This window comes from Enterobacter sp. 302C9 (assembly GCF_034106085.1).
Taxonomy (GTDB): Bacteria; Pseudomonadota; Gammaproteobacteria; order Enterobacterales; family Enterobacteriaceae; genus Enterobacter; species Enterobacter asburiae_B.
The window spans coordinates 229,546-458,508 of the sequence record NZ_JAWNBW010000002.1; the positions used below are offsets into that span (position 1 = coordinate 229,546).

The following is a 228,963-nucleotide window of genomic DNA, read 5'->3' on the forward strand; positions in this document are numbered from 1 at the left end:
CCGCTCGATATCCATCGACGGGGGCATGACCATCGGGTCTGGTTGTCCTGGTATCAGCATTATTTTGTCTGGGGCATGACGGCGGGCATCATTCGCGAACTGGCGCTGCAAATCGGCCTGAAACCTTGACTATACTTTACATTCCACCCTTTTTCGCAGGTTTGCGATCCGCGTCGCGCTATTAGCAAAACCCATCGTTAACCATTAGTTTAATTCATGTGAATAGTTAAGCCGAGGTCGGTGTTCCCTCTTACACTATGCGCAGTTATAACATCGTTACTGGAACCCCGGTAACCCTGTCAGGAGTGTGAAAGTGATTAGTATATTCGACATGTTCAAAGTGGGAATTGGCCCTTCGTCTTCCCATACTGTTGGCCCGATGAAGGCCGGTAAACAGTTCGTCGATGATCTGGTCGAAAAAGGATTACTGGAAAGCGTTACCCGTGTCGCCGTGGATGTTTACGGCTCGCTGTCATTAACGGGTAAAGGCCACCACACCGATATCGCCATTATTATGGGTCTGGCAGGCAATATGCCGGATACCGTAGATATTGATGCCATCCCGGCATTCATCCGCGACGTGGAAACACGCGGCCGCCTGCTGCTGGCAAACGGTCAGCAGGAAGTCGATTTCCCGCAGGATGACGGCATGCGTTTTCGCAGCGACAACCTGCCGCTGCATGAAAACGGCATGACCATTCACGCTTACAGCGGTGAAAAAGAGATTTACAGCAAAACGTACTACTCCATCGGCGGTGGCTTCATCGTGGATGAAGAGCATTTTGGCAAAGACAGCGTCGGCGACGTCAGCGTACCGTACCCGTTCAAATCGGCTACAGAAATGCTGGGCTACTGCAAAGAGACCGGTCTTTCACTGTCCGGCATGGTGATGCAGAACGAACTGGCCCTGCACAGCAAAAAAGAGATTGAAGACTATTTTGCGAACGTCTGGCAAACCATGCGCGCCTGTATCGACCGCGGGATGAACACCGAAGGCGTTCTGCCGGGTCCACTGCGCGTACCGCGTCGTGCCTCTGCCCTGCGCCGTATGCTGGTGACCACGGACAAGTTCTCCAACGACCCGATGAACGTGGTTGACTGGGTAAACATGTTTGCCCTGGCGGTTAACGAAGAGAACGCCGCCGGTGGTCGCGTCGTGACGGCGCCAACCAACGGCGCCTGCGGTATCGTTCCGGCAGTGCTGGCGTATTACGATCACTTTATTGAGCCCGTGACGCCGGACATCTACATCCGCTATTTCCTGGCGGCAGGGGCCATCGGTGCGCTGTACAAAATGAACGCCTCCATCTCCGGTGCGGAAGTGGGCTGTCAGGGTGAAGTGGGCGTTGCCTGCTCCATGGCGGCGGCAGGTCTGGCAGAGCTGCTGGGCGCAAGCCCTGAGCAGGTTTGCGTGGCGGCGGAAATCGGTATGGAACATAACCTCGGTCTGACCTGTGACCCGGTCGCGGGCCAGGTGCAGGTGCCGTGCATCGAGCGTAACGCGATTGCCTCGGTGAAAGCCATCAACGCCTCACGTATGGCGATGCGCCGTACCAGCGAACCTCGCGTATCGCTGGATAAGGTGATTGAAACCATGTACGAAACCGGCAAGGACATGAACGCGAAATACCGCGAGACGTCCCGCGGTGGCCTGGCCATTAAGGTGCAGTGCGACTAATACTGCCTTTCGCCCATCTGCAACGGATGGGCGAATTTCCCTCTTCTTTCTCGTCTCCTTCTGCTTTCCCCACTACACTTTTACTGTTGCGTCCGGCTTTTGTGGCTGGTGGCTTATCAGGCGACCGTTCATGCAAACTGCACAAACGATCATTAAAAACTATCGCCGAAAACGCGTTATCGTCTGTGTCACGGTTGCGCTCCTCACGCTCATCCTGACGTTAGGCATTCGCTTCATTTCACAGCGCAATGTTAACCAACAGCGGATCCTCGATTTTACCAGCCACACCGTACGCGCCCTTGATAACGTCCTGCTTTCTTTAGAGAACCGCCGCAGCGTGCTGCAGCCCCTGGTAGGGCAGCCCTGCCCGCAGGCGCACCTGGCGCTGCGAAAGCAGGCCGCCATTTTGCAGACGGTACGCTCCATCGCCCTGATTAACGAGGGTATCCTGTATTGCTCAAGTATTTTCGGGAGCCGCAATGTGCCCGTTCGCGACTTCCTGAAAGAATTACCCGCCAGCACGGCGAAGCTGATTTTATCGAGCGATCAGTGGCTGCTTAAGGGTAGCCCGATATTGATCCAGTGGTATCCCGTCTCACAGGACGGTGAAGCTGGCGTTATCGAAATCATCAATATCGATCTGATCGCCAAAATGATCCTCGAGCCCCAGCGCCCGCTCATCAATGACGTGGCGCTGACCGTAGGCGATCGCTTTCTGCGCTATGGACAACGCGTCAGCGACAGCCTGACGTTTGATGAGGAGGGCTCTCTTTTCCGGCAATCATCAACCCGAAATCCTTTCACCATTACGGTCAGCGGGCCAGGCCCTGGAGAGTTAGCCTTAAAAAGCCTGCCAGCCCAGCTGCCGCTGGGGGTGATGCTCAGCCTGCTGCTGGGCTATCTCGCCTGGCTGGCAACGGCAAACCGGATGAGCTTTACGTGGGAGATCGATATGGGCATTGCGGCGCGGGAATTTGAGCTTTTCTGCCAGCCGCTGGTGAATGCCCGTACCCAGGCGTGCACCGGCGTGGAGATCCTGCTGCGCTGGAATAATCCCCGTCAGGGTTGGATCACCCCGGAGGTGTTTATCCCTCTGGCAGAAGAGCATAACCAGATTGTCCCCCTGACCCGCTATGTCATCGCCGAAACGGTGCGCCAGATAGGCTACTTCCCTTCCAGCGCCGGTTTTCACATCGGTATTAACGTCGCCGCCAGCCATTTTCGTCACGCGGCATTGATACAGGACCTGAACCGCCTCTGGTTCAGCGCCGGTCCGCGCCAGCAGCTGGTGATTGAACTCACGGAACGGGATGCGCTGCTGGATGCGGATTATCGCATCGTGCGCGAACTGCATCGCAAAGGGGTGAAGCTCGCCATCGACGATTTTGGTACCGGGAACAGCTCCCTCTCCTGGCTTGAAAAGCTGCACCCGGACGTGCTGAAAATCGACCAGTCGTTTACCACCGCCATCGGTACCGACGCCGTGAACTCGACGGTGACGGATATGATTATTGCGCTGGGTCAGCGGCTGAATATCGAACTGGTTGCTGAAGGGGTCGAGACGGAGGAGCAGGCGCGCTACTTGCGCCGCCATGGCGTGCCTGTCCTGCAGGGGTTTTTCTATGCGCGGCCCATGCCGCTACGGGATTTTCCGAAGTGGCTGGCGGGAAGTTCATCCCCGCCAGCGCATCATAACGGGCACATCGTGCCCTTAATGCCGCTGCGCTAAGCCGGCTTACTCATCTTCGTCGTGGGCTGATTGTTCTTTAACAATGCGAACCATATCAACGCGATAGTCGTTGGCTTCAACGATCGTAATGTGCAGCGGCGCCAGCTCGATCACATCGCCGACGCGCGGGATTTGCCCGTTAACGGCGATCACCAGACCGGCAACGGTCGCGATGTCTTCTTCATCGTTGATCACGTTTTCCAGCCCCAGCGTGTGCGAGAGCGCGTGCAGGTCGGTGGTACCTTTAACCAGCCAGCCTTCACCGTCGGCAACGATCTCAGGCGTTTCGTCGGCATCCGGGAATTCACCGGCAATCGCTTCCAGTACGTCCAGCGGCGTGACCAGCCCCTGCACCACGCCAAACTCGTTGGTGACGATAACAAAGCTACCGCGAGCGCGGCGCAGCACCCCGAGCAGGTTGATAGGATCCAGCGTTTCCGGCACGACAATCGCAGGCGACGCAGCGGCAACGGCTTCCACGTTCACGCCCTCTTCCAGGGCCACCAGCATCTCTTTCGCCCGCACGACGCCGATGATCTCATCCAGCTCTCCGCGACACACCGGGAACAGGCTGTGCGGAGAAGAGAGCAGCTGCTGGCGAATTTCATCGACGCTCAGGTTAGCATCAACCCAGCTGATCTCCCCGCGCGGCGTCATGATGCCGCGCAGCGAACGGGAGGCCAGGGAGAGCACGCCGTTAATCATGTAGCGCTCTTGTTCCACAAACGCCCCTTCCGGGACCGGAACCGGGTTATGGTTTTCGGAATCAGACTGGACGTTCACCTGACGACGGCCGCCCATCAGGCGCAGAATCGCGTCTGCGGTACGGGCGCGCAGCGGCTGATTCGACTGCTGCTTAATAAAGTTACGGCGCGCAATCTGGTTGAACAGCTCGATCAGAATCGAGAAGCCAATCGCGGCGTACAGGTAGCCTTTCGGAATATGGAAGCCAAAACCTTCCGCCACCAGGCTCAGACCAATCATCAGCAGGAAGCTCAGACACAGCACGACCACCGTCGGATGCTGGTTGACGAAGCGCGTCAGCGGCTTCGAGGCCAGCAGCATGACCGCCATCGCAATGACAACAGCCGCCATCATTACCGGCAGATGATTCACCATGCCGACCGCCGTGATCACCGCATCCAGCGAGAAGACTGCATCAAGCACCACAATCTGCAGCACCACCACCCAGAAGCTGGCATAGCCTTTACCGTGCCCATCATCGTGCTGACGGTTTTCCAGCCGCTCGTGTAGCTCTGTCGTCGCTTTGAAAAGCAGGAATATCCCCCCGATCAGCATGATTAAATCACGCCCGGAGAAGGTGTAATCCATGACGGAGAACAGCGGTTTGGTCAACGTGACCATCCAGGAGATGACGGAGAGCAGCCCCAGTCGCATAACCAGCGCCAGCGAGAGACCAATCAGACGCGCTTTATCACGCTGTTTTGGCGGCAGTTTATCCGCAAGGATGGCAATAAACACCAGGTTATCAATGCCGAGAACAATCTCCAGCACCACCAGCGTGAGCAATCCCACCCAGATTGACGGGTCCATTAAGAATTCCATGACAAGCTCCTGCTAAAGGAATGACGAAACGGTGCCCCACTCAACGTGGGCAAAACAGAGGTAAACAGAGTCGATACGTGGCGAGGATCGCCGGTGAATAAGGCGCGAAATGGCCTGGTTGATGACTGACGTCGGTGACGGTCCATATAGTGGGCTGTAACCCTATACTCCTGAACGATTAAACGGAGGCTAAACATATCAGAGACACTGTGTTTTTAGCAAAGATTTACGTTCCTTTGCAAAGTTCTGTAACACAACAGCTTTACGCTACAGATAAATCTGTAACGCGTGGCTAAATTACGGATCTTCATCACATAAATTATTTTTTCACTATCTAAAATAATTCGCGGAAGTCTTAGTTTTTTTGAACTCTAACCCTTATCTGAATCGATTCGGTTCGCCAATACGATTCTCAGTACGGCTGCCTGGCAGGCGTATTAATGATAATAAAAGGAGGTAGCAAGTGACCATTGCTATTGTCATAGGCACACATGGTTGGGCTGCTGAGCAGCTACTCAAAACGGCAGAGATGCTGTTGGGCGAGCAGGAAAACGTCGGCTGGATCGATTTCGTTCCCGGTGAAAACGCCGAGACGCTGATAGAGAAGTACAACGCTCAACTCGCGAAGCTGGATACCAGCAAAGGCGTGCTGTTTCTCGTTGATACATGGGGCGGCAGCCCGTTCAATGCCGCCAGCCGCATTGTCGTCGATAAAGAGCACTATGAAGTTGTCGCCGGGGTTAATATTCCCATGCTGGTGGAAACCTTCATGGCGCGCGACGACAATCCGGCGTTCGATGAGCTGGTGGCGCTGGCCGTTGAAACCGGTCGCGAAGGGGTAAAAGCCCTGAAAGCGCAGCCGGTTGAAAAACCTGCCCCTGCACCTGCAGCGGCACCAAAAGCGGCAGCACCGGCAAAACCGATGGGCCCGAACGATTACATGGTTATCGGCCTTGCGCGTATTGATGACCGCTTAATCCACGGCCAGGTCGCCACGCGCTGGACCAAAGAGACCAACGTTCGACGCATTATCGTGGTCAGCGACGAAGTTGCCGCCGATACCGTACGTAAAACCCTTCTGACTCAGGTTGCTCCTCCTGGCGTTACCGCGCACGTCGTGGATGTCGCCAAGATGATCCGCGTGTACAACAACCCGAAATATGCGGGCGAACGCGTAATGCTCCTGTTCACTAACCCGACAGACGTTGAGCGCATTGTTGAAGGCGGCGTGAAAATCACCTCCGTGAACATTGGTGGTATGGCATTCCGTCAGGGCAAAACGCAGGTCAACAACGCCATTTCAGTCGATGCGAAAGATATCGAGGCATTCAACAAGCTGAATGCGCGCGGTATTGAACTGGAAGCCCGTAAGGTTTCTACGGATCAAAAACTGAAAATGATGGATTTGATCGGCAAAGTTGGGAAATAAGCCCGCGCCGGTTCTCATATAAAGTTTATGTAATAGGAGAAGTGCAATGGAGATTACCACTCTTCAGATTGTGCTGGTGTTCGTCGTCGCATGTATTGCGGGTATGGAATCCGTACTTGATGAATTTCAGTTCCACCGCCCTCTGGTGGCCTGTACGCTGATTGGGGCCGTTCTGGGTGACATGAAAACCGGTATCATCATCGGTGGTACCCTGGAAATGATCGCCCTGGGCTGGATGAACATCGGCGCAGCGGTTGCGCCCGATGCGGCGCTGGCCTCTATCATTTCGACCGTTCTGGTTATTGCTGGTCACCAGAGTATTGGTGCCGGTATCGCCCTGGCGATACCGCTGGCTGCAGCAGGCCAGGTTCTGACCATCATCGTTCGTACTATCACCGTTGCCTTCCAGCACGCGGCGGATAAGGCGGCCGAAAACGGCAACCTCACGGCACTGTCGTGGATCCACGTTTCATCCCTGTTCCTGCAGGCGATGCGTATCGCGATCCCGGCGGTTATCGTAGCGATCTCTGTTGGTACCAGTGAAGTGCAGAGCATGCTGAACGCCATTCCAGAAGTGGTCACCGGCGGTCTGAACATCGCGGGCGGCATGATCGTGGTCGTCGGTTATGCGATGGTCATCAACATGATGCGCGCAGGCTATCTGATGCCGTTCTTCTACCTCGGCTTCGTGACCGCAGCCTTCACCAACTTCAACCTGGTTGCACTGGGTGTGATTGGTGCGGTAATGGCGATTCTCTACATCCAGCTCAGCCCGAAATATAACCGCGTCGCGGGTGCCCCAGCGCAGGCTGCTGGTAACAACGATCTCGATAACGAACTGGACTAGCAGGTGAGCGAAATGGTTGATATGACAAAAACTACCACCGAGAAAAAACTCACTCCGGGTGATATTCGTGGCGTGTTCATCCGTTCTAACCTGTTTCAGGGTTCATGGAACTTCGAACGTATGCAGGCGCTGGGCTTCTGCTTCTCCATGGTGCCGGCGATCAAGCGCCTGTACCCGGAAAACAACGAAGCACGCCGTCAGGCGATCAAGCGTCACCTGGAATTCTTTAACACCCATCCTTACGTAGCGGCTCCGGTTCTGGGCGTAACGCTTGCGATGGAAGAACAGCGTGCGAACGGCGCAGAGATTGACGACGGTGCTATCAACGGTATCAAAGTCGGCCTGATGGGTCCGCTGGCCGGTGTCGGTGACCCAATCTTCTGGGGTACCGTGCGTCCGGTCTTCGCGGCGCTGGGTGCCGGTATCGCGATGAGCGGCAGCCTGCTTGGCCCGCTGCTGTTCTTCATCCTGTTCAACGCCGTGCGCCTGCTGACCCGTTACTACGGTGTGGCCTACGGCTACCGTAAAGGGGTGGACATCGTTAAGGACATGGGCGGCGGCTTCCTGCAGAAACTGACTGAGGGGGCGTCAATCCTCGGCCTGTTTGTCATGGGGGCGCTGGTTAACAAGTGGACGCACGTGAACATCCCGCTGGTGGTATCGACCATCACCGGTCAGGATGGTCAGACGCGCGTCACCACCGTGCAGACGATTCTGGACCAGCTGATGCCGGGCCTGGTACCGCTGCTGTTGACCTTCGCCTGCATGTGGCTGCTGCGTAAGAAAGTGAACCCGCTGTGGATTATCGTTGGCTTCTTCGTCATCGGTATCGCGGGCTACGCAGTCGGCCTGCTGGGTCTGTAAGTTTCAATGCTATAGGCCGGGGGCTTGCCCCCGGTTTTTTTATCTGGAGGATGAATGACTGTCACGGACATCGTACTGGTTTTATTTATTGCTGCCCTTCTGGCTTACGCGATCTATGACGAGTTCATCATGCCCCGCCGTCACGGCGAGACGCTGCTCTCCCTTCCCCTTCTGCGACGCGGGCGCGTAGATGCGTTTATCTTCGCGGGTCTCATCGTTATTCTTATTTACAATAACGTCACCAGTCATGGTGCAATATTAACCACATGGTTATTATGTGCGCTGGCATTAATGGCGGTTTATCTGTTCTGGATCCGCACGCCGAAAATCATTTTTAAATCCCGCGGATTTTTCTTCGCCAATGTGTGGATAGAATATAACCGTATTAAAGAGATGAATTTATCCGAAGACGGTGTGCTGGTGATGCAATTAGAACAACGCCGCCTGCTTATTCGGGTGAAGAATATTGACGACCTGGAAAAGATATACAATTTACTTCTTAAAACTCAATGACTTGGATATATAGCAATGGCTATATTCTGTGTTTATCTTGCGCAAGAAATATAGCCTAAGCTATATCCTTTTCGTTAATTTGCTTTCTATTTTTTAACGATAATTTCACGCTTAAAGACAAATGAAAATCGTTATCAACAAGCATTTTAAATAATGGTTATCCATTGTTGTTTTATATTCTCAAAATATGTTAAGGTTGCGCCCGTCGTTGGGGAGTAGCCGATTTCCTGTTCTCAGGAAATGTACGTGTCAACATACTCGTTGAAAAACGTGGCGCGTACGGTTCGCTGACAGCACATCTTATGTGCGGTGCGATCAGGCGAGACCATAGATACATCAACTGCTGTTTACTGGGGGCAGTGATGTGTCATATGGATATCCCCGGTCTGGACGCTGTTATGAATATCTCCGCTACGATCCTCCTCGCTTTTGGCATGTCCATGGACGCTTTTGCGGCTTCCATCGGAAAAGGTGCCACGCTCCACAAACCTAAGTTCTCAGAAGCCCTGCGTACCGGCCTCATTTTTGGCGCTATCGAAACGCTGACGCCGCTTATCGGCTGGGGTCTTGGCATGCTCGCCAGCCAGTTCGTGCTGGAGTGGAACCACTGGATTGCCTTCGTACTGCTGGTGTTTCTCGGTGGCCGAATGGTGATTGAAGGTTTTCGCGGCGGTGATGATGAAGACGAAGAGCCGCAGCACCGTCACGGGTTCTGGCTGCTGGTCACCACGGCGATTGCCACCAGCCTTGATGCGATGGCCGTCGGCGTCGGTCTGGCATTCCTGCAGGTCAATATTATCGCCACCGCGCTGGCCATCGGCTGCGCAACGCTGATTATGTCCACGCTGGGCATGATGGTTGGACGGTTTATCGGCCCGCTGCTGGGTAAACGCGCCGAGATCCTGGGAGGAATTGTGCTGATTGGCATTGGTGCCCAGATCCTCTGGGCACACTTCGCCGGTTAATCTTCGCGCTGCCAGACGTGGATACTGAAATCCGTCTGGCAGTTAAATATTGATTGTACAGCTAACGCTTCCCACACTTCCGGTTTTGCCCGCCACGCGAACGGCGTCATCTGCAGCAGCGCGGTGGCTTCTTCCCCTTTCAGCGTCATTTCATACGCCACGGTTTGCTCTTGCTTCAGGGTAAAACCGGCCAGCTGTTCAGAATGAAGGGCATGCAGTCGCACTTCGTCGTAGATCAGCCCTTTCAGCTCCATCAGATGACGCGGGCCCGGCGTTACGGTGACTACCCATCCGCCCGGTTTCACCACGCGAGCCAGCTCTTCCGCCTTGCAGGGCGCGTAAATACGGATAACCGCATCCATGCTGGCATCGTCAAACGGCAGCCGGTGGCTGGATGCCACGCAGAACGTCACGTCAGCGTAACGCTTTGCCGCCGCGCGAATGGCCACTTTCGACACGTCCAGACCGAATGTCAACGCGCCCTTCTCACGGGCGATCTGGGCAAAGCGTGCGGTGTAGTACCCTTCCCCGCAGCCGATATCGAGCATGGCGGTGGCTGAACCCGGCAGGATGTCATTCAGCATCTGCGCGACGGTCTCCCGCAGCGGCAGATAGTGCCCGGCATCCAGAAACTCACGACGCGCCTGCATCATCTCTGCACTGTCGCCTGGATCGCGGGAGCGCTTATGCTGCACCGGCAGAAGATTCACGTAGCCTTCTTTTGCCATATCAAACTGATGCCCCTGCGGACAGGTATAGCTTTTATCTGAATGCGTCAGGGGGGCGTGGCAAAGGGGACAGCTGAAGGACATGGTGACTCCGGAGCATAATCAAAGGGCGAAGTGTACCGCTATTCGCCCTGGTTATAAACGCCCGGTTAACGCATAACGATAAGGTGATCGGAACCCGCCGGTAACCCGTCAGGTTTCACATTCTCCAGACGCAGCACGTTGCCCATAATCTCGCTGAAGACAGGTGCGGAAACGGCACCGCCGTAGTAGGCACCATTTTGCGGATCGTTAATGACCACCACCAGGGCAAAGCGCGGATCGCTGGCGGGCGCGACGCCGGCCGTATAGGCAACGTATTTATCGACGTACTTCCCGCTGTCGTCAATTTTCTTTGCCGTACCGGTTTTCACCGCCACCCGGTAATCACGAACGGCGGCCTTAACGCCCCCGCCGCCGGGCAGCGCAACGCTCTCCATCATGTGCTCCACCTCGTGCGCAATCTCTTCCGGCATGACGCGGTGCCCGATAACGGGTGGATCGATACGCGTAATCGAGAGAGGTCGCTCGAGCCCGAAGCCGCCAATCGTGGCGTAGACGTGCGCCAGCTGGAGCGGCGTCACCATCAGCCCGTAGCCGAAAGCAAAGGTCGCGCGATCGAGCTGGCTCCAGTATTTACGATTTGGCAACAGCCCCGCGCTCTCGCCCGTTAAGCCAAGCCCCGTATTCGTGCCAAATCCAAAGTTGCGATAGGTATCAATAAGATGCTGGACAGGCATTGCCAGGGAGAGTCGTGACACGCCGGTGTCGCTCGATTTTTGCAGGATCCCGGTCATCGTCAGTTCAGGATAATAGCCCACGTCGCGGATACGATGCCCGTCAAGGGTATACGGGTGAGTGTCAATCACGCTGTCCGGCTGGACCAGGCCCTGCTGCAGGGCCGTCATCAGCACCAGCGGCTTGACCGTCGAACCGGGCTCGAACGTATCGCTGATGGCGCGATTGCGGAAATCGTTTATCGTCGCGCCTTCCCGATTATTGGGGTTGAAATCCGGATAGCTCGCCATGGCGAGTATTTCCCCGGTTGGGATATTAATTAGCACCGATGCACCAGACTCGGCCTTGTTCCAGGCCACGGCATTATCGAGCGCATCTTCGGTGATGGTTTGCAGCCGCTCGTCGATACTTAACTGGATGTTATGCGCCGGTGCAGGCGCCACTTCCGTCAGGTTTTCAACCACGCGACCGTATCGGTCTTCCCTTACCTGCCGCACACCCGGCTTGCCGGTCAGCTGCGCGTTAAAGCTTTTTTCCACGCCTTCAATGCCCTGCCCGTCAATATTGGTGAAGCCAATCAGGTTCGCTGCCACATGGCCGGCAGGATAAAAACGGCGGGATTCATCGCGTAAATTGATGCCGGGCAGATTCAGCTTATCGATCCACTTCGCCTGTGCGGGATCGACCTGACGGGCAAGATAAATAAAACGCCCCTGCGGGTTGGCGTTGATTCGCGCCGAAAGTGTGCCCAGGGAGAGATGCAGCGCATTTGCCAACGCCTGCCAGCGTTCATCAACGCCAACGCCCCCTTTTGCCAGCACCGTTTTAGGGTCGGCCCAGACGGCCCGGACGGGCACGCTCACCGCCAGGGGGCGACCTTCGCGATCCATTATCATGCCCCGCGGCGCATCAATCGCCAGCTGGCGGAGGGATCGCATATCTTCCTGCTTCACCAGGTTGTCAGGCTTGATGATTTGCAGCCAGGCAACGCGGCCCAGCAAAAAAGCCAGACTACAAAAAATAGCTAAACAGAGCAGCACAAAACGCGCCGGCGTGAAATTGCCAGCGGTCGTTATCAATTTCTTCTTCACCTGAACCCCAGGACTGTTAAACAACGCCCTGATTTAACGGGAAAAGATGGGGTTAAGGTGGCAAAACAGTGCTACTAACCTCGCAGCTTTGCAACAAGTTACTAACAAGACCGCAAATGTTAATATTTTGAAAGATAAAGGACATAAAAAAGCCCCGCGTTATGCGAGGCTTTATGTCTGAGATTGAAGTGCGAAGCGCTTCAGTCAGCAGCGGTTCGATCAGATAGCAGTTACGTTAACTGCAGCTGGGCCTTTCTGGCCATCCTGAATTTCGAACTCAACGTTCTGGCCTTCAGCCAGAGTTTTGAAGCCGTTACCCTGGATTGCAGAGAAGTGTACGAACACGTCTTTGCTGCCGTCAGCAGGAGTAATGAAACCAAAACCTTTAGACTCGTTGAACCACTTAACTTGACCTTTAATCTTTGCCATTTTGCAAAATTCCTTAGAGTGTTTTCTTAGCCCGCAGGCATTAACTGAGATAAAACTGAGACATTACTGCATGAGGCACTAATATAAGGTTCGGCAGAGAAGCGGTATTCAACGACAACGTGTTTACTCAGGACTTCTTTACTGAAAATGCCACACATAAACAGAACTGTACCTCGTTTGACCCAAAACGTGTTATCACACACTATGTTTAATATGGCAAGCCATTTTTAAACATGTCTCGATCCGCCGCACAAATTCGAACAGTGCCTGTCAGGTTTTGCACAATTATGCGCATCACTTACAGACAGCTCTGCTGCGTAACAAAGACCCAGCGTTGCTTTCACAAGCGCTGTAATCTAAGACTTTTTTAACATAGCTCAATCATTACGAAGCGTCCAGCAACCGGGAAAAGAAATCTTACGTCCTGATTGAGTTAGAACAATTTGTGAAAACTTATGCTTAAATCATTGTAACGCGACCAAATTGTTTCAGACAAAAAACACTGTTAATAACCCGCGCCGAACTGTATTAAAATGCACCAACTAATAAACAGTGTTATGCACCAAAATAATGAAATTTTTATGACTCTGCATCAAAAGAAGGCAAGCAAAACGTTTCGATAAAAATAAAAAATTCCTGCACGCGTTTACAGACAGAATATATGCACTACGTTATCGCTTCGTTTATAAGGATAAATATTCACCAACTTTCAGTATCCTGAAAGAATGATTAACTGGTGCTAAATTATCTAGCGCGTCAGTTAACTCCCGCACAGGTTCATCCAGGGATTCATCTGCCAGTTCAAACACGCCCCAGTGAATGGGAAACGCCAGAGGGCAGCCCAGCTGCTGCCACAATGCCACCGCAGATTGCGGATCCATATGATGGACAGCCATGAACCATCGTGGGGCATAAGCTCCAATCGGTAATGCGGCAGCATCTATATGGCCCAGACGCTCAGGTATCAACAGCAGCTCGGGCGAATACCCCGTATCTCCGCTGAACCAGAAACGATGATGTCGACCTTCCATAACCCAGCCGCACCATAATGAGCGATTGCGGTTCCATGGCGTGCGCATACTCCAGTGCTGTGCCGGTACGGCGGTTAGCGTCATCCCCTGCCAGGTGAAGCTCTGCCACCAGTCGAGCTCAACCACGCATTTTGCCCCCCGGCGGCGAAACCAGGCGGCCAGGCCCAGCGGAACAAAAAAACTGACCTCGGGGAAGCGTTTGAGAATACGGCGAATGGTCGCGTCATCAAGATGATCGTAATGATTATGGGAGATGACGACCGCATCAAGCTGATGGAGTTGATCGACTGACAGAGCGGGAGGCGTTTTGCGCTGTGGTCCCAGGAAAGGGAGTGGAGAAGCGCGCCGTGAAAAAACCGGATCGGTAAGGATGATATTGCCGTCCAGCTGCAGCATCACGCTCGCGTGTCCCAGCCACCATACCCCATCTTCATGAGGTTGCGTAAGCTCAACCGGTTGCCACCACTGTTGGATAAAGTCTTCATAACCCAGCGCGGGTGGCTTCGGTAAACCGGCCTCTTTACGCGCTTTGCGCCAACGGTCAAGGTCGCTGGGTTGATGTCCAACAGGATCGGTATTACGAAAACCATTCGGAGTGTGATGTTTCAGGGAGGGGTCATACCAGGGATTTTTCCAGACCACAGCCACCTCCCGGACAAAAGATTAACGCTCAGCCACCAGGCGGATAAAGTCGTCTTCGTCTTTGTTATCTTCAGCGACCGCGTCTTTCGGCGCGTCTTTTTCTTCCGGTTCGTTAGCCTCACACAGACGGCGCAGCAGCGCATTCTGACGTTTTTGCTGATCGAGCAGCGCTTCCAGCAGTTCAATCTGCTCGTTAGTACGGGAACTGGCGCGGTTCACGAAAAACCAGATGACCAGGCCCACAAGCAGAACAACCAAAGAAATCATCAGGGATGCCATATTCAGCAGCCCTGAATTCAGTAACTCACCCATTTCACCACCTCAATAAAAACGTCTATTTTACCACTGGCGCGAAGGAAGGAAATCACCTTGAGAAAAAATGCGTATTACCACGGAATAAACTTATTGATTGCGCAAACGCCGCTAAAAAACTGTACATCCTGATCGCACATCACGTTGATCGTCTGCGTCCATAACACCACGCACGCTATCAGCACGATAATCAGAATTACCCAGCGTATTTTTTTCACTCCACACTCCGTCTAAAAACCTGATGTAACGAGGTTATCACGCTTATCTTAAACAAGGACTAACTGTACCGCCATCGCGCTTTTTTTCAGAATCCTGCACTTGTTTCATCGTGTAAACCCTTTACGCTAGCTTTATGATAACAACGACAAAAGAGGTTAATGATGCGCTTCATCATTCGAACAATTATTGCGCTAGCCATCGTCTGGATTGGCCTTCTGCTCACGGGTTACGGTGTGCTCGTGGGAAGCACCGAGAACGCAGCCGGGTTAGGGATTCAATGTAAATATTTAACAGCACAGGGCGTGAGCACTGCGCAATATTTGCATACTGACAGCGGGATCGTTGGCTTGACCCACTGTCCGGTCCTGCGTAAGACATCCGTCGTGATTGATAATGGCTAATCGGCCGGTGAAATGACTGGCAAAAAAAACGCCGCAACAGATGCGGCGTTTTTTTATACGAGCAGAGATTAAAACGGGTAGTCGTGGTAACCCATCTGTTCAGAAATCTTACGTGCGGCAGTGTGCAGAATAGCCACATATTCATGCAGGCGCTCTTCGGAGAAGCGTAAGGTCGGGAAGGAGATACTCAAGCCCGCGATCACAACCCCAAAGCGGTCAAATACCGGAACGCCGATGCAGCGCAGCCCTTCTTCCTGCTCCTCGTTATCTTCGCCATACCCCTGTTCGCGTACGCGATCGAGCACCGTTAACAGCGCGTCCGTGCTGGTAATGGTTCGTGAGGTACTTTGCTTGTATTCCACGCCTTCGAGGATCTGCTTCACTTCTTCACGATCGCGCCACGCCAGCAGAACCTTACCAATCGCGGTGCTGTAGAGCGGGTTGCGACGACCAATGCGCGAATACATGCGCAAATTGTACATGGAGTCGATTTTATGGATGTACACAATGCTGTCTTCATCCAACGCGCCGAGATGGATGGTCTCTTTGGTCAGGCGAGAGATTTCACGCATCTGAATATCAGCGCTGCGGATCAGGTCAACATTTTGTAGCGCACGGGCGCCCAGCTCAAACAGCTTCAGCGTCAGAGAGTATTTTTCAGATTCGCCTTCCTGGGCTACGTAGCCCAGCGACTTCATGGTTTGCAAAAAGCGATATACGGTGCTTTTAGACATCATCACGCGCTGCGACAACTCTGTAATACCTATTTCACGCTCTTCCCCCAGCGCCTGTAAGATACCAAACACCTTCAGCACGGAAGAAACAGAATCTGGCTGTTTATCCAAATCCGCAATAGCCATTTACCACCTCATAGAGAGTGTTTTATAAAAATCAGAACCGGTTTTTATTATAAGTTCCCGTCATGTCACCTGCAATCAATCCGCGTTTACTTCGTTACAAATCTGCGACATATCGCGGCTGTAACAATGCTAAAATAGTTACCCTGAGAATAATTTCACGCTGAGCTTTTTTAATCCTAATGGAAAAGACCCTTTCCGATGGCCTGCCTTTACCCCAGCGGTGTGGCGCTATAGCGACCATCATTATCGGTATCTCAATGGCCGTCCTTGACGGCGCAATCGCGAACGTTGCCCTGCCAACCATCGCCAGCGACCTGCATGCCTCTCCCGCCAGTTCGATATGGATCGTTAACGCCTATCAGATTGCGATTGTGGTTTCCCTGCTCTCGTTCTCTTTCCTGGGCGATATGTTCGGTTACCGTCGGGTGTATCAGTGCGGTCTGGTGGTTTTCACCTTCACGTCGTTGTTATGCGCACTTTCAGATTCACTGCATACCCTGACGCTTGCCCGCATTGCGCAGGGTTTTGGCGGCGCGGCGCTCATGAGCGTAAACACGGCGTTGATCCGCTTAATTTATCCGCAGCGTCATCTGGGTCGCGGCATGGGGATAAACTCGTTTATTGTCGCCGTCTCTTCCGCCGCCGGGCCAACTATTGCGGCGGCGATCCTTTCCGTTGCGTCATGGCAATGGCTGTTTGCTATTAACGTGCCGCTGGGCATTGTCGCTATATTCTTTGCCCTGCGCTTTCTTCCCGCTAACGGCCTTAAAAGCACCATGCCGCGCTTCGATGTGGCGAGTGCGGTGATGAATGCCCTGACCTTTGGCCTGCTGATTACGGCGCTGAGCGGCTTTGCGCAGGGACAGTCCCTGATGCTTACCGCCGCGGAGCTCATCGCCCTGCTGGCGATCGGCTTCTTCTTTGTTCGCCGCCAGCTCACTCTCCCCGTGCCTTTGCTGCCGGTCGATCTGCTGCGTATTCCCCTCTTTTCCCTCTCTATTTGCACGTCAGTCTGCTCGTTCTGCGCCCAAATGCTGGCCCTGGTTTCTCTGCCCTTCTTTCTGCAGAGCGTGGTCGGCCGTTCAGAAGTGGAGACCGGCCTGCTGTTAACCCCCTGGCCGCTGGCGACCATGGTGATGGCTCCGCTGGCAGGTTACTTAATTGAACGCGTCCATGCCGGTTTACTGGGAGCATTGGGGCTTGCGGTGATGGCGACAGGCCTTTTCGCGCTGGCTCTGCTACCGTCCTCGCCAACCGATCTGGACATCATCTGGCGCATGATCCTGTGCGGCGCAGGGTTTGGCCTGTTCCAGTCCCCTAACAATCACACCATTATCACCTCCGCGCCGCGCCATCGCAGCGGTGGTGCCAGCGGCATGCTGGGGACCGCGCGCCTTCTGGGGCAAAGCACAGGTGCGGCACTGGTTGCCCTGATGTTTAACCTCGCCGGGCAAAACGGCAACCACGTTGCGCTTCTCACCGCGGGAGCCCTTGCTTCCCTCGCGGCGGTCGTCAGCGGCCTGCGGGTGACCCAGCCCAAAGTTCAGGCATAAAAAAAGCCGGGCGGAGTGTTCTCCTGCCCGGCTTATTAGGGTTCTTAGCGTTACTTCAGGTATTCCCCACTGCGCAGCGCTTCGATACGTTTATCCAGCGGCGGGTGAGACATAAACAGCTCGCTCAGCGATTTGGATTTACCGTTAATGCAGAAGGCCATCATGCTGTTCGCTTCCTGCGGCTCGTAGCTGGTTTTCAGGCGCTGCAGCGCGGCAATCATCTTCTCACGACCAACCAGCTTCGCCGAGCCGGCATCCGCGTGGAATTCACGGTGGCGGGAGAACCACATGGTGATGATGCTGGCCAGAATACCGAATACCAGTTCCAGAACCATCGAAACGGCGAAGTAGATCAGCGGGTTGCCGTTGCTCTCTTCACCTTCGTCACGGTTTCCGCCCATAAAGCCAGCCGCGATCTGCGCCAGAATACGGGAGATGAAGATCACGAAGGTGTTCACCACGCCCTGAATCAGGGTCATGGTCACCATGTCACCGTTGGCGATATGGCTGATTTCGTGGGCAATAACCGCTTCGGCTTCGTCACGGCTCATGTTCTGCAGCAATCCGGTGCTGACGGCAACCAGTGACGCATCGCGACGGGCGCCCGTGGCGAAAGCGTTGATGTCCGGGGCATGGTAAATCGCCACCTGCGGCATGGCGATCCCGGCCTGACGGGATTGCTGAGCCACCGTATTCATCAGCCACTGTTCCATATCGTTACGCGGCTGTTCAATAACCTCACCACCCACCGATTTCAGTGCCATCCACTTCGACATCAGCAGGGAGATGAACGAGCCACCAAAACCAAACAGCAGCGCCATAATCAACAGACCCTGAACGCTGCTCGACTGAATTCCTGTCAGGCTTAGCACGAGCCCGAAAACCACCATGACCGCCAGGTTGGTGAGCAGGAAGAGCGCGATTCGCATCATAATTTTCTTTTTACCTCAGTTTAACAAAACGCACTATGCGATTACCCACATCGTATGGGTATTGCGGCTATTTTCAAGCATCCGGCGGGCGTAAGTCACCAGAAAGACACAACTTTACACAATTGGAAATCTGGCTGACGGAAGGATGAAGAACAAAAAGAAACAGGCACAATTCCTTGTGCCTGTTGGGTGATTATTTTGCCGGAGCGGGCTGTACGGCAGGTTTCTCTTTTTCCTGATTCGCCAGGTCGAGAGCGATATGCACCGTCTCGTCCAGATACGGATCCGGCTCCTGGTAATCTTTTGGCAGATCGTCCAGTTTTTTGAGCAGAGGCTTACCTTCGCGCTTGAAGCGATCGTTGATACGCGCCAGGCGGGTTGCATCGTCTTCGTTATTCTCTTTCTCACGCTGTGCGTAGTTCAGAGAAACGATATTCCGCTTATCTTTCAGGGCATTGAATCGTGCAATGTCCTTCATGATGTACTGGAACTCCGGATCTTTCGCGATGCGGTCGTTATGCGCTTTCAGCAGTTCAGGGCCAAATTGCGTCATATCACCCGCTTTCACGTAGGTCGCGGCATTGATGCTGTCCCACGGCAAGGCGTTATCTTCAAACTTCTCGCCGGTTTCGGTCTCTTCCGTGCCTGTCGGCATCATGATGTCCGGCGTTACGCCCTTACGCTGCGTACTGCCGCCGTTCACGCGGTAGAACTTCTGAATGGTGTACTGAACCGAGCCCAGCGCAGGCCATTCCGGACGCAGCATCTGATCGTAAATACGATTCAGAGAGCGATACTGCTGAACGGTGCCTTTCCCGAAGGTTGGCTCACCGACGATCAGCGCGCGGCCATAGTCCTGCATTGCAGCGGCAAAGATTTCAGACGCGGAAGCACTGAAGCGGTCAACCAGGACCACCAGCGGGCCTTTGTAGTAGACCACACCGTCGTTGTCGGCATCTTCACGCACTTTACCGTTGTTATCGCGCACCTGAACCACCGGACCAGATGGAATGAACAGACCGGAGAGTGAAACCGCTTCCGTCAGCGCCCCGCCGCCGTTACTGCGCAGGTCGATGATAATGCTGCTGACGTTCTGCTTTTCAAGCTTCTGCAGCTGAACCTTCACATCGTCAGTCAGGCCCACGTAGAAGCCAGGAATATCCAGAACACCCACCTTCTCTTTACCCACGGTTTTCACCGACATTTTCACCGCGCGGTCTTCCAGACGGATACGCTCGCGGGTCAGGGTAACGATACGGGTTTTGGTGCCTTTACCGGCAGGCAGAATTTCCAGACGAACCTTGCTGCCTTTCGGACCTTTGATCAGCGCAACCACGTCATCGAGACGCCAGCCGATCACGTCGACCATGTTCTGGCCTGTTTGTCCTACACCCACAATGCGATCGCCTACGCTAATCGCTTTGCTTTTGGATGCTGGGCCACCCGCGACCATGGAATTGATCACCGTGTAATCATCATCCATCTGCAGCACCGCGCCGATACCTTCCAGAGACAGGCTCATCTCGGTATTGAACTGTTCGGTGTTGCGTGGAGAGAGATAGTTGGTGTGCGGATCGATTTCGTGCGCAAAGGCGGTCATCGCGAGTGAGAAAACATCCTCACTGTTGGTCTGCGCCAGACGACGAATGGCAAATTTGTAACGACGCGTCAGCGTGTCACGGATCTCTTTTTCGTCTTTGCCGGTCAGCTTAAGACTCAGTTCGTCGTATTTAACTTTACCGTCCCACAGCGCATTCAACTCGGCTTCGTCTTTCGGCCAGGGTGCTTTACTGCGATCCAGATTAAAGGTGTCAGTACCGGTGAAGTCCATCGGACGTTCCAGCACTTTCAGCGCGTACTGATAGCGTTCAAAGCGGCGCTTTTGCGACAGGTTGTAGAGATCGTAGAACAGATCCAGCTTGCCAGAACGCAACTCGTCACCCACCTCGGATTTACGCTTAGCGAACTGCTCGACATCGCTGGCGAGCAAAACGTTATGGCTGTAATCCAGCAAGTTCAGATAGCGGTCAAAGATTTTGGCCGAAAAGGCCTGATCGAGATCGAACTGACGATAGTGCGAGCGGGTAAAACGTGAGGTCACGCGCTCGCTCACCGTCGCGTGCTGCGTCTCTTCCTTGAGAACCGGAATTTGATCAACACGCGTAATATCGTCCACTGCAAAAGCGTGACCTGTTATGGCAAACAGGCCCGCCAGCGCGGTGAGCTTAAAAAAAGTGTTCATGCCAGGCTTGGCCTCCGTTTCAGAACAACAAGTGTTCTGCGCGTACAATCATTGACATACCAGAAGTCAGCTGTACACGAACGCCATCTTTGGTGATTTCCAGTACGGTGGCGTCCATAGCATTGTTACCCGCTTTTACCTTCAGTGCCTGACCTACGCTCAGGGCGTTAATGTCAGAAACCGGCGTATGGCGCGGCTCTTCACGAGGGGCACGCGGGGCTTTTGCTGCTGGTTTGTCTGCACGCGGTTTGCGATCGTTATTATCGTGACGGCGCGGCGCAGGGCGTGGTTTACGCTCACGACGAGGCGCTTCTTCCTGGCCGTTTGCCGCTGCGGCTTCGCGTTTTTTCGCCTGCTGTTCTGCACGTTGTGCCTGAACGCGTGCTTTGGCTTCTTCAAGCTGCTTACGCGCGTGCTCAACGTGCTGCTCGTCCAGTTCACCACACGGGTTGCCGTCGAGATCCACGCGGGTCGCGCCAGCTTTGATACCGTACAGGTAGCGCCAGCTCGAAGTATAAAGACGTAAGGCGGAACGCAGCTGAGTTTTGCTGAGGTTCATTTCCCCTTCAACACGCGCCACCAGATCCTGAAAAATACCGACTTTCAGGGGACGAGCTTCACCTTCCGCGCTGAAGCACTGCGGGAAACGCTCGGCCAGAAATGCGATAACTTCTTTACTGCTATTCAACTTAGGTTGATTTTCCATGAAATTTCCTGATTACAACGGACGTTGCCAACAAGCGCAGGCATGAACAGGCGTCATTATAATGACGCTATCAGTAAATGCTACGTTATCCGTTGATTATCCTGCGACGCTCGCAAAGAATTTTTGATAATCGGTTGCAGCGAGTACGTTTTCCAGATTCGCCACCAGCTCGCGCAGCCCCTGTTCGTCCTCGGTTGTAAAGCGACTGAAGACCGTACTGTCGATATCCAGAACGCCAATAATCTGATTTTTGACCACCAGCGGCAGAACGATTTCAGAATTACTGGCGGCATCACAGGCAATGTGCCCGTCAAACGCATGAACGTCTTCCACACGCTGGACCTGATTTTCGGCCACCGCCGTGCCGCATACGCCACGCCCTACCGGAATACGCACGCAGGCCAGTTTGCCCTGGAACGGGCCGAGCACCAGCGTTTCACCTTCCAGGAGGTAAAAGCCGGCCCAGTTCACGTCAGAGAGACGTTCAAACAGCAATGCGCTAGTATTTGCCAGAGTGGCTAAGAAGCTGGTCTCACCCGCCATCAATGCCTTAAAATCGCGGTTCAGATCCGCGTAGAATTCTGTTTTGTTCATTATTCAATCACTTAGTTGTCTTACAAATTTACCGCATAGCCTATTAAAATAAGCATTAAATGCGCTCATGCTCAAGATGAATCCGTTCATGAGTTATTATAACTTTCAACAATACTTATTTGTGCGCAGCTGATGGCCTTAAAAACAACCAAAATTACGCCGACAAGAAAGATAACTGTCCATACGGTAAGCGAAGCTTTGCCACGTGCACATTATCAGCGTTGCCCCCAGTGCGATACGCTTTTTATGTTGCCGAAGATGAAATCGCACCAAAGTGCCTTTTGTCCCCGCTGCGACGCCAAAATTCGCGACGGCCGCGACTGGTCGCTCACCCGCCTCGCCGCCATGGCCGTCACCATGCTGCTGCTGATGCCCTTCGCCTGGAGCGAACCGCTGCTGAAACTCTACCTGCTTGGCGTACGCATTGACGCCAACGTGCTGCAGGGTATCTGGCAGATGACCCGTCAGGGCGATCCCATCACCGCTGCCATGGTGCTTTTCTGCACCGTTGGTGCGCCGCTGGTGCTGGTCGCCGCCATTGCCTATCTGTGGTTTGGTAATATTCTCGGCATGAACCTTCGCCCGGTTCTGCTGATGCTGGATAAGCTCAAAGAGTGGGTGATGCTGGATATTTATCTGGTGGGCGTGGGCGTTGCGTCAATAAAGGTGCAGGACTACGCCTTTTTGCAGCCCGGCATCGGACTTTTTGCTTTCATCAGCCTGGTATTGCTGAGCATCCTGACGCTGATCCACCTGAACGTTGAACAGCTCTGGGAGCGATTTTACCCTCAGCGCCCCGCCACGCTTCCTGATGAAAATCTGCGCGTCTGTCTGGGATGCCACTATACCGGCTTGCCCGACGCGCGTGGGCGCTGCCCGCGGTGTCACATTCCGTTGAGACTGCGGCGCAACAACAGCCTGCAAAAATGCTGGGCCGCGCTGATCGCCTCCCTGGTGTTTCTGATCCCAGCCAATATGCTGCCGATCTCCATCATTTACGTGAATGGCGGGCGTCAGGAGGATACTATCCTCTCCGGGATTATCTCCCTTGCGCACAGCAACGTCGGGGTGGCGGCGATCGTCTTTATTGCCAGTATCCTGGTTCCCTTTACCAAAGTGGTGGTGATGTTTACCCTGCTCATCAGCATTCACTTTAAGTGTGAACAAGGCTTACGGACCCGCATTCTACTGCTGCGGTTCGTCACCTGGATTGGCCGCTGGTCAATGTTAGATCTGTTCGTGATTTCGCTGATGATGTCGCTCATCAATCGCGACCAGCTACTTGCTTTTACAATGGGACCCGCGGCTTTTTATTTCGGCTCTGCGGTGATATTGACTATTCTTGCTGTGGAATGGCTGGATAGCCGCTTACTTTGGGATGCACATGAGTCAGGAAACCCCCGCTTCGCCGACTGAAGCGAGAATTAAAACAAAACGCCGCATTTCGCCATTCTGGTTGCTGCCCGTCATCGCCCTGATGATTGCAGGCTGGCTGATCTGGACGAGCTATGAAGATCGCGGGAGTACCGTCACCATTGATTTCCAGACCGCCGACGGCATCGTCGCCGGGCGAACGCCCGTTCGCTTCCAGGGGGTTGAAGTGGGTACGGTTCAGGACATCTCCCTTGGAAAAGGGCTGAACAAGATTCAGGTGCGGGTCAGTATTAAATCTGACATGCAGGATGCCCTGCGCAGCGAAACGCAGTTCTGGCTGGTCACGCCAAAAGCGTCTCTGGCCGGCGTGTCGGGGCTGGATGCGCTCGTGGGCGGTAACTATATCGGCATGATGCCGGGTAAAGGAGAGCCGCAGGATCACTTTGTTGCCCTGGATACACAGCCCAAGTACCGCCTCAACAACGGCGATTTAATGATTCATCTGCAGGCGCCGGATCTCGGTTCTCTGAACAGCGGTTCGCTGGTCTATTTCCGCAAAATCCCGGTTGGCCGCGTGTACGATTACGCGATCAACCCGAATAAACAGGGCGTCACCATCGACGTGCTGATCGAGCGTCGCTTCACCAATCTGGTGAAAAAAGGCAGCCGCTTCTGGAACGTCTCCGGCGTGGATGCGGACCTCAGCCTGAGCGGTGCGAAAGTGAAGCTGGAGAGTCTGGCCGCGCTGGTGAATGGTGCCATTGCTTTTGACTCCCCGGAAAACTCAAGCCCTGCCACCGCGGATGACTCATTTGGATTGTACGCAGACCTGGCGCACAGCCAGCGCGGCGTGATCGTCAAACTCGCTCTGCCCGATGCTAAGGGGCTAAAAGCGGGTTCAACGCCGCTGATGTATCAGGGATTGCAGGTTGGTCAGCTCACCAAAATGACGCTCAACCCGGGCGGCTCGGTCACAGGAGAAATGACTGTCGACCCGAGCGTGGTCGACCTCCTGCGCGAGAAAACGCGTATCGAAATGCGCAGTCCAAAGCTCTCCCTGAACGATGCCAGCCTCAGCACGCTGTTGACCGGCAATACGTTTGAACTCATCCCCGGCGAAGGTGAGCCCAGCAATAGCTTCGTGATTGCCCCGGCGGATAAATCCCTGCTGCAAAAGCCGGGCGTAGTGACCGTCACGCTGAATGCGCCAGAAAGTTACGGAATCGAAGCCGGCCAGCCGTTAATTTTACACGGCGTGCAGGTCGGCCAGGTGCTGGAGCGTAAGCTCTCCGCGAATGGCGTGACCTTCTCGGTCGCCATCGATCCGCAGTACAGCGACCTGGTGCACGGTGACAGCAAATTCGTGGTGAACAGTCGCGTCGATGTGAAGGTGGGACTGGACGGCGTGGAATTCCTCGGCGCCAGCGCCAGCGAATGGGTTAACGGCGGCATCCGCATTCTGCCCGGTGATAAAGGCCCCGTTCGCGACAGCTATCCGCTGTATGCCAACCTGGAGAAAGCGGTTGAAAACAGCCTGAGCGATCTCCCTACCACCACGCTGACATTAAGCGCCGAGACGCTGCCGGACGTACAGGCAGGTTCCGTGGTGCTGTATCGCAAGTTTGAAGTTGGGGAAGTGATCGCCGTTCGCCCGCGTGCGGACGCGTTTGATATCGAACTGCATATCAAGCCGGAGTACCGCAAGCTGCTGACGCCAAACAGCGTCTTCTGGGCCGAAGGCGGCGCGAAAGTTCAGCTTAACGGTAACGGGCTGACCGTGCAGGCCTCCCCGCTCTCACGCGCGCTGCGCGGGGCAATTAGCTTCGATAATCTTAGCGGCGCGGGCGCGAATCTGCGCAAAGGCGATAAGCGTATTCTCTTCCCGTCCGAAACCGCCGCGCGTGCCGTGGGTGGACAGATTACCCTGCACGCGTTTGATGCCGGTAAGCTGGCGGAAGGCATGCCAATCCGCTATCTGGGCATTGATATTGGACAAATCCAGAAGCTGACGCTGATTACCTCGCGCAACGAGGTGCAGGCCACCGCCGTGCTGTACCCGGAATATGTGCAGACCTTCGCCCGGACGGGTTCGCGCTTCTCGGTGGTGACGCCGCAGATCTCGGCCGCGGGCGTTGAGCATCTCGACACCATTTTGCAGCCGTACATCAACGTTGAGCCGGGCCAGGGCAATGCCCGTCGTGATTTCGAACTGCAGGAAGCCACGATCACCGACTCGCGCTACCTTGGCGGCCTGAGCATCGTGGTGGAAGTGCCGGAAGCGGGCTCGCTGAGCATCGGCACGCCGGTACTGTTCCGCGGCATTGAAGTGGGTACGGTCACGGGCCTGACGCTCGGTACGCTCTCCGACCGCGTGATGGTGGCGTTACGCATCAGCGAACGCTACCAGCACCTGGTCCGTAATAACTCGGTATTCTGGCTGGCATCAGGATATTCGCTGGACTTTGGCCTGACGGGAGGCGTGGTGAAAACCGGCACCTTCAACCAGTTCATTCGCGGCGGTATCGCGTTTGCCACGCCGCCGGGCACGCCGCTGGCGCCGAAAGCGCAGCCGGGTAAACACTTCCTGCTGCTCGAAAGCGAACCGAAAGAGTGGCGCGAATGGGGAACCGCCCTGCCGCGTTAATCTGACAGGCTCCGGTGTCAACGCACCGGAGCCTTTATGTTACACTGCGCACCTGAACTTTTCCCTGTGGTGTGCCCGTGGCTCAAAACTCCGTATTTCTTCCTGAACAATTCCTGGCGCAGATGCGCGAGGCGCTTCCTTCTCACCTGTCGTTAGATGATTTTATCGCCGCCTGCCAGCGTCCGTTACGCCGAAGTATTCGCGTCAACACGCTGAAAATCAGCGTCGATGATTTTCTGGCGCTGGTCTCGCCGTACGGCTGGCAGCTTACGCCGGTCCCGTGGTGCGCCGAGGGATTCTGGATCGAACGCGATGACGAAGCCTCGCTGCCGCTGGGCAGTACCGCTGAACATCTGAGCGGCCTGTTCTATATTCAGGAAGCCAGCTCGATGCTGCCGGTGGCCGCCCTGTTCGCCAATGGCAATGCGCCTGAACGCGTGATGGATGTTGCCGCCGCTCCTGGCTCAAAAACCACGCAAATTGCCGCCCGAATGGGTAACCACGGGGCGATCCTCGCCAACGAGTTTTCCGCCAGCCGCGTGAAGGTGCTGCATGCCAACATCAGCCGCTGCGGTATTCATAATGTTGCCCTGACGCACTTCGACGGACGCGTGTTTGGCGCCGCTTTACCGGAAGCCTTCGATGCCATTCTGCTGGACGCGCCCTGCTCCGGCGAAGGGGTGGTGCGTAAAGATCCCGACGCGTTAAAAAACTGGTCAGTTGAGAGCAACCTTGAGATCGCCGCCACGCAGCGCGAGCTGATCGACAGCGCATTTCACGCGTTGCGCCCTGGCGGCACGCTGGTCTATTCAACGTGCACCTTAAACCGCGATGAAAACGAAGACGTCTGCCTGTGGCTGAAAGCGAACTACCCGGAGGCAGTTGAGTTCCTGCCGCTTAACGGCCTGTTCGCCTCGGCACAGGAGGCGGTCACGCCGGAGGGTTTCCTTCACGTGTTCCCGCAGATTTACGACTGCGAAGGTTTTTTTGTGGCGCGTTTGCGTAAAACGCAGGCGGTTGCTCCCCTGCCCGCACCTAAATTCAAGGTCGGCAACTTCCCGTTTTCCCCTCTTAAAGGTCGCGATGCAGCACAGCTTGAAGCCGCCGCCAAAAAGGTTGGGCTGGTCTGGGATGAGAGCCTGCACCCCTGGATGCGTGATAAAGAGATATGGCTGTTCCCGGCACAGATCGAGCCGCTTATCGGAAAGGTCCGTTTTTCCCGAATCGGTATCCGCCTGGCGGAAGTGCATAATAAAGGGTATCGCTGGCAGCATGAGGCCGTTATCGCCCTTGCCGGAGGCGAGAATACCTTTGCCCTGACGCATCAGGAAGCCGAAGAGTGGTACCGTGGTCGCGATGTCTATCCGGACAGCACGCCATCAGGCGATGAAGTGATAGTGACGTATCAGGGATATCCGCTGGGGCTGGCAAAAAAGGTCGGTTCAAGGCTGAAAAACAGCTATCCGCGCGAGCTGGTTCGGGACGGCCGTCTGTTTACCGGTAACGATCGCACAGCCTGAAAAAAAGCGCATTTTTTTACTGGCGATTTTGCTCTCCTTGTCTACGATCAAAAATGGGTGATCGCACTGGTCATACCAGATTTTGACAACCGACCCGGAGAGCACTATGACGAAAACCAGCGTGCGTATTGGCGCTTTTGAGATCGACGACGCAGAACTGCGCGGCGAAGCCCAAGGCGATCGAACGTTAAGTATTCCCTGCAAATCCGACCCGGATTTGTGCATGCAGCTCGATGCATGGGATGCAGACACCAGCGTCCCGGCAATACTTGATGGCGAACATTCTGTCCTTTACCGCGAGCATTACGATAGTAAAACCGATGCCTGGGTCATGCGTCTTGCCTGACCTAAAGAGAACCCGCCCGAAGGCGGGTTATTTATTACTGCAGCTGCGCCAGCGTGAAGTAACCGTCGAAAACAGCCCCCGTATCAATGTAGTGAAGATTATTAAAATCGTATCTTCTGTCGAGAGGCGTATGCCCAAACCAGAAATGATCCGCGCCGCTGATGCCCTCTCCTTTGCCCACCATAAATCCCATCAGCCTGTCACGGTTCCATAAGACGCGCTGGGCACTGACCGGTTTTTGCCATCGGTATTCCGCGGCCGGATAATCCGCATGGGCAATCACATTCAGACCGTTCGCACAGGTTATCTCGATGATATGCGGTAAATCGCGACAGGCGTCGAGCAACGACAGGGCAAGCTGTTGCTGGTCGCGTTCAAGATGCGAAAACCATATTCCGCCATTCATCGTCCAGAGTGAAAAATCGTTATTATCCAGACTGTCGAGAGCCATTTGCTCATGGTTTCCCCGCACGGCACGAAACCATTTTTCATGAATTAACTGCAGGCATTTAACGCTATCAGGGCCACGATCGATCACATCCCCGACCGAAATAAGTAAATCCTCATACGGGTTAAAGTGACGGCGTTTAAGCTCATCCATAAGCCACTGGTAACAACCGTGTATATCGCTGACAACCCAGACGTGACGCCACATCCCACCTTCAATTCGCTGATACATAGAACCTCCTTAAAACAGTATAGCCGCCGCAGAAAAGGCGACAGACCGGCGCGGTCGTCACGAAGTGAAACAAACGGTAAACCAAACAGAAATAAAGATCCTCGCGCTATTAATCCCTTTTTATTGGCTCTTTAGAATAAGGGTATAAAAAAAGAGGGGTCTTCACGTGTCTAATACGCACCTGCATAACGATGTTTTCTATCCGCATCGCACAAACATTATTTCCGAGCTGGTGAACGGCAAACGCGTGCCGGGTCCAATCTGGCGTAAACGCGAATATCGCCTGAAATTCCTTTTACGCTCGCTTCTGTTCTGGTCTTCTACCCATCGCATGCTGGAAGCCCTTTCGGGTCGCGACGATTTCGACAGGCTGCTGGCCTCTCAAATTACGTTGCCCAGCAAGACCCACCGACAGTATCTGATGCGCGGCCTGACGGCTAACGATCGCGCCGACGCTATCGTCAACCATTACTACTGGATTGATAGCCTGAGAGAGAGCGGTCTCGCTCAGGCCCTGAGCAGCCCGCAGGAGCAAACCGTTGTGCAGTTCCACGCCAAAGACGGCGTAACCTATACGGTCAATGCCTCCTCTGCGGGGAAAGCCGAGCGCGAAGGCGAAAGCACGCTGTGGCTACGCGACAACGAGGATACGCTGCTGGCCAGCCTGACCTTTAGCGTCGCGCGCAGTAACGGCCAGCAAGTCATGGTCATCGGCGGGCTTCAGGGGCCCCGCCGCAGCGTATCGCGAGACGTCATTAAGCAGGCCACCCGCGCCTGCCACGGCCTGTTCCCCAAACGAGTGTTGATGGAAGTCCTCTTCCAGCTGGCTGCACAGTCATCTGTCCGGGCGATTTTTGCCGTCAGCGATGAAGGGCACGTTTTCCGCGCGCTGCGATATCGCCTGAGCAAAGGCCGCCATTTCCATGCCAGCTACGATGAGTTTTGGGGATCTCTGGACGGTAAAAAGCTGTCAGCCTTCTGCTGGCAGTTGCCGCTGCACATGGAGCGTAAATCCCTGGAAGAGATTGCCAGTAAAAAACGTGCCGAATACCGCCGTCGCTTTGAGCTGCTCGATGAAATAGAGGCATCCGTTAAGTCCCACTTTTAAGCCTGGCTGGCGTCTTCGCTCACTGCATAGCGGATGCATTCCGTTTAAAAAAGAATGATAAAGCAGCCCACTATTGCACAGGGCGAGGGCGCTCAGTTAGCATTGCGCGAAATGAAACCGGCGAATGCGTTGGGAAGAGCGCAATGTGGGCGCAAAAATGAGGGACTTCGGTAATGATCTATGACTGCTTCTTATATTACGATGAAGATATGCTTCTCGAAATCAGGCTAAACACGCTCGCGGACGTTGTCGATCGCTTCGTTATCGTTGAGTCAACGCATACCTTTACCGGTAAAAAGAGGCCGCTGCATTTTGACATTAATAAATACAGCCAGTTTAAAGATAAAATTATCTACGTTGTTCATGATAAAGAACCGATTACGAAAGCCGCTGAAGAATCACACCCTGCTCGGGAGGTGATTCCGGGTCTGCCAGAGGGAATGGTGGTGGATGCGTGGGCAAATGAAGCCGCGCAGAGGAATGCCATCATGCAGGGTTTGAAGCATGCCAACGATGATGATTTGATTTTAGTTTCCGATGTCGATGAGATATTTTCACCACAGGTGGTAGCATCGATAAATCCCAAAAAGCTCTGCACCACTATTTATCAGAATTTCTATAATTATCAGTTCAACCTGCAGGTTTTTAATACTGACAACACGCCAAGAAAATGTAAATTACCGCGAGCCACACAATATAAAAATCTCGTTAGTTTCTTTGGCGGCGAACCTGAATCATTCAGGAATCTTAAACGCACCCGAAGCGTTAAAAACTGGTCCTGGCTAAAGTGGAACTGGTTCAAGATTAACAACAGCATCATTGACAATGGTGGCTGGCACTTCTCGTGGGTAATGACACCCGAGCGCATCTCAGAAAAAATGTCGACCATATCCCATACTGAATACGATCTTCCTGAGTTTAACAACCCGGAACACATCATAAAGGTCATTAAAAATGCGGAAGATATCTGGGGGCGCGACAGGACGTTAATCAAGCAAGAGCTAACGGTTGAAAACTTCCCGGAGTACATAGTCCGCCACAAAGACAAATTCAGCGCGTTCATTATTTAGCTTAGGGCTGCCCTTTTGCTCGCCAGAAGGCGTTTGCTCAGCGGTCGCTCGGCCACAAAATTTTAACAAAGATCCCAAAAAACCCTGGACGCACGCGGTCCTGAGTATGTTATGGTTTAGACAGGATATGGAATGTTCGAGAAAGTTTCGGGTGATTTAGAATCAACACCGAACAACACTTTGAAAAACATACAGATAAAAAGAGACCGAATACGATTCCTGTATTCGGTCCAGGGAAATGGCTCTTGGGAGAGAGCCGTGCGCTAAAAGTTGGCATTAATGCAGGCTAAGTCGCCTTGCCTTTTAAGAATAGATGACGACGCCAGGTTTTCCAGTCCACAGCAAAAGCGGTCGGAAAAAAAGCGCCAGAGCATCATTAAAAGTGAAAAACCGCAGTGCTTTCGCAAGCATCTGCGGTTTTTTATTGGAAACCCGAACGTTAGCAGAGCTTGTCGGCGCGCTCGATAAACGGCGCCAGACTCATTTTTTGTCCCGGATGCGCCGGGTCATCGATCTGAATAATGCTAATCGGCTGGCCGCTGCTCTTGCCGCTGGCTACCTGCTGCTCTGCGGTGTCATTCAGCGGGTATTGCACCAGCGTGCTCGGGTTGATGGCATACAGCGCATGACCTGGACGGCAGGTCAGCATCACCTCTTCGCGATTGAACGCCCATTTGTCCTTACCCACTTCAAAACGACTCACGGTGATAACCTGCGGTGCGGCAAGCGCGCTACCCGTACAGGCCAGCAATATGAGAGAAATTACTGTCTTTTTCATATGATATTTAACCTTGTCAGAAGGGTTCCCAGGTGGCGAACAGACTGACCGTTGCCAGCACCAGCGCTCCCAGCACCACTTCTGCCTGTGTCATCCTGATAAAAATCTGTTGTGCTCGCCCGCTCTCCGGACGAAACCGTGGCACCAGAAAATACCGATTTGCCAGCGCAATTACCACCATCAACGCCACCAGCGCACATTTGAACAACAAAAACCGCACGTAGCCAGCCTGCCAGGGAATATCGAGGCCCAGTATCATGAGCGCATTTATCACCCCGGAGAGCAGGACGCCCGCAACGGCGTAATGCCCCACGCGCGAGAAGCGCATCATGGTAAAGATGGCGGCATTCTGCCAGCGCCCTTTCGCCAGACGCATGCAGAACAGCAGGGGCAGTAATCCGCCAAGCCAGGTGGCGGCACATATCAGGTGAAAAGCATAATTAAGACGCTGCAGCGCCCCCGTCGGACCGTCGTTCATCGCCGCATGCCCTACCCCAGCCAGCAGGATAAGCTGGCCCATTGCGAGCAGCAGCAGACGCGAACCTTTCAGCGGCGCGAGCCATGCCGCACTGACCGTCAGCGCAGCGAGAATTATTTGCCACAGCCAGACGCCGCCAAACCGGGTTCCCATCACGCTGAACCAGATCTGTGGCGCAAATACATCTCCCCAGCCGTTGCCCATCAATCCACCCTGCAGCACAAACATCAGGACTGCTGCCGCCAGGCTCACTAAGGCCGCCACTTTCTGCTGCGACTGAAAACGCCGGGACAGCAGACGGTGGAGAGAGTAAGGCGCAAACCAGACGCTGTAAAGCGCATTGCCAAACACCAGCATCAGCGCCCCGAAATGGATAAAGCGTAGCCCGATATAACACAGCGCCAGCATGCTATTTCACGCTAAAGTGATAGCTGCCTTTGGTTTTATGGCCATCCACGGAGACCACATGCCAGTCCACCTGGTAAGTCCCTGATGCCAGCGTTTGTTCCAGCGGCACGGTAAGCTGAGCTTTGTTCTTTTCGTCGCGCGTAGCGGTTCCCGTTTTGACGATCTGCTTTTGCGCATCCGTTACCACTACACCGCTAAATCCAGGTTCGATACCTTCTGAAAAATTCAGCGTAAGTGCCTGCGGTGCGGTCACCACGCTGTCTGCTGCCGGGATCTGCTGTTTAAGATGTGCATGTGCCAGCACGGAAGGCGTCATCATTGTCGAGGCCACAAAAACCAGTGCGCAGACCGCGCGGGAAGCGGAGAAACCCATCCTATCATTCCTTTTTGTTATGTCTGTATGCTAAAGAATAACGCTGTATAATAAACGAGTCGAGGATCATCCTGCCTCCGCTTGTCATCGTCGTGCAATCGCGGTAACGTTGCCGCCGCATAAAAAGGAGAAGGTAATGAAGATCAATCTGGCCGCCCTTCCGCAGGACGAGATGGATAAAGTGAATGTCGATCTCGCTGCCGCTGGCGTCGCGTTCAAAGAGCGTTACAACATGCCCGTCGTGGCTGAAGTCGTGGAACGGGAACAGCCCGCCCATCTGCGCGACTGGTTTCGCGAAAGACTCATCGCCCACCGCCTCGCCTCGGTCAACCTCTCTCGTTTACCGTACGAGCCTAAAGTTAAATAAGCTTAACGAGTCGTTACATTTCCTTACGCGGAATCTGGCAGGATAAGAAAACCCTGATTATTTTAGGTGTATTCTTAAATCTTTGCGACTCAGTGTATAAGGAAGTCACGATGTCACATTGGAATATAGCGGCAGCCCAGTATGGCGGGCTGCATCAAACTGTAGATCACCATGTTACGCACCACCTGCGCTTCATCGCCGAAGCAGCACGGCAGCGGTGCGATCTGCTGGTTTTCCCTGAACTCTCATTAACGGGCTCAGGCTCGCCCACGTTACCTCCCCCGCCCGATGACGCGCAGCTGGAGCCGCTGCTCAACGCGGCACATCAACACCAGATCACCGTTATTGCCGGGCTCCCCCTGGAGCAGAATGGCCAGCGCCAGAAAGGCCTTGTGCTGTTTTCGCCCGCTCGCCATCGCATTTTGCGCTATCCGCAAGGGCGCGGTGCCAGCCTCGTGCCGGGGGATAAACACCTTACCATCCTTGATGCACATCCCGATTCGCCCAATCTCGATCCCCGGGCAACGCTTGTTACCAGCTGCCAGTCGGTGGGGGATAATCGCTGGCGGCAGTCCATCAGTAACCTGCAGCGCTTCGCGCATAAATATGCCATTGCGGTGCTGATGGCGAACGCCTGCGGCGGCAGCGCGCTGTGGGATGAAAAAGGCCAGCTGATCGTGCGCGCGGATAAGGGAGAGCTTCTGGTGACCGGCACGCTCGGCGGAGAGGGTTGGCAAGGCGATATCATTCCTTTAGGCTAGGCGTTTTAAGCTCAGGAGTTTTCAATGCTGCGCGTCATCGATACCGAAACTTGCGATCTTCAGGGCGGAATAGTGGAAGTGGCCTCTGTCGACGTGGTTGATGGTAAAATCGTCAACCCAATGAGCCATCTGGTGCGTCCCGATCGCCCCATCAGCCCTCAGGCGATGGCTATCCATCGCATTACCGAATCGATGGTGGCGGATAAGCCGTGGATCGAAGAGATCATTCCGCACTACTACGGTAGCCCGTGGTACGTCGCGCATAACGCCAGCTTTGACCGCCGGGTGTTACCTGAGATGCCGGGCGAATGGATTTGTACCATGAAGCTGGCGCGTCGCCTCTGGCCGGGGATTAAATACAGCAACATGGCGCTGTACAAGTCCCGTAAGCTAAGCGTCCGTACCCCTGAGGGGCTTCACCATCACCGCGCCCTGTATGACTGCTATATCACCGCCGCGTTGCTGATTGATATTATGAATATCTCTGGCTGGACGCCGGATGACATGGCGACGATCACAGGACGTCCCGCGCTGCTGACCACGTTTACCTTTGGTAAATATCGCGGGAAGCCGGTGTCCGAGGTGGCGAATAAAGACCCGGGCTATTTGCGCTGGCTGTATAACAACCTCGACAGAATGAGCCCGGAACTGCGCTTAACGCTGAAACATTATCTGGGCGACGCTTAACGCTCCGCACGGCCTGGCAGCGTGTCCTGCGCCAGGCCTATTAAAAAGGCATATTCCAGCGCAACCCCTTCGTACGATTTAAATCGCCCCGATTTCCCCCCGTGTCCGGAATCCATATCGGTACACAGCAGCAGCAGATTGTCATCGGTTTTCAGCTCACGCAGTTTTGCCACCCATTTTGCCGGCTCCCAGTATTGCACCTGAGAATCATGCAAACCGGTGGTGACCAGCATATGCGGGTAGGCTTTCGCCTCAACGTTATCGTACGGGCTGTACTCTTTCATATAGCGGTAGTACATCTCATCCTGCGGATTCCCCCACTCCTCAAATTCCCCGGTAGTAAGGGGAATGGATTCATCGAGCATGGTCGTGGCCACATCGACAAACGGAACCTGTGCGACAATCCCCTTAAAGCGGTCGGGACGCTGGTTGATCGCCGCCCCCATCAGCATGCCGCCCGCGCTGCCCCCCATCCCAAAGCAGAGCTGCGGATCGCCGTATCCCTGCTCAATCAGCGCATCGCAGACGTCGAGGTAGTCATTGAAGGTGTTTTTCTTTTTCAGGAATTTCCCGTCTTCATACCAGTGCTGGCCCAGCTCACCGCCGCCGCGAATATGGGCGATGGCGAAAACAAAACCGCGATCGAGCAGGCTTAGCCGGCTGCTGCTGAAATCGGCGTCCATGCTTGAGCCATACGAGCCGTAGCCGTACACCAGAATCGGGTTTTTGCCTTTCTGGAAATGAGCCCGATGGTAAACAAGAGAGACCGGCACCTCCACGCCATCACGGGCGGTGACCCACAGGTGCTCGCTGCGGTAGTTTTCGGACTCAAACCCTTTTACCTCGGTCTGTTTAATCACCTGGCGCTGCCCGGTATCCATATCCAGCTCAAACAGGGTGTCCGGCGTGGTCATGGAGGAGTAGCCGTAGCGCAACCGCGACGATTCGGGTTCAGGGTTGAACCCAATCCACGTCACGTAGGCCGGGTCATCAAACGCAATCCCCACCACTTCCCGGGTTTTACGGTTGATTTGCCGGATACTGGTCAGCCCGCGCTGACGCTCTTCCACCACCAGCCAGTCGGTAAACAGGGTGAACCCTTCCAGCATCACCTGATCCCGCGCGGGGATAAGCACCTCCCACTTGCGCTCATCGCGCACTTTGGTTTTATAGAGACCAAAGTTTTTGCCCTCGCGATTGGAGCGCAAATAAAAGCTGTGCTGGAAGTGATCCAGGCTGTACTCGTGATCCTTACGGCGCGGCAGGAAACAGAGCGGCTGGGCATCGGGCAGTTCGGCATCCAGCAGCAGAACTTCAGACGTCGTCGCGCTGGCAAGGAAGATAATCACATAGTGGCGCGAGGAGGTTTTATGCAGGCTGACATAGAACGTTTCGTCTTTCTCTTCATAAACCAGCTCGTCGTCAGCGGAGTCTGTTCCCACGGTATGTCGCCACACCTGGTAAGGCAGCAGCGTCGACGCGTGCTTTTTGACGTAATAAACCGTCTCGGAATCATTCGCCCAGACAAAATCCGGGGAGACGTTTTCCAGCATTTCCGGATACCAGTTGCCGGTCTCCAGATTGCGAAACCGCAGGCCGTACTGGCGGCGGGAGAGATAATCCTCCGCCAGCGCCATCACCGCGTTGTCAGGGGAAATGGACATGCCGCCCAGGGTATAAAACTCGCTGTGGGCGGCGCGCTGGTTGGCATCCAGCAGAATATCCCACTCATCCCATTCGGCGCTTAACACCGACTGACGCTGGTAGATGGGATACTCATTGCCGGGCTCGTAAATATGGCGATAGCGATAGCCGTTTTTGGTCCAGGGCGCGGAGATATCGCGCTGGGGAATACGCTGCACCATTTCATTCAGGAGCTGGTCCTGAAGCGTCTGCTGGCTGGACATGACCTTGCGGCCATAGTCGTTTTCCTCGTGCAGGTAGTCGAGTACCTCTGGCCGGGAGCGCGAATCGTCCCTCAGCCAGTAATAGTTGTCTATACGCGTATCGCCATGCGTGGTGATCGCATAAGGAGTACGTCGGGCTTTCGGTGGCATGTCATCATTCTTTTAAGTTTTACACCCTATAAGGTTGGCAAAACCCACGCATGATGCAAGCGAAACAGCGTCGCGACGGCGACGACTATCCCTGTAACGCCTGTTTTTGCTCCCGGATATCCCGCTCAATGCCCTCGCGCACGTCCTGAGGGATCTTTAACGCATCGCCCAGGGCGTTAAGGTAGCTCCGCTCCATAAAATGATCGATATCGATGGCTGCGCAGCTGAGGAAATAGAGCTCCAGCGCCTCTTCCTCATTTTTCACACTTTGCGCAAGACGCTGCGGCTCGAGCGGCTGTTCAATCGCCTGCGCCACCAGCACTCTTCCCTTCTCTTCAACGCCGGCCTCGCGCAGCTGCTGCTCGATCGCCGCTCGTTCCTTATCGTCAATATGCCCGTCGCTTTTCGCGGCAAAAACCAGCGCAAGAATGAGCCGTTCAGTACGCAGATCCAGCGGCGAGGTGTGCTCGCCGTAATGCGGTTCATCGCTGTGCGCGGTCCGTATTCTGTCCTTGTATTTATTCCACAGCACGGTGCCCGCGATGGCGCCGCCGCCGGCCAGCAGCGCGCCTGTACCATACTTTGCCAGCAGCTTGCGTGAGGATTTATTCGCGACCAGCAGGCCTGCCAGCCCGCCGAGCGCTCCGGGTACCAGCAGTTTGCTGAGGTCCCGCTCGCCAGACGATGTTTTCTGCCCTAACAGGGATTGCAATTGATTTAACCAGCCAGACATGGTTTCCCTCACTTAACGGTGAACATGTTTCACAGCGTAAGCGAGCAGGCGTCAGGAAATGTCTGGTCGGGCTAAAGAAGCGCAAATTTCTGTCCCCTCGCTTAGCCGTGCACGAGACAGACGCAAACGTTTTCGTTTATACTGCGCGCAACTTTTTCAGGGGGATTGTTATGATTCGTTTAGGAACTGCGCTGCGGCCTGCGGCGACGCGAGTGATGCTGTTGGGATCGGGCGAGCTGGGGAAAGAGGTCGCCATTGAGTGCCAGCGTTTAGGTGTGGAAGTCATTGCCGTAGACCGTTACGCCGACGCACCCGCCATGCACGTCGCCCATCGTTCTTATGTGATTAACATGCTGGATGGCGATGCCCTTCGCGAGCTGATTACGCGCGAAAAACCCGATTTTGTCGTGCCGGAAATTGAGGCCATTGCCACCGATACGCTGATCGCCCTGGAGCAGGAAGGCCAGCGCGTGGTGCCCTGCGCGAAAGCCGCAAAGCTGACCATGAACCGCGAAGGTATTCGTCGCCTGGCGGCGGAAGAGCTGGGATTGCCCACCTCGAGCTACCGTTTTGCTGGCGATAAAGCCGCGTTCCTGCAGGCCGTTGAGGAGATTGGCTACCCGTGCATCGTTAAGCCGGTGATGAGCTCCTCCGGAAAAGGACAGAGCTTTATTCGCGACAGCGGCACTCTGGATAACGCGTGGGATTATGCCCAGCAGGGCGGCCGTGCCGGAGCCGGTCGCGTGATCGTCGAAGGCGTCGTGAAGTTTGATTTCGAAATCACCCTGCTGACCGTCAGCGCCGTTGACGGCGTCCATTTCTGCGACCCGATTGGTCACCGTCAGGAAGATGGCGATTATCGCGAATCCTGGCAGCCGCAGCAGATGAGCACCCTGGCGCTGGAGCGTGCTCAGGAGATCGCCCGTAAAACCGTCCTGGCGCTGGGCGGCTATGGCCTGTTCGGCGTGGAGCTGTTTGTATGCGGTGATGAGGTGATTTTCAGCGAAGTCTCCCCTCGCCCGCATGACACCGGCATGGTCACGCTGATTTCGCAGGATCTCTCCGAGTTCGCCCTGCACGTGCGCGCCTTCCTCGGCCTGCCCGTCGGCGGTGTTCGTCAGTATGGCCCTGCCGCCTCGGCGGTGATCCTGCCGCAGTTAACCAGCCAGAACGTCACGTTTGATAACGTCGACGGGGCGGTGGGCGCTGGATTGCAGGTACGTTTGTTCGGCAAGCCGGAGATCGACGGAACTCGTCGTCTTGGCGTGGCCTTAGCCACCGGGGATAACGTTGACGACGCCGTGGCGAGAGCGAAAGCGGCCGCTGCGAGCGTCAAGGTTGCAGGATAAAAAAACGGGCCAGAAGGCCCGTTTTTCATATGGCGAATGGCTTACTGCTTCGCGCCTTCAACCGCTTCGCGAGCCAGTTTGGTAATGCGATCCCAGTCGCCCGCTTCCAGCGCATCCGCCGGAACCAGCCATGAACCGCCGATGCACAGCACGCTTTTCAGCGCCAGGTAGTCACGGTAGTTGGCAGGAGAGATACCGCCCGTCGGGCAGAAGCGTACCTGAGAGAAGGGGCCCGCAATCGCCTGCAGCGCTTTGGTGCCGCCGTTCGCTTCGGCCGGGAAGAATTTGAACTCTTTCAGACCGTAGTCCATGCCCAGCATCAGTTCAGAGACGGTGCTGATGCCAGGGATCAGCGGAATAGTACCTTCCGTGGCGGCTTTCAGCAGCGGCTCGGTCAGGCCAGGGCTGATGGCGAACTGCGCGCCCGCTTCGGTCACTTCCGCCAGCTGCTGCGCGTTGAGAACGGTGCCCGCACCGATGATGGCGTCCGGCACTTCTTTCGCGATAGCGCGGATAGCATCCATCGCGCAGGCGGTGCGCAGGGTCACTTCCAGAACGCGAACGCCACCCGCAACCAGCGCTTTCGCCATCGGTACAGCGTGCTCCAGCTTGTTTACCACGATAACCGGCACGACAGGGCCAGTGGTCAGGATTGCTTCTGCACTTGTTTTCCAGTTTTTCATCAGAGTTTTCTCTCGCCAGATCGTTAAAATCAAGTCGTCTTAAAACGTAATACAGGTTGCGCCCTGCTCCGCACCGGAGAGTTTCTCACGCAGCGCGCTGAACATTTCGCGTCCGGTCCCCACGCGCGATGCGCTCAGGTCAGGAATATGAGGCTGACGTGCCGCCAGCTCGGCTTCATCCACCAGCAGGGTTAACTCGCCCGTCTGACCGTTCACGCGGATCATGTCACCGTCGCGTACTTTCGCCAGCAGACCACCATCGTAGGCTTCCGGCGTCACGTGGATGGCTGAAGGCACTTTACCGGATGCCCCGGAGAGGCGTCCATCGGTGACTAGCGCAATTTTGAAACGGCGGTCCAATAATACACCAAGTGGTGGCATAAGTTTATGTAATTCTGGCATCCCGTTGGCTTTAGGCCCCTGGTGACGCACCACCACCACGCAGTCTTTATCGAGCAGACCGGCGTCAAAGGCCGGTAATACGTCGTGCTGGCTTTCAAATACCACCGCCGGCGCTTCGATAACCTGGTTCTCTTCCGGTACGGCAGAGGTCTTCATTACCGCACGACCGAGGTTGCCGCTCAGCACTTTGGTGCCGCCATGAGGAGAGAACGGTTTGTCGATTGTGGCAATCACCTGCGCATCAAGGGACGCGCTCGCCCCTTCACGCCAGTCCAGCTCGCCGTTGTTCAGCCACGGCTCCTGGGTGTAGCGCTGAAGGCCAAAGCCCGCCACGGTATTCACGTCTTCATGCAGCAGTCCGCCTTTCAGCAGCTCGCGCATCAGCAGCGGTACGCCGCCTGCGGCCTGGAAGTGGTTAATATCCGCCGGACCGTTCGGGTACAGGCGCGCCATCAGCGGCACCACGGAAGAGATCTCGGAGAAGTCATCCCAGTTAATCAGAATGCCCGCCGCACGCGCCATGGCCACCAGGTGCATGGTGTGGTTGGTTGACCCCCCGGTTGCCAGCAGCGCGACAATTCCGTTGACGATGACTTTTTCGTCGACCATTTTGCCCATCGGCATCCATTCGTTGCCGTTGCCGGTCAGACGCGTGACCTGACGGGCCGCGGCCTCGGTCAGTGCCTTGCGCAGCGGCGCATCCGGCTGGATGAAGGACGAGCCCGGAAGCTGCATTCCCATAAATTCCACGACCATCTGGTTAGTGTTAGCCGTACCGTAGAACGTACAGGTCCCCGGCGCATGATAGGACGCGGCTTCCGCCTCCAGGAGCGCCTGACGGTCTGCTTTCCCTTCCGCGTACAGCTGGCGGATACGCACTTTTTCTTTGTTCGGCAGACCGCTCGCCATTGGGCCTGACGGCACGAAGATCGCAGGCAGGTGGCCAAACGACAGCGCCGCCATCACCAGGCCCGGGACAATCTTGTCGCACACGCCGAGGTACAGCGCGCCATCGAACATATTGTGTGACAGCCCCACCGCGGCAGACATGGCAATCACTTCGCGGCTCAGCAGGGACAGCTCCATGCCGTCCTGCCCCTGCGTCACGCCGTCGCACATGGCAGGTACGCCGCCCGCCACCTGGCCCACCGCATTTACGCTGTGCAGCGCGTTACGGATGATAGCGGGATAGACCTCATACGGCTGGTGTGCGGAAAGCATATCGTTATAGGAGGTAATGATGGCGATATTGTTACGCAACATGCTTTTCAGCGACGCTTTATCATCAGGCTGGCAGGCGGCGAAGCCGTGCGCCAGGTTCCCGCAGGCCAGCTGAGATCGGTGGACGGTGCTGCTCTTTGCCTGTTCAATCCGGGCGAGGTAGGCCGAACGGGTCTCTTTCGAGCGCTCGATAATGCGTTGTGTTACGCGTAACAATGTCGGATTCATAAAAGCTCCTCTAAATTATCTGTCCGGCTCGGGAGTTTACAAAGTCGCTGGCAGTTGTTAACAACGCTGAAACGCTTGCTGTCCGGAGCTCTGGGGCAAAATCACTTCCGGCAGTGTAATAAAAAAAGCTCCGCGGGTGAATCCACGCGGAGCTTAAAAGTTGAAAATTGTGCCACTAGCTGTGTTAGATCATGTTACCGGTAAAATAACACTTTCGAGCTAGAGGATTATCTTACTCAAACTCGTTCCAGGAGCGGCCATCGCGGGTGATCATCGCCACCGACGCGACAGGTCCCCATGTACCCGCCTGATACGGTTTTGGCGCATCCTGATCGGCCGCCCAGGCTTCGGTGATGGAGTCGACCCATTTCCACGCCTCTTCCACTTCGTCGCGACGCACGAACAGCGCCTGGATACCGCGCATGGTTTCCAGCAGCAGACGCTCGTAAGCATCGGCCAGGTGCGTCTGGTTAAAGGTTTCGGAGTAGCTCAGATCCAGCTTGGTGGTCTGCAGGTTGTGTTTATGATCCAGCCCCGGCACTTTGTTCAGGATCTGGATATCCACCCCTTCGTCCGGCTGCAGTCGAATGGTCAGTTTGTTCTGCGGCAGTTCCTGCCAGGACTCTTTGAACAGGTTCAGTTCCGGGTTTTTGAAGTAAACCACCACTTCGGAACATTTGGCCGGCAGACGTTTACCGGTGCGCAGGTAGAACGGAACGCCCGCCCAGCGCCAGTCGTCGATATCCACGCGGATCGCCACGAACGTCTCGGTGTTGCTGGACTTGTTCGCGCCCTCTTCTTCCAGGTAGCCCGGCACTTTTTTGCCTTGCGCAAACCCGGCGGTGTACTGGCCGCGGACGGTCTTCTCACGCACGTTGGAGCGATCGATGCGGCGCAATGACTTCAGCACTTTCACTTTTGCGTCACGGATGCTGTCAGCCGTCAGGTCAGACGGTGGAGACATGGCAATCATGCACAGAATTTGCAGCAGGTGGTTCTGGATCATGTCGCGCATCTGACCGGCCTGGTCAAAGTAACCCCAGCGACCTTCAATCCCCACCTCTTCCGCCACGGTGATTTCCACGTGGTCGATAGTGCGGTTGTCCCAGTTATTCACAAACAGGGAGTTAGCGAAACGCAGCGCCAGCAGGTTCAGTACCGTCTCTTTACCGAGATAGTGGTCGATACGGTAGACCTGGCACTCTTCAAAGAACTCGCCCACCTGGTCGTTGATTTCACGCGAGGTTGCCAGCGACGTACCCAGCGGCTTCTCCATCACGACGCGCGCCGGTTTGGCGTTCAGTTTGGCTTCACCCAGACCTTTGCAGATGGCGCCGAAGGTGCTTGGCGGCATGGCGAAATAGTTAATGGTGACACGGTTTTTCTGATCCAGCATCGCGCCTAAGCGGGTAAACGCGCTGACGTCGTTGACGTCCAGGTTGCAGAAATCGAGGCGTCCACTCAGGGTATCCCACAAACTTTCATCAATTTTTTCCTTCATGAAAGTTTCGAGCGCCTCGCGGACGACTTTGGTATAAGCGTCCTTATCCCAGTCTGCGCGCCCAACACCCAGGATACGGGTATCCGGATGAATTTGGCCCGCTTTCTCCAGTTGATACAGGGAAGGCAGCAATTTTCGGCGTGCAAGATCGCCTTTCGCGCCGAAAATGACCAGGTCACATGCCTGGGCTGTTTGCGTTACCGCCATGTCATTCTCCTCAGTTGGATCACCTGGTACTTCTGCCAGGTATCGTTGTAATTTTATTACAATGCACTGTACTGCTTTTACGTCATTCCCGAAACCATTAGCGCTTATCGTCGCGTGCGATAACGCGATTTTTCCCCCTTTGGAGGATTACGACGGCGCAATGACGCAACAACCGTCGTTTCTTTGCGCAACAGGGTCACAGCAAAACCCGACACCGATCAAGTAATGAAAAAAAACAACAACATTATCTTGTCGATTGTTACCCTTAATGGAAGCCACAAGGGTAATATCGGCTAAATCGAATCACGATTTCATCAATTTATGAAATCGTTTACACCCATGAGCGTCCTGTTAACATGAACATGCTGGAAAAAATCCAGTTTCAACTGGAACACCTTAGCAAATCCGAGCGAAAAGTGGCCGAGGTCATTCTCGCCTCCCCCGCTCAGGCGATTCATTCAAGCATCGCCGCTCTGGCACAGGAAGCGGGTGTTAGCGAACCGACGGTCAATCGCTTTTGCCGCAGCCTCGAAACGCGCGGCTTTCCTGATTTTAAACTGCATCTGGCACAAAGTCTGGCTAACGGCACCCCATATGTTAATCGTAATGTGGATGAAGACGACAGCGTTGATGCCTATACCGCGAAAATTTTTGAATCGGCTATGGCTTCGCTTGACCACGTCCGCCAGTCGCTGGACATGAGTTCCGTGAATCGCGCGGTGGATTTGCTCACCCAGGCCAAGCGGATTGCGTTCTTTGGTCTCGGGTCGTCGGCGGCCGTGGCGCATGACGCCATGAACAAATTTTTCCGCTTTAACGTCCCGGTTATTTATTCCGATGACATTGTGCTGCAACGCATGAGCTGTATGAATTGCAGTGAAGATGACGTCGTGGTACTGATTTCGCACACCGGCCGCACCAAGAGTCAGGTAGAGCTGGCGCAGCTGGCCCGTGAAAACGATGCCATGGTGATTGCCCTCACCACGGCAGGCACGCCGCTGGCCCGTGAGGCGACGCTGGCGATCACCCTCGACGTGCCGGAAGACACCGACATTTATATGCCGATGGTTTCCCGACTGGCGCAGCTCACCGTGATTGACGTGCTGGCAACCGGTTTTACCTTACGTCGGGGCGCAAAATTCCGGGATAACTTGAAGCGGGTCAAGGAAGCGCTGAAGGAATCGCGTTTTGATAAAGAATTGCTTATAAAGAGCGATGTTCCCTGATAGTTGATAACGAAGACGTAACCAATAATTACGATGTAACGATTTACGGCATTCGGTCCACTCTCCGCTGCCTTGCAGCAGATGAAGGCCGATTCAATGTTCACGCAACACCAAAGTTGTTTCAGTCAACGGAGTATTACATGTCCAGAAGGCTTCGCAGAACCAAGATCGTAACCACCTTAGGCCCGGCCACCGATCGCGATAATAATCTTGAGAAAATTATCGCCGCCGGCGCCAACGTGGTGCGTATGAACTTCTCTCACGGTACGCCAGAAGACCATAAATTACGTGCCGATAAAGTGCGTGAAATCGCAGCCAAACTGGGCCGCCACGTTGCTATCCTCGGCGATTTGCAGGGTCCAAAAATTCGTGTATCGACCTTTAAAGAGGGTAAGGTTTTCCTCAATATCGGCGACAAATTCCTGCTTGATGCCAACCTGGGCAAAGGCGAAGGCGATAAAGAGAAAGTCGGTATCGACTATAAAGGCCTGCCGGCTGACGTGGTGCCAGGCGATATCCTGCTGCTCGACGACGGTCGCGTACAGCTGAAGGTGCTGGAAGTTCAGGGCATGAAAGTGTTCACCGAAGTCACCGTCGGCGGCCCGCTCTCCAACAATAAAGGCATCAACAAACTGGGCGGCGGCCTCTCTGCAGAAGCGCTTACCGATAAAGACAAAGCGGACATCGTGACGGCTGCGCTGATCGGCGTTGACTACCTGGCGGTCTCCTTCCCGCGCTGCGGCGAAGATCTGAACTATGCGCGTCGCCTGGCACGTGATGCAGGCTGCGATGCTAAAATCGTCGCGAAAGTTGAACGCGCGGAAGCCGTTTGCGATCAGGATGCCATGGACGATGTGATCCTCGCCTCTGACGTGGTGATGGTTGCGCGCGGTGACCTGGGCGTGGAGATTGGCGACCCTGAGCTGGTAGGGATCCAGAAAGCGCTGATTCGTCGCGCACGTCAGCTGAACCGCGCGGTGATCACCGCGACTCAGATGATGGAATCGATGATCACCAACCCAATGCCAACCCGTGCAGAAGTCATGGACGTGGCTAACGCCGTGCTGGACGGTACCGATGCGGTGATGCTCTCTGCGGAAACCGCTGCGGGCCAGTATCCGGCAGAAACCGTGGCCGCTATGGCGCGCGTCTGCCTGGGCGCTGAAAAGATCCCAAGCATCAACGTTTCTAAACACCGTCTGGACGTGCAGTTCGACAACGTGGAAGAAGCGATAGCGATGTCTGCGATGTATGCGGCAAACCATCTGAAGGGCGTTACCGCGATCATCACCATGACCGAATCTGGCCGCACCGCGCTGATGACCTCTCGTATCAGCTCTGGTCTGCCGATCTTCGCCATGTCCCGTCACGAACGTACCCTGAACCTGACGGCGCTGTACCGCGGCGTGACGCCGGTTCACTTCGACAGCACCAGTGACGGCGTAGCTGCGGCACACGATGCCGTAAACCTGCTGCGCGACAAAGGCTATCTGGTGTCCGGTGATATCGTCATTGTGACCCAGGGCGACGTGATGAGCACCATCGGCTCAACCAACACCACGCGCGTTATGACCGTCGAGTAATAATGTCTGTGTTAAAAAGCCCTCTCCAGATGGAGAGGGCTTTTATTATTTCCGCGGATAAAGCTCTTTGCGTTTATAGGGCTCAGTTTCACCCGGCTTACGCGTTTTAAGCAGCTTCAGGATCCACGTGTACTGTTCGGCATGCGGCCCCACCAGGATTTCCACCTCTTCGTTCATTCGACGCGCAATGGTGTGGTCGTCCGCGGTCAGCAGATCATCCATCGGCGGACGGACCTCAATACTCAGGCGATGCGTTTTGCCGTCATAGACCGGGAACAGCGGGATCACGCGGGCACGACAGACTTTCATCAGGCGACCAATCGCGGGGAGCGTCGCTTTATAGGTCGCAAAGAAATCGACAAACTCGCTGTGCTCCGGGCCGTGGTCCTGATCCGGCAGATAGTATCCCCAGTACCCCTGACGTACCGACTGAATGAAGGGCTTAATGCCATCGTTACGCGCATGCAAACGTCCGCCAAAACGACGACGCACCGTATTCCAGACAAAATCGTAGATTTTATTTCCCTGGTTATGGAACATCGCCGCCATTTTCTGGCCCTGAGACGCCATCAGCATCGCCGGAATATCAACGCCCCAGCCGTGGGGAACAAGGAAAATGACTTTCTCGTCATTGCGGCGCATCTCCTCGATGATGTCCAGCCCTTTCCAGTCAACGCGATCGACGATTTTATCCGGCCCTTTCAGCGCCAGTTCAGCCATCATCGCCATTGCCTGCGGGGCGGTGGTGTACATTTCATCAATGATTGCCTCGCGCTCGGCGTCGCTTTTCTCAGGAAAACAGTAATAGAGGTTAATCTGCGCGCGGCGGCGGGCGCTCTTGCCTAAACGCCCGGCCAGACGGCCAATTTTCCCCAGAACGGGATCGCGTACGGAAGCAGGCAGCATCGCCATCCCCGCAAAAGTGTAAACACCAAGCCAGGCGCCCCAGTTGCGCGGATGGCGGAAGGATTTTTCAAACTCAGGAATGTATTCAATATTGTTTTTTTTGGTTTCCATGCTGGATCCAGGGTCTGATGACGCAAAATTTTATTCAGATAGTGTAGCGAGGCAGTCGTCCACGCACAAAAGAAAAAGCCGGCGTCAGTGTGCGCCGGCTTTTTTAACAAAAACAGAGGGCTTAGTTTAAGCTCAGCTGCGGCATCACCTCTTTCACCTGCGCCAGATAATCAGTACGATCTTTACCTGTCAGGCCTTCGGTGCGCGGCAGTTTCGCCGTCAGCGGGTTCACGGCCTGCTGGTTGATCCACACTTCATAGTGCAGGTGCGGGCCGGTAGAGCGTCCGGTATTGCCGGAGATCGCGATACGGTCACCACGCTTCACCTTCTGGCCCGGTTTGACCAGCAGCTTACGCAGGTGCATGTAGCGGGTCGTATAAGTACGACCATGACGTACCGCGACATAATATCCGGCGGCACCGCTACGCTTGGCCACCACCACTTCGCCATCCCCTACTGCCAGTACCGGCGTGCCCTGCGGCATGGCAAAGTCAACGCCACGGTGCGGCGCGACGCGCCCGGTTACCGGGTTCAGACGACGCGGGTTAAAGTTAGAGGAGACGCGGAATTGTTTTGCCGTCGGGAAACGCAGGAAACCTTTTGCAAGGCCCGTACCGCTGCGGTCATAGAACTTACCGTCTTCGGCACGAATCGCGTAGTAATCTTTGCCTTCGGAGCGCAGACGTACGCCCAGCAGCTGGCTTTGCTCGCGCTTGCCGTCCAGCATTTCGCGGGACATCAGGACGGAGAACTCATCGCCCTTCTTCAGCTTGCGGAAATCCATCTGCCACTGCATGGCTTTGATCACCGAGCTGATTTCAGCGCTGGTCAGGCCTGCATCGCGCGCGCTGGAGACAAAGCTCGCGCCCACGGTACCTTTCAGAACGCTGTTAACCCAGTCACCCTTCTGCATTTCGCTGGTCATCTTGAAACCGTTTGCAGTGCGATCGTAGGTGCGGGTTTCGCGGCGGGACATTTCCCAGGTCAGACGCTGGAGATCGCCATCCGCCGTTAATGTCCAGGAGAGCTGCTGTCCGATTTTCAGGTTACGAAGATCTTTATCCGCAGCCGCCAGCTGGCTGATATTGCCCATGTCGATGCCGTACTGGTTCAGCACGCTGCTCAGCGTATCCCCGGTAGAGACAACATATTCGTGGATACCCGCTTCGTTCTCGGTTTTATCGTCCAGCTCATCCTGCGGGATAGCTTCATCTTCCTGAGCCGCCTGGTCGATAGGCTCACTGGCTTCAGGCAGCAAAGAACGGATTTCGCTCTTTTCAAGCTCAATGGTTTTAATGATAGGGGCAGAACTCGGGTGGTAAACATAGGGCCGCCAGACGGCGACCGCTAAGGTGAGAACTGTAAGCGACCCCAGCATAACGCGGTGGGGTCTTGGCAGATTGTTAAATGCCAGGGCGACAGAGCGGGCTATCTGTTGCACGTATTCACTTCCTCGTTAATCTCCTTTCAGGCAGCTCGCATACTGGTTCGCCAGTTGGCTGAGGAACTGCGAATAGCTCGCTTTGCTCAACTGGATATTCGTACCTAGCGGGTCAAGGGTTCCCATGCGCACGGATGTTCCCCTGGCCACGGCTTCTACGACCGCTGGCCTGAACTGTGGCTCAGCAAAAACGCATGTCGCTTTTTGCTCAACCAACTGTGTTCTGATTTCATGTAAACGCTGCGCACCAGGCTGAATTTCAGGGTTGACGGTGAAGTGGCCCAGTGGGGTCAAACCGTAGTGTTTTTCGTAATAGCCGTAGGCGTCATGAAAAACGAAATACCCTTTACCTTTCAACGGTGCGAGCTCATTACCAACCTGCTTATCGGTTGCGGCTAATTGTGCCTCAAAATCCTTCAGGTTGGCGTCTAGTTTGGCTCTACTTTGCGGCATAAGTTCCACTAATTTGTCGTGGATTGCAACCGCTGAAAGCCGCGCTATCTCTGGGGATAACCAAAGATGCATGTTGTACTCGCCGTGATGGTGATCTCCATCACCTTTTTCGCCGTCTGCGGCATGATGGTCATGTTCGTCGCCGTCGTCATCCGCCCCTTTCATGAGCAACGGTTTCACGCCGGAGAGTTCGGCAATCGCGACCTGTTTTTCACCAGCAACCTGTTTTGCTGACTTCTGCATGAACGCTTCCATTTCCGGACCAATCCAGACGACTAAGTCCGCGTTTTGTAAGCGTTTTACATCTGACGGGCGCAGGGAATAGTCATGCTCAGATGCACCATCAGGGAGCAGAACCTGGGTTTCCGTTACCCCGTCTGCAATGGCAGACGCGATGAATCCGAGTGGTTTAAGCGAAGCGACAACCGCAGCGTTAACATCTTGTGCGGTTGTACCCCAAAGGGCAGCGGATAATGCTGCGAAAAGAAGCGTATTTTTATGTAACATAATGCGACTAATCATCGTAGTGAATGCGTTGAATGTGATATTATAACATTCGTTGACTTCTTCAAGCTTAAAATGACATGACGACATTGGTTTCTCTTGAAAATATTTCGGTCTCATTCGGGCAGCGCCGCGTCCTCTCTGACGTGTCGCTCGATCTGAAGCCCGGCAAAATTCTGACGCTGCTCGGCCCCAATGGCGCAGGCAAATCCACCCTGGTGCGCGTGGTGCTGGGTCTGGTCGCACCCGATGAAGGCGTGATTAAGCGCGAGGAAAAATTGCGTATTGGCTATGTGCCGCAAAAACTTCATCTCGACGCAACGCTGCCGCTGACGGTCAGCCGTTTCCTGCGTCTGCGCCCCGGCACCCGAAAAGCCGATATTCTCCCGGCGCTGAAACGCGTGCAGGCGGGCCATCTTGTCGATGCGCCGCTGCAAAAACTGTCCGGCGGTGAAACTCAGCGTGTTTTGCTTGCCCGCGCGCTGCTGAGCAGCCCGCAGCTGCTGGTACTGGATGAACCAACTCAGGGTGTGGATGTGAATGGTCAGGTTGCGCTTTATGATTTGATCGACCAGCTCCGTCGGGAGCTTGATTGCGCCGTGCTGATGGTGTCTCACGACCTGCATCTGGTGATGGCAAAAACCGACGAAGTGCTGTGCCTCAACCACCACATCTGCTGCTCCGGCACGCCTGAAGTGGTGTCAATGCACCCGGAGTTTATCTCTATGTTCGGCCCACGCGGCGCTGAACAGCTGGGTATTTACCGTCATCATCATAATCATCGCCATGATTTACAGGGACGAATCGTACTGCGTCGGGGAAATGGACACTCATGATTGAACTGTTACTGCCCGGCTGGCTGGCCGGGATTATGCTAGCCTGCGCCGCGGGCCCGCTCGGCTCGTTTGTTGTCTGGCGCAGAATGTCCTATTTTGGCGATACCCTTGCGCACGCATCTCTGCTGGGCGTTGCCTTTGGTCTGCTGCTGGATGTAAACCCCTTCTACGCGGTGATTGTGGTCACGCTGCTGCTGGCCGCCGGTCTGGTCTGGCTGGAAAAGCGCCCTCACCTCGCCATTGATACGCTGCTTGGCATTATGGCGCACAGTGCCCTGTCTCTGGGACTGGTGGTGGTCAGCCTGATGTCGAACATCCGCGTGGATCTGATGGCCTACCTCTTCGGCGACCTGCTGGCCGTGACGCCGGAAGATCTCATCGCTATCGCCGTTGGCGTGGTGGTGGTGCTCGCTATTCTGCTCTGGCAGTGGCGGAATTTACTGGCCATGACCGTCAGCCCAGATCTGGCATTTGTCGACGGCGTGAAGCTGCAGCGCGTAAAACTGCTGCTGATGCTGGTGACGGCGTTAACGATTGGTGTCGCAATGAAGTTTGTCGGCGCGCTGATTATTACGTCGCTGCTGATCATCCCGGCCGCCACGGCGCGTCGTTTTGCCCGTACGCCGGAGCAGATGGCCGGCGTAGCCGTGATTATCGGGATGATTGCGGTAACGGGTGGGTTAACGTTCTCGGCGTTCTATGACACGCCTGCGGGGCCATCAGTGGTGCTAAGTGCGGCGGTGATGTTTATCTTCAGTATGATGAAAAAGACCGCGAATTAACATGGAGGGCGCTGAAGCCCTCACCTGGCCCTCTCCCTCGGGGAGAGGGAACAAAACATTACGGCATTGCCGGTGGCGTAATGCCGAAATGATTCCACGCCCGCACCGTTGCCATACGTCCACGCGGGGTGCGTTGCAGGAAGCCCTGCTGGATCAGATACGGCTCCAGCACATCTTCAATCGTCTCACGCTCTTCCCCAATAGCCGCAGCCAGGTTATCCAGCCCGACAGGGCCGCCAAAGAACTTGTCCAGCACCGCCAGCAGCAGTTTACGGTCCATATAGTCAAAGCCTTCGGCATCGACGTTAAGCATATCCAGCGCCTGAGCGGCGATCTCCGCGGAAATCGAGCCATCGTGCTTCACCTCGGCAAAGTCACGCACGCGGCGCAGCAGGCGGTTGGCGATACGTGGCGTACCGCGGGAACGCTTCGCCACTTCAAACGCGCCCTCTTCGCTCATTTCGAGCCCCATATAGCGGGCGCTACGGCCAACGATGTGCTGGAGGTCCGCCACCTGGTAAAACTCGAGACGCTGCACGATGCCGAAACGGTCGCGCAGCGGAGAGGTCAACGACCCGGCGCGGGTGGTGGCGCCAATCAGGGTAAAGGGCGGCAGATCGATTTTGATGGAGCGCGCGGCCGGGCCTTCACCGATCATGATATCCAGCTGGTAATCTTCCATCGCCGGATAGAGCACTTCCTCCACCACCGGCGACAGGCGGTGGATCTCATCGATAAACAGCACGTCATGCGGTTCGAGGTTGGTCAACATCGCCGCGAGATCGCCCGCCTTCTCCAACACGGGGCCGGAGGTGGTGCGCAGGTTGACGCCCATTTCATTGGCAACGATATTCGCCAGCGTGGTTTTGCCTAAACCGGGAGGGCCAAAAATAAGCAGGTGATCGAGCGCATCGCCGCGCAGCTTTGCCGCCTGGATGAAAATCTCCATCTGGGAACGAACCTGCGGCTGGCCGATATACTCATCAAGCAGTTTTGGGCGGATCGCGCGATCCACCACGTCATCTGCCTGAATAGTGCCTGCCGACACCAGGCGGTCTGCTTCAATCATCCTTTACCTCACAATGCAGCGCGCAGCGCTTCACGAATCAGGGTTTCACTGCTGGCGTCCGGTTTGGCAATTTTGCTCACCATACGGCTGGCCTCCTGAGGTTTATAGCCCAGCGCCACCAGCGCGGCAACCGCTTCCTGCTCGGCGTCATCATCCGTCGCAGGGCCACCGGGAGAGGTCAGTACCAAATCGGCAGCCGGAGTGAACAGATCGCCATGCAGACCTTTAAAGCGGTCTTTCATCTCGACAATCAGGCGCTCGGCGGTTTTCTTACCAATGCCCGGAAGCTTAATCAGCGCCGCAGGATCTTCGCGCTCAACGGCATTCACGAACTGTGGTGCCGACATGCCGGACAAAATCGCCAGCGCCAGCTTCGGACCGACGCCGTTGGTTTTAATCAGCTCGCGGAACAGGGTGCGTTCCTGCTTGTTATTGAATCCGTAAAGCAGTTGGGCATCTTCACGCACCACAAACTGGGTAAAGACAATCGCCTCTTTGCCCGCGTCCGGCAGCTCGTAGAAGCAGGTCATCGGCATATGGACTTCATAGCCCACGCCACCCACTTCCAGCAGCACTAACGGGGGTTGTTTTTCAATGATGATGCCTCTGAGTCTGCCTATCACGTGACGCTCCTGCGTTCTGGGAGAAATTAACTGCCGACATAATAAAAAAAGGCTGGATGTTTATCCAGCCTGATTTCTGATTATCGTAACCTGCCTCGCGCCAGATTGAGCCGCGACTCGCTCATTTGCATCGCGTTCTGGCTGACGTGACAGTGGGTAATCGCAATCGCCAGCGCATCCGCGGCGTCGGCCTGCGGGTTCGCGGGAAGCTTCAGCAGGGTACGCACCATATGCTGCACCTGGCTTTTCTCCGCGCTCCCAATGCCCACCACCGTCTGCTTGACCTGACGTGCCGCGTATTCGAATACCGGCAAATCCTGGTTCACGGCAGCGACGATGGCGACACCGCGCGCCTGACCGAGCTTTAGCGCTGAATCGGCGTTTTTCGCCATAAAGACCTGCTCGATGGCGAAATAGTCCGGCTGAAACTGGGTGATGATCTCCGACACGCCCGCATAAATGAGCTTCAGGCGCGAAGGAAGATCGTCCACTTTGGTGCGAATACAGCCGCTGCCCAGGTAGGTTAACTGGCGTCCCACCTGACGGATAACGCCATAACCGGTGACGCGTGAGCCTGGGTCAATCCCGAGAATAATCGACATCACGCGTCTCCTGTAACGGGTTTAAACGCTCTCATCAGAGAGTCGCTGCAACCTCATCAGAGATTTCACCGTTGTGGTACACTTCCTGCACGTCGTCGCAGTCTTCGAGCATGTCGATCAGACGCAGCAGTTTCGGTGCCGTTTCCGCATCCATGTCCGCTTTGGTGGACGGGATCATGGAGACTTCAGCGTTGTCCGCTTTCAGGCCAGCCGCTTCCAGCGCGTCGCGCACGGCACCCATCTCTTCCCACGCGGTATAAACGTCGATAGCGCCGTCATCGAAGGTCACCACGTCTTCCGCACCGGCTTCCAGCGCCGCTTCCATGATCGCATCTTCGTCGCCTTTCTCGAAGGAGATGACGCCTTTTTTGCTGAACAGGTAAGCAACGGAACCGTCAGTGCCCAGGTTGCCACCGGTTTTGGTGAACGCGTGGCGCACTTCCGCAACGGTACGGTTACGGTTGTCGGACAGACACTCAACCATCACCGCAGTACCGCCAGGGCCGTAACCTTCATAAATGATGGTTTCCATGTTCGCGTCTTCGTCACCGCCCACGCCACGTGCGATTGCACGGTTCAGGGTGTCACGCGTCATGTTGTTTGACAGCGCTTTATCTACCGCCGCGCGCAGACGCGGGTTAGATGCCGGGTCGCCGCCGCCCAGACGCGCTGCTGTCACCAGCTCGCGAATGATTTTGGTAAAGATCTTACCGCGCTTGGCATCCTGTGCCGCTTTGCGGTGTTTGGTGTTGGCCCACTTACTATGACCTGCCATAAAAAGTTCTCCAAAAATCGCGCCTTCTCAGGCTGCGTTAATTACAAATTCTTCAATCGCCTGCCGGTTGCTCCACGACTTGGTCAGTGCGGCGGCATCCGCCGCATTCACCCAGCGGTAGGTCAGGTGTTCGGTAAACACGATCTCCCGTTCATGGGGGAGCGCGAGACAGAACCACGACTCCGTATTGCGCTCGGTACCCGGCGCGTAGCGATGACGTAAATGGCTAAAAATTTCAAACTCCACCGTGCGCTGGCAGTCCTTCAGGGTCAGTTGCTCGCGGGCAACGTCAATGGTGACCTCTTCCTTTACTTCGCGCGCGGCGGCCTGCGACGCGGTTTCCCCCTCTTCCAGACTGCCGGTAACCGACTGCCAGAAATCAGGGTCATCGCGCCGCTGCAACATCAGCACCCGCTTCGTGTCTTCTGCATAAATGACCACCAGGACCGAAACGGGAAGCTTATATGCCATATCAGTTTTTCTCTTCCTTCTTCACCACTTCAATGCCCAGCTCGGCCAGAGAGGCCGGGTTGGCAAAGCTTGGCGCCTCGGTCATCAGACACGCTGCGGCAGTGGTTTTCGGGAAGGCAATAACATCACGAATGTTATCGGTGCCGGTCAGCAGCATGGTCAGACGGTCAAGACCGAAGGCCAGACCCGCGTGCGGCGGCGTACCGTATTTCAGGGCGTCCAGCAGGAAGCCAAACTTCTCGCGCTGCTCCTGCTCGTTGATGCCCAGAATGCCGAACACGGTCTGCTGCATTTCGCCGCTGTGAATACGCACGGAACCGCCGCCCACTTCGTAGCCGTTGATCACCATGTCATAAGCGTTGGCGACCGCATCTTCCGGTGCCGCTTTCAGCTCTGCCGCCGTCATGTCTTTTGGCGAGGTGAACGGGTGGTGCATTGCGGTCAGGCCGCCTTCACCGTCGTCTTCAAACATTGGGAAGTCGATAACCCACAGCGGCGCCCATTTGTTTTCGTCGGTCAGGCTCAGGTCTTTGCCAAGCTTCAGACGCAGCGCGCCCATCGCATCCGCCACGACTTTCTTGTTGTCTGCGCCGAAGAAGATCATGTCGCCGTCCTGCGCGCCGGTGCGCTCAAGGATCGCTTCCACGATGTCCGCGTTCAGGAATTTCGCTACCGGGCTGGTGATGCCTTCCAGACCTTTCGCACGCTCGGTCACTTTAATATAGGCCAGACCTTTCGCGCCGTAGATCTTGATGAAGTTGCCGTAGTCGTCGATCTGCTTGCGGCTCAGTGCCGCACCGCCCGGTACACGCAGGGCGGCCACACGGCCTTTAGGATCGTTAGCCGGGCCAGCGAAGACGGCAAACTCAACGCCTTTCACCAGGTCTGCTACGTCCACCAGCTCCATCGGGTTACGCAGGTCTGGTTTGTCAGAGCCGTAACGACGCTCGGCTTCAGCGAAGGTCATGATAGGGAAATCGCCCAGCTCAACGCCTTTCACGTCGTTCCACAGGCTACGCACCAGGGCTTCCATAACTTCACGCACCTGCTCGGCGGTCATGAAGGAGGTTTCCACATCGATCTGGGTAAATTCTGGCTGGCGGTCAGCGCGCAGGTCTTCGTCGCGGAAGCATTTCACGATCTGATAATAGCGATCGAAGCCGGACATCATCAGCAGCTGTTTGAACAGCTGTGGAGACTGCGGCAGCGCGTAGAATTTGCCTTTATGAACGCGGGATGGAACCAGGTAATCGCGCGCGCCTTCCGGCGTGGCTTTGGTCAGCATCGGGGTTTCGATGTCGAGGAAACCGTGGTCATCCATAAAGCGACGCACCAGGCTGGTGATTTTCGCACGGGTTTTCAGGCGCTGAGCCATTTCCGGACGACGCAGATCCAGGTAGCGGTATTTCAGACGCGCTTCTTCAGTGTTGACGTGGTTGGAGTCCAGCGGCAGCGCTTCTGCACGGTTGATAATCACCAGATCGGACGCAAGCACTTCGATGGCGCCCGTCGCCATGTCGGCGTTGACGTTTTTCTCGTCACGCGCGCGCACGGTGCCGGTAACCTGAATGCAGAACTCATTACGCAGCTCAGAGGCCAGCTTCAACGCATCTGCGCGATCCGGGTCGAAGAACACCTGAACGATACCTTCGCGGTCGCGCATATCGATGAAGATAAGGCTACCAAGATCACGACGACGATTGACCCAACCACACAGGGTTACCTGCTGTCCGACGTGGGACTGACGCAGCTGCCCGCAATATTCTGTACGCATGAGATATCCCTTAATTAGCCGCAGGCTAAATGTCGCCTGGTATGCAGGCTACTATGTCGCAGCTTTCTGTATGTCACAACTGGATGAAAAAAGGCGGCTATTATACTGGAAATTCCGCCGGACGATAAGAGCGAACCACGGCCAGGCGGTCGTTTGCTGCACTCTTATTGCGCATTCTCACAAAAATTAACAAAATTATCCGACCAGGAACAGGCCATCACGTCGTATGGTGTCCGGAAGTGATTCATTTAACGGGAGTAACGATGTTAACACTTGATGCCAGTAAAACCGCACTTGTTGTGATTGATTTACAGGAAGGCATTCTGCCCTTCGCCGGTGGCCCGCATACCGCGGATGATGTGGTCAGCCGCGCAGCTCGCCTGGCGGAAACATGTCGTGCCAGCGGTGCGCCTGTTGTCATGGTGCGCGTCGGCTGGTCTGCGGATTACGCCGAAGCGTTAAAACAGCCCGTTGATGCAAAGGCTTCAGCACGCGCCCTGCCTGAAAACTGGTGGACGTACCCGGCCGCACTCGGCAAACGCGACAGCGACATCGAAGTGACCAAACGCCAGTGGGGCGCATTTTACGGTACCGATCTCGAGCTACAGCTCCGCCGTCGCGGCATCGACACCATCATCCTGTGCGGCATTTCCACCAACATCGGCGTGGAGTCTACCGCCCGCAACGCGTGGGAGCTGGGCTTTAACCTGGTGATTGCCGAAGATGCCTGCAGCGCGGCCTCCGCGGAACAGCATCAGGGCAGCATGACCCATATCTTCCCGCGCATCGGCCGCGTGCGCAGCACGGATGAGATTGTCAGCGCGCTATGATGTACGTGGGCCTGCCCCAGTGGTCGCACCCGAAATGGGTGCGCCTTGGCATCACCAGCCTTGAGGAATATGCCCGGCACTTCAACTGTGTCGAGGGTAACACCACCCTGTATGCGCTCCCTAAAGCCGAGATTGTTACGCGCTGGCGGGAACAAACGACCGACGACTTCCGCTTCTGCTTTAAGTTTCCGGCCACCATTTCCCATCAGGCCGCGCTGCGCAACTGCGGGGATTTGACCGAAGAGTTTTTTACGCGCATGTCGCCGCTGGCGAACCGCATCGGTCAGTACTGGATCCAGCTGCCCGCCACGTTTGGCCCGCGCGATTTACCTGCGCTCTGGCAGTTCCTGGATGCCCTGCCCCGTGAATTCACCTACGGCGTTGAAGTCAGGCATCCTGAATTTTTTGCGAAGGGCGAAGCAGAAAAAGCGCTCAATCGCGGCCTGCTTGAGCGTTCCGTTAACCGGGTGATCCTCGATAGCCGACCGGTGCACAGCGCTGTTCCCCATAGCGAAGCCATCGTTGAAGCTCAGCGTAAAAAACCGAAAGTGCCGGTTCACGCCATCGTGACCGCGCATAATCCAATGGTCAGGTTTATCGGCAGCGATAACATGCAGCAAAATCAGGCGATGTTCGCCGTCTGGCTGCAAACGTTAGCGAAGTGGGAACACACCACCACGCCGTATCTCTTTTTGCATACGCCGGATATCGCCCAGGCGCCCGAACTGGTCGATGCTCTGTGGCAGGCCTTGCAGGCTGCGGTGCCGTCCGTGGGCAGCGCCCCTTCCATCCCACAACAATCTTCTCTTTTCTGATATCACCCCCTATCATAGTGAAGTGCCATCTGCCAAAAACAGGGAGTTTGTATGGTCAGCGCGCTGTATGCGGTGTTAGGTGCATTACTGCTGATTAAGTTTTCATTTGATGTTGTGCGCCTCAGAACGCTGTACCGCGTCTCTTACGGTGACGGCGGATTTTCCGAGCTACAAAGCGCTATCCGCATTCACGGCAATGCGGTCGAATACATCCCCGCAGCCTTAATCCTGCTGCTTTTTATGGAGATGAATGGCGCAGAAACCTGGATGGTGCATATCTGTGGCCTGCTTCTTATTGCTGGCCGCCTGATGCACTATTACGGTTTTCACCACCGCTTGATCCGCTGGCGTCGTTCCGGCATGAGTGCGACCTGGTGTTCGCTTTTGCTGATGGTGCTGGCTAACCTGTGGTATATGCCGTGGGAGTTGGTTTTCTCCCTCCATTAGCGCACAATACGCCACTTTATTTTTCCCGGATTTTTACGTTATGTCAGATCGCGACACGCTTTTTTCCGCGCCTATCGCCAGCCTGGGCGACTGGACCTTCGATGAACGGGTAGCCGAAGTCTTCCCGGATATGATCCAGCGCTCTGTTCCCGGTTATTCCAATATTATCTCTATGATCGGCATGCTGGCTGAGCGCTTCGTTCAACCCGGCACGCAGGTCTATGACCTGGGCTGCTCGCTCGGCGCGGCAACGCTGTCGGTTCGTCGTAACGTTCACCACGAAGGCTGCCGAATCATTGCCGTCGATAACTCCCCGGCCATGGTTGAGCGCTGCCGTCGCCACATTGACGCGTATAAAGCCCCTGTTCCGGTCGACGTGGTGGAAGGCGATATCCGCGAGATTGAGATCAATAACGCCTCGATGGTGGTGCTGAATTTCACCCTGCAGTTCCTGGTGCCTGAAGACCGCCAGCTGCTGCTGGACAAAATTTATCAGGGGCTGAATCCCGGCGGCGCGCTGGTGCTCTCGGAGAAATTCAGCTTCGAAGATGCCGAGGTTGGCGAACTGCTGTTCAATATGCACCACGATTTCAAACGGGCGAACGGCTACAGCGAGCTGGAGATCAGCCAGAAGCGCAGCATGCTTGAAAACGTGATGCTGACGGATTCCGTAGAAACCCACAAAGCGCGTCTGAGCAAAGCCGGTTTTGAGCACAGCGAACTGTGGTTCCAGTGCTTTAACTTTGGCTCTCTGGTGGCGCTGAAAGCGGGAGAATCCGCATGATCGAATTCAGCAACTTCTATCAGCTGATTGCCAAAAACCAGCTTTCCCACTGGCTGGAAACCTTGCCCGCGCAGATTGCCGCCTGGCAGCGCGATCAGCAGCACGGCCTGTTAAAGCAGTGGTCAAACGCGGTGGAGTATCTGCCCGAACTGACCCCGCATCGTCTGGACCTTCTGCACAGCGTAACCGCCGAGAGCGAAGAGCCGCTCCCGGCCGGGCAGATCAACCGCATCGAAACGCTGATGCGTAACCTGATGCCGTGGCGCAAAGGGCCGTTTTCACTTTACGGCGTGAACATCAATACCGAATGGCGCTCGGACTGGAAATGGGATCGCGTGCTGCCCCACCTTTCCGACCTGACCGGACGTACCATTCTGGACGTGGGCTGCGGCAGCGGTTACCACATGTGGCGCATGATTGGTGCGAGGGCGCATCTGGCGGTAGGTATTGACCCGATGCAGCTGTTCCTGTGCCAGTTTGAAGCGGTGCGTAAGCTGCTGGGTAACGACCAGCGCGCGCACCTGCTGCCGCTGGGCATTGAACAACTCCCTGCCCTGAAAGCCTTTGATACCGTCTTCTCCATGGGCGTGCTGTACCACCGTCGTTCCCCGCTTGAACACCTGTGGCAGCTGAAGGATCAGCTGGTCAGCGGCGGCGAGCTGGTGCTGGAAACGCTGGTGATTGAAGGCGATGAACATGCCGTTCTGGTTCCGGGCGATCGCTACGCGCAGATGCGCAACGTTTACTTCATCCCTTCCGCGCTGGCGCTGAAGAACTGGCTGGAGAAGTGCGGGTTTGTGGATGTGCGGATTGCCGACGTCAGCGTGACCTCAATTGAGGAACAGCGCCGCACCGACTGGATGATCACCGAATCGCTGGAGCAGTTCCTCGACCCGGCCGACCACAGCAAAACCATCGAAGGCTATCCGGCCCCGATGCGTGCGGTGTTGATTGCGACGAAGCCGTAGTTTTCCCCTCACCCCGGCCCTCTCCCCATAGGGGCGAGGGAGAAAAACCGCACCGAGCCGTCCCCTCTCTCCTATGGGGAGAGGGTTAGGGTGAGGGGATAAAAAAAGGCCCCTGTTGAAATTGCAGGGGCCTGGTACAAGCAAGCATCATATTGGGCGACATGATGCGCGGTAAAAATCGGTACGTTGCTACACGTGATGGCGCTCAATCAGCGACTTCATTTCCGCAACCGACTCTCCCTCTACGCCATAGCGTGAATACTCATCCGCTTCAGCATCCGTCGACATTGACAATCCTGTATTGCGATAACGCATGGGCGAAGGTATCCATTTACCCGCGGAGCTGTGCAGCTCTTCTACCCCTGCGTTTAAAAACCGTTCCAGATTGCTGGCGCGGACTCCCGCACCCGCCATTATTATTGGAACACCGGAATGTGCTTTTAGTTCCGTAATTAATTGCAGTCCTTTTTCAGCTGACGCCTGCTGACCAGATGTCAGGATGCGCGCCACGCCAAGTTCTCCAAGCGTTTCAAAGGCCTGAAGCGGATCTTTACACATATCAAATGCGCGATGAAAAGTGACGGCCAGCCCCTGCGCGGCGCTCATAATCTGACGCATGCGCGGTATATCGATGTTGCCGTCTTCATTCAGCAGGCCGGTCACCAGCCCCGGAAACCCCAGGTCCCGAACGAGTGCGATATCATCAAGCATGGCACTGAACTCGCCCGCCGTGTAACAAAAATCACCGCCGCGCGGACGAATAATCGGGTGAACGGGAATGGTGACGGCCTGACGGGCAGACCTCAACACGCCGTAAGACGGCGTCAGCCCGCCCTCTTTGGGTGCCGCACACAGTTCAATGCGGTCAGCCCCGTGCTTTTGCGCGGTCACGGCACACTCCACGCTGTAACAACAAATCTCCAGCAGCGCCATTTAATCCTCCTGAAATTCCACTAAACGAAACATCATGCCACGCCGTCCGTTTTCAGTCCCGGCGTGAACTCACATCTCTTACGCTTCGCTGGCAACGATCTGCTCAATGGTCCACGGATGAAACTTAACCGTGACCTGTCCGTCAGTGACGGCCAGCGTCGGGTTAGGTAACCGCTCGCGCTCGCCTTTGGGTGAACTCGTCTTCACAAAAATCCCCGGCTTGCTTAAGCCTTCGTCGGAAAGGAGGGCCAGCGCGCGCGCGTTCAACGTTTCCGGCTCACCCGGCAGGACTATTTCGATATGCTCCCAGCCTTCGTGCGGATAGCGTTTCTCGCCCGGCCACGGCAGTTCAACCACGCTGAAGTGCCAGTGCGCCACGTTCACCGGTTCATGCAGTTTGAACAGGCAAATGGGGCGGCCATTGATGATGTTCTCGGAGAGCAACTCGCCGCACCGTTCGAACCCGCGACGCCAGCGCTCGGCCGTGGCATTCTGATGACAGCGCAAAGAGATGTGATCGGCCTCAAGCGGCGCGATATCCAGACCGAGACGGGTGGCAAGATCTGTGAACGCCTGGGTGAAGCGCGGTAAATCTGCGGAAATATCATGCAGTTCGTCAATGGATTGCCAGTTCGCCATAAGTCACTCTCTTTTCATGTCGCAAAGCCGCTAATTTACTCTGTTGCCCTGTTTTGACCAACCGCAGAATCCGGCTTTTTGCGACTGCATGATTATGCACACCTTCACCGCCTGGATTCTGAGCAATCTTCAGGCCCCGCAATGCTGACGCCAGAGGGCATTTGCAGTATACTCCCGCCCTAAATTCTTTAACTGGCGCGGGCGGTTGTAAGCCCGCATCAAAAACGTAAGGTATCCAGGTGAATATTCAGGCTCTTCTCTCCGAAAAAGTCAGTCAGGCACTGATTGCCGCAGGCGCACCTGCGGATTGCGAACCGCAGGTTCGTCAGTCAGCAAAAGTACAGTTTGGCGACTATCAGGCTAATGGCGTGATGGCAGTGGCTAAAAAACTGGGCATGCCGCCGCGACAGCTCGCTGAGCAGGTACTGACGCATCTGGATCTTTCCGGCATTGCCAGCAAAACCGAAATCGCCGGTCCGGGCTTTATCAACATCTTTCTTGAGCCTGCATTCCTGGCAAGCCACGTTGACGCGGCCCTGAAATCTGACCGTCTGGGCGTTTCCCAGCCGGAGGCGCAGACCGTCGTGATCGACTACTCTGCGCCGAACGTGGCAAAAGAGATGCACGTTGGCCACCTTCGCTCCACTATCATCGGTGACGCCGCGGTGCGCACGCTCGAGTTCCTCGGTCACAAGGTGATCCGCGCGAACCACGTGGGCGACTGGGGTACCCAGTTCGGCATGCTGATTGCTTACCTGGAAAAACAGCAGCAGGAAAACGCGGGTGAAATGGCGCTGGCGGACCTTGAAGGGTTCTACCGCGAAGCCAAAAAACACTACGACGAAGACGAAGCCTTTGCCGAGCGAGCGCGCAGCTACGTGGTTAAACTGCAGGGCGGCGACCAATACTTCCTCGAGATGTGGCGCAAGCTGGTCGACATCACCATGTCGCAGAACCAGCTGACCTATAACCGCCTGAACGTCACCCTGACCCGTGACGACGTGATGGGTGAAAGCCTCTATAACCCAATGCTGCCCGGCATTGTGGCTGACCTGAAAGCCAAAAACCTGGCGGTAGAGAGCGAAGGCGCAACGGTGGTGTTCCTTGATGAGTATAAAAACAAGGAAGGTGAACCGATGGGCGTGATCATCCAGAAAAAGGATGGCGGCTACCTCTACACCACCACAGACATCGCCTGCGCGAAATACCGTTACGAGACGCTGCATGCTGACCGCGTGCTGTACTACATCGACTCCCGTCAGCACCAGCACCTGATGCAGGCGTGGACCATCGTGCGTAAAGCCGGTTACGTGCCGGATTGCGTGCCGCTGGAACACCACATGTTCGGCATGATGCTGGGTAAAGACGGCAAGCCGTTCAAAACCCGTGCGGGCGGTACCGTGAAGCTGTCCGACCTGCTGGACGAAGCGCTGGAACGCGCCCGCCGTCTGGTGGCTGAAAAGAACCCGGACATGTCTGCCGATGAGCTGGAAAAACTGGCCAACGCCGTGGGTATCGGTGCGGTGAAATACGCGGATCTCTCCAAGAACCGTACCACCGACTATATCTTCGACTGGGATAACATGCTGGCGTTTGAAGGTAACACGGCGCCTTACATGCAGTATGCCTACACCCGCGTGCTGTCGGTGTTCCGTAAGGCGAACATTGATGAAAACGTACTGGCGAATGCGACAGTGACCATCACGGAAGATCGTGAAGCACAGCTGGCGGCGCGCCTGCTGCAGTTTGAAGAGACGCTGACGGTTGTCGCGCGTGACGGCACGCCGCACGTGATGTGTGCTTACCTGTACGATCTGGCGGGTCTGTTCTCCGGCTTCTACGAGCACTGCCCTATTCTGTCTGCGGAAAACGAATCGGTCCGCAACAGCCGCCTGAAGCTGGCGCAGCTCACGGCGAAGACCCTGAAGCTGGGTCTGGATACCCTGGGTATCGAAACCGTAGAACGCATGTAATACAAAAAACCCGGCGCAAGCCGGGTTTTGTTTTGTAGCCCCGGTAAGCGCAGCGCCACCGGGGATATCCGCAGGTTCAAAAGTATTTCCGCAAATACTCCGTCAGACACAGTATCGCCATCGCCTGTCCGTACGGCATCGACGTCAGCGGGATCTGGCGATAAAACTCAAGATCGCTGCCCATGCCCGTGCCGAACGACGTTTGCAACAGCTCGCCTTCCGGCGAAATATTTTTGACGATACCGCGAATCGCTTTTTCTGCCACTTCGGCATACTCCGTGCCAACGTAGCGCTTGCGCACGGCTTTCAGAATACCGTAGGCAAACCCTGCCGTGGCGGACGCCTCAAGATAAGAATGTGGATCGTCGAGCAGCGTATGCCATAGCCCGCTGTCGTCCTGATATTTCGCCAGCGCGGCAATCTGCGCATTCAATACCTGCACCAGGTAGCGGCGCACGGCGCTGTTTTCCGGCAGATCCACAAGCTCAAGGAAGTCCGGGATCGCGATGGTGAGCCAGCTGTTGCCGCGCGCCCAGCGGGCACGGGCAAAGTTATGGTTGCCGTCGTAGCTCCAGCCGTGGAACCACAGCCCGGTCTCCCGGTCCATCAGGTTCTGCACGTGCAGCAGGAACTGATACACCGCCTCTTCAACGTATTCCGGTTTGTTGAGCAGCTTGCCGATTTTCGCCAGCGGCAGCACCGTCATCATCAGCGTGTCATCCCACATCTGTTGATGGTTTTCTTCCGCCAGGGTGATGTGCTGCATCCCGCCGTGTTGCGTGCGCGGCATCTCGGCCATCGCCCATTCCGCCCAGCTTTCCAGCCACGGCCGCCAGGCCTGATTTTTGGTCTCTTCGTAGCGATAAGCCAGCGTCAGGAACGGCGACATGGTATTCACGTTTTTGGTGGTCGCGCCTTCCGCAAAGCGGTCAGCAAACCAGCTGTCGATGATGTCTCGCATACCTTCGTCGCCGGTCTGGCAGAAATATTGCCAGATACCGTACAGGCCAACGCCGTGCGTCCACTCCCATCCGGCCCAGCCTTTAGTGTCGATCACGCGCCCGTCGTCCAGCCGCAGCAAAAATTCACCCGTTTTGTCGTGGATATTGACCAGGCTATGCGTCACCTTTTGAATCAGCGATTTCAGTTCGTCCCGGGCGATAAAGCGCTCTGGCTGACGTAATAACGGGCTATGTTTGACAGGCCAAACTTTCATCATCTTAACCTCTGTTGTATGTCGAATTCAGTACCGCGCGATCCTTCAGCGAGGGTGCCGCTGGCTTATTGCGATTCAGATAACCGATGTTGTTATTGCCCCACAGTGACTCATAAGGCATACCGGCCAGCATCTCGACGGTGGCGCGGGCGTGTGGCGTCGCTGACTCAGGCATCGCATGACCACACTCACGCATTTTCGCGGTCTCCTCGCGCAGCGTGCTGTGGGTCTGCAAATTGAGCCTGAAGCGCAGGGAAACGAGGAAGCCGCAGAACAGCACCAGGATCGTGCCCACGCTCAGGATCGTCAAAATGGTGTGGCTCACTTCCGCAGGCTGCACTTTCTGGCCGCTGACAAAGCCGGACATCTGCATCACGATACCCACCAGCATCACCGCACCGGCCTGTGACGCCTTACGGGTCAGGGTCATGATGCCCGCGAAGATCCCTTCGCGGCGCTGGCCGGTGATCGCTTCATCCACGTCAGCAATGTAGGTATAGGTGTTCCACGGCACGTAGTTGATACCGCCGCGACCGAGACCGGCAACCGCTGAGATCAGCAACAGCAGAGCGTAGACGTCGCTCAGGCCCGCGTAATAGAGCATGGCGTAAGAGAGAGACGCCAGACCAAACAGCACCACGACCATGCGGTAGGACGGTGCAGGCCCGAAACGGATGCACAGCGGGATCATGGCGATAACCGCAAAGAACTGGAAAATAGCCATCGTGCCCAGCAGATTGGACGCCATTGACGCTTCCTGCATCAGCACGAACACCACGTAGTAGGTGAATACCGCATTAAACACGTCCTGCGCGATATAGCCGCCAAGGTACATGCCCAGATGCTGACGGAAAATCTTGATGCGCAGCGTGGAGCTTAACTCAACGATCAGGCGGTTGAGGCTCTGCCCCAGCGTCAGCTTCTTCTTCTCTTCTTCAGCACGCAGCGCCGCTTCTGACCACTCTTCGCGCGGGCGTTCCCAGGTAAAGAACCAGACGAAGGTTAGCATCAGGGCGCAGAGCAAGGAGAAGACCAGGCTTGCGTAGAAGAAGGAGATGGCGTTTTCTTTCCCGAAGTGGGTTAACAGGATCCCCGGCAGGAAGGAGGCCAGAATGGCGGACATCTGCGCCATTGAGATACGCGCCCCGGAGAACTTGGTTTTCTGTTTAAAGTCATCGGTCATTTCCGGTACCAGCGTTTCGTACGGCACCAGAATCATGGTGTAGACAATATCAAACACCAGATAGGTCAGCAGGTAGTACCAGAAGCTCATGTCCCCAACCCACATCAGCGAGTAGCTGAACACGCACGGAATCCCCAGCAGGATAAAAAACTTACGACGGCCGAAGCGCTTACCGAGCCAGGTCGTCCCAAAGTTATCGGTTAAAAAGCCCATTAACGGGCTAACGACGGCATCCAGCACCCTTGCAGCGGCAAAGATAAACGTTGCTTCGATCGGTGAGAGCCCGCAGAAGGTGGTATAAAAATATAAAAGCCAGGCCGCCGTCAGGGCGGTGGTACCCGCCCCGAGGAAATCGCCTGACCCGTAAGCGAGATAATTTGCGAGCCCAATTTTACGTGTTCTCATTGCCGTCACCCCTAATCAGTTTTGGGAGACTCCCTGCAAGCAAGCGTCTTCCGGGAGCTTTTAGACGGCTACAGTAAATGCATCGACCGGTTGATACCTTTCTGTTTCTGCCATCACTAAGAGGGTCAATGGCAATAATGCAAAGAGTACCGTCACGCGCGTCACTGATTTATAAAACAGCGTTTCTATTTGATCAAAAGGTGAGGTCAGTTTTGAGAGCCAGCCATCAAAATTGCTGATGGCTGGTGAAAAGGCAGGGTGTTAGCGGTAGTTCACGATGACAGAATTACTCTGTACTTTCAGCGCCGGGATTAAACGTCCCCCGCCCGGCACTTCCCAGATGAAACGCAAAGGTTCAATGGCCGGTACGCCGTTGAACGCCTGTGTCGTGCCATTTTCGCCATCGATTTCCGTGCAGCGCGTCTGAGAACAGAGGCGCACCCGCAGCCCTGCGGGCGTTGGGCCAATCAGCCGGTAATTCCAGACCACAAGGCCCATCTGACCGGAAACGCCTTCAGAAGGCGACAGCGGGTTAGATGACATAGCAACGCCCCGGTTGCTGAGGGTCACTCCCATGCTGCTTGCCTGCCAGGTGCCTTCCCCGGCAGCGTGCGCCGCCAGCGGGAAGAACAAAATCCAGAGCCATTTACGCATTATTTTCCTCCGATCGTCGCGGTCATGCGGATGTGACGGTTATCCGACAGCTCCATATTCGACAGCACGACCAGCTGGTTCAGGCTACGACGCAGGAAGCGCGACAGCAGCGGACGCAGCGCATGGTTCACCAGCAGCACCGGCGGCGCGCCCAGCATCTCCTGGCGCGCCAGCGCCTCCTGCGTTTGCGCCAGCAGACGGTCCGCCAGGCCCGGCTCCAGGCCGCCCCCGCCCTGCAGGGCCTGCAGCAGCAGGCGTTCAAGCGGCGTATCGAGGCCAATGACCTGCACCTCTCCGGTTCCCGGGAACCACTGCTGGGTGATCGCACGACCCAGCGCCACGCGTACCACCGCCGTCAGCTCGTGCGGATCGCTTTGTATCGGCGCATGCTCGGCAAGGGTTTCGAGAATGGTGCGCATATCGCGGATCGGCACTTTCTCTTCGAGCAGGTTTTGCAGCACCTTGTGCAGCGTGGTTAAAGTCACCACGCCCGGGACCAGATCTTCCGTCAGCTTCGGCATCTCCTGCGTGACGCGGTCAAGCAGCTGCTGCGCTTCCTGACGGCCAAACAGCTCTGCCGAAAATTGCCCGATCAGATGATTAAGATGGGTCGCCACCACGGTACTGGCTTCAACAACCGTATAGCCCTGGATTTGCGCCTGCTCTTTCAGGGCACTTTCAATCCAGATAGCGGCCAGACCAAAGGCCGGATCGATGGTTTGCTCGCCCGGCAGCGTGCCTGCGGCGGTGCCCGGGTTAATCGCCAGCCAGCGGCCCGGATAGGCATCACCGCTGCCTATTTCGACCCCTTTCATCAGAATGCGGTAGCGCGCGGGCGGCAGGTCCATATTGTCGCGGATGTGTACAACCGGCGGCAGGAAGCCCATGTCCTGGGCGAATTTTTTACGGATACTGCGGATACGGCCAAGCAGCTCGCCATCCTGCTGGAAATCGACCATCGGAATCAGGCGATAGCCCACTTCCATTCCCAGGGAATCTTCCAGCTGAACGTCGTTCCAGGTCGCTTCGACGGCCTGGGTATTCTCCGGCATTTTTACCTGAACAGGTTCCGCTGCCGGTTTGATTTCACGGCCACGCATCCACCAGGCAAGCCCCAGCAGACCCGCCGTAAACAGCAGGAAGACGAGGTTTGGCATCCCCGGCACCAGGCCGAGCAAACCCAGAACGGCAGCGGCCAGCAGCATAACGCGCGGGTTGCTGAAGAGCTGGCCCACCATCTGCTCGCCAACGTCCTGATCGGTACTCACGCGGGTCACAATCACACCCGCCGCCGTGGAGATAACCAGCGCCGGGATCTGCGCGACCAGACCGTCACCAATGGTCAGCAGCGTATAGCTTTCCGCCGCGTGGCCCATGTCCATCCCGTGCTGCAATACCCCGACCAGCAGGCCGCCGACCACGTTAATCACCATGATCAGAATGCCTGCGATGGCGTCACCGCGCACAAACTTGCTCGCACCGTCCATGGAGCCGTAGAAGTCCGCCTCCTGCGTCACTTCCGAACGGCGTTTTTTGGCTTCATCTTCGGCGATAAGGCCGGCGTTCAGGTCGGCGTCGATCGCCATCTGCTTGCCCGGCATCCCGTCCAGCACAAAACGCGCGCCCACTTCCGCGATACGCCCTGCACCTTTGGTAATAACCATAAAGTTGATGATTACGAGGATAACGAACACCACGATACCGATAGCGAAATTGCCGCCCACCAGGAAGTGGCCGAATGCCTCCACCACTTTACCTGCCGCTGCAGCACCGGTGTGACCTTCCATCAGAATGATACGCGTGGACGCCACGTTCAGCGCCAGTCGGAGCAAGGTGGTAAACAGCAGAATGGTCGGGAACGCGGCAAACTCCAGGGTACGCTGGGTGAACATCGCCACCAGCAGCACCATAATGGACAGCGCAATATTGAAAGTGAAAAGCAGATCGAGGATGAATGCCGGGAGCGGCAGTACCATCATCGACAGAATTAGCAGGATCAGAATCGGCCCGGCAAGGATTTGCCATTGGGTCGATTTCAGGTTGCCGGGCAGGCGCAACATTGCCACCAGATTAGCCATCAGTGTCCTTCTCGTTCATAAAATCCAGCGCGGCAGGCACCGGAAGGTTTTCAGGTTTCACAGGCCGCTGACCGCCAGCCAGACGCCAGCGCTTCAACTGCCACACCCAGGCCAGCACTTCCGCCACGGCGGCGTAAAGTTGTCCCGGGATCTGTTGTCCGATATCCGCATGGCGGTACAGGGCACGCGCCAGCGGAGGGGCTTCCAGAATCGGCACGCGGTTTTCAGTGCCAATTTCCCGGATACGCAGTGCGATCAGCCCCGCCCCTTTCGCAACGACTTTCGGCGCGCTCATTTTGTTTTCGTCATAGCGCAGCGCAACGGAATAGTGTGTCGGGTTGGTGACGATGACGTCGGCCTTCGGCACATCGTCCATCATCCGGCGACGGGCGGCGGCACGCTGCATCTGGCGGATACGCCCTTTTACGTGCGGGTCACCTTCCATCTGCTTATATTCGTCACGGATATCCTGACGCGACATGCGCAGCTTTTTGAAGTGGGTATAAAGCTGGAAGATCACGTCAAAACCCACCATCGGGATAATGCTGAGCACCACCAGCAGCGCGCAGAGCCCGACCAGATTCAGCGCGTTGCTCATCGCGGTGAGAGGCGATTCGCTGATAAGACGCATCATTTCCGGCCAGTGGTACCAGAGGTAAAAGCCTGCGGAACTGCCCATCAGCACCGATTTGAGAACGGCTTTGAGCAGCTCAGCCCCGGTCTGCGCAGAGAACATTTTCGCAATACCCGGCAGCGGGTTCAGTTTGGAAAATTTCGGTTGCAGCGATTTGGCACTAAAAACCAGACCGCCGAGCATCACCGGAGAAACCAGCGCGACCAGCACGACCCCGGTAATCAAAGGCAGCAGCGCGACCATGGCCCCTTTAATAAGCTGAATAATCTGGCTGAGGATCAGATTCGGATCGTTGACCATGCTGTGGTCAAAACGTAACCCGGTGGACAACATTCCCGCCAGCTTGCGGGCGAGCGACTCCCCGCCCCACCAGATAATGCACACCCCTACGATAAGGATCAGCAGGGAGGTCAATTCTCGGGATCGGGGGATCTGCCCTTCCTCACGCGCTTTTTCTAGTCGGTGGGGTGTGGGGGCTTCCGTTTTGTCGTCGTTCTCTTCTGCCACAGTGCATGCTCAGCCCATTACGTCACGGGTATCATGCCAGCACCGCCTTTCATCAATGGGCTGAAAAACCCCTATAACCGGGTCTTTTTATCCTGTTTAAGCCCCCACTCTGCAATTCGGGCTAGGGAAAAAAGGGTAAGGAATGTTCGAACGAACATTCTCCAGCTTTTGTGATGTGTTTCATATTACAAAATGAATTAAGCGCAGTTTTAAAGAAAATTCACTCTAAAATATCCCGAAAGAAAATTAACATAACCGTCGATTTTAACCTCCCGGTATTGCAGGAATGATATAACTATGTAAATTCAATAATTCAGAGCAATCGAAATCATATAAATCATTCCCCCACATAATCCAAAAATGGATAAATCTATATAACATTAATCCTGAGACTCCATTACTAGCAGAAAATTAAATGTTATAATTTCACGCGACATAATTTACTTTCCACCAGAAAGCAAAATGCATGCCAGATAATTATTTTTACTTAAAGGAACATTTAAGATGGATTTGAAAAAGAATATTATTGCGGGCTTAGCCCTTGCAACACTGTCGATGAATGGTTTCGCCGCAGAAATGAATGCCGGCACTATTCACTTTACGGGTGAAATTATCGAATCAAGCTGCACCATTCAGGGTGACGACGGCACGGACAGTACTATACCACTGGGTACCTATCCTACATCATTGTTTAATACCGTTGGGAAGGAGACCGCACTTACGGAGTTCTCCATTACGCTGGCGAACTGCCCGTTAACAAGCGCTGGGCTTCCGGCTGTTCAGCTGACCTTTAACGGCCCAACGACCCTGACCAAGACCAAAACGCTGCTGGACGTCAGTAAAATTACCACCACGGGCGAAACCGCGGCCACCGGTATCGGCATTGCCGTCAGCCCGGCGGGTAAAGATGATAAGCTCATCACGATGGACGGCGCTGAAGGGCAGATCTATATCGAACTGGCGACAAAATCCGAAGATACGATTAAAGCTGATTTTAATGCCCGCTATAAATCATTTGCAGATGCGGTTACCGCCGGTCCAGCAGATGCTGATATGACGGTAAATATTCTTTACCGTTAATAATCGTATTACTGATATTCATAATATATATATTTAGGCGTCATGACGTTTAAGGAGTCATGATCTGATAATAGTCCGGACTCGGACTATTATCATTTCCCTTCAACCTCCTTTATTAAAGGTTTCACCATGCGCATTTTACTCCAGGTCTTATTATGCATTCCTGTTATTGCGAGCACCTTTTGTCACGCAGCAGGTATTCAGATCGGTCGCACACGCATAATCTACGATGCCGCGAAAAAGGAAGTTGCCCTGCCCTTACAAAATAATGATAAAGAGCTTCCATGGTTAATACAGTCATGGACGGATACAGGTGATGGTAAAACGCACGGACCGTTTATCGTGACACCGCCTCTCTTTCGGCTCGATCCGCAAAAAGAGCAAAGCCTGCGTATTACCTGGAACGGGACAACCTTAGCAGGCGATAAAGAGTCTCTGTTCTATATGAACGTACGAACCGTTCCTGCCACGGCTACGGATGAAGGAGACAAAAACGTCCTGCGGTTAATCTATAAAACGCGTCTGAAACTGTTCTGGCGCCCTGTCGGACTGAGCGGTACGCCCTCTGAATCCTGCAAAAACCTGCGCTTCGCGCGTCATGGTCAGCTGCTCACTGTCATCAACGAGGGGGCGTTTTACAGCGTCTTTGATTCACTTGCGCTGGGAGCGCACAAAGTGGAGAAAGCCGACATGGTTGCCCCTAAATCCCGCGCTGACATTCCTCTCCCTGACAATGCTCAGGGAACGAGCGTCACCTGGCGCTGCATAACCGATTACGGCAATGCTTCCGAAAAATATACCGCCACCCTGGCGCAGGATTAAAAGACCGCGATGATGACAGGACGTAATGATATGTCATACGAGCGGCTCTTTAGACCGAATCCGCTTCTTCGCTGCCTTGGCGGTGTCTTGCTCATCGCGAGCTTCTCGACGCTGGCCCGTGAGTATCGTTTCTCTCCCTCATCGCTTGAAGGAGACATGCTGGCCCAGCAGGATATCGACCTTTCACTCTTTTCAAAGTCGAATGCTCAGCTACCCGGCACCTATTCTTCACGAGTGCAGGTGAACGAACACCGCCTGAGCACCACCAGTATCGCTTACGTCAGCTCCCCGGAAGGGTCACTGATACCGCAGCTCACACCGGATATGCTGCGGGCATGGGGGGTTGCTATCGACCAGTATCCCGCCTTGCTTGCGTTACCCGCCAATAAGGCTTTGCCTAAAGATATCAGCAACTATATCCCCCAGGCCTCCGCGCGGCTTGATTTTTCAAACATGACATTAGCGTTGAGTATTCCTCAGGCCGCGTTAAGAAGTACCGGTCGCGATTACATCGATCCTTCGCGCTGGGACGACGGTGTTCCCGTGTTGTTCAGTGACTACGCTTTCTCAGGATCAAAAAATAAGGAGAGCGGCGACAACAGCGCCACCAGTCAGTATCTGAATTTGCGCACCGGCGCCAACATGGGTGGCTGGCGAGTGCGCAACTATTCAACGTGGAGCAATTCAGAGAATGAAAACCTGTGGGAAAACATCAATACCTTCCTCCAGCATGACGTTGACGCCCTCAAGGCACAGTTCACGGCCGGAGAAAGCAACACGCGGGGCGAGGTATTTGATAGCTTACAGTACCGGGGCGTTAACCTTGCGTCGGATGAAGAGATGCTTCCCTACAGCCAACGCGGCTATGCCCCTGTCATACGCGGCATCGCCAGTTCAAATGCGGAAGTCTCGGTGCGCCAGAATGGCTACCTCATCTATCAGCAAAATGTCGCGCCGGGCGCGTTCGAAATCGACGATCTCTACTCCACGACCAACAGCGGCGATCTGGACGTTACGGTGAAAGAAGCTGACGGCACCGAGCATCACTTTACGCAGCCCTACTCCAGTATCGCGGTTATGCTGCGGCCTGGGCATATGAAGTACGAAATGACAGCAGGCCGTTATCGTGCTGAAAGCGGGAGCGACCAAAAGGAACCCGACTTTTTCCAGGGAAGCATGATTTACGGTTTAAATAACCTTCTCACCTGGTTTGGAGGGCTGACGCTCTCGAAAGACTATAACGCAGCCAATACCGGTGCCGGTCTGGCGCTCGGGCCGCTGGGCTCGCTGTCCGCTGACGTTACCATGGCCGACACCCGGCTAGACGATAACAGCCAGCATACCGGCCAGTCATGGCGTTTGCTTTATACCGGTAAGCTGGATTCGACCGATACCAACTTCAGCCTCGGCAGCTACCGATACTCCAGCCGCGGGTATTACAGCTTTGCCGACGCCAATCAAAAGCATGACGGCCACGAAGACGATCTGCAGTTTCGTTACAATAAACGCAACCGCATTCAGGCCAGCGTTAGCCAAACCGTTGCTGGGGTGAGTCTGTATCTTAACGGTTATCAGCAGGATTACTGGGGCACCTCTAAAAAAGAGCGCAGCCTGTCTCTGGGATTCAATACCGTTGTTGCCGGCACGAGCTATCACATTGCCTATACGTACAGCAAAACCAACGGCGACGAGTCTGACAGGATGGTCTCTTTGGGATTTAGCATTCCTCTCGCCAGATGGCTGCCACGCGCCTGGAGTAGCTATAACATCAGCAACACTAAAAATGGCTATACGCGGCAAAACGTGGGCCTCAACGGCACGCTTCTGGAGGATGAGCGTCTGAGCTACTCGTTGCAGCAGAGCCACTCCAACCACGACGGGGAAGATATCAGCAGCGTCTATGGCAGCTACCGTTCGCAATACGCTAATCTGACCGCCGGATATTACGCTTCCACCGATCACTCTCAGCAGCTTAACTACGGCATTAGCGGCGCTATTGTTGCCCATCCTCAGGGCATCACGCTGGCTCAACCTTTAGGAAGCCAGTTTGCTATCGTCAATGCCAACGACGCTTCCGGCGTCCGTTTCCTGAACCAGCGGGGTATTCAGACCGACTGGCAGGGTAACGCAGTCATTCCATCACTCACTCCGTACCAGGAGAACAATATTCGTATTGATACCTCGAGCCTGCCGGAAAATGTGGACAGCAGCGATACCGCCATCACCGTCATTCCCTCGCGCAACGCGGCGGTGCTGGCCAGATTTGATGCCCACACAGGCTACCGGATGCTGGTCACCCTGAAGCGTCCAAACGGTCTCCCCGTTCCGTTCGGCGCCATCGCGACCAGTAGCGACCCGGTGATGAGCGGCATTGTCGATGAAACCAGCACCGTCTATCTGTCAGGCATTGGAGAGACCGCGCAGCTCACCGTGAAGTGGGGCAACGGCACGGGCCAACAGTGCCGCGCCAGCATTACGCAACAGTCAGCCAACCAAACCGAAAGCCCTAACGGTATTCGCTCGGTTAACGAGCTTTGTCAGCAGGAATAAGCACATGACAACTATACTCAAGAAACGGGCCGTCTGGGCTTCATTGGCCACGGCACTGAGCCTGACCGCAACCAGCCCGAGCATGGCCGCGACTTTACTTCATGACTGCTTCGGTGCGCCGCAAGCCTACACCACGACGTTCGATCATGAGTTTTCGTCCAGCGAAAATATCGCCAATCATGACTATGATGTGCCAAATCATCTGGTCGGCAATGGCCCGGTGATAGTGGCCAACTGCAGCTGTCCCGGAAATATATTTTCTTCGAGCATGGTTTATGAAAAAACCTTCGCCGGAAGCCCGTTGAAACCGGGAACAAGCGGATACGGCTATTTGACAGAAAAGATCGATGCCGATATCACCGCCTATGCGGATGCAATCAACTCTCCGGACGGCACTTCTTTGACCCCGATAGCTGTCAATGAATACCCGACGTCCAGAGCTAATATGCGTAACACTAGCGAGAATGCACTCGCCAAAACGGAGGGAGATGCCAACGTTTGCAGTAGTGGCACCCAGCCGAGCAACGCCGCTACAGTAAAGCGTAATTTCCGCTGGAACGTCGTGGCGATCCTTCTTCACATTAAAAAACCCATCCTGGGTCAAGAGGTGATCCCTTCGACGATCGTCGCGCAAAACTATGCCTGTCTTTATTTCGGCTCGGGGGGAAGCTGCGATCCCGGGCAGGCAGATCAGGTCTCTGATATCTGGTTTAGCGGCACGCTTTCTGCGCCGCTAAGCTGCGTTATCAACGAAGGCAGCACCATTGAGGTTGAGTTCGGCAGCATCGTCAGCAAGCAATTCGTCATCAAGGGGCAACCGCCAAAACGTTATGCCATCAAAAACGTTGATATTGCCTACCACTGTGATGATAACGCAGTGGGAAACACGGACCGGATAAAGCTGACGCTGACCGCAGATCAGGGGGTCGCGGACAGCAGTACGCCGTACATTGCAAAACTTCTGGACAGAGACGACCTCGGGGTGCGTGTATATGATGAACACAGTCAGAACGTCGCGCTGGACGGGACCTATGAGTTTCCGGTGACGATGGACGCGCAGGGAAACGGTGTGGTCAAAATTCAGGCTGTACCGGTCAGCACGACCAATGCCTCTCCGGCCCCGGGCCGCTTTGAAGGTAACGTGACGGTGAAGATGGATCTTCGCTAACCGAACTACCCTCAGGTTGACGCCGCAGCCTGAGGGTAATCGAAACAATCAGAAGCCGAGGCTGTCCAGCAGATCGTCTACCTGATCCTGGCTTGCCACAACGCCCGCCTTGCTGGCGTCGAGCTGTGGACCATTGAGCAGGCTTTCGTTCTCGCGTTTTGGACGGGCCGCCGGTTCCGGGATGTTCTCCAGCAGAACCATCAGCAGCTGACGCTCAATCTCCTGGATAACATCCATCATGCGCTTAATCACCTGACCGGTCAGGTCCTGGAAATCCTGCGCCATCATGATGTCCAGCAGCTGGGCGTTGGTGAAGCTGGTGTGCCCCGGCACATCCCCCAGGTACTGACGGGTATCCGTCACCAGCTCTCGGGCATCCGCCAGCTCGATAGGATTCTCAAACCACTCGTCCCAGCGTTTGCTCAGCGCTTTCGCCCCCTTTTCCATCGCATCCTGGTGCGGCTGTGACGCTTCAACACTGTTCAGCGCACGTTCCGCGGCCTGAGCGGTCATCTGCACAACATAGTCCAGACGATCGCGGGCATCAGGAATGGCTTCCGCCGCTTCGGCAATCGCCTGATCCAGCCCCAGCTCACGCAGGCTGTCACGCAGCATGCGCGTCAGGCTGCCGATGCGGACGATAATATCGCTCGGCGAGTGTTCTTCAACGGGTTTCATAGCAGGTTGCAACATTTCCATCACCTCACATGCCGAGTTTCTCGAAGATCTTACCGAGCTTCTCTTCCAGGGTTGCCGCGGTGAATGGCTTCACCACATAGCCGCTTGCGCCCGCCTGTGCAGCGGCAATGATGTTCTCTTTTTTCGCTTCTGCAGTAACCATCAGAACCGGCATAGACGCCATTCCGGCATCGGCACGAATGGTTTTCAGCAGTTCCAGACCGTCCATGTTAGGCATGTTCCAGTCGGAGATAACAAAACCAAACCCGCCAGCCTGCAGTTTGTTCAGCGCATCAACGCCGTCTTCTGCTTCTTCAACGTTGTTGAAGCCCAGCTCTTTCAACAAGTTGCGCACGATGCGACGCATGGTGGAAAAGTCATCCACAACCAAAAACTTAAGCTCTTTATCCGCCATAAAATAATACTCCTGAGTCAAATACGTATTGCCTGTCCGGCACTGATTTTCGCCAGCATCTGCTGGCTTACCTGGCTAAGATCGACCACTTCGCTCACGCCACCCATATTGATGGCCTCGCGCGGCATGCCGAACACCACACAACTTGCTTCATTCTGCGCAATCGTCCAGGCGCCAGCCTGGTGCATTGCAAGCATTCCGGCGGCACCATCGTTGCCCATCCCCGTCAGGATCACCCCAACGGCGTTGCGCCCCGCATGTTTCGCCACCGAATGAAACAGCACATCCACCGACGGACGGTGCCGGTTGACCGGCGGTCCGTCATGAATTTTGATTTGATAGTTAGCGCCGCTGCGCGACAGCTCCATATGCTTGTCGCCCGGGGCGATATAGGCATGTCCCGGGAGCACGCGCTCGCCGTCTTCCGCCTCCTTCACGCTGATCTGGCACAGCTTGTTCAGGCGTTCGGCGAACGAACGGGTAAAGCCTGGCGGCATATGCTGAGTGATCAGAATACCCGGACTTGAAAGCGGCAATGGCTGGAGTACATGACGAATTGCCTCTGTTCCTCCGGTTGACGCCCCAATAACCAGCAGTTTTTCCGAGCTGAGTAAGGGACCGGCCTTCAGGGTCGCAGGCGCGGCCAATGGCGTATGGGCAGCAAGCTTCGCCCGCGACGCGGTGCGGATCTTCTCCGCAATCATTTCGCTGTAGGCCAGCATCCCTTCGCGAATGCCGAGCTGCGGTTTGGTGACAAAATCCACCGCCCCCAGCTCCAGCGCGCGCAGGGTGATTTCCGATCCTTTTCCGGTCAGGGAGGAGACCATCACCACCGGCATGGGCCGAAGCCGCATCAATTTTTCGAGGAAATCTATGCCATCCATGCGCGGCATCTCGACATCCAGCGTTAGCACGTCGGGGTTATATTTTTTAATTAAATCCCGCGCTACCAGAGGATCGGGCGCAGTCGCCACCATCTCCATGTCGCTGTGGCTATTGATAATTTCAGTCATGATCTGACGCATCAGCGCTGAATCATCGACAGACAACACCCTGATTTTACTCATGCTTTTTCCTTACTCAGCGCATATACCGTTTGCCCACGCAGGCTAAACTCACGCGCGAGGTTGCTGAAGTTTTCCGAGTGCCCGGCAAACAGTAAACCGTCAGGCTTGAGCAACGGAACAAACCGACGCAAAATGTCCTGTTGCGTCGTTTTATCAAAATAGATCATGACGTTACGGCAAAAAATGGCATCGAACGGCCCCGGCACGTTGTACTGCTTATCCAGCAGGTTAACGGGCGCGAATTCGACGCAGTTCGCCAGCTCCTGGCGTACGCGCACCAGGCCTTCATGCGGGCCCGTGCCGCGCATGAAATAACGCTGCAGCTGCTGCGGCGACAGCGTTTTCAGTTCATCCTGGCGATACACGCCGTTACGCGCCTTCTCCAGCACCTCGGTATCGATATCGCTGGCGTAGACTTTCCAGCGTCCGGGCGTCATGCCCAGGGTGTCAGCAAGGGTGATCGCCAGCGAGTACGGCTCTTCACCCGTCGAGGCGGCCGCGCTCCATACGCGATACTCCCCGGTGCGACGGCGGGCGTGCTCGGCCAGGACCGGGAAGTGGTGAGCTTCACGGAAAAACGCCGTCAGGTTGGTGGTTAACGAGTTAATAAAAGCCTGCCACTCTGCGCTGTTCTGGTTCGCCTCGAGCATGCTCAGATAGCGGCCAAAATCATCCAGCCCCAGCGTACGCAAGCGCCGCACCAGACGGTTGTAGACCATGTCCCGCTTATGATCCGCAAGCACGATCCCCGCACGCTGGTAGATTAACTGACATATCCGACGAAAATGCGCGTCGGACAGCGCGAGGCGCTGTGTCATCTGCAACAATAATGACGTTTGCCCAGGGGGCATTGGTGATGTCATAGCGCCTTCTTAATTACATTCAGGATACAACTGGCACGGCCTGCGACCGCCCGACTTCTGTTACTGCTTCAACGTGCTCTTTCACATTAAATACCGCGACCAGTCCGGTCAGACGATCCGCCTGGCTGGCCAGCTGATCGGTTGCCGCTGCCGCTTCCTCAACTAACGAGGCGTTCTGTTGCGTCACCTGATCCATCTGGCTGACGGCCTGGGCAACCTGCTCAATCCCGCGGCGCTGTTCATCCGACGCAGAGGCAATCTCGCCCATGATGTCGTTCACCCGCGTCACGGAGGTGACGATCTCGTGCATGGTTTTCGCCGCCGTATCCACCAGCGTTGAGCCCTGCTGAACGCGCGAAACCGACTCTTCGATCAGGACCTTAATTTCTTTCGCCGCGTTGGCGCTGCGGCTCGCCAGGTTACGCACCTCCCCCGCCACCACCGCAAACCCGCGCCCTTGCTCACCGGCGCGCGCCGCTTCCACGGCGGCATTCAGCGCCAGAATGTTGGTCTGGAACGCGATACCGTCAATCACGCTGATGATGTCACCAATTTTCTGCGAGCTGGTGGCAATCTCCTGCATGGTGCTGGCGACATGGGACGCCTGGTCGCCGCCTTTCTTCGCCGTCATCGCCGCCTGTTTTGACAGGTCAGACGCCTGACGCGCGTTATCGGCGTTCTGGCCTACCGTCGCGGTTAACTGCTCCATGCTGGCCGCAGTCTGCGCCAGCGAGGCCGCCTGCTGCTCGGTGCGGGACGAGAGATCGTTGTTCCCCGCCGCAATCTCAGAGATCCCGGTGTGCATGGCATAACTGCCCTGCCGCACGTCGCTCACCGTTTCCCGCAGCGATCCCTGCATCGCCTTCAGGCTCGCAAAGATCGCCGAAATTTCGTTCTTGCCGAACACCGCCACCGGACGCGCCAGATCCCCTTTCGCAATGCTGTCGAAGTGGCTGCTGATAATCGCCAGCGGCTGCACAATCATTCTGCGCGACCAGAGCAGCGCCCCGCCGGTCAGCAGTCCTGCCAGGATCACCACTACGGCAAAGATGACGCCCGACATATGATAGCTTTGACGGCTCTGGTCACCGGCACGCTGAACAGACTGGTTAATATCCTGCTGCCACGCGTTAAAGCTGCCGTCAAACGCCGCCTGAGACGCCTGAACCGGTGCGGTCATAAAGTCCGAAAGCTGGTTGTTCTCAAGCCACGTCGCCTGGTGGTCCAGATCGCTGTACCACTGCTCAAAGTTCGTCTTCATGGCGGCCTTCAGCGCTTTCTCTTTCTCGCTGTCGGCGGCCTGCGCCGTAAAGGCTTTAAACTGTGCGTCAGCCTGCTTCAGGCTGTCGCGCGCGGTCGCCATCAGCGCTTTGATGTCATCCGGCGGATAGCTCAGCGCGGTTAAGGTTCCCGCCTTGTTCAGCGCAGTGCTTGCCTGCAACAGCACGGCACGCGTTTGTGCCAGTGCGGAGCGCTGCTGATTACTCGCCTCAACTTCCTGCAAATTCTGATAGCCATCGCGAAACGCCCAAAAAGACAACCCGTTACTGCCAACCTGCAACACACCGCAAAGGATCAGAATCAAAAACAGTGTGGTCGAGATACGAATACGATTTAACATCCACGCTCCCATCAAGCGGCAAGCAGCCGCGGTTTAATTGTCAGTCAAAATGTTTCCCAGTTTTCATCTTGTCCGGTCGTCGCGGTGCGCGTACGGTTTACAGCCGATTCAGCGGCTGGCACGCGATACGTCGCCTGCGGGGTGACCGTGTTTCCAGCGAGTGAAGCGAGACGAAACGCCGAGACGGCCATCTTCAGACGGCTCGCCTGGTCTTCCAGAGCAGCGGCCGCCGCAGCGGACTCCTGCACCAGCGCGGCGTTTTGCTGTGTCACGCGATCCATTTCCGATACCGCCAGGGCAACCTGGTCGATACCACGACTCTGCTCATCGGACGCAGAGGCGATTTCACCCATGATGTCCGTCACGCGGGTGACGGCATTCACGATGTCATTCATGGTCTCCCCGGCGCTTTCCACCAGCACGGAGCCGGTATCCACGCGGGAGACGGAATCTTCAATCAGAGACTTGATCTCTTTGGCCGCGTTGGCGCTGCGGCTGGCCAGGTTGCGTACTTCCCCGGCCACCACGGCAAACCCGCGCCCCTGTTCACCCGCGCGCGCCGCTTCCACGGCGGCGTTCAGCGCCAGAATGTTGGTCTGGAAGGCAATGCCGTCGATAACGCTGATGATGTCGGCGATTTTCTTCGAGCTGTCGGCGATTTCGTGCATGGTTTTCACCACGCCATCCACCACGCGGCCGCCGCGCTGTGCCGTCTCGGAGGCGCTTTCCGCCAGCTGAGACGCCTGGCGGGCGTTATCGGCGTTCTGCTTCACGGTCGCGGTGAGCTGCTCCATGCTGGCGGCCGTCTCTTCCAGGGCGGACGCCTGCTGCTCGGTACGAGAAGAGAGGTCGTTATTCCCCATCGCAATTTCGCTGGTGCCGGTGTAGATAGCCTCCGACCCGTTACGAACGTTGGCAACGGTTTCGATTAACGAACGCTGCATATGGTCAACGCTGTTTGCCAGCTCGGTGATCTCATTGCGCCCGGAAACGGTCAGCGTTTTGGTCAGGTCACCGCCGGCAATTTCACGAATGTGGGCAATGACGCGCCCGAGAGGGTTCAGCAGGATATGGCGAATGCCGTACCAGACCGCGACCAGCACAATGACCAGCGCCAGCGCCATCACGGCCATCTGCCATTTTGCAAAGCGGTAGTCATTCTGGCTTGCCGTAAAGGCCGAGTGATAGAGATCGCCACTGACCTTCGCGTATTCCCCCAGCGCCGCGCCGAGTGCGTTTTGCATCCCCTGCGTTGGCTGCGCGAAATAGGCGTCCATATTGCCGCTCTCCAGGAACTGAATCAGCTCTGTCAGGCCGGTATGGTAGGCATTGTATTTTTCATCGATATTCTGGCTCACCTGCTCCATAGCAGGCTGCGGGGCGATCTTTTTGAAGGCGTCGTAGTGTTTCGCGGCGTCAGCGAGGGTGGCACGGGCATTTTTCAACAGATCGGTTTTCGCGCTGCTCTGCTGATTGTTGGGGTCCATCATCATGCGCGCGGACGAGCGGCTCAGGTTGATACGCGTTTGCAGCATCAGATCCCACGTCGACGTGAGTTCACTCTGCTGCAGGCGGAGATCGTTCGAGGCCGCGAAGCTGTCCTGGTTCTGTTTTAATGACGAGAAAAAAAGCCCGCCGGAGATGAGCTGAAGAAGTGCGAAAATGACCAGCACCATCATGAGCATTGTGACAACGCGGATACGGTTCAACATACAACACCTTCTCATAGATTTATTAACGGTGTTATCGGCACAGCCCACAGGAACTTTACATTTGCGAAAGGGAAAAGCGCGGGGTTAAAACGCCACGTCGACAATCAGCGTGTCGGTGTAGGTTCCGGCGGGCGGCGTGGCCTGATTGGTCAGGACTTTCGCGGTGTAGTTGTAGGTGCGCAGTAAACCGTCGGTACTGACCTGGGACGATACCGCGCTGGACCAGCGCTCGCTGCCGCTGCCGCCCCAGCGGTTACCGGTGGCTTCCTTATAGATGTCGTAGCTCATGGCGTTGCTGCCGCTCACCATCCGCCGCACGTTGTTCAGCGCGTTGGCACCGTTATTAATGCCGATGGTATACGAACTTCCTTTGGTACAGGTGACGGCAATCGCCTGCGAGACGGTGGGGAAACTTTGCACCAGCGGCGCGCTGTTGAAGTTCACATCTGGCGTGGTCATGGCGCTGCAGTCGTTGGTAACGGTCATATCCAGCAGGATGGTGGTTGTCGCGGTTCCCGTCTGATTGATTGTGCAAACGCCAAGCGCGCCCACGGAGCAGACGCTGTAGTTAATGCTGAAGGTTAACTGCACCTGATATGGCCCGGCAGTGACGTTTTGCCCGGCGACGGTGCGGAAATAGAGCGGAATGTTGTACTGCTTTGACCCCAGCAACCCCAGGAGGGTACTCCCGCTCCAGGTATACGATTTACTTATCTGTACCTCGCTGCTGCTCGCGCATCCCGATAATCCGCACAGCCGGGTGGGGATCACGTCGGTGATGGCCGCATTATCCGTGCGTTTCATCGTGGCCCGGCTGCTGCCCGAGACAGATGCCGCGGTGTAGGTCAGCGTTACCGAGTCGCTGGTCAGCAGATTCAGTACGGCATCGCAGGCCACCACCAGCGTGCCGGTGGTTTGAACTTCTCCGGTTCCGCTAAGCGCGAACGAGGTGACGCTGCCAAACGACGCATTAACCGTACTGACGGTACACGCCGCCCAGCCGCCGCCGGAGAACAGCAGCAGGATGAATAGCAGCAGGCGCGTCATGGCTCCTCCCGGCAAACCAGCGGCCCGTAGGTTTTCAGCTTGTGCTCCGGATTGGCCCCCACGGTCAGGGTAGTCTTACAGCGCCTCCCGTCAGGTGCAATCACCTCCAGCGGGTTCACATCGCTGAGATTTTCCAGCCAGGCGATGCCGTCATACCCCACCACCGCATTGCTGCGCGAGGCGCGTCGAACCAGGCTTCCCACCGGCAACGCCTTCCCGCGCGCGTCATGCAGAATAACGCTGGCCACCCGTTCCTGCTCCATCGGGAAATCGACCAGATAGCCGCTGTGGCGCCGAATCGCGATCCGCCGCTCGGTCTCTTTCAGACGGGTATCCGCCGGCAGATTCAAAGTATCAATCCGGTAGCTTGCCGGGTAATACGCCGACACCCCGCTGACTAGCAGGTAGCCGTTGTTATTGGTTTTACCGACGGGCTGGTTCTCATAGCTGACGGGCACGTCCGGGTGCCCGTCGGTACTGATGACCACAAACGCATCGTTGATCTTATTCGCCGCGAACAGCTCGCCGTCCATCAGCACAACGGCGCCCATCGCCTCGCCCCACCAGGTCATGGTATCCCTTTCGCCATAGCCGCCGCCCTGCAGCTCGATGTTGTTATTGCGCCAGCCCAGCGTACCCTGTTGATAATCACTGGATCTTGACTGGTTGGCCCAGGCCATGTTCCAGCTGAACCCACCGTCAGAAGGCATGGAGTGGTTGTAGTTAATGCGCTGGGTACTGCCTGCATCCGGGGTGTTTTCAACGGTGACGGCAGCGCTGTCGCGCGCCCCCAGCGGCACCTGCAGCGACAGCGCGACCGTCCAGTCTCCCCGCTGCCGATCCCGGCTGCCGGCCAGGTAAATACTGCTCGCTCCCCACAGGTTTCGGCTCCAGGAGAGATTGAGCAGCTCGGTTTTTTGGCTGTCAAAACTCTCCACGCCGATCCAGGCCGCACCGATATTGCCGTACCGTCCCAGATTGAAGGTCAGCGAATACTGGTCCGTATTACGGCTAAAGCTGGCGATGGGCTTATCGTTTTCGTCATACACCGTCGGCTGATCGTAAAGAGCGAGATTGCCAAAGCCGCGGTCGCGACGCGTGTGCTGGGTGGCGACGCTAAACTCGCTGGTACTGTACTGGTAACCCCAGTTGATTTGCCCGCCCGCATCACCGCGCATGCGGCTTTGCGAGTAAGAGGTATTCACCACGCCAAACTGGCCGAGTTTTATCACCGTCCCCGCGCCGCCCAGCGCCAGCTCCTGCGCCCCTTCCGCGTGGCCCTCGAGGGTTAGCCAGTCCGTCATCCCGTAGCGATACGAGCCGCTGCCGGCTGCCGGACCGTAGTCAAAATTCTTGATGCCGTAATTACGCCGCAGGCTGCCGAGCGTCACGGCGCCGTCGCTCAGCCCTTGTTTGAGCAGGTCGCTGGTGACGTAAAACGGTAGCGTGGTGCTTACCTGGCGCCCCAGCGCATCCGTTGTGACCAGCACCGCATCCCCGGCGCCGTTGATATAGGGCAGATTAGTCAGGGTGAAGGGGCCCGGCTGAAGCTGGGTTGAGCCGGAGCGATAGCCGTTGATAAAAAGATCGACCGAAGTGGGTACCGCGGCTTCCCCCGCGAACTCGGGCAGCGGCCATGTCACCAGGTCAGGACGCAGGGAGAAATCCCGCCCGACGCTTATCCCCCCCATCCGCACGCTGGAGCTCCAGCTCAGGGCATCGCTGATCACGTCCCCGGCGCTCCAGCTCATCGCGTCATCTTCGTTGGTGAACAGCAGGGTCGTGTCATAGCGGACATACCCTTCCTGCTGTCCATCGTTACCGGTGAAATTTTCCCGCGCGTAACCGGTCGAGGAAAACGAGCCGTTCTCGTTGAAGTAGCGGAACTCATGCCAGATCGACGCCTGACCGCCGATATGTTCCGTGTGGTTGGTGTAGAGATCGTAATTCAGCAGCGCCCCGCGCCCGTAGTGCGGTTTGGCCTGCGCCGCTTGCGCGCTGAAAGGCGTCACGCGGGCCGTCACCCAGTCGCGGGGAACGTTAAGCAGCAGGCGCTGCGCGGCGCTGTCGTACTCCACCCGAACCTGAGCAAGCGAGGAGAGATTTACCTCGCCGGTGGGAACGTGCGCCGGGGGCAGCCCCGCGCGCAGCAAATCGGCGCTGGAGATAAAGAAAGCGCCTTTACGCTGCGTCACGGGCACGACCAGGCCGGTATCGTAGTGATTGACCACGATGGCCAGCTGGAAAACCGCTTCATCATTTATCGCCTGTGCCTGGGGAGGCGGCGGTAAACTGTCGTCGCCGGGCCCGGCCAGGGTCGCTGAACTGACGCATAGCAGTATCATCATCGCCGGCTTCAGTTGACGGGCGTCGACTGCCATTGTTCGTCCCTGGCATTAATCTGCGCGCTCATCCGCTCTGGCTGACGAACGCTAGCGGGTATAGGCCAGCTGCGGGTGCTGCCCGGCAGGACGTAACCCAGCAATCCTTCCGCCACCGTGCGTTTCTGACCTCCCTGCTCCAGCGCCACCTGGCTCAGCCTGACGTGAACATCACCCCGATTTTTGACCTCCAGCGCAGGCTTCCCCTCCGCCTGCGTCACCCGCCAGCTCAGGTTTTGGGTCTCCGCCAGCGCGTGATGCGCGCCCTCTTTGATGGTCGGGATCCCCTGTCCATATACGAACAGAGGGATGGAGTAACGCATCTGCAATTTCAGGCCGATGGCGGGTTCGGCTTTGGCATCTGGCTGGGGAATTTCATCGACGATAATACGATAGGCCTGTTCGACCCCAGCGGGAACCGAAGCCTGTTTGATAAGGCGAATAAGCTGCTTGCTGCCTGTGCCAATCGTGACGATGGGCGGGCTGACGACCACGTCCTGCTGCGCGGTATAGCGCTCGTGTCCGTCCTCCTGCTTCCAGCGCACGATGCGGACCTGCATCGTCGTGGCACTATTTCCCTGGTTCTGGATCCACAGTTCCGTGGCGTTGGCGTCTGCAGCAAGCCAGGGATCGATGGGCCAGAGCAGGATGGTGGCCGCCGCCTGCGCCTGGCCAGCAACCGCCATTCCCAACGCGCCCGCCAGACAAACCGGTCTGAAAAATGGCTTCATCAACACTCTCCCTTTATTACCATGACAAGGTCACGGTGAGCTGATCGGAATAGGTTCCCGCCGGGCTAAACCCGGTCAATAGCGCCACGCCAAAAAGCGGCAGCGCGATGTTATTGCTGTTGGTATAGGTCACCGCTATCGCCTGGTTGACGCCAATTTCGCTGTTTGCGGCCAGCGAGCTGCTGCTGTAGAGCCGGTATGGCACCACGTCGGCGCCGTTCGCGCGCTTCATGCGGCGAACGGATGAATAATTTTGACCGCCATTAATGCTCATGCTCAGCGCCACGCCTGGCGTACAGGCAATAGACAACGCCCCGTTTGGCACAAAGCTAGTGCTCACCGGCGCGCTCTCGACGCCGTTATGGCTGCCAAAATCCAGCGTACCGAGAAGCCCTCCGCTACCGGTGGCCACCGCGCATCCCGGTACAATCGTCGCGCTGACCTTAAACGACTGGGATGTCACCGCATCTGCCGTGGGCATCGTGAGCAATCCGACGATCAGCGCGAAAAAAGGCTGCACGCGTCCCTCTGCGCGTTTGCGCAGACCTGTGAGAGATGCCTTCATGGCGGTTCGGGACTAGTAGGTGACGCTGACGTTAATCGTGTCGGTGTAGGTTCCCGGAACGACCGTCACGCTGTTACCGCCGCCGGTAATCCGTCCGTAGAGGGTGTAACTGTCCACCCCTCCGGCCGTAGACGCGATCGGCAGCGCGGCGTTATTGGCAATCACGGTGTTAAACCCGCTGTCGCTGTACAGGCTGTAAGCCACGCCCTGTGCCGCATTGGCCGTATTCACCAGATAGCGTTCAGGCGTGCCCGGCGAACCGACAACGGAGCCGGGCGCGGTGGAGTGGGTATTACCGGTGATCGCGACCGTATAGCTGGCGGTCGTACATTGAATGGTGAAGGTGTTTCCGCCGCTGGCGCCGCTCAGCTGCGTCGTAAGCGTGGAAAAGGTTGCCGGATGGGTACCGAAATCGAGCGTACCGAAGTTAATACCACTCTGCGCGGGCGAGCCGTTTATCAGACACCCATTTGTCAGCGTCAGCGTTGCACCGATGGTGCCGCTGCTGGTGACGGCCAGCGCCTGATGGGCCGTTATCGCAGCCAGTAAGGTGCCTGCGCAGATCAAAAGAAGTTTTCTTTTCATTTACCACCCTCCAGAAGACGTCTCCGTTCCCTTGCCACATTTTATTTTTGTCGTTCAAGATGTTAGCCCCGCTTAACGTTCCTCTGAGGGGGTTATTGAGAATTTAGTTTATGGATATCGCTTCGACCACCAGCCCGTTAACGCATAAGGCATATGTCTTATTGACTCAATTTTCTTATAAATAACAGAAAGTTAAATTAATTCAGGCAGCAATTTCATTCTATCCGGGGAGAATATATCCATTAAAGTGTGACGACGATCACAATATATCGTCAGCGCATTAACAACAAAATTAATAAAAATTAAAAAGGAGTTGTATCCCCCTACACTTTGCGTCAATTTATGTGCCGAATAATTTCCCGCATCGTAATAAAAAATTTATATGTATCGACGCGGGCTACATCTGAAGCGCATAGAGGGTCTTTTTTCGTGGCAAGTGCAAACAAACTCACACTCTTCATCGTGATATTCATGCTGGCGGGTATTCTTTCAGGGGCAGCAATTCATGAGTATGCATCTGCGGATGCCATCAAAGCCTGGTCGGATAATATTACCCTTCTGACCGATATTTTCCTCCGTCTGATCAAAATGGTCATTGCACCCTTGGTCTTCAGCACGCTCACCGTCGGCATTATGAAGCTGGGCGAAACCTCCACCATTGGCCGCGTTGGCGGCAAAGCGATGGTGTGGTTTATCAGTTCATCCGTGCTCTCTATTCTGGTTGGCCTGTTTATCGTCACGCTGGAGCATCCGGGAAGCGGTCTGAACCTGACGGTTCCGACAGAAGCGGTGGATACCGGCCTGGCCGTGGGCGGCATGACGCTGAAAGCGTTCCTGTCGCACACCATTCCAACCAGTATCGCGGGGGCGATGTCGAACAATGAGATCCTGCAGATTGTGGTGTTCTCAATGTTCTTCGGCATCGGCGGCGCGTCGCTGGGGCAGAAATTCAACGCGCCGCTGGTGGCCGCGCTGGATGTGGTTTCCCATATCATGCTGAAGGTAACGGGTTACGTGATGTACGTTGCTCCGCTGGCCATTTTCGCGGCGATTTCATCCGTCATTGCCACGCAGGGTCTGGGCATTCTGCTGAACTACGCCTCCTTTATTGGCGGCTACTATGTTGCCATTCTTCTTACCTGCATGGTGCTGCTGGCCGTGGGCTACATGGTGCTGAAAAAAGAGGTGTTTCGCCTGGTCAGCATGCTGAAAGATCCGGTCCTGGTGGCCTTTACCACCAGCAGCTCTGAAGCCGCCTACCCGAAAACGCTGGAACAGCTGGAGCGCTTCGGCTGCTCGCGCAACATCGCCTCTTTCGTTCTGCCGATTGGCTACTCCTTCAACCTGGTGGGTTCGATGGTGTACTGCTCTTTCGCCTCGATGTTTATCGCTCAGGCGTACAACATTCACCTGAGCTTCTCTGAAGTGACGGTGCTGATGCTGACCCTGATGCTGGCGTCGAAAGGGATAGCCGGCGTACCGCGTTCTTCACTGGTGGTGCTGGCAGCAACCATTCCGAGCTTTAATATTCCGGTGGCGGGGATTCTGCTGCTGATGGGGATCGACCACTTCCTGGACATGGGCCGTTCCGCAATTAACGTGCTGGGGAATGGGATCGCGACCGCGATGCTGTCGCAGAATGAAGGCGCGCGGGAAGCGGAAGCTGAGCTGGTAAAGCAGGAAGCGTAAGGTGAAAAAAAGGGTGAGGCCTGATGCCCTCACCCCTGCCCTCTCCCACAGGGAGAGGGAGCAAACACAAAAAACGGCAACCTGGGTTGCCGTTTTGCATTTACCTACGCTACGTGACTCGCGGCGATATCCAGCAGCGCCATCTCATCGCTGTTCAGCAGCTTCTCGATGTTCACCAGAATCAGCATACGCTCGCCGAGCGCGCCCAGGCCGGTCAGGTATTCGGTCGACAGCGTGACCGCAAACTCCGGCGCAGGACGAATTTGGTCAGAGGTCAGGGAAAGCACATCAGATACGCCGTCCACCACGATACCTACCACGCGCTGCCCCAGATTCAGAACGATCACCACGGTGTTGTCGTCGTAGTCAACGTCGCCCTGGCTGAACTTCACGCGCAGGTCCACGATTGGCACAATGACGCCACGCAGGTTGGTGACACCTTTAATAAAAGCAGGCGTGTTAGCGATGCGGGTAACCTGGTCGTAACCACGGATTTCCTGCACTTTCAGGATATCGATGCCGTACTCCTCATCGCCTAAAGTGAATACCAGGAATTCCTGCCCTGATGGCTCGCCCGCCAGTTTCGTTACATTACTCATACCGGTCATGTTATTACCTTCTACTTAATCAGGCGGCTGTGTACGCCACACGTTGTTCACGATTTAATCCCTGAAGCGCCGACACATCGACGATCAGCGCCACGCTACCATCACCCAGAATGGTGGCGGCAGAAATACCCGGCACTTTGCGGTAGTTGCTTTCGAGGTTCTTCACTACCACCTGGTGCTGACCAATCAGCTGATCGACCAGCAGCGCGTAGCGGCGGCCCGCGCTTTGCAGGATCACAACGATGCCCTGCGTGGCCTCTGTCTTCGCCCCGTCCACTTCGAACACTTTCCACAGCTCCACCAGCGGCAGGTACTCACCGCGCACTTCGAGCACGCGCTCGCCGCCCGCCAGCGGATGCAGATCTTCTTCACGCGGCTGCAGGGATTCCATCACGGCGTTCAGCGGCAGGATAAAGACTTCGTCCGCCACTTTGACAGACATGCCGTCGAGGATCGCCAGCGTCAGCGGCAGCAGGATGCGAATGGTGGTGCCAGAACCCTGTTTAGACTGGATCTCAACGTGGCCGCCCATCTCCTGGATGTTACGTTTCACCACGTCCATGCCTACGCCGCGTCCGGACACGTCGGTCACCTGCTCCGCGGTAGAGAAGCCCGGCGCGAAGATGAGCATGCCCACCTCTTCGTCGGTCATGTTTTCATTGACCGCCATCCCCTGCGAAATCGCTTTTGCCAGGATGCGCTCGCGGTTAAGACCCGCGCCGTCATCGGTCACTTCGATGCAGATATTCCCGCCCTGGTGTTCCGCAGAGAGGATCAGGTTGCCGACCGGCGATTTTCCGGCGGCAATGCGGTTTTCAGGCAGTTCAATACCGTGGTCGAGGCTGTTACGCACCAGGTGCGTTAACGGGTCGATAATGCGCTCGATCAGGCTCTTATCCAGTTCGGTTGAGCTGCCCATCAGGGTCAGTTCAATCTGTTTATTCAGCTTGCTGGCAAGGTCGCGAACCAGACGCGGGAAGCGGCTGAAGACATATTCCATCGGCATCATACGGATGGACATGACCGATTCCTGCAGGTCGCGGGCGTTACGCTGCAGCTGACCCATGCTGGTGATCAGATCGCCGTGCGTGACTGGGTCCAGTTCGTTAGAACGCTGGGCCAGCATCGACTGGGTGATCACCAGTTCGCCCACCAGGTTAATCAGCTGGTCGACCTTCTCAACCGCAACGCGGATGCTGGTTGACTCGCTGGAGCGCGCGGCAGGTTTCTCACCGCGGCCAGGTGCCGCGGCCTCTTTTGGCACTGCCTTCAGCGCCGGAGCCGCAGGAGCCACAGCCGGTGCGGCGGCCTGAGCGACAACGGCCACCTCTTCCGCAGCGGCAGGGGCGTCAACCGCGGGCGTTTCGGTTTCGAAGGCGATCTGGTCAGCTTCAATCACAAAGCACAGTACCGCCACGATATCGTCCTGGCCAATACCGTCATCAAGCGTCGCGGCAAGGCTGTCTTTGCCTTTTACCACGTTGCTTAACTTCGCCAGGTTACCCAGCTCTTCTTCCAGCAGGTTAACTTCATTCTCTTTGAGACGTGACAGCACAACGCGCAGTTTGCCCGCTTGTGCAGCGGCTGGCGCGGCCTCGTCGGCAGCAACCGCATCGACAACGCTCAGTTTCGCCGCAGGGACAACGGCTGCAGCGACCTCACCTTTTGCTTCCAGGGCGAGCTGGCGCAGCGCATTGCAGATGTATTCAAAGCTGGCGGCATCAGGCTCTGCCGAACTTTTATAGGCGTCGAGCTGTTCCTGCATAATATCTTTGGTTTCCAAAAACAGGTTGATAATGTCGGTATTGAGCTGCATCTCACCGCGTCGTGCTTCATCAAGCAGGTTTTCCATTAAATGGGTCGTTTCCTGCAGGATGGTAAATCCAAACGTTCCGGCTCCGCCTTTAATAGAGTGCGCCGCACGGAAGATGGCATTGAGCTGCTCGGAGTCCGGTGCTTCGGGCACCAAATCGAGCAAGTGTTGCTCCATATCGGCCAACAATTCGTCGGCTTCATCAAAGAATGTCTGGTAAAAATCGCTAATATCCATGCTCACGCTATCACCTCGGATTGGCTGGTGGCGATGTTGGAACGGCAGCCGAAGGAACGGCCCCAGGCTGTTTTAAATCGTCCAGTGACTCATTCTGACTTTCGGCGTTTTCATGCAGGATGGCCTGCTCCGCCTGCTGGTTCAGCACTAAAAGACTGATACGACGGTTGATGGCATCATCCGGCCCGCGGTCGGAAACGCGCATGGTTGCGGCCATGCCGACTACGCGCAGTACCTTGCCATCATCAAGCCCACCTACCACCAGCTCGCGACGCGAGGCGTTGGCACGATCGGCAGAAAGCTCCCAGTTGCTGTATCCCTTCTCCCCACTGGCGTACGGGAAATCATCCGTGTGTCCTGACAGGCTGATTCGGTTAGGAATGCCGTTCAGCACCGGTGCAATGGCACGCAGAATATCGCGCATGTACGGTTCGACTTCCGCACTTCCGGTTTTAAACATTGGGCGGTTCTGGCTGTCGATAATCTGAATACGCAGCCCTTCCTGCACCAGGTCGATCTTCAGATGCGGGCGCAGCGCGCGCAGCTTTGGATCCGCTTCAATCAGCTGATCGAGATCGCCCCGCAGTTTCTTCAGACGCGCCTGCTCCATCTTTCTTTTCAGCTCGTCGATGTTCGGCTCTTTTTTCACCTCACCCTTCTGCTGGGTGTAATCATCGCCGCCGCCCGGGATCGGGCTTTCGCTGTTAGAGATACGCGGCCCACCGGCCACCGCCGTTGCCAGCGGCGTTCGGAAATATTCGGCAATCTGGATCAGTTCTTTTGGGCTGGAGATGGAGATCAGCCACATCACCAGAAAGAACGCCATCATTGCGGTCATAAAGTCGGCGTACGCAATTTTCCACGAGCCGTGTGCGCCATGCCCGCCGCCCTTGTGCTTGCGTTTTTTTACGATGACGATCGGATGGGACTGGTTTTTCATGCGTCCTCAGTTGTCGTCTGTTGGTTTGGATTTTTCACCGCACGCACGTGTTCTTCAAGCTCGATAAACGACGGACGCTCGCTGGAGTAAAGCGTTTTACGGCCAAACTCAACCGCGATCGGTGGCGCGTAACCGTTGAGGTTAGAGAGCAGCGTGATCTTCACGCACTGCATCATTTTGGTGGTTTCCGCGCTCTTCTGGCGCAGAACGCTCGCCAGCGGAGAGATGAAGCCGTACGCCAGCAAAATACCGAGGAAAGTCCCCACCATCGCGTGGGCAATCAGCGCGCCCAGCTCGGCTGCCGGACGGTCTGCCGAGGCCAGGGCGTGAACCACGCCCATTACCGCGGCAACGATACCGAATGCCGGAAGCGAGTCGCCGACCAGCGCCAGGCTGTTGGCCGGCACTTCAGATTCGCTTTCGTGGGTTTCGATCTCTTCGTCCATCAGCGCTTCGATTTCGAAGGTGTTCATGTTGCCGCTGATGATGAGTCGCAGATAGTCGACGATGAAATCCAGCATCATGGCATCAGCAAGAATTCGCGGATAGCTGGCAAAAATTTCGCTCTCTTTCGGGTTTTCAATATCCCGTTCAAGCGAGAACATGCCCTGCTGACGCGACTTCGCCATCAGGCGATAGAGCAGTGCCAGCAGATCCATATACATGCTTTTGGTGTATTTCGAGCGACGGAACAGCAACGGAATCGCTTTCAGCGTGCCCTTGATCGATTTACCGTTGTTACCAACGATAAAAGCCCCTACCCCTGCACCGCCGATGATAATAAGTTCAGCCGGTTGATAGAGTGCTCCAAGGTGCCCGCCGGTCATCATGTAACCGCCGAAAACTGTACCGAGAACTACCAGGTAACCTAATAAGATAAGCACGACATCATCCTTCCGCTAGTGACTATGGCAAGGACGTCCAGCTCGCAGCGTTTACCGTTTGCGGGGTAAAAAAAAGCAGCGGTAATTGCTTACCGCTGCTGGAATCTTTCCCACACGTTCGGGTTAAACAGCTTGTTCGATCTGTTCATCCAGCAGTTGTGGAATAATATCGGCAGCATCCCGGGAAAGTTTACGTCTTTTTACTGCGCGGGATGGAGGCTGACATAAACTACAGGCGAAGCTGCCTGCAGGTTGATGAGCATGGGTAATAAAATTGCCGTCGCAGCAGTTGCAGCGCGACAGTTCAAGCATTCCGCTCTCAACAAAACGCACCAGCGTCCATGCGCGGGTCAGCGCCAGCAGAGGGCCTTCTTCCTGCTGTGGGCATTGTTCAAGGTAAAGTTTGTACGCTTTGATCACGGCGTCAACGCCGCTACACAAACCGGTTTTGAGAAGATACTGCCAGGCATTACAGAACATGGAAGCATGAATATTCTGCTCCCACGTCATAAACCAGTCGGTAGAAAACGGCAGCATGCCTTTCGGCGGGGGACTACCACGTAACTCTTTGTACAGTTTGATGAGACGACCACGGCTCAGCTGAGTCTCGCTTTCCAGCATTTGTAAACGAGCACCCAGTGTAATCAGCTCCATGGCCAACTGTATGTCACGCGCTTCCTGAACAATGCTTTTCTCGCTCATTGCTAGGCCCTTTTCTTACGGGCTACGTCATCAGGCTGGCTGATTTCGTTAAGCAAGCGAGTGGAAAGAAGAATACCGGTATGGATCTGTTGAAGATCGTCCACACGGGATTCCTGCGTCAGACGCGTTATTGTCTGTGAATCATCGAAACGGAACTGGCAAACCAGTTGATTCGTTTCAGCCAGTTTAACCATCTGCGGGAGGGTTAAGCCGCCCAGCATGGTTGCCATTTCTTCGTTAATACCCAGACGAAACATCGCGGACGCCTTGTCCTGACTAATCAAACGCTGCGCGAGCAGTAAATACGACAAATTGATGTCATAGATATGTTTTAGCAACTCGGATGTATGCATTGTTCCCATCCCGAATAACCAACTATTATTTTTATGCGGAAAGACCGCACCCCGTGATGTCGCCGGGAAATCACCCGGTATAAAAAAGAAAAGGCTAAATGCATAGTTGAATTTAGGTTTGTATTCACTGAAACCGTAAGAGAGAAACCGCGAATGCGTCTCTTACATGATTTATCATTTCTTACAAATAACTAAGATTTTTCCTAATTCGACGCAAACTCTACTCGTCAGTTTTGACACATACAATCCAGCCACCCTCAAATTTAAAAAAAATGTGATCCACGTCACACAATTTAAGTGAATATGACCCATAAATCCATCAGTATGACTTGTAATTTGGTCAAAATTTAGCCAATCGGTACTGTTTTGTATTCTTAATTGACGAATACTCATGCAGAAGGGTGATCCAAACTGGCATGCAACGTGCTTTTCATGCCGTAAGCGCCGCTCGGAAACATTTACATCAGGCCCCTCTCCTGGAAACATTTTTCTTACCGTGAAAAAACATATAGTTATGCAGGTAGCACAAAAAAGATGTTTCAGGACGTGATCATTCGAAATGAGTTTGTAACGCATCAAAACGATTTAACAGTCCAGGCGTGGATTTGTGTGATTTACGTTAAGTTGTTAATTTTTTTCATTTAGGCGCATTTTTCAGTTATTCTTCTTATAAGAATAATTAATGAATAATTATGATAAGCTTCACACTAATGTCGTAATCTGCTCTTGCAGAACCGGAGATTTCGCGGTAAAGGTGGTTAAACGCTGTCTTTCAGACATCTAAGGAGTGCGCCATGAGTTACTCCCATCTTCTTGTTTCCGTTGCAGTTTCCCCCGAAAGCCATCAGCTCGTCGCCCGGGCGGTTTCCATTGCCAGACCCCACAATGCCCGCATCAGCCTCATCACCCTCGCCGCAGAGCCGGAGATGTATAATCAGCTGGCCGCCCCCATGCTGGAGGATATTCGCGAGGTTCTGCAGGAAGAAACGCAGCAATTTCTGCGCGAATTAGTGGAAAAGGCACAATATCCTGTTTATGAAACTGTTATTGCGACCGGGGAACTTAACGCCCATATTCTCGATATGTGTCGCAGACAAAATATAGATTTAGTGATTTGCGGGAACCATAACCACAGCTTTTTATCGCGGGCAGCCTGCGCGGCGAAATCTATTGTCGCGTCGAGCCAGGTCGATGTGCTGTTAGTGCCGCTTGGGGGGCATTAGCCCCCCAGCAGTAAATCAGGCGAGTTTAGGGAAGGTCGCGATCTTTTTTTGCAGATCGCCTTCATGACTTTGCGGAGCGATATTCCGGAGATCCTGAATAAAACGCGCCTGCCAGTGGTTAATATCGTTCTTCCGGATCGTCTCCATCATGTCAGCATGGCGGGAAATACGTTCCGTGAGCGGCATTGTCAGGGCGCGATTCAGCGCGTTCGCCACGTCATCCCTGTCATAAGGGTTAACGATGAGCGCCGACGTGAGCTCATTTGCGGCTCCGGCAAACTGGGAAAGCACCAGAACACCCGGGTCGGCAGGATCCTGGGCCGCCACATACTCTTTCGCTACCAGATTCATCCCGTCGCGCAGCGGCGTGACCAGCCCAACGTCAGCATAGCGGAAGACCTTCATCAGGATCTTACGGTCAAAGTGTTGATTCAGGTAAAACAGCGGCGTCCAGCCCAGCTGGCCGTAGCGGCCATTAATGCGCCCTGCTTCTGTCTCCAGCTGATGACGAATATCCTGATAGGCCTGAACCTCACCGCGCGACGTCGGCGCAATCTGGGTATAGCGAATTTTCCCGTGATGCTGCGGGTATTTATCCAGCAGCGTTTCATACGCCAGGAAGCGTTCCGGCAGCCCTTTGGAATAATCAAGACGCTCAACCGAGAAGATATTTTTCACGTGCTTGAGTTCATTCTTAAGCTGCGCCAGCTTCGGCGGCAGCGGGCCGGAAGCCTGCTCCGCGATTTCGTCAGGTTCAATCCCTATTGGATAGACCTCGGTGTGGAAGGTTTTCCCCCACGCCGTATGGGTTTTCCCGCCTTTGGTCACCAGACGCGCTTTGCCAGACACGGAGTCAAGGAACGCGAGGCGGTCATTTTCGGTCTGGAAGCCCAGCAAATCGTAATCACACAGCGCCTCCAGCAGCTCTTCATGCGGCGGCAGCGCGGTAAAAATTTCCGGCGTTGGGAAAGGAATGTGCAGGAAGAAGCCAATCCGGTTATTCACCCCCCTCTTTCGCAGCTCTCTCGCGAAGGGCAACAGGTGATAATCGTGGATCCATAAAATATCGTCTTCCTCTATTAATGGCAGCAGTTTATCCGCCAGCAGCGCATTTACGCGCGAGTAGCCTTCGAAGGATTCACGCTGGAATTTGACCAGGTCAAGACGATAGTGGAACGCAGGCCACAGGACGGCATTTGAGAACTGCGAGTAATACTCGTCATAGTCTTTCTCTTTCAATGCAAATGAAGCCCACGTAATGTTTCCGCGCGTCACCTTGTTGAGCGGTTTCTCCTCTTCACTGATTTCTCCACTCCAGCCAAACCACAGCCCGCCAGCGGCTTTTAAGGCACCTAACACCCCTACCGCCAGGCCACCCGCGCTGGCTTTTTTATCATCCGGCGGTGCGATTCGGTTAGAGACGACGACTAAGCGACCCATAATGGTTTCCCCCTTTGCTTTGCGCTATTTGTTGTTGTTGCTGGTTAGCGATGTCAGATATCCACTGCCAGACGCTGGCGACATCCGCCAGTCGCCATTCGGCAACCGTGTCACCAGGCCCCACCTTGACGGCGATCCCTCCGGCCTGATTCACCACGCGAAACCCGGCCTCGTCGGTCAGGTCATCCCCAATGAAAACGGGCGTTCGCCCTTTGAAAGGCGGCGACGCCATAAACGCGGCGATGGCCGCGCCTTTATTAATCCCTTTCGGTTTTAACTCCACGACGCATTTGCCGGGCTGCAACGCCAGCTGTGGATGGGCATCCGCAACCGTTTGAGCCAGCGCCAGTACGGCCTCCTCATGCTGCGGCGCCTGACGATAATGCAGGGCAAAGGCCATGCCTTTGGCTTCCAGCTCGGTGCCAGGCAGCGCTTCCAGCGCAGCAGAAAGCTGCTTCTGGAGCGTTTGCGTGAGTGCGTCAGGGAGTGAAACGATATGCGTGTGATCATGGATGTCGCGGCGCTCCGCTCCGTGTACACCGGCCAGCGGAAAGTGGTAAGGACTGGCGAGCGTATCCAGCTCGGCCATTGAGCGCCCTGATATCAATGCCAGTGCTCCCTCGTTCATGAGCGAGAGCTGATGCAAATCCTGTAACACCGCATCCGGAATAGACACCTGGTCAGGGTGCGGTTTTATCCCGGCGAGCGTGCCGTCGAGATCGAAAAAGAAAGCATAGTGTCCGGGCAGTACAGGCGGTGCGGTTAACATGTCAGCCACCCTTTTCCTCCTTACGGTTTACGAGAGGTAAACGCCTTTACCTCTTTCATAGCCATGTAAGTATAGACAGTGTGACGTCGCTCGCCATTTGACAACCGCCCCGCCAGTTTTACTGGCGGGGCGGTTAAGGGGTCAACTATGGTTATAAGTTGAGCAATAAAAGACAGGAAAAAGGGTTACAGGGTACGCTTCGCTTTTTGCTTGTAACGGTCGAAAATCACCGCTGCCAGCAGGATCAGACCACGAACCACGTACTGCGAGAACGGCGAAATATTCAGCAGGTTCATGGCGTTCTCCACCGTGCCTAAAATCAGGATACCGGCCACCACATATGAGATTTTTCCGATGCCGCCCTTGAGGGAAACGCCCCCTAAAACGCAGGCCGAAATGACGATCAGCTCGTAGCCAATAGAGGTCATCGGCTGGCCGCTGGTCATACGCGAAGCCAGGATAATCCCCGCGGCGGCAGAAACCAGCCCTGAGAGCACGAAGATAATAATCTTGGTTCGCACCACCGGTACCCCGGCCAGACGGGCGGCCTCTTCGTTACCGCCAATCGCCAGAGTATTGCGGCCAAAGGTGGTCCGGTTGAGCAGGAAGCCGAACAGGATCAGGCAGGCCACGGTCAGCCAGATTGGCGCAGGCAGCCCCAGCCAGTTGGCGTAACCCAGGGTAAAGAAGCGCTCGTCTTCAATCCCCACCGCTTTACCGTCGGAGATGATATAGGCCAGCCCGCGGACAATTTGCATCGTCGCAAGCGTGGTGATCAGGGCGTTAATCTTCAGGCGTGCGATAACAAAACCGTTCACCAGACCGCTGATGACGCCGAGTAGCAGACCGGCGAGAACGCCAATCCACAGGCTCTCCGTCATGTTGATCACCACTGCCGTCGTGACGCCCGCACAGGCAATCACCGACGCCACCGACAGGTCAAAATCGCCGGAGGCCAGGCAGAACAGCATCCCGCAGGCCACCATCCCGGACATGGAAATGGCCAGCCCCAGCCCCTTCATATTAATGAAGGTGGCAAAGTTAGGAACAAAGATCGCGCAGGCGAGGAACAGTGCGGCAAAGACCACCAGCATGCCGTACTGATCCCAGATACGTCCAAAACTCAGCGCCGACTTCGACTTCGGCGCTCCGGATGTAGTAACAGAGGACATCATTAACTCCTTACTCAGGCGACAGCCTGGCTGACTTTAGGCATGGCGAGGTTCAACGCCTGTTGTTCATTCGCCTGTTCATGAAGTAATTCACCGGCAATTTCGCCTTCACGCATCACCACAATGCGGTCGGCCACGCCAAGCACCTCCGGCAGATCGCTGGAGGCGAAGAGCACCGCCACGCCGCGTTTTGCCAGCTCATAGATCACGTTATAAATCTCGTGTTTTGCCCCCACATCGATACCGCGCGTCGGCTCGTCGAGCAAAATGACCTTCATATCTTCCGACAGCCAGCGGCCTAAAATCGCCTTCTGCTGGTTTCCGCCTGACAGATTCATGATCAGCTGTTCCGGACCCGGCGTTTTGATATTCAGCGAGCGAATATGGTGGTCGGCGTTGCTCGACTCCCAGCCATCGTTTATCAGGCAGCCTGCGCGAATAAACTTGCGGCGAGCGGAAATATTGATGTTGTCGCGTACCGAATGTACCGGAATAATCCCCTCGGCTTTACGGTCTTCCGGGCAGAGCATCATGCCCGCCCTGATCGCGTGGGCCGGTTTCTGGATATCGACCCGTTCACCATCAATAGAAACTTGCCCATCGGTAATACGGGTACCGCCGAACAGGCCTTTCATTAATTCACTGCGCCCCGCCCCCACCAGACCAAACAGGCCGACAATTTCGCCGCTGCGAACGGATAACGAAATCGGCGTGCGCACGCCCGGCGCTTTGACGCTGTCCAGGCGCAGGCGTTCAGAGCCGTACTGACGCGGCTGCCAGTGATAAATATCACCCAGCTCGCGTCCAACCATCGCCTGAACAAGCTGGTCATGGTTAACCTGCTGCATGTCGGTAAAGGTGCGCACATAGCGCCCGTCTTTAAAGACGGTGATGGCGTCGCTCAGGGCAAATATCTCTTCCATGCGGTGCGAGACATACAAAATCGTACGGCCTTCCTGACGCAATTCGCGGATCACGCGGAACAGATTTTCAATTTCACGCGCAGAGAGCGAACTGGTGGGCTCATCGAAGGCGATAATTCTGGCGTTACGCGCCAGCGCCTTGGCAATTTCAACCATCTGCCACTGGCCGATGGAGAGATATTTCAGCGGCGTCTGGGGATCGACATCCAGACCCAGGTGTTTAAGCTGCAGCCCCGCTTCATAATTAAGTAGCGAACGATTTACCACGCCGCCTTTGTGCGGGAGCTGTCCTAAATAGATATTTTCCGCCACGGTCATCTCAGGAATGAGGTGCAGCTCCTGATAGATGATCGCCACCCCGGCATTGAGCGCCGCCGTGGTATCGGCAAACGCCACCTCTTCGCCGCGAATGGCCAGCGTGCCGGTCGTAGGCGCGTAGTTGCCGCTGAGGATCTTCAACAGCGTGGATTTCCCCGCGCCGTTTTCCCCCATCAGGGCGTGAACCTGGCCGGCATAGCAGTCGAAGCTGATATCGGTCAGCGCGTTAACACCAGGGAAAGTTTTCCCGATGCCGCGAAAAGAGAGATACGGATCAGACTGTCGCATAACGTCTCCGTGATTCCTGTAGTGTGTACGTCCGGCCCCTCACGATGCATGAGGGGCACAATCACAGCGTATTACTTACCGCCCAGCCCTTTTTTCGCCAGCTCCTCTTTGAAGTTGTCGCGGGTAATCAGCACCACGTCGGTCACTTCGGTAAATTTCGGCGGTTCGGCCCCTTTGGTTACCCAGTTGTAGAGCATCTCACTGGATTTGTAGCCGTGAACGTCCGGGCTCGGCAGCAGAGAACCGTAGAAGCCGGTAGCCTGCGCTTTGGACAACTCGCTGACGGCGTCAACACCGTTGATGCCAATCCCGATCACGTCAGGCGCTTTGAAGCCCTGGCCTTCCGTCGCGCGTACCCCGCCCAGCACGGTGTTGTCGTTCATGCCGACCACCAGCCAGTGTTTGACCTCCGGATGCTGGACCAGCATAGAGTTCGCGGCGTCGAAAGCGCCCGGAATATCGTTGGATTTGGTTGGGACTTTATAGATCTGTTTTTCCGGGAAGCCGGCCGCTTTCAGCGCATCCATTGAACCGGTAGTACGACGACGGGCGGTGTCCAGCTCGTCAGCGGTGATAGCCATTACCGCGGTCTCTTTGACATCCCAGCCGCGCTTTTGCATCTCTTTATAGAGTTCCTGGCCCTGGCGTTCGCCAATTTTGGTCGCCGCCATCATGACCAGCGGGACGGTGTCCATCGGCTTGCCTTTGGCGTTAACGAACTGATCGTCAACCGCGATGACCTTCATATCGTAACCGCGCGCTTTCGCCGCGATTGCCGACCCCAGCTTTGGATCCGGAGTACAGATAACGAAACCTTTTGCACCGCTGGCCGCCAGGCTGTCGATGGCGTTCAGGGTTTTTTCGCCGTCAGGCACGGCGATTTTAATGACTTCAAAACCTAAATCTTTCCCGGCTTTATCTGCGAATTTCCACTCAGTCTGGAACCAGGGCTCTTCGGGCTGTTTTACCAAAAAACCGAGTTTTAAATTCTCAGCGATAGCGGATTGTGACATAACGGCAGCCAGACCGATGGCCGCCAGCGCTTTAGTAAATTTGTGCATGGTAAACTCCAGCTTTAGCATTCTTTTCTGTAGGGAATAAGTGCGTGCTTCTTATTTAATCGGACTTAAAACAAGGCATTAGCGCTTACCTCGTCATAAGGGTTATTGCTGGTGATAGTTTTAGCGGGAAATTAATCATCCATAAGAGAGCCCCATCACACCGCAGAATTACAGTAATTGCGTACATAAATTCAGCGAAAAATGACATAAAAAAGGCAGGATTTGTCAGACAAATGGAAGGGGGTTAAGCAGAATTATCCATAAGATTAGCCAAGATATCCCTGATGCCTTTCAGTGGGCAAAACGGCACCTGGCGTTAAGGGGTTCAACATGTTTTTCATCACGAATGTACAACGCACCTGAAAAAACGTTATTCCGCAGAATTTGATTTAGCGCAATTTTATTGACACATCATATATTCGAAATGATTAATCCGTATTTTTCCTTTTCCCGGAGTAATATTCCAACTTAATATTTTCGAAAGAGTAACAGTGTGTCATCACGATAAAAATCGTTAATTATTAGTCCATTAAGTCACATTCAATTCATGGCGAGCTAATTGTATTTCTGTACTATATTAAACTTTGTAATGTATGGTAAATATAGTCTGATTAAGAGTTTTCTTAGACCCAATACAAGGGTATGCTTATTTATATCGAACACAGGAAGTGAATTTCGGTCGACTTCGGTCACGGCAGAATGTCTATTTCTGCTCTTCTCTTCGTATTTGCCTGGCGCTCAGGTTACGCAACGGACATCACGTCCCACAGTCAATAAGGATATGAGTATGGCTACCCAAACGATGATGCAAAAACTTAACGCGCAGATGAACCTTGAGTTCTACGCCTCAAACCTGCACCTTCACTTAAGCGCGTGGTGTGCCGAGAATAGCCTTACGGGGTCTGCCACATTCTTTCGCTCTCAGGCGCAAAGTAACGTCACCCACATGATGCGTGTCTTTAACTTCCTGAAAGCCGCAGGGGCAAATCCTGTCGTTAAAGCCCTTGATGGGATCAACGAAAACTACTCCTGCCTGGAAGAACTGTTTCAGAAAACGCTTGAAGAGTACGAGCAACGCTGCAGCACGCTCAGCAAACTTGCCGATGAAGCCAAAGCGCAGCAGGATATTACGACGCTCAAATTCTTACGCGATATGGACAAAGAGCAGCAGCAGGATGGAATGCTGCTGAAGACGCTGGCGGATGAGATCCATAATGCGCAGCAGGCGGGTTTATGTCCTGAGCAAACCGACCGTCATCTGCTCGACATTGTGGCGGTGCAGCACCACTGAGTTTTTGATTTGCTCCAACCGGGCTGAGGGTTTCCCAGGAATTTATTAACCTGAAGCGATGAATTTTGTATCAGGCAAGTGAATAACTTACAGCGATGTCCTGGTCCGGCTGTAAATCGCCGAAGCGTTTCCGTAAGGCCGGGGCGAGGCGCAGGGATGCGCCTAGAGGGCGTGGCCTGCAGGGATGCAGGCTCATGCCCGACCCGATAGCCTGAAGGAATAAGCTGAGGGTACCGCGAAGCGGCGATTTACCGCCGGGCGCCGGGGGCGCCGGGGCGGCGGCGATTGCCCCGCCCTGGCACGTTCACCGGTCATGTCGTTACAAAGTAGCAAGGAACATGAAGTGAACGGAATGGCCACCACAGCCGTATGTTCCCCCTCATCCCAGCCCTCTCCCTCAAGGGAGAGGGAGTCGTCCGTGCAGGCATTGTTTTGTGGGGATCCCTCCTCCCACCTCAGGCAGGATTCCTTTTCCCATCTCCAACCTTCTGCTTTTGCTGAAATTTAACAAATCAGATCTGGCTCCCAATGATTAACCACACAACGTGTGATGATTTATTTAGTTACATAATCATTGACGAGGGAGCATCATGATCACCATTGAGTTTGTTGTCATTCTCCTCTGCCTGCTGACGGGTACGCGTTTCGGCGGTATGGGGCTTGGGTTAATCAGCGGTATTGGTCTTTTTATTTTATGTTTTGTCTTTGGTCTGCAACCGGGTAAACCGCCGGTTGACGTTATGCTGACCATCCTTGCGGTGATTGGCTGTGCGGCTACGCTGCAGACTGCGGGCGGCCTCAACGTCATGATGCAGTTTGCTGAACGCCTGCTGCGCAAACACCCGCAGCACATCACCCTGCTCGCCCCTTTCACCACCTGGATGCTGACCTTTCTGTGCGGCACCGGGCATGTGGTCTACACCATGTTCCCCATCATTGCGGATATCGCCCTGAAAAAAGGGATCCGCCCCGAGCGCCCCATGGCCGTGGCGTCGGTCGCGTCACAGATGGCGATCACGGCATCCCCCGTATCCGTTGCCGTTGTGTCGCTGGTGTCTATCCTGGCAGCCCAGCATGGGATCGGCCACGCGTGGGGGATCCTGGAAATTCTCGCCGTGTCGGTTCCCGCTTCGCTCTTCGGCGTAGCCATTGCGGCCCTGTGGAGTTTACGCCGTGGGAAAGATTTGGCTGACGACATAGAGTTTCAGGAAAAGCTAAAAGATCCTAAGCAGCGCGAGTTTATCTACGGCGGTACGGAGACGTTAATGAATCAGCGTTTCCCTAAACAGGCCTACTGGTCCACGTGGATTTTCTTTGCCGGTATTGCAGTGGTCGTTTTGCTGGGGGCATTCCCGGAACTGCGCCCCGCCTTTGAGGTGAAAGGCAAAATGACGGCGCTGTCGATGAACCTTGTCATTCAGATGATGATGTTAATTGCGGGCGCCGTGATGCTGATGGCCTGTAAGGTCAATGCGTCGGTCATTTCCAACGGCGCGGTGTTTAAGGCCGGTATGGTCGCGATCTTCTCGGTATTCGGCGTGGCGTGGATGAGCGATACCTTTTTTCAGGCGCATCTCGACGAGTTAAAGCTGGCGCTGGAAGGCGTGGTGAAGAGCCACCCGTGGACGTATGCCATTGTGCTGTTTCTGGTGTCAAAACTGGTGAACAGCCAGGCGGCTGCGCTGACGGCCGTTGCGCCTATGGGCCTCATGCTCGGCATCGACCCGAAAATGCTGATCGCCTTTTTCCCGGCGTCCTACGGCTATTTTGTCCTGCCGACCTATCCAAGTGATTTGGCCTGCATCGGCTTTGACCGCTCAGGCACCACCCGCATCGGCAAATTTATCATCAACCACAGCTTTATTCTGCCAGGGCTGATTGGGGTAAGCTGCGCGTGCGCGGCGAGCTACCTGCTGGTCCAGACGTTCTTTTAACCGCTTCAAAGGGCGACACGTGCCGTCGCCCCTACCCCTGTTTTAGTGGGATTCACCCTGCGGCGTGAATCGCAGCTCAATCAGCGCGATAGCTTTCTGGATCGCACGAAGCGTAACCGGGTCAGCGGCAGCAGGATGGCTGGCGAAATCGATGTTTTTCAGCTGCGTAGACATCTTCTCGCGCACTTCAACCGGCGCAATCACGTCCAGAACATCAAGGATTTGTTTGATAACCAGCTGACAGGCGACAACGTCAGAGACCAGTTCCTGATCGGCGCTCAGGTTTTGTGACATGGGCTTTCTCCTTATTTAAAGGCCGCCATAGTAGCAAAACACGCCCCCTGACATCTTCCCTTCATCACCTGCAGGTACAAAAAAACCCGCCGAAGCAGGTTTTTTTATCAGAACATGGCGCCTGGCGGCACGTCTTTGAACGTGCGGCAGTAATTGGCCCACATGCTTTTCAGGATTTTGCGCAGTTTCACGATGATGCTCCATTAACTTGTTATACAACTTTATTGTCAACGTGCTTATAATATGACCATTATCACAAAAATCAATCATTTTGTGATTCTCATCACATTTTTATAAGAGGTTGTCCTGATAGCACTCCCCTCTGACCCGTTGCGAAGAGTGAGGGCAGATTGTCCGGCTATTCCAGGCATTGCAGCGGGCATCTGCGGGTACGATAAGATATTTCCATCCACTCAGAGCGAACCATGAAAAGAGTCATTGTAGCCGGCACAATCCTGCTGCTCGCGGGGTGTAGTATCAACCGCCAGGCTGAAGTCAGCAGCCTCGACGCGCCGAACGGCATCGTCCGCCTCGATTACGGCCAGGCAGCGCTGCAAAATGCGTATTCCGATGAGTATGTGAATAACGGCACGGCGGCAAAAGCGTGTCAGAGCATGGGGTATGCCACCGCCTCAGCCTATGGTCAGCCCATCAAAACCTGCACCCTGACGAGCGGCTCTTTGTGCCTGAACGAGAGCGTGACTATCCAGTATAAATGTATGGGTTACGCCGTTAACCCTAAGTCAAATAACCCCTGGTATTAATCAACCCTGCCAGCGTTTGCTGGCAGTATATTTCATTACGAACAAAAACAATTCTCATTAATAAATTATAAAAATCGCCAATGCGTTTTATTCCCATTCGTATTTTAAATAAATAAAATAAAAATTTTACGTTTTGCAAATAATTAAATAACAAATTATAGTGTCGCTCATTGTGAACCAGAAATAATAATCCGGAGCGTCACCATGCTGAAAACTGAAATGATCGACAAGCTCAACGCACAAATGAACCTTGAGCTTTTTTCATCCCTGCTCTACCAGCAGATGAGCGCCTGGTGCAGCTACCACAGCTTCGAAGGTGCGGCCGCGTTTCTGCGTCGTCACGCTCAGGAAGAGATGACCCACATGCAGCGTCTGTTTGATTATCTTACGGATACGGGCAGCCTGCCGCGCATTGAAACCGTGACATCACCTTTCGCTGAGTATAATTCTCTCGATGAACTGTTCCGCGCCACCTACGAGCACGAGCAGCTGATCACGCAGAAAATTAACGAACTGGTCCATGCGGCGATGACCAGCCAGGATTATCCAACCTTTAATTTCCTGCAGTGGTACGTCGCTGAGCAACACGAAGAAGAGAAGCTGTTTAAATCCGTACTGGATAAATTATCTCTGGTGGGGAAATCCGGCGAAGGTCTTTACTTTATTGATAAAGAACTTTCCACTCTCGATACGCAGAATTAATTTCAGCGCGGTGCCGGTTTCCGGCACCGCGTTAATTTACATACATCCCGCACAGCTGGTGCAGCGCCAGTCATGGGGATTCATCGCCTGGTAAAAATAACGGTAGCTGGAAGTCTCCAGCGGAATCCCCACCTCGAAGAACATATCCGTTAACCAGTCGACATTCTCAACGATCCACTCATCTTCCTGTAAGCCTTGCGCAAAGGTTTCATCTTCAGGATCGATAATCGAATAGATTGCCCAGGTACCCATATCCTTTTCGCGGCGGGACTCGGGAAGTATCAGGGGCTGGTTCTGCCAGCTAATTATCCAGTGGCCATGGCACAACAGGTTGCCTCCCCGGCTCCATGCCGCAGTAAAGGGATTCTCCCCAGCCATAAAACCCTCACTTAATTTGATAATTTATATTTATTGTTTACGTTACGCCGGAATGTCGCCTGGCAACATTGCCCTTATGAAGTAGGCCTGCGCCTAAAAAGGGTCAGAGCGCCAGCAGTTCGTAAATAATTCATTACACTACTTGTAACGGTGATTTGACGAGTTACGGCTTTTCCCTTACTCTGCGCCGCAGATTTTGTCGCGGTTAAGCATCGTTGTAGAGGAAAGCGTGAGAAACAGAACCCTGGGAAGTATTTTTATCGTCGCCGGAACGACGATTGGCGCAGGAATGCTGGCAATGCCCCTGGCAGCCGCGGGCGTGGGATTTGGCATGACCCTGCTGCTACTGGGTACGCTCTGGGCGCTGATGTGCTACACCGCCCTGCTGCTGCTTGAGGTTTACCAGCACGTGCCCGCCGACACCGGTCTGGGTTCGCTTGCGGCGCGCTATCTGGGACGCTACGGCCAGTGGATAACCGGCTTTAGCATGATGTTCCTGATGTACGCCCTGACCGCCGCCTACATCAGCGGCGCCGGGGAGCTCATCGCCTCAAGCGTCAACGACTGGTTTGGCTCTGACATCACCCCGGCGACGGGGGCTATCTTCTTTGCGCTCATCGGCGGCGGCGTGGTCTGCATGGGGACATCGCTGGTCGATCTGTTTAACCGCTTTCTGTTCAGCGCCAAAATTCTCTTCCTGATTATCATGCTGGTGCTGCTGGCGCCGCACGTGCACAAGGTTAACCTGCTGACGCTGCCGCTGGAAAAAGGGCTGGCGCTCTCCGCGATCCCGGTCATTTTCACCTCGTTTGGCTTCCACGGCAGCGTGCCGAGCATCGTCAGCTATATGAACGGCGATATCCGCAAGCTGCGTCGCGTCTTTGTAATCGGCAGCGCGATCCCGCTGATCGCCTATATTTTCTGGCAGCTGGTGACGCTGGGCAGCATTGACTCTTCAACCTTTATTGGGCTGATGGCGCAACACGCTGGCCTGAACGGTTTTCTGCTGGCACTGCGCGAGGTTGTTACCTCCCCGCACGTGGAGCTGGCGGTACACCTGTTTGCCGACCTGGCGCTGGCAACCTCGTTCCTGGGCGTGGCGCTCGGCCTGTTTGATTATCTGGCCGACCTGTTCCAGCGTCGCAATACCGCGGCTGGACGGTTGCAGACGGGGGCCATCACCTTCCTGCCGCCGCTCGCTTTTGCGCTGTTTTACCCACGCGGGTTTGTGATGGCGCTGGGCTACGCAGGGGTGGCGCTCTCTATCCTGGCCCTGCTGCTCCCTTCCCTGCTGGCGTGGAAGAGCCGCCAGCAGCATCCTCAGCAGGGATATCGCGTGGCGGGAGGAAAACCGCTGCTGTGCGTTGTGTTTGGCTGTGGGGTGGTGATTATTCTGGTGCAGGTATTGATTGCAGCCGGGATGCTGCCGGAAGTGGGTTAAATAAAAAAGGGGCTATCATCAGCCCCTTTTTTTATCAGTGCAAACAGCAGCTCTTAAACTTCTTCCCGCTGCCGCAAGGACACGGATCGTTACGCCCGACCTTCGTGCCGTTCACCGTCGGCTTCTTCACTTCCGGCTGCTGCGGGTTGTTTACCCAGTATTGATATAGACGCAGTGCCGCAGGCTGGATGCTTTCGATGCTGGCGATATACTCCTCTTCGGACAGTTCATCCAGCTTTTCGCTGTTCTCTTCCGTCCCGTGCAGGGCAATCACGTCAAGATCGGCCTTCAGGGCTTCCGGCAGGGCTGACCAGTCCGTCAGCGCCACGCCGCGCATATAGCCATAGCACCACTCTTCCACCACGGTATAGCTCTCACCGTCGACGTCGTTATAACCGAACATCGGTTCAAACTGATCCGGGTACTCGCTCAGGCGCTCTGCAATATCGTTCATATGCTTAAAGCAGAGATCGATAAAACGGTTCATCTCACGATCGTTTTTCCAGCGCGGAATGTACTTCTCGCCACCCCACACCGCCACCAGCCAGGCATCTGGCTCAACGACAACAGGACCGGAAAGCACTGCGGTAAGCATGCCGTCCAGTTCGGACACGTCAATCACGGACGCGTCATCATGACCGTAAGACATTAACGTCTCTTCAAGCCACGCCATTTCGCTTTCATTCAATGGGCCTTCAGTCATCGCTGACACTCCTGCAAAAGGAAACGATCCTAACACATAACACACGCCTCTCCGGGCTGAAGTTTAGGTCTTTATTGCTGCAAAAACGTGCAAATCGTGACCTTTGCACAACTTATGGGCTTTATTGTTAACGATATGTGATCTCCGCTGTAATTTCTTCTCCTCCCGCAAGGCGGCATAACGCGGCGCTCTATACTCAAACATGTCGCATGCTCGTCAATGGGTTAACCATTCTGGCAACGTTTTTGCTTAACGTTCTTCGCGCACCTCTGCGCAGGGAAATCTCGCCGTAATATGCAGGATGCCGTCTGTATCTTGTTCGTTTAGTGCATTTTGTTCTTGCTCGTGTTTCGGATTGGCTGCGCCGTCGGGCGTTCGGGTTTACGCCGTGGTGCAAAAACCTCTTTGCTAAGGAACATAATAATGTCGCTGAAATTAATCAGAACTCCTCTTTCTCTTGTGTTGGCCGGTTGCCTGGTGACGGCGTTTTCCGCCCGGGCAGATATTGTGATTGGCGTGGCCGGGCCGTTCACGGGTCCGAATGCCACCTATGGCGATCAGTACTGGCACGGCGCAACGCAGGCCGCTGAAGACATTAATGCCGCAGGCGGCATTAACGGCGAGAAGATCAAACTGGTTCAGGGGGATGATGCCTGCGAGCCTAAGCAGGCCGTGGCCGTCGCCAACCGTTTAGTTGACCAGGATAAAGTCAACGCCGTGGTCGGCCATTTCTGCTCCTCTTCCACAATGCCCGCCTCCGAGGTGTATAGCGACGCGGGCATTATTGCGATTACCCCCGGCTCAACTAACCCGCTGATCACCGAACGCGGCATGAGCGATATGTTCCGCATGTGCGGACGCGATGACCAGCAGGGTCAGGTTGCCAGCGACTTCATCATCGACAAGCTGAAAGCCAAACGCGTGGTGATTATTCACGATAAAGACACCTATGGTCAGGGTCTGGCTGACGCCACCAAAGCGGCGCTGGCGAAACGCGGGGTTCAGGATGTGATGTATGAGGGGTTATCTCGCGGTGAGAAAGACTTTAACGCGCTGGTGACCAAGATCGGCGCGCAAAAACCGGACGTCGTGTTCTTCGGTGGCTGTCACCCGGAAGCCGGTCCGCTGGTTCGCCAGATGCGTGAACAGGGCGTGCAGGCGAAATTCTTCTCCGGCGACTGTATTGTCAACGAAGAGATGGTGACCGCCGCGGGGGGCCCGCAATACACCAACGGCATTTACATGACCTTCGGTAAAGATCCGCGCCTTATCCCGGACGGTAAAGCGGTTATCGAGAAATTCCGCGCCGGTAAATTCGAGCCGGAAGGTTACACCCTTTACTCCTATGCCTCCGTACAGGCCATTGCCGCAGCCTTCAAGGCCACCGGCGGCAAGGACTCCGCCAAAGCCAGCGAGTGGCTGAAAGCCAATTCCGTCGACACGGTGATGGGCAAAAAAGCGTGGGACAGCAAGGGCGATCTGAAAGTGTCTGACTACGTGGTTTACCAGTGGGACGACAAAGGCAAATATAAGGAAGTGCAGTAACGGGACGGAGTCACGCTCAACGTCGGCGGGCCTGCCCGTCGGCGCGTAATAAACATCAGGCTGCGCGCATCGCGCAGCCTATAAAACGAGCGCGCTAAGATGAGTACATTCTTCCTGCAACAGTTAATCAATGGCTTAACGCTGGGCTCCGTCTACGGTTTAATCGCCATCGGCTACACCATGGTGTACGGCATTATCGGGATGATCAATTTCGCCCACGGCGAAGTGTATATGATTTCCGCCTATCTCTGCGCCATCGGCCTGGCGCTGCTCTCGTTCTTCGGTCTGCAGTCGTTCCCGCTGCTGATCCTCGGGACGCTGGTGTTCACCATCGTGGTAACCGGGGTGTACGGCTGGACCATCGAGCGTATCGCCTACAAGCCGCTGCGCAACTCCACGCGCCTGGCGCCGCTGATCTCCGCCATCGGGATGTCGCTTATCCTGCAAAACTACGCGCAGCTGAGCCAGGGTCCGCGCCAGCAAGGGGTGCCGACCATGCTGGACGGCGTGATTCGCCTGCATCTGGGCGACGGCTTCGTGCAGATAACCTACACCAAAGTGTTTATTCTGATTGCTTCTTTTGCCGGCATGCTGGTGCTCACCTGGATTATCAACCATACCCGGCTGGGCCGGATGTGCCGCGCGGTACAGCAGGATCGTAAGATGGCCTCCATTCTGGGCATTAACACCGACCGGATTATTTCGCTGGTCTTTGTCATCGGCGCGGCGATGGCCGGTCTGGCGGGGGTGTTGATCACCATGAATTACGGCACCTTTGATTTCTACGTCGGGTTCGTGATCGGCATTAAAGCCTTTACCGCGGCGGTACTCGGCGGCATCGGCTCCCTCCCCGGCGCCATGCTCGGTGGCCTTATCCTGGGCGTGGCGGAAGCCCAGTTCTCGGGCATGGTGAACTCAGACTATAAAGATGTCTTTTCGTTCGGCCTGCTGGTCATGATCCTGATTTTCCGTCCCCAGGGGCTGCTTGGGCGCCCGATTGTGGCCAAAGTGTGAGGGAGAGAATGATGACGTCACACGGTTTTTCACTTAAACGCTGCATGCTGGACGCGATTTTTTCCGGGCTGATTGCGCTGATTATTTTCGGCCCCATTGCGGGCGTGGTGCTGGACGGTTACAGCTTTAACTTCGCCGGGCAGCGGCTGGCCTGGATGGTCGGCATCGTCATGCTCGGGCGTTTTCTGCTGAGCGCCTTTTTAGATACCGCCGCGGGCGCCCGTTTCCAGTCACGCTTCGAAGCCGATAGCGCGGGCGTATATGTCCGGCCACCGGAATACAAAAGCCGCATGCGCTGGATTATTCCTCTGGTGATTACCCTTGCGATTTGCTTTCCGTTTGTCGCCACGAAATATGTGCTGACCGTCGCCATTCTCGGGCTGATCTACGTGCTTCTCGGTCTGGGGCTGAATATCGTCGTGGGTCTGGCCGGCCTGCTGGATCTGGGATATGTCGCGTTCTACGCAATTGGTGCGTACGGTCTGGCGCTGGGATACCAGTATCTCGGCTTAGGCTTCTGGAGCATGCTGCCGCTGGCGGCAATCATGGCCGCCGCCGCAGGCGCCCTGCTCGGTTTCCCGGTACTGCGCATGCACGGTGACTATCTGGCCATCGTCACACTCGGGTTCGGGGAGATCATTCGCCTGATACTGAACAACTGGCTGACCTTCACCGGCGGACCAAACGGCGTGTCGGCCCCTCCCCCCACCTTTTTCGGTCTGGAATTTGGGCGACGCGCGAAAGAAGGCGGCGTGCCCTTCCACGAGTTTTTCCACCTGACCTATAACCCGAACATGAAGTTTATTTTTATCTACGCGGTGCTGTTCCTGGTGGTGATGCTGGTGCTCTACATCAAGCACCGCCTGACGCAGATGCCGATTGGTCGGGCGTGGGAAGCACTGCGTGAAGACGAAATTGCCTGCCGCTCGATGGGGTTAAATCATGTTCTGGTTAAGCTGTCGGCCTTTACGCTGGGCGCATCGACCGCAGGGATTGCCGGGGTGTTCTTCGCCACCTATCAGGGGTTCGTGAACCCGACCTCCTTCACGTTCTTTGAATCTGCACTGATCCTCGCCATCGTGGTGCTGGGCGGTATGGGCTCGACGCTTGGCGTAGTGCTGGCCGCTTTTGTGCTCACCGTAACACCGGAACTGCTGCGCAGTTTTGCCGAGTACCGCGTCCTGCTGTTTGGCATGCTCATGGTGGTGATGATGATCTGGCGTCCGCGCGGTTTGATCCGCATTAACCGCAGCGGGTTCGCCGTGCGTAAGGGTGTCGCACCATGAACGGAACGATATTACGCGTTGAACATCTGATGATGCACTTCGGCGGAATTAAGGCGCTAAACGACGTCAACCTGGACGTACAGCGTGGCTCAATTACCGCCCTTATTGGGCCAAACGGGGCGGGGAAAACAACCGTGTTTAACTGTCTGACGGGCTTCTACAGGGCCTCCGGCGGCAACATTTTATTTAATACCCGCCATAAAACAACCAACGTTATTCAGGTGCTCGGACAAAAATTCCAGCCGGGTGACTGGATTAACCCCGCGCAGTTCGGGCAGCGTCTGTTCTACAAAATGTTCGGCGGAACGCATCTGGTCAACCGCGCAGGGCTGGCCCGCACGTTTCAAAATATCCGTCTTTTTCGCGAGATGTCTGTCGTGGAAAACCTGCTGGTTGCGCAGCATATGCGCGTTAACCGCAATCTGCTCGCCGGGATCTTAAATACGCCGGCATACCGGCGGGCGGAAAGCGACGCCCTGGACAGGGCCTTCTACTGGCTGGAAGTGGTGGATCTGGTGGAGTGCGCCAATCGTCTGGCGGGAGAGATGTCGTACGGCCAGCAGCGGCGTCTGGAAATTGCGCGAGCAATGTGCACCGGCCCGGAAATGATCTGTCTGGATGAACCCGCCGCCGGGCTTAACCCGGTTGAAACGCACAAGCTGAGCAGCATTATTCGCTTTCTGCGGGATCATCATGACATCACGGTATTACTGATTGAGCATGATATGGGGATGGTGATGGAGATTTCGGACGACATTATCGTGCTCGACCACGGGGATGTTATTGCCAGGGGAAAACCCGAGCAGATCCAGCATGATGAAAAGGTCATTGCCGCCTACCTGGGTACGGATGAAAGCGAGGTCAACCTATGAGCGAACCGCTGCTGGCATTTCGCGAGGTGGATGTGTTTTATGGCGTCATTCAGGCGCTTAAACAGGTTTCCCTCGAAGTCAATAAAGGTGAAACCGTGGCGCTGATTGGCGCAAACGGCGCGGGTAAATCGACATTGCTGATGTCCATCTTTGGCCAGCCCCGCATTCGCAGCGGACAGATCCTTTTCGGCGGCGAAGATATCAGCCATAAATCCACCCACTACGTCGCGTCCGGCGGCATTGCGCAGGCGCCGGAAGGCAGACGAATCTTCCCGGATATGACCGTTGAAGAGAACCTGCTGATGGGGACCATCCCCATCGGCAGCCAGTTTGCCGCTGAGGATATGCAAACCATGTTCGACCTGTTCCCGCGCCTCAAGGAGCGACGCAAGCAGCGCGCGATGACCATGTCCGGCGGAGAGCAGCAGATGCTGGCGATCGCCCGGGCGCTGATGAGCCGTCCGAAGCTGCTGCTGCTGGATGAACCGAGCCTCGGGCTGGCGCCGATTGTGGTGAAACAGATCTTCCAGACGCTGCGCGAGCTGGCCCGCAACGGCATGACCATCTTTCTGGTGGAGCAGAATGCGCATCACGCGCTGAAGCTTTCCGACCGCGGGTATGTGATGGTTAACGGGCAGATCCGGCTGAGCGGCAGCGGCGAGGAGCTGCTGGGAAATCAGGAGGTGAGGAAGGCGTATTTGGGCGGGGTTTGACTACACGATGTTCATGCGCCATCGAATCACCTTTATACTGTTTAACATCGGCGATTCAGCTGCCTTTCATGACGTGTGTCGCTGCGCTTCTTCTCCTCTAAGCCAAAACTATATCAATAAATCGCACTATTTATTGTAGGCCCGAGCAAGCGTAGCTCCAGCGGGAGGAACGCAAAAAGATACTTTGTCAGCAGTCTTAAGCTCCCCTTTTTGGGATATCACAACAATGCTTTCCTTGAAAAAGGATAAAATAATTTACTCGCGTAAATCCTTTTTATAGGCAATAAGCATCCTTATGCGATAAAGTAATAAGGTGAAAACCTCACATTACTTACACAGCAAAACTATTAGCTAACAGGTGATTACATGAAGAAATTTATTAAATGGATTTTCTATATCTTTATTGCTTTGATGGTTCTGGGATATATCGTCGGTAAAAACGACAAATCTGAAGCAGGCGCGACTTCGTCTTCTGCATCAGTTGCGGATACGCAAGAGTCAGTACCGCAAAAAGAAGTGTTTACAACCTCCGCAAGGCAGCTTTTTAAAGCTTATGAAGAAAATGAAGTTGCAACCGATGAAAACATGAAAGGTAAGCTCATCGCAGTCAAGGGAGTTGTTCAGTCGATTGATAAAGATTTTACAGACTCAATTATCATCGGCTTACAAACAGACAACCAGTTCATGCCTGCACGAATGGAGATGGAAAACTCAGAAAAGGCTACTGCTGCAGCAATGAAAAAAGGACAGCAGGTCACTGTTATTTGTAAAAAAATGATCCGAGTAATGGGTGCTCCTTCTGGACGAGATTGTTTATTCGCAAAATAACGAATCGGGAGGGTTGCCCTCCCATTCCATTCTCCCGATCCATCCTGTCGCCAACATCATGCCACTTATCCATACCTGATATGCTTATATAATACCCTTATTCCACACGCCAATCGCGTTGCAGTATCGGGGTAACATAAAGATATGTAGACGCGATGATGTAATCGCCTGGCTGTACTTGCGAAAAGCTGGAATAATAATCGGAGAGCGAAATCAGAAAATAAAAAAACCACCTTTCGGTGGTTTATACGACACTGCTTATTGCTTTGATTATTCTTTGTTTCCCATGGTAGCCGGAGTGGGACTTGAACCCACACAGCGCGAACGCCGAGGGATTTTAAATCCCTTGTGTCTACCGATTCCACCATCCGGCCAGGGAAGAAAGTGGAGGCGCGTTCCGGAGTCGAACCGGACTAGACGGATTTGCAATCCGCTACATAACCGCTTTGCTAACGCGCCGTAAAACTTTTCAAACTGACACCCGCTACTGCGCATGTCTTTAATCTGGAGCGGGAAACGAGACTCGAACTCGCGACCCCGACCTTGGCAAGGTCGTGCTCTACCAACTGAGCTATTCCCGCATGTCATCAAGTAAACTTCTAACCACTTGATTTCATTATCGTCCGGCTTGCTGTGCCGCCGTTCGATGCGTTGCATTCTACTGATATGACGTTATGAGTCAACGTTATTTTTTGCATCCCTGGATCGTTTGCTGAAAATTACGGCGAAACGATCACTGATCAAGCAAATCCCCGCGCGCAGCGTTTAAATATTGCAGCATTGACCACAGCGTCAGCACTGCCGCCACCCACAGCAGACCAATTCCCGCCCATTCAACCCAGGCGTTTGGACGCCAGAGCATCCAGACCAGCGCCGCCATCTGCGCCGTCGTTTTGACTTTACCAATCCACGAGACCGCCACGCTGCTGCGTTTCCCCAGTTCCGCCATCCACTCGCGCAGCGCAGAGATAATGATCTCGCGGCCGATCATGGTTGCCGCGGGCAGCGTCACCCACCAGGTATGATAGTGCTCGGCTACCAGCACCATGGCGATAGCGACCATCACTTTGTCTGCCACCGGATCGAGGAAGGCACCGAAACGGGTGCTTTGATTCCAGCGGCGCGCCAGATAGCCATCAAACCAGTCGGTGACCGCTGCGATAAGGAAGATCAATGCGCAGGCGAAAGGTGCCCAGACGACCGGCAGGTAAAATGCCAGTACAAAGAACGGGATGAGTACGACACGGAAGAGAGTGAGCAACGTAGGGATATTAAATTGCATAATGACGGTAACTGTTTGTTGTCAGTAAAATTTAGCTCTATGTTGCTACAGAGCCCTCAATGTTTCAACGAGTAGTAGATCTTTTCTGCCAGCCCTTGCGAAATACCCGGCACTTTTGCAATTTCCTCCATGCTGGCGTTGAGTAATCCTTGCAATCCGCCCATATATTTCAGCAGCATCTGGCGACGTTTTGGCCCCACGCCTTCGATCGTTTCCAGGCTACTGGTGTTTTTCACCTTCGCCCGTTTTTTGCGGTGACCGCTGATGGCATGATCGTGTGATTCATCGCGAATATGCTGGATGACGTGCAGCGCCGGGGAATCCGGCGGAAGGCTGAAGCCCTCGCCTTCCGGCTCGAAGAACAATGTCTCCAGACCGGCCTTACGATCGGCCCCTTTTGCGACGCCCAGCAGCAGCGGATGGTTTTTATCCCAGCTGACATCAAGCGATTCAAATACCGCTTTCGCCTGGCCGAGCTGCCCTTTCCCGCCATCAATCAGGATCACATCCGGAATTTTGCTCTCCTCTATGGCTTTACCATAGCGACGACGCAGCACCTGATTCATGGCCGCATAGTCATCGCCCGGCGTGATCCCGGTGATGTTGTAGCGGCGATACTCGGCGCGCAGTGGGCCATTCGCATCAAACACCACGCAGGAGGCCACCGTCTGTTCTCCCATTGTGTGACTGATGTCGAAACACTCCATCCGTTTCACTTCCGGAAGCTTCAGCAGCGTCGCCAGGGCCGTTAAACGCTGGTTGACCGTCGACTGCTGCGACAGCTTAGTGGTGAGTGCCGTCGCCGCATTGGTTCGCGCCAGCTTAAGATAACGTGCACGATCGCCGCGCGGTTTGGTTTGTACATTCACCCGGCGGCCCGCCAGTTCAGAGAGCGAATCGGCCAGCAGGGTTTTATCGTCAAGATTAAAATCGAGCAGGATCTCAGAAGGCAGCGTGCGCATCTGGCTTCCCTGCAGATAGAACTGGCCGACAAAGGTTTCCACCACTTCACCCAGTTCAGTACCGCCGGGTACTTTCGGGAAATAGCTGCGGCTGCCGAGCACTTTGCCCTGGCGAATAAACAGCACGTGCACGCAGGCCATCCCGGCGTCAAAGGCTACACCGATGACGTCGAGATCGTCACCGGTATTCGAGACAAACTGTTTCTCAGTGACTCTGCGCACCGCCTGGATTTGGTCGCGGATACGCGCGGCCTCTTCGAACTCGAGTGCGGCACTGGCTTTTTCCATGCGCGCGATCAGCTGCGTTAAGACCTGATCGTCTTTTCCGGCTAAGAACAGGCGCACGTAATCCACCTGCTGGGCATACTCTTCTTCACTTACCAGCCCTTCCACGCAGGGCCCCAGGCAGCGTCCAATCTGGTACTGCAGGCACGGGCGCGAGCGGTTACGGTAAACGCTGTTTTCACACTGGCGGATAGGGAAGATTTTTTGCAGCAGCGCCAGCGTTTCGCGCACGGCATAGCCGTTAGGGAACGGCCCGAAGTATTCGCCCTTAGCGTGTTTTGCACCGCGGTGCATGGCGAGGCGCGGGTGGGTGTCGCCGCTCAGAAAAATAAACGGATAGGATTTATCATCACGCAACAGGACGTTATAGCGCGGCTGGTAGAGCTTAATATAGTTGTGCTCAAGCAGCAGCGCTTCTGTCTCGGTGTGCGTGACGGTGACATCAATATTCTGAATGAGTGAGACCAGCGCTTCAGTCTTACGGGAGGCCAGGTTACTGCGAAAATAGCTGGAGAGGCGTTTTTTAAGATCTTTTGCCTTCCCCACGTAGATAACCGTACCGCCAGCGTCATACATGCGATAGACGCCAGGCTGGCTGGTTACGGTTTTCAGAAATGCTTTTGAATCGAACACATCACTCACTGACTTAACAACGTCTCCGCATTACACAAACCGTGCCGGATGGCCAGGTGCGTCAGTTCGACGTCACCATGAATGTTCAGTTTACTGAACATCCGGTAACGATAGCTGTTCACCGTTTTCGGGCTGAGGTTCAGCTGCTCCGAGATCTCATTCACCTTCTGACCTTTGGTGATCATCAGCATAATCTGCAATTCACGCTCGGACAAACTGGCAAACGGTGATTCGGTTTTTTCGGGCTCAATCTGACTCAGCGCCATCTGCTGGGCAATGTCGGACGCTATGTAGCGCTGTCCGGCAAACACGGAACGGATTGCATTGACGACTTCCTGCGGCGCAGCACCTTTACTCAGGTAGCCCGCTGCGCCCGCCTGCATCACTTTCGCGGGCAGTGGGTTTTCGGTATGCACGGTCAGCATGATGACTTTGGTATCAACAAAGGTACGCGCGATTTTGCGTGTTGCTTCAAGGCCACCGATACCGGGCATGTTCATATCCATCAGTACCACATCGGCCGAGTTTGTGCGGCACCATTTTACCGCATCTTCGCCACAGCACGCCTCACCGGCAACTTTAATACCTTTAATATCTTCAAGAATGCGTCGTATCCCTGCGCGCACCAGTTCGTGGTCATCAACAAGAAGGACGTTGATCAAAGGAAATGTCTCCAGAATAGGGATAACGCTACTGAGTGATAATTTGGTTTATATTAACGGTTTTCCTCGCAAGATTAAAACGTTAAAAAACCGGCTATTCGATTTTGCTCTCGTTTTTGGAAATTAGGCTGTACAGTCCGTGGAAAGAGAGACCATGCATTCCGCGCTTTTGCAGCTTTTTTTAAGCATCTGTATTCAAAAAGTTACAAAAAACTTGCAGGCTTTTCCTGCAAAAAAACAGATCTCAAATTTTTGTAACAATAATTAACGGCAAGCGAACCGGGCATAAACAATTAATAGCCTTTCACGGCGGTTTAGTTTACCGGTACGTTCTGTTTACGCAATTAAACATCAACGTAAAAGTACGAAAAACAACCGCTGCATTTTTTGCTGCAGCTTGTGGTATACTCCGCCGCCTTGACTTTCGTCGTCGCGCTTTAGCGCCGTTAAATAATGAGGAAAATAAATGAGCACACCTGAATTTGCCACTGCGGAGAATAACCAGGAACTGGCACAGGAAGTAAACTGCCTGAAAGCACTGCTGACGCTGATGCTGCAGGCGATGGGCCAGGCGGATGCCGGTCGTGTGATCATTAAAATGGAAAAACAAATCGCGGAGATGGAAGACCAGGCTGAATCTGCGGTATTTGCTAACACCGTTAAGCAAATCAAACAAGCCTACCGCCAGTAACAAAAAACGGCTGGATGCAGTGCATTCAGCCGTTTGCTCGTCTGTCACGCAGAACGTATTATCCCGTCAGATCAGTCCCGTTGCCGCCGCGTAGCACGCAATCTGGGTTTTGTTAGGCGCGTTGAATTTCTTCTGCATATTTTTCTGATGGAAGTTAACGGTATTCTCTGAGATAGAGAGAATGATCGCTATTTCCGCTGATGTCTTCCCTTCCGCAGTCCATTTCAGAATTTCGCGCTCGCGTTTGCTGAATTTCATTTCAGGTGGCATGACCATCTCATCTTCAAAACGCACCAGAGAAGTTAAGGCCATTTGCACCAGCATTTGCAACCGCAGTTCTATTTCCTCACGGGCAAACGGCCCTTCCAGTATACTAGTACGGGAAACAGACAGGAAGCCGAGCGCATGATTAGGCAACATCAGACACTGCGTTATTCCCTCGCGTAAACCGTGGTCCTGCGCGCTGTGCCATAATTCCTGCGCGTCAGCGAATAATGCGTCTGACCAGGGTAAATGACCCTGAATGAAATTCTCCGGTTTTAAGACGGGATCAATAGCGAAATAGTTCGCGGATTGATATTGCGCCATCCACTGCTTTGGGTAAGTGGTATGCACAGAGATCTTAGGCCGGGTAAACGGCACGGGATGGCGCACGCAGAGCGAGTAACAATCGAATTCAAGCGTCTGAGTTTGTCGCTGTAATTCCTGATATACCTCGTCGACACAGGTCAATTCCTGAAACCGGAGGGAGCAATCCCGTCGCCAGGTGAAAAAGTCTGAATCCTTCATACTTACTAAATGAAGCCTCTGAAAAGATAATCATTATTATGGTGAATATAACCTAACACATAAAACTTTTTTCTAACTACAAAATATCGGCATTAGCACAATTAACTTTACTATTGATAAGGTTTATCCGGGCCGGATGGAATAAAAAAACAAACGACTGCCCCCGAAGGGAGAATAATTTGCTCCAGCCTAAATTTCTGGAGCAAATTAGTGCAAAAATGCTACTGCATCAGGAATTTTTCAAGGAACTGACGGGTTCGCGGCTGCTGAGGGTTGGCAAACAGGCTTTTCGCCGGCCCCTGCTCCACAATCCGCCCCTGATCCATGAAGATAGCTCTGTCAGCCACATCGCGTGCAAAGCTCATTTCATGCGTCACGATCACCATCGTCCGTTTTTCCTGCGCCAGCTGGCGAATGGTGTTCAGCACCTCACCCACCAGTTCCGGATCGAGCGCAGAGGTCGGTTCATCAAAAAGGATCACGTCAGGGCGCATAGCCAGCGCGCGCGCTATCGCCACGCGCTGCTGTTGCCCGCCAGACAGACGGCGCGGATAGCTGGTCTCTTTCCCCGCGAGCCCGACTTTAGCGAGCAGTTCGCGCGCGCGCGCCGTCGCGTCCTCTTTCGATTCACCTTTTACAATGACCGGTCCTTCAATAATGTTCTCCAGCACCGTACGGTGCGGGAAGAGATTAAAGCTCTGGAAAACGAAGCCGACATGCTGGCGCAGGCGGCGAATTAACCCTTTCTGCTGGCTAATGGATTTCCCGGTATCAATCGTTATCTCCCCTACCCGAATAGTGCCGCCTTCCGGCTGTTCAAGCAGGTTAATACTGCGCAGCAGCGTCGTTTTTCCCGAACCGCTTGGTCCGATAATCGCCACCACTTCACCCTGCTCGACTTCAAGATCGATTCCGTGGAGCACCGTTTGACCGTGGAATTTTTTCACCAGGTTTTTGACGTCGATAGCACTCATTTTGGATCACGCTCCTGGCGGTTAAGCTGGTTTTCGAAGTAGTTTTGCAGAGCAGACAGCACCGTCGCCATCACCCAGTAAATCAGCGAGGCGGCCAGATACATGGTAAAGACTTCAAGCGTGCGCGAAGTAATGAGCTGCGCCTGACGGAACAGTTCCGGTACCTGAATCGTTGCCGCCAGGGACGTATCTTTCACCAGGCTAATGAAGCTGTTGCTGAGCGGTGGAAGCGCCACGCGCGCAGCCTGCGGCAGAATGGCCCGACGCAGCGTCTGCCATGGCGTCATCCCGATACTGGCCGCCGCCTCCCACTGCCCTTTGTCAATGGAGGAGATCGCCGCTCGCAGGGTTTCAGAGGTGTACGCCGCGGTATTGAGCGACAGACCAATCATCGCTGCGGGGATCGGGTCCAGCTCGATACCAAACTGCGGCAAGCCGTAGTAAATCATAAAGAGCTGGGCGATAAGCGGCGTGCCGCGAAATACGGAGATATAAAAGCGCGCCAGCCAGCGTACCGGCAGGATGGGTGACATGCGCATTAATGCCAGCACAAATCCCAGCACCAGCCCGAAGAACATCCCGCCGATACTGAGCTGTAACGTAAATACCGCACCTTTTAGCAGATACGGCAGAGAATCAATAACCAGTTGAATACTTTCTTGCATTATTATTTTTCGACCTGATTTTTAGACGTGAGGATGGTAGGCAAACAGCGCAGGCGCCCCGCCGGTATGGACAAATAAAATCGGCCCTTCATCCTTAAAGCGTTTCTGCGCAATGCCGTCAATCAGTCCGGCCATCGCTTTGCCGGTATAGACCGGATCGAGCAGTATCCCCTCGAGGCGCGCCAGCAGCTTCACCGCCTCCATGCCCTCTTCGTTAGGCGTGCCGTAACCCGGCGCAAAATAGTCGTCCCAGAGCAGAATATCGGCCCTGGCCTTCAGCTCCAGCTGCGCGGCTACCGCCTGCTGTAAAGTGACCACTTTCGGCTTCTGCTCCGCGACGCTGCGGGATACCGTCACGCCAATCAGCTCGACGTCCGGCAGCAGTTGTTCGAGCCCCACCGCCAACCCGGCATGCGTGCCCGCGCTGCCGGACGCAACAACCACGGAGGAGAGGCTTACCGCGCCTTCGCACTGCTGCGCGATTTCCAGCGCACTCTCCACATACCCCAGCGCGCCCAGCGCGTTCGAACCGCCGACGGGGACAACGTAGGGGCGGAACCCCTGCGCTTCCAGACGCGTCGCCAGCTCGTCGAGCTGGGCGGTCGGGTCGGTCAACGCCTCCACCATTTCGACCTGCACGTTAAACAGATCCAGCAGCAGGCGGTTGCCGTTGGTCAGATAGTTTTCTGCCCGCGTACCAATCGGGTTTTCCAGCAACGCCACGCAGTGGAGCCCGAGCTTTGCCGCCACTGCCGCCGTCTGACGAACGTGGTTGGACTGGATAGCCCCGGCGGTAATGAGCGTATCCGCGCCTTCGCGCAGTGCGTCAGCCGCCAGAAACTCCAGCTTGCGCAGCTTATTGCCCCCCATCGCCATCGGCGTCACGTCGTCACGCTTAATAAAAATATCGCGCCCTAAATAATCAGAAAATCGCGGCAGGTACTCCAGCGGCGTCGGCGCGCCGATGAACTCCAGGCGGGGAAAGCGCGTTAAATTCTGTAGTGACATGGGTTCTCCGGTAACTCTGACAAAATGTGATATTTTTCATTATGCACGCAGACGCGAAAGAAATAAAAAAGGCGCTTTTAAAAGCGCCTTTTTTTACGGCAGAAGCTTATTTCGTGACGTCTGCACCGAACCACTTCTCGGAGAGCGCCTTCAGGCTGCCGTCTTTTTGCATGTCAGCAATCGCGGAATCAATCGCTTTGACCAGGTCTTCGTTACCTTTACGAACGGCAACGCCTGATTCCTGACGAGAGAACGCATCACCCGCTACCGCCAGGGTATTGTTGGTTTTCTTCACCAGATCCAGCGCGGCCAGGCGGTCAACCAGAATGACGTCGGTACGACCTACGCGCAAATCCTGGTATTTCGTTGGGTCATCATCATAGGTGCGGATATCCACGCCCTGCACGTTCTGGCGCAGCCACTCTTCGTAGTTGGTACCCAGACCGACACCGACTTTCTTCCCTTTCAGGTCCGCGGCAGTTTTAATTCCACCTTCGTTGCCTTTCTTCACCAGCGCCTGAATACCGGACACGGTGTACGGCGTAGAGAAGTCATATTTCTTCTTACGCTCGTCAGAAATGGTCACCTGATTAATCACCACATCAATACGTTTGGAATCCAGCGACGCCAGCATACCGTCCCATTTGGTCGGTTTCAGTGACGCTTTAACGCCGAGGTGCTTCGCCAGCTCTTCAGCAAACTCCACTTCAAAACCGGTCAGCTTACCGTCATCGCCCTGGAAGCTGAACGGAGGATAGGTTCCTTCCAGCCCGACCAGCAGCGTACCGCGCTCTTTTACTTTATTCAGCAGGTTTTCTGCGGCGAACGTTTTCACGCTCATACCCGCAACCAGCGCAACGGCCATAACACCCATCAGCGCCTGACGACCCAGAAGTGCAAATTTCATAAATACCCCGATATAGTGGAATTTTTACGTAGTTTAGAGAAATCGCCTGCAACGTCAAAGGCGACTGCGCTACATCTTATTCTTTTTTAATATATATCAGAAGTTGTTCCGGCGTGGGCTTTCTGCTTTATGGCACCCGGCATTTGTACCTTGTATTGCGCATACTTGCGCAGCGCAATTCGGTAGTTGTTGGTGCTGGTCGCAGGCAGCCACGGCTCCAGATTTTCATCCAGATAACCGGTTTTCAGCAGATCGCGAGAAATATTGTTTACGGTCAGATGTTGCCCAAGGCGGCGCAGGCGAACGACATATTCGCGAACGGTGCCGTGGCTCATCTCCGTTTGTTCAAACAGGAACTGCTTGAAGCCGATAATATCGAAGAAGTCGCTTTGCTCTTTGCAGTGGAGATCCCCACAGAAACGGCAAAGCGCCACCCACTCTTTTTGCTCTTCGAGCCATGCTGCTTCGTCCATCAACGTGTCGAGACGCGAAATCGCAATCTTATTGACGATTTCGCCCCGGCGAACCAGCGTGATACGATCGAGTAACTTGTTACAGTGGGCGCAATGCGTCTGGCTGTGTTTAAAGTCTTTCAGGTAGCGGCTTAAAGGCCGTCTTTTAGATTGCTGCACCGTCATGATAACTCCTGGTTGTCAATACGTTGTGCGGCATTTTTAAGGTGAATCAATCACCTATAACTTACCCAGCTTGGTTCGTAAGCGTTTAATGGCCTGGCTGTGCAGCTGGCTCACCCGCGACTCTCCCACCTCCAGAACAGCGCCAATCTCTTTGAGGTTAAGCTCTTCCTGGTAATAAAGGGTCAATACCAGCTGTTCGCGTTCAGGCAGAGCTTCAATAGCCTCCATGACGCGCTGGCGTAAATTCCCTTCCATTAAATGGTGTAACGGGTTTTCATGCTGGTGCTCGTCCGTCACCAGCTCGATGCTATCGCCATGCTCTTCGCGCCACTCGTCATAAGAGAAGAGTTGGCTATTATTGGTATCGAGCAACATCTGACGATACTCTTCAACAGCAATGCCAAGACGTTCCGCCACTTCGGTTTCTGTTGCGTTACGTCCCAGTTCCTGTTCCAGCTGCCCCATCGCATGCGCCACTTCGCGCGCGTTGCGGCGAACACTGCGCGGCACCCAGTCGCGGCTGCGCAGCTCGTCCAGCATCGCACCACGAATACGCTGAACTGCGTAAGTCGTAAATGCCGTTCCTTGCAGAGCGTCGTATCGGTCAACTGCATTCAATAACCCGATACCGCCCGCCTGTAGCAGATCGTCGAGTTCCACGCTCGCCGGCAAGCGCACCTGGAGGCGCAATGCTTCGTGACGCACCAGCGGGACATAACGCTGCCACAGCGAGTGTTTATCCATTACACCTTCAGCGGTATAGAGTGAATTCACGATAAACAGCCCTGCGTTAGTTGAGTTATCGGCATGATTATCCGATTCTGCAGGGCGTTCAATTGGATGAAAAAGGGGGATAAAGTGAGGTTATTCTGAGGTTGCCCACAACAGGGGCAACTTTTCTGGCTAAATTAACAGTTGTAACAATGAAAGATCGTCGCCCAGTTTGACGCTATCTATATGTTGATGAAAGAGCTTTCCCGCTTCCTGATTATGCTGGCTAAGGGAGTGGAAGCTGTAAATAACATCAATAATATTATCTTGTTCAATTTTCCCCGCCACGATCGCCTGACCGGCAAGTAACGTTTTAAGGAAATAGAACTCCGCGACGATTAAATAAAGATTATTCAACATGCTGCGGCCATTGTTCTGCGGGAAGCCCTGCTCCCAGAGTTTGTATTTAAAAAAGTTCTTAAATAAATGGTCATTGGTCGCCAGGTAACTTCCCGCCACATCGCGCCAGACGGACTCGATGTTCTCCATGACCTTCTCTGCCGGCACGGCGTCACCCGCAGACTCAAATTGTTGATAAAGCTGGGTAAAATAACGGTTTAATACCGCACCGCCGCGGGCTGTCGCTTTCTTCGTGAAGTAGCTCTGGATGAGCGAAATTAACGCGAATTTCAGACTGTAGTTCTGATTAAATCCGCCTAATTCCGTTTTGATTTTACCGCCCACCAGCTCGTTAACCAGCGAGAAATAGACCGTTTCGAGCGTGCCGATATTCTCTTCGAGATTATCGAGCTTTTCAGCCACCATGAGGAATTTCACCACGGCGTAAACCTGTTCTTCAACGCTGACGCCCTCAACGCTGAAAATATTCTGGCAGAAGAGATTGATGACCTTTGCCTTCAAATCAATCATCGGCGCATTATTGACGTCCTGCTGGACGCTAATGGATTCCATCATCGACATAGACTCTCGATCGTTCAACAGAAGTCGGGTCACTTCCGGACACGAGAGGTTCAGCGATTTTTCGATTTCATTTTTATAGACCCGGTTTGTCCGCGGAAACGACGTACAGGTTGGGCTTAAGGCCTGGATGCCCATGGCGCTATGAACAGAACAGAGTTTTTCCGTATCCATAAACGGGCAGTTTTTACTTTCCGTATGGAAAATCACTTCACCCCAGTGGTCATAGTTTTTTTTGGTGACTTTTATCGCCGTTTTCGCCGTCTGACGAATAGCGGCATTTTTACTGTTCAGATAGCGATTAACGGAGGATTTATCAAACGCGATGGTCCAGCCCTGACAACAATGTTCACGGCATTCCCCACCGACACATGAAAAATCTGCGACCAGCTTTGGTTGAGTGACACTGATTTGTTTCACAGGCGGATTCTCAAATAGCAGAGATAAAAAAACCCCGCCGAAGCGGGGTTTCACGCGTAAAATTAACGCAGCAGAGACAGAACGGTCTGTGGAACCTGGTTTGCCTGAGACAGAACAGAAGTACCAGCCTGCTGCAGGATCTGCGCGCGGGACATGTTGGAAACTTCAGTTGCGTAGTCAGCGTCCTGGATACGGGACTGAGCAGCAGACAGGTTAGTTGAGGTATTGTTCAGGTTGTTGATTGCAGAAGTGAAACGGTTCTGCACAGCACCCAGACCAGAACGTGCTTTATCAACTTTAGCGATAGCTGCGTCGATGGTGCCCAGGTCGGTAGCGGTCATAGTTTTCAGGTCGATAGCAGCAACACCCAGAGTCGTGGTGTCAGCTTTTGCACCGCTCAGGTCCAGATCGATGGTGTCGCCGTCGTTCACGCCAACCTGAATTTTAACCACACCAGCAGTACCTGCAGTGCCGTCCAGCAGTTTGATGCCGTTGAAGTCAGTTTTGCCTGCAACACGGTTGATTTCATTCAGACGAGCGGTAACTTCATCCTGCAGAGAGGCCAGGTCAGAGGTGCTGTTGGTGCCGTTGCTTGCCTGAACAGCCAGTTCACGAACGCGCTGCAAGTTGTTGTTGATTTCGTTCAGAGAACCTTCAGCAGTCTGCGCCATGGAGATACCGTCGTTGGCGTTACGCGCAGCCTGGTTCATGCCTTTAATCTGAGCGGTCATGCGGTTTGCAATCGCCTGGCCAGCAGCATCGTCTTTCGCGCTGTTAATACGCAGACCGGAGGACAGACGCTCGATAGCAGTGCCCAGAGAAGACTGAGATTTGTTCAGGTTGTTCTGAGTGGTCAGGGACAACAGGTTAGTATTGATAACTGCCATAATTTTGTTTCCTTCAAAAATTGGGTTTTAGGTCCGGTGCCTAACACTCACAGCGTCTCTCACCGTCAACAAGGTTATCGACGGGTCCCCAAAAGACTTTAGAATCAATTTCGAAAAAATTGCAAAGAATTGATTTTTAATCATTTTATTTTTAAAAAATCAATTAAGGTCCATCAGAGCGTTATTATTTATGCTTTTTTAACGCGCAAAGAGATGACAAAAAAGGCACACACTTATTCGTGTTTTCAATGCACGGATAATGACCCTAAAGTGCAATCCTTTCATTTACCCCGCCAGGACGTGCCTATTCTTTGGATTATTTTTTTCTCACCATCGTAAACTTTTACGTTGAGAGGCCGATAAGAGTCCTGAACTACTTTCGTATTTTAAGGAAAATATGCATGGCTACTATCAGTAACCTCGGGATAGGTTCTGCAGGACTCGGGGATTTATATAATCAGTTGGATGCAGCAGAAAGAACCAAGCTGACGACGATTACTTCCCAGCAATCAACGTATAACGCACAGTTAAGCGCTTACGGCAAACTGCAGAGCGCCATGACATCGCTGCAGACTGCGACCGCTGCGCTGGGTAAAGCAACCACCTGGAACTCAACGTCCGTTAGCAGCACCAACACGGCCTTTACCGCCACGACAACGGCTGACGCGTCCGTGGGTTCCTTTGTTGTCAACGTCAACCAGGTTGCAAAGGCGCAGGCACTGACTACCGGCTCCTATGCAAACAACACGGATCTGCTGGGCGATACGACAGGTACGACGCGTAAAATCACCATCACCCAGCCGGGCACGAAAACGCCTTTAGAGGTCACCCTGGCGGATGGCGATACGTCTCTGGCCGGGATCGCGAGCGCCATTAATAAAGCGAACGGCAACGTCACCGCCAGCGTCATTAAAGCGAAAGACGGTGATTACCGCCTGATGCTGTCATCTAAAACCACCGGTACGGATGGTGAAATGACGATCAGCGTCACTGGCGACGATAAGCTGCAAAACGCAATTGGTTACAACTCCACCACAAAAACGGGCGCACTGACGGTTAACACCGGAGCTCAAAACGCAATTGTGGTAGTGAACAGCATTTCGATTGAGCGCCAGACGAATACCATTACCGATGCCCTGCCTGGCGTGACTTTCTCGCTGAAAGCAGAAAGCAAGGCAGATGAAACATTAGAGGTGACTCGCGCAACGGATGCTAACCAGAAGGCGATCACCGACTGGGTCACGGCGTATAACTCGCTGCAGTCCACCATTAACAGCCTGACGAAGTATGTTCCGGTTGATGCAGGCGCCGGCAGCCAGTCAGCCAGCAACGGGGCACTTGTTGGTGATGCAAACGTGCGCGGGATCCAGTCTCAGCTGCGCGGCCTGCTGACCGAAGTGCAGAGCGGCTCGGTACAGATCATGGCCCAGCTGGGAATTACCCAGGACCCGGTAAAAGGTTCTGACGGTACCGTCGGTAACCTGAAAGTCGATACCGATAAGCTGAAAAAAGCGCTGACCGAGAACCCGAACGCCGTACAGCAGTATTTTGTCGGTGACGGCAAGAAAACCGGTATGGCCACTCAGATGAACAACACGCTGACCACCATGCTCAGCACCAGTACCGGCAGCGCCGGGGTGATCCAGAACGCGAAAGACGGGATCAACAAAACGCTAAAAACTCTGGGTGAGCGTTACGATGCTATGGAAGCCACTATTGATGCCACCATGGCGCGTTACAAAACCCAGTTCACCAGTCTGGACGTATTAGTCACCAAAATGACCAATACAGCCAACTACCTGACCCAACAGTTCTCACAAAAATAGTCGTAGCCTTCAGGAGTGGATATGTATAAGACCTCTGGTGTTCAATCCTATCAGCAGATAGGAGTCGAAAGCGCAGTCATGAATGCCAGTCCACACCAGCTGATTGTCATGTTGTTCGACGGGGCGCATAGCGCCCTTGTTCGCGCGCGTTTGTTCATGGAAGCCGGACAAATTCGTGAGAAAGGCGAAGCGTTAACGAAAGCCATCAATATCATCGACAACGGTTTAAAAGCAGGACTGAACATGGAGGTTGAGAGCGAGTTGTCCGGTAATCTTGCCTCCTTGTACGAATATATGGTTCGACGTTTGTTGCTGGCGAATGTCAGTAACGACGTAGACGCAATTGTTGAAGTCGAGGGTTTATTAAACAACATTGCGGATGCGTGGAAGCAAATCGGCCCCAATGCGTCCTCTATTTCAGGATAATTTTGATGAATAATCCCAGCGCAGCGCTTAGCCATTGGCAGGCGTTACATGCTCAGAGCATTGCTATGCTAAATCTCGCACATTCTGGTCAATGGGATGCGCTTATCGAGCAGGAAATGCATTATGTTCAACTGGTGGAAAAGATATCTCAAACGCCCATCATGTCATGCCCTCCGGCTCAGGTTGAGCAAGCGCGTGCGCTGCTGGAAATGATCCTTGAAAACGAGAATGCGCTAAAGGCACTGCTGAAGGTCCGCATGGACGAACTGCGTAATCTGATTGATCAAACCGGCAAACAGCAATCCATCACGTCTACCTATGGAAAGCTGTCAGGGAATATTCTTTATCCAGAAAGTTTGACCCGCGACACACAACTATGATTTCTTCATCCATACTCCAGAAGTCTGCCAATGGCTTCTGGAGCAAGGATGATGAAAAACCCCACCCTGTTACAATGTTTTCACTGGTACTACCCTGCTGGCGGTGAATTGTGGCGAGAGGTCACGGCGTTAGCTACCAATCTTAACGAAATCGGCATCAACATGATCTGGCTGCCGCCCGCCTGTAAAGGGGCATCCGGCGGGTATTCTGTCGGCTATGACACCTATGACCTGTTCGATCTTGGCGAGTTTGACCAGAAAGGCAGTATCGCCACGAAATACGGCGACAAGGCGCAGCTGCTGGAGGCTATTGATGCCCTTAAAAGCAACGACATTGCCGTGCTGCTGGACGTGGTGGTCAACCACAAAATGGGCGCCGATGAAAAAGAGCCCGTGCGCGTTCAGCGCGTGAACGAACAGGACCGCACGCAAATCGATGACGAGGTAATTGAATGCGAAGCCTGGACTCGCTACACCTTCCCAGCCCGGGCCGGGCAGTACTCACAGTTTATCTGGGACTACAAATGCTTCAGCGGCGTCGACCATATTGAAAACCCCGATGAAGATGGCATCTTTAAAATCGTCAACGACTACACCGGCGAAGGCTGGAACGATCAGGTTGATGATGAGATGGGCAACTTCGATTACCTGATGGGCGAAAATATCGACTTTCGCAATCACGCCGTGACCGAGGAGATCAAATACTGGGCCCGCTGGGTCATGGAACAGACGCGCTGCGACGGTTTTCGTCTGGACGCCGTCAAGCATATTCCCGCCTGGTTTTACAAAGAGTGGATTGAGCACGTCCAGGAAGTCGCCGACCAGCCGCTGTTTATCGTGGCGGAATACTGGTCCCATGAGGTGGATAAACTTCAGGCCTATATCGACCAGGTCGAAGGCAAAACCATGCTGTTTGATGCCCCTCTGCAGATGAAATTCCACGAGGCGTCACGTCAGGGCCGGGATTACGACATGAGCCAAATCTTCACCGGTACCCTGGTGGAAGCCGATCCGTTTCATGCGGTCACCCTCGTCGCGAACCACGACACCCAGCCTTTGCAGGCGCTGGAAGCACCGGTCGAAGCCTGGTTTAAACCGCTGGCGTACGCGCTGATCCTGCTGCGGGAAAATGGCGTGCCGAGCGTCTTTTATCCGGATCTCTTCGGCGCCAGCTATGACGACGCGGGAGGCGACGGTGAAACGTACCATATTGATATGCCGGTCATTGAGCAGCTTCACGAGCTGATCCTCGCGCGCCAGCGTTTTGCCCACGGCGTGCAAACGCTGTTTTTCGACCATCCTAACTGCATCGCTTTCAGCCGCAGCGGCACCGATGACGATCCCGGCTGCGTGGTGGTGATGTCGAACGGGGACGACGGCGAGAAGGTGATTTGTCTTGGGGAAAACTACGGCAACAAAACGTGGAGGGATTTTCTCGGCAATCGCGAAGAAACCATCACCACGGCGGCGGATGGCGAAGGGACGTTTACCTGTAATGGGGGAAGCGTCAGCGTTTGGGTGATAGAGGATGCGCTGTAGAACGGGAAACGTGCGGCCTGATGCCCTCACCCCGTCCCTCTCCCACAGGGAGAGGGCGCTAACACCAAAAACGGCAACGAGGTTGCCGTTTTGCGTTTACCCTTAGGGTAGTTTACTCTCTAGCGGATTCTTGCTCAGGTAATCAGCACACTCAACCGTTGGACGATCGACCTTCTGCAGCTCCAGCCCGTCATACTCAAGCGTCGAGCCATCGCGCTCCAGCGGATAGATATCCAGCTTGCGCGTCACGTTGTAATAACTGTCTGAACGCAGCATGATTTTACCCGGCACGGCAATCACGCGCTGCCACTGACGGCAGTCCAGCGTATCGCCCTCTTCCGTCACCACCAGCGTGGCAATCGCCTTCGGGCTGACCATGTTGCTCTGCGGCCCTTTCGACTGCCAGTATCCCGCCAGATGCGCCGGGACAGGATGCTTGATCACGTCGTTATAGTTATCGACCTGAACGCACCCGGTCAGTGCCAGCAGCGCGCCAGCAATTGCTATTTTTTTCATCATCTTTCCTGCATTCGAAGAAAAAAATATTGTGGCATTAAAGCGCTGCGGCTGCCAGCGAAGATCGAGAGGTCTTAAACCTGCATCCCCATCACTTCCTGATACGCAGACACCAGTTTGTTACGCACCTGGATCCCCATCTGCAGGGAAACCGAGGCTTTTTGCAAATCGGTCATCACATCATTCAGCGCCACGCCCGGCTCACCGAGGGTGAACTTTTCTGCCTGAGTGCGTGCTGCGGTCTGGGTATCACTGATACGGTCAAGAGCGGCATGCAGTTGCCCCGCGAAGCTGATGCTCGGCTGCTGATCTGCCACATTCTGATTACGGGCCGTCATCGCCGTTGCCTGCAACTGACTGATTACCCCTTCAATGCCCTGTATAGCCATGACTCTCCCCTGGATGGTTTTTTACGCGGTCAAGACTAACAGCTTGTCAATAAGATAATGGCGGTAAATAGCATGAAAAAACCAGGTTATTTGACGCATAGAAAATCACGAATCATCAAATAATGGCAGGGCCATCAATATGGAACTTTTGTCGTGTTTGCCGACCCGGGAGTCAGTTTTGTTTCTCTACACGAATAACGTAAACCACCAGGATTTAAGAGGTGCGCAATGAGTGCAACAGCATCGACAGCGCCGCAGAATAAATCACTCGAGTGGATGAACCGCCTTCGCGCGAATCCTAAAATCCCGTTGATCGTGGCAGGCGCTGCCGCAATTGCGATCCTTGTAGCGATGGTCCTGTGGGCGAAAAGCCCTGATTACCGGACGCTCTACAGCAATCTTTCCGATCAGGATGGCGGTGCCATCGTCACCCAGCTGACCCAGATGAACATCCCTTATCGCTTTGCCGATAATGGCGGTGCGCTGGAGGTCCCGGCTGATAAGGTGCACGAACTGCGTCTGCGTCTGGCTCAGCAGGGGCTGCCGAAGGGCGGTGCCGTTGGCTTTGAGCTGCTGGATCAGGAAAAATTCGGTATCAGCCAGTTCAGCGAGCAGGTGAACTACCAGCGTGCGCTGGAAGGTGAACTGGCCCGCACCATTGAAACATTAGGCCCGGTGAAGAGTGCCCGCGTGCACCTGGCGATGCCTAAACCTTCTTTATTTGTCCGCGAACAGAAATCACCTTCAGCTTCCGTTACCGTGAACCTTGAACCCGGCCGCGCGCTGGACGAAGGGCAAATCAGCGCGGTGACGCATCTCGTCTCCAGCGCCGTCGCCGGCCTGCCGCCGGGTAACGTAACGCTGGTCGACCAAAGCGGTCACCTGCTGACGCAGTCCAATACCGCCGGTCGCGATCTGAATGATGCGCAGCTGAAGTATGCCGCCGATGTCGAAAGCCGACTCCAGCGCCGTATTGAAGCCATCCTCGGCCCGGTGGTGGGTAACAGCAACGTGCACGCGCAGGTAACCGCACAGATCGACTTCGCGAACAAAGAACAAACTGAAGAGCAGTACAGCCCGAACGGCGATGCGGCTCAGGCGGTGATGCGTTCACGCCAGATCAATTCGAACGAGCAGGTCGGCGGTGCCTACCCGGGCGGCGTGCCGGGCGCGCTGTCTAACCAGCCTGCCCCGGCTAACGCGGCACCGATTTCTACGCCGCCGGCCAATCAGCAGAACGGTCAGCAAAATAATCAGCAGACCACCTCAACGACCAATAACGCCGGTCCGCGCACCAGCAGCCGTAACGAAACCACGAACTACGAAGTGGATCGGACGATTCGCCACACTAAACTGAACGTGGGCGATATTCAGCGTCTTTCCGTTGCGGTAGTGGTGAACTACAAAACGCTGGCGGACGGCAAACCGCTGCCGTTGACTGCCGAGCAGATGAAGCAGATTGAAAACCTGACCCGTGAAGCGATGGGTTACTCCGAGAAGCGCGGCGATACCCTCAACGTGGTGAACTCACCGTTCAACTCGGTTGATGAGACCGGCGGTGAACTGCCGTTCTGGCAACAGCAGGCGTTTATCGACCAGCTGATGTCCGCAGGTCGCTGGCTGCTGGTGCTGATTGTCGCGTGGCTGCTGTGGCGTAAGGGCGTTCGTCCGCAGCTCCAGCGCCGTGCTGAAGCCGAGAAAGCGGCTCGCGAACAGATGAACACGCGTCAGGAAACGGAAGAAGCGGTTGAAGTGCGCCTCAGCAAAGATGAACAGATACAGCAGCGTCGTGCTAACCAGCGCATGGGCGCTGAGGTCATGAGTCAGCGCATTCGCGAAATGTCAGATAACGATCCGCGCGTCGTGGCGCTGGTCATCCGCCAGTGGATGGGTAACGAACATGAGTAATACGCTTACGGGCACCGATAAAAGCGTCATCCTGCTGATGACCATTGGCGAAGATCGTGCGGCAGAGGTGTTTAAACACCTCTCCCAGCGAGAAGTGCAAATTCTCAGTGCGGCCATGGCCAACGTGCGTCAGATCTCCAACAAGCAGCTGACCGAAGTGCTGGCAGAGTTTGAACAGGAAGCGGAACAGTTTGCCGCGCTCAACATCAACGCCAACGACTACCTCCGCTCCGTGCTGGTCAAGGCTCTGGGCGAAGAGCGTGCCTCCAGCCTGCTGGAAGACATTCTGGAAACGCGCGATACCGCCAGCGGTATCGAAACGCTCAACTTTATGGAGCCGCAGAGTGCCGCCGACCTTATCCGCGACGAGCACCCGCAGATTATCGCCACCATCCTTGTCCACCTCAAACGTGGTCAGGCGGCCGATATTCTGGCGCTGTTCGAAGAGCGCCTGCGTCACGATGTGATGCTGCGTATCGCGACCTTCGGCGGCGTCCAGCCGGCCGCGCTGGCGGAGCTGACCGAAGTGCTGAACAATCTGCTCGACGGTCAGAACCTCAAGCGCAGCAAAATGGGCGGCGTGAGAACGGCGGCGGAAATCATCAACCTGATGAAAACGCAGCAGGAAGAGGCCGTCATTACGGCGGTTCGCGAATTCGACGGCGAGCTGGCACAGAAAATCATCGACGAGATGTTCCTGTTCGAAAACCTCGTGGAAGTGGACGACCGCAGCATCCAGCGCCTGCTCCAGGAAGTGGACTCCGAGTCGCTGCTTATCGCCCTCAAAGGCGCCGAGCAGCCGCTGCGCGAGAAGTTCCTGCGCAACATGTCTCAGCGTGCGGCCGATATCCTGCGCGACGACCTTGCCAACCGCGGCCCGGTTCGTCTGTCTCAGGTGGAAAACGAACAGAAAGCCATTCTGCTTATTGTTCGTCGTCTGGCGGAAACCGGCGAGATGGTGATTGGCAGCGGAGACGACACCTATGTCTAATGAGCTGCCCTGGAAGCGCTGGACGCCGGACGATCTGGCGCCTCCCCTCTCCGAGTTCACGCCGGCCGTCATCGCAACCGAAGAGCTTGACCCGGACGTCGAGCAGCCCGAGCTGACCGAAGAGGAGCAGCAGGCCCAGATGCTGGCGCAGCTGCAAATGCAGGCGCACGAGCAGGGCTATAACGCCGGTCTGAACGAAGGCCGCCAGAAAGGCCACGAGCAGGGGTATCAGGAAGGTCTGGCGAAAGGGTTAGAGCACGGTATCGATCAGGCGCGCCAGCAGCAGGCGCCGATCCATGCCCGCATGCAGCAGCTGGTCAGCGAGTTCCAGCACACCCTGGACGCGCTGGACAGCGTGATTGCCTCGCGACTGATGCAGATGGCGCTGGAAGCCGCGCGTCAGGTCATCGGCCAGACGCCCGTGGTGGATAACACCGCGCTGATCAAACAAATTCAGGGTCTGCTTCAGCAGGAGCCGCTGTTCAGCGGGAAACCTCAGCTGCGCGTCCATCCGGACGACCTGCAGCGCGTTGAAGAGAGCCTGGGCGCGACGCTTAACCTGCACGGCTGGCGTCTGCGCGGCGACCCGTCGCTACATCACGGCGGCTGCAAAGTCTCTGCCGATGAAGGCGATCTGGATGCCAGCGTCGCCACCCGCTGGCAGGAACTGTGCCGCCTGGCGGCACCGGGAGTCGTCTGATGACCGCGCGCCTCACCCGCTGGCTCACCACGCTCGATAACTTTGAGACGAAGATGGCGCAACTGCCATCCGTTCGTCGTTATGGGCGACTGACGCGCGCCACCGGTCTGGTTCTCGAAGCCACCGGCCTGCAGCTTCCGCTGGGCGCGACCTGCGTCATTGAGCGTCAGGATGGACTGGAAACGCGTGAAGTTGAAAGCGAAGTGGTCGGATTTAACGGCCAGCGCCTGTTCCTGATGCCGCTTGAAGAGGTGGAAGGCATTCTGCCCGGCGCGCGCGTGTATGCCAAAAACATTTCTGGCGATGGGCTGCAAAGCGGGAAACAGCTGCCGCTCGGTCCTGCCCTGCTGGGCCGCGTGCTGGACGGCAGCGGGAAACCGCTCGACGGACTGCCCTCCCCGGACACCACCGAAACCGGCGCGCTGATCACCCAACCGTTCAACCCCCTGCAGCGTACCCCTATCGAGCATGTGCTGGATACCGGCGTGCGCCCGATTAACGCCCTGCTGACCGTGGGACGTGGACAACGTATGGGCCTGTTCGCCGGCTCAGGCGTAGGTAAATCCGTCCTGCTCGGCATGATGGCGCGCTATACCCAGGCCGACGTGATCGTCGTGGGGCTGATCGGCGAACGTGGTCGTGAAGTAAAAGACTTTATTGAAAACATTCTGGGTGCGGAAGGCCGCGCCCGCTCGGTGGTGATCGCCGCACCGGCAGACGTGTCGCCGCTGCTGCGCATGCAGGGTGCCGCATATGCCACCCGTATCGCCGAAGATTTTCGTGACCGCGGCAAGCATGTGCTGCTGATCATGGATTCCCTGACCCGTTACGCGATGGCGCAGCGTGAAATCGCCTTGGCCATCGGTGAGCCACCGGCGACCAAAGGCTACCCGCCTTCGGTATTCGCCAAACTCCCTGCGCTGGTGGAACGCGCGGGGAACGGCATCAGCGGCGGCGGCTCCATCACCGCGTTCTATACGGTACTGACGGAAGGCGATGACCAGCAGGACCCGATTGCCGACTCCGCGCGCGCGATCCTTGACGGTCATATTGTGCTGTCGCGCCGTCTGGCCGAAGCCGGGCACTACCCGGCCATCGATATTGAAGCCTCTATCAGCCGCGCAATGACGGCGCTGATAACCGAGAAGCACTACGCCCGCGTGCGTAACTTCAAACAACTGCTTTCCAGCTTCCAGCGCAACCGCGATCTGGTCAGCGTGGGGGCGTATGCCAAAGGCAGCGACCCGATGCTCGACAAGGCGATTAACCTGTGGCCGCAGCTGGAGGCATTTTTGCAACAAGGCATTTTTGAACGCGCCGACTGGGAAGATTCAATTCAGGCACTGGAGCTGATTTTCCCGCAGGTGTAACACAGGTGGAGGGCGAAGGTCATGGCGCAAAACAGCGCGTTATCAACGCTGAAAGATCTGGCTGAAAAAGAAGTTGATGATGCCGCATTGCAGCTAGGCGCAATGCGACGCGGGTGCCAGCAGGCTGAAGAACAGTTGAAGATGTTGATCGACTATCAGCATGAATATCGCACCAACCTCAATACCGACATGACACAGGGCATTGGCAGCCAGCGCTGGATTAACTATCAGCAGTTTATCCAGACGCTGGAGAAGGCGATAGATCAGCATCGCCAGCAGCTTAACCAGTGGACCCAGAAAGTCGATACCGCGCTGAATTTCTGGCGCGAGAAGAAGCAGCGACTGCAGGCCTGGCAGACTTTACAGGACAGACAGATCGCGGCAACGACCCTGGCGGAAAACCGTCTGGATCAGAAGAAAATGGATGAGTTTGCCCAGCGCGCATCAATGAGGAAACCGGAATGATCACACTGCAACAACTGCTGATGAGCGACAGCGACCTGTCAGGCGGCACGCAAACGGGGAAAGGCACCGACGGTGCACAGGACTTTCTCTCTCTGCTGGCGGGCGCCCTCTCGGACGCAACGGGCAAGGGCAAAGATGCGCCGCTGACCCTGGCTGATCTGAAAGCCGCCGGCAGTAAGCTGTCAAAAGTGGCTCAGGACGCCAAAGGGGATACCACCCTGCAGGCCAAAATTGCCGACCTGCTCTCGCGCCAGACCGCGCTGAACGGCGATGAAACGTCGCCCGTCACGTCGCTTGATACGCTGGTTTCCGGGCTGGTGCCGCTGTCTAAGGGCGACGCGCTGAAGACGCTCAATGCGGCGAACAGCAAAGATGATGGTAAAAGCGAGCTGAGCGAAGAAGAGCTGGCCGGATTAAGCGCCCTGATGGCGATGCTGCCGCACCAGCAGCAAACTACCGCCTCTCGCGCGGCAGGCAGCGAGGGCGTTTCCGCCACCTCAACGCTGAATTCCGCGACGCTTTCAAACGGCGCGGGCCAACCGTCCCTGAACGCGTCTGCGGGAAGCCACGATAAAGCGCAGAGTGCTACGCCTTATCAGATCCAGGTGAAAAATAACGAGCCGGCCCTGCAGGGCAACACGCCTGCTACACCGGCCGTGGCCGCGGCGGCAGAGAAGCAGGAACTCGCCAGTTCGTCTTCTTCATCATCACCAACGGCCACCCTGGCACCGATTATGTCCAGCCATGCGACCAGTCAGACGGCCGCCACCGTCGCCCCCGCGCCGGTGTTAAGCCAGCCTCTGGGGACTCACGAATGGCAGCAGTCCCTGAGCCAGCACATCACCCTGTTCACTAAGCAGGGCCAGCAGACGGCAGAGCTGCGCCTGCACCCGGAAGATCTGGGTCAGGTGCAAATTTCGCTTAAGCTTGATGATAACCAGGCCCAGCTGCAGATGGTCTCTGCGCACAGCCATGTTCGTGCAGCACTGGAAGCCGCGCTGCCGGTACTGCGGACCTCACTGGCGGAAAACGGCATTCAGCTTGCGCAGAGCAGCGTCAGCAGCGAGAGCTTCGCCGGGCAGCAGCAGTCTTCATCCCAGCAGCAGCACCAGGCTTCGCGTTCCGGCAACACCGGCGGTTTTAATGAAGAGAGCGATGAGTTACTCCCTGTTCCTGCCGCCCTGCAGTCCGCAGCGCGCGGTAACAGTGCCGTAGACATCTTCGCCTAAACGCCAGAGGTAGCGTGATTATCCCCGTCTTTTCCACGCTTTGACGACAGCAGGACACGGGATAATCACCTTATTAAGCTGTACCGAAACAGGAAGCTCGTATCAGATGACTGACTCCGCTATCACCAAAAAAAGTAAGCGTTCCATCTGGATCCCGCTGCTGGTGTTGATCACGCTCGCCGCCTGCGCTACCGCGGGCTATAGTTACTGGCGTATGCAGCAGGAACCGACCACCGCTGCAGCCAAAGCTGAAGCACCGCCTCCGCCGGCTCCAGTGTTCTTCCCGCTGGATACCTTCACCGTCAACCTGGGTGATGCGGATCGCGTGCTCTATGTTGGCATTACGCTGCGCCTGAAAGATGAAGCCACCCGTTCACGTCTGAACGATTACCTTCCTGAAGTGCGTAGCCGCCTTCTGCTGCTGTTCTCTCGTCAGGACGCTTCGGCGCTGGCTACCGATGTGGGTAAGCAAAAGCTGGTCGACGCCATTAAACAAACGCTGGCGACCCCGCTGGTAAACGGCCAACCTAAGCAGGAAGTCACTGACGTTCTGTATACAGCATTCATTCTGCGGTAACGACATGGGCGACAGTATTCTTTCTCAGGCAGAAATCGATGCGCTGCTCAACGGCGACAGCGATAACAATGATGATCCTAAACCGGGTATCGGCGGCGATAGCGATATTCGTCCCTATGACCCGAATACCCAGCGTCGCGTGGTACGTGAACGTCTGCAGGCGCTGGAGATCATTAACGAACGTTTTGCACGTCAGTTCCGTATGGGGCTGTTTAACCTGCTGCGTCGTAGCCCGGATATCACGGTCGGTGCGATCCGCATTCAGCCGTATCACGAGTTTGCCCGCAACCTGCCGGTGCCAACCAACCTTAACCTGATTCATCTGAAGCCGCTGCGGGGCACCGGTCTGGTGGTGTTTTCGCCAAGCCTGGTGTTCATCGCGGTGGATAACCTGTTCGGCGGCGACGGGCGTTTCCCGACCAAAGTAGAAGGTCGTGAATTCACCCATACCGAACAGCGCGTCATTAACCGCATGCTGAAGCTGGCGCTGGAATCTTACAGCGACGCGTGGAAAGCGATTAACCCGCTGGAAGTGGAGTACGTCCGTTCTGAGATGCAGGTGAAATTTACCAATATCACCACCTCCCCGAACGATATCGTCGTTAACACGCCATTCCACGTGGAGATCGGTAACCTGACCGGCGAGTTCAACATCTGCCTGCCGTTCAGCATGATCGAACCGCTGCGCGAGCTGCTGGTGAACCCGCCGCTGGAGAACTCCCGCAACGAAGATCAGAACTGGCGTGAAAACCTGGTCCGCCAGGTCCAGCATTCGCAGCTTGAGCTGGTGGCGAGCTTCGCCGATATCCCGCTGCGGTTATCTCAGATCCTGAAATTACAACCCGGTGATGTTTTGCCGATAGAAAAACCCGACCGCATTATTGCCCATGTGGATGGTGTCCCCGTGCTGACAAGCCAGTACGGCACGATTAACGGTCAGTATGCGTTACGCGTTGAGCACTTGATCAACCCGATTTTGAATTCGCTGAATGAGGAACAGCCCAAATGAGTGACATGAACAATCCGTCCGATGAGAACAGCGGAGCACTGGACGATCTGTGGGCTGACGCGTTAAACGAGCAAAAAGCACCCCCGGCCAAAAGTGCAGCGGATGCCGTATTCCAGCAGCTCGGCGGCGGTGACGTCAGCGGCACGCTGCAGGACATCGACCTGATTATGGATATCCCGGTTAAGCTGACCGTTGAGCTGGGACGCACCCGCATGACCATTAAAGAGCTGCTGCGCCTGACGCAGGGTTCCGTGGTGGCCCTTGACGGTCTGGCCGGCGAGCCGCTGGATATTCTGATCAACGGTTATCTGATTGCCCAGGGTGAAGTGGTGGTGGTTGCCGATAAATACGGCGTACGCATCACCGACATCATTACCCCGTCTGAACGTATGCGTCGTCTGAGCCGTTAAGCATGAAAACCCAGGCAACAATATCACAGCCTTCTGCCGTTCCCGGCTCGCCTCTGCTCCAGGTGAGCGGGGCATTGTTCGGTATTATTGCCTTTATTCTTATCGCCGCCTGGCTGGCGAAGCGCTTTGGCCTGGCGGGTAAAACCGCCGGTGCCCGCGGCCTGAAGGTCAGCGCCAGCACCACGCTGGGTCCACGCGAGCGCGTGGTCATCGTCGAGGTAGACGATGCGCGTCTGGTCCTGGGCGTCACGGCCTCAAACATCAGCGTATTACATAAGCTGCCGCCCGCCCCTGTTGTGGTGGACGAGCGCGCAGACGCCCCTGCGGATTTTCAGTCCGTCATGAAGAGTTTGCTTAAGCGTTCCGGGAGATCCTGATGCGCCGTTTGTTATCCCTGACGCTTGCGGGCGTTGGCCTGTTTGCTCCCGCGGTCTATGCACAGCTGCCCGGTCTGGTCTCCACCCCTCTCGCGGGCGGCGGACAAAGCTGGTCGCTTCCGGTGCAGACGCTGGTGTTCATCACCTCGCTGACGTTTATTCCGGCCATCCTGCTGATGATGACCAGCTTCACCCGCATCATCATCGTCTTTGGTCTGCTGCGAAACGCGCTGGGAACCCCTTCCGCGCCGCCAAACCAGGTTCTGCTGGGGCTGGCGCTTTTTTTGACCTTTTTCATTATGTCGCCGGTGATCGACAAGATTTATACCGACGCCTACCAGCCGTTCAGCGAAGACAAAATCTCCATGCAGGAGGCGCTGGATAAAGGCGCTCAGCCGCTGCGGGAATTTATGCTGCGCCAGACGCGCGAAGCCGACCTGGCCCTCTTTGCCCGCCTGTCCAACACCGGCGAGATGCAGGGACCGGAAGCGGTGCCAATGCGTATTCTTCTGCCTGCCTATGTCACAAGCGAGCTGAAAACCGCGTTCCAGATTGGCTTTACCATCTTTATTCCGTTCCTGATTATCGACCTGGTGATCGCCAGCGTCCTGATGGCGCTCGGGATGATGATGGTGCCGCCCGCGACCATTGCCCTGCCCTTTAAGATCATGCTCTTTGTACTGGTCGACGGCTGGCAGCTGCTGGTCAGTTCGCTGGCGCAGAGTTTCTACAGTTAAGGAACGGCAATGACACCCGAATCGGTCATGATGATGGGCACGGAAGCGATGAAAATCGCGATTGCCGTTGCCGCGCCGCTGCTGCTTGTCGCGCTGGTTACCGGTCTGATTATCAGTATCCTGCAGGCCGCCACGCAGATTAACGAAATGACGCTGTCGTTCATCCCGAAAATCATTGCCGTGTTCGTGGCGATTATCGTGGCCGGGCCGTGGATGCTGAATCTGTTGCTGGACTATATGCGCAACCTGTTTATCAATCTGCCGTACATCATCGGCTGACCTGACGATGCTGCACTTCACCAGCGACCAGTGGGTTCAGTGGCTCGGCGTCTATTTCTGGCCGATGCTGCGCATCATGGCGCTGATATCCACCGCCCCGATTCTCAGTGAGAAATCGATACCCAAGCGCGTCAAGGTGGGGCTGGGCATCATCATCTCCATTATCGTCGCGCCCTCTCTTCCCCCCGTGGATATTCCGATCTTCTCGGCGAACGCGGTGTGGGTGGCCCTGCAGCAGGTGATGATTGGCGTCGCCGTCGGCTTTACCATGCAGCTCGCCTTTGCCGCGGTGCGTACCGCAGGGGAACTGATCGGCCTGCAGATGGGGCTATCGTTCGCCACGTTTGTTGACCCTGGCAGTCATCTCAACATGCCCGTGCTGGCGCGTATTATCGATCTGCTCGCCATGCTGCTGTTCCTGTCGTTCAACGGCCATCTCTGGCTTATCTCCATGCTGGTGGATACGTTCCATACGCTGCCGATTGGCGAAAATCCGGTGAACAGCAACGCTTTCCTCGCGCTAACCCGCGCTGCGGGGCTGATTTTCCTCAACGGGCTGATGCTGGCGCTGCCGATCATCACCCTGCTGCTGACCGTCAACCTGGCGTTAGGTTTACTCAACCGAATGGCGCCGCAGCTTTCGGTGTTTGTCATTGGTTTTCCGCTGACGCTGACGGTTGGGATTTTATTAATGTCATTACTGATGCCACTTATCGCTCCCTTCTGTGAACATTTATTCGGCGAGATATTCAACCTGTTAGCGGATATTGTCAGCGAGCTGCCACGTAAATAATAGCCCTCACTGTTGCTATTGTCTTTCTGAGGATATTCCTAAAATAAAACGCGTAAAACATCTTCCAGGATATATCTGACGCGGTTTAATTGTTTCTAACCATCTCACAATACTTAATATTTACTTTACTTTAAGAAGATTCCTGGCAAATTATACGTAACTTTACGGGATAGTGAGTCCGCCTGAAAGTCTTTGTCATGCTCACAGGTTTATTATTTTTTTCCATCCCGTATGGCTGTTTTGAGCTCTCAGGCAGATGGTGAATTATCGTTACGCATTGAGTGAGGGTATGCCATGTCAACGATCATTATGGATTTATGCAGCTACACCCGGCTAGGGTTAACCGGGTACCTGGCAAGCAGAGGGGTAAGAAAGAGAGACATCAACGATGCACACACCGTTGACGAACTCGCAGCCGCTTGTGACGAACTAAAACCAGGCGTGGTGTTTATTAATGAGGACTGTTTCATTCACGATCCAGCCAACAGTCAGCACATTAAGCAAATCATTAATCAGCATCCAAAAACCCTGTTTATTGTTTTTATGGCGATCGCGAATATCCATTTCGATGAGTATTTGTTGGTCCGTAAAAATTTATTGATCAGTTCTAAATCGATTAAACCCGAGTCGCTGGATGACATTCTGGGTGATTATTTGAATAAAGAAGTTAAAAATGTAGGAGCGGTTAACTTACCCACCCTATCATTAAGCAGGACTGAATCAAGTATGCTGCGAATGTGGATGGCGGGACAAGGAACTATTCAGATCTCTGACCAGATGAATATTAAAGCGAAAACCGTTTCGTCACACAAAGGAAATATTAAAAGGAAAATTAAAACGCATAATAAGCAAGTGATCTACCACGTGGTACGCCTGACCGATAATGTGACGAACGGGATTTTCGTCAACATGCGTTAGTCGCTTAAGACCTGTGCACCCTACCTTTGATCTCTGGCCTGGCCAGAGATTTTTGCTTCTGGAGAGGATGTCGGGCACGCGCTGTGCTACCCGACGCCGTGCTACTCCGCCTTCTCGACAAAAATACCGTCCGGATGCCCCAGTTCGTTAAAAAACCAGATGCCGAGCGGGTAGTCTTCAAGCGATACCAGGTACATTGTGCCTTCGCTAAACTCTTCAATTGCCAGCACCACACCCGGGCGGCGCGGCCCACCGTCCGTTTTAACGGTTACCCGATCGTTGACCTTCATACATTCCTCCTCTGGTTTTGAGCCAGTGTAGAACAAAACGCAAAAACGCACATCGCCGCCCGGCGTGATTGGCGTTTTTATACACAGTCTATACTTACCGTTGGACACGGCTGAAAGAGGAACCCCGTAATGAAGACCGATAAAGAGTACAGCGACACCATCAAGCGCGAAGTCGAGGTGGATGTCGATGCCCTGCTGGCCGCCATCAATGAGATCAGTGAGTCAGAAGTCCGCCGGTCGGACGACAATTCGGACCGCGTCATTGTCAACGGAAGGGATTATCACACCTATCGCGAGCTGGCGGAGGCCTTCGAGCTTGATATTCACGATTTTAGCGTGTCTGAAGCCAATCGGTAGGGCGAAAAAAATCCCGGCCATGGGGATGACCGGGATCAAAACTTGCTTATGCAAGAAGCACTTGAAAATTCGTTACACCAGGAAATCTGATGTACATGCCACACTATCCCCAACGAATTTGGCTGACAAGCATATATTCTTACGATGAATATAATATTTTTAACATAATGCTTTTTGTTATGAGCAATAACACACGCCGAATGCGGGTTTGCCAGGAGCATTCCTCTTTTCTCCGGTTTTCGCCTTCATTATTTTTTAGGAATTTTCTTAGAGCGAGACGCATCTGTTACCAGGAGTCGCTATGCCTTCACTGCGGGATACATTGCTGATTTTCTCTGACCTGGATGGTTCACTGCTGGATATTCACACCTATGAGTGGCAACCCGCCATGCCCTGGCTGGACAGGCTGCTGGATAATCAGGTTCCGGTTATTCTTTGCAGCAGCAAGACCGCGGCAGAGATGCTGGATCTACAGCTGGATCTGGGGCTGGAAGGCCTGCCTTTTATTGCCGAGAACGGCGCGGTGATTCAGCCTGACGTGCGCTGGGATAAGGTTCAGCGCCAGATCAGGGGGATGACGCACCGGGATATTCGCCCGCGAATCGAACAAATTCGCCTGCAGACGGGCTATAAATTCACCACTTTCGACGATGTGGATGAGCACGTTATCAGCGAGTGGACCGGACTGTCGCGCTACCGTTCGGCGCTTGCCCGCAAGCATGAAGCGTCCGTCACGCTCATCTGGCGCGATACCGACGAGAAACTGGTCCAGTTTGAAGAGGAGATAGCGAATGTCGGCCTGAAATGCCTGCAGGGCGCGCGCTTCTGGCATGTTCTGGACGCTCGCTGCGGCAAAGACGTTGCGGTGAACTGGCTGATTGAGCAATACCGCGAGCTGGAAGAGATTGAACCCACCACGCTGGGGCTCGGCGACGGTCCCAATGATGCGCCCCTGCTCGACAGCGTTGACTTCGCGGTGGTGATTAAGGGCATTAACCGCCAGGGCATCACGCTACGGGACGATAACCCCGCCCGGGTTTATCACACCCGGCAGCCCGGCCCGGCGGGCTGGCAGGAGGGGCTGGATCACTTCCTCTCTTAATCCCGCCAGACGACCCGGTTACGCCCGCTCTGTTTGGCCTGATACAGCCGGACGTCCGCCACGGACTGCAGCTGTTCAAACTCGTAGTTACCCGCTTCATCCGCGCTGCTGACCCCAAGCGACGCGCTGACGCGCAGGGTCGTGCTCTTCTTCACCAGGATCTCCTTACTGTTGATCCGGCAACGTATACGGTCCGCGACGCTTCTCGCCTCCTCCAGACCGATCCCCGGCAGGACGACGCAAAACTCTTCCCCGCCTACGCGCCCTGCCACATCATTCTTGCGTAACGCGCTGGCAATCACCCCTGCCGTGTGGGAGAGCACTTTATCCCCGGCCTGATGGCCGAAGCGGTCGTTGATATTTTTAAAATGGTCGAGATCGATCTGAATCACCGAGAACGGCAGCGACTGCTGGCGACAGGTTTCCGCCAGCAATTTTGCGCGGTCGAACAGCGCGCCGCGATTATTCAGCCGGGTAAGCGGATCATGCCAGGCCTGCCACTGGAGCGAGTGCTGGAGCGTGTACATGTTACTCACCATGCGGCGGATCACCAGCCACGAGATCAACAGCATGGCGGTAAAGAGCGCCCACATCAGCGCCAGCACGATACTGATGCTGCCGAAGTCGTCCTGTACCCCTTCGTGCAGGGTGTGGATCCGCAGGACAACGCCGTCGAAGTGATCGAGTCGTTCCCAGCTCACAAAACGGCTTCCGAGGCGGATCCCGCCGCCGGTGGCGTGCTCAATCGCCTGCGCAATCTGCGCCGTTTCGCGTTCGTTAAAATGGTTAACCGCGTTTTCCGTATGGGCAGAGGTGGCAATCATATTGAGCCGGGTATCGTACAGCTGATACTCCCCTTCCGTTCGGTCTTCCGTCGCATCGGCCAGCAGACGCTGCATGGTGCCCAACGTAAAATCCATCGCCACGACGCCATACCAGTAATGGTCGAAATAGATGGGGACGCTGGCGGTGATCATTCGTTCATCATTGGTCCAGGATGAGGGGGTGGAGATGAACCAGCGCACCGCGCGAGCGCGATTGTTCCGCTCTGACTGCTGGGTAAACCAGGACTGCGTGACAAGATGGTAATAGCGGGAGGTAATGTCGCCCGCCTGGTCCGGCGTATCGGTGGAAATGAAAAACCCGGCGCGGGAGACGTAGATCACGCGCGCTTCCGTTTGTGCTCTCGACGACGCCAGCCTGAGCAGATACCCCACTTCGAGCGTGGCAGAAATCTCGTGGCTGAGGCGTTCGGCGTCACGATTCAGAAACGTGGTTTTCTCGACGAAGGCATCCGAGACACCGTTAATGGGAAGGGTGCGTTTTTTATCAACGGCAAGCTGCCAGGTGGGGAGCATGCGGACTGAGCTAAAGCGTGACACCGCATTCTGGAGTACATCAAATGCCAGCGGCGTCTGGATCGCATCATGCATGCCCTGACGGAACAACAGCATCCTGTCGACGCTGTTCTGCAGCTGCCTGTCCAGCGAACTGGCGACCGTATCCAGATGGTTACGCTGGCTGGAGATGTACGCTTCTTCCAGTACCACCACTTCACGCCAGGTCAGTAGAGTCGAAAATACCAGAACAACCAGAAAACAGAGATTAACAATCAACCCCGGATTGCTACGCTTATGCAGCCATTGCAAAAAAGATTGTCTTACAACAAAGGTATCGCGCTGCACACACACTCCCTGATCGCTGCCTTACACCCGGTACTGGAGATAAAAACGCCCGGCAAAGCCGGGCGTTATGTGATTAAGCCTTGTCCCGCTGGTGCTGCCCGTCCCCCGGCTGAAGCTCATCTTCACGAAATGCTTCCCGCTTGATGCCATAGCCATCGTGCCACCGACATTCCACCATTCCGCTGGAATACCCGGTGACAATCATACGTGGGCCGCCCTTCTTAGGCTTAACTTCATCACTGACCAAAAAGACCATACCTGCCTCCTGTATCAGGGTGAAACTGTTTCAATTTAGACGAGGAATGGTCTTTTTGCATCCCATAACGGGTAACAATTAGTGCGACGTGCCGCGAATTTTTTCAACCAGCTTCACCGCCGCGACCACGATAGCGCCAATGATGAAGCCCAGCACCAGATTCAGCAGCGTGGGCAGAATCGCCGCGACAACGGCCCCCTGCGCCGAGGAAAAATGTTCGATCGCATGGTGCAGCGGCGCGATACCGTGCACCACGATCCCGCCGCCCACGAGGAACATCGCCAGCGTGCCCACCACCGACAAACTCTTCATCAGCCACGGAGCCAGCACCAGCAGGCTTTTGCCGATGCCTCTTGCCACCGCGCTCGATTTCTCCTCCAGCCAGTAGCCGATATCATCCAGCTTGACGATCAGTCCCACCAGGCCGTAGACGCCGACGGTGACCAGAATGGCGATACCGGAGAGGATCAGAACCTGATTCAGGAGCGGCGCGTCAGACACGATGCCCAGCGTAATGGCGACAATCTCTGCGGACAGGATAAAGTCGGTCCGAATAGCGCCTTTGACCTTATCGCGCTCGAAGGTTTTCGGATCCTGAGCGGCCAGCGCCTCAAGACGCTGCTGGCGCATCTCCGGCGTATCGCTCTGCTTGCGCGCGCTAAAGGAGTGCAGGACCTTCTCTACGCCCTCGAAGCAGAGAAACGCCCCGCCAATCATCAGCAGCGGCGTGATGGCCCAGGGAATAAACGCGCTGATCAGCAGCGCCAGCGGGACCAGAATCACCTTATTCAGGAAGGAGCCTTTTGCCACGCCCCACACCACCGGCAGTTCACGGTTAGCCCTTACCCCACTCACCTGCTGGGCGTTAAGCGATAAATCATCTCCCAGCACGCCTGCGGTTTTTTTCGCCGCCAGTTTCCCCATCACTGAAATGTCATCCAGTAAGGTGGCAATATCATCCAGCAATGTTAATAAGCTACTTCCTGCCAAAATCTTAATCCTTCATTTTTTGGTAATTAGGTGAATAGTATGGAGCAAAAGCGCAAACCCGGAAACACCCACCTCACGTCAACAAAAAATTCACATCTGCCACACAATTAAAGGGCTCGCCAGCGAGATAGTTTTCGCGTTTACTATCAGCGACCTTTTTATTTCGTCGTGAGGGATTATGCGTTTCCGGCAATTGCTACCGCTCATTGGGGCACTCTTTTCGCTGTACATCATCTGGGGCTCAACCTACTTTGTCATTCGCATCGGCGTGGAAAGCTGGCCGCCACTGATGATGGCGGGCATCCGCTTTCTCTCGGCTGGCGTGCTGCTGCTGGCCTTCCTGCTGCTGCGCGGGCACAAGCTTCCCCCGCTGCGCCCGATGCTGAATGCCGCCCTGATCGGCCTGCTGCTGCTGGCGGTGGGAAATGGGTTTGTAACGATTGCCGAGCACCAGAACGTACCGTCCGGGATCGCCGCCGTGGTCGTTGCCACCGTACCGCTGTTTACCCTCTGCTTTAGCCGCCTTTTTGGTATCCGCACCCGCAAGCTGGAATGGCTGGGGATTGGTATTGGCCTTGCCGGCATCATTCTGCTGAACAGCGGCGGTAACCTGAGCGGGAATCCGTGGGGCGCAATCATCATCCTGATTGGCTCGATGAGCTGGGCGTTTGGTTCCGTCTACGGTTCGCGTATCGAACTGCCGACCGGCATGATGGCGGGCGCGATTGAGATGCTCGCCGCCGGGATTGTACTGCTGCTCGCCTCCACGCTGACGGGAGAAAAGCTGACGACCCTGCCGCCGCTGTCGGGCTTTCTGGCGGTAGGCTACCTGGCGCTGTTTGGTTCCATCATCGCCATTAACGCCTATATGTTCCTGATCCGCAATGTCTCGCCGGCAGTTGCCACCAGCTATGCCTACGTCAACCCGGTCGTGGCCGTGCTGCTCGGGACGGGATTGGGGGGAGAAACGCTCTCTTCCGTTGAATGGCTGGCATTAGGGGTGATTGTTTTTGCCGTCGTGCTGGTCACCCTGGGCAAATATTTACTGCCCGCAAAACCGGTGGTCACGCCTTGCGAGGTGGAGAAACCGTAAGCAGGTGAATTCCCTGCGTGTCGATCTGCGCGGTCTGGCCGCCGCCGCAGATCCACTCTTCCAGCCGCTCGGTCAGATCGGTATCGTTCAGTTTTAATCTGCCTCTCAGCGCACACTCCCAGACGATCAGCACCCGCCAGCCCTGCGCAATCAGCGCGGTGAGATCCCGTCTGTCGCGCTCGACGTTCTTGCCAATTTTATCCAGCCAGAAATCGGTGCGCGTCGCGGGGACCTTAAACAGGTAGCAGTCATGGTGATGCCAGAAACAGCCGTGGGTAAAGATGATGCACTGCCAGGCGTCGATGACGAAATCCGGGCGACCCGCAAGCGCGGGATCCTGCACGCGGAAATCAAACCCCGCCTGCGTCAGCAGCCCGGCCAGGCGCTTTTCGATGGCGGTGTCACGCGTGCCGATGGCTCGCATATTTTTGCTGCGCGTGGCCTTATCGTGAACATCCGTCATTGACGGCCTCACCCTGACGGAGTGCCACCGCCTGTCTGATGCGCGAGGCCAGCAGTTTTGCCACGGCGGCGAACGCGGGAACCACCACCGAGTTACCAAACTGGCGGTACGCCTGGGTATCCGAAACCGGAATGCGGAAGCGGTAACCCTGCGGGGTCTCAAATCCCATCAACCGGGCGCATTCCCGCGGCGTTAAGCGTCGCGGCCGGTGACGCTGGTTGTGCGGATCGTCGAAATCTTTTTCACCCAGCGCCTTGTCCCAGCCTCTGTCGATCAGGATCTCTGCCCCATCCTTATAGTAGCGAGCGGACAACGTACGGGTCACGCTGTGCGGATCGTTGGGGTTTACCATCCCAAAACCGAAGCCGTTGCCCTTCGCCTGATGTTTCTTGGCATAGCGGTAGAGGTATTTCCACAGCACCGGGGTAAGGATAAATTTCGCGTCAACGACAGGTTCCAGCAGATCGGCAACGGTAGGACGACGCTCGGGATACAAAGACGGAATATCACGAAGGGTGAAATCCCCCTTGAGATTGAGGTCGCGGCGGAAACCCACCAGCACGATACGTTCGCGATGCTGGGGCAGAAAATGTTTCCCATCAATGATTTTAGGATCGTCCGCGCCCATGTCCTGCGAGTCGGCCACGTCATAACCCAGCTCATCCAGGGTCTGCATAATAATGCGGAAGGTTTTTCCGCCGTCGTGGCTCTTTAAATTTTTAACGTTTTCCAGCACAAAAATGGCCGGGCGACGGGCATCGATGATGCGCGCCACATCAAAAAACAGCGTTCCCTGGGTATCGCAGGCAAAGCCGTGGGCGCGTCCAAGGGCATTCTTTTTGGAGACACCGGCCAGCGAGAAGGGCTGACACGGGAAGCCGGCCAGCAGCACGTCATGCGCCGGGATCGTCTGGCGAATGTGCTCGGCGGCGTGTTCATCGCTCACGCCGCTTTTATGGCTCAGGGTGACATCGCGGATATCCGCGTTGAACTGGTGCTCGTGCGGATCGCAGTACCAGTTGGCCTTGTAGGTCCGGACGGCATGTTTGTTCCACTCGCTGGTAAACACGCACTGTCCGCCGATAGCTTCAAAACCGTGCCGGATGCCGCCGATACCGGCGAACAGATCGATAAAGCGGAAGGCGTAGTTCGGGTGCGCGGCAGGAGGACGCGGAAGCAGGTTTTGCAGATAACGAAACTCGCCTTCGCTCAAGCGACGCCCTGCGCGTTCGCTGGTCAGCAGACGCTTAAGGATCGCCGGGCTCCAGTGGCTCTCGCCGTGCGCCACCAGCAGATTGGCCAGCGTTTTAGCATCATAGATATCCAACAGCTGGCGCAGCAACGCCTGCACCGTTGCCGTTGATTTCTCAGCCTGCTCGGGCGCGGGCTCTGTCACTGATCGATTTTCCTGCATTCTTTTAACCGGAGAGTAAAGACTGGAAACAGATTACCACAGTTCAGTTGCGCAAACTGCGACGGAAGCGGCTCAACACCTGGCTATCCAGCCCGATGCAGTCGCCGTGTAATTCGGCACTGAGTTTCGCCATAAACTGGATCAGGAAATCGGCATTGTGACGTGCCAGCTCGCGGCCCATTTCCGTTTGCATTGTATCAGGCAATCGCAGCAGCTTGGTCTGAAAATGGTCGAGGGCAAACGCACGGTCATCAAGGATACGCGCATCGGCAAAGGGATCGTCTGCATCAAAAAGCGGCACGCCCAGCGCGCCCGAGACGGCAAAGACGCGCGCCAGGCCGATCGCGCCTAACGCTTCCAGCCGGTCTGCGTCCTGCACAATTTTGGCTTCCATGCTCTGTGGCGCAATCCCGGCGCTGAAGCTGTGCGCCTCAATCGCGTGCGCAACGGCGGCAGTATGCTCTGGCGGAAACTCAGGGAAGTCGCGGCGCAGAATGTCACACGTCCTGCGCGCTGCCATCTGGGATGACCGGCCGCGTTCGGGATGGTTTTTCGGCAGGCTGACAATATCGTGGAAATAGCATGCGGTCAGGATCACCAGCGGCTCCACCGCCTGATCAGCCATGATTTTTTGCGCCGTCATCCAGACCCGACGAAAATGCGAAATATCATGTGCGGTATCGTCGGTGCTGTGGTTTTCCTCAAGCCAGCGCTCAAATCGCTGCTGCCACCGGGCAAGTTCCATCGTCATATCCTGTTGTTTAAAAGTGCATGAATTATAACATAGACGAATTAAATCAATTTAAAAATAGAGCCACGAAATACTTAATAATAATTACACCGTATAAATTCAATGAATTAATTCAGCAGAAAAATAAAGAGATTAATAGAAATGTTTGGCAATATTTCATAGGATTTAATTACATTTATTTTTGAAACTAAATAACACTTCCTGGAATAGTATCAAGCCTGTAATTGCGGAGGGTGATTACATATATTCATATAAATTATGCTTGAAGGGAATATATAATGAAAAGAAAAGTTCTGGCAATTGTGGTACCCGCGTTATTAATGGCAGGCGCAGCCAATGCGGCTGAAATGTACAACAAAAACGGCAACAAAGTTGACCTGTACGGCAAAGTCGACGCGCGTCATACCTTCTCTGACAACCCTGGCGACGACGGCGACGAAACCTATGTGCAGATTGGTTTCAAAGGCGAAACCCAGATCGCTAACGATCTGATCGGTTACGGCCAGTGGGAATATAAAACCTTCGCTAATAATACCGAGGGCGCGGGTGACAAATCGTTTAACCGCCTGGCGTATGCTGGCCTGAAATATGGTGAATACGGTTCATTTGATTATGGCCGTAATTACGGCGTCGTGTACGACGTTGAAGCCTGGACCGATATGCTGCCTGTATTTGGCGGTGACTCTTACACCTGGACCGATAACTTTATGAACGGTCGTGCTAACGGTCTGGCAACCTATCGTAACCAGGATTTCTTCGGTCTGGCTGAGGGTCTGAATTTCGCGCTGCAGTATCAGGGTGCGAATGAAGGTCAGGATGCAACAGAAGGTCAGGAAGGCACGAAAAATGGCCATGACAATGTTCGTTTCCAGAACGGCGACGGCTTTGGTATGTCTACCACCTATGATTTTGACTTCGGTCTGAGCCTGGGTGCGGCATATTCATCTTCCGACCGCACGAACAAACAGGTTGCATACGGTGCAGGTAACTACAACCGCTACAGCCCGTATGCAGGTGGCGAACGCGCTGAAGCCTGGACCATTGGCGCAAAATATGATGCGCAGGGTGTTTACCTGGCCATGATGTATGCGGAAACCCGCAACATGACGCCATATGGTAATGTTGGCATCGCCAACCAGACTCAGAACTTTGAAGCCGTAGCGCAGTACCAGTTCGACTTCGGCCTGCGTCCGTCTCTGGCATGGGTTTACTCCAAAGGTAAAGACATTGGCGGCAATGATTACAACCCAGGTAATAGTTACGACTATGTTGATCAGGATCTGGTGAACTATATCGATCTCGGTATGACCTACAGCTTCAACAAAAACTTCTCGACTTACGTTGATTATAAAATCAACCTGCTGGACAGCGATGAAAGCTTCTACGAAGCCAATGGCATCTCAACTGATGACATCGTTGGGGTAGGCATGACCTACCAGTTCTAATTCCCCAAAATACCAAAGGCCGCAATTGCGGCCTTTTTACTATCTGAAGATCTTACGGCGCTTCCTGCAGCGCCACGCGAATAAACCCGTTATTTTGCGCCAGCAGCTCATGGGCTTTCCATGCATCCAGCCCTGTCAGCACCATCAATACCGCCGTTTTACAGTTATGGTTACAGCTCTCCAGCGCGGCTTTTGCCTCGGCCCGTGTGCATCCCCCCGCTTCCATCACAATGGCGATTTGCCGTTCAGCCCATTTGGTCGTGCTTGCCTCAAGATCCACGCGCAAGTTGCTGTAAACCCGTCCGGTTCGGACGGCCAGCCCGGTGGCAATCATCGAGAGGATCATTTTTTGCGCGATCCCCGCTTTGGTGTTGATATAGCCTGCGACGACGTCGGCCCCCAGCTCCGGAGCGATAACCATGCTCGCCAGCTGCGCGGCTTCGCTTTGCGCATCACCGGTAACAATAGCGACCGGTGAACCCAGCGACCACGCATGGCGCATTGCCCCCCAGACCCACGGCGTTTTTCCGCTGACGGTCACGGCCAGCATCATATCGTGTTCACCAAACTTGATGGCCTGCAGATCGGCAACGCCGCGCTCGTAGCTCCCTTCCCCTTCTTGTGCCGTAACGGCCATTACAGGGGTTTTGCCCGGCGCATATTCATCAGCAATCTGTTGCGCTACGCGCCCTGACGGCCCCGCGCCAACGACAATCAGGCGACCGCCGTGGCTGAGCGTCGCGGCGGCGTTGTCCACCACGCGGGCAATAATATTTAAACAGGGGGTAATCGCAGCAGAAATGAGTGCATCATCCTGGTGAATGACTTTCAGCATGTCCAGCGTGGACAATCTATCAATATTCATCGTGCTGGCGTGCCGTCTTTCCTTGACCGAACCGGTAAGCATAACGCTCATAAACAGCCTCCTTATTATGAGTACCCACACACTATAAAGTGTTTTATATAGATGACCTGCGAGGAGGGTCACGAAAAGAGGACCAAATCCACGCCTTTACATGGCTTTAAGAAAAGCGCGTCATCGGCGATAATTACCCCTTTCTTAATCATCGCGGAGTGTTGATGAGCGATTTGCAGCCTTTCCTTCCGACGCGCAAGCGCCCCATGAAGCTGAACACCCTGGTCACGCTGATGGTGTGCGCGATTATTGCCTCTGTGCTGCTGGTGGTCTTTGCGCTCTACTCCGTGCAAATCACCCGGGCGACCCGCGATGATGTAAAAGATACGGCTCTGGGTATTGCCAGAACGCTGGCCAACAGCCCGGAGATCCAGCGCGGCCTGATGCAGGCACCGCAGGAGAATATTATTCAGCCCATCGCCCAGGCGGTGACGAAACGAAACGATCTGCTGTTCACCGTGGTCACCGATATGCGCGGGATCCGCTACTCTCACCCGAACGAGGCGCTGCTGGGGCTGCATTTTATCGGTGACGATTTAACTCCCGCGCTTGAAGGCAAAGAGAACGTATCGGTAAACCGGGGTGCGCTCGCCGAAGCGCTTCGCGTCTTCACCCCAGTCTACGACGGCCAGCACGAGCAGATCGGCGTGGTGGCGGTAGGTATCTCCCTGAAAAAGGTTGAAGAGCAGATCGCTCGCGGGCGGCTAAACGCCGTCTGGACCATTTTATTCAGTATTTTTATGAGCTCCATGGCGATTTGGGGTCTGGTGCGGGTCCTGAAACGCATCCTGTTCGGCCTCGAACCTTACGAAATTTCCGCCTTGTTCGAACAGCGTCAGGCGATGCTGCAGTCGCTTCGCGAGGGGGTGCTGGCCGTCGATATTCACGGGCGCGTGACGATGATCAACCAGACCGCCAGAGAAATATTGCTTCTCCCTTCCGGCAAGCAGACCGAAAATGCCAGCGCCCCCCTGCTGGCCAGCCTGCGCGAAGTCTCAAAGACGGGCGTCGCGCGCCAGGATCAGGAGATCAGCTGTAACGGGCGTCTATTGCTGTGCAACATGGTGCCCGTTAAAAGCCAGGATCGGGTGATCGGCGCCATCACCACCTTCCGTGATAAAACGGAAATCAGCCAGCTGATGCAGCGTATTGATGGCATGGTTAATTACGTCGATGCCCTGCGCAGCCACACGCACGAGTTTATGAATAAACTGCACGTGATCCTGGGCCTGCTGCACATGAAGCGCTACGACAAGCTGGAAGAGTACATCATCCAGACGGCACATAATTACCAGACGGATATCGGTACGATACAGAGCAAGGTAAAATCCCCGGTTATTGCCGGGTTCCTGCTGGGTAAAATCAATCGGGCGAAAGAAGCGGGCGTCACCCTGACGCTGGCGGATGAATGCCAGATACCGGATACCGCGAGCGAAGAGCAGGTCGCGGTGCTGATCACCGTGCTGGGTAACCTCATTGAAAACGCGCTCGACGCGATGGAAGGACAGCAGGAAGGTGAGATCGGCCTGCTGCTGCATTATCAGAATGGCTGGCTCAGCTGCGAAGTCAGCGACGATGGCCCCGGCATTGAACCCGCTCAGCTGGAGGCTATTTTTACAAAGGGCTTCTCAACAAAAGGTGAAAACCGCGGCGTTGGGCTGTTCCTTGCTCGCCAGCAAATTCAGAACCTCGGCGGCGATATCAGCGTCGAGTCTGAGCCAGGCGTATTTACCCAATTTTTTGTTCACATCCCCTGGGATAGCGAGAGGAATATCGCGTGATAAATGTATTAATTGTCGATGATGACGCCATGGTAGCCGACCTCAACCGTCTGTATGTCAACCGTGTTGATGGTTTTAGCTGCTGCGGCGTCGCCTCCACGCTAAACCAGGCCGAGGCCATCATTAATAACCCCGGGCAGCCTGTCGATCTGGTGCTGCTGGATGTCTATATGCAGCAGGATAATGGGCTGGATCTGCTGCCCGTTATTCGCGCATCCGGTCGCCCGATCGATGTGATTATGATCTCGTCGGCTGCCGACGCCGCCACGATCCAGACCTCCATCCACTACGGCGTGGTGGATTATCTGATCAAGCCGTTCCAGTTCCCGCGCTTTGAAGAGGCGCTGAACGGCTGGAAGGCAAAGCACAGCCTGATGGGTTCGCACCAGTACTATGAGCAGGCCGACGTCGACCGGCTGATCCACGGCGGGGCGCCGGAACTGGCGGACAGTAAAAAGCTGCCGAAGGGGTTAACGCCGCAAACGCTGCGCACGATTTGCCAGTGGATTGACGCTCACCCGGAGACGGAATTTTCTACCGATGACCTGGCAAGCGCGGTCAATATCTCGCGCGTGTCCTGCCGCAAGTACCTGATTTGGCTCGCACAAATCAACATTCTGTTCACCAGCATTCACTACGGCGCCACCGGCCGTCCGGTGTATCGCTACCGTCTCCAGCCGGAGCAGACCGGCCTGCTCAAGCAATACTGTCAGTAACGCGGTAGTCGTTATCCAGCAGGGTAAAGCGGAAGTGGTGTGCTGAAGAGAACACCACTTCTTTTGTTTTGGTCACAAAGATAGCTTCAATATCGGGGCGCGCGCGCAGGGCGGCACAGCCCTTCTCTATGCCCATGCCGTACATCAGCGTGGTCCAGATATCGCCGTCGATGGAGTCCTTCGAAACAATCGTTACGCTGTCCAGCTCGTTGTCCAGCGGATACCCGGTGCGCGGATCGAGAATATGGTGATAGCGCTTGCCGTTTTGCTCAAAGTAGCGCTCGTACGTTCCCGACGTCACGACGGAGAGGTTCTCTACGGTCATCGTGCCGATCAGCGCATCACCGGCGAACGGTTTTTTCAGCCCCACGCTCCAGCCCCCTTCCGGCGAGCCTAACGTCTGAATGTTTCCGCCGAGGTTGATCAGCCCCAGCTCAGCGCCCTCTTTATGCAGGTAATCACGCACCCTATCGGCGATATAGCCTTTGGCAATGGCCCCCAGATCGATCTCCATCCCCGCTCTGGTCAGAAACACGCTGCTGCTGGCCTCATCAAGAATGACATCTTCAGGACGGGTTATCGCCAGCAGCGACGCGATTTCATCGGCAGGCGGAACGCTGTCCCCCTGAAAGCCAATTTTCCAGCGCTTCACCAGCGGACCTATCGCCAGGTTAAAGGCGCTGTCCCTGAACAGGCTTGCCGCTTTGGCACAGCGGATCAGCTCAAACACCGGCCGGCTGACGGTAACCGGATGCTGGCCAGCCGCATGGTTGATGTCCATCACCTGCGAGTGCGCGCGGTTAACGGTGAGCAGATCTTCGTACTGTTTGATCAGGCGAAACACGCGGGACGCGAGGGCTTCGTCGTGGGAGAAGAGTTTCAGGAGAATGGGTGAGCCCATCAGGACGGCGGAGTAGCTGTAAACGCGATGGCTATCAGGCATGGCAGGAGTCCTCAGATGTAGCCCCGGCCAGCACCGCGCCGCCGGGGAAAATGCCGGATAGCGCTGGGCGTATCCGGCCTACAACACAGGGGTCTTACTGCTTTTTCGAACGCATAGCCGCCTGATGTCCTGCAAGCGTACCAAAAATAATGATATCTGCCACTGCGTTACCGCCGATACGGTTACCGCCGTGGATCCCGCCGACCACTTCACCGGCCGCAAACGCGCCTGGCAGCACGTTGTGGTTGCTGTCCAGCACGCAGGTTTCGGTGTTGATGGTCACGCCGCCCATGGTGTGGTGCACGCCCGGTGCAATCTGAATGGCGTAGAACGGCCCTTCGTTGATAGGCGCGCGCAGCGCGGTGGTACGGCCAAAATCATCATCGTGCTGTTTTTCAACGAAGCCGTTGTAACGTTCCAGCGTCGCGAGAAAAGCGTGGTGATCCATACCCAGCGCCTCAGCCAGGGCTTTTGGCGAGCTGGCGCTGGTCACGAAACCTTTCGCGATGTACTCATCCGCGGCTTTGTTTTTGGCACGTACGTGCTCGTCAAAGACGATGTATGCGTATTTCTCCGGCAGCGCGATGATTGACGCCGAGACTTTATCGCGGGTCGACATTTCGTTGTAGAAGCGCTCCCCTTTCTGATTGACCAGAATCGCCCCGCCGCCGCGAATGGATTCGGAAATCAGGTACGAGGTTTTCTGCTCTACGGTTGGGTGAATCTGAATTTCGCCCATATCCACGGTACCGGCCCCGATGCGCTCCAGCAGCGCGATGCCGCCGCCGGTTGCCCCTTTGTGGTTGGTGGTAACGAACCCTTCCAGATCAGGACGGTATTTCACCACCATCTGGCTGTTAGCGCTGAAGCCGCCGGTGGCGACAATCACGCTTTTGGTTGCCACGGTGACGGTTTCGTTCTCTTCGGTGGTCAGACGTACGCCGGTCACTTCGCCGTTCTCGAAGATGATGTCGCTGACGGAGGTATCCAGCATCACCTCGATGTTGCGTTTGTTGACGTTACGCACCAGGCCGCTGATCAGGTAGCCGCCTACCGCTGAACCGTCTTTTGGACGGTGAGTACGGTCGATGCTCATCCCTCCGGTGGTGGTGATGTCGTTCAGCATGATGCCGCGCGTTGCCAGCCACTCAATTGCCTGCGGCGCGTTTTCGACGAAGCGACGCAGCAGTTCCGGGTTGTTCTTGTTGCCGCCGCCTTTCAGGCTTTCCTGATAGAACAGCTCTTTGCTGTCCTGAATGCCCTTCACGCGCTGGAAGCGGGTTTCGGCGGCATTCATACCGGCTGAAGCTTTAATGGTGTTCCCGCCGATGGTCGGCATTTTCTCGACAATCAGCACGCTCGCGCCTTCGTCGTGAGCCTGAATCGCCGCCGCCAGACCGGCGCCGCCGCTGCCGACAACGACCACGTCCACGCTGCGGGTTTCGTTCGGGTCAACGCCCTCTTCCGCGGCCAGCGCTTTGCTGGATTTCAGCATCGCTTTAGAGACCGCTTTCTTCACCGCTTCACTCTGGCTGGTTGCGCCGGTGATGGCATCCACGTGCGGGGTATTGGCGTCCAGAATGCGGGTACGGATCTCTTCAAAGCTGGTTACAAACTCAACGTCTTCGCTCGGGCCGGAGGCCAGCTCGATGTCCGCAATGCGGTCAGTTTCCAGACTGACGTTAATCACCAGCTCGTTAGCGTCATCCTGCACTTTCTCAGCAAAGGTACCCGGTTTGAATTTGGATTCACCCATGCTCATGTCGCGGATCATCGCTTCTACCAGCGAGAAGCGCCACAGCGGTTCAGGAATGCTGAGCTCTTCGCGTTTGGTGCTGTCCATAAACAGCTCCAGGCTTTCCCCGGCCGCAATGCGGTCTGTCCAGTCCGGATAAGCGATGGTGGCGCGGCCAACGGCAATCAGGTCGTAACCGTGGTCCAGCGCTTCATTCACATCAGAAGCATTCACCACGCCGCCCACGCCCATGACCGGAACCTGCGCCAGCGTTTCAGAACGCATCGCGCAGTATTTTTCGATAAGCGGGGTGGGATCCTGGGTGTCGACGATGGAAGGACGCAGGGTAGCGCCGACGGAGAAGTGCAGATAGTCCACGCCGCGCGCCGCCAGTTTTTCCAGCAGATACATGGTGTCGTCAAAGCGGATGCCCGGGACTTCCATCTCTTCAGGGGAGAAGCGGTAGCCAATAATAAACGCGTCGTCCGCGTACTGGCGCACCATTTTGTGGGTAATGTCCAGCACCGCCAGCGGGAACTTCGCGCGGTTATCGCGGCTGCCGCCCCACTCGTCGTCGCGCTGGTTTGAATTCGGGGAGTAGAACTGCTGAATCAGATAGGTATTCGCCCCGTGGATTTCCACGCCGTCGAAACCGGCCTGGATGGCGCGACGCACCGCCTCACCAAACTTGCCGATCATGCCTTCCACTTCTTCTGCGGTCAGGGCGACAGGCGTTGCGGCACCTTCACGCGGCGCGGCTACGGCGCTCGGGCCAACCGGGGTACGGCCACCAATCAGTTTTGGATCGACCATGCGGCCGCCGTGGTAGATCTGCAGCAGCGCCTTAGATCCTTTGGATTTGATGGCCTCCGCGATTTTCGCCAGCCCGGCAATTTTCTCGTCATTATCAATACCGATGGCACCCGGGAAGGCGAGACCGAGATCGTCGACGAAGCAACACTCCACAATGATGGTGCCAATGCTGCCGGAACGGGCCCGATAGTACTCCACCAGCTCGCTGGTGACTGTGCCGTCAAAATAGCCGGTACAGGTTGTCATAGGGGCCATTAACAAACGGTTTTTCAGTTCAGTGCCATTCGGTAATGTGAAGGGGCTAAGAATGCGTTCGTTAGTGCTCATAATAGAAACTCCAAACTTTTAAAAATTAAGAATTCGTTATCGGATTGATTTTTTATTTCGTCGTTATTTGCCGATGTCATGATATTAATATAATGATTTTTTTAGTTTCTAAAGTTATTACGTTAGTTAAAAAACTATTTAATCCCTGCGATAACACAAATAACACATTGGTGTTAGCGATTGTAATTCAGTCATTCACAATAATTTAAAAACCGTTAAAATATGAATGGTAAAACCAATTCACCTTAACACACATAAAACCAATAAAATCAAAGCTTTGCAATCACACCAAAATCTATCTTGTTAAATAAATGATAAAAAACACGCAAAAAACAGGCAATAACCACATACGCCAGAGTGGTTATTAATAAAAGCATAAAAATAACGCTGTAATTCTATTTTTTTGATCGCGATCAATAGTCATGGCATTCAAAAGCGCAATATAAAAACATCATCTTTTTTTTAATTTAGCGCACACAAAAACGCGTTAAATCGCTATTACTGAAAATACAAGAAAGCACCTTTAATAACTAAAAAAAGCAAAGAAACTAAATAAAGTGCTTTTTCAGTGCGACCGAATTTTTGACAACTTAAGACGTGAAACTATGAATACAAAAACTGCTGTAACGCCCCCTGTGGCGAACCAGGCATCAAATGGAAACGCAAAACGATTGCTGATGATGGCGCTACCCGTCATCGTCGCCGTACTGCTGCTGTTTGTTCCCGTTCCTGAAGGCTTGCCGCCTTACGCATGGCACTACTTCGCCATCTTTGTCGGCGTGATCGTCGGTCTGATCTTCGAACCGCTGCCGGGTGCGGTGATCGGCCTGACCGGCGTGGTTGCCATCGCCCTGTGCAGCCAGTGGGTGCTGTTCAGCCCCGATCAGCTGGCTGACCCGAAATTCAAGCTGGCGGGCGCCTCCTTTAAGTGGGCGGTGAGCGGGTTTGGTAACTCTACCGTCTGGCTGATTTTCGGTGCCTTTATGTTCGCCGCTGGCTATGACAAAACCCGCTTCGGCCGCCGTCTGGCGCTGATTCTGGTGAAGTATCTCGGCCGTCGCAGCCTGACGCTCGGTTACGCCATCACGTTTGCGGACCTGCTGCTGGCACCGTTCACCCCGTCCAACACCGCGCGCAGCGGCGGGACCATCTACCCGATTATCGCTAACCTGCCGCCGCTGTACGGTTCAAAACCTAATGACCCAAGCGCGCGTAAAATTGGTTCATACCTGATGTGGGTGGCGATCACCGCAGCCTGTATTACCAGCTCAATGTTCCTCTCCGCCCTCGCGCCAAACCTGCTGGCCCTGGCACTGGTGAAAAGTACGGTTGGGATTGATATCTCCTGGGGCACCTGGTTCCTCGCCTTCCTGCCGCTGGGTATCCTGCTGATTCTGGCCATGCCGCTGCTGGCCTACTGGTTCTACCCACCTGAAGTCAAAGTGAATAACGAAGTGCCGCTGTGGGCGACCCGCGAGCTGGAAAAACTCGGCAAACTGTCCCGCAATGAAATTCTGCTGCTGGTGTTCGTATGCTGTGCGCTGCTGATGTGGATCTTCGCCGCCGCGTGGATTGAGCCTGCCATGGCAGCCCTGCTCATCGTCGGTCTGATGCTGTGGACCGGCGTGCTGGAATGGAACGATATCACCGGTAACAAGGCCGCATGGAACACCTTCGTCTGGTTCGCCACCCTGGTGGCACTGGCGGATGGCCTCTCCTCTACCGGCTTTATCAGCTGGTTAGGTAAAGAAGGCGGTCTGTTGATGAGCGGTATCTCTCCGGGCGTGGCGACCGTCGTCCTGCTGCTGGCGTTCTACCTGCTGCACTACCTGTTTGCCAGCACCACCGCGCACACCACGGCGCTGCTGCCAGCGATGCTGACCATCGCCTCCACCATCCCGGGCATGAATATGGAAGTGTTCGTTCTGCTGATGGTAACTTCGCTGGGCGTCATGGGGATCATCACCCCGTACGGTACTGGCCCAAGCCCGATTTACTACGGTAGCGGCTACCTGCCAACCAAAGACTACTGGCGCCTCGGCACCATCTTCGGTGCCATCTTCCTGGCGGCCCTGCTGCTGATTGGTTATCCGTGGATGTCCATGATGTTCTGATTCCTGACCGCCGGACTTCTCCTCCGGCGGTTTTATTTTTGTGGAGCAATACGCTATGTCAAATAAACCGTTTTTCTACCAGAACCCCTTCCCTCTTTCCCATGACGACACCGAATACTACCTGCTGACCAAAGAGCACGTCTCCGTTGCCGAATTCGACGGTCAGGAAGTGCTGAAAGTGGAGCCGGAAGCCCTGACCCTGCTGGCGCAGCAGGCCTTCCACGATGCCGCGTTTATGCTGCGTCCTTCTCACCAGAAGCAGGTTGCCGCCATTCTCAACGACCCGGAAGCCAGCCAGAACGACAAATACGTTGCCCTGCAGTTCCTGCGTAACTCTGAAATTGCCGCAAAAGGCGTGCTGCCAACCTGCCAGGATACCGGCACCGCGATCATCATGGGTAAAAAAGGCCAGCGCGTCTGGACCGGCGGCGGTGACGAAGCGGCGCTGAGCCAGGGCGTGTATAACACCTACATTGAAGATAACCTGCGCTACTCGCAGAATGCGGCGCTGGACATGTATAAAGAGGTGAATACCGGCACCAACCTGCCCGCGCAGATCGATCTCTACAGCGTGGACGGGGACGAATACAAATTCCTGTGCATGGCAAAAGGCGGCGGTTCTGCCAACAAAACCTACCTCTATCAGGAAACCAAAGCGCTGATCACCCCGGCGAAGCTGAAAAACTACCTGGTTGAGAAGATGCGCACCCTGGGCACTGCGGCCTGCCCGCCTTACCATATCGCGTTTGTGATTGGCGGAACGTCAGCGGAAGCCACGCTGAAAACCGTGAAGCTCGCTTCCACGCGCTACTACGACGCGCTGCCGACGGAAGGTAACGAACACGGCCAGGCGTTCCGCGACGTTCAGCTCGAACAGGAACTGCTCCAGGAAGCGCAGAACCTCGGCCTCGGCGCGCAGTTCGGCGGTAAATACTTCGCCCACGATATCCGCGTGATCCGCCTGCCGCGCCACGGCGCCTCCTGCCCAATCGGCATGGGCGTCTCCTGCTCCGCAGACCGCAACATTAAAGCGAAGATCAACCGCGACGGGATCTGGATTGAGAAGCTGGAACACAACCCGGGCCAGTATATTCCTGAATCACTGCGCCAGCAGGGCGAAGGCGACGTGGTGAGCATCAATCTGGACAAGCCGATGAATGAGATCCTGGCGCAGCTTTCCGCGCACCCGGTCTCTACCCGCCTGTCGCTGAACGGGACCATCATCGTGGCGCGCGATATTGCCCACGCGAAGCTGAAAGAGCTGCTCGACAACGGTGAAGAACTGCCGCAGTACGTTAAAGACCATCCGATCTACTACGCAGGCCCGGCCAAAACGCCGGAAGGCTACGCCTCTGGCTCACTCGGCCCGACCACGGCTGGCCGTATGGACTCGTATGTGGACTTACTGCAATCCCACGGCGCGAGCATGATCATGCTGGCGAAAGGCAACCGCAGCCAGCAGGTAACCGACGCCTGCCATAAACACGGCGGCTTCTACCTGGGCAGCATTGGCGGCCCGGCGGCGGTGCTGGCGCAAAACAGCATTAAGAGCCTGGAATGCGTCGCGTATCCGGAGCTGGGAATGGAAGCCATCTGGAAAATTGAAGTCGAGAACTTCCCGGCGTTTATCCTGGTGGATGACAAAGGCAACGATTTCTTCCAGCAGATCCAGAACAAACAGTGCGCGGGTTGTTCACAGCGCTAGGTTGAGACAGGCCGGGTGGCGCAACGCTGCCCGGCAGTCGCAGACAGACATGCGCCTGCGTCATGTCACAAAACCGTGATATCAGCCACTTAGCAAAAAGTGGTGAATAAAAAATCAATCAATTGTTAAGTTATTGTTGTCATTAATTGTATTGATCCCGCGAAGGCTATTCATGCAAAACGTGCATCAGCCGATGCGGCATTTGCGCTTATCTATTTCCTCATCCTGATCCAGTTTTCAAAAACAGACGCGTAAAACGTCAACAATAAACTGGAGATAACCATGTTTTCCTCAACCTCACCTGCAACCGTACGCTCGAAAGCGGGCGCCATACTCCGCGTGACGTCCGGCAACTTTCTTGAGCAGTTCGATTTCTTTCTGTTCGGCTTCTATGCCACCTACATCGCCCATACGTTCTTCCCGGCGAGCAGTGAATTTGCGTCGCTGATGATGACCTTCGCCGTCTTCGGCGCGGGCTTTTTGATGCGTCCAATAGGCGCCATCGTGCTAGGCGCGTATATCGACAAGGTAGGTCGCAGAAAGGGGCTGATCGTCACGCTTTCCATCATGGCGGCGGGGACGTTCCTGATTGTGCTTATCCCCTCTTATCAAAGCATCGGTCTGTGGGCGCCGCTGCTGGTGCTGACGGGCCGTCTGCTGCAGGGCTTTTCCGCCGGAGCGGAGCTTGGAGGCGTCTCGGTTTATCTGGCTGAAATCGCCACGCCGGGCCGCAAAGGGTTTTACACCAGCTGGCAGTCCGGCAGCCAGCAGGTCGCCATTATGGTCGCCGCGGCGATGGGCTTTGCCCTGAATGCCCTGATGGAGGAGAGCGCCATTCGCGAATGGGGCTGGCGCATCCCGTTCCTGTTCGGCTGCTTAATCGTGCCGTTTATCTTTTTCCTGCGCCGCAAGCTGGAGGAGACGGAAGAGTTCAGCGCGCGCCGCCAGCATCTGGAGATGCGTCAGGTCTTTAAAACGCTCCTTGGCAACTGGCAGGTGGTGGTCGCAGGCATGCTGATGGTGGCGATGACCACCACCGCGTTCTACCTGATCACCGTCTACGCCCCCACTTTTGGCAAAAAGGTGCTGATGCTCAGCGCCTCGGACAGCCTGCTGGTCACGCTGCTGGTGGCGATTTCTAACTTCATCTGGCTGCCGGTGGGCGGCGCGCTGTCGGATCGCTTCGGGCGCAAGCCGGTGCTGATTGCCATGGCCCTGCTGGCGCTGGCGACCAGCTACCCCGCCCTGACGCTGCTGGCGAGCGCGCCCAGCTTCTCCATGATGCTGAGCGTGCTGCTGTGGCTCTCCTTCCTTTACGGCCTGTACAACGGCGCGATGATCCCGGCCCTGACGGAGATTATGCCTGCTGAAGTGCGCGTGGCGGGGTTCTCTCTGGCTTACAGCCTGGCAACGGCGGTCTTTGGCGGCTTTACCCCGGTCATGTCCACCGCGCTGATTGAATACACCGGTGACAAAGCCTCGCCTGGCTACTGGATGAGTTTCGCTGCCGTGTGCGCCCTGCTGGCCACGCTCTACCTCTACCGCCGCCGCGCGGTATCGCTGCAAAACACCGTCAAGTCACAGGGGGCAGTATGAAACGCACCTATCGCTTTACCGCCAGCGCGCTGGTGCTGACGCTCCTTAGCGTTAATGCCTGTGCCCAGGACGTAAAGGTCATGATTTCAGGCGGCTTCAAGGCCGCCCTGGAAAAGCTGGCCCCGGACTATGAACGCCGGACCGGGGATAAAATCGTGATTATCCCCGGCCCCTCAATGGGCGCTACGCCGCAGGCGATCCCAAACCGACTGGCGCGCGGCGAGAAAGCCGACGTGGTGATTATGGTGGGCGATGCGCTGGAGAAGCTCGAAAAAGCCGGCCAGACCCAGCCGGGTTCGCGAACCGAACTCGCGGACTCCCCCGTTGGCATGGTGGTGAAAAAAGGTGCGGATGTCCCTGATATCAGCAGCGAGGCGGCTCTGCGTAACACGCTGCTGCAGGCCAGCTCCATCGCCTACTCTGACAGCGCCAGCGGCAGGTACGTCAGCCAGACGTTGTTCAAAAAAATGGGGATCGAAAAAGAAGTGGCGGGTAAAGCGACAATGGTCGAGCGTATCCCTGTCGCCTCAGAAGTGGCGAAAGGAAAATACGCCGTCGGTTTCCAGCAGGTCAGCGAGCTCCTGCCGGTTCAGGGCGTCACGTTTATCGGGAAAATCCCGGATAATCTGCAGTACATCACGCGCTTCGCGGGTGCGGTCACCCGCCATGCAGAACATCCCGCGGAGGGGAAAGCGCTGCTGACCTATCTCGCCTCACCGCCCTCCAGGGCCGTCATCCAGAAGACGGGGATGATCCCCGTTACGTCCGGCGATACTGCTCGGTGATCTGCTTTTCCAGTTCAGCCGCAATGTAGGACTGGATGCGCCCCCGGCGCCGGATAAGCCCCACGGTGCGTTTCACTTCCGGCGCCACCAGCGGCAGATGCGTCAGCAGCGTGTGCTCTGACGTCGGCATCGACATGGCGGGAACGGCAGCAATGCCGATCCCCGCCTCTACCATACCGAGCATCGTGGTAACGTGGCGCGTTTCGCAGACGCTGGGGCGTTCGGGAACGATATCCCCCAGCATCCGATCGAGCAGGTTACGGTTGCCTGACGTTTTATCGAGGGAGATATAATCCTGCTGGTAAAAGGCCTGCCACGTCAGGTGACTCTTCTGCGCCAGGGGGTGATCCTTTCGGCACGCCGCGACATAGACATCCTCCACCAGCGGGAAAAATTCGATGTCAGACGGCAGGTTTCCTGCGAAGCAGATACCAAAATCCGCCTGGCTTCGGGCCACGGCGTCAATCACATTCCCCGCGCTGCTGTCGATGAGCTTAATGCGAACGCGCGGATAGCGAGACTGAAAACGACGAATAACATCAGGCATAAAGTAACAGGCCGCGGAAGGGACCGTGGCAACCGTGATCAGCCCCGTCCGCTCTTCGCTGACCTTATCGACATCCGCCAGCATTGACTCAACGTTGTCGAGCAGCTGCGCGGAGCGTTCAGCAAAGTTTTGCCCGTATAACGTTAAGGACACGCGGCGGGTGGTACGGTCAAACAGCCGGTTTCCCAGCGCGGCTTCCAGCTTTTCAATCCTGCGGCTCAGCGCCGACTGGGATAAGCAGATAGATTCAGCAGCGACACGGAAGTTACCGTATTCCACTAACGCTCTGAAAGCATAAAGATCGTTAAGGTCAAAATTCACGGGCATGGCGTCTGGATGTCCTGTCAGGGAATACGCAACAAAGTCAAAAATAATAGCGTCTTATTAACCCGCCGCAACCGGCGCGGTGGTGAAATACGTCAGAGCTCGTTGAGATGCAGGCGAATATACCCGGCGCGATCGGCAATGGCCTGCCGCTCCTCTTCCTTCATGTCTGCAAGCTGTTTAAAGACGATGCCCAGGCGGGGATTGTTACCCAGACGCGCCTGGTTGCGCGCAAAGAAATCCCAGTAAAGGGCATTGAAGGGGCACGCCAGCTCTCCGGTACGCTGGCTGTGTTGATACCGGCACCCCTGACAGTAGTTACTCATCTTATGAATGTACGACGCGCTCGAGACGTAGGGTTTACTGGCCAGCAACCCGCCATCGCCAAACTGGCTCATTCCGAGGGTATTGGGCAGCTCCACCCATTCAAAGGCATCAATATAGACCCCCAGATACCATTCATGAACCGCCTGCGGCGACAGGCCGCTGAGCAGGCTAAAGTTCCCGATGACCATCAGGCGCTGGATATGGTGGGCGTAAGCCTCGGTGAGCGACTGCCCAATCGCATGCGCCAGGCAGCGCATCTGCGTCCTGCCGGTCCAGAACCAGTCCGGCAGCGGGGCGTGCTGGTCTAAGGCATTCAGCTCCCGATAGCCCGGCATCTGCGACCAGTAGATCCCACGCACGTACTCCCGCCAGCCGAGAATTTGTCGGATAAACCCTTCGACGGCTGGCAGCGGCGCATGGCCCAAACGCCATGCCTGCTGGGCGGCAGCCACCACTTCCCGCGGATTAAGCATTTTGGTGTTCAGCGCGAACGAAATTAACGAGTGGAACAGAAAAGGCTCCTCAGCGTGCATCGCGTCCTGCCAGGCGCCGAACTGCGGGAGCACGTGAGCGATAAATTCATCCAGCCTGGCTTTGGCTTCCGAACGGTTGAGCGGCCAGCTAAAATTCCCGGCCTGCGGTTCGCCGAAGGTGTTTACGCCACAGCGCTGGATCTCCGCCCATAAGGCTGAATAATCGTGGCTGGGACGCGAGTCGTCCGGCGCGGGCGGCGCGCCGGACCAGCGTTTGCGATTTTCAGCATCATAATTCCATTTCCCCCCTTCCGGCTCGCCTTCTGAGGTTAGCAGTATGCCGTTCTGACGACGCATTTCCCGGTAAAAGTACTCCATTCGCCAGCTTTTGCGCGTCGCAAAGAACGCGCTCACCTGTTCACGGGTGTTGAAGAAATGCTCGCTGCTGACGCAGGCCGTTTCGACGGACGCCGCTTTCGCCCACGCCTGCAGCTGCGTGTCCAGGCGCCATTCGTCGGGCTCCTGCCATATCACCCTGTCGGCGCCGTAATGCGCGACAAGCGCGTTGAGATTGTCTTCCAGCGCGCCGCGGTTTGAGTCGTCAGAGAGCCGGACATACCTCACCCGATGCCCCTTCTCTTTTAACGCAGAGGCAAACGCGCGCATGGCCGCAAAAATGGCGATCACTTTCTGAGCGTGGTGAAGCACGTACGCGGTTTCGGCCCGCAGCTCCAGCATCACGTAAATGACATTTGGATTGCAGGCATCGAACCAGCTGTGGTGCGGATTAAGCTGATCGCCCAGGATCAGGCGCAGTTCGGTCAACGGTGGCTCCTTCGACAGCGCTCGGAACAGTATTTGACCTCATCCCAGCATTTCGCCCATTTCTTGCGCCACGTCATGGGCCGCTGGCAGTGCGCGCACGCCCGGCTGGGCAGGTCCTGCTTGTTACCTTTGAAATCGCTCATCTTTTCGTTACCGTACTGATTTCTTCACTAAACCTGTGGATGCAGGCTACGACAGACTTCACAAAATGAAGGTGATGCCCGTAAACCGCTACCCACCGCTACGTACGAATGATAGTTTATTCAGGCTGGAATTGTCGCAATGAGCGATTTTCTGGCATCTTAACCAAACCTGACTTTCCCATTTTTGTTCAAGTGACGAGTTTGCGAGCAAAGCGATGATAAAGTGGCCCTGGAAAACGAATGAAGCTGGCCGGGATATGGCGCTGCCATGGGATGACGCGCTGACGATCCCTGTTCTGGCTAATCTTAAGCCGGATGAACAAGCGAAACTGGTTCAGCTGGCGGATCGTTTTTTACAGCAAAAACGCCTGGTTCCACTGCAGGGTTTCGAACTCGATCCCCTTAAAAACGCGCGCATCGCCCTGCTTTTCTGTCTGCCGGTGCTTGAGCTCGGCATTGAGTGGCTGGACGGTTTCCACGAGGTGCTGATCTATCCGGCCCCCTTTATCGTCGATGACGAGTGGGAAGATGACATCGGGCTGGTGCACAACCAGCGCGTGGTGCAGTCCGGACAAAGCTGGCAGCAGGGGCCGATTATCCTGAACTGGCTCGACATTCAGGACTCGTTCGATGCGTCCGGTTTTAATCTGGTTATCCATGAAGTGGCGCATAAGCTCGATACCCGCAACGGCGATCGCGCCAGCGGAGTACCGCTGATCCCGCTTCGCGAGGTGGCGGGCTGGGAGCACGATCTGCACGCGGCGATGGATAACATCCAGGATGAAATAGACCTGGTGGGCGAAAGCGCGGCCAGCATTGACGCCTATGCGGCAACCGACCCGGCCGAGTGCTTTGCGGTGCTCTCGGAGTATTTCTTCAGCGCGCCAGAGCTTTTCGCGCCCCGCTTCCCGGCGCTGTGGCAGCGTTTCTGCCAGTTTTATCAGCAGGATCCGCTCCAGCGTCTGCGGCAAAATGAGGAGTCTGGCGGCCATTCCTCCCGCCAGATCCATTAAGGCTTTTCAGCAGGGGTCCGCTCGGTTGACCGTACCCCTATGCTCAACGCTAAAAACAGCACTGCCATTCCCCATGCGGCCACCGTCAAAGACTGCTCGCCGTAAAAGCGCGTCACCACAGGCACCAGCAGCGCGCTGACGCCGTAGCCTAACGTGTGGCTGGTGGCGATGACGCCCGCCCCTTTCCCGGTGGTCAGCCTGTCGTTCAGCAGAAGTTGGTAGCCCGGCGTGGCCATCGCCGCCCCGAGTGAAGTGATAACAATCCCCACGTAGAACAGCGTTAAACCGGCGACGGTCATCAGCCCAAGCCCTGCGACCATTAACACCGCCGCGATGCAAAGCAACGTCACCGGAGTGAAATGCTGCGGGCGGACCACCAGAAACTGCGCCGCGAGCGTGGCCAGCGCGGCCAGGCTCAGCAGAAGCGCAACATGATGGCTGATCTCCCGGGCGTTGCCCTCCAGCAGAGGGCTAAGATGCGGTGACAGGCCAAGCTGCATCAGGCTGACCAGCGCCGCCAGCAGCAACGCCAGCAGCAGGAACGGCAGCATCGAGGCCTGCAGGCGGGTCGCCTGGTGCGCCACCGGCGGCAGCGGCGGGTCTGCGGCTTCGCGAAGCACCAGCAGCAGCGCGATTAACGGCGCGATCGCCATCAGCCAGAGCGGCGCGACCGGGCTGACGCTGAGCATCAGCGCCGCCAGCGGCGGGCCGAGCAAACGTCCGCAGCTGAGGCCGGAGCTTATCGTCGCCAGCGCCGCCATTCTCTTCTCCAGCCCCGCACGCTGAATAGCCCACGTCTGGGCCGCAGGTACCAGCCCCGAGACCGTCAGTCCGTAAAGCAGACGTGAAAGAATCAGTCCCGCCAGTCCCCAGACGGTATCCAGCCTTCCGGCCGCCATCGCCCAGACCACCAGCGCCATGACGACGAAACTGGCCAGATAGCCGCTCAGCGAGGCCACCATCACGGCCTTACATCCCCGCCGCTCGCTCTGGCGTCCCCACCATGGCGAGGCCGGTAAAAAGAGCATGGATCCGAACATCAGCAGACCGGCCCAGACCGAGAGCGGCAGCCCGGTCAGGGTCACCAGCTGCGGGAGCATCACCAGCAGGCCGTTTTGCCCGATACCTAATAAACCCGCACATAGCGCCAGGGGCCAGTTGGCTTTTGAGATAACCTTTTCGGTCAATGTTTCTGAGTCAGTGCGCATGAGAATGTGAACATAGTGTCAATAAATGTGTGGAAATCATGAAGTTTATGAAAACAAATATTGCAAAAATGGTTGCGACTGTAAACAGAATGAATATCATAACGAGAATTATTATCAATCATGGAATGAGGTATATCTATGCGTGCTCTGCCCCGCTCTGCCGGTACAGACGTTGCAGCCCAGTGTTTTTTGAACGCCCTGTTGCGCGAAACGAAGGACTGGCGCTATCTCCCCGCTACCGCTGCGGATGCGTTACCGAACATTCATATCCCGCTGTCCCAAACCCAGGCGCTTCGGGTTCCGGTACGCTATTTCTCTCCCACCCAGCATCATCAGTACCGGTTCCCGGCCACGCTTCTTCAGAGCAACAGTGATGACGGTGACGCCGTCACATTTGATCAACTGGTTGATTTAATTCTTGAAAAACCGTCAGTAAAAGGCTCGCTGGATGCCGATACGCTGGCGCGTTTTAAGCAGCGCGTTCTTGAAAGCCATGCCCACACCTGGCAGGCGATCGATCTCCGCCACGGCTGGGTAAACCTGCGCGATAAGCCGCTGACTTTTGCTGAAGCGGAACAGGCGCTGCTGGTCGGCCACGCGTTTCACCCGGCGCCGAAGTCGCACGAGCCGTTCAACGAAACAGAGGCGCGTCGCTATCTTCCTGATTTCGCCTCCCGCTTCCCGCTGCGCTGGTTTGCCGTTGAGAGCGCGCTCGTTGCCGGCGACAGCCTGAACGTCTCCCTGCGCGAGCGTCTGCTGCGCTTCGCGGCCCAGAGCGCGCCTGAGCTGCTCGGCCACTTCACCGACACCCGCTGGCTGCTGCCGATGCATCCGTGGCAGGCCGACTTTCTGCTGGAGCAGGACTGGTGCCAGCGTCTGGCGGAAAACGGTGCATTGCAGGACCTGGGCGAAGCGGGCGCGCAGTGGCTGCCTACCAGCTCGTCCCGCTCGCTGTACAGCGAAACCAACAGCGACATGATTAAGTTCTCCCTCAGCGTGCGGCTGACCAACTCCGTGCGCACGCTGTCGGTCAAAGAAGTTAAGCGCGGAATGCGCCTCGCGCGTCTGGCGAAAACGGAACGCTGGCAAGATTTACAGGCCCGCTACCCGACCATGCGCGTGATGCAGGAGGACGGCTGGGCGGGGCTGCGTGACGAAAGCGGCGTTATTCAGGAAGAGAGCCTGATGGCCCTGCGCGTCAATCTGCTGTTCGATACGCCAGACACCCAGACCAACGTGCTGGTGAGCCTGACCCAGGCCGCGCCGGACGGCGGCGACAGCCTGCTGGCCTCCGCGGTGCGCCGTCTGAGCCAGCGTCTGGATTTACCCCTCGCCAAGGCCGCCCGCTGCTGGCTGGACGCCTATTGCGACCGCGTGTTGCTCCCGCTGTTCAGCGCCGAGGCGGACTACGGCCTGGTCCTGCTGGCGCACCAGCAAAATATCCTCGTTGAGATGCAGCAGGATTTCCCCGTCGGGCTGATCTACCGCGACTGCCAGGGCAGCGCGTGGACCGAAGGGGCCGACGCGTGGCTGAATTCAGCGGGCGAAACCGAGGTGGAAAACCGCTTCGGTGAGAGCCAGCTGCTGCGCTACTTCCCTTATTACCTGCTGCTGAACTCTACCCTTGCCGTCACCGCCGCCCTCGCCGCCGCCGGTTTCGACAGTGAGGAGAACCTGATGTCCCGCGTGCGCGACGCGCTGGCCGAACTGCGCCGCACGGCGAAGCAGACCCGCTGCCTCGACTACGTCCTCGACAGCCCGACATGGAACTGCAAAGGCAACTTCTTCTGCTACCTGCACGATCGCAATGAAAACACCATCGTCGATCCGGCGGTGATCTATTTCGACTTTAGCAACCCGTTTTACAAGGAGAAGGCGTAATGGCAATCGCGAATATCGTCCATTCCGGCTACGGCTTTCGCTGCACCGCAACGGATCGCGCGCTGCCGCTGACGTTGGGTCTCGACGGCAGCACGGTGCTGGAGCGTCTGAATGGGATCCCGGACGGCTGGCTGGTCGAAGCACTCGATCAGCTGTTTGTTGCCGCGCCCGCGCTGACCGGCATTACCCTGCCCTGGGCAGCCTGGCAGGATGCCCCTCAGGCGCAGGCGCTGTTTAGCCTGGCCCACGGGGACTATCTGGCACGCGAAACCTTCTGGCAGCTGCCGCTGTGGCTGAAAGGCGAACGGCCGCAGGCCAGCGGCGGGATGCAGTTTGATGAAAGCCGTCAGCTGTACTTCCCGCTGCGTCCTCACCGCCCGCAGGGCGAAGTGTACCGTCGTTACGATCCGCAAATTAAGCGCACCCTCAGCTTCCGCGTGGCCGACGTGGCGCTGGACGGCGAGCGCTTTACGCGCTGGATGAACAACCCGCGCGTGAACGCCTTCTGGGAGATGGCTGGCCCGCAGGCCGAGCAGGAAAACTACCTGCGCCGTCAGCTTGACTCGACCTACTGCTACCCGGTTATCGGCTGCTTCGATGACCAGCCGTTCGGCTATTTTGAGCTCTACTGGGCGCCAGAAGACCGCATTGGCCGCCACTACCGATGGCAGCCGTTTGACCGCGGGCTGCACATGCTGGTGGGCGAAGAGAACTGGCGCGGCGCTCAGTACATCCGCAGCTGGCTGCGCGGCCTGAGCCACTATCTGTATCTCGATGAACCGCGCACCGCGCGAATTGTCGCCGAGCCGCGCTTCGACAACCAGCGCCTGTTCCGCCATCTGGCCTCCGCCGGTTTCGAGACGGTGAAAGAGTTCGACTTCCCGCACAAGCGCTCGCGCCTCATCATGAGCCAGCGCCATCGCTTCTTCAGCGAGGTGGAACTGTGAACGCGCTCTGGCAGAAAGTGAACCGCGAGATGGTGGCGAAGCTCCTCGCCGAGCTGGAGTACGAACGCACCCTGCGCGCTGAGCCGGTTTCGTCGAACGGCTGGCGCATCGCCATGGGCAACGAGTCCTGGCAGTTTCGCGCCACGCGCGGGATCTGGGGCTGGCTGCATATCGACCCGGACAGCCTGATCGCCGCCAGCGGCGATGCCGTCGAAGCGGAACGCGCGCTGCTGCAGCTGGCGAAAGTGCTGGAGATGAGCGACGCGCAAACGGCAGAGCATATGGAAGATCTCTACGCCACGCTGCGCGGCGACATGCAGCTGCTGCAGGCGCGTGAAGCGCTGGACGCGGACGCGCTGATCCACCTCGACCCGGACGAATTACAGTGTCTGATGAGCGGTCACCCGAAGTTTATTTTCAACAAAGGTCGCCGCGGCTGGGGCCTGGACGCGCTGCGTCAGTACGCGCCTGAGTATCGCGGACGTTTTCGTCTGCACTGGGTCGCCGTTCAGCGAGAGCATCTGGTCTGGAGCAGCGACGCCGATTGCGATATCAACGCTCTGCTGGCCAGCGCCATGGACAACGCCGAGCTCGCCCGCTTCAACGCCCGCTGGCAGGCGCTGGGTCTCGACGACGGCTGGCTGCCGGTGCCGCTGCACCCGTGGCAGTGGCAGCAGAAGATCGCCGTTCATTTCCTGGCGCAGCTGGCGCGCGGTGAGATGGTTGAGCTGGGCGAATTTGGCGACGAGTATCTGGCGCAGCAGTCCCTGCGCACGCTCACTAACGCCAGCCGTCGCGCGCCGTATGACATCAAGCTTCCGCTGACCATCTACAACACCTCCTGCTATCGCGGCATCCCGGGCAAGTACATTGCCGCCGGGCCGCTGGCTTCGCGCTGGCTGCAGCAGCAGTTCGCTACCGACGCCACGCTGATCCGCTCCGGTGCTCAGGTGCTTGGCGAACCCGCCGCCGGTTATCTGTCGCATCCGGGCTATGCCGCATTGCCGAAAGCGCCCTACCGCTATCAGGAGATGCTGGGGGTGATCTGGCGCGAGAATCCGTCCTGTTATGTAGAAGACGGTGAACAGGCGGTGCTGATGGCGGCGCTGATGGAAACCGACAATGCCGGGCGCCCGCTGATCGACGCGTGGATTAAACGCTCGGGGCTAAGCGCCGACGCGTGGCTTGAAAAGCTGTTTGAGGCAACGGTGATCCCGTTCTATCACCTGCTCTGCCGCTACGGCGTGGCGCTGATCGCCCACGGCCAGAACGTGACGCTGGTGATGAAGGATTACGTCCCGCAGCGCATTCTGCTGAAAGATTTCCAGGGCGATATGCGCCTGGTGGATGAGGATTTCCCGCAGGCCCGGAGCCTGCCGGAGCAGGTGAAGGCCGTCACGGCGCGCCTGAGCGCGGATTACATTATTCACGACCTGCAAACCGGTAATTTTGTGACGGTGCTGCGCTTTATCTCGCGCCTCACGCTGCAATGCGGCGTGAGCGAAACGCGTTTCTACCAGCTTCTGGCCGGGGTTTTACGGGGTTATATGGCGGCGCACCCGGATCTGGCAGAACGCTTCGCCAAATTCGATCTCTTCAAGCCGCAGATTATTCGCGTGATCCTCAACCCGGTCAAACTGACCTTCTCCGAACACGACGGCGGCAGCCGCATGCTGCCGAACTACGTCACCGACCTTGATAACCCTCTTTTTCTCGCCTCCCGGGAGTCAGCGCAATGAAAACCTATGATTTCATCGGCATTGGTATTGGCCCGTTTAACCTCAGCATCGCCGCTCTGGCTGAAGGGCTGGACGGCTTTAGCTCGCTGTTCCTTGAGCGTAAACCGCACTTCTCCTGGCACCCGGGAATGATGGTGCCGGACTGCCACATGCAGACCAGCTTCCTGAAGGATCTGGTCAGCGCCGTGGAGCCAACCAACCGCCACAGCTTCCTGAACTACCTGGTGCAGCGCAAAAAGTTCTACCGCTTCCTGACTACCGAGCAGCGCACCGTCTCCCGCGAAGAGTTTGCGGACTACCTGTGCTGGGCGGCGGAAAACCTTACCAACCTCGCCTTCAGCCAGCAGGTACAGCAGGTGAGCTTTGATGAGAAAAGCGGCCTGTTTGAGGTAATGACCCAGCGCGACCGTTTCCTGGCGCGCCACGTCTGCGTGGGGATTGGCAAGCAGATCAACCTGCCTGACTGCGTCACCGCGCAGGACGATACCTGCTTCCACGCCAGCGAGATGATGCTGCGCACGCCGGATCTCGCGGGCAAGCGCGTCACCGTCGTCGGCGGCGGCCAGAGCGGCGCCGACCTGTTTTTGAATATCTTCCGCGGCGAATGGGGCCAGCCGCTGAGCCTGAACTGGGTATCGCGCCGCAATAACTATAATGCGCTGGATGAAGCCGCCTTTGCCAACGAGTATTTCACGCCGGAGTACGTGGACAGCTTCTCCACGCTGGGTGAAGAGGCCCGTCGGCAGATGCTGCACGAGCAGAAGATGACGTCCGACGGGATCACCACCGAGTCCCTGCTGGCGATTTACCGCGCCATGTACCACCGCTTCGAAGTGCTGCGTGAAAAACCCTGGGCGCATCTCCTGCCGTCCCGCTCGGTGACGGCGCTGACGCGCCAGGAAAACGGCCATCGCCTGAGCATTCAGCATCACCTCGACGGCGGCCGCGAGCAGCTGGAGAGCGACGTGGTGATTTTCGCCACCGGCTACCGCGCCGTGCAGCCCGCGTTCCTCGCGCCGCTGTCTCACCGCCTGCATCTGGATACGGACGAAGCCTTCTGCATTAACAACGATTTCACCCTCGAATGGGACGGCCCGCAGAGCAACCACCTGTTCGCCGTGAACGCCGGGATGCACCGTCTCGGCATTGCCGAACCCCAGCTCAGCCTGATGGCCTGGCGCGCGGCGCGAATTCTCAATCGCGCGCACGCCGACGAGCCGTTTGAGCTGGCCACCACACCCGGCGTTATCCACTGGCGCAGCACCACCAGCCCGGAGAACAGCCCGGTTTTTAAATCATTAGCAAAAACCACCGAGTACTGACACACACAATCAGGATCAACATAACAATGAAACGTTCTCATCTTTGGGTTTTAAATCCTTGCTTGCTTGCAATGCTTTCTACCTCTGCGTGGGCGGAAGAACAAAAGGAAGAAAATATCGTGGTCTCCGCCAGCCGCGCGCACCGCAGCGTGGCGGAGATGGCGCAGACCACCTGGGTCATTGAACGGGCTGAAATTGAGCAGCAGGTTCAGGGCGGGAAAGAGATTAAAGAAGTGCTGGCACAGCTGATCCCAGGTATGGACGTCAGCAGCCAGGGCCGTACCAACTACGGCATGAACCTGCGCGGCCGCTCCATGATGGTGATGGTGGACGGCGTTCGCCTGAACTCGTCCCGCAGCGACAGCCGCCAGCTGGACTCTATCGATCCGTTCAACATTGACCGTATCGAAGTGATCTCCGGCGCCACCTCGCTCTACGGCGGCGGCAGCACCGGCGGCCTGGTGAACATCGTCACCAAAAAGGGCCAGCCGGATACCGAAGTGGAGTTCCAGACCGGGGCAAAGAGCGGGTTTAACAGCCACAACGATCACGATGAGAACGTGTCGGCAGCCGTAAGCGGCGGTAACGACAACGCCTCCGGTCGTCTGTCGGTGTCGTATCAGCGCTACGGCGGCTGGTATGACGGCAAAGGCAACGAGGTGATTATCGATAACACCCAGACCGGCCTCCAGTATTCCGACCGTATAGATGTGATGGGCACAGGCACCATCAACATTGACGATCGTCAGCAGCTGCAGCTGACGACCCAGTACTACAAGAGCGAGTCCGACGGCAAGCATGGGCTGTATCTCGGGAAAAACTTCTCGGCGGTAACAGGCGATGCGACCGCGTACAACAAAGATAATCTTGATTCTGACCGCGTACCGGGCACCGAGCGCCATCTGATTAACCTGCAGTACTCCAATACCGATTTCTGGGGCCAGGATCTGGTCGCACAGATTTACTATCGCGACGAGAGCCTGACCTATTATCCGTTCCCGACCCTGACCAAAGGCGTGGTGAGCAGCATCGGCGCGTCCCAGCAGAAAACCGATTTTTACGGCGGCAAGCTGACGCTGAACAGCAAGCCGGTGGACGATTTAACGCTGACCTGGGGTGTGGATGCCGACCACGAAACCTTCGATGCCAACCAGCAGTTCTTCAACCTGAGCAAGGCCGCGGCGAGCGGCGGCATGGAGCTGGATAACGCCTACAACGTGGGCCGTTACCCGGGCTACAGCATCACCAACCTCGCCCCGTTCCTGCAGGCCAGCTACGACATTGACGCCATCACCCTGAGCGGCGGCGTGCGTTATCAGTACACCGAAAACAAGGTGGACGACTTTGTCGGTTATACCCAGCAGCAGGCCATCGCCACCGGGAAAGCCACCTCCGCCGACGCGGTGCCGGGCGGGAAAACCGATTACAACAACTTCCTGTTTAACGCCGGGATCCTCGGTCGCCTGACCGAACAGCAGCAGCTGTGGTTTAACTTCTCCCAGGGCTTCGAAATTCCGGACCTGGCGAAGTACTACGGCTCCGGCACCTATCAGCTCAGCAACGGTCACTATCGCCTGCTGAACAGCGTCAACGTGAACGATTCGACGCTGGACGGTATCAAGGTCAACGCTTATGAGCTGGGCTGGCGCTACACCGGCGATAACCTGCGCACGCAGGTCGCGGCGTATTACTCGCTCTCGGATAAAACCATCACCATCAACAAGACGGATATGACCATCAACCTGGAAGACGACAAGCGTCGTATCTACGGGGTGGAAGGTCAGGTGGACTATTTCTTCACCGACAGCGACTGGAGCACCGGTGCGAACTTTAACGCCATCAAGTCTGAAACGCGCGAAAACGGCAAATGGGAGAAGCTGACGGTTGACAGCGCAAGCCCGTCGAAAGCCAGCGCCTGGGTCAACTGGGCGCCGGGCGACTGGACCCTGCGCGTGCAGAGCACGCAGACCTTTGACGTGTCAGACTCCGACGGCAAGAAGATCGATGGCTATAACACGGTCGACTTCCTGGGCAGCTACGCCCTGCCGGTGGGCAAGGTCAGCTTCAGCGTGGAAAACCTGCTGGACAAAGACTACACCACCGCCTGGGGCCAGCGCGCACCGGGGCTGTATAGCCCAACCTACGGCGCACCGGGGCTGTATACCTATAAAGGCCGCGGACGTACGTTTGGTCTGAACTACTCCGTACTGTTCTGATCCTGCGCGCCGCCTGCGGGCGGCGCATTTTGCTGTGTAATTTCAACGCGAATTTGCTATAAAATCAGCGATTTGCTGAAATTGTCGGCAAACAAACAAAAAGTGCGTTTTCACCCTTTGACAAGGCGTACTGAGGTCGCTACTATGCGCCTCGTTCACACGATTCCTCTGTAGTTCAGTCGGTAGAACGGCGGACTGTTAATCCGTATGTCACTGGTTCGAGTCCAGTCAGAGGAGCCAAATTTGAAAAGCCTGCTTTTGAAGCAGGCTTTTTGCTTTTCTGCGTCACTGATGTTAATTCAGAATCGCATCCAGCCTGGCAAGCACTTCATTTACAACGGCGTCAGGTAAGCGTTCCAGCCGCATGCCGTTCCGGGCAGACATATCAATGGTTCTGGGCTGATCGCAGCGAATAACGCCCGTTGTTGTTGTCCCCGCCCCTTCCAGTGAAACGGTGAAACCTGCTGTACGTGCAAAGTTTCCGCCGCTGGTGACGGGAACCACTACCGGTAACCGGGTCAGCTTGTTAAACGATGCCTTCGATACGATAAGAACCGGACGTTTTCCACTTTGCTCGTGGCCAGCAATCGGATCCAGTGATACAAGCCAGATTTCCCCTCTTTCCATTTACAGGATCTCCCTGCCCACCGCAGGCGCATCGATCCACTCCCGCTCCTCTTCGCTCATTTCAGCGTGCGGATCGCACTGCGCCAGCAGTTCCTCAAGCGAATAGCGAGGCCGCTTCTGGGGTTCAATAATCAGGCAGCCATTATTAATGGTCATGCCGACTTCGCTGTCCGTCGACAGTTCCAGCGTTTTCAGCACAGCGGGAGGAACCGCCAGCATGATGGATCCGCCGACCTTTTTCAGACGAGTTGTATACATAGCGCACCTCCGGATATTATATTTTAATATAACATTCATGACGGGAAGTGCACAATTATTCATCAGATTCATGGTGATTTCCTTTTCGTATTTAGGTGTCCATAAAGCCGTAATCCATCGAAGGACAGTGCAGGCGGGAACGAAGCGCGGAACTAAGAAGGCTGATAATAGAAAACTCTTTTTGCGGTTCAAAGGATTATGGCGAATCGGATAAACGAAATGCGAGGCGGCTTCCGGATCGGAGCTGCGCCCGCTGTATTGTCTTTTGACCGTCGGAAAGACCCGTAACGCTCAGGGCAGCCTGGCAATCACCTTAATCTCAAACTGGAATCCGTACAGCCACGTCACGCCGATCCCGGTCAACGTCGGGTAAGGCGCTTCCCCCCAATATTCTGGCAGGATACTCCAGATTGCGTCGAGGTTTGACTCGGGATCGACGACAAAGAGGGTAACGTCAACCACGTCACCGAACGTGCAGCCCGCAGCAGCGAGAACAGCATTAAGGTTATCGAATGCCAGCCGGATCTGCGCGTTGAGATCCTCTTCAGGCGAACCATCCTCCCGGCTACCAACCTGTCCCGAAACAAACAGGAAGCCGTTAGATTTGATGGCGGGTGAATACCGGTTGCGCTCGTAGAGCGCCTGCCGACCGAAGGGAAAAACGGCTTCGCGTGTTGTCATGTTTGTGCCTCTGTAATGGGGCGAAATCTGCCCGGTGAACATAAAGACACTTTACAGTTGCTGTAGCGGGCGGATAAACAAGCGACTTTGTCCATCATTGTTTGTAATATCCAAACAATCGGTGAAAAGAGAGAACAACGGATGGATCGTTTCGATGCGATGCGCGCCTTTGCTCGCGTAGTTGAGGCAGGCAGTTTCACCAGGGCTGCCCAAACGCTTCATATGAGCAAAACCACGGTGACGCAGCTTATTCAGCAGCTGGAAGCGCGCCTGCGCGTCAAGCTGCTCCACCGCACCACCCGCAGGCTCGGTGTAACTCCTGATGGCGCGGTCTACTACGAGCGCGTCATCCGCCTGCTGGCGGACATGGAAGATGCTGAAAACAGCCTGTCCAGTGCGACGATGGCGCCCCGGGGGCGACTACGGGTGGACGTGCCCACTCCTCTCGCCCGCCTGGTGCTGGTGCCCGCGCTACCGGCTTTTCACGCGCGCTACCCTGATATCCAGTTCGACATGGGCGTGAGTGACCGGGTGGTGGATCTGATCGGCGACAACGTGGATTGCGTCGTGCGCGGCGGTGAAATCAACGACCAGTCCCTGATCGCACGCCATGTCGGCGATTTGCAAATCGGTGTTTACGTCGCACCGAGCTATGTGGAACGCCTCGGCGCACCTGCGCATCCGCGAGAGCTGGAAAACACGGACCATCGCATAGTGGGATTCTTGTCCTCACGCACCGGTAAGGTTGATCCTCTGGTACTGCACGGTGAGAGCGAACATATTGAAATCACGGGTAGCTACGTGCTTGCAGTGGATGATGGTAATGCCTACCTCGAAGCCGGGCTCGCGGGATTAGGCGTGATTGCGCTACCCGTTTATATGGCGGCTGCACATCAGGCTTGTGGCTCCTTGATTCCGCTATTTGAAGACTGGCGTATTAACCCAATGCCCCTGTACCTGGCCTTTCCGCCCAACCGCCACGTTAACGCCAAACTGCGCGTTTTTATTGATTGGATCGTTGAATTGATGCAGCAGCATGTCCCCACTTCTACCATTAAGTAACTGCATCTATTCGCTCATCACCGCCGAGTGACGGTCATGCTGGCGGTTTTGAAGCAGGTTTTTTGCTTTTCAGCCCTACAGCACAAACTCATAGTGCGAGCCATCCGGCAGCTCTACATCAAGCCGCAGCTTTCCGCCCGCCGCCTCAACGTAGCGCTTGAGAGAAGAGAGTTTCAAATCGCGCCCGGGCTTTTCCATTACCGCAACGGTAGGTTGCCTGATACCCAACGCCTGCGCCATTTCTACCTGCGTTTTTTGTACTTTCTCGCGTAACTCAGCAAGATGAATGTTGAGCAAAATATCCGTTGCTATCGCCTGAGCGCTGGCGACAACCTCCGGCTTTTCATCCGCTATAAGCTGCTCAAGGGTTCTTCCCATCGCGCTATTCCCTCTCTTTTAATGTATTCAGCCAGTGAGTGAATTCCTGGTCAGCAACGAGAAGCATCTCATCGTAGAATCGCCTTTCATTGCCGATCTTATTGCCCGCACAAAGCACGATACCCGTGCGGTTTGGATCAAAGGCGAAAAATGCCCGCAAGGGATCGCCCTTACTCTGAATACGTAGCTCTTTCATGTTGCTGTGACGAGAGCCTTTAAGCGTATCAGCGTAGGGTCTCGATAAACCCGGCCCCTTCTCTCGCAAAACAAGCAGTGCTGCAAGTACGCTGGCGCGATCGGTATCGTCAAGCGAAGTGAACCAGCGATCAAACCTGTCCGTCGTGTTAATTGCCCACACAAGACCTCCCATCCAATATAGATCAAAAGCTATATACATGCAAAGCTATAGCGATGATTATGCAGAGATGGAAAAGCAGAATCTTGTGGGGTTACGGAAATACTGAATGCGTGCCGGAGTAATTCTATGTATCCCTTGTTGGATATTCATTTTGTTACGAGCAGCATCGAAAAAAGTTCAGCAGCCCGTCAACTGCCGCCAGGCTGCCACTTCCTCATCCAGCCACGCGACAAAAAGAGCCACCTCCGGCTTCGTCTCCGTTGACCGCGCTTTCACCAGCCAGTAAGGCCAGGGATACGGCGCGGTAATGGAAGTTAGCTGGACCAGTTCACCCCGGGTGATGGCATCCTGAACCAGAGAGCGGCGCTCCAGCGCGATGCCTTTTCCGAGCCGAACGGCTTCGATAATTAAATTCGAGTCGTTAATGCACAAACCGCCAGGCACGATCTCTTTCTCAAGCCCCGCATTTACGCACCACGTTTTCCGCGACTCCATGGAAAAAATAATATGACTTTTTGCAATCTCAGCCGGCGTAGCGGGCAGCTCGCCGTCGTTATAGCCGGGTGCGGCCACCACAATAAGCTCATCGGAAAAAAGGTAATGGCTTTCGCTCCCTTCCCAGTTTCCCTTCCCCATTCTTATCGCGATATCTGTTCCTTCCTGCTGCAGGCTGGTGACCGTCAGGCTGGCCTGGATCCGAAGGGTGATAAGCGGATATTTCGCCAGAAAGCGTTCCAGACGCGGCAACAGCCAGTGGCATCCAAAAGACGGAACCATCGCCAGCGTCAGCTCCTGCTTTCTCGGCTTCACCTGTACGAGCCGGGTGGCATCTGCGATATGGCTCAACGCCTCGCGTACCTGTAAGGCATAGAGCCGCCCTTCTTCGTTAATCTGCACCCCGCGTCCCTGACGGATAAAGAGCTTAACGCCCACCATCTCCTCCAGCACTTTGATCTGCTGGCTGATAGCGGAATGGGTAACGTGGAGTTCTTTCGCCGCCAGCGTCACGCTGCCAAGACGGGCGACGGCTTCAAAGCTTCGCAAACTGGCAATGGGTGGAAAATCCGACATGAAAGCACTCCCTTATCCGCGCTGGATGTATAACGGCAACTTGCCCACATGTCAGTAATACTAACCTTTACGGTAAGATACTGAAGATATTCGCCAGGAAGTTTGTATTGTACTGTCTGATCATCCTCTTCAATGACGCGTTATTTCACAGAGACAGGAAAACGGCAACGATGATTAAGCTTGTTGGCATGATGGATTCACCTTATGTACGGCGCGTGGCGATTTCCCTTGAACTTTATGGCGTTGAGTTTGAAAGTCAGCCGCTGTCGGTATTCAGCACCTTCGACGCGTTCTCCCGAATCAACCCCGCGGTAAAAGCGCCCACGCTGATTCTGGATAACGGAATACGTTTGATGGACTCGTCGCTGATACTGAATTATTTCGAGACTCAGGCCGCACCCGGGCGGAGACTTCTGCCCGTCGCGCCGGATGCGCTGGCAAACGATCTTCAGACGCTGGGCTTTATCCTCGCCGCCGCGGAGAAAGCCGTGCAAAATGTGTATGAACACCACCAGCGCCCGGTGGAAAAGCAGCACGCTTTATGGGTCGAACGCATTACAACCCAGCTGCTGGCGGCCTGCAGGGAATGGAATGCCTTGCTGGAGACGCGTCCGGCCTCCGCCGTTCCCGATCAGGTTGCCGTCACGAGCACGGTTGTCTGGACGTTTATTCAGTCGATGATCCCGCACGTCGTTAACGCAGCGGATTTTAGAGGGATTCAGGCGGTTGCCGAATCATTTGAATCACAGGCAGTCTTTAAAAAATATCCGTTCAGCTAAGCGATGAGCCCGGTCAGCGCAGCGCTACCGGGCAAATCAGCACCTAAATCTGATAATCAATCGCCACTTCTTCCGGCTCCATCACCTGGCGTTTAATCTCATCTACCGACAGCCCGGCGTTGCAGAGTTCGATAAAGCGCCACACGTAGTTGCGCTGCAGCTGCCCGCGCTTCAGGCCAAGCCATACGGTGTTGGCGTCGAACAGATGACGCGTATCAAGACGCACCAGGTTCCCGTCCTCGCGTTCTCCGCTGGACTGTTCCGCCACCAGACCAATGCCCAGACCCAGCTCGACGTAGGTTTTGATCACGTCAGAATCCTGCGCGCTCAGCACCACGTCCGGCGTTAGCCCTTTGCGGTTGAAGGCCTCGTCTATGCGCGAGCGTCCGGTGATCCCCTGGCGGTAGGTGATCAGCGGCCATTTCGCAACGTCTTCCAGCGTCAGAGGGGAAACCTGATTCAGCGGATGATCGACCGGGAGTAACAGGCTGTGGTACCAGCGGAACCAGGGGAACGCCACCAGCAGCGGGTCGTTGCTCAGGCGTTCGCTGGCAATGCCGATATCCGCCCCACCGTTTTGCAGCAGCACTTCAATTTCCTGCGGCGTGCCCTGGATGAGCTCCAGACGGACGTCGGGGAAAAGTTCGCGGAACGCTTTAATCACCGGCGGCAGGCTGTAGCGCGCCTGGGTGTGGGTGGTGGCGATGGTGAGTACGCCCGAGGCGTCATTGGTAAAGAGATCCGCCAGACGACGCACGTTGCTGGCCTCGTTGAGGATCCGCTCAGCGATGGTGAGCAAAGCCTTACCCGGCTCCGTCATGCCGAGCAGCCGCTTGCCGCGACGGATAAAGATCTCTATGCCCAGCTCCTCTTCCAGCTCGCGGATGTGGCGGCTGACGCCGGACTGAGAGGTATAAAGCATATTGGCGACCTCGGTCAGGTTGTAGTCCCGCCTGGCCGCCTCACGGATAATTTTAAGTTGCTGGAAATTCACGGTTCACTCCGGCGCATCTGACATAGCTCTATTGTTAGAGTCAGCCGCGCTGCAGAACAAATAATAAAAACCAGCATCTTATGCTTTTATGGAATATCAGCTCACGAGCTGGAGTTCACGGTTCTCAAGCGACGGCTTGCTGACCAGCGACATCAAAATCTCTTTTACCGCCTGCGCCTGCGGCGTCAGCGAACCGCGTGCAGACATGTTCAGCGACAGCGGCAGGCTCATCGAAGGCGTGGTGATCCGCGCCATCCAGCCGTTCGCCGCGCTGCACAGCGAGCGGGCTGCGGATTCCGGCAGAACCGTCACACCCATTCCGCTGGCAATGGCCGCGGTGAGCGTGGAGATTGAGTCAATTTCACCGATGATTTTGGCCGTCAGGCGGCGCAGGGAGAACGCTTCGTCCACGCGCACGCGCACGGCGCTGTAGTCGCGCGGCAGATAAAGGTTCATCTCTGCCACGGCGGTAAGGTCTACGCTTTGGCCCGGACAGTCACGGGTGCCCACGAGGTAGAGATCTTCTTTCAGCAGCGGCTGGCTGGTGATGCCGGCGACCGGGGAGCGATCGTAAAGGACCGCCATATCCAGCTGGCCGTTGAGCAGTTTGTCATTCAGCACGGAGCCGCTGTTTTCGTGCAGGTACACCAGCACTTCTGGCAGCTCGGCGCGGACGGCCTGCAGCAGCGGCATGGTAATAGAGGACGCGGCCGTTCCCGGCGCCAGGCCGATAGACACGTGCCCGCTCAGGGTCTGTCCCACGTTATTCACCGCCAGCTGCGCCTGTTCACACTGGCGAAGGATGGTGCGCGCATGGGTATACAGGATCTTGCCTGCTTCCGTTGGCGTGACGCCGCGTTTGGTGCGGATCAACAGCTGCTGATCCATCTCGCCTTCCAGAGTAGCCACCTGCTGGCTCAGCGCAGGCTGCGCGATATGCAGCACTTCTGCCGCTTGAGTCAGGCTGCCGATATCGACGATTTTTACGAAGTATTTCAGTCGTCTTAAGTTCATTTTGCCCCCTGTTCGAAATGCTGTGCCGGAACCGGCTGTCGTTGTCGAACAGGTTTTGCAATATGAATGCCACTTTTACCAGGCGGTCTAAATTGTTCGCTAAGCGCCTGAAAATAAGGAAACCTAATCATGGAGGGGGGTTTTATTACCGAAACAGCAGTTTATGATCTGCCCCATTAGGAGTATACCCGCACCATGACGGTGCATTCCGCTGCCAAAAACATCACTTTGCCGATTTTGTCAGCAAACGATCAAAAGGCGTTGATCCACCCTTTGACAAGGCGAACGCAGGTCGATAATATGCGCCCCGTTCACACGATTCCTCTGTAGTTCAGTCGGTAGAACGGCGGACTGTTAATCCGTATGTCACTGGTTCGAGTCCAGTCAGAGGAGCCAAATTTGAAAAGCCTGCTTTTAAAGCAGGCTTTTTGCTTTTCTGCGCAAGGTAAATGCAAAACGGCAACCGGGTTGCCGTTTTTAGTGTTTGCACCCTCTCCCGTGGGAGAGGGCTGGGGTGAGGGCACCAGCCCGCGCCATCCCTTTACATGCCAATCTTAACCGGCATCCCCGACCGCCGTTCCAGCTCAGCGCCCGCGCCCTCGTTTATCAGCTGCGTTCGCTGCGCGGCTGAAATAGGCAGCGGCACTTTCCGGGTTGACTCAAATTCCGCACGGTTACGTGATAATGGCTCATGAACTTCCACCCAGCGGCTGCCGTCCGGCTCCGTGGTCATCTTTACAGGCCGATCGATAAGCTGCACGCGGGTTCCCACGGGAACGTTATCGAAAAGATACTTGATGTCGTTATTACGCAGACGAATACAGCCCTGACTTACCCGCAGCCCGATGCCGAAATTCGAGTTTGTGCCGTGAATGGCATACAGCCTGCCGATATAAATCGCATACAGCCCCATCGGGTTATCCGGCCCGGCGGGCACGAATGCCGGCAGCGTTTTCCCTTCTGCCGCATAGGCACGGCGCGTATTCGGCGTTGGAGACCAGGTTGGCCCCTCCTGCTTACGCTCAACGGCCGTCACCCAGTTACGCGGGGTTTCACGCCCGGCCTGACCGATACCGATGGGCAGCACTTCAACGGTGTTACCGCCTGGCGGGTAGTAGTAGAGACGCATCTCCGCCGCATTCACGATAATGCCCTCGCGGACGGTGTCAGGCAAAATCAGCTGCTGGGGTATCACCAGCCGGGTGCCGGGTTTGGGCAAAAAAGGATCCACGCCCGGGTTTGCTTCCAGCAGGTTGCTCAGCCCCTGCCCGTGCTGCGCGGCAAAGGCTTCCAGAGGCAGCGTATTGCCTTCGGGAACGGTGATGATAATCGGGGTGCCCACCAGACGACTGCCTTCCGGCGGGAGCGTATAGGTTACGGCAAACGCACCGGGTACAGCGGCACACAGCGTAAGGACGAACCAGGTAAGTCGAATCATAGTTTTCTGCGCTCAAAAAAGAGAAAGCCCGGACTCAGGCAGGCTTTCTCAGTTTACGCTATCACGCCTCGGTTTTGCGCCACCTGCGCGTCAGCACTTTCTCCGCCTCGACAATAAGGAACATCACAAAACCAATCAGGAAGGTGATGACCCAGTAGCGGAACGGCAGCGCTTCGGTGCCAAACAGCATCTGCATGAACGGTGCGTAAATGATAAGAAGCTGCAACGCCAGCAGTACGCCGCTCACGATCCAAATTCCTTTGTTCGCCAGCAGGCCTTTGCTCAGCGAGAAGCCGTCATTCACGCGACAGTTGAGCATGTAGAACCACTGCGCAGTGACCAGGGTTTGCAGCAGCACGGTGCGGATAAATTCTGCCGAGTAGCCGCGCGGCTGTAGCCAGGCTTCCAGCACGAAGGCGCTGATGGCAATCATCAGACCGACAAACACCACGCGCCAGATGGCATAGCCGTCCATCACATGGAGATTCGCCTTGCGCGGTGGCCGGTTCATGATGTCCTTCTCACCCGCTTCAAACGCCAGGCCAAACGACAGCGTTGCCGACGTCGCCATGTTCATCCACAGGATCAGGACCGGCGTCAGCGGGATCAGGTTCCCCGCCAGCAGCGCGATGATAATCAGCAGGGCCTGCGCGATGTTGCTGGGGATAACGAACAGAATGGTCTTTTTCAGGTTATCGTAAACCCGACGCCCCTCGTGCACCGCGCTGGCAATGGTGGCAAAGTTGTCATCCGTTAACACCATGTCGGCGGCTTCCTTGGTCACTTCCGTCCCCTTAATCCCCATGGCGATACCCACATCCGCCCGCTTGAGCGCGGGGGCATCATTTACGCCATCCCCAGTCATGCCCACGACTTCCTGTTTACTTTGCAGAGCCTGCACAAGGCGGAATTTATCCTCCGGGCTGGTTCGGGCGAAAATATCGTACTGCTGTGCGGCGTCGCTCAGCTGACGATCGTCCATCGCCTCCAGCTCACGTCCGGTGATAGCGCTTGCGGCGTTACCAATCCCCAACATTTGCCCAATGCTCATGGCCGTTTGCGGGTGGTCACCGGTGATCATTTTGACGCGGATCCCGGCCTGCAGACAGTCGGCAATGGCGGTAATGGCCTCCGGACGCGGCGGATCCATCATTCCTGCGATACCCAGCAGGATCACGCCGTCATGCAGGTCCGGGTGATCCAGCTCGCGTTGTCCCTCGTGGGCAGGTTTCCAGGCCGCAGCCACCATGCGCAGCCCCTCACGGGCATACTCTTCAATCTTCCCTTCCCAGTAAGGCTGATCGAACGGCTGCAGCCCGTCATTCGTCTGCTGGTACTGGCAGAGGCGGAACAGGACGTCCGGCGCGCCGGTGATTAAAATCACCTCTTCATCGCCCAGCCGGTACAGCGTGGACATGTATTTATACTGCGAATCAAACGGGATTTTACTGCGCATTTCGGTATCGAGCGGTGGGAGCGGGATTTTCGCCGCCAGCACCTTCAGCGCGCCCTCGGTTGGGCCCCCGGTGATTTTCCACAGCCCCTGCTCGTCTTTGATCAGCTGGCTGTCATTACAGAGATCAATGGTGCGCAGATAGCGTTCCAGCAGGGAACCCTGCGTCACGCTGACGGGCGTCGGGTCATCTACGGGGTGAATATTCCCCACCGGTTCGTAGCTGTCGCCCTCTACGCGATAGGTCGTGTCAGCGGTAATCACCGCTTTGACCGTCATTTCATTCATCGTCAGGGTGCCGGTTTTATCCGAGCAGATGACCGTCATCGCCCCCAGCGTTTCCACCGTAGGCAGCTTGCGAATGATAGCCTTGCGACGCGCCATGGCCTGTACGCCAAGCGAAAGGATGATGGAAATGATGGCCGGCAGGCCTTCCGGCACGGCGGCAACGGCGAGGCTAATAAGCGACAGCACCAGTTCAGAAACCGGCATATCCCGGAACAGGAGGCTAAAGACAAACAGCGCCACCATCATCACCAGGATAGTGATGAAGATGGTCTTACCGAGCTTATCCATCTGCACCATCAGCGGCGTGCGGTGTTTTTCAATGTCGGACATCATCTGATTGATGTGGCCCAGTTCGGTCTCGCCCCCGGTTGCCACCACCACGCCTTTACCGCCGCCGGAGCTAACGGTAGTGCCTGAGTAGAGCAGATTATACCGGTCACCTAAGGGCAGTTCCCCGCTTAACGCATCGCTGTTTTTCTCAACAACGGTGGATTCGCCCGTCAGGATGGCCTCCTCCACGCGAAGGTTATGCGCTTCAATCACGCGCAGGTCCGCAGGGATACGATCCCCGGCGCGGATCACCACGATATCTCCCGGAACCAGCGCCGTGGTGGGGATCGTTTCGTGATTCCCCTGTCGTACCACCACGGCTTCGCTGGAGAGCATATTGCGAATACTCTGCAGCGATTTTTCAGCATTGCTCTCCTGGATATGGCCAATCAGCGCGTTAATGATGGCAACCCCAAGGATCACAAACATGTCTACCCAGTGGCCCATGAAGAGCTTAAGCAACGCGGCCACCAGCAGAACGTAAATCAATACGTCGTTAAAATGCGCCAGGAAGCGCAGCCAGGCGGGTTTACCCTTTTTTTGCGGTAACGCATTCTCACCATGCTGCTGAAGTCGGGCTGATGCCTCTGTGCCGCTAAGGCCTTCCAGGGTGGAGTGAATATTCGACAGGGTTTCATCAACGGTTTGTTGATAATACGGACGTTCAGGTTTTCCTGTTTTCATCGTTCCTTCCTCAGGTTCTATTCAGAAATCACCTTGCTTTTATGTAATTAACGAATAACGAAAACAGGAACATGTGCGTAACGAACAATACTTGCCGCCTCCGATCCTAACAAATGGGTTTGAATATTTGGATTTCGCGAGCCGACAATAATCGCGCCGACGGTAAGTTCATCCGCCAGCTTAATAACCTCATCACGAACATTCCCGCTACGGACGTGGAGATGAACACGCTCTTCTGGCAGATTTACTTTTTTGACCAGGTCAGACAGCTTTTCTTTCGAATTATTAATCATATATTCATCCATTTTGCGCGCATCTGAAATAAAACCACGCGTCAGTTCGGCTGAAAATTTGGGCATGACGTGCAGCAAATGAATGTCACCCGATGCGCTTTGCGCCAGAAACTGTGCATGCTGCAACGCTTTATCCGCAAGGCTTGTCTCGTAGACATCCACCGGAACGAGAATGTTTTTATACATATCGAGCATCCTTTTTATAACCAACACGAGAGTGAATGAAGCAAAAAAACGCATTAAATGCAGGGGGTTGCCCTTAATGCCAGTTACGGTAAAAAAAGATGATTAACATTAAACGTAGCACAGGAATATCAGGTTTAGCGCTTCCCCACTGATAATGGTTATTTAACATTTATCTTTTCGCCGACTATGCTCATAGTCAGCTACCGCTTCCGGCTCATGGAGGAATGTATGTATGGTTTAAGCCTGATCCGTCTGGGTATGTTTATTGCGCTTGCCATTATCGCCAGCACGGCGATTGGTTTATTTACCTATATGGTCGTCACTGTTCTGGCAGAATAGTGTCACCCCTGTCCAGGTTATGGAATAAATAAAACAGTTATTTATTAGGGGAATACAGTGAACCGCTACCTCTCTCTTTTACCGTTCGTTTTGTTAACGCTCACGGCGTGCGACCCGAAACCGAAGCAAGACTCCCCCCTTCCCAGGATGGTAAAAGTGGCGGAGGTGACGGTTCCCGGTCACGCCCAGCAGCGCGTTTTCCCCGCCCGCATTGAATCGGGCGATGCCACAGACCTTTCCTTCAAGCGCGCAGGTCAAATTGAAGCGCTCGATGTGCGTCAGGGCGCAGCCATCAAGCAGGGGCAACAGCTTGCCAGACTGAACGCCCGTGAAGCCCAGCAGCGGGTTAACGACAGACAAACGGCGGCGACGCTGGCCCAGAGGCAGTTCGATCGCTTCCAGACGCTGGCGGGCCGGCAGGCGATTTCGAAAGCGGAAATGGACGTGCAGCGTGCGAACCGCGATTCGGCGAATGCGGCGCTGCAGATTGCCCGGGAAGAGCTGAATCAGATGACGCTTGTCGCCCCCTTCAGCGGGACGGTGGCCAGCGTACATGTCCGAAATCATCAGGTGGTGTCCCCCGGTCAGCCCATTGCCACGTTAACCCGCACCGACCTGCTTGACGTGGTGTTCAGCATCCCTGAAAACCTGTTTAAGACCTTTGATATCCGCAACGCGCAGTATCGGCCCGTGGTGAGAATTAACGCCATTCCGGATCGGGAATTTACCGCCGTCTACAAAGAGCATTCGGGCAGCAGCGACAGCAATACCCTGACCTGGCAGGTGATACTCACCATGCCGCGGCCAGATGATTTTCCCGCCGTCGGTGGCGTAAGCGGTACGGTGACCATCAATTTAACCAACCTCCCGGCGGGCGCGGGCGCTCAGGCGCTGGTCGTACCGGTTGAGGCAGTCTTTAACCCGGACAACAGCCCGCGCAATGAGCCGCACGTCTGGGTCGTAACGGGCGAAGGCGACGCGCTCCATCTTGAAGACCGCAAGGTCAGCGTGGGGCAAGTGAGCACCGAAGGCGTGGTGATTACCAGCGGGCTTAAGGCGGGCGAGCGCGTGGTGGCCGCGGGCGTTGGGGAGCTCCATGCTAACCAGCCGGTGCGTATCTGGACGCGTGAACGGGGCCTGTAATGGATATCTCTCGTCAATTTATTAATAACCCTGTTCGCGTCTGGCTAACGATCCTGCTGCTGGGCATCGGCGGGATTTTTGCCCTGTTGAATATCGGCAGGCTGGAAGATCCCGCCTTTACCATCAAAACCGCAGTGGTGGTCACCCACTACCCCGGCGCATCCGCTCAGCAGGTTGAAGAAGAGGTGACGCTTCCGCTGGAGAATGCCCTTCAGCAGTTGCCTTATCTGGATAACGTCAGCTCTATCTCGTCAAACGGTCTGTCGCAAATCACCGTTAACATCGCGTCACGCTATCACTCGAACGAGCTGCCGCAGATTTGGGATGAACTGCGCCGCCGCGTGGGCGATGCCTCGCGTCAGTTCCCGCCCGGCGTCGTCACGCCCTTTGTAAATGACGATTTCGGCGACGTGTTCGGCTTCTTCTTCGCCATTTCCGGGAATGAATTCAGTAACCCTGAACTGGTGAGATACGCGGAGCAGCTTCGCCGCGAGTTAATTCTGGTCCCGGGGGTTGCGAAGGTCGCCATCGGTGGGGCGATTAGCCAGCAGGTCAACATTGATATCTCCCTGAGCAAAATGGCCGCGCGCGGCATTACGCTGAACCAGCTTTCCGCCCTGCTCAGCAGACTTAACGTTGTTTCCAGCGCAGGAGAAATCACCTCCGGCACCGAATCCATTCGCCTGCACCCGACCGGTGAGTTCGGAAATCTTGATGAACTGGCGGATCTCATCATCACGCCTTCCGGCACCGGGGCGGCGACACGTCTGCGGGATATCGCCACGCTGTCGCGCGGGCTGAACGAATCGCCAGCGAGTATCTACCATGCCAACGGCAAAAAAGCCGTCACCATGGGCGTCTCGTTTATTCCCGGGGTGAACGTGATCGACGTGGGCCACGCGCTGGAGGCGAAGCTAAACCAGATGTCGGCGGAAAAACCGGCCGGCATACGGATAGACCTGTTTTACGATCAGGCAGCCGAAGTGGGCCACTCTGTTAACGGTTTTATTATTAACTTCCTGATGGCGCTGGCGATTGTCATCGGCGTGCTGCTGATCTTTATGGGCGTACGCAGCGGGATCATCATTGCGGTTTCTCTCGCCCTTAACGTGCTGGGCACGCTGCTGATTATGTATCTGTGTGGCATTGAGCTACAGCGCATCTCGCTTGGGGCGCTGATTATCGCCCTCAGCATGCTGGTGGATAACGCCATCGTGATTGTCGAAGGGGTGCTGATTGCCCGACAGCAGGGCTCCCCGCTGTTAACCGCCGTAAACTACATCATCCGCCGCTCCGCCCTGCCGCTGCTGGGGGCGACGGTGATTGCCATCCTGGCGTTTGCTCCTATCGGGCTGTCGCAGGATTCCACCGGGGAATACTGTAAATCCCTGTTCCAGGTGCTGCTGATTTCCCTGATGCTGAGCTGGTTTTCGGCGCTCACCCTCACCCCGGTGCTGATTAAGTGGTGGTTGTTTAAAAACGACAGCGCGCCCGATAAAACCGACGAGTCAGATCCTTACGATAAGCGACTCTACCGCGCCTACCAGCGCCTGCTTAACACGCTGCTGAGCCATAAGGCACCGACGCTCATTGTGATGGCTGCGCTGCTGGCAGCGTCTGTCTGGGGCTTCGGCGCCGTACGGCAAAACTTTTTCCCGTCGTCTAATACGCCGATTTTCTTTGTCGACCTGTGGTTACCCTACGGTACCGATATCAAGTGGACTGAGAAAATGACCAGCGATATCGAAAAAACCATTAACGGCCAGCCTGGCGTGGAGACCACCGTCTCAACCATTGGTCAGGGAAGTATGCGCTTTATTCTGACCTACAGCGGACAGCGCCAGTACAGCAACTATGCGCAGATCATGGTGCGCATGGACGACCAGCGCAACATCTCCGCCCTGACGCGCCATGTGGACGAGTACATCGCCCGAAACTATCCGCAGGTCAACGCCAGCACCAAACGCGTGATGTTTGGCCCCTCCGGCGACAGCGCCATTGAGGTGCGCATTAAAGGCCCCGACCCTGACCGGCTGCGCCTGATTGCCAGCCAGGTGGACGACATCCTCACCCGCGATCCGGCCACGGACAGCGTCAGGAACGACTGGCAAAACCGCAGCAAGGTGATCCGCCCACAGTACGTTGCCGCCCTGGGCCGCGAGCTTGGCGTAGATAAGCAGGACGTCGACAACGCGCTGGAGATGAACTTCTCCGGCAGCCGGGCGGGGCTGTACCGGGAAGGCAGCGACCTGCTCCCGGTCGTGGTGCGCCCGCCTGAGAGCGAACGGCTGGACGCCAGTCACCTGAACAACGTGCTGGTCTGGAGCCAGACGCGGCAGCAGTATATCCCGCTGAGTAACGTCGTCAGCCGCTTCTCGCTGGAGTGGGAAGACCCGCTCATCCTTCGCCGCGACCGCTCGCGGGTGCTGACGGTTCAGACGGACCCGGACCCGCTGAGCCAGCAAACCTCCGGGGATATTCTCGCCCGGGTGAAGCCGCAAGTAGATGCCCTTCCCCTGCCACACGGCTACAGCATCGAGTGGGGGGGCGACGCGGAAAACTCCAGCGAAGCGCAGCAGGGGCTATTCACTACGCTACCTCTCGGGTATCTGGTGATGTTTGTCATTACGGTGCTGATGTTCAGCTCGGTAAAAAATGCGGTCGCTATCTGGCTGACCGTACCGCTGGCGCTGATTGGCGTGACGCCGGGATTTTTACTTACCGGCATTCCCTTTGGCTTTATGGCGCTGATTGGTCTGCTGAGCCTGAGCGGAATGCTCATCCGCAACGGCATCGTGCTGGTGGAAGAGATCGAGCAGCAGAAAACGCAGCAGGATCAGCACAGCGCGATCGTGTACGCCGCGACCTCACGTCTGCGCCCCATCCTGCTCACCGCGTTCACGACCGTACTTGGCCTGGCTCCGCTGCTGCTGGACGTTTTCTTCCAGAGCATGGCCGTTGTGATTATGTTTGGACTGGGGTTTGCTACAATCCTGACGCTGCTGGTACTCCCCGTGATCTATGCGTGTTTCCATCGTAAGGACGAAGCCAAACAACAATGAATGCGACAGGGCTGAACATTATCAAGACGCTGGGCTGTATGACGGCGGTGACCTTCTTTACCATCTACAACACCTGGGATCATTATGATTATGACTATCACTGGATCCTGGGGTTTTTAACCTTTATTTCGACGATCGCCACACCGCTGTTTTTTGTCGTTGCGGGCTATCTCGACGGACAATCACGGCACGGCACCCGCTGGCAGCTCGGTAAAATTAAAAGTCTGGTGATTGTTTTTCTGTTCTGGATAACGATCTACTACCTGTGGGAGCCCTATCAGCGCGGGTATTTAATCCAGCCCTGGTTCGTGTTTGCGTTTGTGGTGATTTACACCTTCCACCCGGTGGTGGAGTGGCTCAGCCAGCGGCGAAGGCTGTTCTGCGGCGCGATCGCTGCCCTGCTGCTCTTTTCCTACGGATACGATCTGCTGTCAGCGCTCTATCCTGGAACGCACGTCCTTTCTCTTTCACCGCAGTATCGGCTGTGGACGTGGCTGCTGTTTTATCTGACGGGGCAACTCTTTTGCGACCCGAAAATTGCCGAGTGGATTAGCCGCAAAAATGTCGTCAGGGCGGCGGTCGTCGCCATCCCGTTTATCTACCTCTTCACCTGGTTTTACGAGCGCCACTTCTTCTTCGCGCTGTTCAAGGCGGACAGAAACGCCTTTATTCTCACCGGCTCGCAGATTTACATTTTGATCATCGCGCTGGTGATTGCGGCGAACGGCGTGCGCTTTCGCCGCAATGCTGAATTTAAGGAGTCCATTCTGGCCGCCATCAGCAAAACGATGACCGGCGTGTATATTGTGCACTACTCGGTGTTTCATCTGCTGACGGCGCTGATACCGGTGACCTCTCTCGGTATGAAGCTGGCGTTGATTGTGCTCACCTTCGTCACCTCAGTTCTGTTCTCCATGCTGGTATTGTCTAACGCCGTGGCAAAAAAGGTGATCACCCTTTAAAAGCCTAAGCGCAGCCAGGCAAAGAGCACGTTGCCGTTGTTATAGGTTCCTGGAATATAGGTGAACTGGACGGTAACGCGCTTATACCCGGCCGAAAACAGCGGGAAGATGAACGGTAGCGGGACATAGTTTGCAAAATCATCTCGCGCCGTGATGCCAGCTGCGGCACCGAGCCCAAGACGGAAATCTTTGGCATCATCCAGATACCAGCCCTTCTCCCAGCCATAGCCCATCGCGGGCTGCCATTCGTTGTGCGAGTCCTTGAACATCATTGCGAACAGCGCGCTCCAGTTGCCCTCTTCGTTATAGCGGGAAACGCCCAGCCCGCCGCCCCACGGCATTTCATTGTAATTGTCGGTTTTTTCTTTGTCGTACATAAAGCGAGCGTGCCAGCTCAGAAACGGCAGGTACAGGTCGTAACGTTGGGGCTCTTCCCAGGTTTGCGAAATATCATCCGTCAGCGCATTCCACCAGCCGCTGATACGCTGTTCACCATAGACGTTGGGCTCCGCATGAAGCGGTGCGACGAATAAAAACAGGACCATCCAGAATGCCGAAAAGGTGCGTTGCATCGTTATTCCCTCAGCTTAACTTACGCAGCGGTCACTATTACTGTAAACCATTCAGCCTTTAACGGAGCCAGAAGACACAATTATCTCGCTGCAGGTGGGGATGAAATTTATTTATTCAGCACCATCCGGAAAGATAAAAACGTTTTCTCAGGCGTTCTGTCGCGGTAGTCTCATAGGTTCCGTTTATATGACGGCCGCTATGTGAGTGACCTTTTCTTATACCAATAATTAAAAAATCAGTACGGACAGGACAACTATGGACTCCACCCTCATCTCCGATCGTCCCAACGAGGAGACACCTTCGCTCAATCGTGCCCGCCGCGCAGCCTTAGGCAGCTTCGCGGGTGCCGTCGTCGACTGGTATGATTTTCTGCTTTACGGCATCACTGCCGCCCTGGTGTTTAACCGCGAGTTTTTTCCCCAGGTCAGCCCTGCGATGGGCACGCTTGCCGCGTTTGCCACCTTCGGGGTCGGCTTTCTGTTTCGCCCGCTGGGCGGTGTGATCTTCGGCCACTTCGGCGACCGCCTCGGCCGCAAGCGCATGCTGATGCTCACCGTCTGGATGATGGGGATCGCCACCGCGCTTATCGGTATTCTCCCCTCGTTTGCCTCTATCGGCTGGTGGGCGCCGGTACTGCTGGTCACCCTGCGCGCCATCCAGGGCTTCGCCGTCGGCGGCGAATGGGGCGGCGCGGCGCTGCTGTCCGTTGAGAGCGCGCCGAAGCACAGGAAAGCGTTTTACAGCAGCGGCGTACAGGTCGGGTACGGCGTAGGCCTTCTGCTTTCCACCGGGCTGGTATCGCTAATCAGCCAGCTCACCACCGACGAGCAGTTCCTGAGCTGGGGCTGGCGCATTCCGTTCATCTTCAGCATCGTGCTGGTCATCGCCGCGCTGTGGATCCGCAACGGGATGGAGGAGTCGGCTGAGTTTGAAAAACAACAGCTGGAAAAACCGCTCGCCAAAAAGCGTCTGCCTGTGATGGAAGCGCTGGTTCAGCACCCTGGCGCTTTTCTGAAAATTATCGCGCTGCGCCTGTGCGAGCTGCTGACGATGTATATCGTCACCGCGTTTGCCCTGAACTACTCGACGCAGAACCTCGGTCTGCCGCGCGAGCTGTTCCTCAATATTGGCCTGCTGGTCGGCGGGATAAGCTGTCTGACTATCCCCTGCTTCGCCTGGCTGGCTGACAGGTTTGGCCGCCGTCGCGTCTACATCACCGGGGCGCTGATTGGCACCCTCAGCGCCTGGCCGTTCTTTATGGCGCTCGAGGCGCAGTCGATCTTCTGGATTGTCTTCTTCGCCATCATGCTCGCCAATATCGCTCACGACATGGTGGTGTGCGTGCAGCAGCCGATGTTCACCGAGCTGTTTGGCGCAAGCTACCGCTACAGCGGCGCGGGCGTGGGCTATCAGGTGGCAAGCGTGGTCGGCGGCGGATTTACGCCGTTTATTGCCGCCGCGCTGGTGACCTTCTCCGGCGGCAACTGGCACAGCGTGGCGATTTATCTGCTGGCCGGCTGCCTGCTGTCGGCGGCGACGGCGCTGCTGATGAAAGAGACGAGCCACGGCTGATCTCCCTTTTGTTTCACAGGCGTGTGACATACTATCGGGTAGAGTCGCACACCTGTGGAACAAGGAGACAGAGATGAATAATAAGGGCTCCAGCCTGACCCCGGCTCAGGCGCTGGAAAAACTCGACGCGCTGTATGAACAGTCCGTCAACGCGCTGCGCGGCGCCATCAGCGAATATATCGAAACAGGGAAACTTCCCGACCAAAAGGCCAGAACCGAGGGCCTTTTTGTTTATCCATCGCTCTCTGTGACCTGGGACGGCAGCGCCAGCAGTAATCCCAAAACCCGCGCCTACGCGCGCTTTACCCACTCCGGCTGCTACAGCACCACCGTCACCCGCCCTGCGCTGTTCCGCCCGTATCTTGAAGAACAACTCACGCTGCTGTACCAGGATTACGGCGCGCACATTGCCGTTGAGCCCTCGCAGCATGAGATCCCGTATCCGTACGTGATTGACGGTTCGGCGTTAACCCTCGACCGCTCCATGAGCGCGGGGCTGACCCGCCACTTCCCGACGACGGAACTTTCACAGATTGGCGATGAGACGGCCGACGGGATTTATCACCCGGCAGAATTTTCTCCCCTGTCGCATTTTGATGCCCGCCGGGTCGATTTCTCCCTGGCGCGTCTGCGTCACTACACCGGTACGCCAGTCGAACATTTCCAGCCGTTCGTGCTCTTTACCAACTACACCCGCTACGTCGACGAGTTTGTCCGCTGGGGCTGCAGCCAGATCCTCGACCCGGAGAGCCCGTATATCGCGCTGTCCTGCGCGGGCGGGATCTGGATCACCGCTGAAACCGAAGCGCCCGAGCAGGCCATTTCCGACCTGGCGTGGAAAAAGCACCAGATGCCCGCCTGGCACCTGATCACCGCCGACGGCCAGGGCATCACGCTGATTAACATCGGCGTTGGCCCGTCAAATGCCAAGACCATCTGCGACCATCTGGCGGTACTGCGCCCGGACGTGTGGCTGATGATTGGCCACTGCGGCGGCCTGCGCGAAAGCCAGCTGATTGGCGACTACGTGCTGGCCCACGCCTATCTGCGCGATGATCACGTGCTTGATGCGGTGCTGCCGCCGGATATCCCAATCCCGAGCATCGCCGAAGTACAGCGCGCGCTGTATGACGCCACCAAAGAGGTCAGCGGCATGCCGGGCGAAGAGGTTAAACAGCGCCTGCGCACCGGTACGGTCGTCACAACGGATGACCGCAACTGGGAGCTGCGCTACTCCGCCTCCGCGCTGCGGTTCAACCTGAGCCGCGCGGTAGCGATCGATATGGAGAGCGCCACCATTGCCGCGCAGGGGTATCGCTTCCGCGTTCCTTACGGCACGCTGCTGTGCGTCTCCGACAAGCCGCTGCACGGTGAAATTAAGCTGCCGGGCCAGGCCAACCGTTTCTACGAAGGGGCTATCTCTGAGCATCTGCAGATTGGTATTCGTGCGATTGATTTACTTCGCGCGGAGGGCGACAAGCTGCATTCGCGCAAGCTGCGCACCTTCAACGAGCCGCCGTTCCGCTAATCACGATAAGGAAAAACAATGTCCAGCACATCACCGCTCTCTGCCCTGCGCCACTGGCTTGAGGCCAGCCATCTCGACGGGATGATCGTCCCGCGCGCGGATGCCTGGCAGAGCGAATACTGCGCGCCTTACGACGAAAAGCTGGCCTGGCTGACGGGCTTTGACGGTTCGGCCGGCGTGGCGCTGGTGCTGAAAAACAAAGCGCTGCTGTTCGTCGACGGGCGCTATCAGGTTCAGGCGCGCGTTCAGGTCAATACGGATGAGGTTGAGATCCACCACCTGCACAACGAGCCGCTGGCAGAATGGCTGGCAGAAAACGTTGAGTCAGGAACGCGCATCGGTTTTGACGCGCTGCTGATGACCAACGCGGAATTTGAGCAACTGTCTGCCACGCCGTGCGAGCTGGTGCCGCTGAAGGCCTCGCCGTTTGACACGCTATGGACCGATCGCCCTGCCGCACCGGCGGGGCTTATCCGTGAGATGCCGGTTGAACACAGCGGCGAACGCAGCGCGGACAAACGTCAGCGCGTCGCCGCCGTGCTGGCCGCAAACAATGTGGATTATCTCGCCGTCACCCTGCCGGATAACATCGCCTGGCTGTTAAACGTCCGCGGTGCGGATATCCCTTACAGCCCGGTACCGCTCTCCTTTGCCCTTCTCGGTCGTGACGGTCACGTTGAGTGGTTTGTTAACGACAATAAGCTCAGCGCCCTGCCTGACGGTGTGCGCAATGCGTTCACCGTTGCGCCGCAGGATACCTTTATTGAACGCTGCCAGCAGATTGCCGTAGGCAAACGGGTGATGATTGATGCCGATTCCGCGCCGGTTGCCCTGCGCTTCGCCGTTGAACCACGGGGAGAAATTGTCTGGCGGACCGATCCCATCACCCTGATGAAAGCGACTAAAAACCCGGTCGAGCTGGCGGGTTATCGCGAGTGCCATCACCGGGACGGGGCCGCGTGGGTCAACTTCCTCGCCTGGCTGAGCCGCGAAGTGCCGCGGCGCGAGGCGGCAGGAAAACCGCTCACCGAGCTGGACGCGCAGGCGCAGCAGCTTGCGTTCCGTCAACAGCAGCCCGGGTTCATCGAGCAGAGTTTTGCGACCATCTCCGCCTCTTCGAGCAATGCGGCGATGTGCCACTACCATTCGAGCGAGGCCAGCAATAAGCCCATCGGCCATGACCATTTTTACCTGAACGATTCCGGCGGCCAGTTTGTTAACGGCACCACCGACGCCACGCGCACGCTGGCGTGGGGTAACGTCGATCCGCAGCAGCGCCTGCACTACACTGCCGTGCTGAGAGGCTTCCTGTCGCTCATTACCCTGCAGTTCCCTTCTGGGACTCAGGGGCATCAGCTGGATGCGTTTGCGCGTCGCCCGCTGTGGGAGATGGGGCTGGATTACGATCACGGCACGGGACACGGCGTGGGGCACCAGCTGCTGATCCACGAGAACCCGCATCGCATCGCCAAAAAGGTTAACCCGTGGCCGCTGGTGGCGGGCAATATCATGACTATCGAGCCAGGCTACTATCTGGGCGATAGCCACGGTATTCGTATTGAAAACCAGGTGGAGATTGTGGAGAGCCGTCCGGGTTTCTGCAAATTTGCCTCGCTGACGCTGATCCCGATCGACTTAAGTCAGGTTGAGCTGCATCTGCTGAGCGAGCAGGAAAAGCAGTGGCTGGATGCGTATCACCGGCAGGTACGCGAGGCGCTCTCACCGCTGGTGAATAGCGAAGCGCGTGAGTGGCTGGTTGAGGCGACGGCGCCGATTGGTTTGGATCGATAGTGCATTGTGCGGGCTGGTGCCCTCACCCCAGCCCTCTCCAGCGGGAGAGGGTGCACACACTAAAAACGGCAACCCGGTTGCCGTTTTGCGTTTACCTTGCGCAGAAAAGCAAAAAGCCTGCTTTAAAAGCAGGCTTTTCAAATTTGGCTCCTCTGACTGGACTCGAACCAGTGACATACGGATTAACAGTCCGCCGTTCTACCGACTGAACTACAGAGGAATCGTGTGAACGGGGCGCATATTATCGATGCTCCCCCGGGATGTCAAAGGCAGAATGCACATTTCCGATCGTTTGCCGAATTATTCTCCACTTCGCGCAATTGTCAGGCATTTTTCCGCGGATATTTCCACAGCCAGCGTCCGCTGACCATCCGCCAGTAGAACAGCGCGCCCCGCACGGCCCAGTCGAGGAACATCCCCAGCCAGACGCCGACCACACCCCATCCGAGCATCACCCCGAGCGTATACCCCGCGACAACGCGACATCCCCACATGCCGAGCATCGATACCCACATCGCAAAGCGGGCATCGCGTGCCCCTTTCAGCCCGGCGGGTAATACCCATGAGGCTGCCCAGATGGGCATAAAGGCCGCGTTGAGCCAGATGAGGATCTTAACAACCTCTTTAACGTCGTCTTCGTGGGTATAGAACGAGGCCATCAGCCCGGCAAACGGCGCGGTTCCCCAGGCGATCAGCGTCAGCCCAATGGTCGACAGCCAGAACACGTGCCGCAGCTGCCGCTCCGTCTGGCCTATCTGCCCTTTCCCGAGCCGCTTACCCGTAATAATGGTGGATGCTGAACCCAGCGCGTTACCCGGCAGGTTAATCAGCGAGGCAATAGAGAAGGCGATAAAGTTACCGGCGATAACGTCGGTGCCCATCCCGGCGACAAACATCTGCGTGAGCAGCTTCCCGCCGTTGAACAAGACCGATTCAATGCTCGCGGGAATGCCGATGCCCATCACTTCCCAGATAATGGCGAAATTAAAGGGGCGGAAATAGCTTTTTAGCGTCAGACGCAGCGAGGGGGTGATCCCCGCCATCAGCACCCCGATGATGGCTGCCGCACCGATATAGCGTGAAATGGTTAACCCCAGTCCGGCACCGACGAACCCCAGCCCCTCCCACGAGAACACGCCGTAGATCAGCACGCTGCTGATAATGATATTCAGGATATTCATCCCGCCGTTGATCAGCAGCGGAATTTTGGTGTTGCCCGCCCCGCGCAGCGCACCGCTGCCAATCAGCGCAATGGCCGCCGCCGGATAGCTTAAGACGGTCATTTCCAGGTAGGTCAGCGCCAGGTCTTTAACCTCGTTAGTGGCCTCCCCGGCGACAAAATCGATAATCTCTTTACCGAAATAGTGGATCACCGCCGCCAGAACGATCGAAAAAATGGTCATGATCATCAGCGACTGGCGGGCCGCCTCGCGTGCACGTTTGGGATCAAGCTTGCCGAGGCTAAAGGCCACCACCACCGTCGTCCCGAGGTCTATGGCGGCAAAGAACGAGATCACCACCATGTTAAAGCTGTCCGCCAGCCCAACCCCTGCCATCGCCTCTTTCCCCAGCCAGCTCACCAGGAAGGTGCTCAGGACCCCCATCAACAGAACGCAGGTATTTTCCAGGAAGATAGGCACGGCAAGAGGGGTGATTTCACGCCAGAACAGGACACGATAGCTTTTACGTTTTGCATACCATGGCGTGCGCGTTATCGCCTGGCGTAAGGAGGCAGTGACGTTCAAAATGGACCTTAGCGAGAAAAGTTGAAACTCCATTTCAAATGATGGGGGACAAATGCTAATCCTGCAAAGTATTTTCCAGAAAAAGATGTGTGGATTTACAACAAACTGATGACAGAATCAGCAATCAGTCGGTTTTCCCTAAGATCAGGTTTGACAAAAGTTTTTTCGCCGCTAAGATAAGCCTCCACAACGATTCCTCTGTAGTTCAGTCGGTAGAACGGCGGACTGTTAATCCGTATGTCACTGGTTCGAGTCCAGTCAGAGGAGCCAAATTTAAAAAGCCTGCTTTTAAAGCAGGCTTTTTGCTTTGCGGATGAGGGAAAATGAACGCTCTGTTTGTCTACGGCACGCTGCGCCCGGGCCACGCTAATGCGCATATTCTTGAAAACATCGGCGGCGAATGGCTGGCCGGTTCCGTATCCGGCACGTTTTACGAACGCGGCTGGGGCGCCGCGGCGGACTTCCCGGGAATTGTGCTCCACCCTGACGGCCCCCGCGTCGAAGGCTATCTGTTTATCTCAGATAACCTTGCCGCACACTGGCAAATGCTGGACGAATTTGAAGACGGCTACGATCGGGTTGAGGTCACGGTGACCACCCTTGAAGGCAAGCAGGTTCAGGCCTGGATTTATCAGCTACAGCCGCGTTCTGAGTCATAAAAAAAGGCTCTCTGTCACCAGAGAGCCTTTTTCACTATTCGCTGCGATTACTCGCTTTTTGCTTCGCCGTTTTTGATTTCGCCCATCACTTTCAGCTTTTTAGAGATGTCACGACGCTCTTTGGACAGCTCAGCGTTTTTGATGATGTAGTCATCAACGCGGTCTTCATAGTCGCTCTTCATGCTGGCGATGATGCCCTGAATAGCTTCAACGCTCATACCTGGCTTGATGTAGTCGCTCAGGTTGTCGAGCAGCAGAACACGTTTCTGGTTGTCACGGATCTTCTTCTCAACGTCCTGGATTTCACGCTGCAGCTTGTTTTTGCGGCGGAACAGGCGGACGAATTCCAGAACATCCTGGAACGAAGGCTTGGTAGTTTCCATTTTTACACCCCTGATAATGTGAGATTCGGATTCGTTAAGGCAACCGTTGTAACAATAACCTTACTGACAGCGGCTGCGAATGACAATGAGTATATCGTTTAAAGCTATCATAACCCCAATTGCTGCTGAATCGAAGCAGCAGCCGTCACATACGCCTTTTATTTGCGCAGCGCCCGGCAAATAAGGTGCGATAACAGCTCAAGCTGCCGCGCCAGTTCCATGCTCAGCCAGACGTAGCCATGAATAGGCGTTTCCGCAACGTTATCGCTCTGGCGTTCATTGATTAACTGCTTCAGCTCCGCAACGATCTCATTCAGCCGCTCGCTGTTGGCCAGTATCGGCTGCGGGTTCCCTTCGTAGAGCGCATGGGCGATGGTCAACAGCGTTTGCTGCGTCATCTGCTGGGTCTCTTTGAGGGTCTGCGCGTTAAGCATCAACAGATGGCTGGGACGCGAGGCCCAGTGGGCGTTGATTTGCAGTTCAAGCATGCACACCAGATTGCGGCTTACCGTCTGGATAGCTTCAAAAATCGATTTTTGAATACGGGTTTCTTTGCTGGCGGGCGCGATCAGGCCGCGCATTTTGACCACGTCGTTGAGGATTGTTTGCAGATGCTTTTCCAGCCGGGGACGTTCGACCAGATTCGGGGAAAATCCGGCCTGATAGACGCGGTTAAAGGCGGTGACGTAGTTCGCCATCTGAATACGCCAGTGCAGAAAAGCGCGCTGCGGCCAGATGCCGGTGAAGAGCATGGCCAGCAGTGACCCCAGGATGACATCCCCGCTTCGCCACAGCGCGGTGGTCATATCCCCGGCGGGCGCACCGACAACCACCGCGAGAGTAATCCCAATCAGCAAGGCCTGATACGGTCTTTTGCCCAACGCCAGCCAGCCGCACAGGAACATGGCGGCCCCGCACCATGCCAGCATCACGGGAAATGAGATGAGCTCCAGCTTCAGGGCAATAAGCCCAAGGGCCGAGCCTAAAACCGTCCCGCCAATTCGCTCAAAGGCGCGCGGAACAACGTTCCCCCAAAACGAGATGGGCCCCATCACCACCACCAGGGTGATCAGCGGCCACGTCCCTTCCGGAACATCAAGCAAACGGACCAGTACAAACGTCAATACGAACGCCAGCGCGATGCGGCACCCGTGCACCACGCGGTAATGTTTGTACAAGCGAATTTCAAAAGGGGTTAATGATTTGTCGGGACGCACACCCGCTCTCCAGCTACACGGCAAATCACAATTGTACTGTGTTTTCAGCCGGGCGGCTCGCTCCCGGCTGAAAAACCCTTCATTTAGCAGGCTTAAGCCGTTTTATGCTCTACCGCGATATACATTTCGATATCCCAGTAGCCGTCTGCATTGCCGTCATTGAGATAGCGTTCGAAGCAGGGTTTAAGCGCCATCTGGTACTTATTGTCCTGCAGCAGAGAGTTGAAGAACTGATACCACGGCGTGGCGAAGTCGTAGTTTTCCACGCGCGCCGTCGCCACGGCATAATCCCCGGCCGCGATTTCCGTCATCATGACGCCTTCGCTGTTTTCCGGAATAACGAAATCGTCCGGCACCGTAACGGCCGTATCGCAGCGCAGTTTTTCTGCCGGGACCTCATCGGGGTTATCGTAGTAGACCGCAACCCACTCCAGCGGCTCAATGTGGCGCCCGTCCACCCACATCACCAGCTGTTCAAAGCCCTGTTTTACCGTTTGTTCCCACGGTCCGACCAAATGAAAACCGGCAATCTTACGTTTCTGTTGCTGCTTGATGCTGTAGTCCATGCTGCCTCCATTCATTACTGTATATTTATACACTATAAAGCTGGATTACTATTATCGGCAAACGAGGAGTGTTTATTATGTGAGCAGACTCGCAACCCTGCCAGTCTGCCCATCAGCGGTTAAAGCGTGTGGTGGAGATAATCGCTCATGCGAGAGAACAGTCCGCCCTTATCAACGGCTTCCAGCGTCACCAGCGGCCAGTGCGCCACCACCTTGTCACGGTCATAGAGCTGGATCTCCCCGACCCGCTGATGCGCAGCAATCGGCGCTTCCAGCTCTTTTTTATCCAGCACGTATTTGGCTTTGATGTTCGGCACTTCCGCTTTCGGCAAGGCCAGCCAGAAGTCCTGGTCGGTGCCCAGTTTCACCTGCTCCTTATCGCCGTACCAGATACGCTCTGTCCCCACTTTTTTACCGCTATGCAGGATTTGCACCGTATCGAAGTTCTGCTGCCCCCAGTGCAGCAGTTTCCGGGCCTGGTCCTCACGGCCTTTCGGGCTGTCCGCCCCCATCACCACCGCGATTAAACGGCGCTGGCCGTCAACGGCGGACGCAATCAGGTTAAAGCCCGCCCCCGAGGTGTGCCCCGTTTTAAGCCCGTCCACGTTCATGGTTTTATCCCACAGCAGGCCGTTACGGTTTTGCTGGGTGATCCCGTTCCAGGTCAGGCTCTTTTCGCTGTACATATGATAAAACTCAGGCTCGCCGTGAATGATGGCCCGGGAGAGTACGGCCAGGTCATAGGCCGAGCTGTGCTGGCCCGGCGCGTCCAGCCCGTGGACTGTTTCAAAGTGCGTATCGCGCAGGTTCAGCTTCTGCACGTAGTCGTTCATCATCTTCACAAACTGCGGCTGACCGCCCGCCACGTGATCGGCCAGCGCCACGCAGGCGTCGTTGCCGGAATCGACAATCAGACCGCGGCTTAAATCACGCACGGAGACGCGATCGCCCTCTTTCAGGAACATCAGCGACGAGCCGTCAAAAACCGGGTTGCCTTTTGCCCATGCGTCACGCCCGACGGTGACAATGTCGTCCGGCGTAATGCGATGGCTATCAATGGCCCGATCAACCACATACCCCGTCATCAGCTTGGTCAGGCTCGCCGGATTACGTTGTTGATGTTCGTTGCCCGCCGTTAAGATCTGACCAGTCGTGTAGTCCATCAGCACCCAGGAGCCAGCCTGAATGGCCGGAGGCTGCGGCGAAAAATCCAGTGGTTCGGCCGCAAAAGCAGATGAGACACTCGAAGCGAGTAAAGAAACAGCAATAAACAGACGGCGTTTCAACGGTATATCCTCAGGTCATTAAAAATCGATGACCTTTTTACGGGAGTTCTGATGTCGTTACCTGGCTTAATTGCAAAAAAATGTGACAGAGCACAGGTTTTTCTCTGAAGCTGGCGCGCAAATTTGCGTCACGGCGGTGCTTTTTATTCGGTCTGAACCGCACGATCGTTTACCATAGTGACGTCATTTTTTAACAGGATGGTATTACTGGTGTCTGACTCTGCCGCTCGCCCGACTTTTTTATTCCATGACTACGAAACCTTTGGCACGCACCCGGCGCTGGACCGACCGGCGCAGTTTGCCGCCATCCGTACCGACGACGAATTCAACATTATTGGCGAGCCTGAGGTCTTTTACTGCAAACCGGCTGATGACTACCTGCCGCAGCCCGGGGCGGTCATGGTCACCGGGATCACGCCTCAGGAAGCGCGCGAGAAAGGCGTTAACGAGGCAGAATTCGCCCGACGCATCCACGATCTGTTTACCGTCCCCAATACCTGCGTGGTCGGTTACAACAACATCCGCTTCGATGACGAAGTAACGCGCAACATCTTCTATCGCAACTTCTACGATCCCTATGCCTGGAGCTGGCAGAACCGCAACTCACGCTGGGATTTGCTCGACATCATGCGCGCCTGTTATGCCCTGCGTCCTGAGGGCATTAACTGGCCGGAAAACGAGGAGGGGCTGACCAGCTTCCGGCTGGAACACCTGACGCGCGCCAACGGCATCGAGCACAGCAATGCCCACGACGCGATGGCGGACGTCTATGCCACCATTGCCATGGCGAAGCTGGTGAAAAACGCGCAGCCCCGGCTGTTTGAGTATCTGCTGAGCCACCGCAGCAAGCAGAAGCTCATGACCCTTATCGACGTACCGCAGATGAAACCCCTGGTGCATATCTCCGGCATGTTTGGCGCCTGGCGCGGTAATACCAGCTGGGTCGCCCCGCTGGCCTGGCATCCGGACAACCGTAATGCGGTCATCATGGTGGATTTAGCCGGCGATATTTCGCCGCTGCTTGAGCTCGACAGCGATAGCCTGCGCGAACGGCTTTACACCCCGAAAAATGAACTCGGCGATCTGCCCGCGGTGCCGGTCAAACTGGTGCATATCAATAAATGTCCGGTACTCGCGCAGGCGAATACGCTGCGCCCGGAAGATGCGGACAGACTGGGCATTAACCGTCAGCGCTGCCTCGATAACCTGAAAGTGCTGCGCGATAACCCGCAGGTGCGCGAGAAAGTAGTTGCTATCTTTGCCGAGGCGGAGCCGTTCGTGCCGTCTGAAAACGTGGATGCCCAGCTCTACAACGGCTTCTTCAGCGATGCCGACCGCGCGGCGATGAATATCGTTCTGCAAACCGAGCCGCGTAACTTACCGGCGCTGGATATTACTTTCGCCGATAAACGCATCGAAAAGCTGATGTTTAACTACCGCGCGCGTAATTTCCCCGGCACGCTGGACGAGGCAGAGCAGGATCGCTGGCTGCAGCATCGTCGCAATGTCTTTACCCCTGAGTTCCTTAATAGCTATGCCCAGGAGCTGGAAATGCTTTATGGCCAGTATGAGGGGAATGCTGAGAAACAGGCGCTGTTGAAATCCCTGTTCCAGTACGCTCAAGAGATTGTCTGAGCGAGGGGTATAAAAAAAGCCGGAGGCGATGTCTCCGGCTTTTTTTTGCCCGCTGGCACAGGCCAACGGGTGTGTCGTTTTGTAGGCCGGGCAAGCGCTAGCGCCACCCGGCGAGTCATTACGCGATGTCTTCGTACTGAGGAACCGGGTTACGGAAGCTCTTCGTGACGCAGGCCAGGTAAATCAGGCCGATACCCGCCCAAATCAGGCCAAGCACCATAGAGCTCTCTTCCAGGTTAACCCACAGCGCGCCCACGGTCAGGGCACCGCACATCGGCAGGAACAGATACTGGAAGTGATCTTTCAGCGTCTTGTTACGCTTTTCACGGATCCAGAACTGAGAGATAACCGACAGGTTAACAAAGGTGAACGCCACCAGCGCACCGAAGTTAATCAGCGCCGTTGCCATCACCAGGTCAAAGTTAATCGCCAGAAGCGCAATGGCACCGACCAGAATGATGTTCATCGCCGGAGTACGCCAGGTTGGATGAACGTAACCGAAGAAGCTTTTCGGGAATACGCCATCGCGGCCCATCACGTACATCAGACGCGCAACGCCTGCATGCGCGGCCATACCGGACGCCAGTACGGTAATGGTGGAGAAGATCAGCGCGCCAACCTGGAACGCTTTACCCGCCACATAGAGCATGATTTCCGGCTGAGATGCATCCGGATCCTTAAAGCGAGAGATATCCGGGAAGTACAGCTGCAGGAAATAGGTCGAGAAAATAAAGATCAGACCGCCAATCAGCGCCGTCAGGAAGATGGCGCGAGGGATCACGCGCTCTGCGTCTTTCGTTTCTTCAGACAGGTTGCTGATGCCGTCAAAACCGGTAAAGGAGAAGCACAGAATGGTTGCCCCGGTAATCATCGGGATCACATGGGCATCACCAGACCAGAACGGCTTGCTGCTCGCCAGAGTGCCGGCGCCTTCGCCGTGGAACACACCGTAAATCACCATGCCAAGAATAACGGCAATCAGGACAACCTGAAGCACAACGATAACGGAGTTAAAGTTGGCAACGGACTTAATGCTGCGCAGGTTAAAGGCGGTCATAAAGGCCACCAGCGCCACGACGAACATCCAGGATGGAATCGACGGCACCAGCGCTTCAAAATAAATTTTTGCCAGCAGAATGTTGATCATCGGCGCGAACAGGTAGTCGAGCAGCGAAGACCAGCCCACCATAAAGCCAACAGTCGGGCTGATGGATTTCTGGGCATAGGTGTAGGCGGAACCAGCAGACGGATAGCGACGCACCAGTTTACCGTAGCTCAGCGCGGTAAAGAGGATCGCAATCAGCGCGAAGCCATAAGCCGTCGGCACATGACCGTCTGTGAGGCCTGATACGATACCGAATGTATCGAACAGCGTCATCGGTTGCATATAGGCAAGGCCCATCATAACAACCGGAATCAACGTAAGCGTTTTACGTAATTCCACGCGAGAGGTGTTTGGAGTTGCGTTATGCGACATAGTTATTCTCCTTTACGGTGATAACCGCCACGTAAGCGAAAAATTGCCCCATTTCTTTCTTCCTCAGCGACAACAACTGTCGGATTTTAGTAAATATCTATCCGGTACGAAGCCCGGCCTCTTGGTTTTTAGTTTCGTTTCGTACATGCAAAAAAAAATAACCGACGCCTTTTATATCGTCGATTATTCATTTGGTTGCAGCGGCCGCATTTTGCCCCACATCGGATACAAAAGGCAATACTTTGCAAAGCATGGGACAATTTTCTTTTTACTAACTGGCTGATTTCTGGACGTCGGGCTGAGAGTAAACGGCGGCGATAGCACTATTTGCTAAAATCTCGTCTCGCCACCAGGCGCTTGCAAGCCCGGCAGTTTGTTCATTCCAGCCTACCCACACCGATTCATTACTGCTTTGAGCAAGTACCTGTTTTTCAACAAGCGCGCCGCTGTCAATAAACCGCTGCGCCAGATAGCGCGGTAAATAGCCGCAGCCCAGGCCGCTTATTTGCAGTTCCAGCTTGGTTTTAAAGTCGAAAACGGTAATGGCCTCCTGCTCATCAAGCAGCTGCGAGGAGACCGAGCATTCCGGACGAGAGCTGTCCCCGACCACGATGGCGCGATAGCCTTTAATCACGCGACGGTTAAGCGGCTCGGGTTCCTGAGCCAGCGGGTGATGGGGCGCCACGGCAAATACCTGCTCCAGCACGCCCAGCCGGGCAAAACCAAAATCACTCAGCTGGGGAGGCTCATGGAGCGCACCGACAAAGATATCCGCCCTGCCCTGCGTTAAGGCATCCCAGGAGCCCCCCAGCACGCCGTTGATAAAAATAAGCCGGGTCACGCTGTGGTGTTGATAAAAGGCTTCAATCAGCGGCGTCAGGAGAGAAAACGGAAAGGTATCATCCACGCCAATAACCAGCTCGTTTTCCCACCCCTGATGGAGTTTTACGGCCTGCTTTTCGAGTTCACGAACGGTATGGAGGACTTCACGGCCTTTTTCCAGCAGCATCTGTCCGGTACGGGTGAAACGTGCGCGGTGCCCGGTGCGATCGAGGATCTGGATATTGAGATCGCTTTCCAGTTTTTGAACGGTATAGCTCAACGCAGATGGGGTTTTGTAGAGCTTTGCTGACGCAGCGGCAAAGCTCCCCTCTTTTTCCAGAGCATCCAGAATAATAAGAACATCCAGCAGCGGTTTCATGCTCGCCCCCTTCTGGTGCGCGATCGTCTCCGCTGCGGGTCTTATTCCATGGGCATCACCAGCGGATCGGGATACTGATACTCAAACCCCAGCTCATGACAAATGCGATTGCCATCAACAACTTTGCCTTTGCTGTCATCCTTTGCCTCACCAAAAACCGGCGGAGCCAGGCCCAGCTGACGTGCCATCAGCGGGTAAAACGTGCTGCGTGCCGGATGAGAAGGTGCACATATATTATAGATGTGTCCACCTTTCGGAGCCTGTAAGAGTAGCTCAATCGCAGCAACAACATCGTCAAGATGCACAAGGTTGACGACATGCTGGCCGTCTGGCGCAGACTTACCGGCAAAAAAGCGTCCCGGATGGCGGCCAGGGCCCACCAGCCCCGCCAGACGTACGATATCGACCTGCGTGCCGGGAAGATTATGCAGCCAGTCTTCCAGCTCTTTCAGAACCTGACCGCTCGCCGTCACGGGACGGCGCTCGGAACTCTCTTTCACCACGCCTTCAACTTCGCCATACACCGACGTCGAGCTGGTAAAAATGATGCGCGGAACATGGTGCGCCAGCGCGCTGTCGACGATCTCCTGCATCGCCTGCAGATAAAACGACTCGCCCGGGCCACTGCGCCGCGCGGGGAGCGTGATCACCAGCGCATCGACGTTCATCAGCGTGTCCAGATCGTCAGCATCACACACCAGCTCCGGTTCAAGGCGCAGCTCAACGCCATCAATACCGCACATGCGCGCTGCCTCTACCCCATCCGCCGTGGTTTTGCTCCCGGTCACCTGCCAGCCTTTCGCGGCTAATGACATCGCCAGCGGCATTCCCAGCCACCCTAAACCGACAATCGCGACCTTTTTCATGCGAATTCTCCTGACTCTCACTCGTCTTTTATAAGGCTACGCCAGCCCGGCAGAACACACAATTCATAGCATCAATATGAAATGAATTAATGATCAAAAAAAGCCCTTGCAATATGTCGTACAACTGGTTTAGGTTAAAAGACATCAAATGAATAAGCATTCATCGAGAATTTATATGACACGCGTTCAATTTAAACACCATCATCATCACCATCATCCTGACTAGTCTTTCAGGCGATGTGTGCTGGAAGACGTTTGGATCTTCCAGTGGTGCATGAACGCATGAAAAAGCCCCCGGAAGATCTTCTTCCGGGGGCTTTTTTTTGGACCGAATTCAGACAGGTTAAAACAGGTTAACGAGGAATAAAGAATGTTAGATAACTCACGCTTACGCATAGCTATTCAAAAATCAGGCCGTTTGAGCGATGACTCACGCGAACTGCTGGCCCGCTGCGGGATTAAAATTAACCTGCACACCCAGCGCCTGATTGCTCTGGCTGAAAACATGCCCATCGACATTCTGCGCGTGCGTGATGACGATATTCCCGGCCTGGTCATGGATGGCGTCGTTGACCTCGGCATTATCGGGGAAAACGTGCTGGAAGAAGAGCTGCTGACCCGCCGCGCGCAGGGCGAAGATCCGCGTTATTTCACCCTGCGTCGTCTGGACTTCGGCGGCTGCCGCCTGTCGCTGGCTACGCCGGTTGACGAAGCGTGGGACGGCCCGGCCGCGCTGAACGGCAAACGTATCGCCACCTCTTACCCTCACCTGTTAAAGCGTTATCTCGACCAGAAAGGCGTGCAGTTTAAATCCTGTCTGCTGAACGGCTCCGTTGAAGTGGCGCCGCGTGCGGGTCTGGCGGACGCCATCTGTGACCTCGTCTCTACCGGCGCGACGCTGGAAGCCAACGGTCTGCGCGAAGTGGAAGTGATCTACCGCTCTAAAGCGTGCCTGATTCAGCGCGACGGCGACATGGCCGACGCCAAGCAGCAGCTGATCGACAAGCTGCTGACCCGCATTCAGGGCGTGATTCAGGCGCGTGAGTCCAAATACATCATGATGCACGCCCCAACCGAGCGTCTGGATGAAGTGATTGCCCTGCTGCCGGGCGCTGAGCGTCCAACCATCCTGCCGCTGGCGGGCGATCAGCAGCGCGTGGCGATGCACATGGTGAGCAGCGAAACCCTGTTCTGGGAAACCATGGAAAAACTGAAGGCGCTGGGCGCAAGCTCCATCCTGGTGCTGCCTATTGAGAAGATGATGGAGTAATGGCCATGAGCTTTAACACAATCATCGACTGGAACACCTGTAGCGACGCACGGCAGCGCGAGCTGCTGATGCGCCCGGCGATTTCCGCCTCTGAGAGCATCTCACGTACCGTGGCGGAGATCCTGGATAACGTCAAAGCCCGTGGCGATGACGCGCTGCGTGAATACAGCGCGAAGTTTGATAAGACGGAAGTCGGCGTATTACAGGTTACCGAGCAGGAAATCATTGATGCCAGCAATCGTCTGGGTGACGACATCAAGCAGGCAATGGCTGTTGCGGTGAAAAACATTGATACCTTCCACACCGCGCAGAAGCTGCAGACCGTAGATGTCGAAACCCTGCCCGGCGTGCGTTGCCAGCAGGTAACCCGCCCGGTTGCGTCCGTCGGCCTCTATATTCCCGGCGGCTCTGCGCCGCTTTTCTCCACCGTACTGATGCTGGCGACTCCCGCGCGGATTGCCGGGTGTCAGAAAGTGGTGCTGTGCTCGCCGCCACCGATTGCCGACGAGATCCTCTACGCGGCGAAGCTGTGCGGCGTGCAGGCGGTCTATAAAGTGGGTGGCGCGCAGGCGATTTCGGCCCTGGCGTTCGGCACGGAATCCATTCCGAAGGTCGACAAAATCTTTGGTCCGGGCAATGCGTACGTGACCGAAGCCAAGCGCCAGGTCAGCCAGCGTCTGGACGGCGCGGCCATCGATATGCCTGCTGGCCCGTCTGAGGTGCTGGTGATTGCCGACAGCGGCGCAACGCCGGACTTCGTCGCCTCCGACCTGCTTTCTCAGGCGGAACACGGCCCGGACTCGCAGGTCATCCTGCTGACGCCGGACGCCGATATGGCGAAACGCGTGGGCGAAGCCGTTGAGCGACAGCTTGCCGACCTGCCCCGCGCCGACACGGCACGTCAGGCGCTAGCGGCCAGCCGCCTGATTGTGGCGCGCGACCTGGACCAGTGTATTACCATCTCCAACCAGTACGGCCCGGAGCACCTGATCATTCAGACCCGCAACGCGCGCGATCTGGTTGACAGCATTACCAGCGCGGGCTCGGTGTTCCTCGGCGACTGGTCACCGGAGTCCGCGGGCGATTACGCCTCCGGCACCAACCACGTGCTGCCCACGTACGGCTACACCTCTACCTGTTCGAGCCTGGGCCTGGCGGATTTCCAGAAACGCATGACCGTGCAGGAGCTCTCCCGCGAAGGGTTTGCGTCACTGGCGTCTACTATTGAAACCCTGGCCGCCGCCGAGCGGCTGACCGCCCACAAAAATGCCGTTACGCTGCGCGTTGCAGCCCTGAAGGAGCAAGCATGAACATTGAAGAGTTAGCCCGCGAAAATGTCCGTCGCCTGACGCCTTACCAGTCGGCGCGTCGTCTGGGCGGTAAAGGGGATGTCTGGCTGAACGCCAACGAATTCCCGACCGCGGTGCAGTTTGAACTGTCGCAGCAAACGCTGAACCGCTATCCGGAGTGTCAGCCGAAAGCGGTGATTGAAAACTACGCGCAGTATGCGGGCGTGAAGCCAGAGCAGGTGCTGGTCAGCCGCGGTGCGGATGAGGGTATTGAACTGCTGATTCGCGCCTTCTGCGAGCCGGGCAAAGACGCGGTGATGTACTGCCAGCCTACCTACGGCATGTACAGCGTCAGCGCGGAAACCTTCGGCGTAGCGTGTCGCAACGTGCAGGCGCTGGAGAACTGGCAGCTGGATCTTCAGGGGATTGCCGACAATCTCGATGGCGTAAAAGTGGTGTTTGTCTGTAGCCCGAACAACCCGACCGGACAGATTATCAACCCGCAGGATATCCGCACCCTGCTGGAGATGACGCGCGGTAAAGCGCTGGTGGTTGCCGACGAAGCCTACATCGAGTTCTGCCCCCAGGCGACGCTGGCAGGCTGGCTGGAAGAGTATCCGCACCTGGTGGTGCTGCGCACGCTGTCGAAAGCTTTTGCCCTTGCGGGTCTGCGCTGCGGCTTTACGCTGGCGAATAAAGAGGTCATCGACCTGCTGCTGAAAGTGATCGCCCCGTACCCGCTCTCAACGCCGGTTGCCGATATTGCGGCACAGGCGCTAACGCCTCAGGGGATCAACGCGATGCGCGAGCGCGTGGCGCAAATTCTGGAGGAACGTCAGTATCTGGTGACCGCCCTGAAGGATATCCCTTGCGTGGAGCAGGTATTCGACTCTGAAACTAACTACATCCTGGTGCGCTTCACCGCATCGAGTGCCGTATTTAAATCTTTATGGGATCAGGGCATTATCTTACGAGACCAGAATAAACAACCTTCTCTGAGCGGCTGCCTGCGCATTACCGTAGGCACCCGTGCAGAGAGCCAGCGCGTGATTGACGCCCTGAAAGCGGAGAAAGTATGACCCAGAAGATCCTTTTCATCGATCGTGACGGCACCCTTATTTCGGAGCCACCAGCCGATTTTCAGGTCGACCGATTCGACAAGCTGGCTTTTGAACCGGACGTGATCCCGGTGCTGCTTAAGCTGCAAAAAGCCGGATACAGGCTGGTGATGATCACCAACCAGGATGGTCTGGGTACCGACAGCTTCCCGCTGGCGGACTTTGACGGCCCGCATAATTTAATGATGCAGGTGCTGACCTCTCAGGGCGTGGTATTTGATGAAGTGCTGATTTGCCCGCACATGCCGGCCGACGAGTGCGACTGCCGTAAGCCAAAGGTGAAGCTGGTAGAGCGCTACCTGGCTGAAGATGCGCTGGATAAAACCAACAGCTATGTCATCGGCGATCGCATCACCGATATTACTCTGGCGGAAAATATGGGCATCGCGGGGCTGCGCTACGACCGCAACAACCTGAACTGGGCGAAGATTGGCGAGCAGCTCACAAAACGCGACCGCTATTCCCACGTAGAGCGCAACACCAAAGAGACGCAGATTGATGTGAAGGTCTGGCTGGACCGTGAAGGCGGCAGCAAGATCCACACCGGCGTCGGTTTCTTCGATCACATGCTGGACCAGATTGCCACCCACGGCGGTTTCCGCATGGAAATTACGGTAAAAGGCGATCTCTACATAGACGATCACCACACCGTGGAAGATACCGGCCTGGCGCTGGGTGAAGCCCTGAAGCTGGCGCTCGGCGACAAGCGCGGCATTAACCGTTTCGGCTTTGTCCTGCCGATGGACGAGTGTCTGGCGCGCTGCGCGATGGACATCTCCGGCCGTCCGCACCTGGAATACAAAGCTGATTTCACCTACCAGCGCGTGGGCGATCTGAGCACCGAAATGGTGGAGCACTTCTTCCGCTCCTTGTCCTACACCATGGGCCTGACGCTGCACCTGAAGACCAAGGGCAAGAACGACCACCACCGCGTGGAGAGTCTCTTTAAAGCCTTTGGCCGTACCCTGCGCCAGGCAATTCGCGTGGAAGGTGACGCCCTGCCTTCATCGAAAGGAGTGCTGTAATGAACGTGGTCATTCTGGATACCGGATGCGCCAACCTGAACTCCGTGAAATCGGCCATTGCGCGCCACGGCTATGAGCCGGTGGTAAGCCGTGACCCGGACGTGGTGCTGCGCGCCGACAAACTCTTTTTGCCGGGCGTGGGCACCGCGCAGGCGGCGATGGATCAGATTCGCGAACGCGAGCTGGTCGACCTGATCAAAGCCTGTACCCAGCCGGTGCTGGGCATTTGTCTGGGCATGCAGATCCTGGGCCGCCGCAGCGAAGAGAGCAACGGCGTTGACCTGCTGGGCATTATTGATGAAGACGTGCCGAAAATGACCGATCGCGGCCTGCCTCTGCCGCATATGGGCTGGAACCGCGTCTACGCCAAAGCGGGCGACCGGCTGTTTCGCGGCATCGAAGACGGCGCGTATTTTTACTTCGTGCACAGCTACGCCATGCCGGTGAACGTGAATACGATCGCCCAGTGCACCTACGGCGAGGCGTTTACGGCGGCCGTACAGAAAGACAATTTCTTCGGCGTGCAGTTTCACCCGGAGCGCTCTGGCGCCGCTGGCGCGCAGCTGCTGAAAAACTTCCTGGAGATGTGATGATTATTCCCGCGTTAGATTTAATTGACGGTACGGTTGTCCGTCTGCATCAGGGCGATTACGGCCAGCAGCGCGACTACGGAAACGACCCGCTTCCGCGTCTGCAGGATTATGCCGCCCAGGGTGCGCAGGTACTGCACCTGGTGGATTTGACGGGCGCGAAAGATCCGGCGAAGCGCCAGATCCCGCTGCTTAAACAACTTGTTGCGGGTGTTGATGTGCCCGTCCAGGTCGGCGGCGGCGTGCGTACGGAAGATGACGTCGCGGCGCTGCTGGACGCTGGCGTGGCCCGCGTGGTGGTGGGCTCAACCGCCGTGAAAGATCCTGAGACGGTGAAAGGCTGGTTCCGCCGCTTTGGTGCCGATGCCCTGGTGCTGGCGCTGGACGTGCGTATTGACGAACAGGGTAATAAGCAGGTGGCCGTTAGCGGCTGGCAGGAAAACTCCGGCGTGACGCTGGAAGAGCTGGTCGATATCTACCTGCCCGTTGGCCTGAAGCACGTGTTGTGTACGGACATCTCCCGCGACGGGACGCTGGCGGGCTCCAACGTCTCGCTGTATGAAGAGGTCTGTACGCGTTATCCGCAGGTGGCGTTCCAGTCTTCGGGCGGTATCGGTGATATCGGCGACGTGGCCGCGCTGCGTGGTACCGGTGTGAAGGGTGTGATTGTGGGTCGGGCCCTGCTGGAAGGTAAATTTACTGTGACGGAGGCGATTCAATGCTGGCAAAACGGATAATCCCCTGCCTGGACGTACGCGATGGTCAGGTCGTGAAAGGCGTGCAGTTCCGCAACCACGAGATCATTGGAGACATCGTCCCGCTGGCAAAACGCTATGCCGATGAAGGCGCCGACGAGCTGGTCTTTTACGACATCACCGCCTCCAGCGATGGCCGCGTGGTCGATAAAAGCTGGGTGGCACGCGTGGCGGAAGTGATCGACATTCCGTTTTGCGTGGCGGGCGGTATTAAGTCCGCTGACGACGCGGCCAAAATTCTCTCGTTTGGCGCCGACAAGATTTCGATTAACTCCCCTGCCCTGGCCGACCCGGAGCTGATCACCCGCCTCGCCGATCGTTTTGGCGTGCAGTGTATTGTAGTTGGGATCGACACCTGGTATGACGCCGCAACGGGCAAGTACCACGTGAACCAGTACACCGGAGATGAAAGCCGCACGCGCGTGACGCAGTGGGAAACGCTCGACTGGGTGCAGGAAGTGCAGAAGCGTGGCGCGGGCGAGATTGTCCTCAACATGATGAACCAGGACGGCGTGCGTAACGGGTATGACCTCGAGCAGCTGAAAAAAGTCCGTGCGGTCTGCCACGTTCCGCTGATCGCCTCCGGCGGCGCGGGCACCATGGAACACTTTCTTGAAGCCTTCCGCGATGCGAACGTGGACGGCGCGCTGGCCGCGTCCGTGTTCCACAAACAGATTATTAATATTGGTGAGTTAAAAACGTACCTGGCCGACCAGGGCGTGGAGATCAGGGTATGTTAACAGAGCAACAACAGGCGCAGCTGGACTGGGAAAAAACGGACGGGTTACTGCCGGTGGTTGTCCAGCATGCCGTCTCAGGCGAAGTGTTGATGCTGGGGTATATGAACCAGGACGCGCTGGCGAAAACGATCGACAGCGGCAAAGTGACCTTCTACTCGCGTACGAAACAGCGCCTGTGGACCAAAGGCGAGACCTCGGGTCATTTCCTGAATGCAGTGAGCATAACGCCTGACTGCGATAACGACACCCTGCTGGTGCTGGCAAACCCAATCGGCCCAACCTGCCATAAGGGCACCAGCAGCTGCTTCGGCGAGGCGAGCCACCAGTGGTTGTTCCTGTATCAACTGGAAAAGCTGCTGGCAGAGCGTAAAACGGCTGACCCTGAAAGTTCGTATACCGCAAAGCTGTACGCCAGCGGAACCAAGCGTATTGCGCAGAAGGTAGGTGAAGAAGGCGTTGAAACCGCGCTGGCCGCGACGGTGCATGACCGCGAGGAGCTGACGAATGAAGCGTCGGACCTGATGTATCATCTGCTGGTGCTGCTGCAGGATCAGGAGCTGGATTTGACGGCGGTGATTGAAAATCTTCGCAAACGGCACAAATAAAAAAACCGGGGAATATCCCCGGTTTTTTTTATATGCAAATCAGGCTTTTGGTTTGTAGTTGCGCAATGCGTTGCGGCCAAGCACCACTCCAGAACCAATTATTCCACCCAGCAGCACGGCCAGAATTAGAACTATCGCATTTTTCGGGCTGTCACGACGTACAGGGAGTTCCGGCTTCATAACATAACGGTAAACGTGGATCGTTTCCGGGCTTACGTTCAGATTCTGGATGTCCAGTAGATTTCGCCTGGTCTGATAATAGGCTCTTGGGAAGACCAACGGGAGAGAAGCTTCGTTGTCAATCATTGATTTCAGCCCCTCACTTCCCAGCAGGAACATCGTTTCCTGAGTCACTTCCTGGGTTTGCTGAAGCTGCGGCGAGGTAATTTTTGCCGCTTCTGCGTTCTTCAACGCCTCAGCAATCTGTTTGATACGCAGATCTTTTTGCTCCTGAGCTACCCTCTCCTGGTTTTTCAGAGAATCCTTCAGGGTCTTGATCTGCTCCTTAATATTGTCATTAAGGTCAGCGGCGAGCTCTTTAGCTGTTTGCTCATCAACCTGCTGAATGAACTGCGCCAGCTGCTTTTGCGCAGCGTCTGCAGAAGTACTGGTATAAGAGACACTTAACGGGAGCGGCTGCCCTTTAACCGTTGACTCAATGATAAGTTTTTCAGGCACAGCCTGATTTTCGAGCGCCTGTGACAATGCCGAGAATGAGGCGTTAAAACGGCCAATTGCGCGCGTTTGGTTGTCAACCATTGTAGGTGCTGCGGTACCATACAGGATATTTAACGCATTAGAATAGCTGGCAATCTGAGCCGCATCTGGTTGCGTAATAATCGCACTTGAGGTCCATTTTTCCTTTGCGACAGAGATATATCCAATTGCCAGGGCGATACAAACAACAACAAAGGCTGCTATCACCCACTTCCCACGCCACAGCTGGAACACTAAATCAAGTAAATCAATTTGCTCAGGATCATTGCTTCGGATGACCTGGCTATTATTGTTTTGCGTCATACAATCCCTAACTGATAAAAAAAGGGCAAACATAATTAAGTTTGTATAGTTTAACGATTACTGGCGATTTTTCTATAAGAATCCGATGAGTAATATCGGAAAGATGGGTTATGTAAACAACCCCCTTCGCGCTATCATAGATGCCATGTGATGCGTTACGGCATCTAAAGAATAGGGTTTATGAGGGAAGCTATGAAATTTTTGGTCACGGGTGCAGCAGGTTTTATCGGTGCGAATGTCAGTAAACGCCTCCTTGAGGCTGGTCATCAGGTTGTCGGTATCGATAACCTCAATGAATACTACGATGTCAACCTGAAGCTGGCACGCCTGGAACTGTTAAAATCTGAGCGTTTCACCTTTCACAAGCTGGAATTAGCCGACCGGGAAGGTATGGCCACGCTTTTCGCGGCTGAGAAGTTTGATCGTGTTATTCATCTTGCCGCCCAGGCGGGTGTACGCTACTCTCTTGAAAACCCTCACGCGTATGCAGATGCCAACCTTATTGGGCATCTCAACGTGCTGGAAGGCTGCCGCCATAACAATGTTCAGCATCTTCTGTATGCCTCATCGAGCTCAGTATACGGTCTCAACCGCAAGATGCCTTTCTCCACTGACGACTCCGTGGATCACCCGGTCTCGCTCTATGCCGCGACTAAAAAAGCCAACGAGTTGATGTCGCACACCTATTCGCATCTGTACAACTTGCCGACCACCGGGCTGCGCTTCTTTACCGTGTATGGTCCATGGGGCCGTCCGGATATGGCGCTGTTTAAATTCACTAAAGCGATGATTGAAGGCAAAAGCATCGACGTTTACAACTACGGCAAAATGAAGCGCGACTTCACATACATCGACGACATCGCCGAAGCCATTATTCGTCTGCAGGATGTCATTCCTCAGGCTAATGCAGACTGGACCGTTGAGACCGGTTCCCCGGCGACCAGCTCCGCGCCGTATCGCGTTTACAACATTGGTAACAGCTCGCCGGTCGAACTTATGGACTACATTACCGCGTTGGAAGAAGCGCTGGGTACAAAAGCAGAGAAAAACATGCTGCCTCTCCAGCCAGGGGATGTTCTGGAGACCAGTGCCGATACCCAGGCTCTTTATGAGGTGATCGGATTTAAACCGCAAACCTCGGTTAAGGATGGAGTGAAAAACTTCGTTAACTGGTACCGCGAGTTTTACAAAGTCTGAAAATAAAAAACCCGGCTTATCCGCCGGGTTTTTTTATGGAGCAAGAGAATTAGTCGCTACCGAATAGATCGCGGGTATAGACTTTGTCCGCTACGTCAGCCAGTTCTTCCGCCATGCGGTTTGAAATGATGACATCGGCTTCTTTCTTAAAGGCATCCAGATCGCGGATCACCCGGGAATTGAAGAACTGATCGTCCGGCATGGCAGGCTCATAGATTACAACCTCAACCCCTTTCGCCTTAATGCGCTTCATGATCCCCTGAATGGAAGAGGCGCGGAAATTATCGGAGCCACTCTTCATGATCAGACGGTATACGCCGACCACTTTCGGTTGACGCGCAAGGATGGAATCGGAGATGAAATCTTTACGTGTACGGTTAGCGTCAACAATCGCCGAAATGAGGTTATTCGGCACAGCCTGATAATTTGCCAGCAATTGTTTAGTATCTTTTGGCAGGCAATAGCCACCGTAGCCAAATGACGGGTTGTTGTAGTGGTTGCCAATACGCGGATCGAGACACACACCTTCAATAATCTGGCGGGTATTCAGGCCAAGACTCTCTGCATAGCTGTCCAGCTCATTGAAATAAGCTACCCGCATTGCCAGGTAGGTATTCGCGAAGAGCTTAATCGCCTCAGCTTCGGTGGAGTCGGTGAATAGCACCTGAATATCTTTCTTCACTGCGCCTTCCTGAAGCAGCGCAGCAAAGCGTTCAGCGCGCTCTGAACGTTCGCCAATGACGATACGCGAAGGATGCAGGTTATCGTAAAGCGCTCTCCCCTCACGCAGGAATTCAGGCGAGAAGAAGATATTATCAATACCGAACTTTTCTTTAATAGATTTGGTAAACCCAACAGGAATGGTCGATTTAATAACCATCACCGCGTCAGGGTTAATCGCGATAACGTCTTTGATAACCGCTTCTACAGTTGAGGTGTTGAAGTAATTGGTTTTAGGATCGTAGTCAGTAGGCGTCGCAATGATGACGTAATCCGCATCGCGGTATGCATCTTCTTTATCTGTCGTGGCGCGGAAATTCAGCGATTTATTGCTGAGATAGTCCTGAATTTCTTTATCCACAATCGGCGATTTTTTCTGATTGAGCATATCCACTTTGGCCTGCACGATATCCAGCGCAACCACTTCATGATTCTGGGCAATCAGAATGCCGTTAGAAAGACCGACATACCCTGTTCCGGAGATTGTTATTTTCATTCGCTAATGACTTCTGTGAGTTAACTGTACTGATGGCCGCCAGACCATCGCGATAAACATAACTGTTGGGCTTTGTACCTCCTGGCAAACTGAACTGTCAAGGCAAACCAGGAGTAATCACTACGAGCGGGGCGAGATTCAGACTACTTCGAATAACAGACGACACTTTTTGCATAAAAAAACCCGGAGGCAAGCTCCGGGTTTTGATTACAGCGAGTAAGTTAACTTATTCCATCCATTCGGTATGGAACACGCCTTCTTTATCGGTACGTTTGTAAGTATGCGCACCGAAGTAGTCACGCTGTGCCTGAATCAGGTTAGCTGGCAGCACAGCAGCACGGTAGCTGTCGTAGTAGGCTACTGCAGCAGAGAAGGTCGGAACCGGGATACCGTTCTGGACAGCGTAGGCAACCACGTCACGCAGCGCCTGCTGATATTCATCCGCAATTTTCTTGAAGTACGGTGCCAGCAGCAGGTTGGCGATACCGGCGTTTTCAGCATAGGCATCGGTGATTTTCTGCAGGAACTGCGCACGAATGATGCAACCCGCGCGGAAGATCTTCGCGATCTCACCGTAGTTCAGATCCCAGTTGTTCTCGTCTGACGCCGCACGCAGCTGAGAGAAGCCCTGGGCGTAAGAAACGATTTTACCCAGGTACAGTGCACGACGCACTTTTTCAACGAATTCGGCTTTATCACCCGCTGGTTTAGCCTGCGGACCAGACAGCACTTTAGATGCCGCGACGCGCTGCTCTTTCAGGGAAGAGATGTAACGCGCGAAGACGGATTCGGTGATCAGAGACAGCGGTTCGCCCAAATCCAGAGAGCTCTGGCTGGTCCATTTACCGGTACCTTTGTTCGCAGCTTCATCCAGAATCACATCAACCAGGTATTTACCCTCTTCATCTTTCTTCGTGAAGATATCTTTGGTGATGTCGATCAGATAACTGTTCAGCTCGCCTTTGTTCCACTCAGTGAAAGTTTCCGCGAGTTCTTCATTGGAAAGGTTCAGACCGCCTTTCAGCAGGGAATAAGCCTCAGCAATCAGCTGCATGTCGCCGTATTCGATGCCGTTGTGCACCATTTTGACATAGTGACCAGCACCGTCCGGACCGATGTAGGTCACACACGGCTCGCCATCTTCGGCAACGGCAGCGATTTTAGTCAGAATAGGAGCAACCAGTTCGTATGCTTCTTTCTGGCCACCAGGCATGATGGATGGGCCCTTCAGTGCGCCCTCTTCACCACCAGATACACCGGTACCGATGAAGTTAAAGCCTTCAGCAGACAGCTCACGGTTACGACGAATGGTGTCCTGGAAGAAGGTGTTACCGCCATCAATGATGATGTCACCTTTTTCAAGGTAAGGCTTCAGGGAGTCGATAGCTGCATCGGTACCTGCGCCTGCTTTCACCATTAACAGGATACGACGAGGCGTTTCCAGAGACTCAACGAACTCTTTCACCGTATAGAAAGGAACCAGTTTCTTGCCTGGGTTCTCGGCAATCACTTCTTCGGTCTTATCACGGGAGCGGTTGAAAACGGAGACGGTATAACCACGGCTTTCGATGTTGAGCGCCAGGTTGCGCCCCATCACTGCCATACCGACAACGCCGATCTGTTGCTTGGACATTACATACTCCTGTCAGGTGTGGTCACCACGGCTTATGCGCGGCTTGAAATGTGGTTGAGATGTTAACTCAGTATTAGGTGACATGAATAGCTTTTGCTGATCTATGTCACACTGATTGCACAATCCAGGTACAGTCAAGCCGCCAGAAATACGCCGGCGGCAGACCCTCACTTCCTGAGCAAAGCCATAATTTCTTGCGTTTTCTCTTCCATCAGCGCCGTGTCAGCACGGGACTCCACGTTCAGGCGCACCACCGGCTCGGTGTTGGACGAGCGCAGGTTGAAGCGCCACTGCGGGAACGCCATGCTGATGCCGTCCGTACGGTCAATTTCCAGCGCGTGGATCGCAAAGTGCTGCTCCACGCGGGCAATGGCCTCGGCCGGCTGCGCCAGCTTGCTGTTGATCTCCCCGCTCGCCGGGAACGCCGCCATACGGTCGCGCACCAGCTCGCCCAGCGTCTGTCCCTTCAGGCACAGCAGCTCGGTCACCAGCAGCCACGGGATCATCCCGCTGTCGCAGTAGGCAAAGTCACGGAAGTAGTGGTGGGCGCTCATCTCGCCGCCGTAGATGGCGTCTTCTTCGCGCATGCGCTCTTTGATGAAGGCGTGGCCGGTTTTGGACATCACCGGCGTGCCGCCCGCCGCTGACACCACGTCGACGGTGTTCCAGGAAAGGCGCGGGTCATGAATGATTTTCGCACCCGGGTTTTTCTCAAGGAACGCTTCCGCCAGCAGGCCGACAATGTAGTAGCCCTCGATGAACTGCCCTTTCTCGTCGAACAGGAAGCAGCGGTCGAAGTCACCGTCAAAGGCGATGCCCATGTCCGCGCCGTGCTCAATCACCGCGTTGCGGGTGTCGTCGCGGCACTCCGGCAGCAGCGGGTTAGGAATACCGTTCGGGAAGTTGCCGTCCGGGGTGTTGTGCACCTTGACGAAGGTCACCGGCACGTTCAGCGCCTTAAAGCGCGCTTCCAGCGCATCGACAACCGGACCGGCCGCGCCGTTACCGGAGTTGATGACCAGCTTCAGCGGCTTGAGGTTCGCCACGTTGATGTAGCCCAGCAGGTGGTCGATGTACTCTTTCTGCAGGTTGATTTTTTTGTAGCTGCCGCGCTTCGCGTCGTTTACCGGCGGGAAGTCGTTGGCTTCCGCCAGGCGCTGCACGTCGCGCAGGCCGGTGTCGCCGCTGATAGGGCGTGCGCCCTTGCGCACCAGCTTCATCCCGTTGTAGTCCATCGGGTTGTGGCTGGCCGTCACTTC

The 228,963-nt window shown here is 55.7% G+C and carries 218 protein-coding genes, 7 tRNA genes, 2 pseudogenes, 1 riboswitch and 1 other annotated feature (2 of these 229 cut by a window edge); of the genes and pseudogenes, 105 read left to right on the top strand and 122 right to left on the bottom strand.

Features of this window, described 5'->3' with window-relative positions; genetic code table 11:
- The 3 genes from UR289_RS06805 to UR289_RS06815 all read left to right on the top strand — a co-directional run.
- Positions 1-129, top strand: partial view of a CoA pyrophosphatase gene (locus UR289_RS06805; RefSeq protein ID WP_023312196.1) — the final stretch only. Its footprint begins 450 nt before the window's first position; 129 of the gene's 579 nt are visible here — the last part of the coding sequence; its start codon lies beyond the left edge, outside the window; it ends in the stop codon at positions 127-129.
- A 184-nt stretch (positions 130-313) separates the two neighbouring features.
- Positions 314-1,678, top strand: coding sequence for an L-serine ammonia-lyase (gene sdaA / locus UR289_RS06810; RefSeq protein WP_023312197.1), 1,365 nt, complete (start codon positions 314-316; stop codon positions 1,676-1,678).
- Between the two features lie 130 nt (positions 1,679-1,808).
- Complete coding sequence (locus UR289_RS06815) at positions 1,809-3,407, top strand: EAL domain-containing protein (RefSeq protein ID WP_094934714.1); 1,599 nt, start codon at positions 1,809-1,811, stop codon at positions 3,405-3,407.
- Positions 3,408-3,413: 6 nt separating this feature from the next.
- Here the strand turns inward: UR289_RS06815 and yoaE are convergent, their stop codons facing one another.
- Positions 3,414-4,973: a CNNM family cation transport protein YoaE gene (gene yoaE / locus UR289_RS06820; RefSeq protein ID WP_033145827.1), complete on the bottom strand. Its 1,560-nt coding sequence runs from the start codon at positions 4,971-4,973 to the stop codon at positions 3,414-3,416.
- Entirely contained in the window at positions 4,961-5,170 is a 210-nt protein-coding gene (locus UR289_RS21860; protein WP_372584218.1) for a protein YoaL, read from the bottom strand. The genes yoaE and UR289_RS21860 overlap by 13 nt, the downstream gene beginning before the upstream one ends.
- A 266-nt stretch (positions 5,171-5,436) precedes the next feature.
- Here UR289_RS21860 and manX point away from each other — a divergent pair, with 266 nt between their 5' ends.
- The 5 genes from manX to mntP all read left to right on the top strand — a co-directional run bounded on the left by manX (position 5,437) and on the right by mntP (position 9,591).
- Positions 5,437-6,402, top strand: a complete 966-nt coding sequence (gene manX, locus UR289_RS06825; protein WP_032658500.1) for a PTS mannose transporter subunit IIAB — start codon at positions 5,437-5,439, stop codon at positions 6,400-6,402.
- A gap of 46 nt (positions 6,403-6,448) precedes the next feature.
- The gene (gene manY, locus UR289_RS06830; RefSeq protein WP_008500490.1) at positions 6,449-7,249 is read left to right on the top strand and encodes a PTS mannose transporter subunit IIC; all 801 of its coding nucleotides are present in this window, start codon (positions 6,449-6,451) and stop codon (positions 7,247-7,249) included.
- Between the two features lie 12 nt (positions 7,250-7,261).
- The gene (locus UR289_RS06835) at positions 7,262-8,113 is read left to right on the top strand and encodes a PTS mannose transporter subunit IID (RefSeq protein ID WP_006810994.1); all 852 of its coding nucleotides are present in this window, start codon (positions 7,262-7,264) and stop codon (positions 8,111-8,113) included.
- A gap of 54 nt (positions 8,114-8,167) precedes the next feature.
- Positions 8,168-8,626 (top strand): DUF986 family protein, encoded by a 459-nt coding sequence (locus UR289_RS06840; RefSeq protein ID WP_111964794.1) that lies wholly within the window; start codon positions 8,168-8,170, stop codon positions 8,624-8,626.
- Positions 8,627-8,824: 198 nt separating this feature from the next.
- Positions 8,825-9,021: riboswitch (yybP-ykoY riboswitch) on the top strand.
- A 3-nt stretch (positions 9,022-9,024) separates the two neighbouring features.
- A complete protein-coding gene (gene mntP / locus UR289_RS06845; protein WP_029741998.1) occupies positions 9,025-9,591 on the top strand; it encodes a manganese efflux pump MntP in 567 nt (188 codons plus the stop codon).
- Here mntP and rlmA read toward each other — a convergent pair.
- The 7 genes and pseudogenes from rlmA to mgrB form a co-directional block, all read right to left on the bottom strand.
- Positions 9,588-10,403, bottom strand: coding sequence for a 23S rRNA (guanine(745)-N(1))-methyltransferase (rlmA, locus tag UR289_RS06850; RefSeq protein ID WP_320709536.1), 816 nt, complete (start codon positions 10,401-10,403; stop codon positions 9,588-9,590). The two genes, mntP and rlmA, sit on opposite strands and share 4 nt — an antisense overlap.
- Positions 10,404-10,468: 65 nt before the next feature.
- Positions 10,469-12,187, bottom strand: a complete 1,719-nt coding sequence (ftsI, locus tag UR289_RS06855; RefSeq protein ID WP_033145830.1) for a peptidoglycan glycosyltransferase FtsI — start codon at positions 12,185-12,187, stop codon at positions 10,469-10,471.
- Positions 12,188-12,406: 219 nt separating this feature from the next.
- Positions 12,407-12,616 (bottom strand): transcription antiterminator/RNA stability regulator CspE, encoded by a 210-nt coding sequence (gene cspE, locus UR289_RS06860; protein WP_001062678.1) that lies wholly within the window; start codon positions 12,614-12,616, stop codon positions 12,407-12,409.
- A 13-nt stretch (positions 12,617-12,629) separates the two neighbouring features.
- A pseudogene (locus tag UR289_RS06865) lies at positions 12,630-12,774 on the bottom strand (DUF2627 domain-containing protein).
- 525 nt (positions 12,775-13,299) lie between these two features.
- The gene (locus tag UR289_RS06870; RefSeq protein WP_320709538.1) at positions 13,300-14,289 is read right to left on the bottom strand and encodes an MBL fold metallo-hydrolase; all 990 of its coding nucleotides are present in this window, start codon (positions 14,287-14,289) and stop codon (positions 13,300-13,302) included.
- Positions 14,290-14,310: 21 nt separating this feature from the next.
- A complete protein-coding gene (locus tag UR289_RS06875) occupies positions 14,311-14,601 on the bottom strand; it encodes a YebO family protein (RefSeq protein ID WP_008500484.1) in 291 nt (96 codons plus the stop codon).
- A 74-nt stretch (positions 14,602-14,675) separates the two neighbouring features.
- Positions 14,676-14,819 (bottom strand): PhoP/PhoQ regulator MgrB, encoded by a 144-nt coding sequence (gene mgrB / locus UR289_RS06880; protein ID WP_006175995.1) that lies wholly within the window; start codon positions 14,817-14,819, stop codon positions 14,676-14,678.
- 162 nt (positions 14,820-14,981) lie between these two features.
- On the opposite strand from mgrB, the gene UR289_RS06885 reads away from it, so the two are divergent.
- A complete protein-coding gene (locus UR289_RS06885) occupies positions 14,982-15,221 on the top strand; it encodes a YobH family protein (RefSeq protein WP_033145832.1) in 240 nt (79 codons plus the stop codon).
- A gap of 68 nt (positions 15,222-15,289) precedes the next feature.
- On the opposite strand, the gene kdgR is transcribed toward UR289_RS06885, so the two are convergent.
- A complete protein-coding gene (kdgR, locus tag UR289_RS06890) occupies positions 15,290-16,081 on the bottom strand; it encodes a DNA-binding transcriptional regulator KdgR (protein WP_023312208.1) in 792 nt (263 codons plus the stop codon).
- A gap of 179 nt (positions 16,082-16,260) precedes the next feature.
- On the opposite strand from kdgR, the gene UR289_RS06895 reads away from it, so the two are divergent.
- Entirely contained in the window at positions 16,261-17,634 is a 1,374-nt protein-coding gene (locus tag UR289_RS06895) for an MFS transporter (protein ID WP_320709539.1), read from the top strand.
- Positions 17,635-17,684: 50 nt separating this feature from the next.
- Here the strand turns inward: UR289_RS06895 and htpX are convergent, their stop codons facing one another.
- The 4 genes from htpX to UR289_RS06915 form a co-directional block, all read right to left on the bottom strand.
- On the bottom strand, positions 17,685-18,566 hold the full coding sequence (htpX, locus tag UR289_RS06900; RefSeq protein ID WP_014884290.1) for a protease HtpX: 882 nt from the start codon (positions 18,564-18,566) through the stop codon (positions 17,685-17,687).
- Between the two features lie 193 nt (positions 18,567-18,759).
- Positions 18,760-20,808, bottom strand: a complete 2,049-nt coding sequence (gene prc / locus UR289_RS06905; RefSeq protein WP_029741991.1) for a carboxy terminal-processing peptidase — start codon at positions 20,806-20,808, stop codon at positions 18,760-18,762.
- Positions 20,809-20,827: 19 nt separating this feature from the next.
- A complete protein-coding gene (gene proQ / locus UR289_RS06910) occupies positions 20,828-21,514 on the bottom strand; it encodes an RNA chaperone ProQ (protein ID WP_023336085.1) in 687 nt (228 codons plus the stop codon).
- Positions 21,515-21,610: 96 nt separating this feature from the next.
- A complete protein-coding gene (locus UR289_RS06915) occupies positions 21,611-22,108 on the bottom strand; it encodes a GAF domain-containing protein (RefSeq protein ID WP_008500476.1) in 498 nt (165 codons plus the stop codon).
- 132 nt (positions 22,109-22,240) lie between these two features.
- On the opposite strand from UR289_RS06915, the gene yebS reads away from it, so the two are divergent.
- The 4 genes from yebS (at position 22,241) to UR289_RS06935 (ending at position 27,992) form a co-directional block, all read left to right on the top strand.
- The gene (yebS, locus tag UR289_RS06920; protein WP_087822778.1) at positions 22,241-23,524 is read left to right on the top strand and encodes a membrane integrity lipid transport subunit YebS; all 1,284 of its coding nucleotides are present in this window, start codon (positions 22,241-22,243) and stop codon (positions 23,522-23,524) included.
- On the top strand, positions 23,493-26,126 hold the full coding sequence (locus UR289_RS06925; RefSeq protein WP_039263642.1) for a PqiB family protein: 2,634 nt from the start codon (positions 23,493-23,495) through the stop codon (positions 26,124-26,126). Before yebS ends, UR289_RS06925 begins: the two co-directional genes overlap by 32 nt.
- A 77-nt stretch (positions 26,127-26,203) precedes the next feature.
- On the top strand, positions 26,204-27,646 hold the full coding sequence (gene rsmF / locus UR289_RS06930; RefSeq protein ID WP_414146680.1) for a 16S rRNA (cytosine(1407)-C(5))-methyltransferase RsmF: 1,443 nt from the start codon (positions 26,204-26,206) through the stop codon (positions 27,644-27,646).
- A gap of 106 nt (positions 27,647-27,752) precedes the next feature.
- Positions 27,753-27,992, top strand: coding sequence for a YebV family protein (locus UR289_RS06935; protein ID WP_008500472.1), 240 nt, complete (start codon positions 27,753-27,755; stop codon positions 27,990-27,992).
- 34 nt (positions 27,993-28,026) lie between these two features.
- Here UR289_RS06935 and pphA read toward each other — a convergent pair whose 3' ends face one another.
- On the bottom strand, positions 28,027-28,671 hold the full coding sequence (pphA, locus tag UR289_RS06940) for a protein-serine/threonine phosphatase (protein ID WP_033145837.1): 645 nt from the start codon (positions 28,669-28,671) through the stop codon (positions 28,027-28,029).
- Between the two features lie 166 nt (positions 28,672-28,837).
- Here pphA and UR289_RS06945 point away from each other — a divergent pair, with 166 nt between their 5' ends.
- Together UR289_RS06945 and UR289_RS06950 are read left to right on the top strand one after the other, a co-directional pair.
- Positions 28,838-29,779: a VirK/YbjX family protein gene (locus tag UR289_RS06945; protein ID WP_064672718.1), complete on the top strand. Its 942-nt coding sequence runs from the start codon at positions 28,838-28,840 to the stop codon at positions 29,777-29,779.
- Between the two features lie 173 nt (positions 29,780-29,952).
- Entirely contained in the window at positions 29,953-30,849 is an 897-nt protein-coding gene (locus UR289_RS06950; RefSeq protein WP_320709548.1) for a benzoate transporter, read from the top strand.
- Between the two features lie 439 nt (positions 30,850-31,288).
- Here UR289_RS06950 and UR289_RS06955 read toward each other — a convergent pair whose 3' ends face one another.
- The 3 genes from UR289_RS06955 to yobA are packed head-to-tail and all read right to left on the bottom strand — an operon-like array spanning position 31,289 to position 32,886.
- A complete protein-coding gene (locus UR289_RS06955) occupies positions 31,289-31,627 on the bottom strand; it encodes a YebY family protein (RefSeq protein WP_320709549.1) in 339 nt (112 codons plus the stop codon).
- Between the two features lie 16 nt (positions 31,628-31,643).
- Positions 31,644-32,513, bottom strand: a complete 870-nt coding sequence (gene copD / locus UR289_RS06960; protein ID WP_320709551.1) for a copper homeostasis membrane protein CopD — start codon at positions 32,511-32,513, stop codon at positions 31,644-31,646.
- 1 nt (position 32,514) lies between these two features.
- The gene (gene yobA / locus UR289_RS06965; protein WP_213729597.1) at positions 32,515-32,886 is read right to left on the bottom strand and encodes a CopC domain-containing protein YobA; all 372 of its coding nucleotides are present in this window, start codon (positions 32,884-32,886) and stop codon (positions 32,515-32,517) included.
- A 136-nt stretch (positions 32,887-33,022) separates the two neighbouring features.
- Here yobA and UR289_RS06970 point away from each other — a divergent pair, with 136 nt between their 5' ends.
- The 3 genes from UR289_RS06970 to exoX all read left to right on the top strand — a co-directional run bounded on the left by UR289_RS06970 (position 33,023) and on the right by exoX (position 34,701).
- Positions 33,023-33,253, top strand: coding sequence for a DNA polymerase III subunit theta (locus UR289_RS06970; protein WP_008500465.1), 231 nt, complete (start codon positions 33,023-33,025; stop codon positions 33,251-33,253).
- A 110-nt stretch (positions 33,254-33,363) separates the two neighbouring features.
- Positions 33,364-34,014, top strand: a complete 651-nt coding sequence (locus tag UR289_RS06975) for a carbon-nitrogen hydrolase family protein (protein ID WP_320709553.1) — start codon at positions 33,364-33,366, stop codon at positions 34,012-34,014.
- Positions 34,015-34,038: 24 nt separating this feature from the next.
- A complete protein-coding gene (gene exoX, locus UR289_RS06980; RefSeq protein WP_193139478.1) occupies positions 34,039-34,701 on the top strand; it encodes an exodeoxyribonuclease X in 663 nt (220 codons plus the stop codon).
- Here exoX and ptrB read toward each other — a convergent pair.
- The gene (gene ptrB / locus UR289_RS06985; protein WP_320709556.1) at positions 34,698-36,758 is read right to left on the bottom strand and encodes an oligopeptidase B; all 2,061 of its coding nucleotides are present in this window, start codon (positions 36,756-36,758) and stop codon (positions 34,698-34,700) included. The genes exoX and ptrB overlap by 4 nt on opposite strands.
- 85 nt (positions 36,759-36,843) lie before the next feature.
- Positions 36,844-37,491 (bottom strand): tellurite resistance TerB family protein, encoded by a 648-nt coding sequence (locus tag UR289_RS06990; RefSeq protein WP_039263650.1) that lies wholly within the window; start codon positions 37,489-37,491, stop codon positions 36,844-36,846.
- 170 nt (positions 37,492-37,661) lie between these two features.
- Here UR289_RS06990 and purT point away from each other — a divergent pair, with 170 nt between their 5' ends.
- Complete coding sequence (gene purT, locus UR289_RS06995) at positions 37,662-38,840, top strand: formate-dependent phosphoribosylglycinamide formyltransferase (protein ID WP_033145846.1); 1,179 nt, start codon at positions 37,662-37,664, stop codon at positions 38,838-38,840.
- A gap of 41 nt (positions 38,841-38,881) precedes the next feature.
- Here purT and kdgA read toward each other — a convergent pair whose 3' ends face one another.
- The 3 genes from kdgA to zwf form a co-directional block, all read right to left on the bottom strand.
- A complete protein-coding gene (gene kdgA / locus UR289_RS07000; RefSeq protein WP_014884307.1) occupies positions 38,882-39,523 on the bottom strand; it encodes a bifunctional 4-hydroxy-2-oxoglutarate aldolase/2-dehydro-3-deoxy-phosphogluconate aldolase in 642 nt (213 codons plus the stop codon).
- Between the two features lie 39 nt (positions 39,524-39,562).
- The gene (edd, locus tag UR289_RS07005) at positions 39,563-41,374 is read right to left on the bottom strand and encodes a phosphogluconate dehydratase (protein WP_064672726.1); all 1,812 of its coding nucleotides are present in this window, start codon (positions 41,372-41,374) and stop codon (positions 39,563-39,565) included.
- Between the two features lie 232 nt (positions 41,375-41,606).
- A complete protein-coding gene (zwf, locus tag UR289_RS07010; protein ID WP_023312228.1) occupies positions 41,607-43,082 on the bottom strand; it encodes a glucose-6-phosphate dehydrogenase in 1,476 nt (491 codons plus the stop codon).
- A gap of 356 nt (positions 43,083-43,438) precedes the next feature.
- On the opposite strand from zwf, the gene UR289_RS07015 reads away from it, so the two are divergent.
- Positions 43,439-44,308, top strand: coding sequence for a MurR/RpiR family transcriptional regulator (locus UR289_RS07015; RefSeq protein WP_023312229.1), 870 nt, complete (start codon positions 43,439-43,441; stop codon positions 44,306-44,308).
- 140 nt (positions 44,309-44,448) lie between these two features.
- On the top strand, positions 44,449-45,891 hold the full coding sequence (gene pyk, locus UR289_RS07020) for a pyruvate kinase (protein WP_039263653.1): 1,443 nt from the start codon (positions 44,449-44,451) through the stop codon (positions 45,889-45,891).
- Between the two features lie 45 nt (positions 45,892-45,936).
- On the opposite strand, the gene lpxM is transcribed toward pyk, so the two are convergent.
- The 3 genes from lpxM to znuA all read right to left on the bottom strand — a co-directional run bounded on the left by lpxM (position 45,937) and on the right by znuA (position 49,309).
- Positions 45,937-46,908 carry a lauroyl-Kdo(2)-lipid IV(A) myristoyltransferase gene (gene lpxM, locus UR289_RS07025; RefSeq protein ID WP_033145849.1) on the bottom strand — a complete coding sequence of 324 codons (972 nt, stop codon included), beginning with the start codon at positions 46,906-46,908 and terminating at the stop codon, positions 45,937-45,939.
- Between the two features lie 121 nt (positions 46,909-47,029).
- Complete coding sequence (mepM, locus tag UR289_RS07030; RefSeq protein WP_024909694.1) at positions 47,030-48,349, bottom strand: murein DD-endopeptidase MepM; 1,320 nt, start codon at positions 48,347-48,349, stop codon at positions 47,030-47,032.
- Positions 48,350-48,364: 15 nt separating this feature from the next.
- Complete coding sequence (znuA, locus tag UR289_RS07035) at positions 48,365-49,309, bottom strand: zinc ABC transporter substrate-binding protein ZnuA (RefSeq protein ID WP_045404493.1); 945 nt, start codon at positions 49,307-49,309, stop codon at positions 48,365-48,367.
- A 77-nt stretch (positions 49,310-49,386) separates the two neighbouring features.
- Here znuA and znuC point away from each other — a divergent pair, with 77 nt between their 5' ends.
- Together znuC and znuB are read left to right on the top strand one after the other, a co-directional pair.
- The gene (gene znuC, locus UR289_RS07040; RefSeq protein WP_023312233.1) at positions 49,387-50,142 is read left to right on the top strand and encodes a zinc ABC transporter ATP-binding protein ZnuC; all 756 of its coding nucleotides are present in this window, start codon (positions 49,387-49,389) and stop codon (positions 50,140-50,142) included.
- Positions 50,139-50,924 (top strand): zinc ABC transporter permease subunit ZnuB, encoded by a 786-nt coding sequence (gene znuB / locus UR289_RS07045; protein ID WP_048979928.1) that lies wholly within the window; start codon positions 50,139-50,141, stop codon positions 50,922-50,924. The genes znuC and znuB overlap by 4 nt, the downstream gene beginning before the upstream one ends.
- A gap of 58 nt (positions 50,925-50,982) precedes the next feature.
- Here znuB and ruvB read toward each other — a convergent pair whose 3' ends face one another.
- The 6 genes from ruvB to aspS form a co-directional block, all read right to left on the bottom strand.
- The gene (gene ruvB, locus UR289_RS07050; protein ID WP_023312235.1) at positions 50,983-51,993 is read right to left on the bottom strand and encodes a Holliday junction branch migration DNA helicase RuvB; all 1,011 of its coding nucleotides are present in this window, start codon (positions 51,991-51,993) and stop codon (positions 50,983-50,985) included.
- A gap of 8 nt (positions 51,994-52,001) precedes the next feature.
- Positions 52,002-52,616: a Holliday junction branch migration protein RuvA gene (ruvA, locus tag UR289_RS07055; protein ID WP_023312236.1), complete on the bottom strand. Its 615-nt coding sequence runs from the start codon at positions 52,614-52,616 to the stop codon at positions 52,002-52,004.
- 80 nt (positions 52,617-52,696) lie between these two features.
- On the bottom strand, positions 52,697-53,218 hold the full coding sequence (gene ruvC, locus UR289_RS07060) for a crossover junction endodeoxyribonuclease RuvC (protein ID WP_003859749.1): 522 nt from the start codon (positions 53,216-53,218) through the stop codon (positions 52,697-52,699).
- A 34-nt stretch (positions 53,219-53,252) separates the two neighbouring features.
- Positions 53,253-53,993 (bottom strand): YebC/PmpR family DNA-binding transcriptional regulator, encoded by a 741-nt coding sequence (locus UR289_RS07065; RefSeq protein ID WP_008500447.1) that lies wholly within the window; start codon positions 53,991-53,993, stop codon positions 53,253-53,255.
- A gap of 27 nt (positions 53,994-54,020) precedes the next feature.
- Entirely contained in the window at positions 54,021-54,464 is a 444-nt protein-coding gene (gene nudB, locus UR289_RS07070) for a dihydroneopterin triphosphate diphosphatase (RefSeq protein WP_033145850.1), read from the bottom strand.
- A gap of 1 nt (position 54,465) precedes the next feature.
- Complete coding sequence (aspS, locus tag UR289_RS07075) at positions 54,466-56,238, bottom strand: aspartate--tRNA ligase (protein ID WP_023312238.1); 1,773 nt, start codon at positions 56,236-56,238, stop codon at positions 54,466-54,468.
- A gap of 263 nt (positions 56,239-56,501) precedes the next feature.
- Here aspS and UR289_RS07080 point away from each other — a divergent pair, with 263 nt between their 5' ends.
- From UR289_RS07080 to cmoB, 5 genes are read left to right on the top strand one after another with little or no spacing between them, the layout of a single operon-like run.
- Complete coding sequence (locus UR289_RS07080; RefSeq protein WP_048979930.1) at positions 56,502-57,068, top strand: hydrolase; 567 nt, start codon at positions 56,502-56,504, stop codon at positions 57,066-57,068.
- Positions 57,065-57,883, top strand: a complete 819-nt coding sequence (locus tag UR289_RS07085; protein ID WP_047061095.1) for a DUF72 domain-containing protein — start codon at positions 57,065-57,067, stop codon at positions 57,881-57,883. Before UR289_RS07080 ends, UR289_RS07085 begins: the two co-directional genes overlap by 4 nt.
- 51 nt (positions 57,884-57,934) lie before the next feature.
- A complete protein-coding gene (locus UR289_RS07090) occupies positions 57,935-58,330 on the top strand; it encodes an MAPEG family protein (protein WP_021240443.1) in 396 nt (131 codons plus the stop codon).
- Positions 58,331-58,370: 40 nt separating this feature from the next.
- Positions 58,371-59,114: a carboxy-S-adenosyl-L-methionine synthase CmoA gene (cmoA, locus tag UR289_RS07095; RefSeq protein ID WP_029741772.1), complete on the top strand. Its 744-nt coding sequence runs from the start codon at positions 58,371-58,373 to the stop codon at positions 59,112-59,114.
- On the top strand, positions 59,111-60,082 hold the full coding sequence (gene cmoB, locus UR289_RS07100; protein WP_320709562.1) for a tRNA 5-methoxyuridine(34)/uridine 5-oxyacetic acid(34) synthase CmoB: 972 nt from the start codon (positions 59,111-59,113) through the stop codon (positions 60,080-60,082). The genes cmoA and cmoB overlap by 4 nt, the downstream gene beginning before the upstream one ends.
- A 189-nt stretch (positions 60,083-60,271) precedes the next feature.
- Here cmoB and cutC read toward each other — a convergent pair whose 3' ends face one another.
- Together cutC and UR289_RS07110 are read right to left on the bottom strand one after the other, a co-directional pair.
- Complete coding sequence (gene cutC / locus UR289_RS07105; RefSeq protein ID WP_094935600.1) at positions 60,272-61,015, bottom strand: copper homeostasis protein CutC; 744 nt, start codon at positions 61,013-61,015, stop codon at positions 60,272-60,274.
- Positions 61,016-61,093: 78 nt separating this feature from the next.
- Positions 61,094-61,654 (bottom strand): VOC family protein, encoded by a 561-nt coding sequence (locus tag UR289_RS07110; protein ID WP_320709564.1) that lies wholly within the window; start codon positions 61,652-61,654, stop codon positions 61,094-61,096.
- Between the two features lie 239 nt (positions 61,655-61,893).
- Here UR289_RS07110 and argS point away from each other — a divergent pair, with 239 nt between their 5' ends.
- Positions 61,894-63,627, top strand: a complete 1,734-nt coding sequence (gene argS / locus UR289_RS07115; protein ID WP_033145858.1) for an arginine--tRNA ligase — start codon at positions 61,894-61,896, stop codon at positions 63,625-63,627.
- A gap of 76 nt (positions 63,628-63,703) precedes the next feature.
- Here the strand turns inward: argS and UR289_RS07120 are convergent, their stop codons facing one another.
- From UR289_RS07120 to flhB, 5 genes are all read right to left on the bottom strand, one after another.
- Complete coding sequence (locus UR289_RS07120; RefSeq protein ID WP_320709670.1) at positions 63,704-64,843, bottom strand: glycoside hydrolase family 105 protein; 1,140 nt, start codon at positions 64,841-64,843, stop codon at positions 63,704-63,706.
- A 4-nt stretch (positions 64,844-64,847) separates the two neighbouring features.
- On the bottom strand, positions 64,848-66,431 hold the full coding sequence (locus UR289_RS07125) for an MFS transporter (RefSeq protein WP_039263661.1): 1,584 nt from the start codon (positions 66,429-66,431) through the stop codon (positions 64,848-64,850).
- 261 nt (positions 66,432-66,692) lie between these two features.
- Positions 66,693-67,085, bottom strand: a complete 393-nt coding sequence (gene flhE, locus UR289_RS07130; RefSeq protein ID WP_033145861.1) for a flagellar protein FlhE — start codon at positions 67,083-67,085, stop codon at positions 66,693-66,695.
- Positions 67,085-69,163 (bottom strand): flagellar biosynthesis protein FlhA, encoded by a 2,079-nt coding sequence (gene flhA, locus UR289_RS07135; RefSeq protein ID WP_033145862.1) that lies wholly within the window; start codon positions 69,161-69,163, stop codon positions 67,085-67,087. Before flhA ends, flhE begins: the two co-directional genes overlap by 1 nt.
- Entirely contained in the window at positions 69,156-70,304 is a 1,149-nt protein-coding gene (gene flhB / locus UR289_RS07140) for a flagellar biosynthesis protein FlhB (RefSeq protein WP_033145863.1), read from the bottom strand. Before flhB ends, flhA begins: the two co-directional genes overlap by 8 nt.
- 504 nt (positions 70,305-70,808) lie before the next feature.
- On the opposite strand from flhB, the gene UR289_RS07145 reads away from it, so the two are divergent.
- From UR289_RS07145 to UR289_RS07160, 4 genes are all read left to right on the top strand, one after another.
- Positions 70,809-71,384, top strand: coding sequence for a fimbrial protein (locus UR289_RS07145; RefSeq protein ID WP_094935603.1), 576 nt, complete (start codon positions 70,809-70,811; stop codon positions 71,382-71,384).
- A 129-nt stretch (positions 71,385-71,513) separates the two neighbouring features.
- Positions 71,514-72,206, top strand: a complete 693-nt coding sequence (locus UR289_RS07150; RefSeq protein ID WP_167818532.1) for a molecular chaperone — start codon at positions 71,514-71,516, stop codon at positions 72,204-72,206.
- Positions 72,207-72,215: 9 nt separating this feature from the next.
- Complete coding sequence (locus UR289_RS07155; protein ID WP_320709567.1) at positions 72,216-74,756, top strand: fimbria/pilus outer membrane usher protein; 2,541 nt, start codon at positions 72,216-72,218, stop codon at positions 74,754-74,756.
- A gap of 4 nt (positions 74,757-74,760) precedes the next feature.
- Positions 74,761-75,924: a fimbrial protein gene (locus UR289_RS07160; RefSeq protein WP_210867125.1), complete on the top strand. Its 1,164-nt coding sequence runs from the start codon at positions 74,761-74,763 to the stop codon at positions 75,922-75,924.
- 48 nt (positions 75,925-75,972) lie between these two features.
- Here UR289_RS07160 and cheZ read toward each other — a convergent pair whose 3' ends face one another.
- The 11 genes from cheZ to UR289_RS07215 all read right to left on the bottom strand — a co-directional run bounded on the left by cheZ (position 75,973) and on the right by UR289_RS07215 (position 87,589).
- Entirely contained in the window at positions 75,973-76,617 is a 645-nt protein-coding gene (gene cheZ, locus UR289_RS07165; RefSeq protein WP_023312251.1) for a protein phosphatase CheZ, read from the bottom strand.
- Between the two features lie 10 nt (positions 76,618-76,627).
- Positions 76,628-77,017 carry a chemotaxis response regulator CheY gene (cheY, locus tag UR289_RS07170; RefSeq protein WP_008500431.1) on the bottom strand — a complete coding sequence of 130 codons (390 nt, stop codon included), beginning with the start codon at positions 77,015-77,017 and terminating at the stop codon, positions 76,628-76,630.
- A gap of 17 nt (positions 77,018-77,034) precedes the next feature.
- Positions 77,035-78,084 carry a protein-glutamate methylesterase/protein-glutamine glutaminase gene (locus UR289_RS07175; RefSeq protein ID WP_029741783.1) on the bottom strand — a complete coding sequence of 350 codons (1,050 nt, stop codon included), beginning with the start codon at positions 78,082-78,084 and terminating at the stop codon, positions 77,035-77,037.
- Positions 78,081-78,947, bottom strand: a complete 867-nt coding sequence (gene cheR / locus UR289_RS07180; RefSeq protein WP_023312253.1) for a protein-glutamate O-methyltransferase CheR — start codon at positions 78,945-78,947, stop codon at positions 78,081-78,083. Before cheR ends, UR289_RS07175 begins: the two co-directional genes overlap by 4 nt.
- 19 nt (positions 78,948-78,966) lie before the next feature.
- Entirely contained in the window at positions 78,967-80,568 is a 1,602-nt protein-coding gene (gene tap, locus UR289_RS07185) for a methyl-accepting chemotaxis protein IV (protein ID WP_023312254.1), read from the bottom strand.
- A 44-nt stretch (positions 80,569-80,612) separates the two neighbouring features.
- Positions 80,613-82,280: a methyl-accepting chemotaxis protein II gene (tar, locus tag UR289_RS07190; RefSeq protein ID WP_064672730.1), complete on the bottom strand. Its 1,668-nt coding sequence runs from the start codon at positions 82,278-82,280 to the stop codon at positions 80,613-80,615.
- Positions 82,281-82,364: 84 nt separating this feature from the next.
- The gene (locus tag UR289_RS07195; protein ID WP_087822794.1) at positions 82,365-83,327 is read right to left on the bottom strand and encodes a spore coat protein U domain-containing protein; all 963 of its coding nucleotides are present in this window, start codon (positions 83,325-83,327) and stop codon (positions 82,365-82,367) included.
- Entirely contained in the window at positions 83,324-85,708 is a 2,385-nt protein-coding gene (locus tag UR289_RS07200) for a fimbria/pilus outer membrane usher protein (RefSeq protein WP_320709571.1), read from the bottom strand. Before UR289_RS07200 ends, UR289_RS07195 begins: the two co-directional genes overlap by 4 nt.
- Entirely contained in the window at positions 85,684-86,439 is a 756-nt protein-coding gene (locus UR289_RS07205) for a molecular chaperone (protein ID WP_320709573.1), read from the bottom strand. Before UR289_RS07205 ends, UR289_RS07200 begins: the two co-directional genes overlap by 25 nt.
- A gap of 16 nt (positions 86,440-86,455) precedes the next feature.
- Positions 86,456-87,004, bottom strand: a complete 549-nt coding sequence (locus tag UR289_RS07210) for a spore coat U domain-containing protein (RefSeq protein WP_047061108.1) — start codon at positions 87,002-87,004, stop codon at positions 86,456-86,458.
- Positions 87,005-87,016: 12 nt separating this feature from the next.
- The gene (locus UR289_RS07215; protein ID WP_320709576.1) at positions 87,017-87,589 is read right to left on the bottom strand and encodes a spore coat U domain-containing protein; all 573 of its coding nucleotides are present in this window, start codon (positions 87,587-87,589) and stop codon (positions 87,017-87,019) included.
- Between the two features lie 429 nt (positions 87,590-88,018).
- Here UR289_RS07215 and UR289_RS07220 point away from each other — a divergent pair, with 429 nt between their 5' ends.
- The gene (locus tag UR289_RS07220; RefSeq protein WP_045326773.1) at positions 88,019-89,278 is read left to right on the top strand and encodes a dicarboxylate/amino acid:cation symporter; all 1,260 of its coding nucleotides are present in this window, start codon (positions 88,019-88,021) and stop codon (positions 89,276-89,278) included.
- Between the two features lie 104 nt (positions 89,279-89,382).
- Here UR289_RS07220 and cheW read toward each other — a convergent pair whose 3' ends face one another.
- From cheW to flhD, 6 genes are all read right to left on the bottom strand, one after another.
- Positions 89,383-89,886, bottom strand: coding sequence for a chemotaxis protein CheW (gene cheW / locus UR289_RS07225; RefSeq protein WP_023312262.1), 504 nt, complete (start codon positions 89,884-89,886; stop codon positions 89,383-89,385).
- Between the two features lie 19 nt (positions 89,887-89,905).
- Positions 89,906-91,942, bottom strand: coding sequence for a chemotaxis protein CheA (gene cheA, locus UR289_RS07230; RefSeq protein ID WP_094935637.1), 2,037 nt, complete (start codon positions 91,940-91,942; stop codon positions 89,906-89,908).
- Positions 91,943-91,946: 4 nt separating this feature from the next.
- Entirely contained in the window at positions 91,947-92,876 is a 930-nt protein-coding gene (gene motB, locus UR289_RS07235) for a flagellar motor protein MotB (RefSeq protein WP_032658606.1), read from the bottom strand.
- Complete coding sequence (gene motA, locus UR289_RS07240) at positions 92,873-93,760, bottom strand: flagellar motor stator protein MotA (protein ID WP_008500417.1); 888 nt, start codon at positions 93,758-93,760, stop codon at positions 92,873-92,875. The genes motB and motA overlap by 4 nt, the downstream gene beginning before the upstream one ends.
- 123 nt (positions 93,761-93,883) lie before the next feature.
- Positions 93,884-94,462 (bottom strand): flagellar transcriptional regulator FlhC, encoded by a 579-nt coding sequence (gene flhC / locus UR289_RS07245; protein ID WP_013096051.1) that lies wholly within the window; start codon positions 94,460-94,462, stop codon positions 93,884-93,886.
- Between the two features lie 2 nt (positions 94,463-94,464).
- Positions 94,465-94,815: a flagellar transcriptional regulator FlhD gene (flhD, locus tag UR289_RS07250; RefSeq protein ID WP_008500415.1), complete on the bottom strand. Its 351-nt coding sequence runs from the start codon at positions 94,813-94,815 to the stop codon at positions 94,465-94,467.
- Positions 94,816-95,609: 794 nt separating this feature from the next.
- Here flhD and uspC point away from each other — a divergent pair.
- Positions 95,610-96,038, top strand: a complete 429-nt coding sequence (uspC, locus tag UR289_RS07255; protein ID WP_033145878.1) for a universal stress protein UspC — start codon at positions 95,610-95,612, stop codon at positions 96,036-96,038.
- A 15-nt stretch (positions 96,039-96,053) separates the two neighbouring features.
- Here the strand turns inward: uspC and otsA are convergent, their stop codons facing one another.
- The 5 genes from otsA to araF form a co-directional block, all read right to left on the bottom strand.
- Positions 96,054-97,478 carry an alpha,alpha-trehalose-phosphate synthase gene (otsA, locus tag UR289_RS07260; RefSeq protein WP_033145879.1) on the bottom strand — a complete coding sequence of 475 codons (1,425 nt, stop codon included), beginning with the start codon at positions 97,476-97,478 and terminating at the stop codon, positions 96,054-96,056.
- Positions 97,453-98,256, bottom strand: a complete 804-nt coding sequence (gene otsB, locus UR289_RS07265; protein ID WP_033145880.1) for a trehalose-phosphatase — start codon at positions 98,254-98,256, stop codon at positions 97,453-97,455. Before otsB ends, otsA begins: the two co-directional genes overlap by 26 nt.
- A gap of 176 nt (positions 98,257-98,432) precedes the next feature.
- Complete coding sequence (araH, locus tag UR289_RS07270; protein WP_029742191.1) at positions 98,433-99,419, bottom strand: L-arabinose ABC transporter permease AraH; 987 nt, start codon at positions 99,417-99,419, stop codon at positions 98,433-98,435.
- A gap of 14 nt (positions 99,420-99,433) precedes the next feature.
- Entirely contained in the window at positions 99,434-100,948 is a 1,515-nt protein-coding gene (gene araG / locus UR289_RS07275; protein ID WP_320709581.1) for an L-arabinose ABC transporter ATP-binding protein AraG, read from the bottom strand.
- Positions 100,949-101,019: 71 nt separating this feature from the next.
- Positions 101,020-102,009, bottom strand: coding sequence for an arabinose ABC transporter substrate-binding protein AraF (gene araF / locus UR289_RS07280; protein ID WP_003859687.1), 990 nt, complete (start codon positions 102,007-102,009; stop codon positions 101,020-101,022).
- Positions 102,010-102,796: 787 nt separating this feature from the next.
- On the opposite strand from araF, the gene UR289_RS07285 reads away from it, so the two are divergent.
- Positions 102,797-103,300, top strand: coding sequence for a non-heme ferritin-like protein (locus UR289_RS07285; RefSeq protein ID WP_023312270.1), 504 nt, complete (start codon positions 102,797-102,799; stop codon positions 103,298-103,300).
- Positions 103,301-103,890: 590 nt separating this feature from the next.
- Positions 103,891-105,234 carry an anaerobic C4-dicarboxylate transporter gene (locus UR289_RS07290; RefSeq protein ID WP_211438225.1) on the top strand — a complete coding sequence of 448 codons (1,344 nt, stop codon included), beginning with the start codon at positions 103,891-103,893 and terminating at the stop codon, positions 105,232-105,234.
- A gap of 42 nt (positions 105,235-105,276) precedes the next feature.
- Here the strand turns inward: UR289_RS07290 and UR289_RS07295 are convergent, their stop codons facing one another.
- The gene (locus UR289_RS07295) at positions 105,277-105,528 is read right to left on the bottom strand and encodes a DUF2766 family protein (RefSeq protein WP_008500405.1); all 252 of its coding nucleotides are present in this window, start codon (positions 105,526-105,528) and stop codon (positions 105,277-105,279) included.
- Positions 105,529-105,635: 107 nt separating this feature from the next.
- Positions 105,636-105,719 (bottom strand): stress response protein AzuC, encoded by an 84-nt coding sequence (gene azuC, locus UR289_RS07300; protein WP_014884364.1) that lies wholly within the window; start codon positions 105,717-105,719, stop codon positions 105,636-105,638.
- A 234-nt stretch (positions 105,720-105,953) separates the two neighbouring features.
- Here azuC and yecR point away from each other — a divergent pair, with 234 nt between their 5' ends.
- Positions 105,954-106,292: a YecR family lipoprotein gene (gene yecR, locus UR289_RS07305; RefSeq protein WP_023336145.1), complete on the top strand. Its 339-nt coding sequence runs from the start codon at positions 105,954-105,956 to the stop codon at positions 106,290-106,292.
- A 204-nt stretch (positions 106,293-106,496) separates the two neighbouring features.
- Positions 106,497-106,994: a non-heme ferritin gene (gene ftnA / locus UR289_RS07310; RefSeq protein WP_023336146.1), complete on the top strand. Its 498-nt coding sequence runs from the start codon at positions 106,497-106,499 to the stop codon at positions 106,992-106,994.
- Positions 106,995-107,030: 36 nt separating this feature from the next.
- On the opposite strand, the gene UR289_RS07315 is transcribed toward ftnA, so the two are convergent.
- Positions 107,031-107,372, bottom strand: a complete 342-nt coding sequence (locus tag UR289_RS07315) for a hypothetical protein (protein ID WP_320709586.1) — start codon at positions 107,370-107,372, stop codon at positions 107,031-107,033.
- A gap of 229 nt (positions 107,373-107,601) precedes the next feature.
- On the opposite strand from UR289_RS07315, the gene tyrP reads away from it, so the two are divergent.
- Positions 107,602-108,813: a tyrosine transporter TyrP gene (tyrP, locus tag UR289_RS07320; RefSeq protein ID WP_320709588.1), complete on the top strand. Its 1,212-nt coding sequence runs from the start codon at positions 107,602-107,604 to the stop codon at positions 108,811-108,813.
- 34 nt (positions 108,814-108,847) lie between these two features.
- Here the strand turns inward: tyrP and UR289_RS07325 are convergent, their stop codons facing one another.
- Entirely contained in the window at positions 108,848-109,516 is a 669-nt protein-coding gene (locus tag UR289_RS07325; RefSeq protein ID WP_029741940.1) for a YecA family protein, read from the bottom strand.
- 423 nt (positions 109,517-109,939) lie between these two features.
- Between UR289_RS07325 and UR289_RS07330 the strand changes: the two genes are divergently transcribed.
- The 6 genes from UR289_RS07330 (at position 109,940) to UR289_RS07355 (ending at position 115,774) form a co-directional block, all read left to right on the top strand.
- Entirely contained in the window at positions 109,940-111,061 is a 1,122-nt protein-coding gene (locus UR289_RS07330) for a branched-chain amino acid ABC transporter substrate-binding protein (protein WP_033145885.1), read from the top strand.
- Between the two features lie 99 nt (positions 111,062-111,160).
- A complete protein-coding gene (locus UR289_RS07335) occupies positions 111,161-112,075 on the top strand; it encodes an ABC transporter permease subunit (protein ID WP_023336149.1) in 915 nt (304 codons plus the stop codon).
- An 11-nt stretch (positions 112,076-112,086) separates the two neighbouring features.
- Entirely contained in the window at positions 112,087-113,361 is a 1,275-nt protein-coding gene (gene livM, locus UR289_RS07340; RefSeq protein WP_320709672.1) for a high-affinity branched-chain amino acid ABC transporter permease LivM, read from the top strand.
- Positions 113,358-114,233, top strand: coding sequence for an ATP-binding cassette domain-containing protein (locus UR289_RS07345; RefSeq protein WP_039263773.1), 876 nt, complete (start codon positions 113,358-113,360; stop codon positions 114,231-114,233). Before livM ends, UR289_RS07345 begins: the two co-directional genes overlap by 4 nt.
- Positions 114,230-114,946, top strand: coding sequence for an ABC transporter ATP-binding protein (locus tag UR289_RS07350; RefSeq protein WP_033145889.1), 717 nt, complete (start codon positions 114,230-114,232; stop codon positions 114,944-114,946). Before UR289_RS07345 ends, UR289_RS07350 begins: the two co-directional genes overlap by 4 nt.
- A gap of 366 nt (positions 114,947-115,312) precedes the next feature.
- A complete protein-coding gene (locus UR289_RS07355) occupies positions 115,313-115,774 on the top strand; it encodes an OB-fold protein (protein ID WP_064672744.1) in 462 nt (153 codons plus the stop codon).
- 287 nt (positions 115,775-116,061) lie between these two features.
- On the opposite strand, the gene UR289_RS07360 is transcribed toward UR289_RS07355, so the two are convergent.
- From UR289_RS07360 to uvrY, 6 genes are all read right to left on the bottom strand, one after another.
- Positions 116,062-116,148: transfer RNA gene (locus tag UR289_RS07360), tRNA-Leu, on the bottom strand.
- Between the two features lie 11 nt (positions 116,149-116,159).
- Positions 116,160-116,233, bottom strand: a tRNA-Cys gene (locus tag UR289_RS07365).
- Between the two features lie 46 nt (positions 116,234-116,279).
- Positions 116,280-116,355: transfer RNA gene (locus UR289_RS07370), tRNA-Gly, on the bottom strand.
- A 152-nt stretch (positions 116,356-116,507) separates the two neighbouring features.
- Positions 116,508-117,056 carry a CDP-diacylglycerol--glycerol-3-phosphate 3-phosphatidyltransferase gene (gene pgsA / locus UR289_RS07375; RefSeq protein ID WP_028019572.1) on the bottom strand — a complete coding sequence of 183 codons (549 nt, stop codon included), beginning with the start codon at positions 117,054-117,056 and terminating at the stop codon, positions 116,508-116,510.
- Positions 117,057-117,112: 56 nt separating this feature from the next.
- Entirely contained in the window at positions 117,113-118,945 is a 1,833-nt protein-coding gene (uvrC, locus tag UR289_RS07380; protein WP_032658637.1) for an excinuclease ABC subunit UvrC, read from the bottom strand.
- Positions 118,942-119,598 (bottom strand): UvrY/SirA/GacA family response regulator transcription factor, encoded by a 657-nt coding sequence (gene uvrY / locus UR289_RS07385; RefSeq protein WP_013096026.1) that lies wholly within the window; start codon positions 119,596-119,598, stop codon positions 118,942-118,944. Before uvrY ends, uvrC begins: the two co-directional genes overlap by 4 nt.
- Before the next feature lie 466 nt (positions 119,599-120,064).
- On the opposite strand from uvrY, the gene UR289_RS07390 reads away from it, so the two are divergent.
- Positions 120,065-120,289 (top strand): DUF2594 family protein, encoded by a 225-nt coding sequence (locus UR289_RS07390; RefSeq protein ID WP_008500345.1) that lies wholly within the window; start codon positions 120,065-120,067, stop codon positions 120,287-120,289.
- 66 nt (positions 120,290-120,355) lie between these two features.
- Here UR289_RS07390 and sdiA read toward each other — a convergent pair whose 3' ends face one another.
- The 9 genes from sdiA to UR289_RS07435 form a co-directional block, all read right to left on the bottom strand.
- Complete coding sequence (sdiA, locus tag UR289_RS07395) at positions 120,356-121,078, bottom strand: transcriptional regulator SdiA (RefSeq protein ID WP_318592085.1); 723 nt, start codon at positions 121,076-121,078, stop codon at positions 120,356-120,358.
- 221 nt (positions 121,079-121,299) lie between these two features.
- Positions 121,300-122,052 carry an L-cystine ABC transporter ATP-binding protein TcyN gene (tcyN, locus tag UR289_RS07400; RefSeq protein ID WP_047061118.1) on the bottom strand — a complete coding sequence of 251 codons (753 nt, stop codon included), beginning with the start codon at positions 122,050-122,052 and terminating at the stop codon, positions 121,300-121,302.
- The gene (gene tcyL / locus UR289_RS07405) at positions 122,049-122,717 is read right to left on the bottom strand and encodes a cystine ABC transporter permease (protein ID WP_014884380.1); all 669 of its coding nucleotides are present in this window, start codon (positions 122,715-122,717) and stop codon (positions 122,049-122,051) included. Before tcyL ends, tcyN begins: the two co-directional genes overlap by 4 nt.
- Positions 122,718-122,738: 21 nt before the next feature.
- Entirely contained in the window at positions 122,739-123,725 is a 987-nt protein-coding gene (gene dcyD, locus UR289_RS07410; RefSeq protein WP_221702139.1) for a D-cysteine desulfhydrase, read from the bottom strand.
- 106 nt (positions 123,726-123,831) lie between these two features.
- Positions 123,832-124,632: a cystine ABC transporter substrate-binding protein gene (tcyJ, locus tag UR289_RS07415; RefSeq protein ID WP_033145894.1), complete on the bottom strand. Its 801-nt coding sequence runs from the start codon at positions 124,630-124,632 to the stop codon at positions 123,832-123,834.
- Positions 124,633-124,718: 86 nt separating this feature from the next.
- Positions 124,719-125,270, bottom strand: coding sequence for a flagella biosynthesis regulatory protein FliZ (gene fliZ / locus UR289_RS07420; RefSeq protein ID WP_008500339.1), 552 nt, complete (start codon positions 125,268-125,270; stop codon positions 124,719-124,721).
- A 54-nt stretch (positions 125,271-125,324) separates the two neighbouring features.
- Positions 125,325-126,044: an RNA polymerase sigma factor FliA gene (locus UR289_RS07425; RefSeq protein ID WP_039263779.1), complete on the bottom strand. Its 720-nt coding sequence runs from the start codon at positions 126,042-126,044 to the stop codon at positions 125,325-125,327.
- A 129-nt stretch (positions 126,045-126,173) separates the two neighbouring features.
- Complete coding sequence (fliB, locus tag UR289_RS07430; protein ID WP_320709597.1) at positions 126,174-127,379, bottom strand: flagellin lysine-N-methylase; 1,206 nt, start codon at positions 127,377-127,379, stop codon at positions 126,174-126,176.
- A gap of 62 nt (positions 127,380-127,441) precedes the next feature.
- Positions 127,442-128,266, bottom strand: coding sequence for a flagellin (locus tag UR289_RS07435; RefSeq protein ID WP_033145896.1), 825 nt, complete (start codon positions 128,264-128,266; stop codon positions 127,442-127,444).
- A 401-nt stretch (positions 128,267-128,667) separates the two neighbouring features.
- Between UR289_RS07435 and fliD the strand changes: the two genes are divergently transcribed.
- From fliD to amyA, 4 genes are read left to right on the top strand one after another with little or no spacing between them, the layout of a single operon-like run.
- Positions 128,668-130,092, top strand: a complete 1,425-nt coding sequence (fliD, locus tag UR289_RS07440; protein ID WP_033145897.1) for a flagellar filament capping protein FliD — start codon at positions 128,668-128,670, stop codon at positions 130,090-130,092.
- Positions 130,093-130,113: 21 nt separating this feature from the next.
- Positions 130,114-130,518 carry a flagellar export chaperone FliS gene (gene fliS, locus UR289_RS07445; protein ID WP_033145898.1) on the top strand — a complete coding sequence of 135 codons (405 nt, stop codon included), beginning with the start codon at positions 130,114-130,116 and terminating at the stop codon, positions 130,516-130,518.
- A gap of 5 nt (positions 130,519-130,523) precedes the next feature.
- Complete coding sequence (gene fliT, locus UR289_RS07450) at positions 130,524-130,898, top strand: flagella biosynthesis regulatory protein FliT (RefSeq protein ID WP_033145899.1); 375 nt, start codon at positions 130,524-130,526, stop codon at positions 130,896-130,898.
- Positions 130,899-130,949: 51 nt separating this feature from the next.
- Positions 130,950-132,437 (top strand): alpha-amylase, encoded by a 1,488-nt coding sequence (gene amyA, locus UR289_RS07455; RefSeq protein WP_320709673.1) that lies wholly within the window; start codon positions 130,950-130,952, stop codon positions 132,435-132,437.
- Between the two features lie 102 nt (positions 132,438-132,539).
- On the opposite strand, the gene yedD is transcribed toward amyA, so the two are convergent.
- Both yedD and fliE read right to left on the bottom strand, forming a co-directional pair.
- The gene (gene yedD, locus UR289_RS07460) at positions 132,540-132,953 is read right to left on the bottom strand and encodes a lipoprotein YedD (protein WP_023312299.1); all 414 of its coding nucleotides are present in this window, start codon (positions 132,951-132,953) and stop codon (positions 132,540-132,542) included.
- A gap of 74 nt (positions 132,954-133,027) precedes the next feature.
- Complete coding sequence (gene fliE / locus UR289_RS07465) at positions 133,028-133,342, bottom strand: flagellar hook-basal body complex protein FliE (RefSeq protein ID WP_008500329.1); 315 nt, start codon at positions 133,340-133,342, stop codon at positions 133,028-133,030.
- A 228-nt stretch (positions 133,343-133,570) separates the two neighbouring features.
- On the opposite strand from fliE, the gene fliF reads away from it, so the two are divergent.
- From fliF to rcsA, 14 genes and pseudogenes are all read left to right on the top strand, one after another.
- On the top strand, positions 133,571-135,250 hold the full coding sequence (gene fliF / locus UR289_RS07470; protein WP_033145901.1) for a flagellar basal-body MS-ring/collar protein FliF: 1,680 nt from the start codon (positions 133,571-133,573) through the stop codon (positions 135,248-135,250).
- Complete coding sequence (gene fliG, locus UR289_RS07475; protein ID WP_023312301.1) at positions 135,243-136,241, top strand: flagellar motor switch protein FliG; 999 nt, start codon at positions 135,243-135,245, stop codon at positions 136,239-136,241. The genes fliF and fliG overlap by 8 nt, the downstream gene beginning before the upstream one ends.
- The gene (gene fliH / locus UR289_RS07480) at positions 136,234-136,941 is read left to right on the top strand and encodes a flagellar assembly protein FliH (protein ID WP_023312302.1); all 708 of its coding nucleotides are present in this window, start codon (positions 136,234-136,236) and stop codon (positions 136,939-136,941) included. Before fliG ends, fliH begins: the two co-directional genes overlap by 8 nt.
- Complete coding sequence (gene fliI, locus UR289_RS07485; protein WP_214576525.1) at positions 136,941-138,311, top strand: flagellar protein export ATPase FliI; 1,371 nt, start codon at positions 136,941-136,943, stop codon at positions 138,309-138,311. Before fliH ends, fliI begins: the two co-directional genes overlap by 1 nt.
- Before the next feature lie 21 nt (positions 138,312-138,332).
- Positions 138,333-138,776, top strand: a complete 444-nt coding sequence (fliJ, locus tag UR289_RS07490) for a flagellar export protein FliJ (protein WP_023312304.1) — start codon at positions 138,333-138,335, stop codon at positions 138,774-138,776.
- Positions 138,773-140,005 (top strand): flagellar hook length control protein FliK, encoded by a 1,233-nt coding sequence (gene fliK / locus UR289_RS07495; protein ID WP_320709602.1) that lies wholly within the window; start codon positions 138,773-138,775, stop codon positions 140,003-140,005. The genes fliJ and fliK overlap by 4 nt, the downstream gene beginning before the upstream one ends.
- A gap of 106 nt (positions 140,006-140,111) precedes the next feature.
- Positions 140,112-140,582, top strand: a complete 471-nt coding sequence (gene fliL / locus UR289_RS07500; RefSeq protein ID WP_023312306.1) for a flagellar basal body-associated protein FliL — start codon at positions 140,112-140,114, stop codon at positions 140,580-140,582.
- Positions 140,583-140,586: 4 nt separating this feature from the next.
- Positions 140,587-141,591, top strand: a complete 1,005-nt coding sequence (gene fliM / locus UR289_RS07505) for a flagellar motor switch protein FliM (RefSeq protein WP_023336184.1) — start codon at positions 140,587-140,589, stop codon at positions 141,589-141,591.
- The gene (gene fliN / locus UR289_RS07510) at positions 141,588-142,001 is read left to right on the top strand and encodes a flagellar motor switch protein FliN (protein ID WP_023312308.1); all 414 of its coding nucleotides are present in this window, start codon (positions 141,588-141,590) and stop codon (positions 141,999-142,001) included. The genes fliM and fliN overlap by 4 nt, the downstream gene beginning before the upstream one ends.
- Positions 142,002-142,003: 2 nt before the next feature.
- Entirely contained in the window at positions 142,004-142,378 is a 375-nt protein-coding gene (gene fliO, locus UR289_RS07515) for a flagellar biosynthetic protein FliO (RefSeq protein ID WP_023312309.1), read from the top strand.
- Positions 142,378-143,115, top strand: coding sequence for a flagellar type III secretion system pore protein FliP (fliP, locus tag UR289_RS07520; RefSeq protein ID WP_033145903.1), 738 nt, complete (start codon positions 142,378-142,380; stop codon positions 143,113-143,115). The genes fliO and fliP overlap by 1 nt, the downstream gene beginning before the upstream one ends.
- A 9-nt stretch (positions 143,116-143,124) precedes the next feature.
- The gene (gene fliQ / locus UR289_RS07525) at positions 143,125-143,394 is read left to right on the top strand and encodes a flagellar biosynthesis protein FliQ (protein ID WP_320709604.1); all 270 of its coding nucleotides are present in this window, start codon (positions 143,125-143,127) and stop codon (positions 143,392-143,394) included.
- Between the two features lie 7 nt (positions 143,395-143,401).
- Positions 143,402-144,194 (top strand): annotated as a pseudogene (gene fliR / locus UR289_RS07530) (flagellar biosynthetic protein FliR); the annotation flags it as partial.
- 287 nt (positions 144,195-144,481) lie between these two features.
- Positions 144,482-145,105, top strand: a complete 624-nt coding sequence (gene rcsA / locus UR289_RS07535; protein WP_008500313.1) for a transcriptional regulator RcsA — start codon at positions 144,482-144,484, stop codon at positions 145,103-145,105.
- 101 nt (positions 145,106-145,206) lie between these two features.
- On the opposite strand, the gene dsrB is transcribed toward rcsA, so the two are convergent.
- Entirely contained in the window at positions 145,207-145,395 is a 189-nt protein-coding gene (gene dsrB / locus UR289_RS07540; RefSeq protein ID WP_013097741.1) for a protein DsrB, read from the bottom strand.
- Between the two features lie 129 nt (positions 145,396-145,524).
- Between dsrB and yodD the strand changes: the two genes are divergently transcribed.
- On the top strand, positions 145,525-145,752 hold the full coding sequence (gene yodD / locus UR289_RS07545; RefSeq protein WP_008500310.1) for a YodD family peroxide/acid resistance protein: 228 nt from the start codon (positions 145,525-145,527) through the stop codon (positions 145,750-145,752).
- Between the two features lie 301 nt (positions 145,753-146,053).
- The gene (locus UR289_RS07550; RefSeq protein ID WP_320709605.1) at positions 146,054-146,854 is read left to right on the top strand and encodes a mannosyl-3-phosphoglycerate phosphatase-related protein; all 801 of its coding nucleotides are present in this window, start codon (positions 146,054-146,056) and stop codon (positions 146,852-146,854) included.
- Here UR289_RS07550 and dgcQ read toward each other — a convergent pair.
- From dgcQ to UR289_RS07565, 3 genes are all read right to left on the bottom strand, one after another.
- Complete coding sequence (dgcQ, locus tag UR289_RS07555) at positions 146,851-148,539, bottom strand: cellulose biosynthesis regulator diguanylate cyclase DgcQ (RefSeq protein ID WP_320709607.1); 1,689 nt, start codon at positions 148,537-148,539, stop codon at positions 146,851-146,853. The two genes, UR289_RS07550 and dgcQ, sit on opposite strands and share 4 nt — an antisense overlap.
- 73 nt (positions 148,540-148,612) lie before the next feature.
- Positions 148,613-148,795, bottom strand: coding sequence for a YodC family protein (locus UR289_RS07560; protein ID WP_023312315.1), 183 nt, complete (start codon positions 148,793-148,795; stop codon positions 148,613-148,615).
- Between the two features lie 78 nt (positions 148,796-148,873).
- Positions 148,874-149,785 (bottom strand): DUF808 domain-containing protein, encoded by a 912-nt coding sequence (locus tag UR289_RS07565; RefSeq protein WP_032658668.1) that lies wholly within the window; start codon positions 149,783-149,785, stop codon positions 148,874-148,876.
- 178 nt (positions 149,786-149,963) lie between these two features.
- Here UR289_RS07565 and yedA point away from each other — a divergent pair, with 178 nt between their 5' ends.
- Complete coding sequence (yedA, locus tag UR289_RS07570) at positions 149,964-150,878, top strand: drug/metabolite exporter YedA (protein ID WP_033145907.1); 915 nt, start codon at positions 149,964-149,966, stop codon at positions 150,876-150,878.
- Here the strand turns inward: yedA and UR289_RS07575 are convergent.
- From UR289_RS07575 to UR289_RS07585, 3 genes are all read right to left on the bottom strand, one after another.
- Positions 150,850-151,341 carry a very short patch repair endonuclease gene (locus UR289_RS07575; protein ID WP_033145908.1) on the bottom strand — a complete coding sequence of 164 codons (492 nt, stop codon included), beginning with the start codon at positions 151,339-151,341 and terminating at the stop codon, positions 150,850-150,852. The two genes, yedA and UR289_RS07575, sit on opposite strands and share 29 nt — an antisense overlap.
- Positions 151,322-152,737 (bottom strand): DNA cytosine methyltransferase, encoded by a 1,416-nt coding sequence (locus tag UR289_RS07580; RefSeq protein WP_039263788.1) that lies wholly within the window; start codon positions 152,735-152,737, stop codon positions 151,322-151,324. The genes UR289_RS07575 and UR289_RS07580 overlap by 20 nt, the downstream gene beginning before the upstream one ends.
- A gap of 61 nt (positions 152,738-152,798) precedes the next feature.
- Positions 152,799-153,500: a phosphohydrolase gene (locus UR289_RS07585; RefSeq protein WP_167819443.1), complete on the bottom strand. Its 702-nt coding sequence runs from the start codon at positions 153,498-153,500 to the stop codon at positions 152,799-152,801.
- Between the two features lie 284 nt (positions 153,501-153,784).
- Here UR289_RS07585 and ompC point away from each other — a divergent pair, with 284 nt between their 5' ends.
- Entirely contained in the window at positions 153,785-154,951 is a 1,167-nt protein-coding gene (gene ompC, locus UR289_RS07590) for a porin OmpC (RefSeq protein ID WP_320709610.1), read from the top strand.
- A 52-nt stretch (positions 154,952-155,003) separates the two neighbouring features.
- On the opposite strand, the gene UR289_RS07595 is transcribed toward ompC, so the two are convergent.
- Complete coding sequence (locus UR289_RS07595; protein ID WP_033145912.1) at positions 155,004-155,867, bottom strand: N-acetylmuramic acid 6-phosphate etherase; 864 nt, start codon at positions 155,865-155,867, stop codon at positions 155,004-155,006.
- Between the two features lie 164 nt (positions 155,868-156,031).
- Between UR289_RS07595 and UR289_RS07600 the strand changes: the two genes are divergently transcribed.
- Both UR289_RS07600 and dcuR read left to right on the top strand, forming a co-directional pair.
- Positions 156,032-157,648 (top strand): sensor histidine kinase, encoded by a 1,617-nt coding sequence (locus UR289_RS07600; protein ID WP_064672756.1) that lies wholly within the window; start codon positions 156,032-156,034, stop codon positions 157,646-157,648.
- Complete coding sequence (gene dcuR, locus UR289_RS07605; protein ID WP_033145914.1) at positions 157,645-158,364, top strand: two-component system response regulator DcuR; 720 nt, start codon at positions 157,645-157,647, stop codon at positions 158,362-158,364. The genes UR289_RS07600 and dcuR overlap by 4 nt, the downstream gene beginning before the upstream one ends.
- On the opposite strand, the gene UR289_RS07610 is transcribed toward dcuR, so the two are convergent.
- Both UR289_RS07610 and UR289_RS07615 read right to left on the bottom strand, forming a co-directional pair.
- Entirely contained in the window at positions 158,345-159,307 is a 963-nt protein-coding gene (locus UR289_RS07610) for an FAD:protein FMN transferase (protein ID WP_320709614.1), read from the bottom strand. The genes dcuR and UR289_RS07610 overlap by 20 nt on opposite strands.
- A 94-nt stretch (positions 159,308-159,401) precedes the next feature.
- Positions 159,402-162,182 carry a flavocytochrome c gene (locus UR289_RS07615; protein ID WP_143346806.1) on the bottom strand — a complete coding sequence of 927 codons (2,781 nt, stop codon included), beginning with the start codon at positions 162,180-162,182 and terminating at the stop codon, positions 159,402-159,404.
- Between the two features lie 605 nt (positions 162,183-162,787).
- Here UR289_RS07615 and UR289_RS07620 point away from each other — a divergent pair.
- The 4 genes from UR289_RS07620 to UR289_RS07635 all read left to right on the top strand — a co-directional run bounded on the left by UR289_RS07620 (position 162,788) and on the right by UR289_RS07635 (position 168,382).
- The gene (locus UR289_RS07620; protein ID WP_072210827.1) at positions 162,788-164,296 is read left to right on the top strand and encodes an anion permease; all 1,509 of its coding nucleotides are present in this window, start codon (positions 162,788-162,790) and stop codon (positions 164,294-164,296) included.
- A 55-nt stretch (positions 164,297-164,351) separates the two neighbouring features.
- A complete protein-coding gene (fumA, locus tag UR289_RS07625) occupies positions 164,352-166,001 on the top strand; it encodes a class I fumarate hydratase FumA (protein WP_045356690.1) in 1,650 nt (549 codons plus the stop codon).
- A 282-nt stretch (positions 166,002-166,283) separates the two neighbouring features.
- Entirely contained in the window at positions 166,284-167,597 is a 1,314-nt protein-coding gene (locus UR289_RS07630) for an MFS transporter (RefSeq protein WP_029741700.1), read from the top strand.
- Positions 167,594-168,382: a substrate-binding domain-containing protein gene (locus tag UR289_RS07635; protein WP_320709619.1), complete on the top strand. Its 789-nt coding sequence runs from the start codon at positions 167,594-167,596 to the stop codon at positions 168,380-168,382. Before UR289_RS07630 ends, UR289_RS07635 begins: the two co-directional genes overlap by 4 nt.
- Here UR289_RS07635 and UR289_RS07640 read toward each other — a convergent pair.
- The 3 genes from UR289_RS07640 to UR289_RS07650 form a co-directional block, all read right to left on the bottom strand.
- On the bottom strand, positions 168,357-169,256 hold the full coding sequence (locus UR289_RS07640) for a LysR family transcriptional regulator (protein ID WP_045142985.1): 900 nt from the start codon (positions 169,254-169,256) through the stop codon (positions 168,357-168,359). The two genes, UR289_RS07635 and UR289_RS07640, sit on opposite strands and share 26 nt — an antisense overlap.
- A 92-nt stretch (positions 169,257-169,348) precedes the next feature.
- Positions 169,349-170,878 (bottom strand): cryptochrome/photolyase family protein, encoded by a 1,530-nt coding sequence (locus UR289_RS07645; protein ID WP_320709621.1) that lies wholly within the window; start codon positions 170,876-170,878, stop codon positions 169,349-169,351.
- A complete protein-coding gene (locus UR289_RS07650; RefSeq protein WP_071891562.1) occupies positions 170,875-171,021 on the bottom strand; it encodes a DUF2256 domain-containing protein in 147 nt (48 codons plus the stop codon). The genes UR289_RS07645 and UR289_RS07650 overlap by 4 nt, the downstream gene beginning before the upstream one ends.
- 215 nt (positions 171,022-171,236) lie before the next feature.
- On the opposite strand from UR289_RS07650, the gene mtfA reads away from it, so the two are divergent.
- A complete protein-coding gene (gene mtfA / locus UR289_RS07655) occupies positions 171,237-172,034 on the top strand; it encodes a DgsA anti-repressor MtfA (RefSeq protein ID WP_033145920.1) in 798 nt (265 codons plus the stop codon).
- Here the strand turns inward: mtfA and UR289_RS07660 are convergent.
- Positions 172,031-173,242: an MFS transporter gene (locus UR289_RS07660; protein WP_320709623.1), complete on the bottom strand. Its 1,212-nt coding sequence runs from the start codon at positions 173,240-173,242 to the stop codon at positions 172,031-172,033. The genes mtfA and UR289_RS07660 overlap by 4 nt on opposite strands.
- A 138-nt stretch (positions 173,243-173,380) precedes the next feature.
- On the opposite strand from UR289_RS07660, the gene UR289_RS07665 reads away from it, so the two are divergent.
- From UR289_RS07665 to UR289_RS07690, 6 genes are all read left to right on the top strand, one after another.
- A complete protein-coding gene (locus UR289_RS07665) occupies positions 173,381-175,123 on the top strand; it encodes an IucA/IucC family protein (RefSeq protein WP_320709625.1) in 1,743 nt (580 codons plus the stop codon).
- Positions 175,123-176,070, top strand: a complete 948-nt coding sequence (locus UR289_RS07670) for a GNAT family N-acetyltransferase (RefSeq protein ID WP_320709627.1) — start codon at positions 175,123-175,125, stop codon at positions 176,068-176,070. Before UR289_RS07665 ends, UR289_RS07670 begins: the two co-directional genes overlap by 1 nt.
- Positions 176,067-177,809, top strand: a complete 1,743-nt coding sequence (gene iucC / locus UR289_RS07675) for an aerobactin synthase IucC (RefSeq protein ID WP_320709628.1) — start codon at positions 176,067-176,069, stop codon at positions 177,807-177,809. The genes UR289_RS07670 and iucC overlap by 4 nt, the downstream gene beginning before the upstream one ends.
- Entirely contained in the window at positions 177,806-179,131 is a 1,326-nt protein-coding gene (locus tag UR289_RS07680) for a lysine N(6)-hydroxylase/L-ornithine N(5)-oxygenase family protein (RefSeq protein WP_320709629.1), read from the top strand. The genes iucC and UR289_RS07680 overlap by 4 nt, the downstream gene beginning before the upstream one ends.
- A gap of 26 nt (positions 179,132-179,157) precedes the next feature.
- On the top strand, positions 179,158-181,347 hold the full coding sequence (locus UR289_RS07685; RefSeq protein WP_045356712.1) for a TonB-dependent siderophore receptor: 2,190 nt from the start codon (positions 179,158-179,160) through the stop codon (positions 181,345-181,347).
- A gap of 164 nt (positions 181,348-181,511) precedes the next feature.
- Positions 181,512-181,587 (top strand) — tRNA-Asn (locus UR289_RS07690).
- A gap of 54 nt (positions 181,588-181,641) precedes the next feature.
- On the opposite strand, the gene UR289_RS07695 is transcribed toward UR289_RS07690, so the two are convergent.
- The 3 genes from UR289_RS07695 to UR289_RS07705 form a co-directional block, all read right to left on the bottom strand.
- Positions 181,642-181,974, bottom strand: coding sequence for a type II toxin-antitoxin system PemK/MazF family toxin (locus UR289_RS07695; RefSeq protein WP_320709631.1), 333 nt, complete (start codon positions 181,972-181,974; stop codon positions 181,642-181,644).
- Entirely contained in the window at positions 181,975-182,232 is a 258-nt protein-coding gene (locus tag UR289_RS07700; protein WP_087822830.1) for an antitoxin, read from the bottom strand. It lies immediately after the preceding gene.
- 291 nt (positions 182,233-182,523) lie between these two features.
- A complete protein-coding gene (locus UR289_RS07705) occupies positions 182,524-182,913 on the bottom strand; it encodes a RidA family protein (RefSeq protein ID WP_058841452.1) in 390 nt (129 codons plus the stop codon).
- A gap of 141 nt (positions 182,914-183,054) precedes the next feature.
- Between UR289_RS07705 and UR289_RS07710 the strand changes: the two genes are divergently transcribed.
- Entirely contained in the window at positions 183,055-183,975 is a 921-nt protein-coding gene (locus tag UR289_RS07710) for a LysR family transcriptional regulator (RefSeq protein ID WP_320709634.1), read from the top strand.
- Between the two features lie 75 nt (positions 183,976-184,050).
- Here UR289_RS07710 and UR289_RS07715 read toward each other — a convergent pair whose 3' ends face one another.
- The 3 genes from UR289_RS07715 to UR289_RS07725 all read right to left on the bottom strand — a co-directional run bounded on the left by UR289_RS07715 (position 184,051) and on the right by UR289_RS07725 (position 185,782).
- Positions 184,051-184,353 carry an XRE family transcriptional regulator gene (locus tag UR289_RS07715; protein WP_029741460.1) on the bottom strand — a complete coding sequence of 101 codons (303 nt, stop codon included), beginning with the start codon at positions 184,351-184,353 and terminating at the stop codon, positions 184,051-184,053.
- A 4-nt stretch (positions 184,354-184,357) separates the two neighbouring features.
- A complete protein-coding gene (locus UR289_RS07720; protein ID WP_320709637.1) occupies positions 184,358-184,711 on the bottom strand; it encodes a type II toxin-antitoxin system RelE/ParE family toxin in 354 nt (117 codons plus the stop codon).
- 177 nt (positions 184,712-184,888) lie between these two features.
- On the bottom strand, positions 184,889-185,782 hold the full coding sequence (locus tag UR289_RS07725; protein WP_320709639.1) for a LysR substrate-binding domain-containing protein: 894 nt from the start codon (positions 185,780-185,782) through the stop codon (positions 184,889-184,891).
- Between the two features lie 173 nt (positions 185,783-185,955).
- On the opposite strand from UR289_RS07725, the gene UR289_RS07730 reads away from it, so the two are divergent.
- Positions 185,956-186,561, top strand: coding sequence for a glutathione S-transferase family protein (locus UR289_RS07730; protein WP_320709674.1), 606 nt, complete (start codon positions 185,956-185,958; stop codon positions 186,559-186,561).
- 43 nt (positions 186,562-186,604) lie between these two features.
- Here the strand turns inward: UR289_RS07730 and cbl are convergent, their stop codons facing one another.
- On the bottom strand, positions 186,605-187,555 hold the full coding sequence (cbl, locus tag UR289_RS07735; RefSeq protein ID WP_023336219.1) for an HTH-type transcriptional regulator Cbl: 951 nt from the start codon (positions 187,553-187,555) through the stop codon (positions 186,605-186,607).
- 96 nt (positions 187,556-187,651) lie between these two features.
- Entirely contained in the window at positions 187,652-188,569 is a 918-nt protein-coding gene (nac, locus tag UR289_RS07740) for a nitrogen assimilation transcriptional regulator NAC (protein WP_033145933.1), read from the bottom strand.
- A gap of 320 nt (positions 188,570-188,889) precedes the next feature.
- Between nac and UR289_RS07745 the strand changes: the two genes are divergently transcribed.
- A tRNA-Asn gene (locus UR289_RS07745) sits at positions 188,890-188,965 on the top strand.
- Positions 188,966-189,110: 145 nt separating this feature from the next.
- Here the strand turns inward: UR289_RS07745 and ldtA are convergent.
- The 3 genes from ldtA to UR289_RS07760 form a co-directional block, all read right to left on the bottom strand.
- Positions 189,111-190,007 carry a L,D-transpeptidase gene (gene ldtA / locus UR289_RS07750; protein ID WP_047061146.1) on the bottom strand — a complete coding sequence of 299 codons (897 nt, stop codon included), beginning with the start codon at positions 190,005-190,007 and terminating at the stop codon, positions 189,111-189,113.
- A 61-nt stretch (positions 190,008-190,068) separates the two neighbouring features.
- On the bottom strand, positions 190,069-192,762 hold the full coding sequence (locus UR289_RS07755; RefSeq protein ID WP_196354214.1) for a cation-transporting P-type ATPase: 2,694 nt from the start codon (positions 192,760-192,762) through the stop codon (positions 190,069-190,071).
- Between the two features lie 47 nt (positions 192,763-192,809).
- Positions 192,810-193,241: a universal stress protein gene (locus UR289_RS07760; RefSeq protein ID WP_023312348.1), complete on the bottom strand. Its 432-nt coding sequence runs from the start codon at positions 193,239-193,241 to the stop codon at positions 192,810-192,812.
- Between the two features lie 396 nt (positions 193,242-193,637).
- On the opposite strand from UR289_RS07760, the gene UR289_RS07765 reads away from it, so the two are divergent.
- Genes UR289_RS07765 through UR289_RS07775 form a run of 3 tightly spaced genes read left to right on the top strand, consistent with a single transcriptional unit; the run spans position 193,638 to position 198,747 of the window.
- The gene (locus tag UR289_RS07765) at positions 193,638-194,723 is read left to right on the top strand and encodes an efflux RND transporter periplasmic adaptor subunit (protein ID WP_048976429.1); all 1,086 of its coding nucleotides are present in this window, start codon (positions 193,638-193,640) and stop codon (positions 194,721-194,723) included.
- Positions 194,723-197,785, top strand: a complete 3,063-nt coding sequence (locus UR289_RS07770; RefSeq protein ID WP_320709644.1) for an efflux RND transporter permease subunit — start codon at positions 194,723-194,725, stop codon at positions 197,783-197,785. Before UR289_RS07765 ends, UR289_RS07770 begins: the two co-directional genes overlap by 1 nt.
- Positions 197,782-198,747: an acyltransferase gene (locus UR289_RS07775; protein ID WP_033145938.1), complete on the top strand. Its 966-nt coding sequence runs from the start codon at positions 197,782-197,784 to the stop codon at positions 198,745-198,747. Before UR289_RS07770 ends, UR289_RS07775 begins: the two co-directional genes overlap by 4 nt.
- On the opposite strand, the gene pagP is transcribed toward UR289_RS07775, so the two are convergent.
- Positions 198,744-199,319 (bottom strand): lipid IV(A) palmitoyltransferase PagP, encoded by a 576-nt coding sequence (gene pagP / locus UR289_RS07780; RefSeq protein WP_033145939.1) that lies wholly within the window; start codon positions 199,317-199,319, stop codon positions 198,744-198,746. The genes UR289_RS07775 and pagP overlap by 4 nt on opposite strands.
- 256 nt (positions 199,320-199,575) lie before the next feature.
- On the opposite strand from pagP, the gene shiA reads away from it, so the two are divergent.
- The 3 genes from shiA to UR289_RS07795 all read left to right on the top strand — a co-directional run bounded on the left by shiA (position 199,576) and on the right by UR289_RS07795 (position 204,211).
- Entirely contained in the window at positions 199,576-200,892 is a 1,317-nt protein-coding gene (gene shiA, locus UR289_RS07785) for a shikimate transporter (RefSeq protein WP_032658750.1), read from the top strand.
- 73 nt (positions 200,893-200,965) lie between these two features.
- Positions 200,966-202,420, top strand: a complete 1,455-nt coding sequence (locus UR289_RS07790; RefSeq protein WP_023312354.1) for an AMP nucleosidase — start codon at positions 200,966-200,968, stop codon at positions 202,418-202,420.
- 18 nt (positions 202,421-202,438) lie between these two features.
- Entirely contained in the window at positions 202,439-204,211 is a 1,773-nt protein-coding gene (locus tag UR289_RS07795; protein WP_320709646.1) for an aminopeptidase P family protein, read from the top strand.
- A gap of 144 nt (positions 204,212-204,355) precedes the next feature.
- Here the strand turns inward: UR289_RS07795 and UR289_RS07800 are convergent.
- Positions 204,356-204,431 (bottom strand) — tRNA-Asn (locus UR289_RS07800).
- 103 nt (positions 204,432-204,534) lie between these two features.
- A complete protein-coding gene (emmdR, locus tag UR289_RS07805; RefSeq protein ID WP_320709648.1) occupies positions 204,535-205,989 on the bottom strand; it encodes a multidrug efflux MATE transporter EmmdR in 1,455 nt (484 codons plus the stop codon).
- A gap of 161 nt (positions 205,990-206,150) precedes the next feature.
- Here emmdR and UR289_RS07810 point away from each other — a divergent pair.
- A tRNA-Asn gene (locus UR289_RS07810) sits at positions 206,151-206,226 on the top strand.
- A gap of 53 nt (positions 206,227-206,279) precedes the next feature.
- Complete coding sequence (locus UR289_RS07815) at positions 206,280-206,615, top strand: gamma-glutamylcyclotransferase family protein (RefSeq protein WP_096151388.1); 336 nt, start codon at positions 206,280-206,282, stop codon at positions 206,613-206,615.
- 47 nt (positions 206,616-206,662) lie between these two features.
- Here UR289_RS07815 and UR289_RS07820 read toward each other — a convergent pair whose 3' ends face one another.
- From UR289_RS07820 to dacD, 4 genes are all read right to left on the bottom strand, one after another.
- Positions 206,663-206,998 carry a DUF496 family protein gene (locus UR289_RS07820; RefSeq protein ID WP_008499467.1) on the bottom strand — a complete coding sequence of 112 codons (336 nt, stop codon included), beginning with the start codon at positions 206,996-206,998 and terminating at the stop codon, positions 206,663-206,665.
- A 158-nt stretch (positions 206,999-207,156) separates the two neighbouring features.
- Positions 207,157-208,215: an FUSC family protein gene (locus tag UR289_RS07825; protein ID WP_039263821.1), complete on the bottom strand. Its 1,059-nt coding sequence runs from the start codon at positions 208,213-208,215 to the stop codon at positions 207,157-207,159.
- A 92-nt stretch (positions 208,216-208,307) separates the two neighbouring features.
- Positions 208,308-208,781 carry a DNA gyrase inhibitor SbmC gene (gene sbmC, locus UR289_RS07830; protein ID WP_033145946.1) on the bottom strand — a complete coding sequence of 158 codons (474 nt, stop codon included), beginning with the start codon at positions 208,779-208,781 and terminating at the stop codon, positions 208,308-208,310.
- Between the two features lie 119 nt (positions 208,782-208,900).
- A complete protein-coding gene (gene dacD / locus UR289_RS07835) occupies positions 208,901-210,067 on the bottom strand; it encodes a serine-type D-Ala-D-Ala carboxypeptidase DacD (protein ID WP_032658759.1) in 1,167 nt (388 codons plus the stop codon).
- Positions 210,068-210,265: 198 nt separating this feature from the next.
- Here dacD and sbcB point away from each other — a divergent pair, with 198 nt between their 5' ends.
- On the top strand, positions 210,266-211,702 hold the full coding sequence (gene sbcB, locus UR289_RS07840; RefSeq protein ID WP_375379103.1) for an exodeoxyribonuclease I: 1,437 nt from the start codon (positions 210,266-210,268) through the stop codon (positions 211,700-211,702).
- Between the two features lie 118 nt (positions 211,703-211,820).
- On the opposite strand, the gene plaP is transcribed toward sbcB, so the two are convergent.
- The 4 genes from plaP to UR289_RS07860 all read right to left on the bottom strand — a co-directional run bounded on the left by plaP (position 211,821) and on the right by UR289_RS07860 (position 215,246).
- A complete protein-coding gene (gene plaP, locus UR289_RS07845) occupies positions 211,821-213,179 on the bottom strand; it encodes a putrescine/proton symporter PlaP (protein WP_087822838.1) in 1,359 nt (452 codons plus the stop codon).
- Complete coding sequence (yoeI, locus tag UR289_RS07850; RefSeq protein WP_099458931.1) at positions 213,169-213,231, bottom strand: membrane protein YoeI; 63 nt, start codon at positions 213,229-213,231, stop codon at positions 213,169-213,171. The genes plaP and yoeI overlap by 11 nt, the downstream gene beginning before the upstream one ends.
- Before the next feature lie 219 nt (positions 213,232-213,450).
- On the bottom strand, positions 213,451-214,380 hold the full coding sequence (locus tag UR289_RS07855; RefSeq protein ID WP_096151385.1) for a LysR substrate-binding domain-containing protein: 930 nt from the start codon (positions 214,378-214,380) through the stop codon (positions 213,451-213,453).
- Between the two features lie 41 nt (positions 214,381-214,421).
- Entirely contained in the window at positions 214,422-215,246 is an 825-nt protein-coding gene (locus UR289_RS07860; protein WP_039263825.1) for an SDR family oxidoreductase, read from the bottom strand.
- A 175-nt stretch (positions 215,247-215,421) separates the two neighbouring features.
- Between UR289_RS07860 and hisL the strand changes: the two genes are divergently transcribed.
- The 9 genes from hisL (at position 215,422) to hisIE (ending at position 222,638) form a co-directional block, all read left to right on the top strand.
- Complete coding sequence (gene hisL, locus UR289_RS07865; protein WP_001364200.1) at positions 215,422-215,472, top strand: his operon leader peptide; 51 nt, start codon at positions 215,422-215,424, stop codon at positions 215,470-215,472.
- Positions 215,448-215,571 (top strand) — a sequence feature (His leader region). (Overlaps the previous gene by 25 nt.)
- 45 nt (positions 215,572-215,616) lie before the next feature.
- The gene (hisG, locus tag UR289_RS07870) at positions 215,617-216,516 is read left to right on the top strand and encodes an ATP phosphoribosyltransferase (protein WP_028018500.1); all 900 of its coding nucleotides are present in this window, start codon (positions 215,617-215,619) and stop codon (positions 216,514-216,516) included.
- Positions 216,517-216,521: 5 nt separating this feature from the next.
- Positions 216,522-217,826: a histidinol dehydrogenase gene (hisD, locus tag UR289_RS07875; RefSeq protein ID WP_320709654.1), complete on the top strand. Its 1,305-nt coding sequence runs from the start codon at positions 216,522-216,524 to the stop codon at positions 217,824-217,826.
- Complete coding sequence (gene hisC / locus UR289_RS07880) at positions 217,823-218,884, top strand: histidinol-phosphate transaminase (RefSeq protein ID WP_032658765.1); 1,062 nt, start codon at positions 217,823-217,825, stop codon at positions 218,882-218,884. The genes hisD and hisC overlap by 4 nt, the downstream gene beginning before the upstream one ends.
- The gene (gene hisB / locus UR289_RS07885; protein ID WP_320709656.1) at positions 218,881-219,948 is read left to right on the top strand and encodes a bifunctional histidinol-phosphatase/imidazoleglycerol-phosphate dehydratase HisB; all 1,068 of its coding nucleotides are present in this window, start codon (positions 218,881-218,883) and stop codon (positions 219,946-219,948) included. Before hisC ends, hisB begins: the two co-directional genes overlap by 4 nt.
- Positions 219,948-220,538 (top strand): imidazole glycerol phosphate synthase subunit HisH, encoded by a 591-nt coding sequence (gene hisH / locus UR289_RS07890; RefSeq protein ID WP_032636077.1) that lies wholly within the window; start codon positions 219,948-219,950, stop codon positions 220,536-220,538. Before hisB ends, hisH begins: the two co-directional genes overlap by 1 nt.
- A complete protein-coding gene (hisA, locus tag UR289_RS07895) occupies positions 220,538-221,275 on the top strand; it encodes a 1-(5-phosphoribosyl)-5-[(5-phosphoribosylamino)methylideneamino]imidazole-4-carboxamide isomerase (RefSeq protein ID WP_221702109.1) in 738 nt (245 codons plus the stop codon). Before hisH ends, hisA begins: the two co-directional genes overlap by 1 nt.
- Positions 221,257-222,033: an imidazole glycerol phosphate synthase subunit HisF gene (gene hisF / locus UR289_RS07900; protein WP_023330862.1), complete on the top strand. Its 777-nt coding sequence runs from the start codon at positions 221,257-221,259 to the stop codon at positions 222,031-222,033. The genes hisA and hisF overlap by 19 nt, the downstream gene beginning before the upstream one ends.
- The gene (hisIE, locus tag UR289_RS07905; RefSeq protein ID WP_320709658.1) at positions 222,027-222,638 is read left to right on the top strand and encodes a bifunctional phosphoribosyl-AMP cyclohydrolase/phosphoribosyl-ATP diphosphatase HisIE; all 612 of its coding nucleotides are present in this window, start codon (positions 222,027-222,029) and stop codon (positions 222,636-222,638) included. The genes hisF and hisIE overlap by 7 nt, the downstream gene beginning before the upstream one ends.
- Positions 222,639-222,677: 39 nt before the next feature.
- On the opposite strand, the gene wzzB is transcribed toward hisIE, so the two are convergent.
- The gene (gene wzzB, locus UR289_RS07910; RefSeq protein ID WP_320709660.1) at positions 222,678-223,658 is read right to left on the bottom strand and encodes an LPS O-antigen chain length determinant protein WzzB; all 981 of its coding nucleotides are present in this window, start codon (positions 223,656-223,658) and stop codon (positions 222,678-222,680) included.
- Positions 223,659-223,850: 192 nt separating this feature from the next.
- Between wzzB and UR289_RS07915 the strand changes: the two genes are divergently transcribed.
- Positions 223,851-224,855, top strand: coding sequence for an NAD-dependent epimerase (locus UR289_RS07915; protein ID WP_182930940.1), 1,005 nt, complete (start codon positions 223,851-223,853; stop codon positions 224,853-224,855).
- A gap of 49 nt (positions 224,856-224,904) precedes the next feature.
- On the opposite strand, the gene ugd is transcribed toward UR289_RS07915, so the two are convergent.
- From ugd to cpsG, 3 genes are all read right to left on the bottom strand, one after another.
- Positions 224,905-226,071: a UDP-glucose 6-dehydrogenase gene (gene ugd, locus UR289_RS07920; protein WP_033145958.1), complete on the bottom strand. Its 1,167-nt coding sequence runs from the start codon at positions 226,069-226,071 to the stop codon at positions 224,905-224,907.
- Between the two features lie 226 nt (positions 226,072-226,297).
- Positions 226,298-227,704 (bottom strand): NADP-dependent phosphogluconate dehydrogenase, encoded by a 1,407-nt coding sequence (gene gndA, locus UR289_RS07925; RefSeq protein ID WP_028013772.1) that lies wholly within the window; start codon positions 227,702-227,704, stop codon positions 226,298-226,300.
- 167 nt (positions 227,705-227,871) lie between these two features.
- Positions 227,872-228,963, bottom strand: partial view of a colanic acid biosynthesis phosphomannomutase CpsG gene (cpsG, locus tag UR289_RS07930; RefSeq protein WP_320709663.1) — the 3' portion only. Its footprint extends 279 nt past the window's final position; 1,092 of the gene's 1,371 nt are visible here — the last part of the coding sequence; its start codon lies off the right edge, out of view — the gene reads right to left on this strand; the stop codon is at positions 227,872-227,874.

Bases quoted from the DNA above. Each gene is read 5' to 3' on its own strand.
- mtfA (WP_033145920.1), top strand. From the start codon at position 171,237: ATGATAAAGTGGCCCTGGAAAACGAATGAAGCTGGCCGGGATATGGCG.
- nudB (WP_033145850.1), bottom strand. From the start codon at position 54,464: ATGGCATATAAGCTTCCCGTTTCGGTCCTGGTGGTCATTTATGCAGAA.
- edd (WP_064672726.1), bottom strand. From the start codon at position 41,374: ATGAATCCGACATTGTTACGCGTAACACAACGCATTATCGAGCGCTCG.
- UR289_RS07585 (WP_167819443.1), bottom strand. From the start codon at position 153,500: ATGGAACTTGCCCGGTGGCAGCAGCGATTTGAGCGCTGGCTTGAGGAA.
- fliZ (WP_008500339.1), bottom strand. From the start codon at position 125,270: ATGACGGTGCAGCAATCTAAAAGACGGCCTTTAAGCCGCTACCTGAAA.
- fliD (WP_033145897.1), top strand. From the start codon at position 128,668: ATGGCTACTATCAGTAACCTCGGGATAGGTTCTGCAGGACTCGGGGAT.
- wzzB (WP_320709660.1), bottom strand. From the start codon at position 223,658: ATGACGCAAAACAATAATAGCCAGGTCATCCGAAGCAATGATCCTGAG.
- UR289_RS07090 (WP_021240443.1), top strand. From the start codon at position 57,935: ATGGTCAGCGCGCTGTATGCGGTGTTAGGTGCATTACTGCTGATTAAG.
- UR289_RS06975 (WP_320709553.1), top strand. From the start codon at position 33,364: ATGTCACATTGGAATATAGCGGCAGCCCAGTATGGCGGGCTGCATCAA.
- rcsA (WP_008500313.1), top strand. From the start codon at position 144,482: ATGTCAACGATCATTATGGATTTATGCAGCTACACCCGGCTAGGGTTA.
- UR289_RS06840 (WP_111964794.1), top strand. From the start codon at position 8,168: ATGACTGTCACGGACATCGTACTGGTTTTATTTATTGCTGCCCTTCTG.
- UR289_RS07560 (WP_023312315.1), bottom strand. From the start codon at position 148,795: ATGGTCTTTTTGGTCAGTGATGAAGTTAAGCCTAAGAAGGGCGGCCCA.
- UR289_RS07775 (WP_033145938.1), top strand. From the start codon at position 197,782: ATGAATGCGACAGGGCTGAACATTATCAAGACGCTGGGCTGTATGACG.
- UR289_RS07815 (WP_096151388.1), top strand. From the start codon at position 206,280: ATGAACGCTCTGTTTGTCTACGGCACGCTGCGCCCGGGCCACGCTAAT.
- tcyN (WP_047061118.1), bottom strand. From the start codon at position 122,052: ATGAGTGCTATCGACGTCAAAAACCTGGTGAAAAAATTCCACGGTCAA.
- pgsA (WP_028019572.1), bottom strand. From the start codon at position 117,056: ATGCAATTTAATATCCCTACGTTGCTCACTCTCTTCCGTGTCGTACTC.
- znuA (WP_045404493.1), bottom strand. From the start codon at position 49,309: ATGTTACATAAAAATACGCTTCTTTTCGCAGCATTATCCGCTGCCCTT.
- fliJ (WP_023312304.1), top strand. From the start codon at position 138,333: ATGGCGCAAAACAGCGCGTTATCAACGCTGAAAGATCTGGCTGAAAAA.
- UR289_RS06955 (WP_320709549.1), bottom strand. From the start codon at position 31,627: ATGAAAAAGACAGTAATTTCTCTCATATTGCTGGCCTGTACGGGTAGC.
- UR289_RS07770 (WP_320709644.1), top strand. From the start codon at position 194,723: ATGGATATCTCTCGTCAATTTATTAATAACCCTGTTCGCGTCTGGCTA.
- hisG (WP_028018500.1), top strand. From the start codon at position 215,617: ATGTTAGATAACTCACGCTTACGCATAGCTATTCAAAAATCAGGCCGT.
- UR289_RS06935 (WP_008500472.1), top strand. From the start codon at position 27,753: ATGACGAAAACCAGCGTGCGTATTGGCGCTTTTGAGATCGACGACGCA.
- fliQ (WP_320709604.1), top strand. From the start codon at position 143,125: ATGACACCCGAATCGGTCATGATGATGGGCACGGAAGCGATGAAAATC.
- araH (WP_029742191.1), bottom strand. From the start codon at position 99,419: ATGTCCTCTGTTACTACATCCGGAGCGCCGAAGTCGAAGTCGGCGCTG.
- motB (WP_032658606.1), bottom strand. From the start codon at position 92,876: ATGAAAAACCAGTCCCATCCGATCGTCATCGTAAAAAAACGCAAGCAC.
- UR289_RS07595 (WP_033145912.1), bottom strand. From the start codon at position 155,867: ATGAGCGTTATGCTTACCGGTTCGGTCAAGGAAAGACGGCACGCCAGC.
- flhC (WP_013096051.1), bottom strand. From the start codon at position 94,462: ATGAGCGAGAAAAGCATTGTTCAGGAAGCGCGTGACATACAGTTGGCC.
- nac (WP_033145933.1), bottom strand. From the start codon at position 188,569: ATGAACTTAAGACGACTGAAATACTTCGTAAAAATCGTCGATATCGGC.
- UR289_RS07215 (WP_320709576.1), bottom strand. From the start codon at position 87,589: ATGAAAAGAAAACTTCTTTTGATCTGCGCAGGCACCTTACTGGCTGCG.
- UR289_RS07615 (WP_143346806.1), bottom strand. From the start codon at position 162,182: ATGAGCACTAACGAACGCATTCTTAGCCCCTTCACATTACCGAATGGC.
- ompC (WP_320709610.1), top strand. From the start codon at position 153,785: ATGAAAAGAAAAGTTCTGGCAATTGTGGTACCCGCGTTATTAATGGCA.
- fliS (WP_033145898.1), top strand. From the start codon at position 130,114: ATGTATAAGACCTCTGGTGTTCAATCCTATCAGCAGATAGGAGTCGAA.
- fliT (WP_033145899.1), top strand. From the start codon at position 130,524: ATGAATAATCCCAGCGCAGCGCTTAGCCATTGGCAGGCGTTACATGCT.
- fliE (WP_008500329.1), bottom strand. From the start codon at position 133,342: ATGGCTATACAGGGCATTGAAGGGGTAATCAGTCAGTTGCAGGCAACG.
- aspS (WP_023312238.1), bottom strand. From the start codon at position 56,238: ATGCGTACAGAATATTGCGGGCAGCTGCGTCAGTCCCACGTCGGACAG.
- UR289_RS07335 (WP_023336149.1), top strand. From the start codon at position 111,161: ATGAGTACATTCTTCCTGCAACAGTTAATCAATGGCTTAACGCTGGGC.
- lpxM (WP_033145849.1), bottom strand. From the start codon at position 46,908: ATGGAAACCAAAAAAAACAATATTGAATACATTCCTGAGTTTGAAAAA.
- UR289_RS07120 (WP_320709670.1), bottom strand. From the start codon at position 64,843: ATGAAAGTTTGGCCTGTCAAACATAGCCCGTTATTACGTCAGCCAGAG.
- purT (WP_033145846.1), top strand. From the start codon at position 37,662: ATGATTCGTTTAGGAACTGCGCTGCGGCCTGCGGCGACGCGAGTGATG.
- gndA (WP_028013772.1), bottom strand. From the start codon at position 227,704: ATGTCCAAGCAACAGATCGGCGTTGTCGGTATGGCAGTGATGGGGCGC.
- manY (WP_008500490.1), top strand. From the start codon at position 6,449: ATGGAGATTACCACTCTTCAGATTGTGCTGGTGTTCGTCGTCGCATGT.
- fliH (WP_023312302.1), top strand. From the start codon at position 136,234: ATGTCTAATGAGCTGCCCTGGAAGCGCTGGACGCCGGACGATCTGGCG.
- cspE (WP_001062678.1), bottom strand. From the start codon at position 12,616: ATGGCAAAGATTAAAGGTCAAGTTAAGTGGTTCAACGAGTCTAAAGGT.
- UR289_RS07685 (WP_045356712.1), top strand. From the start codon at position 179,158: ATGAAACGTTCTCATCTTTGGGTTTTAAATCCTTGCTTGCTTGCAATG.
- UR289_RS07860 (WP_039263825.1), bottom strand. From the start codon at position 215,246: ATGAAAAAGGTCGCGATTGTCGGTTTAGGGTGGCTGGGAATGCCGCTG.
- yobA (WP_213729597.1), bottom strand. From the start codon at position 32,886: ATGGGTTTCTCCGCTTCCCGCGCGGTCTGCGCACTGGTTTTTGTGGCC.
- cheZ (WP_023312251.1), bottom strand. From the start codon at position 76,617: ATGTTGCAACCTGCTATGAAACCCGTTGAAGAACACTCGCCGAGCGAT.
- UR289_RS07325 (WP_029741940.1), bottom strand. From the start codon at position 109,516: ATGACTGAAGGCCCATTGAATGAAAGCGAAATGGCGTGGCTTGAAGAG.
- copD (WP_320709551.1), bottom strand. From the start codon at position 32,513: ATGCTGGCGCTGTGTTATATCGGGCTACGCTTTATCCATTTCGGGGCG.
- UR289_RS07085 (WP_047061095.1), top strand. From the start codon at position 57,065: ATGATGTACGTGGGCCTGCCCCAGTGGTCGCACCCGAAATGGGTGCGC.
- ftnA (WP_023336146.1), top strand. From the start codon at position 106,497: ATGCTGAAAACTGAAATGATCGACAAGCTCAACGCACAAATGAACCTT.
- pphA (WP_033145837.1), bottom strand. From the start codon at position 28,671: ATGTATCAGCGAATTGAAGGTGGGATGTGGCGTCACGTCTGGGTTGTC.
- UR289_RS06815 (WP_094934714.1), top strand. From the start codon at position 1,809: ATGCAAACTGCACAAACGATCATTAAAAACTATCGCCGAAAACGCGTT.
- fliG (WP_023312301.1), top strand. From the start codon at position 135,243: ATGAGTAATACGCTTACGGGCACCGATAAAAGCGTCATCCTGCTGATG.
- htpX (WP_014884290.1), bottom strand. From the start codon at position 18,566: ATGATGCGAATCGCGCTCTTCCTGCTCACCAACCTGGCGGTCATGGTG.
- UR289_RS07315 (WP_320709586.1), bottom strand. From the start codon at position 107,372: ATGGCTGGGGAGAATCCCTTTACTGCGGCATGGAGCCGGGGAGGCAAC.
- flhD (WP_008500415.1), bottom strand. From the start codon at position 94,815: ATGCATACATCCGAGTTGCTAAAACATATCTATGACATCAATTTGTCG.
- UR289_RS07670 (WP_320709627.1), top strand. From the start codon at position 175,123: ATGGCAATCGCGAATATCGTCCATTCCGGCTACGGCTTTCGCTGCACC.
- pyk (WP_039263653.1), top strand. From the start codon at position 44,449: ATGTCCAGAAGGCTTCGCAGAACCAAGATCGTAACCACCTTAGGCCCG.
- yedD (WP_023312299.1), bottom strand. From the start codon at position 132,953: ATGAAAAAAATAGCAATTGCTGGCGCGCTGCTGGCACTGACCGGGTGC.
- ptrB (WP_320709556.1), bottom strand. From the start codon at position 36,758: ATGCCACCGAAAGCCCGACGTACTCCTTATGCGATCACCACGCATGGC.
- tar (WP_064672730.1), bottom strand. From the start codon at position 82,280: ATGTTGAACCGTATCCGCGTTGTCACAATGCTCATGATGGTGCTGGTC.
- UR289_RS07145 (WP_094935603.1), top strand. From the start codon at position 70,809: ATGGATTTGAAAAAGAATATTATTGCGGGCTTAGCCCTTGCAACACTG.
- UR289_RS07155 (WP_320709567.1), top strand. From the start codon at position 72,216: ATGATGACAGGACGTAATGATATGTCATACGAGCGGCTCTTTAGACCG.
- hisD (WP_320709654.1), top strand. From the start codon at position 216,522: ATGAGCTTTAACACAATCATCGACTGGAACACCTGTAGCGACGCACGG.
- UR289_RS07195 (WP_087822794.1), bottom strand. From the start codon at position 83,327: ATGACGCGCCTGCTGCTATTCATCCTGCTGCTGTTCTCCGGCGGCGGC.
- UR289_RS07665 (WP_320709625.1), top strand. From the start codon at position 173,381: ATGCGTGCTCTGCCCCGCTCTGCCGGTACAGACGTTGCAGCCCAGTGT.
- UR289_RS07790 (WP_023312354.1), top strand. From the start codon at position 200,966: ATGAATAATAAGGGCTCCAGCCTGACCCCGGCTCAGGCGCTGGAAAAA.
- tcyL (WP_014884380.1), bottom strand. From the start codon at position 122,717: ATGCAAGAAAGTATTCAACTGGTTATTGATTCTCTGCCGTATCTGCTA.
- fliL (WP_023312306.1), top strand. From the start codon at position 140,112: ATGACTGACTCCGCTATCACCAAAAAAAGTAAGCGTTCCATCTGGATC.
- UR289_RS07125 (WP_039263661.1), bottom strand. From the start codon at position 66,431: ATGAGAACACGTAAAATTGGGCTCGCAAATTATCTCGCTTACGGGTCA.
- uspC (WP_033145878.1), top strand. From the start codon at position 95,610: ATGAGTTACTCCCATCTTCTTGTTTCCGTTGCAGTTTCCCCCGAAAGC.
- UR289_RS07660 (WP_320709623.1), bottom strand. From the start codon at position 173,242: ATGCGCACTGACTCAGAAACATTGACCGAAAAGGTTATCTCAAAAGCC.
- sbmC (WP_033145946.1), bottom strand. From the start codon at position 208,781: ATGGACTACAGCATCAAGCAGCAACAGAAACGTAAGATTGCCGGTTTT.
- UR289_RS07080 (WP_048979930.1), top strand. From the start codon at position 56,502: ATGTTAACACTTGATGCCAGTAAAACCGCACTTGTTGTGATTGATTTA.
- UR289_RS07575 (WP_033145908.1), bottom strand. From the start codon at position 151,341: ATGACGGATGTTCACGATAAGGCCACGCGCAGCAAAAATATGCGAGCC.
- UR289_RS07210 (WP_047061108.1), bottom strand. From the start codon at position 87,004: ATGAAGGCATCTCTCACAGGTCTGCGCAAACGCGCAGAGGGACGCGTG.
- UR289_RS07150 (WP_167818532.1), top strand. From the start codon at position 71,514: ATGCGCATTTTACTCCAGGTCTTATTATGCATTCCTGTTATTGCGAGC.
- UR289_RS07695 (WP_320709631.1), bottom strand. From the start codon at position 181,974: ATGGAAAGAGGGGAAATCTGGCTTGTATCACTGGATCCGATTGCTGGC.
- UR289_RS07175 (WP_029741783.1), bottom strand. From the start codon at position 78,084: ATGAGTAAAATCAGGGTGTTGTCTGTCGATGATTCAGCGCTGATGCGT.
- UR289_RS07350 (WP_033145889.1), top strand. From the start codon at position 114,230: ATGAGCGAACCGCTGCTGGCATTTCGCGAGGTGGATGTGTTTTATGGC.
- hisA (WP_221702109.1), top strand. From the start codon at position 220,538: ATGATTATTCCCGCGTTAGATTTAATTGACGGTACGGTTGTCCGTCTG.
- exoX (WP_193139478.1), top strand. From the start codon at position 34,039: ATGCTGCGCGTCATCGATACCGAAACTTGCGATCTTCAGGGCGGAATA.
- UR289_RS07355 (WP_064672744.1), top strand. From the start codon at position 115,313: ATGAAGAAATTTATTAAATGGATTTTCTATATCTTTATTGCTTTGATG.
- UR289_RS07795 (WP_320709646.1), top strand. From the start codon at position 202,439: ATGTCCAGCACATCACCGCTCTCTGCCCTGCGCCACTGGCTTGAGGCC.
- fliK (WP_320709602.1), top strand. From the start codon at position 138,773: ATGATCACACTGCAACAACTGCTGATGAGCGACAGCGACCTGTCAGGC.
- cheY (WP_008500431.1), bottom strand. From the start codon at position 77,017: ATGGCGGATAAAGAGCTTAAGTTTTTGGTTGTGGATGACTTTTCCACC.
- UR289_RS07285 (WP_023312270.1), top strand. From the start codon at position 102,797: ATGGCTACCCAAACGATGATGCAAAAACTTAACGCGCAGATGAACCTT.
- emmdR (WP_320709648.1), bottom strand. From the start codon at position 205,989: ATGGAGTTTCAACTTTTCTCGCTAAGGTCCATTTTGAACGTCACTGCC.
- UR289_RS07715 (WP_029741460.1), bottom strand. From the start codon at position 184,353: ATGGGAAGAACCCTTGAGCAGCTTATAGCGGATGAAAAGCCGGAGGTT.
- UR289_RS07855 (WP_096151385.1), bottom strand. From the start codon at position 214,380: ATGAAACCGCTGCTGGATGTTCTTATTATTCTGGATGCTCTGGAAAAA.
- UR289_RS06970 (WP_008500465.1), top strand. From the start codon at position 33,023: ATGAAGATCAATCTGGCCGCCCTTCCGCAGGACGAGATGGATAAAGTG.
- UR289_RS07160 (WP_210867125.1), top strand. From the start codon at position 74,761: ATGACAACTATACTCAAGAAACGGGCCGTCTGGGCTTCATTGGCCACG.
- rlmA (WP_320709536.1), bottom strand. From the start codon at position 10,403: ATGTCCTTCAGCTGTCCCCTTTGCCACGCCCCCCTGACGCATTCAGAT.
- UR289_RS07295 (WP_008500405.1), bottom strand. From the start codon at position 105,528: ATGTCACAAAACCTGAGCGCCGATCAGGAACTGGTCTCTGACGTTGTC.
- cheR (WP_023312253.1), bottom strand. From the start codon at position 78,947: ATGACATCACCAATGCCCCCTGGGCAAACGTCATTATTGTTGCAGATG.
- yecR (WP_023336145.1), top strand. From the start codon at position 105,954: ATGAAAAGAGTCATTGTAGCCGGCACAATCCTGCTGCTCGCGGGGTGT.
- flhE (WP_033145861.1), bottom strand. From the start codon at position 67,085: ATGCGTAAATGGCTCTGGATTTTGTTCTTCCCGCTGGCGGCGCACGCT.
- UR289_RS07755 (WP_196354214.1), bottom strand. From the start codon at position 192,762: ATGAAAACAGGAAAACCTGAACGTCCGTATTATCAACAAACCGTTGAT.
- cutC (WP_094935600.1), bottom strand. From the start codon at position 61,015: ATGGCGCTGCTGGAGATTTGTTGTTACAGCGTGGAGTGTGCCGTGACC.
- znuC (WP_023312233.1), top strand. From the start codon at position 49,387: ATGACGACATTGGTTTCTCTTGAAAATATTTCGGTCTCATTCGGGCAG.
- UR289_RS07710 (WP_320709634.1), top strand. From the start codon at position 183,055: ATGGATCGTTTCGATGCGATGCGCGCCTTTGCTCGCGTAGTTGAGGCA.
- UR289_RS06990 (WP_039263650.1), bottom strand. From the start codon at position 37,491: ATGTCTGGCTGGTTAAATCAATTGCAATCCCTGTTAGGGCAGAAAACA.
- znuB (WP_048979928.1), top strand. From the start codon at position 50,139: ATGATTGAACTGTTACTGCCCGGCTGGCTGGCCGGGATTATGCTAGCC.
- UR289_RS07680 (WP_320709629.1), top strand. From the start codon at position 177,806: ATGAAAACCTATGATTTCATCGGCATTGGTATTGGCCCGTTTAACCTC.
- UR289_RS06925 (WP_039263642.1), top strand. From the start codon at position 23,493: ATGAGTCAGGAAACCCCCGCTTCGCCGACTGAAGCGAGAATTAAAACA.
- shiA (WP_032658750.1), top strand. From the start codon at position 199,576: ATGGACTCCACCCTCATCTCCGATCGTCCCAACGAGGAGACACCTTCG.
- UR289_RS07640 (WP_045142985.1), bottom strand. From the start codon at position 169,256: ATGCCCGTGAATTTTGACCTTAACGATCTTTATGCTTTCAGAGCGTTA.
- hisC (WP_032658765.1), top strand. From the start codon at position 217,823: ATGAACATTGAAGAGTTAGCCCGCGAAAATGTCCGTCGCCTGACGCCT.
- fliI (WP_214576525.1), top strand. From the start codon at position 136,941: ATGACCGCGCGCCTCACCCGCTGGCTCACCACGCTCGATAACTTTGAG.
- plaP (WP_087822838.1), bottom strand. From the start codon at position 213,179: ATGTCGCATAACGCAACTCCAAACACCTCTCGCGTGGAATTACGTAAA.
- fliF (WP_033145901.1), top strand. From the start codon at position 133,571: ATGAGTGCAACAGCATCGACAGCGCCGCAGAATAAATCACTCGAGTGG.
- UR289_RS07650 (WP_071891562.1), bottom strand. From the start codon at position 171,021: ATGAGCGATTTCAAAGGTAACAAGCAGGACCTGCCCAGCCGGGCGTGC.
- araG (WP_320709581.1), bottom strand. From the start codon at position 100,948: ATGCGACAGTCTGATCCGTATCTCTCTTTTCGCGGCATCGGGAAAACT.
- kdgR (WP_023312208.1), bottom strand. From the start codon at position 16,081: ATGGCTATTGCGGATTTGGATAAACAGCCAGATTCTGTTTCTTCCGTG.
- tap (WP_023312254.1), bottom strand. From the start codon at position 80,568: ATGTTAAATCGTATTCGTATCTCGACCACACTGTTTTTGATTCTGATC.
- fliN (WP_023312308.1), top strand. From the start codon at position 141,588: ATGAGTGACATGAACAATCCGTCCGATGAGAACAGCGGAGCACTGGAC.
- UR289_RS07290 (WP_211438225.1), top strand. From the start codon at position 103,891: ATGATCACCATTGAGTTTGTTGTCATTCTCCTCTGCCTGCTGACGGGT.
- UR289_RS07330 (WP_033145885.1), top strand. From the start codon at position 109,940: ATGTCGCTGAAATTAATCAGAACTCCTCTTTCTCTTGTGTTGGCCGGT.
- UR289_RS07065 (WP_008500447.1), bottom strand. From the start codon at position 53,993: ATGGCAGGTCATAGTAAGTGGGCCAACACCAAACACCGCAAAGCGGCA.
- UR289_RS07700 (WP_087822830.1), bottom strand. From the start codon at position 182,232: ATGTATACAACTCGTCTGAAAAAGGTCGGCGGATCCATCATGCTGGCG.
- UR289_RS07200 (WP_320709571.1), bottom strand. From the start codon at position 85,708: ATGGCAGTCGACGCCCGTCAACTGAAGCCGGCGATGATGATACTGCTA.
- proQ (WP_023336085.1), bottom strand. From the start codon at position 21,514: ATGGAAAATCAACCTAAGTTGAATAGCAGTAAAGAAGTTATCGCATTT.
- ldtA (WP_047061146.1), bottom strand. From the start codon at position 190,007: ATGATTCGACTTACCTGGTTCGTCCTTACGCTGTGTGCCGCTGTACCC.
- hisB (WP_320709656.1), top strand. From the start codon at position 218,881: ATGACCCAGAAGATCCTTTTCATCGATCGTGACGGCACCCTTATTTCG.
- sbcB (WP_375379103.1), top strand. From the start codon at position 210,266: ATGGTATTACTGGTGTCTGACTCTGCCGCTCGCCCGACTTTTTTATTC.
- pagP (WP_033145939.1), bottom strand. From the start codon at position 199,319: ATGCAACGCACCTTTTCGGCATTCTGGATGGTCCTGTTTTTATTCGTC.
- fliO (WP_023312309.1), top strand. From the start codon at position 142,004: ATGAAAACCCAGGCAACAATATCACAGCCTTCTGCCGTTCCCGGCTCG.
- UR289_RS06875 (WP_008500484.1), bottom strand. From the start codon at position 14,601: ATGGGTGAGTTACTGAATTCAGGGCTGCTGAATATGGCATCCCTGATG.
- flhA (WP_033145862.1), bottom strand. From the start codon at position 69,163: ATGGCTAATCTGGTGGCAATGTTGCGCCTGCCCGGCAACCTGAAATCG.
- UR289_RS07345 (WP_039263773.1), top strand. From the start codon at position 113,358: ATGAACGGAACGATATTACGCGTTGAACATCTGATGATGCACTTCGGC.
- UR289_RS07635 (WP_320709619.1), top strand. From the start codon at position 167,594: ATGAAACGCACCTATCGCTTTACCGCCAGCGCGCTGGTGCTGACGCTC.
- amyA (WP_320709673.1), top strand. From the start codon at position 130,950: ATGAAAAACCCCACCCTGTTACAATGTTTTCACTGGTACTACCCTGCT.
- UR289_RS21860 (WP_372584218.1), bottom strand. From the start codon at position 5,170: ATGTTTAGCCTCCGTTTAATCGTTCAGGAGTATAGGGTTACAGCCCAC.
- UR289_RS07550 (WP_320709605.1), top strand. From the start codon at position 146,054: ATGCCTTCACTGCGGGATACATTGCTGATTTTCTCTGACCTGGATGGT.
- araF (WP_003859687.1), bottom strand. From the start codon at position 102,009: ATGCACAAATTTACTAAAGCGCTGGCGGCCATCGGTCTGGCTGCCGTT.
- UR289_RS07600 (WP_064672756.1), top strand. From the start codon at position 156,032: ATGAGCGATTTGCAGCCTTTCCTTCCGACGCGCAAGCGCCCCATGAAG.
- sdiA (WP_318592085.1), bottom strand. From the start codon at position 121,078: ATGAAGGATTCAGACTTTTTCACCTGGCGACGGGATTGCTCCCTCCGG.
- UR289_RS06915 (WP_008500476.1), bottom strand. From the start codon at position 22,108: ATGAACAAAACAGAATTCTACGCGGATCTGAACCGCGATTTTAAGGCA.
- UR289_RS07110 (WP_320709564.1), bottom strand. From the start codon at position 61,654: ATGGCGAACTGGCAATCCATTGACGAACTGCATGATATTTCCGCAGAT.
- fliP (WP_033145903.1), top strand. From the start codon at position 142,378: ATGCGCCGTTTGTTATCCCTGACGCTTGCGGGCGTTGGCCTGTTTGCT.
- tcyJ (WP_033145894.1), bottom strand. From the start codon at position 124,632: ATGAAATTTGCACTTCTGGGTCGTCAGGCGCTGATGGGTGTTATGGCC.
- yoaE (WP_033145827.1), bottom strand. From the start codon at position 4,973: ATGGAATTCTTAATGGACCCGTCAATCTGGGTGGGATTGCTCACGCTG.
- UR289_RS06885 (WP_033145832.1), top strand. From the start codon at position 14,982: ATGCGCTTCATCATTCGAACAATTATTGCGCTAGCCATCGTCTGGATT.
- UR289_RS06950 (WP_320709548.1), top strand. From the start codon at position 29,953: ATGATCTATGACTGCTTCTTATATTACGATGAAGATATGCTTCTCGAA.
- hisH (WP_032636077.1), top strand. From the start codon at position 219,948: ATGAACGTGGTCATTCTGGATACCGGATGCGCCAACCTGAACTCCGTG.
- mntP (WP_029741998.1), top strand. From the start codon at position 9,025: ATGAATATCTCCGCTACGATCCTCCTCGCTTTTGGCATGTCCATGGAC.
- kdgA (WP_014884307.1), bottom strand. From the start codon at position 39,523: ATGAAAAACTGGAAAACAAGTGCAGAAGCAATCCTGACCACTGGCCCT.
- prc (WP_029741991.1), bottom strand. From the start codon at position 20,808: ATGAACACTTTTTTTAAGCTCACCGCGCTGGCGGGCCTGTTTGCCATA.
- UR289_RS07435 (WP_033145896.1), bottom strand. From the start codon at position 128,266: ATGGCAGTTATCAATACTAACCTGTTGTCCCTGACCACTCAGAACAAC.
- UR289_RS07820 (WP_008499467.1), bottom strand. From the start codon at position 206,998: ATGGAAACTACCAAGCCTTCGTTCCAGGATGTTCTGGAATTCGTCCGC.
- UR289_RS07915 (WP_182930940.1), top strand. From the start codon at position 223,851: ATGAAATTTTTGGTCACGGGTGCAGCAGGTTTTATCGGTGCGAATGTC.
- UR289_RS07015 (WP_023312229.1), top strand. From the start codon at position 43,439: ATGAACATGCTGGAAAAAATCCAGTTTCAACTGGAACACCTTAGCAAA.
- livM (WP_320709672.1), top strand. From the start codon at position 112,087: ATGACGTCACACGGTTTTTCACTTAAACGCTGCATGCTGGACGCGATT.
- dsrB (WP_013097741.1), bottom strand. From the start codon at position 145,395: ATGAAGGTCAACGATCGGGTAACCGTTAAAACGGACGGTGGGCCGCGC.
- yodD (WP_008500310.1), top strand. From the start codon at position 145,525: ATGAAGACCGATAAAGAGTACAGCGACACCATCAAGCGCGAAGTCGAG.
- yedA (WP_033145907.1), top strand. From the start codon at position 149,964: ATGCGTTTCCGGCAATTGCTACCGCTCATTGGGGCACTCTTTTCGCTG.
- cmoA (WP_029741772.1), top strand. From the start codon at position 58,371: ATGTCAGATCGCGACACGCTTTTTTCCGCGCCTATCGCCAGCCTGGGC.
- otsA (WP_033145879.1), bottom strand. From the start codon at position 97,478: ATGGGTCGCTTAGTCGTCGTCTCTAACCGAATCGCACCGCCGGATGAT.
- UR289_RS07630 (WP_029741700.1), top strand. From the start codon at position 166,284: ATGTTTTCCTCAACCTCACCTGCAACCGTACGCTCGAAAGCGGGCGCC.
- hisF (WP_023330862.1), top strand. From the start codon at position 221,257: ATGCTGGCAAAACGGATAATCCCCTGCCTGGACGTACGCGATGGTCAG.
- zwf (WP_023312228.1), bottom strand. From the start codon at position 43,082: ATGGCGGTAACGCAAACAGCCCAGGCATGTGACCTGGTCATTTTCGGC.
- hisIE (WP_320709658.1), top strand. From the start codon at position 222,027: ATGTTAACAGAGCAACAACAGGCGCAGCTGGACTGGGAAAAAACGGAC.
- ruvB (WP_023312235.1), bottom strand. From the start codon at position 51,993: ATGATTGAAGCAGACCGCCTGGTGTCGGCAGGCACTATTCAGGCAGAT.
- UR289_RS07390 (WP_008500345.1), top strand. From the start codon at position 120,065: ATGAGCACACCTGAATTTGCCACTGCGGAGAATAACCAGGAACTGGCA.
- UR289_RS07705 (WP_058841452.1), bottom strand. From the start codon at position 182,913: ATGACAACACGCGAAGCCGTTTTTCCCTTCGGTCGGCAGGCGCTCTAC.
- UR289_RS07205 (WP_320709573.1), bottom strand. From the start codon at position 86,439: ATGAAGCCATTTTTCAGACCGGTTTGTCTGGCGGGCGCGTTGGGAATG.
- UR289_RS06895 (WP_320709539.1), top strand. From the start codon at position 16,261: ATGGAAAAGACCCTTTCCGATGGCCTGCCTTTACCCCAGCGGTGTGGC.
- UR289_RS07760 (WP_023312348.1), bottom strand. From the start codon at position 193,241: ATGTATAAAAACATTCTCGTTCCGGTGGATGTCTACGAGACAAGCCTT.
- UR289_RS07725 (WP_320709639.1), bottom strand. From the start codon at position 185,782: ATGTCGGATTTTCCACCCATTGCCAGTTTGCGAAGCTTTGAAGCCGTC.
- dcyD (WP_221702139.1), bottom strand. From the start codon at position 123,725: ATGTCACTACAGAATTTAACGCGCTTTCCCCGCCTGGAGTTCATCGGC.
- fliM (WP_023336184.1), top strand. From the start codon at position 140,587: ATGGGCGACAGTATTCTTTCTCAGGCAGAAATCGATGCGCTGCTCAAC.
- UR289_RS06835 (WP_006810994.1), top strand. From the start codon at position 7,262: ATGGTTGATATGACAAAAACTACCACCGAGAAAAAACTCACTCCGGGT.
- cheW (WP_023312262.1), bottom strand. From the start codon at position 89,886: ATGACCGGTATGAGTAATGTAACGAAACTGGCGGGCGAGCCATCAGGG.
- ruvC (WP_003859749.1), bottom strand. From the start codon at position 53,218: ATGTCGATTATTCTCGGGATTGACCCAGGCTCACGCGTCACCGGTTAT.
- UR289_RS07620 (WP_072210827.1), top strand. From the start codon at position 162,788: ATGAATACAAAAACTGCTGTAACGCCCCCTGTGGCGAACCAGGCATCA.
- cmoB (WP_320709562.1), top strand. From the start codon at position 59,111: ATGATCGAATTCAGCAACTTCTATCAGCTGATTGCCAAAAACCAGCTT.
- yebS (WP_087822778.1), top strand. From the start codon at position 22,241: ATGGCCTTAAAAACAACCAAAATTACGCCGACAAGAAAGATAACTGTC.
- ugd (WP_033145958.1), bottom strand. From the start codon at position 226,071: ATGAAAATAACAATCTCCGGAACAGGGTATGTCGGTCTTTCTAACGGC.
- fumA (WP_045356690.1), top strand. From the start codon at position 164,352: ATGTCAAATAAACCGTTTTTCTACCAGAACCCCTTCCCTCTTTCCCAT.
- UR289_RS07610 (WP_320709614.1), bottom strand. From the start codon at position 159,307: ATGCCTGATAGCCATCGCGTTTACAGCTACTCCGCCGTCCTGATGGGC.